General features: G+C 69.8%; 236 protein-coding genes and 2 tRNA genes (1 of these 238 cut by a window edge). 114 read left to right on the top strand and 124 right to left on the bottom strand.

Annotated features, from left to right (window positions below; genetic code table 11):
* Positions 1 to 608 carry the 3' portion of a GNAT family N-acetyltransferase gene (locus ND450_RS37510; protein WP_253322882.1) on the top strand. It extends 217 nt beyond the left edge of the window, so only the last 608 of its 825 coding nucleotides appear in the window; its start codon lies beyond the left edge, outside the window; it ends in the stop codon at positions 606 to 608.
* Here ND450_RS37510 and ND450_RS37505 read toward each other — a convergent pair.
* From ND450_RS37505 to ND450_RS37495, 3 genes are read right to left on the bottom strand one after another with little or no spacing between them, the layout of a single operon-like run.
* Positions 605 to 1,096: a hypothetical protein gene (locus ND450_RS37505; RefSeq protein WP_089914493.1), complete on the bottom strand. Its 492-nt coding sequence runs from the start codon at positions 1,094 to 1,096 to the stop codon at positions 605 to 607. The genes ND450_RS37510 and ND450_RS37505 overlap by 4 nt on opposite strands.
* On the bottom strand, positions 1,093 to 2,484 hold the full coding sequence (locus ND450_RS37500) for a wax ester/triacylglycerol synthase family O-acyltransferase (RefSeq protein WP_089914497.1): 1,392 nt from the start codon (positions 2,482 to 2,484) through the stop codon (positions 1,093 to 1,095). Before ND450_RS37500 ends, ND450_RS37505 begins: the two co-directional genes overlap by 4 nt.
* A 10-nt stretch (positions 2,485 to 2,494) precedes the next feature.
* The gene (locus ND450_RS37495; protein WP_253322881.1) at positions 2,495 to 3,160 is read right to left on the bottom strand and encodes a phosphotransferase; all 666 of its coding nucleotides are present in this window, start codon (positions 3,158 to 3,160) and stop codon (positions 2,495 to 2,497) included.
* Positions 3,161 to 3,266: 106 nt separating this feature from the next.
* Here ND450_RS37495 and ND450_RS37490 point away from each other — a divergent pair, with 106 nt between their 5' ends.
* Positions 3,267 to 4,016 carry an RNA methyltransferase gene (locus ND450_RS37490; RefSeq protein WP_253322880.1) on the top strand — a complete coding sequence of 250 codons (750 nt, stop codon included), beginning with the start codon at positions 3,267 to 3,269 and terminating at the stop codon, positions 4,014 to 4,016.
* Here ND450_RS37490 and ND450_RS37485 read toward each other — a convergent pair.
* Entirely contained in the window at positions 4,013 to 4,312 is a 300-nt protein-coding gene (locus ND450_RS37485; RefSeq protein WP_253322879.1) for a hypothetical protein, read from the bottom strand. The genes ND450_RS37490 and ND450_RS37485 overlap by 4 nt on opposite strands.
* Positions 4,313 to 4,397: 85 nt before the next feature.
* Positions 4,398 to 4,808, bottom strand: coding sequence for an HAD-IA family hydrolase (locus ND450_RS37480; protein ID WP_253322878.1), 411 nt, complete (start codon positions 4,806 to 4,808; stop codon positions 4,398 to 4,400).
* A 166-nt stretch (positions 4,809 to 4,974) separates the two neighbouring features.
* Here ND450_RS37480 and ND450_RS37475 point away from each other — a divergent pair, with 166 nt between their 5' ends.
* Positions 4,975 to 5,286 (top strand): Rv3235 family protein, encoded by a 312-nt coding sequence (locus ND450_RS37475; RefSeq protein WP_253322877.1) that lies wholly within the window; start codon positions 4,975 to 4,977, stop codon positions 5,284 to 5,286.
* A gap of 308 nt (positions 5,287 to 5,594) precedes the next feature.
* On the opposite strand, the gene secA is transcribed toward ND450_RS37475, so the two are convergent.
* Both secA and hpf read right to left on the bottom strand, forming a co-directional pair.
* Positions 5,595 to 8,546 carry a preprotein translocase subunit SecA gene (gene secA, locus ND450_RS37470; protein ID WP_253322876.1) on the bottom strand — a complete coding sequence of 984 codons (2,952 nt, stop codon included), beginning with the start codon at positions 8,544 to 8,546 and terminating at the stop codon, positions 5,595 to 5,597.
* A gap of 363 nt (positions 8,547 to 8,909) precedes the next feature.
* The gene (hpf, locus tag ND450_RS37465) at positions 8,910 to 9,575 is read right to left on the bottom strand and encodes a ribosome hibernation-promoting factor, HPF/YfiA family (RefSeq protein ID WP_253322875.1); all 666 of its coding nucleotides are present in this window, start codon (positions 9,573 to 9,575) and stop codon (positions 8,910 to 8,912) included.
* Positions 9,576 to 10,564: 989 nt separating this feature from the next.
* On the opposite strand from hpf, the gene ND450_RS37460 reads away from it, so the two are divergent.
* Positions 10,565 to 11,182, top strand: coding sequence for a ComF family protein (locus tag ND450_RS37460; RefSeq protein ID WP_253322874.1), 618 nt, complete (start codon positions 10,565 to 10,567; stop codon positions 11,180 to 11,182).
* Positions 11,183 to 11,452: 270 nt separating this feature from the next.
* On the opposite strand, the gene ND450_RS37455 is transcribed toward ND450_RS37460, so the two are convergent.
* The 5 genes from ND450_RS37455 to ND450_RS37435 form a co-directional block, all read right to left on the bottom strand.
* Complete coding sequence (locus ND450_RS37455; RefSeq protein ID WP_253322873.1) at positions 11,453 to 13,195, bottom strand: LpqB family beta-propeller domain-containing protein; 1,743 nt, start codon at positions 13,193 to 13,195, stop codon at positions 11,453 to 11,455.
* Positions 13,192 to 14,961 (bottom strand): MtrAB system histidine kinase MtrB, encoded by a 1,770-nt coding sequence (mtrB, locus tag ND450_RS37450; protein WP_253322872.1) that lies wholly within the window; start codon positions 14,959 to 14,961, stop codon positions 13,192 to 13,194. The genes ND450_RS37455 and mtrB overlap by 4 nt, the downstream gene beginning before the upstream one ends.
* A 10-nt stretch (positions 14,962 to 14,971) precedes the next feature.
* Entirely contained in the window at positions 14,972 to 15,649 is a 678-nt protein-coding gene (gene mtrA, locus ND450_RS37445; protein WP_030471262.1) for an MtrAB system response regulator MtrA, read from the bottom strand.
* Positions 15,650 to 15,835: 186 nt separating this feature from the next.
* Positions 15,836 to 16,666: an SAM-dependent methyltransferase gene (locus ND450_RS37440; protein ID WP_253322871.1), complete on the bottom strand. Its 831-nt coding sequence runs from the start codon at positions 16,664 to 16,666 to the stop codon at positions 15,836 to 15,838.
* Between the two features lie 74 nt (positions 16,667 to 16,740).
* Entirely contained in the window at positions 16,741 to 17,385 is a 645-nt protein-coding gene (locus ND450_RS37435; RefSeq protein WP_253322870.1) for a dTMP kinase, read from the bottom strand.
* Between the two features lie 144 nt (positions 17,386 to 17,529).
* Between ND450_RS37435 and ND450_RS37430 the strand changes: the two genes are divergently transcribed.
* Positions 17,530 to 18,498, top strand: coding sequence for a helix-turn-helix domain-containing protein (locus tag ND450_RS37430; protein WP_253322869.1), 969 nt, complete (start codon positions 17,530 to 17,532; stop codon positions 18,496 to 18,498).
* Between the two features lie 193 nt (positions 18,499 to 18,691).
* On the opposite strand, the gene ND450_RS37425 is transcribed toward ND450_RS37430, so the two are convergent.
* The gene (locus ND450_RS37425) at positions 18,692 to 20,734 is read right to left on the bottom strand and encodes a TerD family protein (RefSeq protein ID WP_253322868.1); all 2,043 of its coding nucleotides are present in this window, start codon (positions 20,732 to 20,734) and stop codon (positions 18,692 to 18,694) included.
* Between the two features lie 90 nt (positions 20,735 to 20,824).
* Between ND450_RS37425 and ND450_RS37420 the strand changes: the two genes are divergently transcribed.
* The 3 genes from ND450_RS37420 (at position 20,825) to ND450_RS37410 (ending at position 22,305) form a co-directional block, all read left to right on the top strand.
* The gene (locus ND450_RS37420; protein WP_253322867.1) at positions 20,825 to 21,679 is read left to right on the top strand and encodes a DUF5753 domain-containing protein; all 855 of its coding nucleotides are present in this window, start codon (positions 20,825 to 20,827) and stop codon (positions 21,677 to 21,679) included.
* Complete coding sequence (locus tag ND450_RS37415; protein WP_371927513.1) at positions 21,579 to 21,836, top strand: DUF397 domain-containing protein; 258 nt, start codon at positions 21,579 to 21,581, stop codon at positions 21,834 to 21,836. The genes ND450_RS37420 and ND450_RS37415 overlap by 101 nt, the downstream gene beginning before the upstream one ends.
* Positions 21,837 to 21,939: 103 nt before the next feature.
* The gene (locus ND450_RS37410; RefSeq protein ID WP_253322865.1) at positions 21,940 to 22,305 is read left to right on the top strand and encodes an Imm1 family immunity protein; all 366 of its coding nucleotides are present in this window, start codon (positions 21,940 to 21,942) and stop codon (positions 22,303 to 22,305) included.
* Here the strand turns inward: ND450_RS37410 and ND450_RS37405 are convergent.
* The 4 genes from ND450_RS37405 to ahcY are packed head-to-tail and all read right to left on the bottom strand — an operon-like array spanning position 22,298 to position 25,404.
* Positions 22,298 to 22,672, bottom strand: a complete 375-nt coding sequence (locus ND450_RS37405; protein ID WP_253322864.1) for an Imm1 family immunity protein — start codon at positions 22,670 to 22,672, stop codon at positions 22,298 to 22,300. The genes ND450_RS37410 and ND450_RS37405 overlap by 8 nt on opposite strands.
* A 47-nt stretch (positions 22,673 to 22,719) precedes the next feature.
* Positions 22,720 to 23,382: a DddA-like double-stranded DNA deaminase toxin gene (locus ND450_RS37400; protein WP_253322863.1), complete on the bottom strand. Its 663-nt coding sequence runs from the start codon at positions 23,380 to 23,382 to the stop codon at positions 22,720 to 22,722.
* 46 nt (positions 23,383 to 23,428) lie between these two features.
* Positions 23,429 to 23,890, bottom strand: a complete 462-nt coding sequence (locus ND450_RS37395) for a hypothetical protein (RefSeq protein WP_253322862.1) — start codon at positions 23,888 to 23,890, stop codon at positions 23,429 to 23,431.
* 50 nt (positions 23,891 to 23,940) lie between these two features.
* Positions 23,941 to 25,404, bottom strand: a complete 1,464-nt coding sequence (gene ahcY, locus ND450_RS37390) for an adenosylhomocysteinase (protein WP_253322861.1) — start codon at positions 25,402 to 25,404, stop codon at positions 23,941 to 23,943.
* Between the two features lie 98 nt (positions 25,405 to 25,502).
* Between ahcY and ND450_RS37385 the strand changes: the two genes are divergently transcribed.
* The gene (locus ND450_RS37385) at positions 25,503 to 27,875 is read left to right on the top strand and encodes a hypothetical protein (RefSeq protein WP_253322860.1); all 2,373 of its coding nucleotides are present in this window, start codon (positions 25,503 to 25,505) and stop codon (positions 27,873 to 27,875) included.
* Here ND450_RS37385 and ND450_RS37380 read toward each other — a convergent pair.
* Positions 27,872 to 29,818: an ATP-binding protein gene (locus ND450_RS37380; RefSeq protein WP_253322859.1), complete on the bottom strand. Its 1,947-nt coding sequence runs from the start codon at positions 29,816 to 29,818 to the stop codon at positions 27,872 to 27,874. The genes ND450_RS37385 and ND450_RS37380 overlap by 4 nt on opposite strands.
* Before the next feature lie 126 nt (positions 29,819 to 29,944).
* On the opposite strand from ND450_RS37380, the gene ND450_RS37375 reads away from it, so the two are divergent.
* The gene (locus ND450_RS37375; protein ID WP_253322858.1) at positions 29,945 to 30,826 is read left to right on the top strand and encodes a cyclase family protein; all 882 of its coding nucleotides are present in this window, start codon (positions 29,945 to 29,947) and stop codon (positions 30,824 to 30,826) included.
* A 22-nt stretch (positions 30,827 to 30,848) separates the two neighbouring features.
* Positions 30,849 to 31,370 carry a GNAT family N-acetyltransferase gene (locus tag ND450_RS37370; RefSeq protein WP_253322857.1) on the top strand — a complete coding sequence of 174 codons (522 nt, stop codon included), beginning with the start codon at positions 30,849 to 30,851 and terminating at the stop codon, positions 31,368 to 31,370.
* Here ND450_RS37370 and ND450_RS37365 read toward each other — a convergent pair.
* Positions 31,363 to 31,941, bottom strand: coding sequence for a TetR/AcrR family transcriptional regulator (locus ND450_RS37365; RefSeq protein ID WP_253322856.1), 579 nt, complete (start codon positions 31,939 to 31,941; stop codon positions 31,363 to 31,365). The two genes, ND450_RS37370 and ND450_RS37365, sit on opposite strands and share 8 nt — an antisense overlap.
* Positions 31,942 to 32,018: 77 nt before the next feature.
* Here ND450_RS37365 and ND450_RS37360 point away from each other — a divergent pair, with 77 nt between their 5' ends.
* Both ND450_RS37360 and ND450_RS37355 read left to right on the top strand, forming a co-directional pair.
* Positions 32,019 to 32,498, top strand: coding sequence for a DUF2975 domain-containing protein (locus ND450_RS37360; RefSeq protein WP_253322855.1), 480 nt, complete (start codon positions 32,019 to 32,021; stop codon positions 32,496 to 32,498).
* A complete protein-coding gene (locus ND450_RS37355; RefSeq protein ID WP_089914565.1) occupies positions 32,498 to 32,716 on the top strand; it encodes a helix-turn-helix transcriptional regulator in 219 nt (72 codons plus the stop codon). The genes ND450_RS37360 and ND450_RS37355 overlap by 1 nt, the downstream gene beginning before the upstream one ends.
* Here ND450_RS37355 and ND450_RS37350 read toward each other — a convergent pair.
* Entirely contained in the window at positions 32,708 to 33,943 is a 1,236-nt protein-coding gene (locus ND450_RS37350) for a glutamate mutase L (RefSeq protein ID WP_253322854.1), read from the bottom strand. The two genes, ND450_RS37355 and ND450_RS37350, sit on opposite strands and share 9 nt — an antisense overlap.
* 17 nt (positions 33,944 to 33,960) lie before the next feature.
* Here ND450_RS37350 and ND450_RS37345 point away from each other — a divergent pair, with 17 nt between their 5' ends.
* Positions 33,961 to 34,569: a hypothetical protein gene (locus ND450_RS37345; protein WP_253322853.1), complete on the top strand. Its 609-nt coding sequence runs from the start codon at positions 33,961 to 33,963 to the stop codon at positions 34,567 to 34,569.
* On the opposite strand, the gene ND450_RS37340 is transcribed toward ND450_RS37345, so the two are convergent.
* The 8 genes from ND450_RS37340 to ND450_RS37305 all read right to left on the bottom strand — a co-directional run bounded on the left by ND450_RS37340 (position 34,566) and on the right by ND450_RS37305 (position 42,050).
* On the bottom strand, positions 34,566 to 35,021 hold the full coding sequence (locus ND450_RS37340) for a MarR family winged helix-turn-helix transcriptional regulator (protein ID WP_253322852.1): 456 nt from the start codon (positions 35,019 to 35,021) through the stop codon (positions 34,566 to 34,568). The two genes, ND450_RS37345 and ND450_RS37340, sit on opposite strands and share 4 nt — an antisense overlap.
* Positions 35,022 to 35,031: 10 nt before the next feature.
* Positions 35,032 to 36,543: an amino acid permease gene (locus ND450_RS37335; RefSeq protein ID WP_253322851.1), complete on the bottom strand. Its 1,512-nt coding sequence runs from the start codon at positions 36,541 to 36,543 to the stop codon at positions 35,032 to 35,034.
* A 227-nt stretch (positions 36,544 to 36,770) separates the two neighbouring features.
* Positions 36,771 to 37,694 (bottom strand): cation diffusion facilitator family transporter, encoded by a 924-nt coding sequence (locus tag ND450_RS37330; RefSeq protein WP_253322850.1) that lies wholly within the window; start codon positions 37,692 to 37,694, stop codon positions 36,771 to 36,773.
* Between the two features lie 41 nt (positions 37,695 to 37,735).
* On the bottom strand, positions 37,736 to 38,950 hold the full coding sequence (gene manA, locus ND450_RS37325) for a mannose-6-phosphate isomerase, class I (RefSeq protein WP_253322849.1): 1,215 nt from the start codon (positions 38,948 to 38,950) through the stop codon (positions 37,736 to 37,738).
* A 19-nt stretch (positions 38,951 to 38,969) separates the two neighbouring features.
* Positions 38,970 to 40,034 carry an SIS domain-containing protein gene (locus ND450_RS37320; RefSeq protein ID WP_253322848.1) on the bottom strand — a complete coding sequence of 355 codons (1,065 nt, stop codon included), beginning with the start codon at positions 40,032 to 40,034 and terminating at the stop codon, positions 38,970 to 38,972.
* Between the two features lie 5 nt (positions 40,035 to 40,039).
* Positions 40,040 to 40,240, bottom strand: coding sequence for a Trm112 family protein (locus ND450_RS37315; protein WP_089914592.1), 201 nt, complete (start codon positions 40,238 to 40,240; stop codon positions 40,040 to 40,042).
* Between the two features lie 12 nt (positions 40,241 to 40,252).
* Entirely contained in the window at positions 40,253 to 41,605 is a 1,353-nt protein-coding gene (locus ND450_RS37310) for a phosphomannomutase/phosphoglucomutase (protein WP_253322847.1), read from the bottom strand.
* An 85-nt stretch (positions 41,606 to 41,690) separates the two neighbouring features.
* Positions 41,691 to 42,050 carry a DUF3499 domain-containing protein gene (locus ND450_RS37305; protein WP_189154299.1) on the bottom strand — a complete coding sequence of 120 codons (360 nt, stop codon included), beginning with the start codon at positions 42,048 to 42,050 and terminating at the stop codon, positions 41,691 to 41,693.
* 93 nt (positions 42,051 to 42,143) lie between these two features.
* On the opposite strand from ND450_RS37305, the gene ND450_RS37300 reads away from it, so the two are divergent.
* The gene (locus tag ND450_RS37300; RefSeq protein ID WP_089915657.1) at positions 42,144 to 42,587 is read left to right on the top strand and encodes a metallopeptidase family protein; all 444 of its coding nucleotides are present in this window, start codon (positions 42,144 to 42,146) and stop codon (positions 42,585 to 42,587) included.
* Positions 42,588 to 42,595: 8 nt separating this feature from the next.
* Here ND450_RS37300 and ND450_RS37295 read toward each other — a convergent pair whose 3' ends face one another.
* Both ND450_RS37295 and ND450_RS37290 read right to left on the bottom strand, forming a co-directional pair.
* Positions 42,596 to 45,757: a glycosyltransferase family 2 protein gene (locus tag ND450_RS37295; RefSeq protein ID WP_253322846.1), complete on the bottom strand. Its 3,162-nt coding sequence runs from the start codon at positions 45,755 to 45,757 to the stop codon at positions 42,596 to 42,598.
* Positions 45,758 to 45,796: 39 nt separating this feature from the next.
* On the bottom strand, positions 45,797 to 46,102 hold the full coding sequence (locus tag ND450_RS37290; RefSeq protein WP_051784712.1) for a WhiB family transcriptional regulator: 306 nt from the start codon (positions 46,100 to 46,102) through the stop codon (positions 45,797 to 45,799).
* A 245-nt stretch (positions 46,103 to 46,347) separates the two neighbouring features.
* Here ND450_RS37290 and ND450_RS37285 point away from each other — a divergent pair, with 245 nt between their 5' ends.
* Genes ND450_RS37285 through ND450_RS37270 form a run of 4 tightly spaced genes read left to right on the top strand, consistent with a single transcriptional unit; the run spans position 46,348 to position 49,929 of the window.
* Positions 46,348 to 47,103 carry a site-2 protease family protein gene (locus ND450_RS37285; RefSeq protein ID WP_089914601.1) on the top strand — a complete coding sequence of 252 codons (756 nt, stop codon included), beginning with the start codon at positions 46,348 to 46,350 and terminating at the stop codon, positions 47,101 to 47,103.
* A 33-nt stretch (positions 47,104 to 47,136) separates the two neighbouring features.
* Positions 47,137 to 48,090, top strand: coding sequence for a 2-phospho-L-lactate transferase (gene cofD, locus ND450_RS37280; protein WP_253322845.1), 954 nt, complete (start codon positions 47,137 to 47,139; stop codon positions 48,088 to 48,090).
* Positions 48,083 to 49,405, top strand: coding sequence for a coenzyme F420-0:L-glutamate ligase (locus tag ND450_RS37275; RefSeq protein ID WP_253322844.1), 1,323 nt, complete (start codon positions 48,083 to 48,085; stop codon positions 49,403 to 49,405). The genes cofD and ND450_RS37275 overlap by 8 nt, the downstream gene beginning before the upstream one ends.
* Complete coding sequence (locus ND450_RS37270) at positions 49,402 to 49,929, top strand: NUDIX hydrolase (RefSeq protein ID WP_089914606.1); 528 nt, start codon at positions 49,402 to 49,404, stop codon at positions 49,927 to 49,929. Before ND450_RS37275 ends, ND450_RS37270 begins: the two co-directional genes overlap by 4 nt.
* Here the strand turns inward: ND450_RS37270 and ND450_RS37265 are convergent.
* Together ND450_RS37265 and ND450_RS37260 are read right to left on the bottom strand one after the other, a co-directional pair.
* The gene (locus ND450_RS37265; protein WP_253328099.1) at positions 49,926 to 50,774 is read right to left on the bottom strand and encodes a DNA-3-methyladenine glycosylase; all 849 of its coding nucleotides are present in this window, start codon (positions 50,772 to 50,774) and stop codon (positions 49,926 to 49,928) included. The genes ND450_RS37270 and ND450_RS37265 overlap by 4 nt on opposite strands.
* A gap of 187 nt (positions 50,775 to 50,961) precedes the next feature.
* Positions 50,962 to 52,029, bottom strand: coding sequence for a sugar phosphate nucleotidyltransferase (locus ND450_RS37260; protein ID WP_253322843.1), 1,068 nt, complete (start codon positions 52,027 to 52,029; stop codon positions 50,962 to 50,964).
* A gap of 101 nt (positions 52,030 to 52,130) precedes the next feature.
* Between ND450_RS37260 and ND450_RS37255 the strand changes: the two genes are divergently transcribed.
* Complete coding sequence (locus ND450_RS37255) at positions 52,131 to 52,505, top strand: hypothetical protein (RefSeq protein WP_089914612.1); 375 nt, start codon at positions 52,131 to 52,133, stop codon at positions 52,503 to 52,505.
* 157 nt (positions 52,506 to 52,662) lie between these two features.
* Here the strand turns inward: ND450_RS37255 and ND450_RS37250 are convergent, their stop codons facing one another.
* From ND450_RS37250 to ND450_RS37240, 3 genes are all read right to left on the bottom strand, one after another.
* Positions 52,663 to 53,514 carry a glycosyltransferase family 2 protein gene (locus tag ND450_RS37250; protein WP_253322842.1) on the bottom strand — a complete coding sequence of 284 codons (852 nt, stop codon included), beginning with the start codon at positions 53,512 to 53,514 and terminating at the stop codon, positions 52,663 to 52,665.
* Positions 53,515 to 53,540: 26 nt separating this feature from the next.
* Entirely contained in the window at positions 53,541 to 54,668 is a 1,128-nt protein-coding gene (locus tag ND450_RS37245; protein WP_089914618.1) for a glycosyltransferase family 1 protein, read from the bottom strand.
* Positions 54,669 to 54,736: 68 nt separating this feature from the next.
* Positions 54,737 to 55,720 carry a glycosyltransferase family 1 protein gene (locus ND450_RS37240; RefSeq protein ID WP_253322841.1) on the bottom strand — a complete coding sequence of 328 codons (984 nt, stop codon included), beginning with the start codon at positions 55,718 to 55,720 and terminating at the stop codon, positions 54,737 to 54,739.
* Positions 55,721 to 55,740: 20 nt separating this feature from the next.
* Here ND450_RS37240 and ND450_RS37235 point away from each other — a divergent pair, with 20 nt between their 5' ends.
* From ND450_RS37235 to ND450_RS37210, 6 genes are read left to right on the top strand one after another with little or no spacing between them, the layout of a single operon-like run.
* Positions 55,741 to 56,655, top strand: a complete 915-nt coding sequence (locus ND450_RS37235) for a glycosyltransferase family 2 protein (protein WP_253322840.1) — start codon at positions 55,741 to 55,743, stop codon at positions 56,653 to 56,655.
* Complete coding sequence (locus ND450_RS37230; RefSeq protein WP_253322839.1) at positions 56,652 to 57,170, top strand: hypothetical protein; 519 nt, start codon at positions 56,652 to 56,654, stop codon at positions 57,168 to 57,170. The genes ND450_RS37235 and ND450_RS37230 overlap by 4 nt, the downstream gene beginning before the upstream one ends.
* The gene (locus ND450_RS37225) at positions 57,167 to 57,718 is read left to right on the top strand and encodes a hypothetical protein (RefSeq protein WP_253322838.1); all 552 of its coding nucleotides are present in this window, start codon (positions 57,167 to 57,169) and stop codon (positions 57,716 to 57,718) included. The genes ND450_RS37230 and ND450_RS37225 overlap by 4 nt, the downstream gene beginning before the upstream one ends.
* A gap of 3 nt (positions 57,719 to 57,721) precedes the next feature.
* Positions 57,722 to 60,208 (top strand): glycosyltransferase, encoded by a 2,487-nt coding sequence (locus ND450_RS37220; RefSeq protein WP_253322837.1) that lies wholly within the window; start codon positions 57,722 to 57,724, stop codon positions 60,206 to 60,208.
* Entirely contained in the window at positions 60,209 to 61,300 is a 1,092-nt protein-coding gene (locus tag ND450_RS37215) for a glycosyltransferase family 1 protein (protein WP_253322836.1), read from the top strand. It abuts the gene before it with no gap.
* A complete protein-coding gene (locus ND450_RS37210) occupies positions 61,293 to 61,796 on the top strand; it encodes a DUF6000 family protein (RefSeq protein WP_253322835.1) in 504 nt (167 codons plus the stop codon). The genes ND450_RS37215 and ND450_RS37210 overlap by 8 nt, the downstream gene beginning before the upstream one ends.
* Before the next feature lie 205 nt (positions 61,797 to 62,001).
* On the opposite strand, the gene rfbD is transcribed toward ND450_RS37210, so the two are convergent.
* On the bottom strand, positions 62,002 to 62,850 hold the full coding sequence (gene rfbD / locus ND450_RS37205) for a dTDP-4-dehydrorhamnose reductase (RefSeq protein WP_253322834.1): 849 nt from the start codon (positions 62,848 to 62,850) through the stop codon (positions 62,002 to 62,004).
* A gap of 3 nt (positions 62,851 to 62,853) precedes the next feature.
* Entirely contained in the window at positions 62,854 to 63,840 is a 987-nt protein-coding gene (rfbB, locus tag ND450_RS37200) for a dTDP-glucose 4,6-dehydratase (RefSeq protein WP_253322833.1), read from the bottom strand.
* A gap of 195 nt (positions 63,841 to 64,035) precedes the next feature.
* Between rfbB and ND450_RS37195 the strand changes: the two genes are divergently transcribed.
* The 3 genes from ND450_RS37195 to ND450_RS37185 all read left to right on the top strand — a co-directional run bounded on the left by ND450_RS37195 (position 64,036) and on the right by ND450_RS37185 (position 67,474).
* Positions 64,036 to 65,508, top strand: a complete 1,473-nt coding sequence (locus tag ND450_RS37195) for an LCP family protein (RefSeq protein ID WP_253322832.1) — start codon at positions 64,036 to 64,038, stop codon at positions 65,506 to 65,508.
* A 66-nt stretch (positions 65,509 to 65,574) separates the two neighbouring features.
* Positions 65,575 to 66,777: an LCP family protein gene (locus ND450_RS37190; RefSeq protein WP_253322831.1), complete on the top strand. Its 1,203-nt coding sequence runs from the start codon at positions 65,575 to 65,577 to the stop codon at positions 66,775 to 66,777.
* Positions 66,778 to 66,787: 10 nt separating this feature from the next.
* Positions 66,788 to 67,474 (top strand): TIGR03089 family protein, encoded by a 687-nt coding sequence (locus tag ND450_RS37185; protein ID WP_253322830.1) that lies wholly within the window; start codon positions 66,788 to 66,790, stop codon positions 67,472 to 67,474.
* On the opposite strand, the gene ND450_RS37180 is transcribed toward ND450_RS37185, so the two are convergent.
* Together ND450_RS37180 and ND450_RS37175 are read right to left on the bottom strand one after the other, a co-directional pair.
* Complete coding sequence (locus ND450_RS37180; RefSeq protein ID WP_089914645.1) at positions 67,455 to 67,871, bottom strand: DoxX family protein; 417 nt, start codon at positions 67,869 to 67,871, stop codon at positions 67,455 to 67,457. The two genes, ND450_RS37185 and ND450_RS37180, sit on opposite strands and share 20 nt — an antisense overlap.
* Positions 67,872 to 67,995: 124 nt before the next feature.
* Positions 67,996 to 68,748: an META domain-containing protein gene (locus ND450_RS37175; protein WP_253322829.1), complete on the bottom strand. Its 753-nt coding sequence runs from the start codon at positions 68,746 to 68,748 to the stop codon at positions 67,996 to 67,998.
* 110 nt (positions 68,749 to 68,858) lie between these two features.
* Here ND450_RS37175 and ND450_RS37170 point away from each other — a divergent pair, with 110 nt between their 5' ends.
* The 3 genes from ND450_RS37170 to ND450_RS37160 all read left to right on the top strand — a co-directional run bounded on the left by ND450_RS37170 (position 68,859) and on the right by ND450_RS37160 (position 70,088).
* Positions 68,859 to 69,185, top strand: a complete 327-nt coding sequence (locus ND450_RS37170) for a helix-turn-helix transcriptional regulator (protein WP_253322828.1) — start codon at positions 68,859 to 68,861, stop codon at positions 69,183 to 69,185.
* Positions 69,182 to 69,661 carry an SRPBCC family protein gene (locus tag ND450_RS37165; protein ID WP_253322827.1) on the top strand — a complete coding sequence of 160 codons (480 nt, stop codon included), beginning with the start codon at positions 69,182 to 69,184 and terminating at the stop codon, positions 69,659 to 69,661. The genes ND450_RS37170 and ND450_RS37165 overlap by 4 nt, the downstream gene beginning before the upstream one ends.
* Before the next feature lie 70 nt (positions 69,662 to 69,731).
* Positions 69,732 to 70,088, top strand: coding sequence for a hypothetical protein (locus ND450_RS37160; protein ID WP_253322826.1), 357 nt, complete (start codon positions 69,732 to 69,734; stop codon positions 70,086 to 70,088).
* Positions 70,089 to 70,101: 13 nt separating this feature from the next.
* Here ND450_RS37160 and ND450_RS37155 read toward each other — a convergent pair whose 3' ends face one another.
* The 5 genes from ND450_RS37155 to ND450_RS37135 form a co-directional block, all read right to left on the bottom strand.
* Positions 70,102 to 71,433 (bottom strand): hypothetical protein, encoded by a 1,332-nt coding sequence (locus tag ND450_RS37155; protein WP_253322825.1) that lies wholly within the window; start codon positions 71,431 to 71,433, stop codon positions 70,102 to 70,104.
* Positions 71,434 to 71,550: 117 nt separating this feature from the next.
* On the bottom strand, positions 71,551 to 72,714 hold the full coding sequence (locus ND450_RS37150) for an acyl-CoA dehydrogenase (RefSeq protein ID WP_253322824.1): 1,164 nt from the start codon (positions 72,712 to 72,714) through the stop codon (positions 71,551 to 71,553).
* Between the two features lie 78 nt (positions 72,715 to 72,792).
* Positions 72,793 to 73,281 carry a 5-(carboxyamino)imidazole ribonucleotide mutase gene (gene purE / locus ND450_RS37145; RefSeq protein WP_256557360.1) on the bottom strand — a complete coding sequence of 163 codons (489 nt, stop codon included), beginning with the start codon at positions 73,279 to 73,281 and terminating at the stop codon, positions 72,793 to 72,795.
* Positions 73,278 to 74,474 carry a 5-(carboxyamino)imidazole ribonucleotide synthase gene (locus ND450_RS37140; RefSeq protein ID WP_253322823.1) on the bottom strand — a complete coding sequence of 399 codons (1,197 nt, stop codon included), beginning with the start codon at positions 74,472 to 74,474 and terminating at the stop codon, positions 73,278 to 73,280. The genes purE and ND450_RS37140 overlap by 4 nt, the downstream gene beginning before the upstream one ends.
* On the bottom strand, positions 74,438 to 75,262 hold the full coding sequence (locus ND450_RS37135) for a helix-turn-helix transcriptional regulator (RefSeq protein ID WP_253322822.1): 825 nt from the start codon (positions 75,260 to 75,262) through the stop codon (positions 74,438 to 74,440). Before ND450_RS37135 ends, ND450_RS37140 begins: the two co-directional genes overlap by 37 nt.
* Positions 75,263 to 75,329: 67 nt before the next feature.
* Between ND450_RS37135 and ND450_RS37130 the strand changes: the two genes are divergently transcribed.
* Complete coding sequence (locus ND450_RS37130) at positions 75,330 to 76,088, top strand: NAD(P)-dependent oxidoreductase (protein ID WP_253322821.1); 759 nt, start codon at positions 75,330 to 75,332, stop codon at positions 76,086 to 76,088.
* On the opposite strand, the gene ND450_RS37125 is transcribed toward ND450_RS37130, so the two are convergent.
* The 4 genes from ND450_RS37125 to ND450_RS37110 all read right to left on the bottom strand — a co-directional run bounded on the left by ND450_RS37125 (position 76,046) and on the right by ND450_RS37110 (position 79,301).
* The gene (locus ND450_RS37125; protein ID WP_253322820.1) at positions 76,046 to 77,254 is read right to left on the bottom strand and encodes a hypothetical protein; all 1,209 of its coding nucleotides are present in this window, start codon (positions 77,252 to 77,254) and stop codon (positions 76,046 to 76,048) included. The genes ND450_RS37130 and ND450_RS37125 overlap by 43 nt on opposite strands.
* Positions 77,251 to 78,045: an ATP-binding cassette domain-containing protein gene (locus tag ND450_RS37120; RefSeq protein ID WP_253322819.1), complete on the bottom strand. Its 795-nt coding sequence runs from the start codon at positions 78,043 to 78,045 to the stop codon at positions 77,251 to 77,253. The genes ND450_RS37125 and ND450_RS37120 overlap by 4 nt, the downstream gene beginning before the upstream one ends.
* Positions 78,042 to 78,422, bottom strand: a complete 381-nt coding sequence (locus ND450_RS37115) for a GntR family transcriptional regulator (RefSeq protein ID WP_089914678.1) — start codon at positions 78,420 to 78,422, stop codon at positions 78,042 to 78,044. The genes ND450_RS37120 and ND450_RS37115 overlap by 4 nt, the downstream gene beginning before the upstream one ends.
* Positions 78,423 to 78,533: 111 nt before the next feature.
* Positions 78,534 to 79,301, bottom strand: a complete 768-nt coding sequence (locus ND450_RS37110) for a GGDEF domain-containing protein (RefSeq protein WP_245786072.1) — start codon at positions 79,299 to 79,301, stop codon at positions 78,534 to 78,536.
* A 142-nt stretch (positions 79,302 to 79,443) separates the two neighbouring features.
* Between ND450_RS37110 and ND450_RS37105 the strand changes: the two genes are divergently transcribed.
* The 3 genes from ND450_RS37105 (at position 79,444) to ND450_RS37095 (ending at position 82,862) form a co-directional block, all read left to right on the top strand.
* On the top strand, positions 79,444 to 81,684 hold the full coding sequence (locus ND450_RS37105; protein ID WP_253322818.1) for a sigma-70 family RNA polymerase sigma factor: 2,241 nt from the start codon (positions 79,444 to 79,446) through the stop codon (positions 81,682 to 81,684).
* Between the two features lie 112 nt (positions 81,685 to 81,796).
* Positions 81,797 to 82,396 (top strand): GtrA family protein, encoded by a 600-nt coding sequence (locus ND450_RS37100; RefSeq protein WP_371927803.1) that lies wholly within the window; start codon positions 81,797 to 81,799, stop codon positions 82,394 to 82,396.
* On the top strand, positions 82,326 to 82,862 hold the full coding sequence (locus ND450_RS37095; RefSeq protein ID WP_253322817.1) for a GtrA family protein: 537 nt from the start codon (positions 82,326 to 82,328) through the stop codon (positions 82,860 to 82,862). The genes ND450_RS37100 and ND450_RS37095 overlap by 71 nt, the downstream gene beginning before the upstream one ends.
* Positions 82,863 to 82,865: 3 nt before the next feature.
* On the opposite strand, the gene ND450_RS37090 is transcribed toward ND450_RS37095, so the two are convergent.
* Both ND450_RS37090 and ND450_RS37085 read right to left on the bottom strand, forming a co-directional pair.
* Complete coding sequence (locus tag ND450_RS37090; RefSeq protein ID WP_253322816.1) at positions 82,866 to 84,140, bottom strand: ATP-binding protein; 1,275 nt, start codon at positions 84,138 to 84,140, stop codon at positions 82,866 to 82,868.
* Positions 84,140 to 84,814 carry a response regulator transcription factor gene (locus tag ND450_RS37085; RefSeq protein ID WP_253322815.1) on the bottom strand — a complete coding sequence of 225 codons (675 nt, stop codon included), beginning with the start codon at positions 84,812 to 84,814 and terminating at the stop codon, positions 84,140 to 84,142. Before ND450_RS37085 ends, ND450_RS37090 begins: the two co-directional genes overlap by 1 nt.
* Before the next feature lie 32 nt (positions 84,815 to 84,846).
* Here ND450_RS37085 and hisN point away from each other — a divergent pair, with 32 nt between their 5' ends.
* Positions 84,847 to 85,626: a histidinol-phosphatase gene (hisN, locus tag ND450_RS37080; protein WP_253322814.1), complete on the top strand. Its 780-nt coding sequence runs from the start codon at positions 84,847 to 84,849 to the stop codon at positions 85,624 to 85,626.
* Here the strand turns inward: hisN and ND450_RS37075 are convergent.
* Genes ND450_RS37075 through ND450_RS37060 form a run of 4 tightly spaced genes read right to left on the bottom strand, consistent with a single transcriptional unit; the run spans position 85,607 to position 89,187 of the window.
* Complete coding sequence (locus ND450_RS37075) at positions 85,607 to 85,861, bottom strand: hypothetical protein (protein ID WP_253322813.1); 255 nt, start codon at positions 85,859 to 85,861, stop codon at positions 85,607 to 85,609. The two genes, hisN and ND450_RS37075, sit on opposite strands and share 20 nt — an antisense overlap.
* Complete coding sequence (locus ND450_RS37070; RefSeq protein WP_253322812.1) at positions 85,858 to 88,389, bottom strand: TNT domain-containing protein; 2,532 nt, start codon at positions 88,387 to 88,389, stop codon at positions 85,858 to 85,860. The genes ND450_RS37075 and ND450_RS37070 overlap by 4 nt, the downstream gene beginning before the upstream one ends.
* A gap of 1 nt (position 88,390) precedes the next feature.
* Entirely contained in the window at positions 88,391 to 88,705 is a 315-nt protein-coding gene (locus ND450_RS37065) for a WXG100 family type VII secretion target (protein WP_253322811.1), read from the bottom strand.
* Positions 88,702 to 89,187, bottom strand: a complete 486-nt coding sequence (locus ND450_RS37060; protein ID WP_253322810.1) for a YbaB/EbfC family nucleoid-associated protein — start codon at positions 89,185 to 89,187, stop codon at positions 88,702 to 88,704. The genes ND450_RS37065 and ND450_RS37060 overlap by 4 nt, the downstream gene beginning before the upstream one ends.
* 96 nt (positions 89,188 to 89,283) lie before the next feature.
* Here ND450_RS37060 and ND450_RS37055 point away from each other — a divergent pair, with 96 nt between their 5' ends.
* The gene (locus ND450_RS37055; RefSeq protein WP_253322809.1) at positions 89,284 to 89,721 is read left to right on the top strand and encodes a MaoC family dehydratase; all 438 of its coding nucleotides are present in this window, start codon (positions 89,284 to 89,286) and stop codon (positions 89,719 to 89,721) included.
* A gap of 125 nt (positions 89,722 to 89,846) precedes the next feature.
* On the opposite strand, the gene ND450_RS37050 is transcribed toward ND450_RS37055, so the two are convergent.
* Genes ND450_RS37050 through ND450_RS37040 form a run of 3 tightly spaced genes read right to left on the bottom strand, consistent with a single transcriptional unit; the run spans position 89,847 to position 92,104 of the window.
* Positions 89,847 to 90,776: a hydroxymethylglutaryl-CoA lyase gene (locus tag ND450_RS37050; RefSeq protein ID WP_253322808.1), complete on the bottom strand. Its 930-nt coding sequence runs from the start codon at positions 90,774 to 90,776 to the stop codon at positions 89,847 to 89,849.
* Positions 90,763 to 91,287: a PH domain-containing protein gene (locus tag ND450_RS37045; RefSeq protein ID WP_253322807.1), complete on the bottom strand. Its 525-nt coding sequence runs from the start codon at positions 91,285 to 91,287 to the stop codon at positions 90,763 to 90,765. Before ND450_RS37045 ends, ND450_RS37050 begins: the two co-directional genes overlap by 14 nt.
* A gap of 13 nt (positions 91,288 to 91,300) precedes the next feature.
* Positions 91,301 to 92,104, bottom strand: coding sequence for a biotin--[acetyl-CoA-carboxylase] ligase (locus tag ND450_RS37040; RefSeq protein ID WP_253322806.1), 804 nt, complete (start codon positions 92,102 to 92,104; stop codon positions 91,301 to 91,303).
* A gap of 117 nt (positions 92,105 to 92,221) precedes the next feature.
* Here ND450_RS37040 and ND450_RS37035 point away from each other — a divergent pair, with 117 nt between their 5' ends.
* The 4 genes from ND450_RS37035 to ND450_RS37020 all read left to right on the top strand — a co-directional run bounded on the left by ND450_RS37035 (position 92,222) and on the right by ND450_RS37020 (position 95,456).
* Positions 92,222 to 93,859 (top strand): acyl-CoA carboxylase subunit beta, encoded by a 1,638-nt coding sequence (locus tag ND450_RS37035; protein ID WP_253322805.1) that lies wholly within the window; start codon positions 92,222 to 92,224, stop codon positions 93,857 to 93,859.
* Positions 93,856 to 94,083: an acyl-CoA carboxylase subunit epsilon gene (locus ND450_RS37030; protein WP_253322804.1), complete on the top strand. Its 228-nt coding sequence runs from the start codon at positions 93,856 to 93,858 to the stop codon at positions 94,081 to 94,083. Before ND450_RS37035 ends, ND450_RS37030 begins: the two co-directional genes overlap by 4 nt.
* A 78-nt stretch (positions 94,084 to 94,161) precedes the next feature.
* Entirely contained in the window at positions 94,162 to 94,911 is a 750-nt protein-coding gene (locus tag ND450_RS37025; protein WP_253322803.1) for a DddA-like double-stranded DNA deaminase toxin, read from the top strand.
* A complete protein-coding gene (locus tag ND450_RS37020; protein WP_253322802.1) occupies positions 94,908 to 95,456 on the top strand; it encodes an Imm1 family immunity protein in 549 nt (182 codons plus the stop codon). The genes ND450_RS37025 and ND450_RS37020 overlap by 4 nt, the downstream gene beginning before the upstream one ends.
* Positions 95,457 to 95,493: 37 nt before the next feature.
* Here the strand turns inward: ND450_RS37020 and ND450_RS37015 are convergent, their stop codons facing one another.
* Positions 95,494 to 95,880: a hypothetical protein gene (locus ND450_RS37015; protein ID WP_253322801.1), complete on the bottom strand. Its 387-nt coding sequence runs from the start codon at positions 95,878 to 95,880 to the stop codon at positions 95,494 to 95,496.
* 77 nt (positions 95,881 to 95,957) lie between these two features.
* Between ND450_RS37015 and ND450_RS37010 the strand changes: the two genes are divergently transcribed.
* The 3 genes from ND450_RS37010 (at position 95,958) to ND450_RS37000 (ending at position 99,396) form a co-directional block, all read left to right on the top strand.
* The gene (locus ND450_RS37010) at positions 95,958 to 97,367 is read left to right on the top strand and encodes an MFS transporter (protein WP_253322800.1); all 1,410 of its coding nucleotides are present in this window, start codon (positions 95,958 to 95,960) and stop codon (positions 97,365 to 97,367) included.
* On the top strand, positions 97,327 to 97,926 hold the full coding sequence (locus ND450_RS37005) for a nucleoside triphosphate pyrophosphatase (RefSeq protein ID WP_253322799.1): 600 nt from the start codon (positions 97,327 to 97,329) through the stop codon (positions 97,924 to 97,926). The genes ND450_RS37010 and ND450_RS37005 overlap by 41 nt, the downstream gene beginning before the upstream one ends.
* A gap of 183 nt (positions 97,927 to 98,109) precedes the next feature.
* Complete coding sequence (locus ND450_RS37000; protein WP_089914730.1) at positions 98,110 to 99,396, top strand: dicarboxylate/amino acid:cation symporter; 1,287 nt, start codon at positions 98,110 to 98,112, stop codon at positions 99,394 to 99,396.
* A 7-nt stretch (positions 99,397 to 99,403) separates the two neighbouring features.
* Here ND450_RS37000 and ND450_RS36995 read toward each other — a convergent pair whose 3' ends face one another.
* Complete coding sequence (locus ND450_RS36995) at positions 99,404 to 100,060, bottom strand: hypothetical protein (RefSeq protein WP_253322798.1); 657 nt, start codon at positions 100,058 to 100,060, stop codon at positions 99,404 to 99,406.
* Positions 100,061 to 100,193: 133 nt separating this feature from the next.
* Here ND450_RS36995 and ND450_RS36990 point away from each other — a divergent pair, with 133 nt between their 5' ends.
* The 8 genes from ND450_RS36990 (at position 100,194) to ND450_RS36955 (ending at position 106,876) form a co-directional block, all read left to right on the top strand.
* Positions 100,194 to 101,957, top strand: a complete 1,764-nt coding sequence (locus tag ND450_RS36990; RefSeq protein WP_089914736.1) for an acetyl/propionyl/methylcrotonyl-CoA carboxylase subunit alpha — start codon at positions 100,194 to 100,196, stop codon at positions 101,955 to 101,957.
* Between the two features lie 44 nt (positions 101,958 to 102,001).
* Positions 102,002 to 102,388 carry a DUF1707 domain-containing protein gene (locus ND450_RS36985; protein ID WP_253322797.1) on the top strand — a complete coding sequence of 129 codons (387 nt, stop codon included), beginning with the start codon at positions 102,002 to 102,004 and terminating at the stop codon, positions 102,386 to 102,388.
* Positions 102,367 to 103,134 carry an HAD-IA family hydrolase gene (locus ND450_RS45905; protein WP_305885187.1) on the top strand — a complete coding sequence of 256 codons (768 nt, stop codon included), beginning with the start codon at positions 102,367 to 102,369 and terminating at the stop codon, positions 103,132 to 103,134. The genes ND450_RS36985 and ND450_RS45905 overlap by 22 nt, the downstream gene beginning before the upstream one ends.
* Positions 103,135 to 103,235: 101 nt before the next feature.
* Positions 103,236 to 103,802, top strand: coding sequence for a GNAT family N-acetyltransferase (locus ND450_RS36975; RefSeq protein ID WP_143091555.1), 567 nt, complete (start codon positions 103,236 to 103,238; stop codon positions 103,800 to 103,802).
* A gap of 6 nt (positions 103,803 to 103,808) precedes the next feature.
* Positions 103,809 to 104,393 (top strand): DUF3558 domain-containing protein, encoded by a 585-nt coding sequence (locus ND450_RS36970; RefSeq protein WP_089914749.1) that lies wholly within the window; start codon positions 103,809 to 103,811, stop codon positions 104,391 to 104,393.
* Positions 104,394 to 104,490: 97 nt separating this feature from the next.
* Positions 104,491 to 104,856, top strand: a complete 366-nt coding sequence (locus ND450_RS36965) for a transcriptional regulator (protein ID WP_089914753.1) — start codon at positions 104,491 to 104,493, stop codon at positions 104,854 to 104,856.
* Between the two features lie 2 nt (positions 104,857 to 104,858).
* Positions 104,859 to 106,064 carry a PPE domain-containing protein gene (locus ND450_RS36960; RefSeq protein WP_253322796.1) on the top strand — a complete coding sequence of 402 codons (1,206 nt, stop codon included), beginning with the start codon at positions 104,859 to 104,861 and terminating at the stop codon, positions 106,062 to 106,064.
* Positions 106,065 to 106,078: 14 nt separating this feature from the next.
* The gene (locus ND450_RS36955) at positions 106,079 to 106,876 is read left to right on the top strand and encodes an ESX secretion-associated protein EspG (protein ID WP_371927512.1); all 798 of its coding nucleotides are present in this window, start codon (positions 106,079 to 106,081) and stop codon (positions 106,874 to 106,876) included.
* Between the two features lie 54 nt (positions 106,877 to 106,930).
* Here the strand turns inward: ND450_RS36955 and ND450_RS36950 are convergent, their stop codons facing one another.
* Complete coding sequence (locus ND450_RS36950) at positions 106,931 to 107,380, bottom strand: gamma-glutamylcyclotransferase family protein (protein ID WP_030478530.1); 450 nt, start codon at positions 107,378 to 107,380, stop codon at positions 106,931 to 106,933.
* A 109-nt stretch (positions 107,381 to 107,489) separates the two neighbouring features.
* On the opposite strand from ND450_RS36950, the gene ND450_RS36945 reads away from it, so the two are divergent.
* From ND450_RS36945 to ND450_RS36935, 3 genes are all read left to right on the top strand, one after another.
* Complete coding sequence (locus ND450_RS36945) at positions 107,490 to 108,893, top strand: NAD(P)H-quinone dehydrogenase (RefSeq protein WP_089914762.1); 1,404 nt, start codon at positions 107,490 to 107,492, stop codon at positions 108,891 to 108,893.
* 242 nt (positions 108,894 to 109,135) lie between these two features.
* Positions 109,136 to 109,738 (top strand): hypothetical protein, encoded by a 603-nt coding sequence (locus ND450_RS36940; protein WP_253322794.1) that lies wholly within the window; start codon positions 109,136 to 109,138, stop codon positions 109,736 to 109,738.
* Between the two features lie 94 nt (positions 109,739 to 109,832).
* Positions 109,833 to 110,369 carry a sortase domain-bontaining protein gene (locus ND450_RS36935; protein ID WP_253322793.1) on the top strand — a complete coding sequence of 179 codons (537 nt, stop codon included), beginning with the start codon at positions 109,833 to 109,835 and terminating at the stop codon, positions 110,367 to 110,369.
* 251 nt (positions 110,370 to 110,620) lie between these two features.
* Here the strand turns inward: ND450_RS36935 and glpK are convergent, their stop codons facing one another.
* Positions 110,621 to 112,129 (bottom strand): glycerol kinase GlpK, encoded by a 1,509-nt coding sequence (glpK, locus tag ND450_RS36930; RefSeq protein WP_253322792.1) that lies wholly within the window; start codon positions 112,127 to 112,129, stop codon positions 110,621 to 110,623.
* Positions 112,130 to 112,142: 13 nt separating this feature from the next.
* Positions 112,143 to 112,886 (bottom strand): MIP/aquaporin family protein, encoded by a 744-nt coding sequence (locus ND450_RS36925; protein ID WP_253322791.1) that lies wholly within the window; start codon positions 112,884 to 112,886, stop codon positions 112,143 to 112,145.
* Between the two features lie 285 nt (positions 112,887 to 113,171).
* Between ND450_RS36925 and glpD the strand changes: the two genes are divergently transcribed.
* Positions 113,172 to 114,881 carry a glycerol-3-phosphate dehydrogenase gene (gene glpD / locus ND450_RS36920; protein WP_253328097.1) on the top strand — a complete coding sequence of 570 codons (1,710 nt, stop codon included), beginning with the start codon at positions 113,172 to 113,174 and terminating at the stop codon, positions 114,879 to 114,881.
* A gap of 62 nt (positions 114,882 to 114,943) precedes the next feature.
* The gene (locus ND450_RS36915; protein WP_253322790.1) at positions 114,944 to 116,311 is read left to right on the top strand and encodes an alkaline phosphatase; all 1,368 of its coding nucleotides are present in this window, start codon (positions 114,944 to 114,946) and stop codon (positions 116,309 to 116,311) included.
* On the opposite strand, the gene ND450_RS36910 is transcribed toward ND450_RS36915, so the two are convergent.
* From ND450_RS36910 to ND450_RS36885, 6 genes are all read right to left on the bottom strand, one after another.
* Entirely contained in the window at positions 116,308 to 117,585 is a 1,278-nt protein-coding gene (locus ND450_RS36910) for a M20 family metallopeptidase (protein ID WP_253322789.1), read from the bottom strand. The two genes, ND450_RS36915 and ND450_RS36910, sit on opposite strands and share 4 nt — an antisense overlap.
* Entirely contained in the window at positions 117,582 to 118,754 is a 1,173-nt protein-coding gene (locus ND450_RS36905) for a M20 family metallopeptidase (protein ID WP_253328096.1), read from the bottom strand. Before ND450_RS36905 ends, ND450_RS36910 begins: the two co-directional genes overlap by 4 nt.
* Positions 118,755 to 118,958: 204 nt before the next feature.
* A complete protein-coding gene (locus ND450_RS36900) occupies positions 118,959 to 119,252 on the bottom strand; it encodes a hypothetical protein (protein WP_089914784.1) in 294 nt (97 codons plus the stop codon).
* 56 nt (positions 119,253 to 119,308) lie between these two features.
* The gene (meaB, locus tag ND450_RS36895; RefSeq protein ID WP_253322788.1) at positions 119,309 to 120,301 is read right to left on the bottom strand and encodes a methylmalonyl Co-A mutase-associated GTPase MeaB; all 993 of its coding nucleotides are present in this window, start codon (positions 120,299 to 120,301) and stop codon (positions 119,309 to 119,311) included.
* The gene (gene scpA / locus ND450_RS36890) at positions 120,294 to 122,429 is read right to left on the bottom strand and encodes a methylmalonyl-CoA mutase (protein WP_253322787.1); all 2,136 of its coding nucleotides are present in this window, start codon (positions 122,427 to 122,429) and stop codon (positions 120,294 to 120,296) included. The genes meaB and scpA overlap by 8 nt, the downstream gene beginning before the upstream one ends.
* Positions 122,426 to 124,222 carry a methylmalonyl-CoA mutase family protein gene (locus tag ND450_RS36885; protein WP_253322786.1) on the bottom strand — a complete coding sequence of 599 codons (1,797 nt, stop codon included), beginning with the start codon at positions 124,220 to 124,222 and terminating at the stop codon, positions 122,426 to 122,428. Before ND450_RS36885 ends, scpA begins: the two co-directional genes overlap by 4 nt.
* 89 nt (positions 124,223 to 124,311) lie before the next feature.
* Here ND450_RS36885 and ND450_RS36880 point away from each other — a divergent pair, with 89 nt between their 5' ends.
* From ND450_RS36880 to ND450_RS36870, 3 genes are read left to right on the top strand one after another with little or no spacing between them, the layout of a single operon-like run.
* On the top strand, positions 124,312 to 125,946 hold the full coding sequence (locus ND450_RS36880; protein ID WP_253322785.1) for a serine/threonine-protein kinase: 1,635 nt from the start codon (positions 124,312 to 124,314) through the stop codon (positions 125,944 to 125,946).
* A 9-nt stretch (positions 125,947 to 125,955) separates the two neighbouring features.
* A complete protein-coding gene (locus ND450_RS36875) occupies positions 125,956 to 126,747 on the top strand; it encodes a purine-nucleoside phosphorylase (RefSeq protein ID WP_253322784.1) in 792 nt (263 codons plus the stop codon).
* Positions 126,744 to 128,345 (top strand): phospho-sugar mutase, encoded by a 1,602-nt coding sequence (locus ND450_RS36870; RefSeq protein WP_253322783.1) that lies wholly within the window; start codon positions 126,744 to 126,746, stop codon positions 128,343 to 128,345. Before ND450_RS36875 ends, ND450_RS36870 begins: the two co-directional genes overlap by 4 nt.
* Here the strand turns inward: ND450_RS36870 and ND450_RS36865 are convergent.
* Both ND450_RS36865 and ND450_RS36860 read right to left on the bottom strand, forming a co-directional pair.
* The gene (locus ND450_RS36865) at positions 128,338 to 128,673 is read right to left on the bottom strand and encodes a hypothetical protein (protein ID WP_253322782.1); all 336 of its coding nucleotides are present in this window, start codon (positions 128,671 to 128,673) and stop codon (positions 128,338 to 128,340) included. The genes ND450_RS36870 and ND450_RS36865 overlap by 8 nt on opposite strands.
* Before the next feature lie 21 nt (positions 128,674 to 128,694).
* Complete coding sequence (locus ND450_RS36860; protein WP_253322781.1) at positions 128,695 to 129,321, bottom strand: class I SAM-dependent methyltransferase; 627 nt, start codon at positions 129,319 to 129,321, stop codon at positions 128,695 to 128,697.
* A 19-nt stretch (positions 129,322 to 129,340) separates the two neighbouring features.
* Here ND450_RS36860 and ND450_RS36855 point away from each other — a divergent pair, with 19 nt between their 5' ends.
* Entirely contained in the window at positions 129,341 to 129,793 is a 453-nt protein-coding gene (locus ND450_RS36855) for a flavodoxin family protein (protein ID WP_089915693.1), read from the top strand.
* A gap of 70 nt (positions 129,794 to 129,863) precedes the next feature.
* On the opposite strand, the gene ND450_RS36850 is transcribed toward ND450_RS36855, so the two are convergent.
* Genes ND450_RS36850 through ND450_RS36835 form a run of 4 tightly spaced genes read right to left on the bottom strand, consistent with a single transcriptional unit; the run spans position 129,864 to position 131,862 of the window.
* Entirely contained in the window at positions 129,864 to 130,778 is a 915-nt protein-coding gene (locus ND450_RS36850) for an aldo/keto reductase (RefSeq protein WP_089914791.1), read from the bottom strand.
* 47 nt (positions 130,779 to 130,825) lie between these two features.
* A complete protein-coding gene (locus ND450_RS36845) occupies positions 130,826 to 131,203 on the bottom strand; it encodes a MerR family transcriptional regulator (RefSeq protein ID WP_089914792.1) in 378 nt (125 codons plus the stop codon).
* A gap of 33 nt (positions 131,204 to 131,236) precedes the next feature.
* Positions 131,237 to 131,623 carry a type II toxin-antitoxin system death-on-curing family toxin gene (locus ND450_RS36840; protein WP_089914793.1) on the bottom strand — a complete coding sequence of 129 codons (387 nt, stop codon included), beginning with the start codon at positions 131,621 to 131,623 and terminating at the stop codon, positions 131,237 to 131,239.
* A 32-nt stretch (positions 131,624 to 131,655) separates the two neighbouring features.
* Positions 131,656 to 131,862, bottom strand: a complete 207-nt coding sequence (locus ND450_RS36835) for a ribbon-helix-helix protein, CopG family (protein ID WP_089914795.1) — start codon at positions 131,860 to 131,862, stop codon at positions 131,656 to 131,658.
* Between the two features lie 55 nt (positions 131,863 to 131,917).
* Here ND450_RS36835 and ND450_RS36830 point away from each other — a divergent pair, with 55 nt between their 5' ends.
* Positions 131,918 to 132,517 (top strand): TetR/AcrR family transcriptional regulator, encoded by a 600-nt coding sequence (locus tag ND450_RS36830; protein ID WP_253322780.1) that lies wholly within the window; start codon positions 131,918 to 131,920, stop codon positions 132,515 to 132,517.
* A gap of 104 nt (positions 132,518 to 132,621) precedes the next feature.
* Here ND450_RS36830 and ND450_RS36825 read toward each other — a convergent pair whose 3' ends face one another.
* Together ND450_RS36825 and upp are read right to left on the bottom strand one after the other, a co-directional pair.
* Positions 132,622 to 133,920, bottom strand: coding sequence for a glycoside hydrolase family 18 protein (locus ND450_RS36825; protein WP_253322779.1), 1,299 nt, complete (start codon positions 133,918 to 133,920; stop codon positions 132,622 to 132,624).
* Positions 133,921 to 134,015: 95 nt separating this feature from the next.
* Entirely contained in the window at positions 134,016 to 134,639 is a 624-nt protein-coding gene (upp, locus tag ND450_RS36820; RefSeq protein WP_089914806.1) for a uracil phosphoribosyltransferase, read from the bottom strand.
* A 33-nt stretch (positions 134,640 to 134,672) separates the two neighbouring features.
* On the opposite strand from upp, the gene ND450_RS36815 reads away from it, so the two are divergent.
* The 7 genes from ND450_RS36815 (at position 134,673) to ND450_RS36785 (ending at position 140,646) form a co-directional block, all read left to right on the top strand.
* Positions 134,673 to 135,284, top strand: coding sequence for a maleylpyruvate isomerase N-terminal domain-containing protein (locus ND450_RS36815; protein ID WP_253322778.1), 612 nt, complete (start codon positions 134,673 to 134,675; stop codon positions 135,282 to 135,284).
* A gap of 34 nt (positions 135,285 to 135,318) precedes the next feature.
* On the top strand, positions 135,319 to 136,311 hold the full coding sequence (locus tag ND450_RS36810; protein ID WP_253322777.1) for a Gfo/Idh/MocA family protein: 993 nt from the start codon (positions 135,319 to 135,321) through the stop codon (positions 136,309 to 136,311).
* A 93-nt stretch (positions 136,312 to 136,404) separates the two neighbouring features.
* On the top strand, positions 136,405 to 136,602 hold the full coding sequence (locus ND450_RS36805; RefSeq protein WP_253322776.1) for a hypothetical protein: 198 nt from the start codon (positions 136,405 to 136,407) through the stop codon (positions 136,600 to 136,602).
* A gap of 19 nt (positions 136,603 to 136,621) precedes the next feature.
* A complete protein-coding gene (locus ND450_RS36800) occupies positions 136,622 to 137,266 on the top strand; it encodes a DUF1707 domain-containing protein (RefSeq protein WP_245786079.1) in 645 nt (214 codons plus the stop codon).
* Between the two features lie 135 nt (positions 137,267 to 137,401).
* Positions 137,402 to 138,358: a deoxyribose-phosphate aldolase gene (deoC, locus tag ND450_RS36795; RefSeq protein WP_253322775.1), complete on the top strand. Its 957-nt coding sequence runs from the start codon at positions 137,402 to 137,404 to the stop codon at positions 138,356 to 138,358.
* A gap of 4 nt (positions 138,359 to 138,362) precedes the next feature.
* A complete protein-coding gene (locus ND450_RS36790) occupies positions 138,363 to 139,790 on the top strand; it encodes an aldehyde dehydrogenase family protein (protein ID WP_089914820.1) in 1,428 nt (475 codons plus the stop codon).
* Positions 139,783 to 140,646: an aldehyde dehydrogenase gene (locus ND450_RS36785; RefSeq protein WP_253322774.1), complete on the top strand. Its 864-nt coding sequence runs from the start codon at positions 139,783 to 139,785 to the stop codon at positions 140,644 to 140,646. The genes ND450_RS36790 and ND450_RS36785 overlap by 8 nt, the downstream gene beginning before the upstream one ends.
* A gap of 3 nt (positions 140,647 to 140,649) precedes the next feature.
* Here the strand turns inward: ND450_RS36785 and ND450_RS36780 are convergent, their stop codons facing one another.
* The 3 genes from ND450_RS36780 to ND450_RS36770 are packed head-to-tail and all read right to left on the bottom strand — an operon-like array spanning position 140,650 to position 142,591.
* Positions 140,650 to 140,841 carry a helix-hairpin-helix domain-containing protein gene (locus ND450_RS36780; RefSeq protein ID WP_253322773.1) on the bottom strand — a complete coding sequence of 64 codons (192 nt, stop codon included), beginning with the start codon at positions 140,839 to 140,841 and terminating at the stop codon, positions 140,650 to 140,652.
* Entirely contained in the window at positions 140,838 to 141,464 is a 627-nt protein-coding gene (locus ND450_RS36775; RefSeq protein ID WP_089914828.1) for a response regulator, read from the bottom strand. The genes ND450_RS36780 and ND450_RS36775 overlap by 4 nt, the downstream gene beginning before the upstream one ends.
* Positions 141,461 to 142,591, bottom strand: a complete 1,131-nt coding sequence (locus ND450_RS36770) for a sensor histidine kinase (RefSeq protein WP_253322772.1) — start codon at positions 142,589 to 142,591, stop codon at positions 141,461 to 141,463. The genes ND450_RS36775 and ND450_RS36770 overlap by 4 nt, the downstream gene beginning before the upstream one ends.
* Positions 142,592 to 142,700: 109 nt before the next feature.
* Between ND450_RS36770 and ND450_RS36765 the strand changes: the two genes are divergently transcribed.
* The 3 genes from ND450_RS36765 (at position 142,701) to ND450_RS36755 (ending at position 146,153) form a co-directional block, all read left to right on the top strand.
* Positions 142,701 to 143,375, top strand: coding sequence for an ABC transporter ATP-binding protein (locus ND450_RS36765; protein WP_253322771.1), 675 nt, complete (start codon positions 142,701 to 142,703; stop codon positions 143,373 to 143,375).
* On the top strand, positions 143,372 to 145,555 hold the full coding sequence (locus tag ND450_RS36760; RefSeq protein WP_253322770.1) for an FtsX-like permease family protein: 2,184 nt from the start codon (positions 143,372 to 143,374) through the stop codon (positions 145,553 to 145,555). The genes ND450_RS36765 and ND450_RS36760 overlap by 4 nt, the downstream gene beginning before the upstream one ends.
* A gap of 76 nt (positions 145,556 to 145,631) precedes the next feature.
* Positions 145,632 to 146,153, top strand: a complete 522-nt coding sequence (locus ND450_RS36755; protein ID WP_253322769.1) for a VanZ family protein — start codon at positions 145,632 to 145,634, stop codon at positions 146,151 to 146,153.
* On the opposite strand, the gene ND450_RS36750 is transcribed toward ND450_RS36755, so the two are convergent.
* Positions 146,150 to 146,686, bottom strand: a complete 537-nt coding sequence (locus ND450_RS36750) for an SMI1/KNR4 family protein (RefSeq protein ID WP_089914842.1) — start codon at positions 146,684 to 146,686, stop codon at positions 146,150 to 146,152. The two genes, ND450_RS36755 and ND450_RS36750, sit on opposite strands and share 4 nt — an antisense overlap.
* A gap of 92 nt (positions 146,687 to 146,778) precedes the next feature.
* Between ND450_RS36750 and ND450_RS36745 the strand changes: the two genes are divergently transcribed.
* From ND450_RS36745 to ND450_RS36715, 7 genes are all read left to right on the top strand, one after another.
* On the top strand, positions 146,779 to 147,105 hold the full coding sequence (locus tag ND450_RS36745; RefSeq protein WP_089914844.1) for a type VII secretion target: 327 nt from the start codon (positions 146,779 to 146,781) through the stop codon (positions 147,103 to 147,105).
* Positions 147,102 to 148,286 carry a C40 family peptidase gene (locus ND450_RS36740; protein ID WP_253322768.1) on the top strand — a complete coding sequence of 395 codons (1,185 nt, stop codon included), beginning with the start codon at positions 147,102 to 147,104 and terminating at the stop codon, positions 148,284 to 148,286. Before ND450_RS36745 ends, ND450_RS36740 begins: the two co-directional genes overlap by 4 nt.
* A 40-nt stretch (positions 148,287 to 148,326) precedes the next feature.
* Positions 148,327 to 148,680, top strand: coding sequence for a YbaB/EbfC family nucleoid-associated protein (locus tag ND450_RS36735; protein WP_253322767.1), 354 nt, complete (start codon positions 148,327 to 148,329; stop codon positions 148,678 to 148,680).
* A complete protein-coding gene (locus ND450_RS36730; protein ID WP_253322766.1) occupies positions 148,677 to 149,114 on the top strand; it encodes a YbaB/EbfC family nucleoid-associated protein in 438 nt (145 codons plus the stop codon). Before ND450_RS36735 ends, ND450_RS36730 begins: the two co-directional genes overlap by 4 nt.
* A 54-nt stretch (positions 149,115 to 149,168) precedes the next feature.
* Entirely contained in the window at positions 149,169 to 150,386 is a 1,218-nt protein-coding gene (locus tag ND450_RS36725) for a primosomal protein (protein ID WP_253322765.1), read from the top strand.
* An 89-nt stretch (positions 150,387 to 150,475) separates the two neighbouring features.
* Positions 150,476 to 151,219 carry a GntR family transcriptional regulator gene (locus ND450_RS36720; RefSeq protein ID WP_253322764.1) on the top strand — a complete coding sequence of 248 codons (744 nt, stop codon included), beginning with the start codon at positions 150,476 to 150,478 and terminating at the stop codon, positions 151,217 to 151,219.
* A 3-nt stretch (positions 151,220 to 151,222) separates the two neighbouring features.
* The gene (locus ND450_RS36715; RefSeq protein ID WP_253322763.1) at positions 151,223 to 152,221 is read left to right on the top strand and encodes a dTDP-glucose 4,6-dehydratase; all 999 of its coding nucleotides are present in this window, start codon (positions 151,223 to 151,225) and stop codon (positions 152,219 to 152,221) included.
* Here ND450_RS36715 and ND450_RS36710 read toward each other — a convergent pair.
* Positions 152,187 to 153,278 (bottom strand): adenosine deaminase, encoded by a 1,092-nt coding sequence (locus tag ND450_RS36710; RefSeq protein ID WP_253322762.1) that lies wholly within the window; start codon positions 153,276 to 153,278, stop codon positions 152,187 to 152,189. The two genes, ND450_RS36715 and ND450_RS36710, sit on opposite strands and share 35 nt — an antisense overlap.
* A gap of 562 nt (positions 153,279 to 153,840) precedes the next feature.
* Between ND450_RS36710 and ND450_RS36705 the strand changes: the two genes are divergently transcribed.
* On the top strand, positions 153,841 to 155,352 hold the full coding sequence (locus tag ND450_RS36705; RefSeq protein ID WP_253322761.1) for an apolipoprotein A1/A4/E domain-containing protein: 1,512 nt from the start codon (positions 153,841 to 153,843) through the stop codon (positions 155,350 to 155,352).
* Positions 155,353 to 155,612: 260 nt separating this feature from the next.
* Entirely contained in the window at positions 155,613 to 157,073 is a 1,461-nt protein-coding gene (locus tag ND450_RS36700) for a serine/threonine-protein kinase (protein WP_253322760.1), read from the top strand.
* Here the strand turns inward: ND450_RS36700 and ND450_RS36695 are convergent.
* The 6 genes from ND450_RS36695 to ND450_RS36670 all read right to left on the bottom strand — a co-directional run bounded on the left by ND450_RS36695 (position 157,070) and on the right by ND450_RS36670 (position 163,852).
* Positions 157,070 to 158,344 (bottom strand): thymidine phosphorylase, encoded by a 1,275-nt coding sequence (locus tag ND450_RS36695; protein ID WP_253322759.1) that lies wholly within the window; start codon positions 158,342 to 158,344, stop codon positions 157,070 to 157,072. The genes ND450_RS36700 and ND450_RS36695 overlap by 4 nt on opposite strands.
* Positions 158,341 to 158,730 carry a cytidine deaminase gene (locus tag ND450_RS36690; protein ID WP_090067213.1) on the bottom strand — a complete coding sequence of 130 codons (390 nt, stop codon included), beginning with the start codon at positions 158,728 to 158,730 and terminating at the stop codon, positions 158,341 to 158,343. Before ND450_RS36690 ends, ND450_RS36695 begins: the two co-directional genes overlap by 4 nt.
* Complete coding sequence (locus tag ND450_RS36685) at positions 158,723 to 159,976, bottom strand: ABC transporter permease (RefSeq protein WP_253322758.1); 1,254 nt, start codon at positions 159,974 to 159,976, stop codon at positions 158,723 to 158,725. Before ND450_RS36685 ends, ND450_RS36690 begins: the two co-directional genes overlap by 8 nt.
* Entirely contained in the window at positions 159,973 to 161,046 is a 1,074-nt protein-coding gene (locus tag ND450_RS36680) for an ABC transporter permease (protein WP_089914875.1), read from the bottom strand. Before ND450_RS36680 ends, ND450_RS36685 begins: the two co-directional genes overlap by 4 nt.
* Positions 161,046 to 162,626: an ABC transporter ATP-binding protein gene (locus tag ND450_RS36675; RefSeq protein ID WP_253322757.1), complete on the bottom strand. Its 1,581-nt coding sequence runs from the start codon at positions 162,624 to 162,626 to the stop codon at positions 161,046 to 161,048. The genes ND450_RS36680 and ND450_RS36675 overlap by 1 nt, the downstream gene beginning before the upstream one ends.
* Positions 162,627 to 162,718: 92 nt before the next feature.
* The gene (locus tag ND450_RS36670; protein WP_253328095.1) at positions 162,719 to 163,852 is read right to left on the bottom strand and encodes a BMP family protein; all 1,134 of its coding nucleotides are present in this window, start codon (positions 163,850 to 163,852) and stop codon (positions 162,719 to 162,721) included.
* A 585-nt stretch (positions 163,853 to 164,437) separates the two neighbouring features.
* Between ND450_RS36670 and sdhC the strand changes: the two genes are divergently transcribed.
* The 4 genes from sdhC to ND450_RS36650 are packed head-to-tail and all read left to right on the top strand — an operon-like array spanning position 164,438 to position 167,830.
* Complete coding sequence (gene sdhC, locus ND450_RS36665) at positions 164,438 to 164,860, top strand: succinate dehydrogenase, cytochrome b556 subunit (protein WP_253322756.1); 423 nt, start codon at positions 164,438 to 164,440, stop codon at positions 164,858 to 164,860.
* Between the two features lie 3 nt (positions 164,861 to 164,863).
* Positions 164,864 to 165,271, top strand: a complete 408-nt coding sequence (locus ND450_RS36660) for a succinate dehydrogenase hydrophobic membrane anchor subunit (RefSeq protein ID WP_253322755.1) — start codon at positions 164,864 to 164,866, stop codon at positions 165,269 to 165,271.
* 22 nt (positions 165,272 to 165,293) lie between these two features.
* Positions 165,294 to 167,048, top strand: coding sequence for a succinate dehydrogenase flavoprotein subunit (gene sdhA, locus ND450_RS36655; protein ID WP_253322754.1), 1,755 nt, complete (start codon positions 165,294 to 165,296; stop codon positions 167,046 to 167,048).
* Positions 167,048 to 167,830, top strand: coding sequence for a succinate dehydrogenase iron-sulfur subunit (locus ND450_RS36650; protein WP_089914895.1), 783 nt, complete (start codon positions 167,048 to 167,050; stop codon positions 167,828 to 167,830). Before sdhA ends, ND450_RS36650 begins: the two co-directional genes overlap by 1 nt.
* Positions 167,831 to 168,024: 194 nt before the next feature.
* Here ND450_RS36650 and ND450_RS36645 read toward each other — a convergent pair whose 3' ends face one another.
* Positions 168,025 to 168,939, bottom strand: a complete 915-nt coding sequence (locus ND450_RS36645; protein WP_253322753.1) for a hypothetical protein — start codon at positions 168,937 to 168,939, stop codon at positions 168,025 to 168,027.
* 39 nt (positions 168,940 to 168,978) lie between these two features.
* Positions 168,979 to 169,125 carry an LPXTG cell wall anchor domain-containing protein gene (locus tag ND450_RS36640; protein ID WP_177229721.1) on the bottom strand — a complete coding sequence of 49 codons (147 nt, stop codon included), beginning with the start codon at positions 169,123 to 169,125 and terminating at the stop codon, positions 168,979 to 168,981.
* On the opposite strand from ND450_RS36640, the gene ND450_RS36635 reads away from it, so the two are divergent.
* Positions 169,118 to 169,642, top strand: coding sequence for a hypothetical protein (locus tag ND450_RS36635; protein WP_253322752.1), 525 nt, complete (start codon positions 169,118 to 169,120; stop codon positions 169,640 to 169,642). The genes ND450_RS36640 and ND450_RS36635 overlap by 8 nt on opposite strands.
* A gap of 97 nt (positions 169,643 to 169,739) precedes the next feature.
* Here ND450_RS36635 and ND450_RS36630 read toward each other — a convergent pair whose 3' ends face one another.
* The gene (locus ND450_RS36630) at positions 169,740 to 170,090 is read right to left on the bottom strand and encodes a hypothetical protein (RefSeq protein WP_089914898.1); all 351 of its coding nucleotides are present in this window, start codon (positions 170,088 to 170,090) and stop codon (positions 169,740 to 169,742) included.
* 10 nt (positions 170,091 to 170,100) lie between these two features.
* Entirely contained in the window at positions 170,101 to 170,328 is a 228-nt protein-coding gene (locus ND450_RS36625; protein ID WP_089914901.1) for an SCO4848 family membrane protein, read from the bottom strand.
* 61 nt (positions 170,329 to 170,389) lie between these two features.
* Between ND450_RS36625 and ND450_RS36620 the strand changes: the two genes are divergently transcribed.
* Complete coding sequence (locus tag ND450_RS36620; protein ID WP_253322751.1) at positions 170,390 to 171,661, top strand: D-alanyl-D-alanine carboxypeptidase family protein; 1,272 nt, start codon at positions 170,390 to 170,392, stop codon at positions 171,659 to 171,661.
* Between the two features lie 52 nt (positions 171,662 to 171,713).
* On the opposite strand, the gene coaD is transcribed toward ND450_RS36620, so the two are convergent.
* From coaD to ND450_RS36555, 13 genes are all read right to left on the bottom strand, one after another.
* Positions 171,714 to 172,124, bottom strand: coding sequence for a pantetheine-phosphate adenylyltransferase (gene coaD / locus ND450_RS36615; RefSeq protein ID WP_253322750.1), 411 nt, complete (start codon positions 172,122 to 172,124; stop codon positions 171,714 to 171,716).
* 8 nt (positions 172,125 to 172,132) lie between these two features.
* The gene (yhjD, locus tag ND450_RS36610; protein WP_253322749.1) at positions 172,133 to 173,119 is read right to left on the bottom strand and encodes an inner membrane protein YhjD; all 987 of its coding nucleotides are present in this window, start codon (positions 173,117 to 173,119) and stop codon (positions 172,133 to 172,135) included.
* 24 nt (positions 173,120 to 173,143) lie between these two features.
* Positions 173,144 to 174,193, bottom strand: coding sequence for a tryptophan--tRNA ligase (trpS, locus tag ND450_RS36605; RefSeq protein ID WP_253322748.1), 1,050 nt, complete (start codon positions 174,191 to 174,193; stop codon positions 173,144 to 173,146).
* Between the two features lie 28 nt (positions 174,194 to 174,221).
* Positions 174,222 to 174,413: a hypothetical protein gene (locus tag ND450_RS36600; RefSeq protein ID WP_143091559.1), complete on the bottom strand. Its 192-nt coding sequence runs from the start codon at positions 174,411 to 174,413 to the stop codon at positions 174,222 to 174,224.
* A 123-nt stretch (positions 174,414 to 174,536) separates the two neighbouring features.
* A complete protein-coding gene (locus ND450_RS36595; RefSeq protein WP_256557358.1) occupies positions 174,537 to 177,059 on the bottom strand; it encodes a bifunctional FO biosynthesis protein CofGH in 2,523 nt (840 codons plus the stop codon).
* A 62-nt stretch (positions 177,060 to 177,121) separates the two neighbouring features.
* Entirely contained in the window at positions 177,122 to 178,780 is a 1,659-nt protein-coding gene (locus tag ND450_RS36590) for a TIGR03767 family metallophosphoesterase (protein WP_253322746.1), read from the bottom strand.
* A gap of 117 nt (positions 178,781 to 178,897) precedes the next feature.
* Positions 178,898 to 179,041 carry a DUF86 domain-containing protein gene (locus tag ND450_RS36585; protein ID WP_371927802.1) on the bottom strand — a complete coding sequence of 48 codons (144 nt, stop codon included), beginning with the start codon at positions 179,039 to 179,041 and terminating at the stop codon, positions 178,898 to 178,900.
* 78 nt (positions 179,042 to 179,119) lie between these two features.
* Positions 179,120 to 179,428: a nucleotidyltransferase family protein gene (locus tag ND450_RS36580; RefSeq protein WP_253322744.1), complete on the bottom strand. Its 309-nt coding sequence runs from the start codon at positions 179,426 to 179,428 to the stop codon at positions 179,120 to 179,122.
* A 47-nt stretch (positions 179,429 to 179,475) separates the two neighbouring features.
* Positions 179,476 to 180,270, bottom strand: coding sequence for an exodeoxyribonuclease III (locus ND450_RS36575; protein ID WP_253322743.1), 795 nt, complete (start codon positions 180,268 to 180,270; stop codon positions 179,476 to 179,478).
* Between the two features lie 11 nt (positions 180,271 to 180,281).
* On the bottom strand, positions 180,282 to 180,500 hold the full coding sequence (locus ND450_RS36570) for a hypothetical protein (protein ID WP_089914923.1): 219 nt from the start codon (positions 180,498 to 180,500) through the stop codon (positions 180,282 to 180,284).
* 10 nt (positions 180,501 to 180,510) lie between these two features.
* Entirely contained in the window at positions 180,511 to 180,825 is a 315-nt protein-coding gene (locus ND450_RS36565; protein WP_177229723.1) for an SH3 domain-containing protein, read from the bottom strand.
* Between the two features lie 167 nt (positions 180,826 to 180,992).
* The gene (locus ND450_RS36560; RefSeq protein WP_253322742.1) at positions 180,993 to 182,216 is read right to left on the bottom strand and encodes an NADP-dependent isocitrate dehydrogenase; all 1,224 of its coding nucleotides are present in this window, start codon (positions 182,214 to 182,216) and stop codon (positions 180,993 to 180,995) included.
* A gap of 79 nt (positions 182,217 to 182,295) precedes the next feature.
* A complete protein-coding gene (locus ND450_RS36555; RefSeq protein ID WP_253322741.1) occupies positions 182,296 to 183,138 on the bottom strand; it encodes an SDR family NAD(P)-dependent oxidoreductase in 843 nt (280 codons plus the stop codon).
* 116 nt (positions 183,139 to 183,254) lie between these two features.
* Here ND450_RS36555 and ND450_RS36550 point away from each other — a divergent pair, with 116 nt between their 5' ends.
* The 3 genes from ND450_RS36550 to ND450_RS36540 all read left to right on the top strand — a co-directional run bounded on the left by ND450_RS36550 (position 183,255) and on the right by ND450_RS36540 (position 185,750).
* Positions 183,255 to 184,061, top strand: a complete 807-nt coding sequence (locus ND450_RS36550; protein WP_256557357.1) for a metal-dependent hydrolase — start codon at positions 183,255 to 183,257, stop codon at positions 184,059 to 184,061.
* 252 nt (positions 184,062 to 184,313) lie between these two features.
* Positions 184,314 to 184,796 (top strand): hypothetical protein, encoded by a 483-nt coding sequence (locus ND450_RS36545; RefSeq protein ID WP_245786089.1) that lies wholly within the window; start codon positions 184,314 to 184,316, stop codon positions 184,794 to 184,796.
* Positions 184,797 to 184,805: 9 nt separating this feature from the next.
* Entirely contained in the window at positions 184,806 to 185,750 is a 945-nt protein-coding gene (locus tag ND450_RS36540) for a ribose-phosphate pyrophosphokinase (protein WP_253322739.1), read from the top strand.
* Here ND450_RS36540 and ND450_RS36535 read toward each other — a convergent pair whose 3' ends face one another.
* Positions 185,751 to 186,377, bottom strand: coding sequence for a TetR/AcrR family transcriptional regulator (locus tag ND450_RS36535; RefSeq protein ID WP_253322738.1), 627 nt, complete (start codon positions 186,375 to 186,377; stop codon positions 185,751 to 185,753).
* Between the two features lie 110 nt (positions 186,378 to 186,487).
* Here ND450_RS36535 and ND450_RS36530 point away from each other — a divergent pair, with 110 nt between their 5' ends.
* The 3 genes from ND450_RS36530 to ND450_RS36520 are packed head-to-tail and all read left to right on the top strand — an operon-like array spanning position 186,488 to position 188,596.
* Positions 186,488 to 187,537, top strand: coding sequence for a medium chain dehydrogenase/reductase family protein (locus tag ND450_RS36530; protein ID WP_253322737.1), 1,050 nt, complete (start codon positions 186,488 to 186,490; stop codon positions 187,535 to 187,537).
* Positions 187,534 to 187,992, top strand: a complete 459-nt coding sequence (locus ND450_RS36525; RefSeq protein ID WP_253322736.1) for a TetR/AcrR family transcriptional regulator — start codon at positions 187,534 to 187,536, stop codon at positions 187,990 to 187,992. The genes ND450_RS36530 and ND450_RS36525 overlap by 4 nt, the downstream gene beginning before the upstream one ends.
* Positions 187,993 to 188,011: 19 nt before the next feature.
* A complete protein-coding gene (locus tag ND450_RS36520; protein WP_253322735.1) occupies positions 188,012 to 188,596 on the top strand; it encodes an ABC transporter permease in 585 nt (194 codons plus the stop codon).
* 5 nt (positions 188,597 to 188,601) lie between these two features.
* On the opposite strand, the gene ND450_RS36515 is transcribed toward ND450_RS36520, so the two are convergent.
* The gene (locus ND450_RS36515) at positions 188,602 to 188,937 is read right to left on the bottom strand and encodes a nitroreductase/quinone reductase family protein (protein ID WP_089914954.1); all 336 of its coding nucleotides are present in this window, start codon (positions 188,935 to 188,937) and stop codon (positions 188,602 to 188,604) included.
* Between the two features lie 81 nt (positions 188,938 to 189,018).
* Between ND450_RS36515 and ND450_RS36510 the strand changes: the two genes are divergently transcribed.
* Positions 189,019 to 189,612, top strand: coding sequence for a TetR/AcrR family transcriptional regulator (locus ND450_RS36510; RefSeq protein ID WP_089914956.1), 594 nt, complete (start codon positions 189,019 to 189,021; stop codon positions 189,610 to 189,612).
* Here ND450_RS36510 and ND450_RS36505 read toward each other — a convergent pair.
* From ND450_RS36505 to ND450_RS36495, 3 genes are all read right to left on the bottom strand, one after another.
* Positions 189,609 to 189,869, bottom strand: coding sequence for a Prokaryotic metallothionein (locus tag ND450_RS36505; protein ID WP_089914960.1), 261 nt, complete (start codon positions 189,867 to 189,869; stop codon positions 189,609 to 189,611). The two genes, ND450_RS36510 and ND450_RS36505, sit on opposite strands and share 4 nt — an antisense overlap.
* Positions 189,856 to 190,245: an MmcQ/YjbR family DNA-binding protein gene (locus ND450_RS36500; protein WP_253328094.1), complete on the bottom strand. Its 390-nt coding sequence runs from the start codon at positions 190,243 to 190,245 to the stop codon at positions 189,856 to 189,858. The genes ND450_RS36505 and ND450_RS36500 overlap by 14 nt, the downstream gene beginning before the upstream one ends.
* Before the next feature lie 86 nt (positions 190,246 to 190,331).
* A tRNA-Ser gene (locus ND450_RS36495) sits at positions 190,332 to 190,405 on the bottom strand.
* 106 nt (positions 190,406 to 190,511) lie between these two features.
* On the opposite strand from ND450_RS36495, the gene ND450_RS36490 reads away from it, so the two are divergent.
* Complete coding sequence (locus tag ND450_RS36490; protein ID WP_253322734.1) at positions 190,512 to 191,627, top strand: DnaJ domain-containing protein; 1,116 nt, start codon at positions 190,512 to 190,514, stop codon at positions 191,625 to 191,627.
* A 19-nt stretch (positions 191,628 to 191,646) separates the two neighbouring features.
* Here the strand turns inward: ND450_RS36490 and ND450_RS36485 are convergent, their stop codons facing one another.
* Both ND450_RS36485 and ND450_RS36480 read right to left on the bottom strand, forming a co-directional pair.
* Entirely contained in the window at positions 191,647 to 192,387 is a 741-nt protein-coding gene (locus ND450_RS36485) for an MAE_28990/MAE_18760 family HEPN-like nuclease (RefSeq protein ID WP_256557573.1), read from the bottom strand.
* An 11-nt stretch (positions 192,388 to 192,398) separates the two neighbouring features.
* Positions 192,399 to 193,523: a DUF262 domain-containing protein gene (locus ND450_RS36480; RefSeq protein WP_253322732.1), complete on the bottom strand. Its 1,125-nt coding sequence runs from the start codon at positions 193,521 to 193,523 to the stop codon at positions 192,399 to 192,401.
* Positions 193,524 to 193,710: 187 nt separating this feature from the next.
* On the opposite strand from ND450_RS36480, the gene ND450_RS36475 reads away from it, so the two are divergent.
* From ND450_RS36475 to ND450_RS36435, 9 genes are all read left to right on the top strand, one after another.
* On the top strand, positions 193,711 to 194,277 hold the full coding sequence (locus tag ND450_RS36475; RefSeq protein ID WP_089914974.1) for an HhH-GPD-type base excision DNA repair protein: 567 nt from the start codon (positions 193,711 to 193,713) through the stop codon (positions 194,275 to 194,277).
* Positions 194,278 to 194,337: 60 nt separating this feature from the next.
* The gene (locus ND450_RS36470; protein WP_371927510.1) at positions 194,338 to 195,285 is read left to right on the top strand and encodes a hypothetical protein; all 948 of its coding nucleotides are present in this window, start codon (positions 194,338 to 194,340) and stop codon (positions 195,283 to 195,285) included.
* A gap of 38 nt (positions 195,286 to 195,323) precedes the next feature.
* Positions 195,324 to 196,703 (top strand): serine/threonine-protein kinase, encoded by a 1,380-nt coding sequence (locus ND450_RS36465; protein ID WP_253322730.1) that lies wholly within the window; start codon positions 195,324 to 195,326, stop codon positions 196,701 to 196,703.
* A gap of 36 nt (positions 196,704 to 196,739) precedes the next feature.
* A complete protein-coding gene (locus ND450_RS36460) occupies positions 196,740 to 197,252 on the top strand; it encodes a hypothetical protein (RefSeq protein ID WP_253322729.1) in 513 nt (170 codons plus the stop codon).
* 111 nt (positions 197,253 to 197,363) lie between these two features.
* Positions 197,364 to 198,074, top strand: a complete 711-nt coding sequence (locus tag ND450_RS36455) for an ABC-2 family transporter protein (RefSeq protein ID WP_253322728.1) — start codon at positions 197,364 to 197,366, stop codon at positions 198,072 to 198,074.
* Entirely contained in the window at positions 198,067 to 198,864 is a 798-nt protein-coding gene (locus ND450_RS36450; RefSeq protein WP_253322727.1) for an ABC transporter permease, read from the top strand. Before ND450_RS36455 ends, ND450_RS36450 begins: the two co-directional genes overlap by 8 nt.
* Positions 198,861 to 199,832, top strand: a complete 972-nt coding sequence (locus ND450_RS36445; protein ID WP_253322726.1) for an ATP-binding cassette domain-containing protein — start codon at positions 198,861 to 198,863, stop codon at positions 199,830 to 199,832. The genes ND450_RS36450 and ND450_RS36445 overlap by 4 nt, the downstream gene beginning before the upstream one ends.
* A gap of 43 nt (positions 199,833 to 199,875) precedes the next feature.
* Positions 199,876 to 200,223 carry a hypothetical protein gene (locus ND450_RS36440; protein WP_089914991.1) on the top strand — a complete coding sequence of 116 codons (348 nt, stop codon included), beginning with the start codon at positions 199,876 to 199,878 and terminating at the stop codon, positions 200,221 to 200,223.
* 96 nt (positions 200,224 to 200,319) lie between these two features.
* Positions 200,320 to 200,511, top strand: a complete 192-nt coding sequence (locus ND450_RS36435) for a DUF1918 domain-containing protein (protein WP_089914994.1) — start codon at positions 200,320 to 200,322, stop codon at positions 200,509 to 200,511.
* Between the two features lie 11 nt (positions 200,512 to 200,522).
* Here ND450_RS36435 and ND450_RS36430 read toward each other — a convergent pair whose 3' ends face one another.
* Both ND450_RS36430 and ND450_RS36425 read right to left on the bottom strand, forming a co-directional pair.
* A complete protein-coding gene (locus ND450_RS36430) occupies positions 200,523 to 201,335 on the bottom strand; it encodes an inositol monophosphatase family protein (RefSeq protein WP_253322725.1) in 813 nt (270 codons plus the stop codon).
* A 24-nt stretch (positions 201,336 to 201,359) separates the two neighbouring features.
* Positions 201,360 to 202,340: a malate dehydrogenase gene (locus ND450_RS36425; RefSeq protein WP_089914997.1), complete on the bottom strand. Its 981-nt coding sequence runs from the start codon at positions 202,338 to 202,340 to the stop codon at positions 201,360 to 201,362.
* A 92-nt stretch (positions 202,341 to 202,432) separates the two neighbouring features.
* Here ND450_RS36425 and ND450_RS36420 point away from each other — a divergent pair, with 92 nt between their 5' ends.
* On the top strand, positions 202,433 to 203,032 hold the full coding sequence (locus ND450_RS36420) for a pentapeptide repeat-containing protein (protein ID WP_371927509.1): 600 nt from the start codon (positions 202,433 to 202,435) through the stop codon (positions 203,030 to 203,032).
* Here the strand turns inward: ND450_RS36420 and ND450_RS36415 are convergent.
* Entirely contained in the window at positions 203,018 to 205,711 is a 2,694-nt protein-coding gene (locus tag ND450_RS36415) for a glycohydrolase toxin TNT-related protein (protein WP_253322724.1), read from the bottom strand. The two genes, ND450_RS36420 and ND450_RS36415, sit on opposite strands and share 15 nt — an antisense overlap.
* Before the next feature lie 138 nt (positions 205,712 to 205,849).
* On the opposite strand from ND450_RS36415, the gene ND450_RS36410 reads away from it, so the two are divergent.
* Genes ND450_RS36410 through ND450_RS36400 form a run of 3 tightly spaced genes read left to right on the top strand, consistent with a single transcriptional unit; the run spans position 205,850 to position 207,922 of the window.
* The gene (locus ND450_RS36410; RefSeq protein WP_253322723.1) at positions 205,850 to 206,770 is read left to right on the top strand and encodes a DMT family transporter; all 921 of its coding nucleotides are present in this window, start codon (positions 205,850 to 205,852) and stop codon (positions 206,768 to 206,770) included.
* Positions 206,767 to 207,615, top strand: a complete 849-nt coding sequence (locus tag ND450_RS36405; RefSeq protein WP_089915006.1) for a bifunctional methylenetetrahydrofolate dehydrogenase/methenyltetrahydrofolate cyclohydrolase — start codon at positions 206,767 to 206,769, stop codon at positions 207,613 to 207,615. The genes ND450_RS36410 and ND450_RS36405 overlap by 4 nt, the downstream gene beginning before the upstream one ends.
* Positions 207,602 to 207,922 (top strand): DUF3017 domain-containing protein, encoded by a 321-nt coding sequence (locus tag ND450_RS36400; protein WP_371927508.1) that lies wholly within the window; start codon positions 207,602 to 207,604, stop codon positions 207,920 to 207,922. The genes ND450_RS36405 and ND450_RS36400 overlap by 14 nt, the downstream gene beginning before the upstream one ends.
* Here ND450_RS36400 and ND450_RS36395 read toward each other — a convergent pair.
* Positions 207,912 to 208,484, bottom strand: a complete 573-nt coding sequence (locus ND450_RS36395; protein ID WP_253322722.1) for a TetR/AcrR family transcriptional regulator — start codon at positions 208,482 to 208,484, stop codon at positions 207,912 to 207,914. The two genes, ND450_RS36400 and ND450_RS36395, sit on opposite strands and share 11 nt — an antisense overlap.
* 65 nt (positions 208,485 to 208,549) lie before the next feature.
* On the opposite strand from ND450_RS36395, the gene ND450_RS36390 reads away from it, so the two are divergent.
* The 3 genes from ND450_RS36390 (at position 208,550) to ND450_RS36380 (ending at position 211,551) form a co-directional block, all read left to right on the top strand.
* A complete protein-coding gene (locus ND450_RS36390) occupies positions 208,550 to 209,122 on the top strand; it encodes a dihydrofolate reductase family protein (protein ID WP_371927506.1) in 573 nt (190 codons plus the stop codon).
* Positions 209,123 to 209,337: 215 nt separating this feature from the next.
* Positions 209,338 to 209,409, top strand: a tRNA-Arg gene (locus ND450_RS36385).
* Between the two features lie 210 nt (positions 209,410 to 209,619).
* Entirely contained in the window at positions 209,620 to 211,551 is a 1,932-nt protein-coding gene (locus ND450_RS36380) for a PIG-L family deacetylase (protein ID WP_253322721.1), read from the top strand.
* A gap of 180 nt (positions 211,552 to 211,731) precedes the next feature.
* On the opposite strand, the gene ND450_RS36375 is transcribed toward ND450_RS36380, so the two are convergent.
* Entirely contained in the window at positions 211,732 to 211,848 is a 117-nt protein-coding gene (locus ND450_RS36375) for a DUF397 domain-containing protein (protein ID WP_253328091.1), read from the bottom strand.
* An 86-nt stretch (positions 211,849 to 211,934) separates the two neighbouring features.
* Positions 211,935 to 212,792, bottom strand: coding sequence for a helix-turn-helix transcriptional regulator (locus tag ND450_RS36370; RefSeq protein WP_253328090.1), 858 nt, complete (start codon positions 212,790 to 212,792; stop codon positions 211,935 to 211,937).
* 181 nt (positions 212,793 to 212,973) lie between these two features.
* Between ND450_RS36370 and ND450_RS36365 the strand changes: the two genes are divergently transcribed.
* Entirely contained in the window at positions 212,974 to 213,660 is a 687-nt protein-coding gene (locus ND450_RS36365) for a hypothetical protein (RefSeq protein ID WP_253322720.1), read from the top strand.
* Between the two features lie 3 nt (positions 213,661 to 213,663).
* On the opposite strand, the gene ND450_RS36360 is transcribed toward ND450_RS36365, so the two are convergent.
* Genes ND450_RS36360 through ND450_RS36350 form a run of 3 tightly spaced genes read right to left on the bottom strand, consistent with a single transcriptional unit; the run spans position 213,664 to position 219,254 of the window.
* Positions 213,664 to 216,951, bottom strand: a complete 3,288-nt coding sequence (locus tag ND450_RS36360; protein ID WP_253322719.1) for an error-prone DNA polymerase — start codon at positions 216,949 to 216,951, stop codon at positions 213,664 to 213,666.
* Between the two features lie 60 nt (positions 216,952 to 217,011).
* Complete coding sequence (locus ND450_RS36355; RefSeq protein ID WP_253322718.1) at positions 217,012 to 218,514, bottom strand: DNA polymerase Y family protein; 1,503 nt, start codon at positions 218,512 to 218,514, stop codon at positions 217,012 to 217,014.
* Entirely contained in the window at positions 218,511 to 219,254 is a 744-nt protein-coding gene (locus tag ND450_RS36350; RefSeq protein WP_253322717.1) for a hypothetical protein, read from the bottom strand. Before ND450_RS36350 ends, ND450_RS36355 begins: the two co-directional genes overlap by 4 nt.
* A 225-nt stretch (positions 219,255 to 219,479) precedes the next feature.
* Between ND450_RS36350 and ND450_RS36345 the strand changes: the two genes are divergently transcribed.
* Complete coding sequence (locus tag ND450_RS36345) at positions 219,480 to 220,199, top strand: hypothetical protein (RefSeq protein WP_253322716.1); 720 nt, start codon at positions 219,480 to 219,482, stop codon at positions 220,197 to 220,199.
* An 84-nt stretch (positions 220,200 to 220,283) separates the two neighbouring features.
* Here ND450_RS36345 and purH read toward each other — a convergent pair whose 3' ends face one another.
* The 4 genes from purH to ND450_RS36325 all read right to left on the bottom strand — a co-directional run bounded on the left by purH (position 220,284) and on the right by ND450_RS36325 (position 224,901).
* Positions 220,284 to 221,855: a bifunctional phosphoribosylaminoimidazolecarboxamide formyltransferase/IMP cyclohydrolase gene (gene purH / locus ND450_RS36340; protein ID WP_089915023.1), complete on the bottom strand. Its 1,572-nt coding sequence runs from the start codon at positions 221,853 to 221,855 to the stop codon at positions 220,284 to 220,286.
* Positions 221,852 to 222,469: a phosphoribosylglycinamide formyltransferase gene (purN, locus tag ND450_RS36335; RefSeq protein WP_256557572.1), complete on the bottom strand. Its 618-nt coding sequence runs from the start codon at positions 222,467 to 222,469 to the stop codon at positions 221,852 to 221,854. The genes purH and purN overlap by 4 nt, the downstream gene beginning before the upstream one ends.
* 53 nt (positions 222,470 to 222,522) lie before the next feature.
* Positions 222,523 to 224,061, bottom strand: a complete 1,539-nt coding sequence (locus tag ND450_RS36330) for a DUF6350 family protein (protein ID WP_253322714.1) — start codon at positions 224,059 to 224,061, stop codon at positions 222,523 to 222,525.
* A 120-nt stretch (positions 224,062 to 224,181) separates the two neighbouring features.
* On the bottom strand, positions 224,182 to 224,901 hold the full coding sequence (locus tag ND450_RS36325; RefSeq protein ID WP_253322713.1) for a DUF5336 domain-containing protein: 720 nt from the start codon (positions 224,899 to 224,901) through the stop codon (positions 224,182 to 224,184).
* Positions 224,902 to 225,011 lie beyond the last annotated feature (110 nt).

The following is a 225,011-nucleotide window of genomic DNA, read 5'->3' as shown; positions in this document are numbered from 1 at the left end:
ACGAAGAGCTGGCCGTGCGGCTGGCCGACGACATCTCCTCGCCGGAACGCGGGGTCCTGCCCGCCGGGACCGTCTACGTGGAATCCCCGCGCGGCACGCGGTTCCAGGAGTTGATGTTCGAGCGCGGCTGGCAGTCCGACGTGCCGTGGACGCCGTTGCGGCGTGATCTCGGCTCGCCGGTGGAGGACCCCGGTGTGCGGGTCGAGGTGATCGGCGCCGACCGGGCCGACGTGCACGCCGCCGTGGTGCGGGCGTCGTTCGAGAAGTCGACGTTCACCGAGGACCGCTGGCACGCGATGGCGGCCGGTTCCCCGTACGCCGACGCCCGCAGCCTGGTCGCTTTCGACGGCGACGACGCGGCGGCGGCGATCACCGTGTGGTCGGCGGGCCCCGGCAGGCCCGGGCTGGTCGAACCGATGGGCGTGCACCGCGACCACCGGGGCAAGGGGTTCGGCAGGGCGATCACCCTCGCCGGGGCGGCCGCGTTGCGCGCGCTCGGCTCGTCGTGCGCGCTCGTCTGCACGCCCAGTTCGAACGCGGGCGCCGTCGCCACCTACCGGGCAGCGGGGTTCACCGCGCTGCCCGAGGTGCACGACCAGCGCCGTTAAAGCAGCTCCAGCACGAACGGGAGTTCCTGCGCCGCGTACCAGGCCAGTTCGTGGTCCTCGGCGCTGCCCAGCGTGAACTCGGCGTCCGGGTCGCCCAGGTCCGCGGCGTCCACGACGTCGACCGCCGCGCGCACGTCCTCCTCGGCCTCGGCCGTGTCGAGGTGCACGGAGGCGACGTCCTTCAGCGTGAACGAACCGCCGACCTTCACGACCGAGAAGTCGAGGTCGGGGCGTAGCGTCACGTCGTCCATGTCGACGGCGAGCACCGCGCGCCGCGGCTCGGCCTTCTCGTCGGCGGCCAGCAGCCGCAGGGAGGCCCGTGCGGCGTCGAGCATGGCCGCGTACTCCAGCTCCTCCGTGTCGCCCGCCGCGTAGGACTCGCGCAGCGCCGGCGTCAGCGCGAAGGCCGTGCCGGTGACCGGCGCCAGTTCGCCGCTGTCCACGAACTGGCGCAGCATCGGCACCGTGGCCGGGATGTAGACCCTCATGCGCTCGCCGTCCCCATCAGTTCCTCCACCGACTCCTCGACCATGGTCGCGAGAACGTCCACATCGGACATGGCGTCGCGGTCGCCGTTCAACCCGAAGTACACACCGCCGTCGTACGACGTCACCCCGATGGCCAGCGCCTGGTTCCTGGCGAGCGGCACGACCGGGAAGATCTCGGTCATTCTCGCGCCCGCCGCGTACAGCGGCACCTGCGGGCCCGGGACGTTGGTGACGATCACGTTGAACAGCCGGCGGCTGAACGAGCTCGCGGCCCGCGCGCCCATCGCGTGCAGCGTCGGCGGCGCGAAGCCGGAGACCTTCACGAGCGCGTCGGCGGCCACGGACTGGCCGGACTCCAGGTGCGCGCGCATCGCGTGGCTCACGTGGTGCAGGCGCACCACCGGGTTCGGTTCACCGACCGGCAGGTCGACCAGGTAGGCGCTCACGTTGTTGCCCGACTCCGGGTCGGCCTCACGGACGCTCAACGGCGCCATGGCGCGGATCGTGGTGCTGCCGGTGACGTTCTCGCCGCGGCTGAGCAGCCAGTTGCGCAGGGCACCGGACAGGGCGGCGAGCACCACGTCGTTGACCGTGCCGCCGTGCTGCTTGCGGATGGCGCGCAGGTCGTCGAGCTGGGCGCGCGCGACGGCGAACCGGCGCTGCGGCGACGAGATGCGGACGTTCAGCGGCGTGCCGGGCGCGGGCGTGGCGGCCGTGCGGACCGCGCTCGCGAGGACGCTGAACGCGTTGAACACCTTCTCGACCGTGTTGACGGTGTCGAGGGCGGCGCTGCGGACGTTCTCCACGAGTTCGCCGGGGCGCTGCACGATGTCGGTGACCGCGTCGGCGACCAGCTGCAGCGAGCTGGGCTCCGGCTGCGGCATCCAGAGGTTCTCGACGTTGGTGCGCGGCGTCGGCGAGACGTCCAGCATGACCTGGCCGATCTCCAGCGACGCGATGCCGTCGACCATGGCCTGGTGGGTCTTGGTGATGACCGCCGTCTGGTTCTTCTCGAGGCCCTCGACGAGGTAGATCTCCCACAGCGGGCGGGAGTGGTCGAGCGGGCGCGACATCAGGCGCGCGATCAGGTCGTGCAGCTGCGTCTCGTTGCCCGGCTTGGGCAGGGCGCTCCTGCGGACGTGGTAGGTGACGTCGAAGTCCGGGTCGTCGACCCACACGGGCCGTGCGATGCGGCCGGGGACGTGCACGACCTTCTGGCGGTAGCGCGGCACGAGGCTCAGGCGCTGCTCGATGAGGTCGACGAGCTTGTCGTAGTCGAATCCGGCCTTGGGCCTCTTGAACACGGCGACGCCACCGACGTGCATCGGCGTCGTGGAGCCCTCCAGGTACAGGAACGAGGCGTCCAGCGCTGACAGTCGGTCCGGCATGCACCCCAGCCTAGTGGCGTTCGCGGTCCATCAGCTTCTGAAGAGCGGCGCGTTCGCGCGGATCGCGGTCGTGCCGTGCCAGGCGGATGCGCGCGGCCTCCGGGATCGCGTCCTTCGCCTTGGGGTCCACGTTGGCCATGAACGACCGGAGGAACCGCCAGCGCGTGAGCTTCTTGACGGGCGCGAGGTGGGCGACGGCGAGCGAGACCCAACTGAGCGCGACGTCGAGCCTGCGGTCGCCCTTCGTGGCGCTCGCCCAGTCCAGGACCACGGGGCCCTCCGGGCCGAGCACGACGTTGCCGGGGTGCAGGTCGAGGTGCAGCAGGTCGCCTTCTCCGCTGAGGAAGTCGGGCGCCGGGATGACGTCGAGGCGGTGGTGCAGGTCCGCGAGCTCCTCACCGAGCCCACCGGCGAGCCACGGCCTGCGGCCGATCTCCTCCGACATCCGGGGGCCGGGCACGTACTGCATGACGAGTTCGTCCGCAGTGGCCTCGTGCACCCGCGGGACGGGGATGCCGTACCCGCTCAGGTACGACATCATCTCGGCCTCGCGCCGCAGGTCACGACCGGTGCGCGTGCGTTTGACGAGCAGCCCGTCGGACCGGATGAACACGTCCGAGTCCTGACCGCTCGCGAGATGTTGACGTTGCGCGACGCTGCGCATACCTGCCGTCATGTGACGATCATCATCGATATGATCCGAAACACAAGGGCCGAACGGCTCTAGTGGAGCTCTTCACCCGTTTGAGCCCGAGGTGGGGGGCTCTGTCACCCTCTTCCTCGTGGAGATCTCGCCCAAGGACCGCTTCGTCACCGTCTACGGCCGCAAGCCAGTGCTGGAAGCACTGGACGACCCGGCGCTCTCGGTGGACAAGGTGGTGCTCGCCGACACCGCGCGCGGCCCGGCGGCGCGCGAGATCCTCGACGCCGCCCGTTCGCGCGGGGTGGCCGTGCAGCGCGCCACCGCCCAGCGCGTGAAGGTGCTGGCGGGCAACGGCAAGCAGGACCAAGGCGTGCTCGCCGACGTGGTCGCGCCGCGCATGAAGCCGTTGGCGCTGGCGTTGGAAGAGGGCGGCCTGAAGTCCGTGCTGGTGCTCGACGGCATCACGACGCCCGCGAACGTCGGCATGATCCTGCGCACCGCGACCGCCGCGGGCATCGACGGCATCGTGGTGCCCCGCCGGGGCGTCGCCTCGATCGACCCGCTCGTGGTGAAGGCCTCCGCCGGAGTGGCTTTCCGAGCGCCCGTGTTGCGCTGCGGCACCTCGGCGGAGGCCTCCGCTCTGTTGCGCGCGTCGGGATTCCCGCTTCACGCGCTGGATTCCCACGCGTCCGACACGATCTATTCCGCTTCTTTTCCCGCGCGCGCCGCTTTCGTCCTGGGAAGTGAAACGGCCGGAATCACCGAGGACGTGCGTCCGCACATCACGTCGTGGCTTTCGATTCCGATGGCGGCGGGCGTGGAATCGCTGAACGTGGCCTCGGCGGCCGCCGTCCTGTGCTTCGAACTCGTGCGCCGGGCCCAGCCCTAGAGCCAGTCGACGTGGTACCCGTTGACCCGCGGGTACCCGAGCAACGACGTGCACTCGGCGACCGACGGCTCGCCCCTGACCCGGCCGACCGTGCCGTACTGGTCCCACACGCCCAGGCCGTTCGTGCAGTGCGCGACGGCCCGGAACCGCCCGGGCCTGCCGTCGTCGCAGTAGACCTCGACGGTGCGCCCGTCCCGCAGGTAGTCCTCGTAGCAACCGCGTTCTTGCGCCTGCGCGGGTGATGCGATTGCCGTGGCTGCAATGGCGACCGCAACACAAGCGACAATTCTTCGCATTTTCTCCCCTATGCAATCCGAAGGCCGACCAAATCGACGCTAGTGCGTTTCGGAATAAGGGGCAATGACGCTGCGGGGTGAACCCTCAATCGCGGAGCGCGATCGCTAGCAGGATCTCCAACTCCTCGAGGGTGGACCGTGTCGACCGATGGTGGACGCCGACCATGCCGGCCTCGACCGCGCCGTGGATGTTGACCGACAGGTCGTCCACGAAGACGCACTCACCGGGTTCGAGGCCGAGCTTCGTGGCCGTGAGCAGGTAGATGTCGACGTCCGGCTTCGCGAGCCCGACCTCACCGGAGATGATCGTGACGTCGAACAGCCCGTCGAGCACTCGCGGCGGCTGCCACCAGCCGTCCGCGTTGGACAACAGCGCGGTCTTGAGGCCGAGTTGCTTCGCCTTGCGCAACGCGGTGAGCAGCGGGGGTTCGGCGGGGTTGTCCTCACCGGGATCGGTCAGGACACCGCCGTAGTCGAGCACCAGGGCTTTCAGCACGCCTCGGACCGTACCCACTTTCGGGTGCTCGTTGTCCTGATCCCGCGGTTGACGCGCCTAGTCCGGCATGCCCCCAGTAGTACGTCGCCTGTCCCCGTATGAGCCACCCGTCGGCGCCGTCGCCCACGTCATCCCCCGGCCGCGGCCCAGGCCCGTGTGGGTTCCGGTGCCGGAGCCGCCGTCGCCGCCGCTGGATGCCGCCCGGTTGCTCGGCGTGGTGCTGGAGGTGCTGGACGGCCGGCGTGCCGCGCGGTTGCTGCGGGAGGTGGCGGTGCCTCCGGTCGCCGCCCGGCTGGCGGGGGCGGTGCAGGCCCGGAGCACCCGGATGGTGCGGGCGCCTCGGGTGTGCCGACCGGCTCGGTTCGTGGCGGAGGTTTCGGTGACCGTGCGGAGGGAGGGGCGGGTGTTCGCGGTGGCGGCTCGGGTGGAGCACCGGGGTGGGAGGTGGTGGTTCACGTCGTTCACGGTGCTGGAGTGAGTGGCTCGGGTTGGGCTGTGACGAGCCGGGTTGATTCATCGCCGCTTCGCGACGATCGCGATTGGGGCCGGATCACCACCGCTGATCAGAGCGCGTGGAGGTAGGACGCCTCGGCTTCGCCATCGCGTGATGCGCGAGGCGTGATGCCTCGTCCTGGTCCGCGCTGTCCTCATGGCCGCCACCCCAGACGCCCGCTGTCTTCCAGGCGCGCCGCCCCAGGCACCTGCCCCCTCGACACGCCGAAAAGCCGCGTGGGCCGCACCCTGGGGAGTGCGGCCCACGCGGTGGTGGTGCGGTCTGGCGGTGGGTCAGCGGTTCTTGTTCTGGCGGTTGTTCTTCGCCGCCTGGCGGGCCGCCTCGCGGCGCTCCTTGCGGGTGCCGCCCTGCTGGCCCGCCGCGCCGCCTGCCTCGGCGTGCTCTTCGACGCCGCCGTCCTCGGCCGGGCCGCTGTAGCTCAGGTTCTGCTGGCCGGGGGCGCCGAGGCCCTTGCCGCGCAGGGCGGGCGGGATGGCGTTGCCGCTGGCCAGCTGTGCCATGGCCGGGCCCGAGGGGGCCTGGGGCTGCTGCTGCGCCTGCTGCTGGGCGGCGGCCGCGGCGCGGGCACGGGCTCGGGCTCCGCTTCCGCCGCCGTTGCCCGACACCTGCGGGAGGGGCTGCGGGGCGGCGCCCACGGCCACGGGGACCTCGGGCTGGGCGGGCTCGGGCTCCGCCGCCTCCACCTGGAGGTTGAAGAGGAAGCCGACGGTCTCCTCGCGCAGCGCGTCGAGCATCGCGTTGAACATCTCGAAGCCCTCGCGCTGGTACTCGATGAGGGGGTCGCGCTGCGCCATCGCGCGCAGGCCGATGCCCTCCTTCAAGTAGTCCATCTCGTAGAGGTGCTCGCGCCACTTGCGGTCCAGGACGGACAGCAGGACGCGGCGCTCCAGTTCGCGCATCGCGCCTTCGCCGACGCGGCCCTCGATGTCGGCCTCGCGGGCGCGGTAGGCGTTCAGCGCGTCCTCGACGAGGATCTCGCGCAGGTACTCGCGCGTGACGTCCTCGTCGGACTCGAGGATCTCCTTCGGGTCCAGCGAGACCGGGTAGAGGGTCTTGAGGGCGGTCCAGAGCTTGTCGAAGTCCCAGTCCTCGGCGTAGCCGTCGGCCGAGGCGCCGTTCACGTACTCCTCGACAACGCTCACGATCATGTGCTCGACCTGTTCCCTCAGGTCTTCGCCTTCGAGGACGCGGCGGCGCTCGGCGTAGATCACCGTGCGCTGGCGGTTCATGACCTCGTCGTACTTGAGGACGTTCTTGCGGATCTCGAAGTTCTGCTGCTCGACCTGCGTCTGCGCGCTGCGGATGGCGCGGGTGACCATCTTGTGCTCGATCGGCACGTCGTCCGGCACGTTCAGGCGCGTCATGACCATCTCGACCATGGACGCGTTGAAGCGGCGCATCAGCTCGTCCTGCAGGGACAGGTAGAAGCGCGACTCACCGGGGTCGCCCTGACGGCCGGTGCGGCCGCGGAGCTGGTTGTCGATGCGGCGCGACTCGTGGCGCTCGGTGCCGAGCACGTAGAGGCCGCCGGCCTCGCGGACCTCGTCGGCCTCGGCCTTGCCCAGGGTCGTCAGTTCCTCGACGACCTTGGCCCACTCGGCCTCGTACTCCTCCGGCGTGGTCACCGGGTCGAGGCCGCGGTCGCGCAGCTCGTGGTCGGCGATGATGTCCGGGTTGCCGCCCAGCACGATGTCGGTACCGCGGCCCGCCATGTTCGTCGCGACGGTGACGGCGCCCTTGCGGCCCGCCTTCGCGATGATCAGCGCCTCGCGGTCGTGGTGCTTCGCGTTCAGCACCTCGTGCGGGATTCCCCTGCGCACCAACAGCTTCGACAGGTACTCGGAGCGCTCGACGCTCGTCGTGCCGATCAGGACCGGCTGGCCCTTCTCGTGCTTCTCGGCGATGTCGTCCGCGACGGCGTCGAACTTCGCCTCCTCGCTCTTGTAGACGAGGTCGGGCTGGTCCTTGCGCTGCGGCGGGCGGTTCGTCGGGATCGGGACGACGCCCAGCTTGTAGGTCTGGTGGAACTCGGCCGCCTCGGTCTCGGCGGTACCGGTCATGCCGCCGAGCTTCTCGTAGAGGCGGAAGTAGTTCTGCAGCGTGATCGTGGCGAGGGTCTGGTTCTCCGCCTTGATCTCGACGTTCTCCTTGGCCTCGATGGCCTGGTGCATGCCCTCGTTGTAGCGGCGGCCCGCGAGCACGCGGCCGGTGAACTCGTCGACGATCATGACTTCACCGTTGCGGACGATGTAGTCCTTGTCGCGGTTGTAGAGCTCCTTCGCCTTGAGGGCGTTGTTCAGGTAGCCCACCAACGGCGTGTTCGCGGCCTCGTACAGGTTGTCGATGCCGAGCTGGTCCTCGATGAACTCCACACCGAGCTCGGTGACGGCGACCGTGCGCTTCTTCTCGTCGTACTGGTAGTGGTACGACTTGGACTTCTCCTCGATGACCTCGAGGCGGTCCTTCTGCGACATCTGCGTCACGTCGATGCCGCGCATGCGCGGGGCCAGGCGCGCGAACTCCGTGTACCAGCGGGCGGACTGCTCGGCCGGGCCGGAGATGATCAGCGGCGTGCGGGCCTCGTCGATGAGGATCGAGTCGACCTCGTCGACGATCGCGAAGAAGTGGCCGCGCTGCACGCACTCGTCCAGGCTCCACGCCATGTTGTCGCGCAGGTAGTCGAAGCCGAACTCGTTGTTCGTGCCGTAGGTGACGTCCGAGTTGTAGGACGCGCGGCGCTGCTCCGGCGTCATCTCGGAGAGGATCGCGCCGACCGTGAGGCCGAGGAAGCGGTGCACGCGGCCCATCCAGTCCGCGTCGCGCTTGGCCAGGTAGTCGTTCGTGGTGATGACGTGGACGCCCTTGCCCGCGAGCGCGTTGAGGTAGACCGGCATGACCGAGGTCAGCGTCTTGCCCTCACCGGTGCGCATCTCGGAGATCTGCCCGAGGTGGAGCGCCGCTCCACCCATCATCTGCACGTCGTAGGGCCGCTGGCCCAGGGTGCGCTTCGCGGCCTCGCGGGCCACGGCGAACGCCTCGGGGAGCAGTTCGTCGAGCGTCTCGCCCTCGGCGTAGCGCTTCTTGAACTCCTCGGTCTTGCCGCGCAACTCGGCGTCGGAGAGGTCCACCACCTCGTCTTCCAGGTGGTTGATGTGCTGTGCGATGTTGCGGAGGCGCTTGAGCATCTTGCCCTCGCCGGAGCGGAGCAGTCGGGACAGCACCATCTGGATAGACCTCATCACCTGTATCGCGGCGCGCCCACGTCGGACGCCTTTCCCCTGCCCATCGTAGGCAAGTCGCCAAGATGTGTGCACGGACACAGGCGGATTGACGCCCCAGACCTGGTATGCGCAGGTCAGGTGCCGATTCTGCGATCTTCCCGAACCGCCTGCCGCCGGTGCCCCCACCACGGCTACTGCTGTGGAGAACGCATGAGGACCGCGTAAAGGTTCCTGGCTCGCGGGATTCCACCTTCACGGTGAACGACTGGGCGCCGAATGGGTCCGACCGGCGGTAGACGCACGCCGCCGCCCCGCACGCGAGGGGTGCGGGGCGGCGGCGGTCGGAGGAACGTGGGTTCGCGCGGGTCAGGCCAGCCTGATCACGCCGTAGTCGAATCCCTTCCGGCGGTAGACGACACTCGGGCGCCCGCATTCGGTGTCGGCGAACAGGTAGAAGTCGTGTCCGACCAGCTCCATCTCGTAGAGGGCCTGGTCGACGGTCATCGGTTTGGCGGCGTGCTCCTTCTCGCGTACGACGCGTCCGGGCAACTTGTCTTCGAGGCCCTCTTCCCAACGCTGCGCGGGCACTTCCGCCATGCCCTCGTAGTCGGCCTCGGGGGCGTCGAGCACCGCGGTCTTCGCGCGGCGCGACGTCATGCTTTCGCCGGCGGACGGTTCACCCAGTCCGCTTGTCGCTTCGGCCACCGAGATCGGGGCGCGGGCCCCGTGGTGGACGCGCCTGCGGTCGTGTGACCGACGCAGGCGGTTCTCGAGCTTCGCGACCGCAGAATCGAGCGCGGCGTAGAAGTCACCCGCGCAGGCTTCGGAACGGACCACGGGTCCACGTCCCTTGCCGGTGATTTCGACCCGCTGGCAGTTCTTCGACTGCCTGCGGTTCGGCTCGTGGAAAAGTTCCACGTCGTAGCGGATGACCTTGCGGTCGTAGCGCTCAAGCCGGGCCAGCTTTTCGGCGACGTGCACCCTGTAGTGATCGGGCACCTCGACGTTGCGGCCCTTGACGACGATGTCCATACACGACCTCCCTCGCTTTGCTGCGAGCTATGGCTGGACTGCATTTAAAGCGCCGTGGCGATCTTGGATCGCGGATGTGTCGCAGAGGGTCGTCTCCCTCAGCTCTCACGGCGCCAGGATCATGGGCTGTTCGCCTCCTCCCCGAGGGCCGGGAACGCTGATAGCGGTGCACGTTAGCTTGGGATTCACCGTCGCGTAAGCCCCCTTGCCGGGGGAACGACGAGTTTTTTTGGTGACTACGCAGCGCGACGACTGCGTGTTGTCAGACGTTTCCCGAGCGTGCTCCGAACCAAACCGCTCAGCCCCTCGCTCACCCGAACAGCGCAGGCCCGGACCGGCACTCGACGGCAGCGTCGCTGCGTCGAACGGCTCCAGTCGCGGCCTCATACCCAGCCAACGGGCGACCCGCGCGTCATGTTCCCGAAACCGGGGAGAGATCGATTCCGAACCACTCCGTGGACGCGAGTCGCACTTCTTCCGACCGAAGAGAGGGGCCGCAACGCCCGATCACGACCCAGTCACGCCCGGCTGAACGGCGGATTTCGCCCATTCGCGGACAAGGCAGTCGATCACCATCGGGGCGGCACGTACCGACATTTCCTCTAATAACCGCTGGTCAGCTCGATACGTGAATAATCGTTAACTACTCGGGGTGTCGGGACCCCTGAGCGCGGTCACCCCAGTAGGTGTGCGCGGCGACGATCCAGACCTCGATCAACCGGCTCGCGTGCGGACGCCCCAGTTCCGAAACACCGCCTCAACAGAGGCTGGGACAAACGGGGTGAAACGAGTTACAAGATCGCGGAACGTCGTCACAGAACTCGTGCCCATCAGGGGGTTCTCGCGTGGCGGAGGCCGTGCGGAGATCGACAACGTCACCTGAACTTCACTCGTGTGGGCGGTGCCGAAAGACCCCGCTGAGCCCCTTCCGCGAGCCCGCCCGGCCACGACCGCGATTTTCTGTCGGACCCCGCCGCCATCCTGGTCCCATGACAGCCATCGACGTCCTCGTCCCCGCCCTCTGCGCCGGCTGCGGCCGCGCCGGAACCGACTGCTGCGCCAGGTGCCTGGACGAGTTCGGCCCGCCCACACGCCTCCAGGTGCCCGGCGTGGGGCCGCCTGTGTGGACGCTGGCCGCCTATCAGGGCCCGGCGAGGGACCTGGTGCTCGCCTTCAAGGAACGAGGCGCACGGGCCCTCGCAGCGTGGTTCGGCGCCATGGTCGCCGCCGCCCTGGTGGCGGTCGGCCCTCCACCTTGGACGCTCGTGCCGGCGCCGTCCCGCCGCAGCGCCGCACGGGACCGCGGCGGCGACCACATGCTCCGCATCGCGCACGAGGTGGGCACCGCGGCCGTCGCACCGGTGCTGCGGCTCGCGCCGGGAGTGGCCGACTCGGTGGGGCTGACGGCTGTCGCGCGACGGCGGAACCTGGAGGGGCGGGTGGAGGTGTGCGGGCCGGGGCCGCCAGGCACCACGGTGCTGCTGGACGACGTGGTCACGACCGGGGCCACGGCGGCGGCTTGTGTGCGGGCTCTGCGGGAGGCCGGGGTGCGGACGCACGCGGTGCTGGTGCTGACGTCGGCTCGGCCGCACCGGGCTGGGCAGTAGGGGCGCCGCGGGCGACCCGAGCTGGCGCAGAAGCAGGCTTGAGCGGCTGGGCGCCAGCGGCTGGGCGTCCGTAGCAGCGCGGCAGGTTCAGGCGACGTCCTGTACGACACCGCGCCGCAGTGCGGCTGCCCCTCCGGGCTCGAGCGGCCAGGCCGTCGCGGCGGCCCTGTCAGCCCGGCGGCCGTGTCCTCACCGAGCGCGGCCACGTGTCACCGCCCGCCCTGCGCGAGCCCAGCCCTGTGCGAGCCCAGCCGTCACCCCGGCCCGGGGTCAGCCCGGGTAGAAGACCAGCGCGTTCGAAGGCACCCGGATCGTGCTCGCCCGCCACACGTCCGTGATGTCCGAAGCCGACCACAGCCCCGAGGAGTCGATCACCTGCACCTGCCGCGCCGCGGCCGCCGCCACCGAACCCACCGGCACGGTGAGGTTCGACTGGCTGTAGCGGTCGATGCGGTAGCCGTCGGTGTAGACCTTCGTCACCGGCCACGAGGGCAGCGAGGAGGAGACCGCCAGCACGTCCTGGGACAGCCAGTCGATCGACTGCACTGCCGAGCCGAGGTTGGTCGGCTGCAGCTGCCGGGGTGAGCGCAGGGCCACGTCCTGGTTGTTGCGGACCACCGACGCGATGTAGAGCTTGCCCGAGATCACCATGGCGGCGCGGGTGCCGTCGCGGGAGAGGCGGAGTTCGCTGATCGCGCCGAAGTCCTTGAGGTCGGTGACGTTGACGGCCTTCGCGGTCCAGCTGCCGTTGTCGGACCTGGTGACGCGCGCGACCGAGTTGCCGTTGACGGCGGTCCAGAACTCCGCGCCCGGTTCCTTGGGGCCGCTGGAGAGCAGCCACGTGGGTCTCGTCAGCGTGTTCGCGGTCAGGTCCACTTCGGACAGGTCCTGCTCCAGCTCGCCCACGCGCAGCCGCATGGCGCCGCCGGAGCGCGCGACCACGGCCAGGCGTGAGCCGTCGAGCGACTGCCCCGCCGAGACCACGTTGTACGCGCCGGCGCCCGCAGGGCCCTTGATCAGGTTGCCGTCGGCCAGCGACCGGACCGTCCCGTCCGACACGAGCATTCCCTGGAGGTTCGCGTTCAGCGCCAGCAACGCCTCACCCGCGGTCGCCGACACGTCGGACGGCCGGTAGTCGCGCTGGTCCGGCAGGATCTGCTGGCCGTCGACGAGCACGCGCACCCGCGACGACGTGATGCCCTGGTACGACTTCACGATCTGGGCCACGATCTGCTTGCGCTTCTCGGGGGTCATGTCCTTGCCCACGTTGGTGAGGTTCACCTCCAACGCGCCGTCGTCGGCCTCCAGCGTGTCCGAGAACTTCTGGGTCTCCGGGCCGAGCGAGCTCACCAGCGTGTCGCGCACCGCGTCGCCCGGGCCCGCGATCATCAGCTCGGTGACGCGGGTCGGGATGCTCGTCGCCGGCGGGATCACGACGTAGCGCGGATCCGGCACCAGCACGGTGAACTCGGGGTTGTAGAAGTACAGCGTCACCCGCTTGTACGTGGCGTTGAACAGGTTCTGCGGCATGTGCACGCCCGCGGGCGGCGTGGAGATGCGCCACTGGTTGTCGCTGTTGCGCTCGACCTTCACCGGGACGTCGAGCTTGCCGAGCTGCGGGACGAACGCGTTGTCGCTGCCCAGCCTGCCGACGTAGTTGCCCTGCAGCTGGATGGTCTGCGTCTTGTCCTGCGGCACCTGCGAGGTCGGCACCGGCACGGTCGAGAAACCGGTCTCGATGATGGTGGGGTTCTTGCTGTCCCAGTTCTTGCTGGCCTCGGGCGTCAGGAACGCGCGGGCGGCCGCGTAGTCGCCGTCCGGGCTCGCCGTCGCCTCGATGAAGTCGCGCACGAGCGTGAGCGGGTCGATGTTCGGGCGCGGTTCCGGCGCGGCCGGCATGTTGGACGACTTGTTGTCCTTCGACCCGATCGGTTTCGGCTGGGTGTTCGTCGGGATCGCGGCGCACCCGGACAGGGTCACGAGGACGAGCACCAACCACGCCAGCCGCTTCACCGCACTTCCTCCGAAAACTCGTCCGCCTTCGTGCCGGCCTTGTCCGCGGGAGGCCCGTCGACGGGCTCCGCCGGCTGCCAGGTGATCTCCTCCGGCCGCAGCTCGATCTCGCCCGGCTCCTCCTCGGCGATCGGTTCCTCGACCACCACGACGGGTTCGAGTTCCAGGGCGGGCGCGAGCGGCAGCGGGCTCTCGCGCAGTTCCTCGCCGTGCCTGCGGGGCAACGTCAACCGGAACACGGCACCGTGGCCGGGCTCGCCCCACGCCTCCAGCCAGCCGCCGTGCAGCCGGGCGTCCTCCAGCGAGATGGACAGACCGAGGCCGGTGCCTCCGGTGCGGCGGTTGCGCGACGGGTCGGCCCGCCAGAAGCGGCTGAACACCAGCTCGGCCTCGCCCTTGCGCAGACCGACCCCGTGGTCTCGCACGGTGATCGCGACGGCGTCGTCGTTGCCGCGCATGGTGAGCTCGACCGGCTGGCCCTCGCCGTGGTCGATGGCGTTCGCGAGCAGGTTGCGCAGGATCCGTTCCACTCGCCGGGAATCGAGCTCGGCGACGAGCTCGGAGTCGGGCAGATCCAGCACCACGGGCGAGTTGGCGGACGTCGAGATCGCACGCACCGAGTCGTGCGCACGGCGTGCCAGGACGCGGATGTCGACCTGGTCCGCGGTCAGCTCCTCGACACCGGCGTCCAGGCGGGAGATCTCCAGCAGGTCGCCCAGCAGCGACTCGAACCTGTCGAGCTCGTCCACGAGCAGCTCGGTGGACCGGGCGAGCCCGGCGGGGAACTGTTCGCGCGAGGCGTGCAGGACGTCCGCGGCCATGCGGACCGTCGTCAACGGCGTGCGCAGCTCGTGCGAGACGTCGGAGGTGAACCGGCGCTGCAGCTGCCCGAACTCCTCCAGCTGCTTGAACTGCGCCTGGATCGACTCGGCCATCTCGTTGAACGACTCGGCCAGGCGCGCCACGTCGTCCTCGCCGACGACGTGCATGCGTTCGTGCAGCGTGCCGTCCGCGAACCGCTCCGCGACCTCGGCCGCCTGGCGGACCGGCCGCACGACCTGGCGCGTCACGAGGTTCGCGATGAGGGCGAGGAGGACCAGCAGGACGATGCCGCCGACCGCGAGCGTGGACTGCACGACCTCGGCCGTGCGCTGCTCCGCGGTCAGCGGGAAGATCAGGTACAGCTGCATCGAGCGCGCGGACGTGCTGATCGGCAGGCCCACGACGAACAACGTCGTCGGCGTGTTGTCGCGCTGCACGGTGTGGATCTGCGTGCCGGAGCCGCCGTCCTCGACCATCTCGCGCAGGCCGCGGGGGACGTCGTCGAGCTTGCCGACCGACGGCACCCGCCCGACGCCCGCGGCACCCAGCCCGTCGGCCAGCACCGGTTCGAACGCGCCGGCGCCCGCCGTCGTGGCGTCGGTGCCGTTGCCGCCGACGGCGAGCTTGTTGATCGCGCTGGTGAACCGCGTCTGCACGCTGTCCGGGCCGGGGTTCAGCCCGACCAGGTCGTTCTGGATGAGGCTGCGCGACGCCAGCGCCTGGCGCACCGCGGCCTCGTCCTTGGTGCTCAGCAGCTGGTTGGTGATCTGCATCTGCAGCACCATTCCCAGCACGAACACCACGGCCGACGAGAGCGCGAGCGTGGACACGACGACGCGCAACTGCAGCGAACGACGCCAGAGGTCACCAAACGCGGCCCATCGCCTGCGCGCCTCCTCCACGAGGAACTGCGCCTTGGCGACGACCGGCCGTACGAACTTCATACGCCACCTGTCACGGAGGGCCGGCCTTGTACCCGACACCGCGGACAGTCAACACCACCTCGGGGTGTTCCGGGTCCCGTTCGACCTTGGAACGCAGCCGCTGCACGTGGACGTTCACCAGGCGGGTGTCGGCGGCGTGGCGGTACCCCCACACCTGCTCGAGCAGCACCTCGCGGGTGAACACCTGGCGCGGCTTGCGGGCGAGCGCGACGAGGAGGTCGAACTCCAGCGGCGTGAGCTGGATCGGCCTGCCCTCGCGCAGCACCTCGTGGCCGGGGACGTCGATCGTGAGGTCGCCGATCTGCAGCACCTCGGACGGCTCGGCCTCGGTGCGCCGCAGGCGCGCCCGGATGCGGGCGACCAGTTCCTTCGGCTTGAACGGCTTGACGACGTAGTCGTCCGCGCCGGACTCGAGGCCCAGCACCACGTCGACCGTGTCGCTCTTCGCGGTGAGCATCACGATCGGCACGCCCGACTCGGACCTGATCGCCTTGCAGACGTCGATGCCGTTCATGCCGGGCAGCATCAGGTCGAGCAGCACGAGGTCGGGCTTGAGCTCGCGCAGCGCGGGCAGGGCACGGGCACCGTCGGCGACCACCGCGGTGTCGAAGCCCTCCCCGCGCAACACGATCGTCAGCATCTCCGCCAGGGCGGGGTCGTCATCGACGACGAGCACGCGTGCCTTCATACCCAACATCGTTGCACTGCCGGTCGGGCGTTCGCGCACCGCCCACGCTCCGTTGCTGCTGGTGGCGGTGTGCGCTCGTTCGGTCACCGGCCGGAACTGTCGTTCCACGTACCCCACCTCGCCCCGTTTGACCTGCTCGTCGCGGGAGTAACCGCGCGAGCGCCGCCTTTCGTTACCCGGGCGTTGTCATGTCGTGCGGACGGCGGAGGCCAGCCAGATGCGCGCGTCACCCACCTTGTGCGGGTCGGTGATCGCGGGCACCGCGCGCTCGTGCCGCGCGGCCAGGTCGACCTGGTGGGTGACCTCGGCGTCCCAGCCGTAGCCGTCGAGCCACTCGACCGGATCCTCCACGTCGGACTGCCAGCGGGCGTCCAGCGCGTCGAACCGCCGGTGCACCGCCTGCATCTGCGGCAGGTCGTGGAAGGCGCGGTTGACGTGTTCGAGGGCGAGGGTGCTGCCGCGGGCGGACAGCGCGCTCACCCAGTAGAGGACCTGTTCCCCCGCGTCCGGCGGCAGGAACATGAAGAGGCCCTCCAGCAGCCACGCCGTGGGCCTCTTCGGGTCGAACCCCGCGCGGATGAGCGCTGTCGCCCAGTCGTCGCGCAGGTCGCACGGGACGACGACCCGGTCGCAGGCGGGCACGGCGACCTGCTCCCGCAGGGCGTCCTCCTTGAACTCGAGCAGCTCGGGCAGGTCGAGCTCGAAGAGTCTTGTGCCCGGCGGCCACTGCAGCCGGAACGCTCTTGTGTCGAGACCCGCCGCCATGACGACCACCTGGGGGTGGGCGGCGGCGAGCAGCTCGTCGTCGAAGTACCGGGTGCGCAGGACGAAGTGGTCACCCGCGAGGGTGCGCACGCCGTTGAGGTCGCTCGCGGAGCCGGCGGCCGCCACGAGTCCTGCGGCGTACGGGTCGTGGAAGAGGGGGTGCGGGTGGGTTTGCTCGTTGGCACGGGCGGCAGCGATCAGGACCGCCGTACGGGCGACACCGACCGGAGGACGCTGCAGGACACGCTTCAAATTCGATTCTCCTATCACTCACAGTGACATCCGGACACTCGATCGTGTCAATCGGTACGCACGTGAGCGACCACTCAAGGAGTGAAGAGTGGTCCCAGAAGCGAAGAAAAGTTCACGTTTGACCGCCCGTCGACGACCTGCCAAGGGGCCAACCAGTTGATTTTCGCCAATCCGTCGTAGACCACGCCACACCGGGCCTGCAGCGACCCATCGGATTCGTAAATGTCGCGGGCCCGCGAGTCGTCGTCCTGCTCGCGTCTCGCGGCGCGCTCCGCCGCGACCTCGACGGGCACGCGCAGGAGGAGGTGGAGATCGGGCACGGGCAGCCCGAAGCGTTCGATCTCGAGCTCGTGGACCCACCGCACGAACTCGCCGTGCTCGTCCTGGTGCAGCCGCGCGGCGCTGTACGCGGCGCTCGACGCCACGTACCGGTCGAGCAGGACCACGTCGTGCTCCTCGAGGTCCCTGCGGATCTCGTCGGCCGCGCCGCGCCGGTCGAGCGCGTAGAGGACGGCCATGCCGTAGACCGAGTCGCTGAGGTCCCCGAGCCTGCCGTACAGACCGTCGCGGACCAGGTCGGCATGCACGCTCTGGCCGTAGCGCGGGAACGCGTGGCTCGCCACGGTCCTGCCCTGAGCGGTCAGAGTTTCGGTCAGTCCGGTGGCCAGAGTGCGCTTGCCGGCGCCGTCCAGACCTTCGATCACCACGAGCTTTCCCACGCCAGAACCCTAACGGGACCGGTTCCGGGCACTCACACGGCCGCAGTTCGTCCCCCACACGGGCGAAATCCGATCTTTCGATCACCAGAACGAGTGACTACGGTGAACAGTCACACGGCGCGTGTGTGAAGGGTAGGTGCCGCGGTGGCCGCGGATTCCGGGCACGCCGGATCGGTCGGAGAACCGAACGGGCACCCGACCGGGGGTTTGCCGACCCCGCTCGCCGAGACGCTGCGCTACGGGCCTTTCCACCGCGCACTGCGCGAGGCGATCGCCCACCGGGGCCTCTCGCTCGCCAGGCTGCGCGCACATCTCGAGCAACTGGGTGTCCAAGTGGGCCAGTCGACGCTCTCGTACTGGCAACGCGGCCTGCGCCACCCCGAGGTGCCACGCGCCATCAGCACGGTGCGCGCGCTGGAGACCGTGCTGCGCCTGCCGCCATCGTCCCTGTTGGACCTCATCGGCCCGCGCAACGCGAACACCTACGCCCCGCGCCCGGTCGCGACCTGGCCGGAGCCGGCGCCGCTGCTCGCGTCGTTCGAGTCCGTACCGGAGGCCGCGCGGGGCAACGCCGACCTCGAAGTGCTCTCCGTGCACGACACCGTCCAGATAGGCATGCACCGCGAGCAACGCTCCATCACCACACGGCTGGTCGTGCGCGCGGTGCGGCAGGGACCGGACCGGTACCTGGCGATGCACAACGGCGACGACGGCTCGCTGATCGAGAACGCGATGGTCAGAGCGGGTGAGGGCTGCCGGCAGGGGCGTCTGCGCCGGGAAAGCGCTTCCCGGAACCTCGCCGTCGAGATGCTGTTCGACCGGCGGCTCGCGGCGGGCGAGGAGCACGTCTTCAGCTTCACGATCGTCGACGACACCGGCAACGCGACGCCGGGCCACCACCGCACGTTCCGCGACACCTGCGGCTCGTACCTCGTGCAGCTGTCGTTCCACCGGCGCGCGATGCCCGCGCGCTGCATGAAGCAGTTCCTGGCCTCGGCCGACGCGACGCCGGTCGACGTCGACGAACTCGTGTGCGGGCTCGGCGGCGTCGTCAGCGCCTACTTCGGCGACGTCGGGCCGGGCATCGCGGGCATCGCCGTCGAGTGGAGTTAGGCCCGGGGTCCGGGGCGTCCCCGGCGGACACCGCCGGCGACGCGGTCCGCGCTCTTCGCGGACACACCTCGCCTGAGCTGGCGCGAGGAGAGCGAGGGGGCTAGAGACCGGCGCTCCGAAGAGCATTCCGGTTCCGGATTTAGGAGGAAGCCCTCTCATGGCCTCGCGTCGACCACGTTAGCAGCGATCCTGGTCAGTCCGACAGCAGTTTCCCGAGTTCTGACACCGTGGTGACGGTTCCGGTCTCATCCTGCGCCAGTCCAACGCGAATCGCCGGTGCGTCCTCTGTGGACTTCTTGCGGGCGAACAGGTCTCGCAGCCTCGTCACGGTGAAGTACTTGCGCCGCAACGCCGTCGCGGCGATCAGCTTGACGACGTCGCGGTTCTCCTCGACCCGGTTCCCCCACGACGAGCCGCGCAGGTAGAGGTGCAGCCAGGTGCCGGACCAGGTGTCACCCTCGCGCTCGAACATCACCGGCAGCGCGACCTTTCCCTTGCCCCGCATGGAAGAACGCGCGCGAACCGTGCTCGGCTCGAACGGCTTGCCCATCTGGTCGAGGTCACGGCTCATGAACCCGAACATCGACTCGGCGACGTCGTCGAACCCCTCGCCCGAGTACACGTTCACCTGCGGCACGACGTACTTCGCGGTCGACTTGATCCGCTGCACGTCGATGAACTCCGTCGCACCGTTCGAGGCGTCCGTGACGTCACCCGAGTGGACGACGCCGACGTCCTTCAGCTGCGTCCACGACACCTGGCCCTTGTACCGAAAGTTCTCGTCGAGGAGCACGGCGGACAGGTCGTAGTCGGTCCGCTTCGCGTGCTGCCTCCAGTGCACGAAGAACCGCAGCACGTCGCCGTCGAACGAGAGCTTCGACCCGCGCGGGAGCACGCCGAAACCCTCCTCGACCCCGGTGAGCGGCACCACGACGTCGAGCACCTCGTCGTCGACGACGAGTTCGGAGTACTCCGGCAGCCGCCTGACCAGCTCGTCCTCGACCACCGCGACGATCGGGTCGACAGCCTCCGGGGCGAGCGGCTCGCGGTCGTCGTCGGCGATCCACACCCTGCGCGCACGGGTCGCGAAGACTCGGGCCGTGTCCGGCGTCGTGCGGTTCTCCAGGTGCTCCAGCACGGAGACGAGCACGCGGCTCGACACCTCGGGCACCGCAGCCGCGACGTGCGTGGCCAGGTCCTCGGCACCGTTGCGGAGCAACCGGTCGACCTGCCGCAGCAACAGGCCCGGCGCGTTGGCGAGAATCCGGACCGCACGCCCGGTGTCACCCTCCGCGAACGCCATCTCGACCTGCCCTGCGAACGACCGCGCGACCTTCTCCCTGCGCGCCACCGCGAAGACGTCCTGCGCACGGTCGAACGAGTACTCGTGCGGGTGCAACCGCTCGCCGAGCCGCTTCCACGCCTCGCGGTGGGCGTTGACGTCCCCGAGTTTGCTCTCCGCCACCTCGTTCAGCGCACCCAGCAACGCCCTGCGCTCAGGCCGGCGGAACGACCGGAACCGCGTCGGCTCCTTCAGCGTGACGTCTCCCCCGGACGCCTCGGCCGCGAGCCGCAGCACGTCGGTGACGGTGTCGATGTCCCGCAACGGCTTCTGCGCCACCAGCCGGACCGCGTTGATGATCGCGCGGTTCTCCCTGACCGGCACGTCGAACTCGCCGTCGGCCGCCAGCACCGCCAGTTCACCCAGCAACGCCCTGTCGTTCTCCGCCAACGGGATCGGGCTCGTGGCGAACTCCTCGAACAGCCGCTGGACCTCGTCGTCGAGCGTGCCCCCGAGGTGCACGACCGTGACGCGGTCCTTGAGCGACGGGATCAGTTCGTCGTGCGCATCCAGCATTTCCTCGTAGGAGTGCTGGACCCGGCCGTACTTGGGCAGGTCGAGAAGGTTGCCGGTGGGCTCGACGCCCTGCTCCAGCGCGTCGCGCACGCACTCCCACCAGAACGTGAGCGTGCCCGGCACGTTGTGCGGGAACTCCTTGAAGTACGGGTTGTGCTGCCCGCGCGCCCCGATCAGCTCCTTGACCGCCCTGACGACCTCGGCGGCGAACCCCTCGGCGTCAGCGAGTCCGGAGACGTGTTCGAGCAGGTCACGGCTCGCCTTGAAGCCGGAACTGATCAGCGCGGCGTCCAACTGGCGCGCGAGGACGGCACCGTCACCCGGCGCGCCGTCGGAGGTGGGCACGCGCAGGGTCTTCTTGATGATGGTCGTCCGCACCCCGACAGTAAAACCCGCACGTCAACCGAGTTCGATTCCACCCGTTCGGGCACGATGTTGTTCGTTCTCCATCGCCTAACGTCGAATGGCATGAACGGCGATCCCTCCACCCCTTACAGCCGTGACCTGGGCGACGAGTTGCGCCAGGTGCGCGAGCGGTTCACGACCTTCCGCGCGAGGAAGATCGCCAAAACGCTCGGGTGGGACCCCGGCAAGGTCTCCAACATCGAGCACGGCAAGGTGCGGGCCACCGAGATCGACATCATCCAGTACCTGGGGCGCTGCGGGCGGAGCCAAGCGTTCATCACGGACTTCCTGGAGCGGTACCGGTCCGCGTTCAACCTGTACTTCGTGCAGGTGCCGACCAACCTGCGCACGATGGCCATGGCCGAGTCGGTGGCAGACAAGATCACCACCTACGACCTGACGAACATTCCGGGTCTGCTGCAGTCGGAGGAGTACGCGCGAGCGCTGTACGAGGCACGGGGTGTTCTCACGCCGGACCTGATCGAGGCCGCGATTCGGTTCCGGATGGAACGGCAGTCGATCATGCGAGGACACAACCGCCCGGCGTGCACCTTCTTCGTCCACGAGAACGCGCTGCGGCTCAAGGTGGGCAGCGACGAGGTCATGGAAGACCAGCTCATGAGGTTGCTCTTCCACACCCACGCCATCCGGGTCGTGCCTGCGGCGAGCGGTCCGGCGGGTGTGCTCCTGGCCCATTACGTGCTGTGGGAGTACGAGAAGCGCAGCGACGTGGCCTTCACGGAGTCCGACCTCGCGATGGTGTTCGTGCAGGACGACCTGGGCGTCAAGCGCTGCAAGTCGATCTTCGCGCGGCTGGATGCCCTCGCGCTGGATGAGGAACAATCGCGGTCGATGGTGGCGGACCTCGCCAGCCGATCGCGGGAGGACCTCAGTGGCCGGAGACTGTACTTGGCGTAAGAGCAGCTACAGCGGTGGCGATTCCGTCGAAAGCGACTGCGTTGAGGTGGCGTTCACCCGGGCTGTGCGCGTCCGCGACTCGAAGAACACCGCAGGCCCCGAGCTGGGATTCAGCACTGCCGCCTGGCAGAAGTTCGTCGAGGCACTTCACTGTTAGACGACGTGGAAGCGCGAGGGAACGGCCGCCGCCGTGGCAACGCTGGAGATCTGGTACGACCAGAAGCCGGACGACGACCGCGGTCCCCGGTGATCCTGCCATTGTGTTGGCGACACAGGACGAGTTGTCGGCCTTCATCGATCGGGTGAGCGCGGAGTCCGCTGCCCAGCCCTGCCCGTCGCTGATCGAGGTCTCCATCGCCGAGGACCCCTACGGCTTCCCCGCCGTCAACGCCGGTATCGGCGCCGATCGAGGGTACGTCCGGATCAGCGGCGCGGAAGATCTGCGGGTGACACAGGGCGATCCGGACACGACCGGAGAACTGGTCTACGACTTCCAAGGCCACGAAACGCTGATTCCCGCGAACTACGAAGTTCCTCCGGAGATCGTCCGATCGGTGCTGTCGGCCTACCTCGATCACGGTGGGCTGGTTCCCGTCGGCTTCCCGAACCTCGTCGAGGTCAGCTGAGCTCGGTCGCCGCCTGCCATGACAAGCCCTCGGGCCGCGATCCCTCCTTGGCCAGCAGCTCACGCAGTGCCTGCCGGACCAGGTCGAGCGGCACTTCGGAGTCAGCCGGGAACTCGTGCGCCGTACCGAAATACAGGTATCGCACACCGTTCGGGTTGACTCGCTCGCCCTTGCTGAACCACTCGCCGTCGTCACCGGCGTAGCGGACAGCACCGAGTGAAGTGCCCTGATCGACGCCGACCACCAGCTCGTGCTCCGGGTCATCGTCGGCGGTCTCGTCCACGGCGTAGACCGTCGCGGACTGGTAGTCCGGTCCTGCGTTCAGCAGCTCGGCCACAAAGCCGTCGATGTCGTCGTCGGTCCGCATGAGGGTGACATCCCTGCCGTGCCTGTACGAAGCCTCCAAGACGAAGCTCATCCTCGGGCTTCCTTTCCTCGGTAAGTCTGCTTGCCGCCTGGCCAGTGAACAGTCACGGTCTGACCCGGCTTGAGAATCCTCGGCAGCAGGCGGTCGCACGACCACCGACCGGTGTCGCAGGGCGCGTTGTTGACGGCGAGCGTAACGCTCTTCGCAGCCAGCCCGCGGAGCGCGGCGGCGAGCTTCACCTCGACGTGGGATGCCGCCCAAAGCGTGCCGCGAGCAGGGCCGATTCCCAGCTCTGTCAACACAGTGCGGGCCTGCTGCCAGTCATGTTCTCCACTGACGATGTCATGTTCAACACCGTTCTCGTCGACCCAGATCCCCGAGGTCTTGCCGCCTTCTCGAGTCGGCAGCCTGGCCAGCAGCGCGACGTGCCGCGGCGGCGGGGGAAGCAGTGGCGCGCTCGTGTCGCCGCTGTTCTCCAGGCGGTTGGCCACATCTGTCACGCTGGTGTGAATCATGGACAGCTTGCGTTGCAGCTCGTCGATTCCATCCACGACCTGCCTGAACCATCCGAGGACCTGCTCGAACTCGGCGTCGCCGCTTCCTGTCGCGACCTGCTCGATGAGACTGCGGGCCTCCTCGACAGCGTCGAGCGCGTCAGCCAGTTCGGTGAACGGCAGTCGCTCAACGCTGGCCCGCAGCGCTGCGATCACGTCCCCGAGCGTCGCCAAGCGCCCTCCCCCCACCTCGGTTGGGCGGTCAGCTGAGGCCCTCCGGCAGCGGCAGGTCCAGCGCCGTCAGGAACCGCCGCGTCTTGACCTCGACGAACACCGCTTCCTCATCGATGTCCTCGGCCTCGTCCAGCGCGAAGTCCTCGGGGTCCTCGTCCTCGGCGAGGTAGGCGAGCAACTCGGCCTGCTTGGCCGGTACGTCCCCGCCGCCGTGCACCTCGGCCCACCACGCGGCCAACCCCGCCGCCTCGCGCAACGTGTCGGTCGGGTCGGACGCGTTCGGGTTCTCGAAGTAGGTGCGCGGCGTCAGGCCCAGGTAGGCGACGCCCGTGCCCGGTCCGGCCGGGGTGTAGACGACCGAGGTGATGTCGCTGTCGTGGATGTCGATCCACAGCGACGGCTCCGCCAGGGGCGGCAGTTCGCCCTCGGACAACGTCTTCCACTGGCCGTGCTCGTAGGCATAGGTGCCGAAGAATCCCACGACGGACATGAAACAGGGGCCTCCCGCAGCGTGTGCGGGAGGCCCCTGTCAAAGCGCGCTCAGTAGCGGTAGTGCTCCGGCTTGAACGGGCCCTCGACGTCGACGTCGATGTACTCGGCCTGCTCCTTGGTGAGCTTGGTCAGCTCGCCGCCGAGCGCCTCGAGGTGGATGCGCGCGACCTTCTCGTCGAGCACCTTCGGGAGGCGGTAGACCTCGTTGTCGTACTCCTTGAACTTGGTGAACAGCTCGATCTGCGCGATCACCTGGTTGGAGAAGGAGTTCGACATCACGAACGACGGGTGGCCCGTGGCGTTGCCCAGGTTCATCAGGCGGCCCTCGGACAGCACGATGATCGTGCGGCCCGACGGGAAGATCCACTCGTCGACCTGCGGCTTGATGTTGTTCTTGCGGATGCCGGGGTAGCGCTGCAGGCCGGCCATGTCGAGCTCGTTGTCGAAGTGGCCGACGTTGCCCAGGATCGCCTGGTGCTTCATCTGGGCCATGTGCTCGACGGTGACGACGTCCTTGTTGCCGGTCGTCGTGATGACGATGTCGGCGATCGGGAGGACCGTCTCCAGCTTCGCGACCTGGTAGCCGTCCATGGCGGCCTGCAGGGCGCAGATCGGGTCGATCTCGGTGACGATGACGCGGGCGCCCTGGGCGCGCAGCGACTCCGCGGAGCCCTTGCCGACGTCGCCGTAGCCGCAGACGACGGCGACCTTGCCGCCGATCAGGACGTCGGTGCCGCGGTTGAGGCCGTCGACCAGCGAGTGGCGGATGCCGTAGCGGTTGTCGAACTTCGACTTGGTGACGGCGTCGTTGACGTTGATGGCCGGGAAGAGCAGCTCACCGGCGGCGGCCAGCTGGTACAGGCGCATGACGCCCGTCGTGGTCTCCTCGGTGACGCCGCGGATGCCCTCGGCGATGTTCGTCCACTTCTTGCCGTCCTTCTCGAGGGACGCGCGCAGCGTGTCGAGGACGATCTTCCACTCTTCCGAGTCGTTCTCGTCGGCCTGCGGGACGACACCGGCCGCCTCGTACTGGACGCCCTTGTGGACGAGCAGGGTGGCGTCGCCACCGTCGTCCAGGATCATGTTCGGGCCCTTGCCGTCCGGCCAGGTGAGCATCTGCTCGGCCGTCCACCAGTACTCCGGCAGGGTCTCGCCCTTCCACGCGAAGCAGGCGACGCCCTTGGGCTCCTCCTCCGTGCCGTGGGGGCCGACGACGACGGCCGCGGCCGCGTGGTCCTGCGTCGAGAAGATGTTGCAGGAGGCCCAGCGCACCTCCGCGCCCAGGTCGACCAGGGTCTCGATGAGAACGGCCGTCTGGATCGTCATGTGCAGCGAGCCGGAGATGCGGGCGCCCTTGAGCGGGTACACCCCGGAGTACTCGCGGCGGAACGCCATGAGGCCGGGCATCTCGTGCTCGGCCAGACGGATCTCCTTGCGACCGAACTCGTGGAGCGACAGGTCGGCCACTGCGAAGTCGATGCCGTTGCGGGTCTGCAACCGGTCCGCGGTCATTGCGAAGTCCTCCAAGGCACTTCAGAGAGGGTGTCGTCCGACCATACCGCCCTCTGATGCACCACTATGGCCCCCACGTCGGGTGAGGGAGGTCTCGGGTGTTGATTGCCGGCCCGGACACACGTGTCGTCGAGCTGCGCGTGCACGGCGTCCAAGGAACGACGCCGCAGACGCTCGTCGACGCCGTTGCGGCCGTGGACGTTGCGGGGGACGGACTCGGGCGCATCGTGCGTCCCGCGGACAGACTCCGCAGGCCCGCCCCCGGACCAGTGTTGCAGACCGAGGGCCGTCCCATCCCCCGCACGGTCGAGGGGTACCTGTGGGGCGGGATGACGTCCGGAGGTGTGGCGAAGGCCACGTGGGCGCTGCTCTTCCCGTTCAGCATCGCGAACGTCGCGCACTGGATGCTGCCGCCCGTTCCGGAGCGCAACCTGCCCGCCCACCTGCTCGGCATCGGCCTGCGGTCGCTGCTGCGGGTGTTCGCGCTGCTGTTGACGGCGCTGCTGGTCGCGCAGATCTCGGTGGTCAGCCTGGACCTGCTCGCCGCGCAGTGCCTGCGTCCCGGTACCGCCTGCTTGACCAGCATTCCGGCCGACGTGCGCACCTTCCCCTGGTTCCGGACGTTCCTGGGGCTGCTGCCGATCCTCGTGGTGGTCGGGGTGATGCGGCGCATCTCGCACGTCGAGTGGCGGATCGAGCGCCGGGAGATCGCGGAGGCCGAGGAGCAGGAGAAGCAGCCCGCCTCCGGACTGCCCGGCGCGCACGTGGCGACGGACCCGGACACGCCGGCGCTGCGGTCGTTGCACGTCGTGGCGGCGCTCGCGATGACGGCGCTGATCGCGCTCGGCGGGCCGTTGAAGCAGCTCACGGCCACCGGCGGCATGGGGGTCGCGATCGGCGTGGCGTGGACCGCGTCCCTCGTCCTGCTCGGTGTGTCCGTGCTCGGCGTGCTGCTGCTGGACGATCCCACGGGCGGTGCGCCTCATCGTGGCGGACGGTGGTTGCGCGCGGCTTTGGGCCGTAAGCCACGGCGAGTGTTGTTGGTGCTCTCGGTTCTTCTCGTGCTCACGACGCTGGGGCTGCAGGAGCAGCTGCCGTTGCGGGTGCCCGGCGCGGACGTGTCGGTGCAGGTCGTGGCGTTGCTGATGGCGTTCGTGCTGGTGCTGTTCGGGCTGATGCTGGTCCCCGCCGCGTTGCTGGCACGCGGGTCGTGGAAGGCACTGCCACGGGAGCTGCGGCCGTGGGCGGGTGGCTGGTTCGCGGCGCCGGTGCTGGCGATCGCCGGGCTGCTCGGCGGCGGGTTCGGTGCCGGGGTGGCGTTGCCGGTGCGCAAGGCGCTGGGATCGGGGCTCCAGCTGCCGGTCGGCTACAACTACATCACCCTGTTGTGGGGTGTGGCGGGTGTGCTGGCGCTGCTCAGCACGCTTGCGGTGGCATCGTTCACCGGTGCCGTGCGGTGGCGGGCGTTCCGCAAGGGCAAGGTGTGGGCGCGTGAGGCGTCGTTGCTGCACTCCGGACGGATGCGCGACCTGCGCACCGCGACGCGTGCGTGGTGGTGGGCGCGCTGGGAACGCAACCACGGCCATCGCATGATCATGATCGTCGCCGTCGTGCTGGTGCTCGGTGCCGTGCTGGCTTCTGTGCTCCGCGTGCAGAACGTGCCGCTGGCGTCGTGGACGGCGCCGTTCTCGGCCTTCGGCGTGTTCGTGCTGGGTTTGCTGGCCGTGTCACTGCTTCGGGCCGTGTACCTGGCGGCGCGGCAGCCGGAGTCCGGGCGGCGGCTGGGGATCATCGCGGACATCGCCCAGTTCTGGCCGCGGGAAGCTCACCCGATCGTGCCACCCTGCTACGCGCTGAAGGTCGTGCCGGAGCTCGTCGCGCGGGTCGAGGACCACCTGCGCGACCCCGGCACGCGGGTCGTCCTCTGTGGACACTCGCAGGGATCTTTGCTGGTCGCCGTGGCCGCCGCCCGGTTGCTGGAGGACCTGCCCGAGCACGACCGCGAACGGATCGGGCTGGTCACGGCCGGGTCGCAGCTGCAGTGGGCGTACCCGCGGGCGTTCCCGGCGGTGGTGCCGCACGCGTCGCTGGCCCGGCTCTCCGGTGGGCTCGACGGGCGCTGGCGCGCGTTGTGCCGGGGCACGGACCCGTTGGGCGGCGCGGTGATGACGTGGCGGCGGCAGGTGTTCGACGGGATGTTGCTCGGCGTCGGCTACCGCGAGGACGGCTCGGAGGGCGCGCTCGCACCGGCGTTGCGCGGGCCGACGGGCGCGTTGGTGCTGGGTGGCGACCACTGGCTGCCGGACCCGCAGCGGGGGCCGTTCCCCGGACGGCGGTGGCGGTCGGGGGTGTCGGGGCACGCGGACTACACGTCGGACCCGGAGTGGGACAGGGCCGTGGCGATCGCGGCCGGGTTGCTGCAGGTGGACGCGCCGGAGTCGCCGGCGCTGCCGTTCGCGCGCAAGTTCTAGCGGCGGCCGGTCTCCCGCTCCCACAACGACTCCGCGAGCTGCGCGACCGCCTTGTCCCGGTGCCTCCGGTAGGTGTTGAACGACAGGTGCAGCGAGGCCGCGACGCGTTCCTGGGCGCCGGCCGGGTGCAGGAACGTCCGGTCGATCAACGTGGTGAGGTCGGGCTTCAGCGCGGCGGCGGCGTCGGTGAGCAGTTCCCGCAGGGCCTCGGTGGGCTCGCTTGCGGCCCGCCGGACCATCCGGGACCCCAGCAGCGGGTTCTCCCGGAGGAGTTCCGGCGCGTGCAGGGTGCGCAGGGCGTCGCGGACGGCCTGCGTGAACTCCGGTTCGGACAGCGGCACCTCGTCGAGCACCGGCCGGCCGGTCTGGTGGGCGTGCAGCCGCTCCGCGTACTCCGCGACCCCGGACCGGCGCCAGTCGTGTGCGAACACAGGGAACCGCGCCTCGCCGACGTCGTAGGTGCAGACCGCCCGGAACCCGAGGGACTCCATGGCGGGCGCCCACAGTTCGTCGTCGCCGAACGCCCCCACGAAGCTCCACGCCGTGTCGTCGCCGATCAGGACGATCTCCAGCATCTGCCAGGCGACGAACAGCGTCAGCGACGGGGACGGGCGCTGCCCGTGGTCGCGGTCGAGGAAGAAGCGCCAGGCGCGCACCCGGTCGCCGGCACGCGGCGGCCCGTTCCTCGTGGCGTGCTCCCACATCGCGTCGGTGCCGGGGTCCACGCTCAGGTCGGCCTCTGCCAGGTCCAGGTAGGCGCCGAACCCCCGCGGTTCGCCGGACTCGGTGCGGAACACGCGGAAGTCCTCTGGCCGTCGCCTCATCCAGTGCGCCACCAGCCCGGCCTGCTCAGGCCCCTGCCAGCGCTCGGTCATGGCGACGATCGCCGCACGGTCGGCATCGCGCAGGCCGTCGGCGTACGCGCGCATCGTCGGCGGCAGCGACGCCAGCGCGGGGAACGGGGACCGGGCGCCGTTCAGCGCGACGGTCCGCACCATCAGGTCGAGCTGTTCCCGTTCCGCCGCCGTGGCCCGGACCTGGGCCTGGAACACGTCGAGCTTGCGGCGGTACAGGTCGGCGTACCGGCCGGGGTCGCGCCAGCGCAGGTCGGCGACCAGCGCGTCGCGGACCACGTCGTGCGGGTGCAGTCCGTACGGGGACTCGTCGACGAACACCTGCGCCCGCAGCCACGCGAACACGTCGTCGGCGTCGTCGCCGGTCATCGACCGCAGCAGTTCCTCGGTCGTGACGAGCAGCAGCGCGCACACCTCCAGTGCCGTGCGGTGGCGGGCGCTCGGGACCTCACCGATCAGGTGCGTCAGCAACGCCCCCAGGTCGGGCAGGTCCGCGAGGGTGTGCGGCGTGATCCCGCGGCGCACGGCGTCGACCATCATCGACAGCGTGAGGGGGTGACCGCTGCTGCCCTTCAGCAACCGGTCGTGCGCCTCCGCGGGAACGTCCTGGGCGTTCAGGTAGGCGCGTCCGTCCTGTTCGGACAGGTTGCCGAGCGCGAGAACCCGCATCACCGCCCGCCACGCCGGGTCGGCCCGCCACCGCGGTCCCGGGCCCCGGCGACCGGCGATCACCACCAGGCACGACTCCGGGAGCGACGGCAGGTACTGCTCGCGGACCCAGTCGTCGACCGGTTCGAGCAGTTCGTACGTGTCGAGGAACAGGACCGCCGGCGCGTCCTCGGCGGGGACGGGCAACGCCTCCCGCCCGAGTGTCAGGTGGCGCGCGTCGACCCGGACCGGGTCAAGACCCTTCTCGGCGGCGATGCCGGCGAACACGTCGAGCAACGCGCTCTTGCCCACCCCGCCCGGTCCGTGCACGAAGAGCACTCCGGTGCCGCCCAGGGCCTCCCGGAACACCGCGACCTCCTCGTCGCGACCCGTGAAAGACCACCGCCGCAGCTCGCGCAAGGTGTGTCCGAGTGAGGGCATGCACCCGACAGTAACCAAATCCTGCCCAGCGGATCGGGCACCGGATGGGCACCCGCACGGGCTGTCGGTGGTGCGGCGGGACGGTGACGATCTTGGTGGAACACCCCACCCCTGGAGGACGTCATCATGGACCAGAGCCCTGCCGAGTTCCCGAGCAACTGGGGGCGCTGGGGCGACGCGGACCAGCTCGGCACCGTCAACCTGATCACCGCGGAGGCCCGCGCCCGCGGTGCCGCCGAGGTGCGCACGGGACTGTCGGTCTCGCTGGCCCGCAAGACCCCGACCCTGCCGCTGATGGGCGGGCCGATGGCCGCGCTGCGGGCGAACACCACGGCCGTGCAGACGATCATGTCGTTCACCGGCGCCTCGCCGATCGCGATGGCCGAGCTGATGCTCGTGACGACGCACCACCCCGAGGTCACGCACCTGGACGCGTTGTCGCACATGGTCGTGGACGGGCAGGTCTACCCCGGGATCGCGCAGGCCGCGAGCTCCGGGCCCACGGGTGTCGTCCACGGCGCCGCGGACGTGTTCGCCGGCGGGATCGTGACCAGGGGCGTGCTGCTCGACCTGGCGCCCGGCGGCATGCTGCCCGACGGGCACGCGGTCACCGCGGACGACCTGGACGCCGCGGCGAAGCGCGTGGACGTGGTGGTCGAGTCCGGTGACGCCCTGGTCGTGCGGGCCGGTTGGGACCGGGTGCGCGACGACGGCCGGCCGCTGCCGGGGATGACCTCGGGCGCGGTCCGGTGGATGCACGACCACGGGATCTCCCTCTACGCCGGGGACATCGGCGACGCGTCGCCGCCGGTCGAGGACGACGTCCCCGGTGCGCTGCACCGGCTGGGGCTCCTGCGCCTCGGCCTCCTGCTCGTCGACGGAGCGCAGGCCGAGGAGCTCGCCGCGGTCTGCGCGGAGCAGGGCCGGCACACGTTCCTGTTCGTGGCGGCGGTCCCCCGCATCCTCGGCACCACGGGTCTGCCCGTGAATCCGCTGGCCGTCTTCTGATCCGGCTCCTACTGTCCCGGTCATGCTGACCGGTGATCTCGTCCGCCTGCGTCCCGTCGAGCCGGAGGACGCCGACTCCCTGCACCGCTGGCACAACGACGACGAGGTGATGCGGTGGCTGCAGAGCTACTTCCACACGTCGCTGGCCGGGACCCGCAAGCGCATCGGCGACCGCCAGGAGAACACCTACGAGAAGGTCACCCTCTGCATCGAGACGCTGGAGGGCAAGCTGATCGGGATCGTCGCGCTGCGCGACGCCGACCCGATCAACGCGCGCGCCGAGGTCGACATCTACATCGGCGAGAAGGACCACTGGGGCGGCGGGTACGGCACCGACGCGTTGCGCACGATGTGCCGGTACGGGTTCGACACGATGCGGCTGCACTCGATCCAACTCGGTGTGGTGGAAGCGAACGAGCGCGCGATCAAGTCCTACCAGAAGGTCGGCTTCCAGGTCGACGGGCGGTACCGGCAGTCGTTCTTCCGCGACGGCGAGTGGTACGACTCGTTGCTGATGTGCGTGCTGAAGGACGAGCTCACCTGAGCGCGGGTGCGAGGTGGCCGATCGCCTCGCGCAGGTGGTCCTCGACCGACGCCGTCGAGACCACGACCAGTCCGGACGGGCGGTGGTTCACCCACCGCTCGACGGCCAGCCGTGCCGCCGCGCTCACCGCGGCGGCCAGCACTTCGGCGGCTTCGCGGGACTTGCCGAGCCTTTCCGCGATCACGTCGGCGATCGGCGGTTCGATCGAGGCGACCGAGTCCAGGTAGGCCTGGCGCAGCGCCGGGGCCGAGGTGATCAGCGCGAGCGCCTCGGTCGGCGGTTCGCGGTACTGCTCGGTGAACGCCGCGATGATCGAGTCGACCAGCTCTTCGCCGGATGGCCTGTCCCGCAACGCTTCGGCGACCTTCAGCGCCCTGGACGCCGTGATGCCGGCGACGATCGCGTGCTCGCGGCTCGGGAAGTAGTTGTTGTAGGTGCGCGGTGAGACGTTCGCCGCCTCGGCGATCTCGTCGACCCTCACCTCGTCCACGCCCTTCTCCAGGGCGAGCCCCAGCGCGGCGGCGGCCAGTGCCGCTCGGGTCTCGGCCTTCTTGCGCTCACGCAGTCCCACGCCGCTCACTCTAGAGACCTGTTGCGACACGATCACTACCGATTGACTTTCGATAGATCACTACCGATACTCGATGCATGATTGCTGAACGTTGGGCCGTGACGGCTCTGCGGGTGTTCCTGGTGGCACTGTTCGCCGTCCTCGTCATGCTGGAGACGCTCTCCCTGCCCGGCCAGTACGCGTACATGGCGCAGCAGAACCCGGAGGAGGCCTACCTGCGGTGGCCCTCGACGATCGTGTCGGCGTTCTGGGTGGTGTGCGTGCAGGTGGTGATCGTGGCCACCTGGAAGCTGCTCACGTTGGTGCGCAAGGATCTGATCTTCACCGAGGCTTCGATCAAGTGGGTGAACGTGATGGTCTGGGCGATAGCCGCGGCGTGGGTCGTGCTCATCGGGGTGTTCCTCTGGGTCGGGTTCAACGCCGACGACCCCGGCGTGATCGTGCTGTTCTTCCTGTTCACCTCGGCCGTCAGCGTGATCGGGCTCGTGATGGTCGTGATGCGGGCGCTGCTCAAGCGCGCCACGGAACTCCGCTCCGACATGGAAGCGGTGATCTGATGGCGATCGTCGTGCGCATCGACGTCGAACTGGCCAAGCGCAAGATGAGCGTCGGCGAGTTCGCGGAGAAGGTGGGGCTGACGCCCGCGAACGTCGCGGTGCTGAAGAACGGCCGCGCGAAGGCCGTCCGGTTCAGCACGCTCGAAGCCATGTGCCGGGTGCTGGAGTGCCAGCCCGGCGACCTCCTCGAATTCGTCGAGGACGAGGAGTCAGCCTAGGTTCTTCGCCAGTCGGTCGGCGGCTTCGAGCCGCCCCGACTCGGCGAGCAACCCCACCGGTGCCAGCACGTAGTCTCGGTCGACGGTGATCTCCGCCGTCCTGAGCACCGGTCGCAGCACGGGGTCGGTGCGCAGCGCCTCGACGATCGGCCCGATGTCCGGCGTGTGCCGGAAGACCCCGCCGGACAGCACCAGCAGCCCCGCGCCGTGCGGGCCGAGCTGGCCGTCGACCTGCCGCAGGTGCCTGCGGACCGCCAGGATCGCCGCGAACGACGCCAGCTTCACGTCTACGGCCGGATCGTCCGCGAGCCAGTCGACGTTCTCGGCGCGGAACTCGGCCTCTGCCGTCAGGTCCTCGGTCGTGAGGCGTTCCGCGTGAGCCTCCTTCACCACTCCCGGCGCGGACCAGCGCATGCCCAGGTCACCCTCGACGGTGCGGCGGTCCGGCGGCAGCGCGACCGTCCTCTCCAGACCTTCGCTGTCCACGGCCGACACCGCCGAGTACACGTCCGTGGTCGCGCCGCCGACGTCCACGACGAGCACCGCGCCTTCACGGTCCTGGTGTGCGAGCCGGGACACGCCCGCCAGCACGGCGTCCGGCGTGACGGCCCTGACCAGCTGCCGGAACCGCGGCCCCTTCGACAGCCCCTTGCCGCCGATCACGTGCTGGAGGAACGCCTCGCGTATCGCCCTGCGCGCCGGTTCCGGGGCGAGCCGGCCGACGTCCGGCAGCACGTTCGGGCAGGCCACCACGGTCCGCTTCGCCAGCAGCCGCAACGCTTCCGGCTGGGCCTCGACGTTGCCCGCCAGCACGATCGGCACGGCGACGCGGGCGAGCTTCGCCGCGTTGTGCAGCAGCACCTTCTGGTCGCCGCCGTCCGTGCCGCCGACCAGCAGGACCAGGTCCGGGGTGGCCGCGCGGAGCGCCTTGACGTCGACCGGGCCCGCGCTGACGTGCACGATCTTGGCACCGGCACTCAGTGCGACCCGGTAGCCCGCCTCGGCGCTGACGACTCGTTCCTGGCCGACGACCGCGAGCCTCAGCCCACCGCCGGCGGACGAGCACGCGAGGATCTCGCCGTCGCCGACCTCGGTACGCAGGGCGTCGACGCCCTCGAGGACCTCCGGCGGCGTGGTCGGGTGCTGCCCGGTCCGGACCAGCTCGCCCTCGGGGGTGACGAGAGCGGCCTTGGTCCAGGTGGAACCGACGTCGAGACACAGGATCACCGGGTTAGCTTGCCATCATGAAGCTCACGCCCAAGGTGATCCTCGAAGGAACACGGCTGACCGGCAAGACGGACCTGGCCTTCGCGTTGAACGAACACCCTCGGCTGGTCGGTCACCGCCGGTACCGCTACCACTCCCCGTTGATCTCGGCGGAGTGGAGCGGCTTCAGCAACGAGCCGTGGGGGCGCGGGCTGATCGACTTCTCCCCCGAGGAGACCGAACTCGCGATGGAGACCTACGAGACGTGGGTGCGGATGTTCGAACTCCAGCGCTACTACTCGTGGATCGTCGACCGCTTCCACCTGTCCACGCTGGCCTGTCAGGCACGGCAGGGGCGCGAGTTCGACTTCGGCTGGCTGGAGGAACGGCTCAAGCCGCTCAACTTCGCGATCGTGCTGTGCACCCGTCCCGAGGACACGTTCGAGGAGGCGCGGGAGGAGCGGCTCAAGATCAGCGCCAACCCCAAGCAGTACGTGTCGCTGGAGCCGTTCATCGAGGAACAACAGCAACTCCGCGCGCTGGCGGCGAAGTCGGTGCTGCCCGTCTTCGAGTTCGACGTGACGCGGCACGGGCCCGACGACGTGGCCGCGTGGCTGGACGAACGAGGTCTGCTGACGCTGTCCTAGTCGTCCGCCTTCTCGTGCACCACCTTCATGAACGCCCCGAGCTGCGCGAGCTCGACCGGCGTGAAGAGGTCCACGAGGTACTCGCGCACCGTCCCGACGTGACCGGGCGCGGTGGTGCGAAGCAGGTCCTTGCCGACCTCGGTCAGCACGGCGAGGATGCCGCGCTCGTCGGACTCGTGCGGTTCGCGCCGCACGAGTCCCGCCTTCTCCAGCTTGCCGATCTGGTAGGTCAACGAGCTCTTCGACACCACGACCCTGCGCGCCAGCTCGGTCATGCGCATGCGGTTGCCCGGCTGTTCGGACAGCACGACGAGCACGTTGTACTGCGCGTGCGAGAGGCCCGCGTCGCGCTGCAACTGCTGTTCGATCTGCCTCTCGAGGAGGTGGTACGCCTGGACGAAGTGGTGCCAGGCGTTCCCCTCCTCCTCCGAGAGCCACCGCGCGTTCTCCATGGAGCGCAGGTTAGTTGGTGCTCCCGGACTTTCCTGTCCGTTCACCCTGCTTGCCCAGCACCGAGTTGCGCCGGCTGTAGACGAAGTAGACGACCACGCCGAGCGCCATCCAGACGAGGAACCGGACCCAGGTGAGCGCGGTCAGGTTCAGCATCAGCCAGGTGCAGGCGATGATCGCGAGGATCGGCACCAGCGGCACGAGCGGCACGCGGAAACCGCGCTCCAGATCAGGCCTGGTCTTGCGGAGCACCATCACGCCCGCCGAGACGAGGATGAACGCGAACAGCGTGCCGACGTTCACCATCTCTTCGAGCTTGCCCGCCGGGAAGAAGCCCGCGGCGATCGCGACCAGCACACCGATGATGATCGTGATGCGGGTCGGCGTGCCGTGGCTGCCGGTCTTCGCGAGCCCGCGCGGCAGCAGTCCGTCGCGCGACATGGCGAAGAGGACGCGGCTCTGGCCGAGCATCAGCACCATGACGACGGTGGTGAGACCGGCGAGCGCGCCGACCGAGATCACCGTCGCCGCCCAGTCGACGCCGTTCTGCGCGAACGCGCTGGCGAGCGTCGCGCGCGTGCCGTCCGGCTGCGTGGCGAGCTCCTTGTACGGCACCATGCCGGTGATCACGAGCGTCACGGCGACGTAGAGCACGGTGACGATCGCGAGCGAGCCGAGGATGCCGCGCGGCACGGCCTTCTGCGGGTTCTTGGTCTCCTCCGCCGTGGTCGCCACGACGTCGAAGCCGATGAACGCGAAGAACACGATGCTCGCGGCGGCCAGCATGCCGAGCACGCCGTAGGTGCTGCCCGAGTAGCCGGTGATCAGCGAGAACAGCGACTGCTCGATGCCGGTGTGCGCGGCGGGACCGGACTCGGCGGCCGGCGGGATGAACGGCGAGTAGTTCTCGGCCTTGATGTAGCTGATGCCGAGCACGATCACGAGCAGCACCACCGCGACCTTGATGGCCGTGATGACCGCGCTGACCCGCGAGCTGAGCTTCGTGCCGATGACCAGCAGGACGGTGATGACCGCGACCAGGAGCACGGCGCCCCAGTCGAACTTGATGCCGTCACCGACCTCGGTCTTCACGTCGAGGCCGAAGAGCCCCAGCGTCGTCTGCAGGTACGCCGACCAGCCCTTGGCGACCGCGGCCGAACCGACCGCGAACTCCAGCACCAGGTCCCACCCGATGATCCACGCGGCGAACTCGCCGAACGTCGCGTAGGAGAAGGTGTACGCGCTGCCCGCGACCGGCACCGTCGAGGCGAACTCGGCGTAGCACAACGCGGCCAGCGCGCAGGCGATCGCCGCCAGCACGAACGACAGCGAGACCGACGGCCCCGCGATGTTGCCCGCGGTGCTCGCGGTGAGCGTGAAGATGCCGGCACCGATGACGACCGCGACACCGAAGACCGTGAGGTCCCAGGCCGTCAGGTCCTTGCGGAGCTTGGTGCCCGGCTCGTCCGTGTCCGCGATCGACTGCTCGATCGACTTCGTGCGCCACAACCCGTTCCCCGGCACGGTGCATACCTCCTTGATGGATCCCCGATCGGCCCACCCTAGAGGTATCCACCAGGTGAGATGCCGATAGCCGTTCACCACGGGTTTGTCCGGTGTTCTGTCCAGCGGGCGGGGAAGCCGCCTGGGGAGGCGAGCCGGCGCGACCGGTTCAGCGAGCTGCGGAGCCTCTCGCAAAACGAAGCCGCCCCGGGCGGTGGGCCCGGGGCGGCTTCGCAGTCAGTTCAGGATCAGGAGCTGGCGACCGTGGACCGGTCCAGGTCCGGCTCCAGGTAGATCAGCCGGGCCTGCGGCACCTTGTTCCGCACCCGCTGCTCGGCGTCGTTGATCGCCTGCGCCACCTCGTCGAGCGGCAGCCGCGGCTCCAGCGCGATCTTCGCGGCCACGAGCAGCTCGTCCGGGCCGATGTACTGGGTCTTGATGTGGATGACGCGCTGCACCTTGCCGGCGGCCAGCTCGTCGCAGATCACGTCGAGGTCCTTGTCGGACGCGCCCTCACCGATCAGCAGCGACTTCATCTCGATGATGAGGATGATCGCGATGACACCGAGCAGCACGCCGATGGCGATCGTGCCGAGTGCGTCGAAGACCGGGTTGCCGGTGACCGTCGCGAGGCCGACGCCGATCAGCGCGAGGACCAGACCGATCAGCGCGCCCGCGTCCTCCAGCAGCACGACCGGCAGTTCCGGCGTGCGCGAGTTGCGGATGAACTGCCACCAGGTCGCGTCGCCCTTGATGAGCTTCGACTCCCTGATGGCCGTCATGAAGCTGTAGGTCTCGAGACCGATCGCGACGACGAGGATGCCGACCGCGACGATCGGGCTGGAGAGCGCCTCGGGGTGCTGCAGCTTGTGGATGCCCTCGTACAGCGCGAAGACCGAGCCGAGGGTGAAGAGCATCAGGGCGACCACGAACGACCAGAAGTAGCGGTCGCGGCCGAAGCCGAACGGGTGCAGCCTGGTGGCCTTGCGCTGGGCCGTCTTCTGGCCGAGCAGCAGCAGGCCCTGGTTCGACGTGTCGGCGACCGAGTGCACCGACTCGGCGAGCATCGACGACGAGCCGGTGATCAAGAATCCGATGAACTTGGCCACCGCGATACCGGCGTTCGCCACCAATGCCGCGACGATCGCCTTGGTCCCGCCCCCTGCTGACACGCCTGTCTCCTCGCAACCAGTCCGGTTTGTCCGGGCGAACCTTAGTCGTTCCCCGCCGTGGCGCGGAAAAGTTCGGCGGAATCGACACCATCCGGGCGGATGAGCACCGCCGGGTCCGACGCGGGCAGCCACACGGACTCGCCGCGTGCCAGCCGCAACTCCTCGCCACGGGCGTTCGTGAGTACCACGGCACCGGCCGTGCAAATCATGATCTGCGGGCCTTCGTGGTCGACCCGCGTCTCGCCGGTGAGGTCCAACCTGGACAGTTCGAACTCCGGCGCGGGCGTGCGGTAGACGCGGACGCCCGGCTGGACCTCCTCGCCCAGCAGCACTTCCATGTCACCACAGGTGAAGTCGAGCACGCGCAGCAGCTCGGGCACGTCGACGTGCTTGGGCGTGAGGCCGCAGCGCAGGACGTTGTCCGAGTTGGCCAGGATCTCGATGCCCGTGCCGCGCAGGTACGCGTGCAGGTTGCCGGCCGGCAGGTGGATCGCCTCACCGGGCTGCAGCACGATGCGGTTGAGCAGCAACGCCGCCAGCACGCCCGCGTCACCGGGGTAGGACTCGCCCAGCTCGAGGATCGTGCGGCACTCCAGGTCGAACTCGCCGTGCTCCTTCACGTGCAGCACGCACGCGTCGAGGACCTGCGGCAGCAGCACCGACAACGACGTCTGCGGCAGCGTGATCAGCATCGTGAACAACGCGCGCAGGCCCGACGAGTCCGGCTGCGCGACCAGCATCTCGGTGTACGGCGCCAGCGCGGGCGCGTCCAGCGAGCGCAGCAGCGCGACCGTCCGCGCCGGGTCGCGGAAGCCCGCCAGCGCGTGGAACTCGGTGAGGGCGCAGACCAGTTCCGGCTTGGCGGCCGGGTCCTTGTAGTTGCGGATCGGCGAGTCGAGCGGCACGAGGCGTTTCTCCTCGGCCGCGAAGCCCTCGGCCGCCTGGGCGGCGGACGGGTGCGCCTGCAGGCTCAGCGCCTCCTCGGCGGCGAGCACCTTGATCAGGAACGGGAGCCTGCTGCCCCACCGCTGCGCCACGCGCTGACCGAGCTGGCCGTCCGGGTTCTCGGTCAGCAGGTCGAGCAGCGAGCGTTCGACGCCGTCCGCGCCGACGACGCGGGACGGGTCGCCGGGGTGGGCGCCCATCCACAGCTCGGCCTCGGGATGGGGTGCGGGCACCTCCTTCCCGAGCAGCTCGGCGATGGCCGTGCGTGAACCCCACGCGTACGGCCTTACCGCGTTGTGCAGCAGGTCCACTTCTGAGTCAGCTCCCCAATCAGTACGGGTTGCCGCCGAGAGTTCCGGCGGCGAGCCCGAGGTACAGCGCGGCCAGTTCGAAGCGCAGCGCGAGGAGCGCGGCGCTGACCGCGTCGCCTCCCGCCACCTCGACGGCCGGCTCCAGCACGTCTGCTCCCGGCAGGGCGTCCTCGGCGGCGTGCCTCATCGCGTCGGCCGCCGGGCCCTGGCGCACGGCCAGCAGCAGCACGCGCACGAGTCCACTGCCCGGCTCGTCGTCCGGGTCCGCGAAGAGATCCGCGCCCGACGTCCCCTGCACGGCGCGGCGGTGCAGCACCGAGCGGGTCACCGCCTGCGGGTAGCCGGCGACGTCGGAGGCGACGCCGGCGAACGTCGCCAGCACGCCCGCGCCGTGCTCGCCGACCGCGGTGGCGACCTCGTCGAGGCCCCACAGCAGCGGCGTGCGGTCGGCGACGCGCAGGGCGAGCGACTTCGCCGGGTTCACGAACGACTCGTGCACCGGGTGGTCGCGCTCGGCCTCGCGGTCGAGCTCGTCCGCGATCAGTTCCACGTCGGTCTTGAGCAGCCCGAGCGAGTGCAGCACCAGCAGCCACGCGGCGAGCGCGCGCGGGAAGCTGAAGCCCGGCGGCACGTCGACGCGCGGCGGCAGCAGCACGGCCCGTCCGGCGGCGGCCGCGGCGATCGGACCGGAGTCCGGCGCCGTCAGCAGCACGCGCGCGCCCCGGCGGACCGCCCTGTCGATCGACTCGGCGAGCACCCGGTCGCCGGGGTCCTCGGTGTGCGCGAGCACCACGTCGAGGGCACCGACCCACGGCGGGACCTCGTCGACCGCGACCACCGGCACCGAGCAACCGGATCCGAGCAACGCCATGACGACGCCCGCGACCGCGACCGCGTGGCCGGGCCGCGTGATGAGCACCACCGCGCGCGGGCGGTCGGCGAAGATCCGTTCCACCCCCGCCTCGGCCGCGGCCTCGGCGGTGGAGCGGACCTGCGCCCCCGCACGGGCGGCGGCGCGCAGCCAGCCACCCGTGTCGGCGTCGGCGAGGCGGCTCGAGTCGTCGAGCAGCGTGTCGTCGAGCACCTACGTCACCCGGCCGCCGGCGGCTCGACCGCCTCGTCCAGCAGCAGCACCGGGATGCCGTCGCGCACCGGGAACGAACGACCGCACGAGGTGCACGTGAGGAAGTCCGCCTCCGGATCGGTGGGCGTCCCGACCTGCAGCGGCGCGTGCTCGGGGCACGGGCAGGCGAGGATCTCCAGCAACTGCTCTTCGAGCTTGACGGCCACGGTGTTCTCTCCTCAGGCCCGCACGATCGCGAGGACCTCGTCGCTGAGCGCGGCGACGGCCTCGGGGGTGGCGGCTTCGACGTTCAGACGCAGCAGCGGCTCGGTGTTCGAGGCCCGCAGGTTGAACCACGACCCGTCCGCCAGCTGCACGGTGAGACCGTCCAGCTCGTCGATCGTGACGCCGTCCTTGGAGCCGTACGCGTCCTTGATGGCGGCGATCCGGCCGGCCTGGTCCTGCACGGTGGAGTTGATCTCACCGGAGGCGGCGTAGCGGTTGTAGACCGACGTCAGCGCGGACAGCGGGCCGTCCTGCTCACCAAGCGCGGCCAGCACGTGCAGCGCGGCCAGCATGCCGGTGTCGGCGCGCCAGAAGTCGCGGAAGTAGTAGTGCGCGGAGTGCTCACCACCGAAGATGGCGCCGGTCTTGGCCATCTCCTCCTTGATGAACGAGTGGCCGACGCGCGTGCGCACGGGCTTGCCGCCGTGCTCGGTGACGATCTCCGGCACCGCGTGCGACGTGATCAGGTTGTGGATGATCGTGCCGCCGGGGTCCTTCGCGAGCTCGCGCACGGCCACCAGCGCGGTGATCGCGGACGGGCTGACCGGGTCGCCGTTCTCGTCCACGACGAAGCAGCGGTCCGCGTCGCCGTCGAACGCGACACCGGCGTCCGCGCCCTCGGCCTTGGTGCGGGCCTGGAGGTCGACGATGTTCTTCGGGTCGAGCGGGTTCGCCTCGTGGTTCGGGAAGCTGCCGTCGAGCTCGAAGTACATGGGGATCACCTCGATGGGCAGGCCCTCGAAGACCTGCGGCACCGTGTAGCCGCCCATGCCGTTGCCCGCGTCCACGACGATCTTGAGCGGGCGGATGCTCTTCAGGTCGACCAGTTCGTTGAGGTAGGCCGCGTAGTCGACGAGCATGTTCCGCTCCTCGAACGTGCCCTTCTCGACGTCCTCGGCGTCGGGGACCTGGTTCTCGGCGTCCTGGCGGATCTGCGCGAGACCCGTGTCCTGGCCCACCGGCGAGGCGCCCGCGCGGCACATCTTGATGCCGTTGTACTGCGCCGGGTTGTGGCTCGCGGTGAACATGGCACCGGGCAGGTCGAGCTTGCCGGACGCGAAGTAGAGCATGTCCGTGCTGGCCAGGCCGATGCTGATGACGTTCACGCCCTGCGCCTGCGCACCCTCGGCGAACGCGCGCGAGAGCTCGGGCGACGAGTCGCGCATGTCGTGCCCGATGACGATGGCGGGCCCACCGACCAGGCGCGCGAAGGCGGCGCCGAAGTCACGAACCAAACCGGCGTCCAACTGTTCGCCGACCACCCCGCGGATGTCGTACGCCTTGACGATGCCGGACAGGTCACGCACGCCGCACACTCCCAGGGAACTCGCTCTTGACGGCCACTGGTCGAGCAGCCTACCGGCGAGAAGATTAGTGGTGCGTGTGGTCGGTTCAGTCCTCGTGGGGATCGGGCAGGACCCGCAGGTGCCCACGCCTGTGAGAGCCCGCAGGCACGTCGGGCAGCTTCGGGCTGACATCAGCCCGCCCGGCCTCCCGCACGGCCTCGGCCAGCGCCGTCAGGTCGTCCACAGTCGGCTCGGGCGCCGCGAACTCACCCTGGTGCCTCACGACCTCCCAGCCACGAGGCGCCGTGAGCCGCAACGCGTGCTCCTCGCACAGGTCGTAACTGTGCGGTTCGGAGTACGTGGCGAGCGGCCCGACGACCGCGGTGGAGTCCGCATAGGCGTAGGTGAGCGTGGCGACAGCCGGGTTAGCACACCCGGTTCGCGAGCACCGTCTCACGCTCCGCACGATCCGGGACGATAGCGCGTCCACGGGAAGCTGTGTGTGAGGCACGCTGTGTTTAGTCCTCCGGGGGAGCAACTAGGCTGCTCGGTTGTGGTGATGGCACGGGGTTCACAACGGCAGAATTCGCCGCGTCGGCGCAACCGAGACCGGCACGGCCGGGGCCTGCGCGGCCCCCTGTACCCCGCCACCCTCCCCGCGGCCCGTTCCCGCGCGGAACGCTTCGACGCCCTGGTCATCGAGGCCCTGGAGCCCATCGAGGCCCGCTGGCGCACCGAACTCACGCAGCTCGACGTGGCCGTCGACGACGTGCCCGAGGTGCAGGTCGAGGGCGAGGACGGCGTCGTGGAGGACGGCAACGTCCCCCTGGCGCGCCTGCTGCCCACGGGCTCCGACAACCGTGCCCGGATCGTTCTCTACCGCCGGCCGCTGGAGGCCCGCGCGAAGGACGGCGCCGACCTGGCCGACCTGGTGCACGACGTCCTGGTCGAGCAGGTGGCGAACTACCTCGGGCTCGACCCGGACGTGGTGGACGAGGGCTGAGACGCCTCTCACACCTGCCGCCTGCGGGTGGGCACCGCGGTCAGCAGCGTGAACAGCAGCGCCGCCGCCTGCCCCAGCAACAGGAAGTCCCGCAGGGTGCTCGACATCGACACCCGGACCTCCGCCCCGCCGGACGGCAGCGGCACCCCGACCAGGTGTCCCCAGGCCCGCACCACGGGCACCTGCACGCCGTCCACGAAGACCTGCCACCCCGGCTCGTCCTCGGCGGCCAGCACCAGCACCCGCCCCTCCCCGCCGGGCGACACCTTCACCGCCACGTCGGGCAGCGTCACGTTCACGGGCGCCACCCCATCGGCTGACACCGAGTCCGGCGGCTCCCCGCCGGTCCGCGCCCGCCGCGCCAGGTCGGGCGCCAGCAGGACCCCGGTGTCCGCGGTCAGCCGCACCCGCAGCACGGGCCGTCCGTCCGAAGCCCGAGGTGCCTCCGACACCAACTCCCCCGCGGCCTCGCGGACCTTCGCGGCGGCGGAGTCCGACGGCAGCACCACGAACGAAACCCCGGACGAAGCCGCCTGAGCCAACGCCATCTTCACCGCTGGAGGGGCCCCCTCCAGCAAGGAGGAGTTCCACCTACGCAACCGGGCGGGCGACGACGCGGTGGGCACGAGGTCGTCGTCACCGAAGGCGGGCATCCGGCCGGCGACCTGCCGGGCGGGCGACCCGAGGATCAGCACCGACCGGCCGGACCGCTCCAGTTCCGCCGTCAACGACGTGTTCAGCGCCAGCCCGCCGCCGGCCTTCAACGGCCCGGACCGCAGGTCCAGCAGCCCGGCCACCCCGAGGCTGACCAGCGTCACGACACCGACGACGTACACGGCCCGCCGCACCCGGGCCAGACGGGCGATGCCCGGCGGGACCCCGCGCTGACAGCCGGCCAGCACCACGCACACGAGACCCCACGCCAGCACCACCAGCGGCGCACCGGGCCAGGCACCGACGGCGGCCACCGCGGCAAGGGCCCCGATGGCCAGCACGATCACCAACAGGCCGGGCAGCATCAGGGCGTTCGGCCGCAGCACCGCGGCGGCGAAGCCGGCGGCGACGAAGACCGAGCACACGATCAGGTTCGGCGGCGGCGACTCGAAGGCCGCACCCAGGCCGTTCAACACCATTTCGGGGTGTTGCAGCAACACAGCGGGCCACGGCAGGAGGAGCGCCATCGGCAGAAGCACGATGGCGAACAGGGCGGCGATCCGGCGGGCGCCGCCCGTCACGGCGATGAAGCCCACGAGAGCGCCGACGATCACCACGAGGTGCGTCAACGGCGAGAAGGCACCCAGCACGGCGACACCGATCGCGGTCCCGGAGGCCATGGGCAACCAGGCGTGCGTGGACGACGCGCGCAAGACCGCGTACACGCCGGCGAAGACCACGGGCGTGACGATGTGCACGACGACGACGTCGAGACGGCCTTCGGACACGGCCGTTGTCGCGACCGGCAGCAGGCCGTAGAAGGCGGCGACCACCGCGCGCACGGAACGGCGTACCCGCAGGCCTCGGGACGCGATGTACGCCGACAACGCGGCGAGGGGGATATCGCCGAGCAACAGCAGTGCGACGGCGAACGACGGGCCGCCGGGGACCAGTCCCAGCACGGCCAGGGCGGCGGGCGCGGGGGCCGCGGTGCCGCCGAGGACCGGGTGCCACGACGACAGGTACGTCGACCAGACCGACCCCGCCGAGCCGACCGGGAGCAGGCGGCCGCCTGCCAGGTCGAGGCCGAGGCGCGACCAGTTCGCGACCAGCGCGACGACGGACAGGCCGAGCACGAGCAGGACCGGCGGCGACAGCAGCAACGAGCGGAGCACCCGCGACTGGTCGACCTCGACGAACACCACACCCGGAGCGGCGCGCGGTCCCGGCGACGGCCGGGGTCGCGGTGACGGGCGCAGGGCTCCGGGCAGGGCGGCGTCCACGGAGACGACGACGGGCGGGCGGCGCAGACCGGCGACGCGGGGGCGCCCGCGCGAGGCACCGGCCGGCAGGGCGGACGGGCCGACGGGTCGCGGGTCCACTTCGGACGGTTCGAGCCACGTCGAGCCCGCATCGGTTGCAGGCAAACGACCCAGCGCGGCGTCGGCTTCGACGCGGCGGCGGATCAGGAACGTCGCGCCGGCGCGGACCGCGTTGCGCAGCCGGGTGAGTCTGCTGGTGAAGAGCCCGCGGACGACAGCGGAGCCCCGGCGGGCGCGGCGGCCTTCGAGCAGACGGCCTCTCGTGAGGAGGTAACGGGCCGCGCCGACCTCGGCGTGTGCGTCCGCGAAACGCCGGAGGAGCAGGAAGCCCAGGGCCCGCAGCAGCGACAGCACCAGCAGCCGCGGAAGTCCGATCAGGAACGAGGAACCTGAACAATTGACCAAGAAAGTGCGCATGCCGTGCGCGCGGTCGACGCCCCGAAATGACGGGCCCGGCCGCGCCATGGCCGCGTCCAAACGGCGTGCGCCTTTAGTTGCGGCGCGTGCATGTCGCATGCGTGCGACCGGTACGCACAGGACCAAATGACCTGAGCGATTAGCGCGCCAGCCGAAGTCGAGATCGTCGCGCAACAGCGGCATCGCTTCGTCGTAGCCGCCGAGGCAGTGCCATACCTCACGTTTGATCAACGATCCCGCGGACGAGACGGCGAGAACCTCGGTGCTCTGCTGAAACGATGCGGAATGTTCCGCGGAGGACAGACCCGTCTGTCGATGTCCTGAAGAATCCGTCGAGAGACCTGCCTCGACGACCAGACGAGAATCCACCCAATCGAGGCACAGCGGGCCGAGCACCGCGGCCGACGGAGACACCTCGGCGGCGGTCAGCAACGCGGCCAGGCAGTCGGGTTCCGGGGCGCTGTCGTCGTGCAGCAGCCACAGCCACCTGCCGGGATCACCCCACCGTTCGACAGCGTGCTCGACGGCGATGCGCACGGCGGTGCCGAAGCCGGTGCCCCGCGGTGCGGTCAGCACCCCGTCCAGCAGATCTCCCGCCTCTGCCAGGACTTTCGCCGTCCCGTCCGTCGATCCGGTGTCGACCGCGATCACGTGCCGTGGACGGATTCGCTGGCGCCGCAAGGCAGACAGCGCCGTGCTGAGCCACTGGTCGCCGTCGTGGCAGACCAGGACGCACAGCACCGGCGCCGTCCGGAGCCTCGGGTGAGGACTTGTCACGTCCTCAAGTTAAGGCAGAAAGATCACGCTTCTGACCGACTAGACGGCTCGCTTCTTCAACTTGCGGCGTTCTCTCTCCGAGAGACCGCCCCAGATGCCGAAGCGTTCGTCGTGCTGGAGTGCGTACTCCAGGCACTCCGAGCGCACCTCGCAGCCCAGGCAGATGCGCTTGGCCTCCCGCGTCGATCCACCCTTTTCGGGGAAGAACGCCTCGGGATCCGTCTGGGCGCAGAGCGCACGCTCCTGCCAGTCCTGCTCGTCGGCAGGGTCGAACAGGTACGACAGCTCGCCCTGCACGACCGGCTGAGTGACGTGATCTTCTTCGAGCTCTTCGAATTCCTGCATTTCGTCCGCCTCCTCGCCTTCCGCTCTCCCCGGTTGGCGGACGCCAGACGCCGTTCCCACAACGACGAATGACACCGATGTGATTACACCTGCGTCACAGCGGGCGGTCAAGCGGAGTCCACACGTCGGGGGATATTCGCGCGGATGGCCGCAAAAACCTTGACGGACCGCACGGACGGTGATTCACGTGTCGCAACCCGTCCTCGAACGGCCCACAGGGCCAGCCGACACGCCACACTGGAGGGGTGAAGCGATCAGCGGTTCGCCCCAGCCCACTGTTCCTCGGCCTGCTCGCGGCGACGGCCGCCGGAGCGGCCCTCACCCTGCTCGAAGGCGACGCCGCCATCATCACGGGCACCATCCTCTTCGTACTGGCCGGGTGGGCGGTGACGCTGTGCCTGCACGAGTTCGGGCACGCCGCCGTGGCGTACAAGGGCGGCGACTTCTCCGTGCGCGAGAAGGGTTATCTGACCCTCGACATCCGCCGTTACACCGACCCGGTGCTCAGCATCGTGCTGCCTCTCGTGCTGCTCGTCATGGGCGGGATCCCGCTTCCGGGTGGCGCCGTCTGGATCAACCACCACGCGCTGCGCTCGAAGAAGATCGAGTCGTTGGTCTCACTCGCGGGACCGCTCTCGAACCTCGTGATCGGCGTCCTGCTCACGCTCGTCGTCGCGGTCTTCTCGCCGCCCGTCGCGCTGGCCTCCGCGATTTCGTACCTTGCTTTGTTGCAGGTGCTGGCGTTCGTGCTGAACATCCTCCCGGTGCCCGGCCTCGACGGCTGGGGCGCGATCGAGCCGTTCCTGCCCTACGAGGCCCAGCGGTTCGGCGCCAAGGCCCGGCCGTGGGCGCCGCTGGTGCTGTTCGCCGTCCTGATCGCCTTCAGCCAGGTCAGCCAGCTGTTCTTCTGGGCCTCGAACGCGGTGTTCGAGCTCATCGGCGGTGAGCCCGGCTACGCGTACGCGGGCATGTCGGCGTTCATGTTCTGGCGCTACCTGTAGGGGCGGATCGGCGCTGTGGAAGCATGGGCGGGCGTGAAGGTCGTAGCACTCGTCGGCGGGGTCGGCGGCGCCAGGTTCCTGCAGGGTCTCAAGGCACTCGGGGCGGATGTCACCGCGGTGGTCAACACCGGTGACGACGTCTGGATGCACGGGCTGCGCATCACGCCCGACCTCGACACCTGCATGTACACCCTGGGCGGTGGCATCGACACCGAACGCGGCTGGGGTCGCGAGGGCGAGTCGTGGACCGTCAAGGAGGAGCTCGCGGCGTACGGCGCCGAGCCGACGTGGTTCGGCCTGGGCGACCGGGACATCGCGACGCACCTCGTCCGCACCCGCATGCTGCGCGCCGGCTACCCGCTGTCCGCGGTGACGGAGGCGCTGTGCGACCGGTGGAAGCCGGGCGTGAAGCTGCTGCCGATGTCGGACGACAGGGTCGAGACGCACGTCGTCGTGGAACTCGACGGTGAGACGAAGGCCATCCACTTCCAGGAGTGGTGGGTCAAGCACCGGGCCGGGCTGCCCGCGAAGTCGTTCGCGTACGTCGGCGCCGAGACCGCGACCGCCGGACCCGGCGTGCTGGACGCGATCGGCCAGGCCGACGCGGTGGTCCTCGCGCCGTCCAACCCGGTCGTGAGCGTCGGCACGATCCTCAACGTGCCCGGCGTGCGCGACGCGTTGCGCAAGACCGAGGCGGGCGTCGTGGGCCTGTCGCCGATCATAGGCGGGAAACCGTTGCGGGGCATGGCCGACGCTTGTTTGGACGCGATCGGTGTCGAGACCTCGGCCGAGGCGGTCGGGCGGCTCTACGGCTCCCGCAAGTGCTCCGACGACGGCATCCTCGACGCGTGGCTCGTGCACACCGGCGACCGGGCGGACGTGCCCGGTGTCGCGGTGCGCTCCGTCCCGCTGCTGATGTCCGATGTGGACGCCACGGCGCAGATGGCCCGTGACGCGCTCGAACTGGCCGGAGTCGAAGTTGACTGACCACGCCGCGGCCGCGCTCGAGCTGCTGCCGGTTGCGGGACTGCCGGAGTTCCGCCCGGGAGACGACCTGGCCGGTGCGATCGCGCAGGCCGCGCCCTGGCTGCGCGATGGTGACGTGCTGGTCGTCACGTCCAAGGTGCTGTCCAAAGTAGAGGGACGGCTGGTCCGCGTGCCGGCCGATCCCGAGGAACGGGACAGGATCCGGCGCGAGCACGTCGCCGCGGAGTCGGTGCGGGTGCTCGCGCGCAAGATGCGCACGCTGATCACCGAGAACAAGCTCGGCATCGTGCAGGCGGCGTCCGGAGTGGACGCTTCGAACGTGGCGGGCGACGAGATCGCGCTGCTCCCGGTCGACCCGGACGGCTCCGCGGCCTCGCTGCGCGCCGCGCTCAAGAAGTCGCTGGGCGTCGAGGTCGCCGTGGTGGTCACCGACACGATGGGCCGCGCGTGGCGGGTCGGCCAGACCGACGCCGCGATCGGCGCGTCCGGCCTGCGCGTGCTGCACGACTACGCCGGCGCGGTCGACCAGCACGGCAACCAGCTCGCCGTGACGCTGGTCGCGGTCGCCGACGAGATCGCGGCGGCCGCGGACCTGGTGAAGGGCAAGCTCGGCGCGGTGCCGGTCGCCGTGCTGCGCGGGTTCGACGTGGTGGACGACGGTTCGTCGGCGCGCGACCTGGTCCGGCCGACCGAGGAGGACCTGTTCAGCCTCGGCACGGAGGAAGCCCGCGCCCAGGGCCGTTCGGAAGCCGTGCTGCTGCGCAAGTCCGTGCGGTTCTACTCGGACGAGCCGGTCGACCTGGCCGTGGTGCGCCGGGCCGTCGGTGCGGCGCTCACCGCGCCCGCGCCGCACCACACGAAGCCGTTGCGGTTCGTGCTGGTGCGGGAGAAGCGCGCTGAGCTCCTTCGCGCCATGCGCGAGCAGTGGGAGAGCGACCTGCGCGCCGACGGGTTCACCCCTGAGCAGATCTCGAAGCGGGTGCGCCGCGGCGACCTGCTGGTGGAGGCACCGGAGATCGTCGTGCCGTTCCTCGTCCGCGACGGAGCGCACACCTACCCCGACCCCCGCCGCGCGGACGCCGAGAAGACGATGTTCACGGTCGCCGGCGGCGCCGCCGTGCAGGGCCTGCTGGTGGCGCTGGCCGCCGAGGGCCTCGGCTCGTGCTGGGTGTCGTCGACGATCTTCTGCGCGGACGTGGTGCGTTCCGTGCTGGGTGTTCCCGCCGACTGGGAACCGCTGGGCGCCGTGGCGGTCGGCCACCCGGTCGAGCCGCTGACGCCGCGCGAACCTCTTGAAGGGCTGATCGATCTGTGACACTGCACGCCGACGCCGTCTCGACGCTGAGCCGGTTCTCGGGCCAGGACGCGCTGAAAGAGGCCTACCTCGGCTTCCTGGCGGCCCGTGAGGACGCCTGTCAGCGTTCCTGCGAACCCGGCCACCTCACGGCCTCCGCGCTGGTCCTCGACGCCACCGGGGAGCACGCGCTGTTGACGCTGCACCCGCGCGTGGGCCGGTGGCTGCAACTCGGCGGCCACTGCGAGCCGGAGGACTCCTCGCTGGTCGCCGCAGCCCTGCGCGAGGCCACCGAGGAGTCGGGCATCCGCGGCCTGCGCATCGAGCCGACGCCGATCCACCTCGACGTGCACCCGATCACGTGCTCGCTCGGCAAGCCGACGCGGCACTTCGACGTGCGGTTCCTGGTGCGCGCGCCCGTCGGGGCGCAGCCGGTGCGGTCGGAGGAGTCCGTCGACCTGCAGTGGTGGCCGCTCGACTCGTTGCCGGACAACGTGGACGACCTGCACCCGTTGATCGACAGCGCGCTGGCCCGCCTGCGTTAGAACTTGCGGTAGTCGCGCGGCGAGAACCTCGGGGCTCGCCGCGGCCGCCGCAGCCCCGCCGCCTCCAGGTACATCACGGCGCGGTGGCGTTGCGGCTGGTACGGCTCGAGCAACGCCATCATCGCGTCGTCGTCGCCCGGTGTGCCGGTCAACGCCCACGTGACGTTCTTCGCCACGTGGTAGTCGCCGACGCTGACGGCGTCCGGGTCGCCCCAGGCCCGTTGCGCGACCTCGGCGGACGTCCACACGCCGATGCCGGGCACCTTCTCCAGCAGCTCGCGGCTGCGCATCTCGGCGGCCTTCTCCAGCCGGTGCGCGACCTGTGCCGCGTTGATCAGCGTTCGTCTTCTCGCTCCGTCGAGCCCGCACTGGTGCCACTCCCAGTCCTGCAGGCCCAGCAACCGTTGCGGCGTCGGGGGAACCTTCAGCGGCTTCGGTCCGGGAGCGCTCTCACCGAACCGGCGGCCGAGCTCGCGCCACGTCCGGAAGGCCTCCACGCCGGTGACCTTCTGCTCCAGGATCGAGGCGAACAGCAGGTCCCAGACGCGGTTCGTGGCGCCGAGCCGCAGCCCGGGCCGTTGCCTGCGCGCCTCGGCGATCACGGGGTGGTGGGCGACGAACTCGTCCACCGTGTCGTCCGCGCCGAGCAGGGCGGGCAGGCCGTCGAGCAGCCACGGCCCGCCCTCACCCCACGCTTGCGCGAGCACCTCGCCGGTCGTCCTGGTGATGTGCACCGTGCCGGGACCGCACGGCGTGTTCGCCGCGAACCAGACGCCGCCCTCCGTGCTGAAGGACGGGTCGCCCGGTCCGCGGCGCAGCCTGCCGAGCACCGCGCCCAGGTCCAGTGGGAACGGTGGAGTCCAGGCTCTGCTAGTGGCGCGGCTCGAAACGTTGCCGAGCGAATTCGTGGTCGGACGGGCGCAGCGCGGTGCCGCCCCCACGTCCTCGTACTGGTTGTACGGGGGCGTGGGGGCGGTGCCGCGCTGCGCCCCGCTGGGCGCGGATTCACCGTCCACGTTTTGAGTCACGCCACTAGGCATCCGTCGAGAAGCGCACGCTGGCCTCGGGCAGCACCACACCCGGCCAGACCCGCGCTCCCCCGATCAGCTCACACCGCGCGCCGATCACCGCGGAGTCGCCGACCACGGCGTCCCTGAGAACCGCACCGGCCTGCACGAGCGCACCGGCACCCACGATCGAACGCTCCACCACGGCACCCTCACCGACAACGGCGCCGTCGAACAGAATCGCGCCATCGAGCACAGCACCTTCAGCGACGGTGCAGTTCGCACCGACCGTGCTGCCGCCCTTGACCGTGGCACCTTCGTGCACAGCAGAGCCTTCGAGCACCAAGTAGTCGCCAGGCTGTGCAACTGCGGCAGACGGAGCAACGCCCCGCACGAGGTCCGCGGACCCCTGCACGAACGCCTCCGGCTTGCCGAGGTCGAGCCAGTACGTGGCGTCCACGTGCCCCTGCAACCTCTTGCCCGCCTCGAGCAGCCCGGGGAACGTCTCGCGCTCCACCGACACCGGCCGCCCGGCGGGAATCGCGTCGATCACCTCACGCCGGAACACGTAACAACCGGCGTTGATCTGGTCCGTCGGCGGGTTCTCCGTCTTCTCCAGGAACGCCTGCACGCGCCCCTCCTCGTCCGTCGGCACGCAGCCGAACGCACGCGGGTCCGCCACCTTCACCAGGTGCAGCGTCACGTCCGCCTCGTGCTCGCGGTGCGTGTCGACGATCCCCGTCAGGTCGACGCCCGACAGGATGTCGCCGTTGAACACCATCACATCGCGTTCACGCAGCTTGTCGGCCACGTTCCGAATCGCGCCCGCCGTGTCCAGCGGCACCTCTTCCACCACGTACTCGAGCTCCAGCCCGAGCCGCGACCCGTCCCCGAAGTACTCCTCGAACACCTCGGCCTTGTAACTGGTCCCGAGCACCACGTGCGTGATGCCGGCCTCCTTGATCCGGGACAGCAGGTGCGTCAAAAATGGCACCCCCGCCGTCGGGAGCATGGGCTTGGGGGCGGACAGGGTCAGCGGGCGAAGGCGGGTGCCCTTGCCCCCGACCAGCACCACAGCTTCGACGCCGTGCACCTTTTTCCTCCTCCGCGTTACAGCGAGCCGTTCGACGGAATACTCTGACACGAAGCAGATCGTCATACGGGATCTGGTCCCGGCAAGGAGCTAAATCCGACATGGACCCCCGCGACCGGGCCGACGCCTTGCTCGCCCGCGCCCGCGCACGTGGGCGGAACATCGTGACGCCGGACAACATGACGTCCCCGATGGACGCCTCCGACACGCAGCAGATCCCTCGCGCGCTGGTCAACGCCGTGGACCCGCGCCGCGACCCGGACTCGACGATGATCCTGTCGCCCGCCCAGATGGGTCAGCAGCGACCGCACCAGGCGCCGGGCGCTCCCATGCCGACGCAGCCGCTGCCCGCGCAGCAGGCGCCGGCGGACGACGCGGAGATCACACAGGTCGTGCAGCCGGGCCTGATCCCGACGGTGTCGCACCACCAGCAGAAGCGGAACACGCTGTCGCAGCGGCTCAGCGGCGACATGTGAGTCGCGGCACGCGAGCGTTGAGGCTGCACTGGTTGGCGCCGCAGGGCTAGCGGCAGGCTGACGCAGGGGGACCCCGTGGAGTCGGGTCACCCGCAATCGGCGTCGGTTTTGATCAGATCGGCGGGGTCTGGGGCACAGCCCCAGCCACCCGACGAACTCAGGACTTCCGGGTCACAGCCCACACCCGCAACGCCAACCCGGCCTTCAACACAGCACGGAACGGCGCCCACACCACCCCGGTGTACCGATCAGCCAGGTACCGGTAAGCACTCCGGTGGTGCTCCCGAAGCATCCGATCCGAAGACCGAGCCGTCGAGTGCCCGCCGATGTGGACCACCTCGGCCTCGGGCACGTAGACGTTCAACCACCCGGCGGCCCCGACCCGCTCCCCGAGGTCGACGTCCTCGAAGTACATGAAGTACCGCTCGTCGAACCCCGAGACCGAGTCGAAAGCCTCGCGCCGCATCAGGAAGCACGACCCGGACAACCACCCGGCCGTCCGCTCCACCGGCTCGGTCTCCTGCCGGTACGCGCGGGTCCAGGGGTTCGACTTCCACACGGGGCCGAACACCGCGTGCCCCACCCCGCGCCCGATCGAGGGCAGCAGCCGGGCCGACGGGTAGACCTCACCGCTGGGCTCGCGGATCAGCGGGCCGAACATCCCGCCCCGCGGCCACCGCTCGGCGGCCGCGATCAACGCGTCGACGCTGCCCGGGGCGAACTCGATGTCCGGGTTGGAGATCAGGATCCAGCCGACGTCGGGTCCCAGTGCCGCGACGCCGCGGTTGGCGCCGCCGCCGTAGCCGAGGTTGCCGCCGGTGGGGACGAACGTCACGTTCTCCCGCGCGGCCGCGAGCTCCTCCGGAACGCCGTCGGTGGACCCGTTGTCGGCGAGGATCACCTGCACCGGACGGGAGGTGGCCTTCTCGAGGGTGTCCACAAAGGGAGCCAGCGTCTCGCCCGGCGAGTACGTGACCGTCACGACACCAAGTCCGTCGCCGTAGTTCACGCGCGCCACCCTAGCGCCGCCCCGCTTCACCTACGGCGGCGCACCAGTGCCGCTCGCTCGTAGGCCAGGCGGTGGCGGTCGGCGCTGACCGCCCACGAGAAGTCCTTGGCGCGCTGCTGCCCCGAGGCGGCCAGGGCGGAGCGGCGGGCCGGGTCGTCCAGGAGGTCCGCGATGGCCGCGGCGATGTCGCCGGCGCCCACGCCGCAGTACGCGACGGCCTCGCCGCCCACCTCCGGCAGGGAGAGGCGGCGGGTGGTGAGGACGCACGCGCCGCAGGCCATGGCTTCCAGCACGGGCAGGCCGAAGCCCTCGCCGAGCGACGGGTACGCGACCAGTTCGGCGCCGCCCAGGAAGCCCGCGAGCTGTTCGAACGGCAGGTAGCCCGCGCGGATCACGCGGATGCGGTGCGGCACGGAGTCGAGGGCCCGTTCGACCTGGCTGTCCCAGCCCGGCTGGCCCGCCAGGACCAGGGCGGGCGGGTCGGAGCGGCCCACCATCGCCTGGGCGAAGCCGCGGATCAGCGCCGGGACGTTCTTGCGCGGTTCCAGGGCTCCCAGGAACGCGACGTAGGGCGTGTCCCCCAGCGCCAGCGTGCGGCGGACGGCCAGGACCTCGTCCGGGGACGGCGGGTGGAAGCGTTCGGTGTCCACGCCGTGCTGGGCGATGTGCAGGACGCGGCGTTCGGCGCCGGCCACGCGGACCAGTTCGTCGGCGGTGGCCTGGGACGGGACCACGCACAGGTCAGCGCGCCGCAGCGACGCCCTCGTCCAGGCGCGGAAGAAGCGGGCCTTCACTGAGGAGTGCAGCACCGGGTCGGTGAAGAACGTGGCGTCGTGCAGCGTCACGACCGAGGCGGCCTTGCCCGCCAACGGAAGCGTGTAGTGCGGGGAGTGCACCACGTCGACGCCGAGCGTCCGGATCAGGCGGGGCAGCGTCGTCTGCTCCCAGGCCAGACGGGCCGTCCTGGTGGCGACGGCGTCCGCGGCCCTGACCACGCGGGCGTTCGGGGCGATCTTGCTGAACAGCTCCTCGTCGCGCGGCTGGCAGACGACGGAGAGTCTGGATCCGTCGGCGTCGAGCGCGGCGACGAGCGAATCCACGTAACGGCCGACACCACCACGGTCTGCGGGGATCGCGGTGGCGTCGATCAGCACGCTGGGTTCGACATTGGCCACGATCAGCTAGCGTAATGTCATTTGCTTTTGCGTTTAGCGGGAATGCGCTAATCCGGCTGTACAGCGTGGGCGCCCCAGACACCCTGCGCTGTCTTTGCCCAGGTGAACTCACTCGCCCGAGTGATACCGGCCTCGACGGTGTGATGAGGATCGGCTATGACGGCCCTCAGTCCTTCCGTCAACGACGCCAGGTCGCCGCGCCGCACCACGGTTCCGGCGCCGCCCGCCACCTCGACCAGCGCCGGGTCGTCGGAGTGCACGACGGGGACGCCCGCGGCCATCGCCTCCAGCACCGGCAGGCCGAAACCCTCGGCCAGACTGGGTGCTGCCAGCACGGACGCCCCCGCCAGCACCGAGGCGAGCCGCGCGTCCGACACCCTGCCGAGCAACGTCACGTGCGGCGCGCGCAGGTCGACGCCGCCCCACCCCTGGGGACCGACCACGACCAGCGGCACCTCCAGCCGTTCCGTCGCCCGCACCAGCAGGTCGAAACCCTTGCGCGGCTCGACCGTCCCGATGGCGAGCACGTACGAAGGGGGCAGATCGGTTGCGGGCGAACCGACCAGTCGCGTGACTCCGTTCGGCACCACGTGGACCGGAATTTCCACGTGCACACAATTTGCCAATTGAGATGCCACGGCCTGTGTGGGGACCACCAGAGCGCGTGCCTCCCGGGCCGCCCTGGCGATCACCTTGCGGTGCCAGGCGACCCCGCGCGGGGTCAGCGTCTCCGGGTGCGTCCACGGCACCACGTCGTGCACGGTGACGACCGCGCCGGGCAACGGCGCGAGCGGCGTCGGGGCGTGCACGTGCCGGCCGAGCCTCGGTGGGAGACCGCGCTCCCACAACGCCACCAGCGCCCGGCGCGGCAGCCTGATCACGCGGTCGGCGTTCGCCGTCGCCGCCGTCACGACGGACCAGCCGTCCGGCGCGTTCTCCCTCAACGCGCGCAACAGCTCCGCCGTGTAGCGGCCGGTGCCGCCGGGGATCGGGGCGTTGAGTTGCTCGGTCAGCACTACCAGCTCGGGCACGTCGCGTACCGTCTCACGCCGTGTCGGCAGTCAGCACCGTGGTGGTCGTGACGTGGCGGGGCCGTGACCACATCACGGCGTGCCTGGACGCCCTCAGGGCCCAGAAGAGTCCACACAGGACGATCATCGTCGACAACGCGTCCGACGACGGCACGGCCGAGCTGATCAGCGCACACCCCGGTGGGCACGAGGTCGTGCGGCTCCCCCGCAACCGCGGCTACGCGGGCGGGCTCGCCGCCGTCCTCGACCGGGTCGACACCCCGTACGTCGCGTGGCTCAACGACGACGCGGCACCGCACCCGTCGTGGCTCGCTGAACTTGAGAGCGCTCTCGAAGCCGACCCGGCCGCGGCCGCCGCCACCTCGTCGATGCTGCTCACGGACGGCTCGACGCAGTCCGTCGGCGTGGCGCTGACGGCGGACGGCCACGGCAGGGACGTCGTGCTCGCCGGGCGCGAGGTGTTCGGGTTCTGCGGCGGGGCGGCGCTCCTGCGGACGGCGGAGCTCAAGGCCGCGGGAGGCGTGCCGGCGAGCTTCTTCTGCTACTACGAGGACACCGACACGGCCTGGCGACTGCGGCTGGCCGGGCACCGGGTGATCTCGGTCGGACCGGCGCGGGTCCGGCACAAGCACGGCGCCACCACCCGGCCGGGTTCGGTGCTCTTCCACCGCTGGAACGAGCGCAACCGGTTGCTGATGCTGCTGAGGTGCGCCCCTGCCGGCGTGGCGCTCACCCAGCTCGCCCGGTTCCTGGTGATCACGGCGCTGCTGCCGCTGCGCAAGGACGTCCCGGACGCCGCGAACTTCCGGGTCGGGCTGCGGGCGCGGGTGCTGGGCGAGGTGCTGCTCAGGCTGCCGGTGACGCTGGTGCAGCGGCTGCGGATCAGGACCAGGACCTCGCGCAGGCAGGTGTGGCAGGACTGGGCGGGCAGATGAGAACGGCGTGGCTGTTGACGTTCGGCGGCGTCGCGGCGCTCGTGCTCGGCATCGGCGCGTCGATCACGCTCACCTACGGACTGGTGTTCGTCGCCCTGCTCGGCGGCCTCGCCTACGCCCTGGGCGTCAGCGGCCTGTCCCAGCGCAAGTGGATCGCGCTGCCCGCGTTCGTGCTCGGCCTCGTCACCCCGTTCCTGCTGCTGCACGGCGTCCACAGCGTGCTGATGCACCGCACCGGGCAGGTCGAGCAGTGCACGGTCACCTCCAAGGACGAGCACCCGTTCGCCAAGTACCCCCGCGTCGACTACGTGCTGGCCTGCCCCAGCGGCGAGGCCGAGCTCGACCGGGACTGGAACGACCGGCTGAAGACCGATCAGGCGCAGGTCGTGGTGGGTGCGCCCCTGCTGCCGCTGTGGGCGGACGACAGCCGGTGGAACCTCCTGGTGGTCACAGGCGTCTCCGGAGCGATGATCCTCCTCGTTCCGGTCGCGCGGTTGCTCGGGAAGCAACCGTGAGGCGGCCAGCACCACTCATCGTGATCGGGCTCGCCGCCGTCGCCACCGCGGTCGTGCTGGGAGCCGTCGTGCCCGAGCAGTTCGAGCTCGCGGTGCTGTTGCCGTGCTGCCTGCTGTCGCTCGCGTTCGCGTGGGGCGTCGGCAAGCTCGGGCCGGCGTGGCTCGTGCTGCCCGCCTTCATGGTCGTGATCCCCGGCACGGCGGTGCTCGTCGGCGACGGTCACCGCGCGCTGATGGACGTGCTCGCCACGCCCCAGACCTGCGCGGTCACGAGCGTCGAGGACGTGCCGGGGCCGGACAACCCGGTGTTCGCGCACCGCGTGACCTGCCCGGACGGCGCCGAGCTGCGCATCGTCGTGCGGGGTGAGCAGGACAAGAAGGTGCAGCCGGGACCGGCCACCGTCCTGCGGCACCCGGTGATGCGGCCGCTGTTCGCCGAGCGCAACGACTGGTCCGGCGAGTGGGTGTTCGGGGTGCCTCTTGCCGTCGTCTTGCTGTTGATCTGTGCAACCACACTGCGGGCGCGCAGAGTGATGAGGCAGGCTTAGCGCGTGGATCGAGCCTCACTGCCCGTCGTGTCCGTCGTCGTCGTGAACTACAAGGGCGCGGACGACACCATCACCTGCGTGCGCGGGCTGGCCGAGGTGGACCACCCGGCCGAGCTGCTCGAAGTGATCGTCGTCGACAACGAGGCGCACGACACCGCACGGCTGAAGGCGGCGCTGCCCGGCGTCAAGATCGTCACCTCCGAGCGGAACCTCGGCTTCGCGGGCGGCTGCAACCTCGGCGTCGAGCACGCCACGGGCGGGATCCTCGCGTTCCTCAACAACGACGCCCGCGCGGACCGGAACTGGATCAAGGCCGCGATCAGGGTCTTCCACACCGAACCGGCGGTCGCCTCGGTCGCGAGCAAGGTCCTCGACTGGGACGGCGAGAAGATCGACTTCGTCGACGGCGGGCTGACGTGGTTCGGCATGGGCTACAAGCGGCACGCGGGCCAGGACGACGACGGCAGCCACGACGGCCCGAAGGACGTGCTGTTCGGCACCGGGTCGGCGATGTTCGTCCGGACCGAGGTCTACAAGCAGCTCGGCGGGTTCGACGAGCGGTTCTTCATGTTCTACGAGGACGTCGACCTCGGCTGGCGGCTCAACCTGCGGGGCTGGCGGGTCCGCTACGAACCGGCGTCGCTCACGTTCCACCGCCACCACGCGTCGATGAAGTCGATCGACCACAGCCGCGAGCTGTACCTGCTCGAGCGCAACGCGCTCATGTCGCTGTACAAGAACTTCTCCGACGAGACGCTCGCGAAGGTGCTGCCGGCCGCGCTCGCGCTGTGCGTGCGCCGGGCGACGGCCCGCGGTGAGATCGATCCCACGCAGCTGGAGATCACCCGCCGCCCGACCGATCCCGCCTCCGACCGCGAGCCCGTCGGGGTGTCGCGCGAGGCGCTCGCCGGGTTCCTCGCGATCGACCAGTTCGTCGAGGCGATGCCGTCGCTCGCCGAGTCGCGCAAGAAGGAACAGGCCGCGCGCCGGATGTCGGACGTCGACCTGGTCCCGTTGATGCGCAAGGCGTTGGAGCCCGCATATCCCTTGCCGCGCTACCTCGCCGCGCACGACATCCTCGTGGACGTGCTGGGCCTCGACGACGTGTTCGGCAAGCCGCGCAAGATCCTCGTGATCACCGGTGACGCGATCTCCGACCGGATGGCGGGTCCCGCGATCCGCGCCTGGCACATGGCGGACGTGCTGTCCGGCGAGCACCAGGTCCGGCTCGTCACGACGAACCCGCTGTGCGCGCCGCCCGACGCCCCGTTCGCCGTCGAACGCGCCCGGCAGAAGGAACTGCCGGCGCACGTCGAGTGGGCGGACGTGGTCGTGCTGCAGGGCCACGCGCTCGAGATGGCGGGCGACGTGAAGAAGCAGTCGTCGACCAAGATCGTCGTCTGCGACATGTACGACCCGATGCACCTGGAACTGCTGGAGCAGGGCAAGGACAACGCGGACGACAAGCGCGCCCTCGACATCGAGGCCGTCACCAAGGTGCTCAACACCCAGCTCGAACGAGGCGACTTCTTCCTGTGCGCCTCGGAACGGCAGCGGCACTTCTGGCTCGGCCACCTGGCCGCGCTCGGCCGGCTCACGCCCGCGTTGTACGACAACGACCCCACGACGCAGTCGCTGCTCGGGATCGTCCCCTTCGGACTGTCGGGCAAGCCGCCGCAGCGCACCGGTCCGGCGATCAAGGACGTGGTGCCGGGCGTCACGGACGCCGACAAGGTCGTGATCTGGGCCGGTGGCGTCTACAGCTGGTTCGACCCGCTGTCGCTGATCGAGGCGGTGGACCACCTGCGCAGGCGGCAGCCGTCCGCGAAGCTGTACTTCCTCGGCATGAAGCACCCGAACCCCGAGGTCCCGGACATGGACATCGCCGGCCGGACGCGGGCGTTGTCCGCGAAGCTGGGGCTGACCGGTGAGAACGTGTTCTTCAACGACGGGTGGGTGCCGTACAACGAGCGGCAGAACTGGCTGCTCGACGCGGACTGCGGTGTCACCACGCACTACGAGCACGTGGAGACCACGTTCGCGTTCCGCACGCGGGTGCTCGACTACCTGTGGGCGGGGCTGCCGATCGTCACCACGTCCGGCGACTCGTTCGCGGACCTGGTGGAGCGGGAGAGGTTGGGCGTCGTCGTGCCCCCGGAGGACCCGGTGGCGCTGGCCGACGCGTTGGAGAAGGTGCTCTACGACGAGGAGTTCGCGGCCGCGTGCCGCGAGCGCATCGCCGTCGTGCGCGAGCGGTTCACCTGGGAGACGGCTCTCGCGCCCCTGGCCGAGTTCTGCCGCAACCCCAGGCCCGCCGCGGACCGTCTGCCCGGCTCGGCCCCCCTGGTGCGCACACCGGGGCTGAGCACGGCGGACAAGGTGAAGCGGGACCTGCTGCTGGTGCGCGAGTACCTGGACGCGGGTGGCCCGACCGAGTTGGCCAAGCGGGCGACGGGGCGTCTGCGCAAGATCGCGCGTGGCGGTAGGTAGATGGCGAGATCCCCGAAACCCCTCAAGGTGCTGCTCGACGGCACCCCCCTGCTCGGACACCGCACCGGCATCGGCCGCTACACGGCGGCCCTGGCCGAGGAGCTCGCGTCGATGTCCGACGACGTGGACGTGCGGGCGGTGGCGTTCACGTTGCGCGGCTGGCGCGCGTTGCGGACGGTGCTGCCGCACGACGTGACGGCACGCGGCCTGCCCGTGGCGGCACGGGCGTTGCGTCAGATGTGGCTGCGCGCCCCGTTCCCCCCGGTCGAGATGCTGGCCGGGTTCACCGACGTCATGCACGGCACCAACTTCGTGCTGCCGCCGACCGTGCGGGCGGGCAAGGTCGTCACGATCCACGACCTCGCGTTCCTGGACGCGCCCGGCGACCTGCCGCCGTCGGACCGCAGGCTGCCCGAGCTCGTGCGCCTGTCGGCCCAGCGCGCGGACGTGATCTGCACGCCGACCGCGGCCGTCGCCTCCGTGGTGGCGGACCGGTTCTCCGTACCGCTGGACAAGATCGTCGTGACGCCGCTGGGCGTCGACCCCGCGTGGTTCGCGTCCCGCCCCCCGTCTCCGACGTTGCGCGGGCGCCTCGGGCTGCCGTCGGAGTACCTGCTGTTCGTCGGGGCGGACGGCCCGCGCAAGGGACTGGAGTACCTGACCAAGGCGCACGCGTCCGACCCGTCGCTGCCACCGCTGGTGATCGTCGGACCTGGGCGGTCCGGTGTGGACGGCCGGGTGCTGCGGACCGGCTACCTGTCGGACGTGCACCTGCGTTCGGTGGTGGCCGGGGCGTCCGCGCTGGTGCTGCCGTCGCGGGACGAGGGTTTCGGGCTGCCGGTGCTGGAAGCGCTGGCCTGCAGCGTGCCCGTCGTGTGCTCGGACGTGCCCGCGTTGCGCGAGGTCGCCGGTGGGCACGCGCTGCACGTGCCGGTCGGGGACGTCGAGGCGCTGGCGGCGGGGATGGCCGAAGCCGTTGCGGCGCCGTCGACTCCGGAGGCGCAGTCGGAACGGCGGGCGCACGCGGCCGGGTTCACCTGGCGGCGGTGCGCGGAGAAGACGGTCGAGGCGTATCGGCGCAGCCGTGGCTGAGCGCTCCGCGGCTGAGCTCTACGTGGTCGAGGTCTACGGGCGGGTGCTGCACGCGAACTTCCTGTACGACGCCGACCTCGACGGGTTCGTGGCCCGGATCACCGAGCAGGCGGCGGACATGACGGACGCCGAGATCGAGTCGCTGCTGACCTACAGCAACTGGCGCGACAGGATCGTCGGCACCTACCTCGCCGGGTTCGGCAGGCGCACCGCGCTCCGGGACACGATCGGAGCACTGCTCCTCGCGAGCGACCACATCTACGCCGGGCAGGGCTACTGCTTCGCGCTGGCCGCGTTCGGCGAGGAGGCCGACGCGGACTGGCTCGCCGCCTTCCTCGACCGGTGGCTGCGCACTTCGGAGCGGTACGAACAGCCGTGGGCGTTGGGCGCGTTGATGTTCATCGACCCCGTGCGCGGGGTGGCCTACGGCCCGGCGGACTCGGAGCACGAGACGATCTGCAGGCTGGTCTCGCTGGTGGGCGCCAGGAAGTCCTGACGCCCCAACGTGATCACCGAGAGTGCGGCCTCGGCGAGTGCTTGTCGAGCTGGCTCAGCGACACCTGCCGCGAGCCCGTGACAACCGCAACGCACTTGAGGAAGCGCTGCCGATCGGAATCCGTTGTCGCGGGTCGCCGCGGTTCGCGCCCGGAATCGAACATGCCGACCAGGCTCCCGCAATCGGAACTGCGGTGCCAGACCGGTCACTCCAATGGCGCAGCACCGGCACTCGGAGCCACCACTCCCGCGCGCACCGCCTCCGAAAGGGCGCTTCGCCAGTGCGGCAACGGGCGCAGTCCCGCCGCTGCCCACGCGGCGCCCGACAGCACCGAGTAGGCGGGTCGCGGGGCCGGGCGCGGGAACTCGTCCGTGCCGCACGGCAGCACGCGGGCGGGATCGGCGCCGATCTCGGAGAAAACGGCCTGGGCGAACCGGAACCACGTCGTCTCGCCGCCGCCGGTCGCGTGCAGCAGTCGCTGGGACGGCAGGACCGAGGCCAGTTCGAGCAGGCCCGCGGCGAGGTCGCGCGTCCACGTCGGCGAGCCGGTCTGATCGTCCACAACGGACACAGTCGGCCGCGAGGACTCCAGTGCCGCCATCGTCTTCACGAAGTTCGAGCCGCCCGCGCCGTACACCCACGAGGTGCGCACGACGTAACCGCCCGCCTCCAGCACGCGGCGTTCGCCTTCGAGCTTGGTGCGGCCGTAGGCGGACTTCGGGCCGACCGCGTCCGAAGTCTCGTACGGTCGCGTGCCCTCGCCGGAGAACACGTAGTCCGTGGAGACGTGGATCATCGGAATGCCCAGGGAGGCACAGGCTTCCGCGAGCAGGCCGGGGCCGACGGCGTTGACCGCGAACGCGCGGTCCTCGTCGGTCTCGGCCGCGTCGACGGCGGTGTACGCGGCGCAGTTGATCACCGCGGTGGCACCGGCCAGGTCGGCGGCCGTCACCTTCGTCACGTCCAGCTCGGCCGACGACAGCGCGCGGACGTCGGAGGACAGGGCTGCGAGGTCGTGGCCGAGCTGGCCACGACCGCCGGGAACGAGGATCACGGGTCAGCCCTTCTCCAGCGCCGCGCGCTCCTTGAGCGGCTCCCACCAGGCGCGGTTCTCGCGGTACCACTCGACGGTGTCGGCGAGGCCGACGGCGAAGTCGACCTGCGGCGCGTAGCCGAGCTCGGAAGCGATCTTGGAGATGTCCACCGAGTAGCGGCGGTCGTGGCCCTTGCGGTCCTGCACCGGCTCCACGGCCGACCAGTCACGGCCTGTGGCGGCCAGCAGCTTCTCGGTGAGCTCGCGGTTGGTGAGCTCGGTGCCGCCACCGATGTTGTAGATCTCCCCCGGCCGGCCGCCCTCGGCGACGAGCTGGATGCCGCGGCAGTGGTCGGCGACGTGCAGCCAGTCGCGGACGTTCAGTCCGTCGCCGTAGAGCGGCACCTTCCCGCCGTCGATCAGATTCGTGACGAAGAGCGGGATCACCTTTTCGGGGAACTGATACGGCCCGTAATTGTTCGAGCACCGTGTGATGCTCACCGGAAGGCCGTGCGTGCGGTGGAACGCGCGCGCCAGGAGGTCGGAAGAGGCCTTCGAGGCGGAATAGGGCGAGTTCGGTTCGAGGACGTGCGTCTCGGTCCAGGAACCGGTCTCGATCGAGCCGTAGACCTCGTCCGTGGAGACGTGCACGAACCGCTTCACGCCGGCGTTCAGGGCGCCCTGCAGCAGCGTTTGGGTGCCGAGGACGTTCGTCAGCACGAAGTCCGCGGAACCGGTGATGGACCTGTCGACGTGCGACTCGGCCGCGAAGTGCACCACGACGTCGATGCCGCGCATCTGCTCGGCGACCACGGCGGCGTCGCAGATGTCGCCCCGGACGAACTCGAACTTGCCCGCGACCGGTGCGAGGTTCGTCTCACTGCCCGCGTACGTGAGCTTGTCGAGCACCACCACTTCGGCACCGGCGAACGCCGGGTACGACCCGCTCACCAACTCCCGCACGTAGTGCGAGCCGATGAACCCGGCCCCACCCGTCACCAGTACGCGCATACCCATTCCTCCCGTGGTGTACCCCGCTCGCAGTCTGTCACGTAACCAATCGCTGCAACCCACAGCAACGTCACGTCGTCTGACTTATAAAGAACTAAACTCTTGGTCGTGGGGGAGGAAACGGTCGTGGGAGGCAGAAGCCTGCCGGTCGGAGTGGTCGGAAACCGGCCATCCGCGGCCCTTCGCGCTTTCCTGGTGACGGGGAAGATCTTCGTGGCCCTCGTCTCGACCGCTGTGCTCCTCATCACGTCGTACGGCTGGAACCAGCTGCGCACGGCGAACGAGGGCATCGTCAAGACCGAGGTCATCCCGCAGGAGCTCACCGAGCAGGGGCCCAAGCCGCTCGACGGCGCGGTCGACATCCTGCTGGTGGGCATGGACAGCCGCACCGACGCGCAGGGCAACCCGCTGTCGAAGGAAGTGCTGGCCATGCTCAACGGCGGCATCGCCGACGGCGAGCAGAACACCGACACGATGATCCTCGTGCACATCCCGGTCGACGGCACGCGCGCGGTCGCGATCTCGTTCCCCCGCGACTCCTACGTCGAGATGGCGGACGGTTTCGGCAAGCACAAGCTCAACTCGGCGTTCGCCCGCCAGCGCAACACCGTCGACCAGGAACTGCGGGCACAGGGCGTGACCGACGAGGCGCGCATCCGCACCGAGTCGATGGCCGCCGGCCGCAAGACGCTGATCAAGACGATCGAGGGCCTGTCCGGCAACCAGGTGCGCATCGACCGCTACGCCGAGGTCAACCTGGCGAGCTTCTACGAGGTCACCAAGGCCATCGGCGGCGTCGAGGTGTGCCTGAACGAGGCCACCTCCGACCGCGACTCCGGCGCGAACTTCCAGGCGGGCCAGCAGACCATCGAGGGCGCGGCCGCGCTGTCGTTCGTGCGCCAGCGCAAGAACCTGCCGAACGGCGACCTGGACAGGGTCGTGCGCCAGCAGGCGTTCATCGGTGCCCTCGCGAAGAAGGTGCTGTCGAGCGGCACGCTGACCGACCCGTCCAAGCTCAGCGGGCTGGTCGGGGCCGTGCAGAAGTCGGTGATCCTCAGCTCGGGCTGGGACATCACGACGTTCGCCGAGCAGATGCAGGGCCTCGTCGGCGGCAACTTCGAGTTCAAGACGATCCCGGTGGGCGACCCCACGGACACCTACAGCGACGGCAACGTGCTGCCGGTGAACCCCGCGCAGGTGCGCAAGTTCCTCACCGACCTGGCGGCGGACAAGAGCTCGGCGAGCAACTCCCCGACGGTCACCACCACCCTCCCGGCGCCGCCGAACTCCTCGATCACCGTGCAGGTCTTCAACGCCGCGGGCGTGCAGGGCCTCGCCGGTGACGTGATGACCGCGTTGACCGCCAAGGGCTTCCTGCGCGGCAACGTCGCGTCGGCGCAGCAGAACAGCGACACCACGGTGGTCCGGTACGGACCCGGTGAGGAGGGCTCCGCCCGCAAGGTGGCGGCGGAGCTCGGCCAGAACGTGGCGGTCGAGGAGGACGCGTCCGTCCGAAAGGGACAGATCCAGGTCTTCGTCGGCGCGGACTACTCCACGCCCGACGACGGCGAGGAGGTCGACCCCCAGGGCGTTCCCGGCACGTCGCCCGCCCCGAGCACGAGCAGCACCCCGAAGATCACAGCGGGTGGACTCGTCTGCGTGAACTGAATCCCCGGCGTAACGCGGTCGCGATAGTTACGCTGAGAGACCAGATCCAGTACACGGAGGGCGACGTTGAGCACTGCCGCACGCGCGAGGAAAGCCGCACGGGTCACAGGCCGTGTGGTGATCGCGCTGGTCGCCGTGACGACGCTGGCCTTCTCCGGCTACTTCTGGACCGCTCTGCGCCTGGTCAAGCAGAACACCAACACCACGCAGATCCTCCAGGTGCTGGACGACATCCCGAACTCGCCGCCCGTCGAGGACGGCGCGATCGACATCCTCCTGGTGGGCAGCGACAGCCGCACGGACGCTCAGGGCAGGCCGCTTCCCGCGGACGTGCTGCGCAAGTTGCGCACCGAGGGCACCGACACGGTGAACACGGACACGATCATCGTGATGCGCGTGCCCCGCAACGGCGGCAAGGCCAGCGCCATCTCGATCCCGCGTGACACGTACCTCCCGATCGCCGGCTTCCGCGAGGACAAGATCAACGCCGCGTACGGCGCGGTGAAATACCTGACCGCTGAGCGGCTGCAGGCCGAGGGCGTGAGCGACCAGCAGGAGCGCGAGCGCAGGTCCGACGAGGCGGGGCGCAAGGCGCTGGTGCAGGCGGTGCAGGACCTGACGGGCATGCGCGTCGACCACTACGCGGAGATCAACCTCTACGGGTTCTACCTGCTCACCGAGGTGATCGGTGGCGTGCAGGTGTGCCTGAAGACCGGCACGTCGGACCCGAACTCCGGCGCGAACTTCCGCGCGGGTCCGCAGACGATCTCGGGCGGGGACGCGCTGTCGTTCGTGCGGCAGCGGAACATGCCCGGTGGTGACCTGGGCCGCATCACGCGGCAGCAGGTGTTCATGTCGCAGGCGATGAAGCAACTGCTGTCCGCGGGTACGTTCACCGACCCGGCGAAGATGAGCGGGCTGCTCGACGCGGTGTCGAAGTCCGTTGTGGTGGACCAGAACCTCGACATCGCGACGCTGGCGGCGCAGGCGCAGGGCCTCGCGTCGGGCAACGTGGAGTTCGCCACGATCCCGGTGACGAGCATCGACGCCCGCAACGAGCGCGGGCAGAGCGTCGTGACGGTCGACCGCGAGGCCGTGAAGGCGTGGGTGGCCCAGCTGATCGGCGAGACCGCGCCCCCCGCGCCGTCGACGACCGCGCCCTCCAGCAGCACCCCGGTCGAGCCGTCGCGGTTCGGTCCTGAAAAGCTGCTGTCGCTGGACGGCGCGCACGCCGTGGCAGCGCGGCAAGATGTGCCCTGCGTCGACTAGGAGTCACCGCGTGAGCGTCACCGAGGTCCTCTTCACGCCGTTGCTCAAGGCCGACCCGGGTCGTCCGCTGATCACGCACTACGACGACGCGGCGGGCACGCGGATCGAGCTGTCGCGCGCGACTGTGAAGAACTGGGCCGCGAAGACGGCGAACTGGCTGCGCGACGAGCACGACGTCGAGCCGGGTGACCCGGTGGCGGTGCTGCTGCCCGCGCACTGGCAGACCGTGGGCCTGCTGCTCGGCGCCTGGTGGTGCGGTGCCCGCGTCGTCGGGGCCGACTACTCCGGCGCGAAGGTCGCCGTCGTCCCGCCCGGCGGCACGGCGGAGGCGGACGTCGTGGCCGTGGCCTCGCTGCACCCCATGGGCCTGGGCTCCGGCGCCCCGGTCGACTACGCCGACGACGTGCGCGTGCACGGCGACGACTTCATGCCGTGGGAACCGGTTCCCGGCTCCACGCCCGCCCTGGGCGAGTCCACTGTGGATGAAGTGGTGGCTTCCGCCCGTTCGCTGGGCGAAGGGCTCGGCACCGAACCGCGCGTGCTGTCCACTCTGGAGTGGGACTCGCCTTCCGGTGTGCTGCAAGGCTTTCTGGCCGTGCTCGCGGCCGGCGGCTCACTCGTGCAGGTGAGCAATCCCGACGCGGGCCTGCTGGCCGCGCGCCGGGACAGCGAGAAGGTCACGCGGCAACTGGGTTGAGCACCTTGTTGTTCTTGAACAGCACGCGGTCCAGCGCGTAGGCACCACCGTTGAAGCCGAGCGCGAGGGCGGCCGCGCCGAGCACGACCACCAGTTCGGCACCACCCTCGCCGATCAGGCCGTTCGGCAGGTGGACGAGCAGCCACGCGCCGAGCATGTTGGCGGCGAGCAGGACACCGGCGACCGGCAGCGCGAGGCCGGCGATCAGCGCGAGGCCCCCGGCGAGCTCGACGGTCGCGGCGAACCACGCGGACAGCGTCGGCAGCGGCACGCCCATCTTGTCGAACGACCCGGCGGTGCCCGCCATGCCGAACTCGGTGAACTTCTGCCAGCCGTGCGCGACGAACACGACGCCGACGGCGATCCGTCCGATGAGTGCGGCGATGTCCTTGACCATGTTTCTTGCTCCCCGATCCTGTCGATCTGCGGTCGTTCAACCTCGAACCAAAACTAGTGCAGATTTGAACGACCTCATGATTTCGACAGGAATCCAACAGGGAGTCCTTAGGTTCGCAGGTCCGCTACTTCTTGAGCGTGACGCCTGACCCGTCCTGACCGGTCAGGGTCAGCGTGTTGCGATCGATCTCGTAGGTCGGCCCGCCGCTGGAAAATGCCTGCATGAGGGCGGTCTCGACCTCGTTGGTGTCACCGCACGCCATGTCGGTGACGGGCCCGAGCTCGGCCTTGATGACCTGGCCGGACAGCGCGTACGGCCGGTCCCCGCCCTTGAAGTTGCAGCCGGTGTCGATGCTCAGGTTGCCGCTGCGGAAGGAGACCGTGGCCTTCACCCCCGCGGGAACGGACGAGGCGGCGTCCTTCGTGACCAGGCCGTCGACCGTCCAGGTGCCCTCCAGCGAGGCGGGCTGCTCGGGCGCGAGCACGATCTCCTCACCCGGCCCGGTGACCACGAGGTTCGCACCGTCGAGCTTCCAGGACGGTTTCGCCTCGATCAGCTTCGTGAGCCACGTGTCCTGCTCGTGCAGCTCGGGCTTGGGACAGCCCATGGCCGTGACGCCGAGCTCCGCCACGGAGAGCTTGCCGCCGTCGAGGCTCACCGGCCCCTGCATCTGGTTGCAGCCGGCGTGGGCGAGGAGCCTGCCGTCGTCGGTGAACCTGAGCTCCACGTTCGTGCCCTCGACCAAGGCGCGCGGCTTGCCGTTCTCGGTGACGGACTCGGACACGTACACCTTGCCCTTGAGATCGGCGCCCGTGGACGGACTGCCGCAGCCCGTCGCGACCAGCAGCAGGGCGACGAAGGCGATTCGGGTGCTCATGCGGCTAGGACGGAACGCCGTGCGCCTGCGGTTGCCTCAGGGGTTGACATCCGAGCCCTCGATCGCTGTACTTAACCACGAGGTTAGATAACCAAGTGGTTAGGTAAGAGATGGACCAGCTGAGCGCCACCTTCGCCGCACTGGCGGACCCGACCCGCCGGGCGATCCTCGCGCGGCTCACCGAGGGCCCGGCAACGGTGAAGGAGCTCTCCGAGCCGTTCGACATGAGCGGCCCGGCGATCTCCAAACACCTGCGCGTGCTGGAGAAGGCAGGCCTGATCACCCGAGGCAGGGAGGCCCAGTGGCGCCCCTGCCAACTCGACGCGACACCCCTCAAGGAGGTCGCTGTGTGGGCCGAGAACTACCGCCGCTTCTGGGATGCGAGCTACGCACGCCTGGACGAGCTCTTGACCGAGATGAAGGAGAACGAGCGATGAGCACCGTCAAGTTCGGAACCACCGTCACCCTCCCGTCCGACACCGAGATCGCGATGACGCGCACGTTCGACGCGCCGGCTTCGTTGGTGTGGAAGGCTTTCACCGACCCGGTACTGCTGCGCCGCTGGCTGCTCGGCCCCGACGGCTGGGAGATGCCGATCTGCGAGATCGACCTGCGCGTGGGCGGCAAGTGGCGCTACGGCTGGGCCCAGCCGGACGGGTCGGGCGCGTTCGAGATGCACGGCGAGTACACCGAGGTGACGCCGTTCTCCCGGATCGTGAACACGGAGATCTTCGAGGACAACCCGCCGGCCGTGACCACGGTGTCGTTCGTGGAGGAGGACGGGCGGACGGTCATGACCTCGACGATGACGTTGGTGTCGCAGGAGGCGCGTGACGCGGTGCTGGCGACCGGGATGGCGGACGGTGCCGGTCGGTCGTACGAGCGGCTGGGCGAGGTCCTCGCCGAGCTGTGATTCTGCGTAGTCACCTTTGGTGGCAACGGTTCCCCCTTGCGTGGCGTCCGGCGTGACTACGTTCGGGAGCATGGGACGTTTCTTCGTGGCTTTGGCTGTCGTGCTCGGCTTCGCCGTGTTGTCCGCTCCCGTCGCCCAGGCTGCGCCGGGTACGCGCTGGGAGGTGGTGCCCTGTGCGGCCGGCACCAAGGCCCTGTGGCTGCCGCGGGTTTCGGAGGCCGGCACCGACCTGTCTTGCACGACCGAGGAAGCCCGGTCTGTTGCGGTGAAGGCGGCGCGGGACAGCGGGAGTCCTACGCGGCTGTTGAACGTCGCGATCGCCTACTCGCAGCAGTTCGCCGACAAGTCGATCACCCCGGAGTCGACCTGTGTGCTGGGAGCTCGGGGTGCGGTGGGCGAAGCGATCGGTACGTGCGTGGCGGCTTGATCGCTTGTTCCGGCTACGGTCCGATCTGCAGCCGGAGCAAGCGTTCACGCACGGCCGATCCGGCTCGCACACTCTCCTCGGCCAACAGGCTGAGCGCCGCCCCCAGCGGCACCGACATGCGCACTCGGTGTTCGGGCGGCAACATGGCCGCAGGCGATGCGGGATCCCACTGCGACATGGGTCGTGCGAACCGCAGGGAGTCTGTTCTCGCGGTGAAGACGGACTCGGCTCGCTGAATGCGCTTCTGCTTCACGGCGTGGGAGTCGATGTTCAGGAAGGTGACGCTCAGCAGCTCACCTCGCCCAGCGGCGTCCAGCCACCGGCCGAATCCGAGGAAGTAGGACTGCGCCATCTCCTCCGGCTTGATGCCGGTCTCCTCGGTCAGTTCCCGAGTCGCGGAGTCGATGGCGAACTGCGCCAGCGAAACGCGTTGCTCGTTCTTGAAGTCCTGAGGCTCGGCGCCTCCAGAACCGCTGGGGGCCATCAGTTTGGGGCTGTTGCGGTTCGCCGCCGACTGCAGGGTTCCGACCAGTCTGCCGTCGTTGGTGATCGCGATCGTCGACGTTCCGATCTGGTTGAACAGCCAGCTGTCCCGGAAGTCGCGGATCCGGCTGTCCCTGCGGATGAACAGCGCCCGGCCGAACTCCGGCAGGACCCTGCCCTCGACAGCGACATCCCACGCTGACAACTCGTCGGACTGCACGAAGCAGAAGTGGTCGCCTGCGACCACTTCGATGTCATGCCCCGTCCACGTCGGGTCGGTGAAGTTGGTGTTCCATCCGACGCCCGGTCCGTTGAACCGGTGCGAATCCCTTGCCAGCACGGACTTCAGGAACTTCCTGGCATGGGGCTGCAACTGCGGGGGAACGACGTACGCCCTGCTGGCCAGCCGCACGTGCTGCTGTGGCGACCGCATCCGTTCGCTGACATGCCGATCGTGAACGAAGGTCCCCGCTGGAGTGGCGAGCACGCGAACGCTCTCATCCCCCGCCAGGCGCTCCACCACGTCGTCGAACCCGTCGTTCGTCCTCGGCAGGAACTCCGTTCGCTTCGCCTCCCGCATGTTCTTCCGGACCTCCAGCGTGATGAGCAGGACAGACAGCACGGCCTCGACGACCAGCACGCCGACTGGGATCACGACGAAGGTGGAGACGACACCCACCACGACCACGATCAGACCGAGCAACGTCCAACGATATTCGCTGACGAAGCGGAACGTCCGGTAGAGCAGGGTGTTGACGGTTCGCATCGCGGTGGTCACGCGACCGTCATCGCACAACGTCGTTTGGGTGTTACCCAAGTCACAGATGGATGTCGGCCAGTCAATTCGCCGGTGGCAGCCCACATCACGGCTGAGCGATGGCCGCCGACTCGCTCGACGAATGTCGAACGGCCTGGAGGCGGCCTGATCATGGAGATCAGGAGCCTCCAGGCCGTGACCCGAAGTGGTGATCCAGCTGATTCAGCCGTTCAGGACGGCGCGCGACATCACGACGCGCTGCACCTGGTTCGTGCCCTCGTAGATCTGCGTGATCTTCGCGTCCCGCATCATCCGCTCAACGGGGAAGTCCCGCGTGTACCCGGCCCCACCGAACAGCTGCACCGCGTCGGTAGTGACCTCCATCGCCACGTCAGACGCAAAACACTTGGCAGCAGCGGTGATGAACCCGATGTTCGGCTCCCCGCGCTCGGCCTTAGCAGCAGCGACATAAACCATGTGCCGAGCAGCCTCGATCTTCATGGCCATGTCGGCGAGCATGAACTGCACACCCTGGAAGTCCGAAATGGACTTCCCGAACTGCTTGCGGTCCTTGACGTACGCGACCGCGGCCTCGAGAGCACCCTGCGCGATACCGACGGCCTGGGCACCGATCGTCGGACGCGTGTGGTCCAAAGTCCGCAACGCCGTCTTCAAACCAGTACCCGGCTCGCCGATGATCCGATCAGCGGGAATCGTGCAGTTCTCGAAGTAGATCTCGCGGGTCGGCGAGCCCTTGATGCCGAGCTTGCGCTCCTTCGGGCCCACGGAGAAGCCCGGGTCGTCCTTGTGCACGACGAACGCCGAGATGCCCTGGGACTTCTTGGGCGCCTGCGGGTCCGTCACGGCCATGACGGTGTACCAGGTGGACTCGCCGGCGTTCGTGATCCAGCACTTGGTGCCGTTCAGGACCCAGTGGTCTCCATCCAGCAGGGCCCGCGTGCGCATCGAGGCCGTGTCGGAGCCGGCCTCGCGCTCGGACAGCGCGTAGGAGGCCATGGCCTCGCCCGAGGCGATGGACGGCATGACGAGCTGCTTCAGCTCGTCGGAGGCCGACAGGAGGATCGGCATCGTGCCGAGCTTGTTCACGGCCGGGATCAAGGACGAGGACGCGCAGACGCGGGCCACCTCCTCGATGACGATGCAGGTGGCGACGGAGTCCGCGCCCTGGCCGTCGTAGGACTCGGGCACGTGGACTGCCGCGAAGCCCGCCTTGACCAGGGCGTTGTGTGCCTCTACCGGGAAGCGCTCGTTCTCGTCGACCTCGGCCGCGTACGGCTTGATCTCCTTCTCGGCGAGCGAGCGGACGGCCTCTCGCAGCGCCTCGTGCTCCTCGGCGAGCTGATAGGTGCCGAAGCTCGGGTTCACCTTGTTACCTCCCAGTAGCGAGTCCTCGGCACGATGTTAGCGCCCGTTCACGTCGCGCGCTCCTGTGCTGTTGAGCACTCAGAGGGACTTCTGCAGCGCCGCGTCCTTGTCTAGTACGAGCTGCTCGAGTTCTGCCTGGAAGCGGGCGATGCGGTCCTGCAGGGCCGGGTCGGACGCGGCCAGGATGCGGACCGCCATCAGGCCGGCGTTGCGGGCACCGCCGATGGCCATGGTCGCGACCGGGATTCCCGCGGGCATCTGCACGATCGAGAGCAGCGAGTCCATGCCGTCGAGGTACTTCAGCGGCACGGGGACGCCGATCACCGGGAGCACCGTGGCGGAGGCGACCATGCCGGGCAGGTGGGCGGCGCCGCCGGCTCCGGCGATGATCGCGCGCAGGCCCCGGGAGGCGGCGGTGTTCGCGTAGTCGATCATGCGCTGCACGGTGCGGTGGGCGGAGACGACGCTCACCTCGAACGGAACGTCGAACTCGGCGAGGGCTTCGGTGGCCGCCTTCATCACCGGCCAGTCCGAGTCACTGCCCATGATCACGCCAACCTGGGTCACTCCGCGCTCCGCTCTTCGCCGTGGATGTCGTAACCGTCTGACCAGACGCCCGTGGAGAGCCAGTCCGCGGCGAGCCGTGCGCGCGAGCGGACCTCGGTCATGTCGTTGCCGAGGAACGTCACGTGGCCGATCTTGCGGCCCGGCCGTTCCTCCTTGCCGTACAGGTGCACGTGCGCGTCCGGGAACCGGGCGAACAGGTGGTGCACGCGCTCGTCGGGGCCCATCGCGGGCGTGTCGGTCGCACCGAGGACGTTGCCCATCACGACGGCGGGCGCCATCAGGTCCGTGCGGCCCAACGGGTAGTCGAGGACGGCACGCAGGTGCTGTTCGAACTGCGACGTGCGCGCGCCCTCGATCGACCAGTGACCGGAGTTGTGGGGGCGCATCGCCAGCTCGTTGACGACCACGCCGTCCGCGGTCTCGAAGAGCTCGACGGCCAGCACGCCCACGACGCCCAGCGCGTCGGCGACCTTCAGCGCCAGCTCCTGGGCCTCGGCGCCGTCCAGGCCCGGTGCGGGGGCGAGCACCTCGACGCAGATGCCGTCGGACTGCACGGTCTCGACGACCGGCCACGCCGCGCCCTGCCCGAACGGCGAGCGCGCCACGACGGCGGCCAGCTCGCGGCGCATCGGCACGCACTGCTCGACCATCAGCGGCGTGCCCGACTCCAGCAGCTCCGGGACGACCCGCTCGGCGCTCTGCGGGGTGTTCAGCATCCACACACCGCGGCCGTCGTAACCGCCGCGGATCGCCTTCAGCACGCACGGCCAGCCGTGCTCGGCGCCGAACTTCAGCACGTCGCGGACGTCGTGGACCTCGGTGAACGGCGGCACCGGCAGCCCCAGCTCGGCCAGCCGCACGCGCATCTTCAGCTTGTCCTGCGCGAACTGCAGCGCGTCCGGGCCGGGGTGCACCTTCACGCCTTCGGTGACCAGCGCGCGCAGGTGCTCCTGGGGCACGTGCTCGTGGTCGAACGTGACCACCTCGCAGCCCTTCGCGAACGAGCGCAGCGCGTCGATGTCGGTGTGGGTGCCGAGCACCACGTCCCGCGCGACGAGCGCGGCCGGGTCGTTCTCGGAGACTGCGAGCACGCGCAGCGACTGTCCCAGCGGGATCGCGGCCTGGTGCGTCATGCGGGCGAGCTGCCCGCCGCCGATCATTCCGACGACGGGGAGACGGGTACGAGAGTCCACGGTTCAGGCATCCTACCTGCGGCTTCGGGCACCGTCGCGAGCAGAGCCAGCCTCTGCGCGGTGACGCTGCCCTCGGGTGCGACGTGGATCACCAGCCGCTGGTCGTGCTCGGGTGCGCCGAGCACCTCGCAGTCGAACTCCAGCAGCCCGAGAACCGGGTGCCGCAGCCGTTTGCGGGCCGAACGGCGCACCGCCACCTCGTGCTCGGCCCACAGCCGCGCGAACAACGGGCTCGCCATCAGCTCCTCGACCAACGGCCCCGCGGCGGACCTGCGGGCCAGGGTCGCGCGCAGGTCGGCGACGTGCGAACGGGCGGCCTCCTCGCGGTCCTCCTCCGGCACCCAGCTCCCGTCACCGAGGAAGTACCGCCTGAGCAGGTTGCGGCCGACGAGGTCACCGAACACCAGCTCGGCGCGCGGGGTCGCGGCGAGCACGTCGCCGAGGTCGGAGATCACCACGGCGAGGTCGTCGCGCAACCGGTCGAGCAGCAACCGGACGCCCGGCCGGACCGCGGTGGAGGCGGGCTCCTCCGGCACGGCCTCGCCTGCCAGCCGGAACAGGTGCGCGCGCTCGTCGTCGTCGAGTTCCAACGCGTGCGCGATGCCGTTCAGGACCGACACGGACGGATGCGGCCCACGGGCCTGTTCGAGGCGCGAGTAGTAGTCGACGGACATGCCCGCGGCGGCCGCGATCTCCTCACGACGACGTCCTGGCGTCCGGCGCCGGCCATCGCCCAGCGGTGCCATCCGTTCACGACGGCTGCGCAAGAAGTCCGCCATCTCTCGCATGCCACCACGGTAACCACGTATCAACTGTCCCTGGCTGTCCCAGAGGCGCGGACAGACGCTGGAAAGCATGAAGATCGCGATGACGGGGTCGACCGGACGGGTCGGCAGCAGGCTTCTCCCGAGGCTGCGGGAGCAGGGTCACGACGTGCGCGTGCTGGCCGGGCGGCTCGAAGACGCCCGGGCCGTCGAGGAACTGGTCGACGGCGTGGACGCCGTGGTCCACGTGGCGGCCGCGCTGCGCACCAGCACCGACTTCGAAGGGGTGAACGTCCACCGAACGCGGGCGCTCGCCGAGGCCGCCGCGAAGGTGCCGCTGTTCGTCCACATGAGCACCAACCTCGTGTACCCCAAAGGATTGGGCAGGCCCGCCGTCGAGACCGATCCCACCGGGCCAGACTCGGCAGACGGGGACTACCCGCGCACCAAGGCCCTGGGAGAGCAGGCCGTCCTCGGCACGAGGCCGGCCGCGGTCCTGCGGCTCGGGTTCGTCTACGGCGAGGGCGATCCGCACCTGGAGGAGTCGCTGCGCTGGGCCTCGGCCTGGCCCGGCCACCGGCGGTTGCACCTGGTGCACCACGTGGACGTGGCCCAGGGGGTGCTGGAGGTGCTGGAAGCCGGGGCGGACGGGATCTTCAACATCGCCGACGACAGCCCGGCCACGGCGGTGGAACTGCTCCTGCTGAACGGCCTACCCCCGGGTGAGGCCGTTCAGCGGGAGTTCGACCCGTGGCACGGGATCGTGTCCACGGAGCGGGTGCAGCGCGAGCTCGGGTTCCGGCCGCGCTATCCGTCCGCCTTGTCGGCGGCGGTGTCCGGGGCCTTGTGAGCGGTGTCGGGCGCTTCCGGCTCGGGTTCGGGTTCCGGCTCGGGCTGAGGGTCAAGCTCGGGTTCGGGTTCGGGTTCGGGCTCGGCGACGAGCGCGGGGTCGGGTTCGAGGACGCGCTCGGGGTCGAGCCCGGGCTCAGGCTCGGCGTCAGGCTCGGTCTCGGGTCCCAGTTCCGCCTCGTGCTCGGCGACGAGCACGGCCACGGCCCCGGCGGCAGGCTCGGCAGCGGAGCCGGTCACCGCCCCTGCCGCCACGCCGGACACCGGAGCCCCCGGAACACCGATGCGCCGATGCGACCGCGAAGGCCTCCACGCGCCACCGTTGCGCAGCAGCCGGAACGCCACCCACAGCACCACGGCCGCGAGCAGCAGGCACAGGACGAACTCGATGATCCGGAACGCCGTGAGCCGCTCGATCGGCTGGTAGTCGACGTAGGTGCCGATGGCGGCGTTCGCGCGGCGCATGCAGCTGCTCTCGTTGATCGCGCTCACGCAGTCGGCCCGCGAGGGCACCGGTTCGAGGTCCTGACCGACGAAGCCGCCGGGGAGTTCGAGGCTGCGTTCCGGCACGACCGGGGTGTTCTCCCAGCGGGCGATCACGCGCTCCGGCGGGAAGTAGTAGTCGCGCACCGACATGGCCAGGAGGACGCGCACGAGCGTGAAGAACACCAACGTCCCCGCGATCGCCGTGACGACGTGCCGGGTCAGCAGGCCGACCAGCACGCCCACGGCGAGGCCCAGGACCGCGTAGCCGGCCTGCACGAGCGGGTCGGCCTCGAAGCTCGACCACGAGCTCGACGAGCCCACGTACCCGTCACCCGCGCCGACCACGGCACCCAGCAGGGCGGCCAGGACGCCGAGGACGAGCACCTTGCCGCGCAGCCACTCCACAGGCGTGACGTCCTGGCCCCAGGCCACGAAGCAGGTGCGGTCCTCGAGCTCCCTGGCGAGCAGCGGGGCACCCCAGAACATGCCGATCAGCGCGCCGAACCCGAGCTGCACGATGAGCCCGTAGAACCCGGTGATCGGCATCGAGTTCCTGACGAACCCCTGTTCCACCTCCGCGGTGACGAGGGCGAACGCCGCGGCCAGTGCGATGGCGGCGACGCCGAGAACGGACCAGCGGTGCTGGCGCCAGGTCAGCCAGATGGCCGTCTCCAGGTTCACGCCGCACGCTCCAGGTGGGCCACGACCAGCTCTTCGAGCGTCACGTACCGGGCGGTCCACGGTTCGTCGACGCGGACGCCGCCGGAACGCACGAGGTACGACGACTGCGACCGGCCGTGCTTCGCCAGCACCACGGGTCCCTCCACGGGTGATCTCGAGGCGTGCGGGCCTGTGTAGAGGACGTGCTGCTCCAGCAGCTCGTCCGTGTCGCCGTCGACGAGCAGCCGCCCGTTCGACAGCAGCAGCAACCGGTCCGCGACTCCGCCGATCTCCGCCACGACGTGCGTGGAGAACACCAGCGTCATGCCGTTGTCGTTCACCTCGGTCAGCAGCTCGCGCATGACTTTCTGCCGTGCCAACGGGTCCAGCTCGGCGAGAGGCTCGTCGAGCAGCAGCACGTCGGGCCGCGATCCCAGCGCCAGCGCCAGCGTCACGTGCGTGCGCTGGCCTCCGGACAGGTCCTCGACCTGGAGCCTGCGCGGGACCTTGAACCGGGTGAGCCACTCGTCGGCGCGGCGCTCGTCCCAGACCTCGTTCATGCGGCGGCCGAACTGCAGCACGTCCGCGACCTTGAACGACCTGTACATCGGCTTGTGCTGCGGCACGTACGCCACGCGGCCCGCGATCGACGCGTGCCCCCACGACGGCGGCAGGTGCCCGGCCAGCACGTTGAGCAGCGTCGACTTGCCGGAGCCGTTGGCCCCGACCATCGCCGTGACGCTGCCGGGCGGCAGTTCGAAGGACACGTTCCGCACCGCCCACTTCGACACATCGGCCGCAACGACGCTCATTGCGCTCCCCCACTCAGCACTTCGCGCACCAGCGCGTAGATGTCCTCGTCCTCCAACCCGGCGGAGCGTGCCTCCGCGACCCACTTGGCGAGTCCCTCGCGCAACGGGTCCAGGTCCTCGGGGGCGGCGGACCCCAAGGAGGCCTTGACGAAGGTGCCGGAGCCCTGGCGGGCTTCGACGAGGCCGGCGAGCTCCAGCTCGCGGTAGGCCTTCAGCACGGTGTTCGCGTTCACGCCGCTCGTGGCGACGACGTCGCGCACCGTCGGCAGCCGATCGCCCGGCTGCAACCAGCCGAGCCTCAGGGCCTCCCTGACCTGCTGTCCTATCTGCAGGTACGGGGGATAGCCGCTGCCGCGGTCAACGTGGAACTCGACCACGCACGCTCCCCAGATTGTTCTAGTTAACTAGGACAATAGAACACTTCCGGGAGTGTTGTGAAGCGACCCCGGTGGGGACACGGGGAGACCGCCGGGCGCGGGACAGGGGGTTCAGCGCCCGAGCGAGGTGAGGAGCGCACGCGCCTCCGCGTGCGTGTCCGGCAGCTGCTCGACCCAGACCTTGGCGGGGCCGACCGGCCGGACGTGGGGGTCGTCGGCGAGCCGGTCGGCCGCCAGAACTCTCAGGTTCGAGACTCTTCGCGCCAGCAGCTCGTCCCGGCGCACCAGCACCGCGGCCACGCACGGTCCGAGCGACGCCAGCGTCTCGCCGCCGTCGAACACGGCGCGCAAAGCGTCGGAGGCCAGCGTCATCGCCACGACGCGGGACCAGCCCGAGGCGCGGTGCACGTCGATCCGCAGCATCACCAGCGCGTAGTCGAGGGACGCGACCGGGGTCTCCCGGTACACCTCACCCAGTCGTGTGCGCAGGTAGGCGGCGGTCGCCAGGCCCGTCAGCGGGTCCTCGGCCGCGCACTCGCCCGCCTGCTTCGTCACGACGTCCGCCCAGCCCAGGGCCGTCATGCGCAGCATCCGGGACGGGAGCGCGTCGACGTCCGGAGAGACGACGTGCGACGACTCGGTCAGCACGGCGTGCAGCGCGGCGAGGTCCAGCAGCGTCTCGCTCAGGCCCGCCCCGGCCTCGGCGCGGGCGCGGCCCAGCCGGACCAGCGCGTCGCCGGGGTCGGCGTCCTCGAGCATCGCCGCGCACACCTCGTCGACCTCGGCGAGGGGCCAGTCTGCGGGGAACGCCCAGCCTGCGGCCATGGTGGCGGTCCGCCACCTCGACTTCAGGAGGCGTTCCGCTTGTGCGACACCCACCCGGTCTCCCTCCAGTTCGCCCGATTCCAGGTGGGAGACGCACCCGTCGCCGATTCGTGACGCAACCCGCGCGGGGGATTGAGATGACTGCCCAACGCGCCGTAAGTCACACTGAGTGCCGCGGAGGAGGGAAACGAAGATCGTGGCTATCGTTCCTGCAGACGTCCAGGGACCCAGCGACGCGGAACTCATCGAGTCCGTACGTGGTGGGACCATCGACGCCTACGGCAAGTTGTACGAACGCCACGTCTCGGCGGCCTACAACCTCGCGCGCCAGCTGGCCCGCTCCCAGGCCGAGGCCGACGACCTCGTGTCCGAGGCGTTCGCCAAGGTGCTCGACACGCTGCGTGCGGGCCGCGGCCCCGACTCGGCGTTCCGCGCCTACCTGCTGACGGCGCTGCGCCACACCGCGTACGACAAGACCCGCCGCGACAAGAAGGTCGACCTCACCGAGGACATGACCGACGTCGCGCCGCCCGTCGCGTTCAGCGACACGGCCGTGGCCGGGCTGGAGAAGTCCATGGCCGCCCGCGCGTTCGCCGCGCTGCCCGAGCGCTGGCAGATGGTGCTCTGGCACACCGAGATCGAGGGCCAGTCGCCCGCCGAGGTCGCCCCGCTGCTCGGGCTGACGGCCAACGGCGTGTCCGCGCTCGCCTACCGCGCCCGCGAGGGCCTCAAGCAGCAGTACCTGCAGATGCACCTGGCCGACACGGAGGCGGAGCGCTGCAAGGCGACCGTCGACCGGCTCGGCGCCTGGACCCGCGCGGGCCTGTCGAAGCGCGAGGCGACCCAGGTCGAGACGCACCTCGACGAGTGCGGCCGGTGCCGGGCGCTGGCCGCCGAGCTCGCGGACGTCAACGGCTCGCTGCGGATCTTCGTCGCGCCCCTGGTGCTGGGCATCGGTGCCGCGACGTACCTGGTGACGGCCGGCACGACCACGGCCGTCGTCGGTGCCGGAGCCGCCGCGGGTGGCGCGGGCGCCGTCGGTGCCGCGATCCCCCGCCAGCTCGTCACGGTCGGTGGTTCCGCCGCCGCGGTGGCCGCGGCCGTCGTGGTCGCGCTGGCCGCGGCCGGTGGTGAGCAGCAGGCGCCGGTGGTCGAGGCCGTCCAGGCGCCGCCCGCTCAGACGCAGGTCCAGCCGCCGCGTCCGGTGCCACCCGCGCCCGTTCCGCCCGCGCCGACCCCGGAACCGCCGGCGGCCACGACGGAACCGCCGCCCTCACCGGTGCCCGCGCCTCCGCCCGCCCCCGAACCGCCCGCGCCCGAGCCCCCCGCCCCGGAACCGCCCGCCCCCACGCCTCCGTCGCTCACGCCGACCACCCCGAGCGGGTACACGCTGACGCCCGGCGAGGAGCCCAAGGACTTCCCGATCACGATCCTGAACAGCGGCGGCACGGCCGCACCGCCCGCGAGCATGGTGCTGAACCTGCCGCCCGGCGTGGTGTCGACCGGCGGACCCGCCTCGTTCACGGGCGCACGCCTGCTGCAACCGGACGGCGGTTCGACCGAGCAGACCGTGAACTGCCCCGCCGGCACCGGCACGATCACGTGCGTGACGCCGCAGGGCATCGCGCCCGGTGGTCAGGCGACGTTCCACTTCCTGCTGCGCGCGACCGACACCGCGGTACCCGGCACGATCACCGGCGTCATCAGCGCGGGAGCGGCCATCTCGGTCAACGTCAGCGTCGCGGTCAACGTGCCGCCCGTGTACGACGACCTCGAACTGCTCGTGCAGACGTGGCAGGACGAGATCTTCTGGGACCCGCGCGCCGACGTCGAGGTGCGCAACACCGGCCCGCGCGCCGGCACGCTGAAGCTCGACATCTCGACGTCGGAGAACCTCGTCCTCTACACGCCGTACCGCGAGTGCTCCCCGGCCGGCAGGACGCTGCACTGCGTCACCGACCTGGAGAAGGCGGGCCGGTACCGGATGTCGGTCTGGGCGTTCGGGCACCGCGGCGGCACCATCACCGTCACGGCCTCGCTGGGCAACGCGACGAAGTCCGTGACCGTGCCGGTCAAGGGCTGGCCGGTGCCGCCGGTCGAGGAACCGCCGAACCCGCCGACGACCACGACGGTGCCGCCGACCACGACCACGCAGCCCACCAAACCGACCGAGCCGACGAAACCGACCACGCCGACCGCGACGGTGCCGACCGAACCGACGAAACCGACGCCGCCCACGGAGCCGACGGTGACCGTGCCGTCGAACACGGTGCCGACCGTCCCGTCCGTGCCGACGCCGCCGGTCCCGTCCGAGACGCTGCCGCCGTCGACCACACCGCCCACGCGCTCGGAGCCGTGCGAACCTCCGCACGGCCTGATCCCGGGGCTGATCGGCGGCATCATCGGCTGGCAGCCCTGCGAACCGCCGCGGAGTTGATCAGAAGTTGATCTTTGACCGTCACTGAACGTGCAGGTCATGTGCCTTTGTGTGGCGGAACGTAACACCCGGAGACGGGCACCGTCATCTAGATCCGTAAGCTGACGCGGTGCTGCCAGTCGTTCGCCGCGCCATGAGCCGGCTGCCGGAACCACTCCAGTTCTTGCTGCACAAGCACCGCGAGTTGATCCGGTTCGCCCTGGTGGGCGGCACGACGTTCCTCATCGACAACGGTGTCTGGTACGCGCTGAAGCTCACCGTGCTGACCGACAAGGTCGTCACGGCGAAGGTCATCGGCGTGCTGGTGGCGATCATCGCCTCGTACGTGCTGTCCCGCGAGTGGTCGTTCCACACCCGCGGCGGCCGCGAGCGCCACCACGAGGCCGCGCTGTTCTTCCTCGTCAGCGGCCTGGGCGTGGCGATCAACATCCTGCCGCTGTGGCTGTCGCGGCACCTGTTCGGCCTGCAGGCCCCGTTCGTGTCGGTGCTCACCGAGGAGGTCGCGGACTTCGTCTCGGGCTCGATCATCGGCATGCTGCTCGCCACCGGCTTCAAGTTCTGGGCGATGCGCCGCTGGGTCTTCCCGGACGCCGACGCGCGGCCGGACCGCCGCGTTCACCCGATCTCCGTAGACTCGCCTCGTGTCCCTAGGCGAAACAGTGATCTCGCGGTTTCCGGAGCCGATCCGGTCGATCGCGCTGAAGCATCGTGAACTAGTCAAGTTCGCCCTGGTCGGGGGCACCTGCTTCGTGATCGACACGGTCCTGTTCTTCGGGATCAAGACCGTGGTCCTGCCGAACAACCCGGTGACGGCGAAGATCATCGCGACCCTCGTCGCCACGATCGTGTCGTACATCCTCAACCGGGAGTGGTCGTTCCGCACCCGCGGCGGCCGCGAGCGCCACCACGAGGCACTGCTGTTCTTCCTGGTCAACGGTATCGGCATCGTGCTGAACTCGGCCCCGCTCTACATCGCGCGGTACGCGTTCCACCTGCAGGAGCCGCACGTGTCGCGGCTCACCGAGGAGATCTCGGACTTCCTGAGCGCGCAGATCGTCGGCACGCTCGTCGCGATGGCCTTCCGCTGGTACGGCTACAAGAACTGGGTCTTCCCCGAGGAGAACGTCCGCGGCGCCAAGCGGTCGATCGAGGACGAGAAGGAACTCGGCCACTCGTAGGCCTCAACGCGGGGTGCTCGGCGCCTTCCAGGGAATGCCGACCACGTCCTGCGCCTTCGGCACCGGCAGGAACACGGCGAACGTCGCCGGCCGGGCCGTGGAGAGCTCCAGCCTGCCGCCGTCCGCGTCGACCAGGGCCCGCGCGAGCGCCAGCCCCACGCCGGTCGAACCGCCGCCGGAGACGCCGCGCTCGAAGATGTGCGCCGCGAGCTCGTCCGGCACACCCGCGCCACCGTCGCTGACCTCGACGACGACCGTGCCGTCCTCCCCGCGGGCGGAGACGACGACGGAGCCCTCGCCGTGCCGCAGCGCGTTGTCCAGCAGCACCCCGATGGCCTCACGCAGACGCGCGGGCGTGGCGCGGGCGAGCAGGCCGTCCGGGACGCGGACGCGCAACGCCCTGCCCTGGCTCTTGACCTGTTCGCGCCACTCGTCGGCGATCGCGGTCAGCGCGGGCCGCAACTCGAGCGGTTCGGCGCCGACGGCCCTGGCCGCGCGGGCGGCGGCCAGCAGTTCGTCGAGGACTGCGGCGAGGCGTTCTGCCTGGTCCAGGGCGGCACGGGCCTCGGCGGCCGTGTCGGGTTCCGGGTGCTCGGCGAGGGCTTCGAGGCGCAGCTGCAGGGCCGTGAGGCGGCTGCGGAGCTGGTGGGAGACGTCACCGACCAGTTCGCGTTCGCGCTGCACGAGCCGGGCCAGCGCCGTGGCGGAGGTGTCGAGGGCCTCGGAGACCGCGTCCAGCTCGGCGATGTTGTAGCGCTGCTCGTCGGCGCGGAAGTCGCCGGCGCCCAGCCGGGACGCGCGGGCGGCCACGTGGCCCAGCGGTTTGGCAAGCGTTTGCGCCGTCACCAGGGCGACGATCGTCCCGGTGCCGACGGAGACCGCGAGCAGGAGGAGCACCAGGCCCGCGACCTGGTACTGCTGGGTGTGCATGGGGCCGGAGGGGATCTCCAGCCGGACGCTGCCCTCCTGGGCGATCGGCAGTTCGACGGTCAGCGGGTCGTCGCCCGGCGAGGGGCCGGTGACCCTGGTGGCGCCTCCCGACACGACCGTCAGGCGGCCGTCGGTGGGGATGGCGACGCGCACCTCCTCGAGGTCGAGGGACTGCTGCTTGGCGATCTGGTCGTCGATCCTCGTGGCGATGCGCTGGGCGCTCTCGTTCAGGTCGCCGCGGGCCGTGTCCTCGACGAGCGTGAGCGCCGAGTACCCGAGCGGCAAGCCGAGCACGAACCCCGTGACGGCGACGGCGAGCAGGATCGCCCGCAGGATCCGGCGGCGCACTAGTCGGCGTTGAAGCGGAAACCGCGGCCGCGCACGGTCGCGATGCGCTTCTCGGCGGAGTTCGGGGTGCCGTCGCTGAGCTTGCGGCGCAGCCACGACATGTGCATGTCGAGCGTTTTGCTGCCCTTCAGGTCCGGGTCGTTCCAGACCTCGGACAGGATCTCGTCGCGGCTCACGACCTGCCCCGCGCGCTGGATCAGCACCTTGAGCAGCTCGAACTCCTTGTTCGCGAGCTGGATCTCGCCGCCGTCGACCGTGACGCGCCGGGCGGCCAGGTCGACGCGCACGCCGTTGACCTCGAGCGTTCCCGGTGCGCGGCGGCGCAGCAGGGCCCGGATGCGGGCCATGAGCTCGGCCAGCCGGAACGGTTTCGCGACGTAGTCGTCCGCGCCCGCGTCGAGCCCGACGACGAAGTCGACCTCGTCGGCACGCGCGGTGAGCATCAGCACGGGCACACCCCTGCCGCTCTGCCGCAGCCGCCGGCACACCTCCAGCCCGTCCATGCCCGGCAGACCGAGGTCCAGCACCAGGAGGTCGATGCCCCCGGCGAGGGCGGCCTCGTACGCACTCGGCCCGTCTCCGACGACCTGCACCGAATAGCCCTCCCGCGTCAGCGCGCGGGAGAGGGGTTCAGCGATGGCCGGATCGTCCTCGGCCAGCAACACCACGCTCACGGGCCCCAGCGTATTCGTGGAACGATCGCCGCGTGTCACGCCACGATGCTGATCTCGAACTCGCCCTCCGCCTCGCCGACGCCGCCGACGCGATCACCGCGACCCGCTTCCGCGCCCACGACCTCGCCGTGGAGCGCAAGCCGGACCGCACGCCCGTCACCGATGCCGACGTCGCGGTGGAGGACGCGATCCGTTCGGTGCTGTCCTCCGAACGCCCCGACGACGTGATCATGGGCGAGGAGCGCGGCGGCACGCTGGACGCCTCCCGCGTCTGGGTGCTCGACCCGATCGACGGCACGAAGAACTTCCTGCGCGGTGTGCCGATCTGGGCGACGCTGATCGCACTGGTCGTGGACGGCGTTCCGGTCGTGGGCGTCGTGTCGTCACCCGCGCTCGGCCGGCGTTGGTGGGCCGCTGCCGGTGGTGGCGCGTTCGCGTCCGACGCCTCCGGAGAGCGCGCCATCTCCGTGTCCGGCGTGCGTTCTCTCGAAGATGCTTACGTGTCCACGACGGACATCAAGTCGTGGGTCGAGTACCACTCTCGCGAGGCCTATCTGCGTCTTGTGGACGCGACCTGGGAGAGCCGCGCGTTCGGCGACTTCTACCAGCACTGCCTGGTGGCCGAGGGCGCGATCGACCTGGCACCCGAGTGCGTGGCGAACCCGTGGGACATCGCCCCGTTCCAGGTGCTGGTGACCGAGGCAGGTGGCCGTTTCACCTCGCTCGACGGCGAGGAGCGCTACGACGGCGGCAGTGTGCTGACGTCGAACGGCCACCTGCACGAGGAAGCCCTCAAGCTGTTGGCACGGTGAGGGTTCCGCGCGCGACCTGGGCCCAGGCGAGGCGTCCGAAGAGGTAGTGGCAGGCCACGCTCTCGTCGTCGAACCGCGCCCAGTCGTAGCGGTTGCCCTGCTCCTGCCAGAACACCTCGTAGCCGGTCTCGTCGGCGAGGAGGCACCAGCGGCCCTCCGTCTCCTCGCCGAGGCTGACGACGTCGTCCGGCACGCCGATCCTGGTCAGCCACTCGGGCAGCTGTTCGACGTTCATGCCGTGATCTCCGTGAGGTAGCCGAGCGCGACGAGGTCCGCGACGGGGTAGGTGGTGCGGTAGCGGCTCGCCCCGCCGGGCTGGCCGAACCAGGGCGCGCTGATCGTGCGGTGGACGGGCAGGTCCTTCTCGACCCGGTACCGCCGGTAGCCCTCGGCCGCGGCCTGGGGCGGCAGCGAGCGCTGGGCGAACGGCGTGCCCGCCACGTTCAGGACACGGCCTTCCGGGGTGCCGAACCGGTCGAGCTCGGCGCCCGCCTCCAGCACCTCGGGCAGGCTGTCCTCGTAGCCGCCCTCGCGTTCGAGCGGCCAGCGCGGGGTGCCGTCCTCGTGCAGGAACAGGCCCTCCCAGTCGCGTTCGTGCATGCCCGCGAGCGGGTCGTGGCCCTCCAGCAGCTCCTGCACGACCGGGTGGTCCTCGCCGAGCCCCTCGGAGTGCGTCGACGGCTTCGGGGCGGACAGGTCGAGCGCCTGCGGGTGGTCGCCGGGGGCGAACCTCGGGACCGGCTGCTCCTCCGTCCGCGGAGGCGGCGGGAGCTGACGGGCCGGTTTCGGGGCGAGGCGCGGAGCCCGTCCCGCGCTGAGGAAGACCGCCATGAACCAGCTGCCGGCCGCCGCCGCGGTGTAGGTGTGGCCGAGGATCTCGCCGGCGAGACCCGAGGCCAGGGCCTGGGGCTCGCGGTTCTCCAGGCGGTCGCTCAGGGCGTGCGAGGCCGGTGCCGAGACGCCGAGGTCGACGCCGGGAGCGGCCGGGCTCGCGATGGTGTCGCCCACCTTGCGCTCGCCGGTGTCCTGCACCGTCGCGACGTCGCCGTCCTGCGGCACGTCGCCGTCCTTCGCCAGGTCCTTCGCGAGGTCCTTGGCCAGGGCGTCCTTCGCCGCCACCTGCGGCCCCTGCGCCTGGGAGGCGGCCTGCGTGCCGCCGTGGGTCTGGCCCTGCGCCTGCCCCGGCTGGGTCGTGGTGGCCTGACCGCCGAACTGGGTGGGCTGGTTGCCCGCGAACTGGGCCGGCACGCCGCCGGGGGCACCGGTCTTGCCTGCCGCCTGGGGACCGGACTTGGCGTCACCCGACTTGAGCTCGCCGGCCTTCGCCTCACCGGCCTTGGCCTCGGCGGCCTTCGCGGCCTGCTGGGCCTGCTGCGCCTGGGCGGGTTGTCCCTGCTGCGCCGCTGCGGCCGGCTGGCCCGCGACCGCGCCGACCTGGGAGGCGGCCGCCGGAACACCACTGACCGCACCACCCACGGCACCACCGACTGCACCCACGGCACCACCGATCGGACCGGCGGCCGGAGCACCACCCACCGCGGGGCCCGCGGGGGCGGCCGCGGCGGCAGCGGGTGCCGCGGCCTGGGGCGCGGCAGGAGCCGGACCGTGCGCCTCAGCGCCGCGGACCAGCGTCGGGTCGAGCACGGCGGCGGAAGCCTGGGTCGTGCCCTCGGCGATCGGGCCGAGGCTGCCGTGGACGCTCGGGATCGCGTCGGCCACCGGCTGCGCGACGGGCGCGGTGACGTGGCCGACCGCGTTGCCCACGTCGGCGACGAGTCCGGGGACGACACCGCCCTTGCCCTCGCCGCGGCCCTGCCCCTGTCCCGGGCCGTCGCCCGGTCCCTGGCCAGGTCCGTCGAGGACCGGGCCGAGGGCCTCGTGGGCACCGGGCACCGCGTGGACGACCGGCTGCACCGCGGCCGCGACCGGCGCGGTGACGGGTGCGGCGGCGTCGAGAACGGGAGCGGCGGCCTCCGTCACCGCACCGACGACGGGTGCGAGAGGTGCCGTGACAGCACCGACGACGGGCGCGACCGGAGCGGTCACGGCGCCGACGACGGGTGCGACGGCCTCGGTCACCGGGGCGACCACGGCGGCGACGGGCTCGACGACAGGCGCGACCACGCTCGCCACCGGCGCGACGACAGCGCCCGCGACCGGCGTCACGACGTCACCGACGAGGCCGAGCAGGCCACCGCTGGTGCCACCGGGCCCGTGGGCGCCGGGGGCGGTGTTGACGGGCTGCGAGCCGTGGGTCATGTCGATGCCGCTGTCGAGCCGGATGGCGGACGTCAGCGTGTTCTGGAGGTTCGCGACGTTGGCCGCGGCCCCCTTGGTCAGCGTGTCGAGACCGAGCAGCGCGGCGGGGTTGCCGGCGTTGGCCGAGACCGTCGCGGCGTCGTTGTTCTTGGCGAGCACCACGAGCTCGCGGACGATCTCGACCTTCGCGGCACCGACCTGCTTGGCGGCGTGGTCGAGCCGGTCCGCGGCGGCGTGGCACCCGCGGGCGGCGCGCTGGAAGTCGCCGTCGGGGCCCACGACCTTGGCCCAACGCCCGCGAGCGGCGTCACCCGTCGCCCCGGTGACCCCGCCCAGTGCACGTCCGGCGGCACCGTCGGACGACGTCCCGAGACCCTTGATCTTGTCGCCCGCCTCGCGCCAGGCGACGGCGCTGGAACGCATGGCGTCCTCGTCGGCCTTGGGCCACGTGACGCCGGCCTTGGCCGCGACGTCGGCGAGTTCGGCGGGAAGCTCGATGCCCATGTCAGCCGTCCAACCTTCTCATCGCGGAAGCGTTGCTCTGCTCGACGTGGCGATAGGTCGCCGCCGTGGAGGCGAGCTTGTCGCCGACGTCGCCCAGCGTCGTCGCGAGCCCGGCCAAAGCCCCGCTCGCGTCACCGGCGGGCTTCTCGTGCGAGGAGGCGAAGCTCCGCCCGACCGCGTCGTCCCCCCAGCAGGCCCCGAACCCGGCGAGCGCCCGCTCCAGCGCCCCGGCGATCTCGGTGGCCTGCCCGGCGAATCCCTTGAGCTCACGCGCCCCGGCTTCCAACCGCTCGAGGTCGGCCGAGTACCCGGTCATCGGACCCTCCTGTTGATGAGCTCGGAGTCGAGCCAGCTCTCCCGCTGCTCGTTGTCCTCGTCGTCGTCCACACGCCGGCGGACGGGCTGGTACCCGAGATCCAGGGTCTCGGTGTCGTCGGCCGCGTACTCGTCGGGCCGCAGGTCCGCGGTACCGGCCACCACCGCCGCAGGATCAGTCGAAGCGGGCAGCACAGCACTCAGCGCCTGATAGGTCTCCTCGGCCGCACCGGCGGCAGCCGCCGCAACGGTGCGCACGATCAGCTCGGCCAGCTGCTCGGGCCGATGCCGCCGATAGGCCAGCTCGGAGAGCTCGAGGTGAGTCAACCTCCCACCCGACGCGACGGTCGCGGTGACCATCCCGTCGGGGCTGGAGGCCTGCCCGGACACAGCGGCCAGCTCGCGCTGCACCGACACCAACTGCTCGCGGCTGCGCCGGTAGTCGGCGAGCAGCTCCTCGACCTGCGCACGGTGGTCGTCCACCGAGTCCCCCTCACACGCATAGCCCTGGGCTCAGGCTCTGAGACGCCGTTGCCCATAGATCGGTTCCCAGCGGATTCAGTTACTAGGATCAACGAGATGATCGCCTTCGAGGATCTGCCCGCAGGCCGCATCATCCCGCTCGGCGAGCTCACCGTCGACCGGGAGGACATGCTGGACTTCGCGAGGAAGTTCGACCCGCAACCGTTCCACCTCGACGACGAGGCGGGCAAGAACTCGATTTTCGGCGGTTTGTCCGCCTCCGGCTGGTACACGGCCTCCCTCTGGATGCGCCGCTGGGTCGACGAGGTCCTCTCCGACTCCACCTCCCAGGGCTCACCGGGAGGCCGCGAACTCTCGTGGCTGGCCCCGGTGTACCCCGGCGACACGCTGACGTTCGCGGCGGAGGTGCTGAGCGCGCGGCTGTCGAAGAAGCGGCCGGAGCTGGGGCTGGTGGAGTTCGAGGGGACGGCTCGGCGGGGCGACGAGCTGGTGTACCGGTTCGTGGCGACGGGGATGTTCACGGTGCGGGGCTGACGACGGCGGGCCGCCCCTGGCACAAGGCACCGGCGGTGGAGTGCCACCGCCGGCGCAAGCGTCGTGAACGACAGGTCGTCGCGAGCAAGGTGACCGAGAGGTAGCGCCCGCAGGAAGCCGCGTACCTACTTGGTCAACGCCCGAACCACCCGGGAAGGACTGGGCCGCCCCAGCTGCTCGGCCATCCAAGCCGAAGTCTCGACCAGCCGATCCAGATCGACCCCGGTCTCGATCCCCAGCCCGTCCAGCATCCACACCAGGTCCTCGGTGGCGAGGTTCCCGGTGGCCGACTCGGCGTAAGGACACCCACCCAGCCCACCGGCAGAAGAGTCCACAGTGGTCACCCCACACCTCAAGGCGGCCAACGTGTTCGACAACGCCTGCCCATAGGTGTCGTGGAAGTGCACAGCAAGCCGGGAAACATCCCCGAACCCGCCCAACAAGGCCTCGACCTGTCCAGGCGTGGCCACCCCGATGGTGTCCCCCAGCGAAAGCTGCGAACACCCCATCTCCAGCAACCGCTCCCCGACCCGGACAACTTGGGCCGGAGCGACAGCCCCCTCCCAGGGGTCGCCGAAGCACATGGACACGTACCCGCGCACGTCCAGACCGGCCGCCAACGCCCGAGCGACAGTCGGCTCGAACATCTCGAACTGCGAGTCCAGGGTCCGGTTCAGGTTGCGAGAGGCGAAGGTCTCCGTGGCCGAAGCGAAGATCGCGATGTGCGTGACCCCGGCCTCCAGCGCACGGTCCAGTCCACGCTCGTTCGGCACCAGCACCGGATAAACGACCCCAGGTGCCCGCGAAAGACCGGCCAGCAACTCGGCGGCGTCGGCCAGCTGCGGCACCCACTTGGGGTGCACGAAGGACGTGGCCTCCAGAACGGACAGTCCGGCGGAAGCCAGTCGTGCCAGGAACTCGAGCTTCACCGACACCGGCACCACGACGGACTCGTTCTGCAGTCCGTCGCGGGCACCGACCTCCCAGATCGTCACCCGCGAGGGCAACGAGCCGCCGGGAACCACGTCGGGCAGACCGACCTCACGCGCGCCCATCGACCACTCCCGGGTAGAAGTCGTCGTCGGGGTTGTCGTTCACCTCTCGGTACAACATCGTGTGCACCTTCTCCACGGACGGGATGTCGTCGAACTCGAGCGGCTCGTCCGAGGCCGACTCGATGATCAGGGTGCCGCAGCCGAGCAAGCGGTCGAGGAAACTGTGCTCGAAGCGGACGCTGTTCACACGAGCCAAAGGGATGTCGAGGCCTGTGCGCTTGAACACGCCCTCGCGGTACATCACGCGGTCCGACGTGATGATGAAGTGCGTGGTGCGCCAGCGCAGCAACGGCGCGATGGTCAGCCACAGGACCAACACCGCGCCGATGACGGCCAGCACGACGTACGCGATGCCGGCCCACGACTGGTCCGCGACGAGTCCTGCCAGGTAGGTGCCGAGCGCGACGACCACCAGCAGCCAGAACACCGGGAAGATCAGCATCTTCCAGTGGGGGTGCTTGTGGATCACGACGTGCTCGCCGGAGCTCAGCAGGTCGTCGGGGTAGGCCATGGGCCAACCCTAACTACGCCGGGCGCAAATGCACCACGTCACCAGCGGACACGCCGTGGTCCTTGCCGTCGTCCCCGCGCACGGCCAGGGTGCCGTCCTGCTCGATGCGCTGCGCGACCCCGACGAGCTCCACGCCGCCCGCCAGTTCGACGCGGACGCGCCTGCCGACGGTCGACGAGTGTTCGGTGTACTCCTCCAGGACGCCCGACTCGACCGCGTCGCCGCCGTTCTTGCGCCACACGCCTTCCAGCTGTGCCAGTTCGACGAGCAGCCGGAACGCGAGTTCGCCCCGGTCCAGTTCGGCGGCGCCCAGGTCCTCGAGCGACGTCGGTGCGAGGCCACCGGGGGCGGGCTCGACGTCCGCGGGCAGCTTCGCGACGTTCAGGCCGATGCCGACGACGACCGAGCCGTCGGCGGTGATCTCGGACAGGATCCCGGCGCCCTTGCCCGCGGACGAGCCCAGCAGCAGGTCGTTCGGCCACTTCAGCGACGCCTCGACACCAACCGATTGGGCGACGCGCACCAGCGCCAGGCCGGCGATCAGGTTCAGCCACGGCAACCGGTCCGCGGACACCCCGGCGGGCCGGAACAGCACGCTCACGTACAGGCCACCCTCGGGCGACGACCAGGAGCGGCCACGACGGCCCTGCCCGGCGGTCTGCTCCAGGGCGATCAGCACGGTGCGGTCGACGGCGCTGGTGGCGGCGAGGTCGGCGTTCGTGGACGCAGTGGTCGCCACGACGTCGAGAGCGGCGTACGGGCCGTTGGGTGCGACAAGCCGCGAGCGCAGCTCGGCGGCGTCGAGTGCGGTGGTCATCGCGCCAGGTTATGGGAACGGAAGAGAGTACGTGCGATCAACGGCGACCAACAGGTCGCCGTGACCTGGACAACTGCACGGAGCAGTTCAGCAATGGTCTCGTTAGGCTGCGAGCCCATGAGCAGTGCGACCGAGCCGATCGGGAACGTCCCCGCGGACCTCCCGGACGTCCACACCACCGCGGGCAAGCTCGTTGACCTCTACCGGCGCAACGACGAGGCGGTTCACGCCGGCTCGGCGCGCGCGGTCGAAAAGCAGCACGCGAAGGGCAAGAAGACAGCCCGCGAGCGCATCGACCTCCTGCTCGACCCCGGTTCGTTCGTCGAGCTGGACGAGCTGGCGCGGCACCGCTCCACGAACTTCGGCCAGGAGAAGAACCGCCCCTACGGCGACGGCGTGGTGACCGGGTACGGCACCGTCGACGGCCGTCCGGTGTGCGTGTTCTCCCAGGACGTCACGGTCTTCGGCGGCTCGCTCGGCGAGGTCTACGGCGAGAAGATCGTCAAGGTCATGGACCTCGCGATCAAGACCGGCCGCCCGATCATCGGCATCAACGAGGGCGGCGGCGCGCGCATCCAGGAGGGCGTCGTCTCGCTCGGCCTGTACGGCGAGATCTTCTCCCGCAACGTCAAGGCGTCCGGCGTGATCCCGCAGATCTCGCTGATCATGGGCTCGAACGCGGGCGGGCACGTCTACTCCCCCGCGCTGACCGACTTCGTGGTGATGGTCGACCAGACCTCGCACATGTTCATCACCGGCCCGGACGTCATCAAGACCGTGACCGGCGAGGACGTCACGTTCGAGGAGCTCGGCGGCGGTCGCACGCACAACACCAAGTCGGGCAACGCGCACTACCTCGGCAGCGACGAGGAGGACGCGATCGCGTACGTCAAGGAGCTCCTGAGCTACCTGCCGTCGAACAACCTGAGCGACTCGCCCGCGTTCGAGAGCACGCTGGCCGAGGGCTCGCTGGCCGACGCGATCACCGACGAGGACCGCGAGCTCGACACGCTCATCCCCGACTCCGCGAACCAGCCGTACGACATGCACGAGGTCATCAACCGCGTGCTCGACGACGGCGACTTCCTCGAGGTCCAGCCGCTGTTCGCGCCGAACATCCTCGTCGGCTTCGGCCGCGTGGACGGCCACAGCGTCGGCGTCGTCGCGAACCAGCCCACGCAGTTCGCCGGCTGCCTCGACATCGACGCCTCCGAGAAGGCCGCGCGGTTCGTGCGCACCTGCGACGCGTTCAACATCCCGGTGCTGACGTTCGTGGACGTGCCCGGCTTCCTGCCCGGAACCGACCAGGAGTGGAACGGCATCATCCGGCGCGGCGCCAAGCTGATCTACGCCTACGCCGAGGCCACCGTGCCGCTGGTCACCGTCATCACGCGCAAGGCGTACGGCGGCGCGTACGACGTCATGGGCTCCAAGCACCTGGGCGCCGACATCAACCTCGCGTGGCCCACGGCGCAGATCGCGGTCATGGGCGCGTCGGGCGCGGCGAACATCGTGCACCGCAAGACGCTGGCCGCCGCCGCTTCCCACGGCGAGGACGTGGACGCGTTGCGCGCGCAGCTGCAGCAGGAGTACGAGGACACGCTGTGCAACCCGTACGTGGCCGCCGAGCGCGGGTACGTCGACTCGGTGATCCCGCCGTCGTACACCCGTGGTTACGTGGCGCGGGCGCTGTCGATGCTGCGGGACAAGCGCGAGACGCTGCCGCCCAAGAAGCACGGGAACATCCCGCTGTGACCGCGCCCGAGGAGAAGCCCCAGCCGCTGCTGAAGGTCGTCAAGGGCACGCCCGACGACCACCAGCTCGCCGCGCTGACCGCGGTCATCGCCGGGCTGGCCTCGGCCGCCCCGGCGGAGGAGACGCCTGAGCGGCGTTCGGAGTGGGCCAACCACGCCCGGCGCGTGCGCAGGCCGGTCCAGCACGGACCGGGCGCGTGGCGCGCGTCCGGTTTCCCCGGCTAGCAGCAACGGGGATCGCGGATCTCCGACCGCCCAGGCTGCGGGCGCCCCCTGCCGGGCGTCTGGAGAGGACGGGTGCGGGTGACATCGTTCGAGGAGATCGCCGCCGGGCTGAACCGGGTGGTGAGCAAGGCAGATGAGGCGACTGCGGCCTTGACGCGGGCGATGGAGCTCGTGGACGAGGCCGTGGAGCTGCTGACCGGGGTCGCGCGGGGCTCGGGACACCTCGAGGAAGAGTTCGACCATGCTGTTGTCGCGTGGTCGGCGGCCGCCAAGGGGATGGCGGAGGTGTCCCAGGTCGTCGCCGCCGGGCGTCAAGCCGTCGAAACACACCGCAGGACCCTCCACGATGACGCCGTCCCGCCGCCACGAGCACCTCACAGCCTGTCGACGCCTCCACCAACTACCCCGACCTCAACCGCGTCAGCACCGGCGCCCGTGGAGTTGACGTGGGCCGACCGGCAGAGAGCGCAGCTCCCGACATACGTCACCAGCGGGTTCTACCGGGACCAAGACGGCAACTCCGACGTGGTTCAAAGCGGTCAGGATGCGCTGGGCGAGCATCAGGCGATCGCAGAACACCTGCGGGCGGAGGGTTTTCCACCAACCGGGCCGGGCAGGGTCACGACCGGCGAACACGTGGAGGGCAAGGTGGCATGGCGGCTTCGCGACAGCGGCGACGTGCACGTTGACCTGGTGATCAACTATCCGATGTGCGCCGGCCCTTACTCCTGCAAGAACCTCGTACCCTTCATCTTGAAACCGGGACAGTCCATGACAGTGCATGATCCACGAAGGACTCGCACGTTCCACGGTAGGAGCACAAGGTGAAGCACTCTCTCAATTTCTGGTACTTCACCGACACGAATGACGCGGACGACCCCGTCACCGTGGAGTCGGACTCTGATCTTGAACGCGTCCTCGGCGAGGTGCACGCGCACGAGCAGTTCCACCCGACGGTGGTCTGTGTGAAGGACCGTCCCACTCTCGAGGGTCCCCTGAACCTGCCCGACCACCAACTCAAGTTCGACATCGACGTCCCCCACCGCATCGCGGCGATACACACGATGGGACCACCCAGCTTCCTGCCGGCTGACGTCCGGGACCGGCAGTCGTCCGAGCAGCACAGCTCCGCCGAGGGAATGCCCGAAGACGTGATGCGGGCCTGGGTGACGAAGGGGTCGTACGCACGGGCCACCGCGGTTCGCCTCGCAGATGATCACGAGATCGACCTGTTCGTGGACTTCGACACACGTACGCGGTTCCCCGCCGATGCCGCTATCTCGTGGGGAAAGCTGCGCGAGGCGCTGAAGGAACTGGCTGAAACGGGCCTGCGCCCCACGTGTGTGGATTGGCAGGAGTCGGACATCTACTGATTCGGTGACACCGGGTCAGACCGGCCGCTTTTCCCGGCTAGCACGCCACCCGGCGGCTCGTGACGTCCAGGCCGACGGCGACCTCGCGACAGCGGGTCTCGCCGTCGACCTGCAGCTTCAGCGTCCAGAACGCGCTGCCGTACGCGCTCGTCCTGCGCAGCACCTCGACGCCCGCGTGGTTGAGCGGCATGCCGGAGCGCACCGCGGGCACGACCGAGGAGAGCAACGCGTTCTCCGCGCGATCGGCGGTGTCGGCGAACGGCCAGATGGGCACTCCATAGCCGATCGGGTCACTCGCGAGCACGCTTCCAACGCCCCACGATCCAATGAGGCCGCCGAGCACGACGAGCAGGGCCGCGATCCGTCTGCGCTTGCCGTCGCGATCGGAACCGCGTTCGGTGAGGACAAGCACCCAGCGCTTCACTCTCCCGAGAGTGCCGATTGAAGAGGTGATCGCGCATCAGTAGTACTACTCGGACGGACCGCGAGAACTGGCGGACCGTGTACGCGCTGTGCGTCGGCTTCTTCATGACGCTGCTGGACACGACCATCGTCAACGTCGCGCTGCCGTCGATGATCACCGATCTGGGTGCCACCCTGAACGACGTCATCTGGGTGGTGAGCGCCTACCTGCTGGCGTTCGCCGTGCCGTTGCTGCTGACCGGGCGGCTGGGCGACCGGTTCGGGCCGAAGCGGCTCTACGGCATCGGGCTCGTGCTCTTCCTCGGGGCGTCGCTGGCCTGCGGTCTCTCGACCAGCGCGGAGGCGTTGATCGCCGCCCGCGTCTTCCAGGGCCTGGGTGCCGCGGCCATGACGCCGCAGACGATGGCGTTCATCACGCACCTGTTCCCGCCGGCCAAGCGCGGCGCGGCCCTGGGCATGTGGGGGTCGGTGGCCGGGCTCGCGACGGTCTCCGGGCCGTTGCTCGGCGGGGTGCTCGTGACGCACCTGGGCTGGGAGTGGATCTTCTTCGTGAACCTCCCGATCGGCGTGCTCGCGCTCGTGCTGCTGTTCCTGTGGGTGCCCGACCTGCAGCCGAACCGCGCGCCGAGGTTCGACGTGCTGGGCGTCGTGCTGTGCTGCCTCGGGCTCGGGCTGCTGGTGTTCGGCATCCAGAACGGCGAGCACTACCGGTGGGGACGCGTGGCGGGGCCGATCACGGTCGCCGAGATCATCGCGGCCGGGGTGCTGTTCCTCGCGCTGTTCGTGCTCTGGCAGGCGTCGGCGCGCAACCCCGAGCCGCTGATGCCGCTGCGGATCTTCCGCAACCGCAACTTCTCGCTCGGCAACCTCGCGAACATCGCCATCGGCATCACCGTGACCGGTGTGTTCGTGCCGCTCGCGCTGTTCCTGCAGACCGTGCCGAAGCTGTCTCCGCTGATGACGGGCCTGGTCACGGCCCCGGCGTCGCTGATGTCCGGGGTGGTGGCGATCTTCGCGGGGCGGCTGTCGAACCGGGCGAACGCCAAGTTCCTGCCGATCACCGGCTTCGCGCTGATGGCGGCCGGGATCCTCGCGATGACGTTCCTGCTGGGCGACGGGCCGCAGTGGGTGCTGCTGCCGTCGATGATCGCCCTCGGCATCGGCATGGGGCTCGTGTTCTCGCCGCTGACGAACATCTCCACGCGCACGCTCGACCGGTCGCTGCTGGGCGCCGGGTCCGGCATCTACAACACCTCCCGGCAGTTCGGGAACGTGCTGGGCAGCGCCGCGACGGCGGCCGTGCTGCAGATCGTGCTGGCCGCGACCGGCGACTTCACCACGGCCGTGCGGGCGGCGTTCTTCCTGCTCCTGGCGGTGACGGTGCTGGGCATCGCCGCCGCGCTCGCCTTTCGGCAGGTCGCCGCGCCGAGCGTGACAGACTCGGCGCGTGCGTCTGATCCTGGCCTCCCAGTCTCCCGCCCGTCTTAGCGTCCTGCGGTCCGCGGGCGTCGAGCCCGTCGTCCGGGTCTCCGGCGTCGACGAGGACGCGCTGGTCGCGTCGTTGCAGAACCCGACGCCCGAGGAGACCGTGGTCGCGCTTTCGGCGGCCAAGGCGGAGGCGATCGAGCACGACGACGAGTGCGTGGTCGTCGGCTGCGACTCGATGCTGCTCTTCGAGGGCGAGCTGGTGGGCAAGCCCGGCACGCCCGAGGTCGCGCGCGAGCGGTGGCGGCGGGTGGCCGGCAAGAGCGGCGTGCTGATCACCGGCCACACCGTGCTGCGCGTGTCCGGCGGGGAGGTGGTCGACCGGGCGAGCGCGGCCGAGTCGACGACCGTGCGGTTCGGCACACCGTCGGACGAGGAGCTGGAGGCCTACATCGCGACGGGCGAGCCGCTGCACGTCGCCGGCGGCTTCACGATCGACGGCCTCGGCGGCTGGTTCATCGACGGCATCGAGGGCGACCACACGTCGGTCATCGGCATCAGCCTGCCCCTCACCCGCCGCCTCCTGGGCCAGCTGGGTGTTTCCGCGTCCACACTCTGGTAGACGCTGGTCACAGTTCACCTGATCGGGGAAGACTGCCTCCAACGCCGGCGTTGGGGGCTAGCGGTGAACGAGTACTTGACGCGTCGCAGGCACATCGACCTGGCACGCAGGACGAGCACGGGTTGTCGGAGCTAACGCCTCCGCCACCCCTACTCAGCACATCCCTGCCCAGGAGATGCTCCGATGTCGTTCGTCCAGACATATCGCAAGCCCAAGGTCTTCGGATTCACCGTTCTAGGCGCGCTCGTCCTCGGCGCGCTCGCCGGCTGGCTCGGCAAGGGCACGTGGCTCGCGCCCGTCCTCGCCAAGATCGGCTCCACGTTCACCGCCCTGCTGCAGCTCACCGTCATCCCGCTCGTGTTCACCGCGATCGTGGTCGGCATCGCGTCGCTGCGGAACCTCGGCGGCGGCCGCACCGCCGCGCGCCTGGGCGGCAAGACGTTCCTGTGGTTCGCCATCACGTCGTTCATCGCGGTGCTGATCGGCATCGCGGTCGCGTCGATCCTCAAGCCCGGCAACGGGTTGCAGATCGAACCCGCCGCCGGTGCCGTCGACAAGCTCGCCAAGCGCGCGTCCGGCTCGTGGCAGGCGCTGCTCGACAACCTGGTGCCCACCAACATCTTCAGCGCGTTCACCGAGGGCGACGTGCTGCAGGTCGTGTTCATCGCGGTGCTGGTCGGTTTCGCCGCCTACGCGCTCGGTGACAAGGCCGCGCCGTTCACGAACCTCGTCCGCTCGTTCTTCGAGATCATCCAGAAGGTCGTCGGCTGGATCATCCTGCTGGCCCCGATCGGCATCTTCGGCCTCATCGGCAACGCGGTCGCCTCCTACGGCAACTCGTTCGTGAAGCCGCTGTTCTCGCTGATCCTGGCCGTGTACCTCGGCTCGGCGCTGGTGCTGTTCGTCGTCTACCCGGTCCTGCTGAAGTTCGTCGGCAAGACCTCGCCGGTCGAGTTCTTCCGCAAGGCGGGCACCGCGCTGCAGTTCGCGTTCGTGTCGCGCTCCTCGGGTGCCACGCTCCCGTTGTCCCGCAAGGCCGCCACCGACCTCGGTGTGCCGAACGAGTATGCGAACTTCGCCGTGCCGCTCGGCACCACGACCAAGATGGACGGCTGCGCCGCGGTCTACCCGGCCGTCGCGACGATCTTCATCGCGAACCTGTTCGGCATCCAGCTCTCGGTGTGGCAGTACGTCGCGATCGTGCTCGTCGCCGTGTTCGGCGCGCTGGCCACGGCCGGCACGACCGGCTGGTACACGATGCTCACGCTGACCCTGAGCGTCGTCGGCCTGCCGCCGCAGGTGATCGCGACGGGTGTGGCCGTGGTCTACGCGATCGACCCGATCCTCGACATGATGCGCACCGCGACCAACGTGGCCGGCCAGATCACCGTGCCGGTCGTCGTCGCCCGCACCGAGGGCCTGATCGAGGAGCCCGCCGCTCCCGCCGAGAAGGACCTGGTCAACGCCTGATCAACAGCTAGGAATCCGCGCACGCGCGCAACTGCGACAACTTCGGCACCGGTGTGGGCCAGCCAGCGAGCTGCTCCCGCGCCGGTGCCGGCGTCGTGCAGCCGATGTTCGCACCGAGCGCCGAGAACACCTGCACGAACGCGTCTTTGCACTGGCCGTCGCAGGCGCGCTGGGCCGAGACGACGTCCGCCGTGCCGTCCTCGTTGACGTCGTGCAGCCCGAGGTACCCGGCACTGGACAGATAGGCGGCCTGCGCGCGCGACCACGTGCCGTCCTTGCGCACGAGCACCTCGCCGAGCACCTTGCCGCCGTGCTCCCCGCGCACCAGGCACACGCTGACCGGTGCCTCCGCGCACAGCAGCGACTTGTCGGTCACCGTCGCGCCGGACTCGGCGATGGTCATCTCGAAGATGAACGGCCCCGACTCACCGCTCACCCTGATCCGCCCACCACCCGTTCCGGTGAGCAGCTCGACGAGGTCCCTGCCGACCGACTTGCCGATCACGACCTGGCACACGGTGGTGCCGCAGCGCAGGTTGGCGTCGGATCCGTACTGACCTGAATCGGTGCCGTCCGGCCGCTGGAAATAGGCGAACACCAGCCCCGCGAGGACGACCACGGCGGCGGCGACGGCGACCACCTGCACTGACCTGGTTCCACCCACAGCGCAGATTGTGCTCGACTGGCCCACGATGGATGTGAAGTGAGGCGTCTCTCCCTCTCGGAGTTCGTCGATTTCCGTAGACTGCGGCACCAGCCAGAGCCGTAAATACCGGTCCAGCAGGAGGTACGACGCCGTGTCGCTGCGCAAGGTGCTCATCGCGAACCGCGGTGAGATCGCCGTCCGGGTCATCCGAGCCTGCCGTGACGCCGGACTGGCGAGCGTCGCCGTCTACGCCGATCCCGACCGCGACGCGCCGTTCGTGCGGCTCGCCGACGAGGCGTTCGCGCTGGGCGGCAGCACCCCCGGCGAGAGCTACCTGTCGTTCGAGAAGGTGCTGGCGGCCGCCGCGCAGTCCGGTGCCGACTCCGTGCACCCCGGCTACGGCTTCCTGTCCGAGAACGCCGAGTTCGCGCAGGCCGTGATCGACGCCGGGCTGACGTGGATCGGCCCGACGCCGCAGGCGATCCGCGACCTCGGCGACAAGGTCACGGCGCGGCACATCGCGATGCGCGCGGGCGCGCCGCTGGTGCCCGGCACCAAGGACCCGGTCAACGGGCCGGACGAGATCATCGCGTTCGCCTCCGAGCACGGGCTGCCCGTCGCGATCAAGGCGGCGTTCGGCGGTGGCGGCCGTGGCCTCAAGGTCGCGCGGACCCTGGAAGAGATCCCCGAACTGTTCGACTCGGCGGTGCGCGAGGCCGTCGCCGCGTTCGGCCGCGGCGAGTGCTTCGTCGAGCGGTACCTGGACAAGCCGCGCCACGTCGAGGCGCAGGTCCTCGCCGACACCCACGGCAACGTGATCGTCGTCGGCACCCGCGACTGCTCGCTGCAGCGCCGCCACCAGAAGCTCGTCGAGGAGGCGCCCGCGCCGTTCCTGACCGACGAGCAGCGCGCCACGATCCACAGCTCCGCCAAGGCGATCTGCCTCGAAGCGGGCTACCACGGCGCCGGCACCGTCGAGTACCTCGTGGGCCTCGACGGGTCGATCTCGTTCCTGGAGGTCAACACGCGCCTGCAGGTCGAACACCCGGTGTCGGAGGAGACGACGGGCCTCGACCTGGTGCGCGAGCAGTTCCGCATCGCCGCGGGCGAGAAGCTGCGTCACCTCGAAGACCCCACGCCCCGTGCGCACTCCATCGAGTTCCGGATCAACGGCGAGGACGCCGGCCGCGGCTTCCTGCCCGCACCCGGCACGGTCACCACGTTCATCGCGCCGTCCGGTCCGGGTGTCCGCGTGGACGCCGGTGTGGAGAGCGGCACGGTGATCGGCGGGCAGTTCGACTCGTTGCTGGCCAAGCTGATCGTCACCGGCGAGACCCGCGAGGAGGCGCTGGCCCGGTCGCGGCGCGCCCTGGACGAGATGGTCGTCGAGGGCATGGCGACCGTCCTGCCGTTCCACCGCGTGATCGTGCGGGACGCGGCCTTCACCGCCGAGAAGCCCGAGGGCTTCACCGTCCACACGCGGTGGATCGAGACGGAGTTCGACAACCAGATCGAGCCGTTCACCGGTGCTGCGGCCGCCGAGGACGAGTCCCCGCGCCAGACCGTGGTGGTCGAGGTCGGCGGCCGTCGCCTGGAGGTGTCGTTGCCGGGTGACCTCGCCGTCGGTGCGGCCCGTCCTGCCGCCGCGGCGAAGAAGCCCAAGGCGAAGCGCGCCGGAGGCAGCTCCGCGGCCGTGTCGGGTGACGCGGTGGCGGCCCCGATGCAGGGCACGATCGTGAAGGTGGCCGTCGAGGACGGACAGGCCGTCGAGGCGGGCGACCTGATCGTCGTGCTGGAGGCCATGAAGATGGAGAACCCGGTGACGGCGCACAAGGCCGGCACGGTGACGGGCCTCGCGGCCGCGCCCGGCGACCCGATCACCCAGGGCACCGTGATCTGCGAGCTGAAGGACTGAGCTGAACGACGGGCCGGCCGGGTCGCTCACCTACGATTGGGTTCGTGAGCGACCCGAGCAGGGACATCCGCATCGGTGACACCGAGCGGCAGCAGGCGTTGCAGGTCCTCGGCGAGCACATGAGCGCGGGCCGCATCGACATCACGGAGTACGGCGAGCGGTCCGCGAAGATCACCACCGCGAAGACCCGCGGCGAGCTGATGTCGTTGTTCTACGACCTGCCCGACCCGCGGCCGCAGTTCGTGGCACCCGTGCCGATGTTCAACGAGCCCGTGCGGACGCCCGCGCGCCGCTGGGAGGGCGCGGTCGTCCCCGTCGTGGGCATCGCGACGGTGATCCTCTTCTTCGCGCTGGTGAGGAACCCGCTGATCTTCCTGCTGGTGCCCGCCGTGGCGATCCTGTGGGCCCAGTGGAACGGACGCCGGCGCTGAAACCGTTGCTGCTGCTGGACCTCGACGGCGTGCTGAGGTCGTTCCCGCCGATCGCGCCCGAGGTCGCCGCCCGCGCCTTCGAGCCGTCGCTGCTGCGCCGAGCCGTCACCGGCCAGATCACCGACGAGCAGTGGCGCAGGGAGGCGGACTTCCCCGTCTCGACCGGCGAGGTGATCGCCGAGGCGCTGGCGTTGGTGCGCGTGGCGCGCCGGCAGTGCTTCGTGGCGTTGCTGACCAACGCGACCACAAGGCTCGAGGAAGACCTCGTGGCGCTCGGCCTCGACGCCGAGGTCGACGCGGTCTTCAACTCGGCGCGGCTCGGCCTCGCGAAGCCGGACCCCGCCGTCTACCGGCGCGTGCTCGACGAACTCGGGTACTCGACCGGCGTGTTCTGCGACGACACCGCCGAGAACGCGGCGGCCGCGTCCGAGGCGGGCCTGGACGGCGTGCACGTGCCGGACGTCGCGGCGCTGCGGACGGCGCTGGCCGTGCGGGACCTGATCCCGCCGACCGTGCTGCTGATCCTGCCGGACCGCGACGAGGCCGAGGAGCTGGCCGCCGAACTGCTGGAGACCGGCTGGGGCCCGTGCCACGTGCACCGGGACATGCTGGCGGGCGAGGACGACGCCGAGGACGTGGACTGGGTGGTCGAGCTGACCACGGCGCCGGACGGGTCGCCGGCGTCCGCGCACCGGGCCGAGCTCGACGAGCTGGCGGAGGAGCACGACGGGTTCACGGGCGACTAGGCCGCCGGCCGCGCGACACCACGAGCCCAGCTGGCGCGCACCCGAGCCCAGCGCCCCAGCCGACCAGCACCACCACCCCACCGCCGACTAGCCTCCCGCCCGTGGAGCCAGTCGAGATCAACGCCGGCGAGTACTACCTGCGCGCCTTCCGCAGCGACGACCGCATCGACGACGTCCCCGCGCTCGCCGAGACCTTCGCCGATCCTGAGACCAAGCGGTACATGAGCCGCCTCACCGCGGAGGGCGCGCCGTCCGCGGAGCTGCTGGTCGTGCTGATGACCGACGGCTGGGAGAAGGACTACCGCTGGTCGTGGGCGGTGTGCGACGCCGTCACGGCCGAGGTGCTGGCCGGCATCGTCATCCACAACGTCGACCACCACCTCCGGTCCGCCGAGGTGATGTGCTGGAGCCAGCCCCAGCACCGCGGCAAGGGGGTGCTGCCGGCGGCGCTGAACTCGGTGCTCGGGTGGGTCTTCGGCGCGATGGAGATGCACCGGATCACCTACCGCCACGCGGTGTCGAACACGGCCTCGCAGCGGGTCGCGGAGAAGTGCGGATTCACTCTTGAGGGTCGTCTTCGCGAGGAGGCGATCGTCGATGATCAGCGCGAAGACCAGTTGCTGTGGTCACGACTGGCTTCGGACCCGCCGCCGGAGCGGCTACGGTGACCGGCCATGCGGACCACGGCGCTCCTGATCGTCGCGGCGGTGCTGGCCGGGTGCACGGCTGCTCCTGAGCAGAGCGCGCTGACCACCCCACCACCTCCGCCACCGCCGTCCCCGACGACGACCACCCCGTTCGACTTCCCCCAGCGGCCCCGCGCGGTGCCGCTCGACGCGGTCGACCCGTGCGCGGTGCTGACCGAGGAGCAGCGCGTGTCGCTGAGCCTCGACAACCCGCCGAGCCCGTACGTCGAGCCGAGCTTCGGCAGTGCGAAGGCGTGCACGATCCGGAGCACCACGAGCGGAAATGTGGCGAGGATCGCACTCGTGCTCGTGTCGGGCGCCGACGTGTGGCTCTCGGAGAACGCTCAGGTCGACTACACCGTCGGCACGATCGAGGGTTTCACGGCGATTACTGTCCGCACACCCGACGTGCACGACGTCTGCAATGTGGAAATAGACGTCGCCGATGGGCAGTTCCTCGACGTCATGTTCCGCGACGGCGGCAATTCCACTGCGGTGCAACAAGATCATCTTTGTCTCGGTGCCCAGCGGGTGGCAGAGGCCGCGATGGCCAGTTTGCTCCAAAGTCGCTGACCCACACGGGCGGATGTCACTGATCGCACTCCCGAGCGTCACCTTGAGTGGCTAGAGTGACGAAGCGCATGTAAGCACGACCGCCGGAGGTTTCACGATGCCGCCAGGGGGACGCAGCGGGGCAGACTCCTCGCCACCCACCTCGCACCAGCTGAACGTGGAGCCGGAGGCGATCCCAGCGCTGCGCAACACGTTCTCCGCCGCCTTGGTCAAGCTGGACAAGCAGATCGAGATGGCGGTCACCGAGTTCCGCGTGCGCCCGTGGGCGGGCGACCCGGTCAGCGCCGAGGCCGCGGAGAAGTTCAACGACCGCTCGATCGCGGACGGTGACTCCGCGCTGCAGGCCCTGCTGAACTACCAGCGGCAGCTCAAGACGGCGATGGACAACCTGAACCAGATCGAGCGCCAGTACAACGTGGTCGAGGGCGACAACACCGGCATGATGAACAAGAGCGGGTGCTGAGGATGGTCGATCACCGCTGGCAGGGCTACAGCCACAAAGAGCTGTACGAACGCATCCACTCCGGTCCCGGCCCCTCGGCGTCGTTCGCTTCGATGGAGCGATGGCAGGGCGTGTCGGCCGCGCTGACCGAGATCAACGACGACCTGCACAAGGGCATCACGCTCTCGGGCGCGAAGTGGCAGGGCAAGGCCGCCGAGATGGCGCAGTCCGGCCTGAACCCCGTCGCCGCCTGGGCGGACAGCGCGCGCACCGGTTCCGACGTCATGCGCTACTCGGCCGAACTGCAGGCCGGCTACATCTCGAAGGCCCGCGCGGACATGCCCGCGCCGGTCGCCGTGACCGCGGAGCAGCCGGGCGCGCTGGTCACCGGCCTCACGCACCTCTTCGGCGGGCAGACCGACCACGAGAAGCAGGAGGCGGCCCAGGACGCGGCCGAGCGCCGCGCCCGTGAGGTCATGTCCACCTACGCGTCGTCCACGTCGGCGAACACCTCGACGCTGGGCCAGTTCAGCCAGCCCCCGCAGCTGCAGATCAACGGCACGGGCCCGGTGCACGGCGGCGGCGCGCAGATCGGCGCGGCCCCCGTCTGGGGCGTCGGCCCGCGCGGCACCACCGGCGGCGTCGTACCCGCCCGCGGCACCACGGGCACGCGCGGCACCGCCGTCACGCCCGCGAAGGGCGGCACCGCCGCGCCGGGGTCCACCACGAGCACCTCGAACGCCGGCACCGGCACGGCACCGGGCACCAGGGGTTCGCACTCCCCGGCCGCGGCCGGCACGGCGGGTCCCGGCGGCACCGGCACGGGCACCGCGGGCGTCGGCCTGCCGGGCCAGCGCACGTCGAGCCGTTCGGGGTCGTCGAGCGAGTCCACCGGCCCGAAGCAGATGGAGGACGGCGCGACCGCGGCCTCCAGCGCCGCTGCCGCGGGCACGGTCATGAACCAGGGCCACGCGGCAGGCGTCCTGGGCGGCTCGGGCACCGCCATGGGCCCGACGGGCACGGTCGGCGCGAACAACAACGACCAGGTCCACCGCAGGGCCGTCCCGCTGCCGCAGGCGTTCGACCCGTTCGGCGGCATGGGCCCGCGCAAGGGCGAGGAAGAGGAGGACTTGGAGCACAAGGCCGCCGACTACCTCCGCGAGCGCGACGACATCTACGGCGTGGGCAGCTACTCGCTGCCCGTCATCGGGGAGAGCACGACCGACTGATGACCCTGTTCGGCTTGGACACCGGAACGAGCGACACGCGCGACCCGGTGGTCATCTCCACGCTGGAGTTCGACGTCCTCTGGGACCACCTGGGCCTGGAGACGATGCCCCTCGTCCTGAAGGTCCCGTCACCGGGCAAGACGACGGAAGAACGCCGCACCATCGAGGACCGCGTCTGGCTCCAGCTCGGAGCCCGCGGCCTCGGTGGCCCGCGTTCCCTCGACCCGATGCTCGAGGACCTCCTGCACGTGCTCGACCGCCCGCAGCAGGAGATCGACGCCCGCATGTGGCTCGACGAACGCAGCCTGCGCGTCCTGGCGGCGGGCAAGGGCCAGGCGGGCGTCCTGGCCGTCCTCGACGGCACCCAGCTCGTCCTGCGCCCGGCGGAGGCCGACGGCCTCCCCCGCGAGGCCCTCACGGCCCTGCCGACCGCCCCGGCGGGCGAGGGCCACTCGATCACCCTGCCCTCGGCGGACCTGGACGCAGCGGCCTCCTCCGCGAGCACGCCGGAGGAACTGGAGGCGGGCCTGCAGAGCAGGCTGAGGGCGGACGACGCCCACACCCTGGCCGAGATGGTCCGCGACGCCACGAACCGCGGCCAGTTCGGCGCCGCCGCCCGCGACAAGTGGGGCAAGCGGGTCCGCCCGGACCGCGTGGTCGCGTTCTACGACACCCCGAAGGGCCGCTACCTGCAGATGCGGCGTGCGTCGGAGGGGCAGGAGCCCTGGTCGACGATCACGCCGATCGACTACCGGCGAATGCACCACCACCTGGTGGAGCTGCTGGCGGAAGCGGCGGGCACGAACCGCTAGCTGACCCGCGGATGCCCGACGGGTCAGCCGGGAACTCCCGGGAGCGGTCCGGCGTCAGGGCCCGATGCCCTGGCAGGGCCGGGTCCGCAGGTCGTTCACGTAGTCGTCGGGCGCCCCGGCGGCCTCGGCCGCGTCCGCGACGACCCCGATGTACCGGGCGGACGGCAGCCCGCCCTCGTACGCGTCCAGCACGTACAGCCAGGCCACCACGGACCCCTCCAGGGTCTGCACGCGCAGCCTGATCTTCTTGTAGAGCCCGAGCGCGCCCTCCCAGCGGTCCAGCCGCGACTCATCGCGGGGTGACACGTCGTAGAGCACGCAGAACGTCTGGTGGTCTGGCTCCTCGACGATCGTCGCGAGGGCCCCCTCCCACCCGAGGTCCTCGCCACCGAACGTCATGCGCCAACCGACGAGCCAGCCGGTCCCCGCGAGCGGGGAGTACGGGGCTCGCTCCATCATCTGGTTCGGATCCATGTTCGACCCGTACGCGGCATAGAGCGGCACGTCCGACAGCGTAGCGGCGCGGCGATCAGCTTTCGGTACTGACGACACGGTCGATTCGGTCAACGCGTACGGTTGAGCCGGCCTGGAAGCACGCAGAAGGGAACCGATCGTGACCCGCATCGTCATCATGGGCGGCGGACCCGCAGGTTACGAGGCAGCCCTGGTCGCGGCCCAGCACGGCGCCGACGTGACCGTGGTGGAGAACGACGGGGCCGGTGGCGCGTGCGTGTTGTACGACTGCGTGCCGTCGAAGACCTTCATCGCCTCCGCAGGGGCTCGCAGTGCCTTCCGCAACGCCGGTGAGCTGGGCATTCAGACCCACAACGAGCAGGCGGCGGTCGATCTGCCGGTCGTACACGGACGGGTGAAGGGCCTCGCCCTGGCCCAGTCCGCGGACGTGCGGGCGCGGCTGCAGCGCGAGGGCGTGCGGCTGATCAACGGGCTCGCGAAGTTCGTCGACGACTCGCGCGGGCTCGCCCAGCACCAGGTCGTGGCGACGGGCGCGGACGGGTCCGAGGAGGTCCTCAACGCGGATGTGGTGCTCATCGCAACCGGCGCGACCCCGCGCGTGTTGCAGGGCGCCGAGCCCGACGGCAAGCGGATCCTCACCTGGCGGCAGATCTACGACCTCCCCGAACTGCCCGAACACCTCGCGGTGATCGGTTCCGGCGTCACCGGTGTCGAGTTCGCCAGCGCCTACACCGAGATGGGCGTGAAGGTGACGATGGTCTCCAGCCGGGACCGGGTGCTGCCCCACGAGGACGCCGACGCGGCCGCGGTGCTCGAGGACGTGTTCGCCGAGCGCGGCACGGCCGTCGTCAAGCACGCCCGCGCCGACAAGGTCGAGAACACCGGCGACGGCGTCCTGATCCACCTGGAAGACGGTCGCACGATCGAGGCGTCGCACGCCCTGATGACGGTCGGTTCGGTGCCGAACACGAACGACATCGGCCTCGAGAAGATCGGCATCGAGCTCGGGCGCGGCGGCTACATCCCCGTCGACCGGGTCAGCCGCACCAATGTCAGCGGCGTCTACGCGGCCGGCGACTGCACCGGTGTGCTGCTGCTCGCGTCGGTCGCCGCCATGCAGGGCCGCATCGCGATGTGGCACGCGCTGGGCGAGGGCGTCAGCCCGATCAAGCTCAAGACCGTCGCCGCGAACGTCTTCACCAATCCGGAGATCGCGAGCGTCGGCATCAGCCAGCAGGCGATCGACTCGGGCGAGGTCCCGGCCCGCACGATCATGCTGCCGCTCGCCACGAACCCCCGCGCCAAGATGGAGGGACTGCGCCGCGGCTTCGTGAAGCTGTTCTGCCGTCCGGCCACGGGCGTGGTCATCGGCGGTGTCGTGGTGGCGCCGAACGCGAGCGAGCTCATCCTGCCGATCGCGCTGGCCGTGCAGAACCAGCTCACCGTCGAGCACCTCGCGACGACGTTCTCGGTCTACCCGTCGCTGTCGGGCTCGATCACCGAGTCGGGCCGCCAGCTCATGCGCCACGACGACCTGGACTGACCCGAGGTCGCACCACTCCCCCGGATCCCTGCAGGCGGTCTGCAGACGACTTGCAGCCGACCTGCAGGCACAACGGATTGACTTCGTTCTGCAAGAGGACCAAGAAGGTCCGGGGATGAAGCGCGTTTCGCTGCTGCCGTCGCATCGACGGCAGCAGTACTTCTCGGTTCGTGTGCACCCGGACTGCGGCTGGTCACCTGCGGGGGCAGGTGACCATCACGAATCATTTGGGGGACAGCACAATGAGGATCATCACCAGAGTCGCCGTCGGACTCGCGGCCGTCGCCACCACGCTCACCGTGGCGCCGTTCGCACACGCCGAGTCGGGCGGCTTCCAGCTCGACAGGACCGAGTACGGTCCCGGCGACTACGTCACCATCTCCTACGACGTCACCGCCCGGTGTGAGGGCAAGGCGAAGTCGAACGGCTTCATCAACTGGTACTCGTCGGAGTTCGAGGTCGGGGGGCCGAACACCTTCGTCGCGCAGGCCAACGCCAGCTTCGTGCCCGGCACCTACACCGCGGAGCTGACCTGCAAGGGGGAGACGGTCACCAGGGACTTCACGGTCGTGGCCCCGCGCGACAAGTTCACGCTCGACAAGGCGGAGGTCGAGGCGGGCGGCGACATCAGCGTGATGAAGACCAAGCAGTCGGACTGCGGCGAGGTCGCGACCTCGCCCGGCTTCACCGCGCCGATCAAGCTCGAGTACGAGTCCGTGAACCTGCGCATCGGCAACGGCCAGGTCGTCGACCAGCCCGGCACCTACCAGGCCGAGATGACGTGCGGCGGCAAGCAGGTGCAGGTGCCGTTCGTGGTCACCGCGAAGGCTCCCGCGCAGCCCTAGGCGGGCGCCACCGCGTGACCAAGAAGTTGATCACATTTCGGTTCTGTCCCGTTCGGACGCGCAACTAAGCCACCGGATGTGCGTCAATGGGTCCGTGGGGACTCGTGTCTTGATCGCGGTGCTGTGCGTGGCGCTGGCCACGGCCTGTTCGCAGGGGCCCGCACCGACATCACCGGCGGCGACGAGCGAGAGCGCTCCGCCGCCGGTGGTGTCACCGCTGGGCAACTCCGATCCGATGGAGCTGCGGATCGAACGGATCGGCGTGCGGTCCTCGCTGGTCGCCCTGGGCCTCGACCCGCAGGGCGTCGTGCAGATGCCGCCCGCCAACGAGGGCATGCAGGCCGGTTGGTACCAAACGCAACCGAAGCAGTGGATCCTCGTCGGCAGGATCGAGAGCAACAAGGCGCGGGGCATCTTCTTCCGCTTGAACGACCTGCTGCAGGGCGACCTGATCGAAGTGTCCAAGAAGGACGGTTCGGTCGCCCGTTTCGCGGTGACGCGCACGGAGAGGATCATCCGCGACGACTTCTTCGCGGAGGCGGTCGCCCGCGACCAGTCCGAGGAGGGCCTGCGCCTGATCACGTGCGGCACCCGCGACAACGTGATCGTGCACGCGACCCCATCGCAGTGATGTGAGGGCGAGCGAGGCCGCCACCTGAGTTCGCGGCGATTCGCAGGAACGCAGCCGTCATCTTCCGTCTATGCGGCCACGCGAGATCTGGGTTCTCGCGGGTTACCAATACGGAGTGGTTCGCGAGTTCGCGCTGGTCGTCCGTTCGCCTCTTCGTCTCGATTCGACGAAGTCCAATCGTGGCGAAGCGGCGGACGGACGACCAGCTCCCCGGCGAACTCGCCGCTGCGGCGCAGCCGCAGCAATCGAACTCAGTCTTCAACCCAGTCGAACGTCTTGGTCACCGCCTTCTTCCAGTTCGCGTACTCCGACGCCCGCCGGGACTCGTCCATCTGCGGCTCCCACTGCTTGTCCTGCGCCCAGTTCTCCCGGATGTCGTCCTCGGTCTTCCAGAACCCAACCGCAAGCCCGGCCGCATAGGCCGCACCAAGCGCAGTGGTCTCCGCAACCACCGGCCGAATGACCGGAACTCCGAGAATGTCCGCCTGGAACTGCATCAGCAGCTCGTTCACGACCATGCCGCCGTCGACCTTCAACGCCGTCAGGTCGACACCGGAGTCCGCGTTCATCGCGTCGAGCACCTCACGCGTCTGGAACGCCGTGGCCTCCAGAACAGCCCGCGCCAGGTGGCCCTTGTTCACGAACCGCGTGAGCCCCACGATCGCCCCGCGGGCGTCGGAACGCCAGTAGGGCGCGAACAGGCCGGAGAACGCGGGCACGAAGTACGCGCCGCCGTTGTCCTCCACCGATTTCGCGTGTTCCTCGATCTCGGCCGCGCTGCCGATCATGCCGAGGTTGTCGCGCAGCCACTGCACCAGCGAACCGGTGACCGCGATCGAACCCTCCAGGGCGTAGACCTGGGGTGCCTCGCCGATCTTGTAGCAGACGGTGGTGAGCAACCCGTTCTCGCTCATCACCTTCTCGGTGCCGGTGTTGAGCAGCATGAAGTTGCCGGTGCCGTAGGTGTTCTTGGCCTCACCGGGCGAGAGGCAGGCCTGGCCGAACGTCGCGGCCTGCTGGTCGCCGAGGATGCCGGCGATCGGCACGCCCGCGAGCGCGCCGCGTTCGCGCACCTGGCCGTAGACCTCGGACGAGGAACGGATCTCCGGCAGCATCGACGTCGGGATGCCCATGTCGGAAGCGATCGAGGCGTCCCACTGCAACGTGTCGAGGTCCATCAGCATGGTGCGCGAGGCGTTCGTCGGGTCGGTGACGTGCACACCGCCGTTCGTCCCGCCCGTCATGTTCCACAGCACCCACGTGTCCATGTTGCCGAACAGCAGTTCGCCCGCCTCGGCCTTCTCCCGCGCGCCCTCGACGTTGTCGAGGATCCAGCGGACCTTGGGCCCGGAGAAGTAGGTGGCGAGCGGCAGCCCGACCTTGGCCCGGTAGCGCTCCTGCCCGCCTCCCAGCGCGCCCAGCTCGGCGACGATCTTGTCGGTGCGGGTGTCCTGCCACACGATGGCGTTGTAGACGGGCTCGCCGGTGTTGCGGTCCCACACCACCGCGGTCTCGCGCTGGTTGGTGATGCCGACCGCGGCGATGTCCGAAGTGGACAGATCGGCCTTCGCCAGCGCGCCGGCGGCGACCTGGCGGGTGTTCTGCCAGACCTCCTTCGGGTCGTGCTCGACCCAGCCGGCCTTCGGGAAGATCTGCTCGTGCTCCTTCTGGTCGACCGACACCACCCGCCCGGAGTGGTCGAAGATCATGCACCGGGTCGACGTGGTGCCCTGGTCGATCGCGGCCACGTACTGCGTCATGCGAGGAGTCCTTTCAGACCGGGAGAACCAGGAAGAGCAGCGCGGCGAGCGCGCCGCCCACGAGCGGGCCGACGACGGGGACCCAGGAGTAGCCCCAGTTCGCGTCGCCCTTGTTGTGGATCGGCATCATGAACGCGTAGGCGATGCGCGGCCCGAGGTCGCGCGCCGGGTTGATGGCGTAGCCCGTCGGGCCACCGAGCGAGGTGCCGATCACCAGCACGACGAACGCGACGCCGGCGTAGCCGAGCGCCGAGTTGCCGAACTGCGGCACGCCGTCCACCGACTCCTTGGCTCCCGGCGACAACAGGATCCACGCGACGAGCACGAACGTGCCGATGATCTCGGTGACGAGGTTCCACGGCGCGTTCGGCACGGTCGGCCCGGTGGAGAAGATGCCGAGCGTGTTCTGCGGCTCGTCGTGCGTGTCGAACTGCATCTTGTAGGTGGCCCAGCAGAGCATCGCTCCGAGGATCGCACCGACCATCTGCCCGAGGACGTAGAACGGGACATCACCCCACGGGGTCTTGTCCGCGATGGCGAGCCCGAAGGTCACCGCGGGGTTGAGGTGCGCCCCGCTGGGGTTGGCGATGCTCGCACCGGCGAAGACCGCGAAGGCCCAGCCGATGTTGACGAACAGGAAGCCCGTGCTGTTGCCGAGCGTGTTCTTGAGCACCTGGTTCGCGACGACACCGGTGCCGAGGAGGATGAGGACCGCTGTCCCCAGCATCTCCCAGACGAAGATCGAGCCTGCACTCATCGGCGACCTCCACTCGCTTGCGGCCGGACAGGACGCGCAAGCCCGAGGTCAGGGCTGCGCTGCCCGCCTTCAACGTGATCGGACGCTATTACCGACCTGATCAGTTGTCCACGGAGAGCACCAGCGTTCGGGCCGTTTTCGGGCCATTGGGTTCTGGCCGCCGCGCCCATCGGCGAAGGGGCGTTGCTGCAGGTAACGTGATCCGCGAGTCGTCACAGGGAGGCGTCTACCGTGGCCACGCGCAAGAACGCAGCTGCAACACCGCACACCCATGCCGAACCCCCGATCACCGGCCGGCTCGGTCCCGCCGAACGCGAGGACTCGTGGCAACGCCTGGGGGCGGAGACGTTCGACGTCGTCGTCATCGGTGGTGGTGTGGTCGGCGTCGGAGCGGCGCTCGACGCTGCCACCCGGGGCCTGCGGGTCGCGCTCGTCGAGGCTAGGGACCTGGCCTCCGGCACGTCGAGCCGGTCCTCCAAGCTCTTCCACGGCGGCCTGCGCTACCTGGAACAGCTCGAGTTCGGCCTGGTCCGCGAGGCACTGCGCGAGCGCGAGCTGATGCTGACGCGCATCGCGCCGCACCTGGTGAAGCCGGTGGCGTTCCTCTACCCGCTGGCCAACCGGCTCTGGGAGCGCCCGTACACGGCGGCCGGTCTGTTCCTGTACGACACGATGGGCGGCGCCCGGTCCGTGCCGGGCCAGAAGCACCTCACCCGTGCGGGCGCGCTGCGGCTCGTCCCGGCGTTGAAACGGGACGCGCTGATCGGCGGCATCCGCTACTACGACGCGCAGGCCGACGACGCCCGGCACACGATGATGGTCGGCCGCACCGCCGCCCACTACGGCGCCGTGGTGCGCACGTCGACCCAGGTGGTCGGGTTCCTGCGCGAGGCGGACCGGGTGTCCGGCGTGCGGGTCCGGGACGTCGAGGACGGGCGCGAGGTCGACGTGCGGGCGCACGCCGTGATCAACGCGACCGGTGTGTGGACCGACGAGCTGCAGCGGCTGTCCGGCTCGCGCGGCCGGTTCCGGGTGCGGGCGTCGAAGGGCGTGCACATCGTCGTCCCGCGCGACCGGATCGTCGCCGAGGCCGGGATGATCCTGCGCACCGAGAAGTCCGTGCTGTTCGTCATCCCGTGGCGCAACCACTGGATCGTCGGCACCACCGACACGGACTGGAACCTCGACCTGGCGCACCCCGCGGCCACCCAGCACGACATCGACTACATCCTCGAACACGTCAACTCCGTGCTCGCGACACCGCTGACGCACGACGACATCGAGGGCGTCTACGCGGGCCTGAGGCCGCTGCTCGCGGGCGAGTCCGACTCGACGTCGAAGCTCTCCCGCGAACACGCCGTCGCACGGGTCGCGCCGGGTCTCGTGGCGATCGCGGGCGGCAAGTACACGACGTACCGGGTGATGGGCGCGGACGCCGTGAACGCGGCGCACGTCGACCTGCCGGGCCGCATCCAGCCGTCGATCACGGACAAGGTGCCGCTCGTCGGCGCCGACGGCTACCACGCCCTGGTCAACCAGGCCGACCAGCTGGCGGCCAAGCACGGCCTGCACCCGTACCGCGTCCGGCACCTGCTCGACCGCTACGGCTCACTGGTGCACGAGGTGCTGGCGCTGGCGGCGGACAACCCGGAGCTGCTGAAGCCGATCCCGGCCTCCCCCGACTACCTGCAGGTCGAGGCGGTGTACGCGGTCTCGCACGAGGGCGCGATGCACCTGGAGGACGTGCTCACCCGGCGCACCCGCATCTCCATCGAGTACGCCCACCGCGGCGTCGACTCGGCGGAGGCGGTGGCCCGGCTGATGGCGCCGGTGCTCGGCTGGGACGAGGACGCGATCAAGCGCGAGGTCGAGGTCTACAACGCGCGCGTCGAGTCCGAGCGCGCGTCCCAGACCAAGGCGGACGACCAGGCGGCGGACGCGGTCCGCGCCGCCGCCCCGGAAGCACGCCCGCAGTTGACGGAACCGGTGAGCTGACCTCCGGCATGCTGTAGGGCATGACTGGGGTAGGTAGAAGAACTTTTCTCTTGGGTGCAGCCGTGGCCGGTGCCGCTTCGACCGGTACCGCCCACGCTGCCTCACCCGTGTTCGAGCACGGGGTGGCGTCCGGTGATCCGCTGCCGGACGGTGTGCTGCTGTGGACGCGCGTGGTGACGTCCGCGGCGATCCGCTGGGAGGTCGCCCGGGACGAGGACTTCCGCCGGGTCGTGAAGCACGGTGTCACGCGCGCCTCCGCGGTACGGGACCACACCGTGAAGGTCGAGGTGCACGGCCTGCGCCCGAACACCCGCTACTGGTACCGGTTCCGCGCCGGCAACGTCGTGTCGCCCGTCGGCAGGACCAAGACCGCGGGCTGCGGGTCCGAGCTGAACTTCGGCGTCGCGTCGTGCGCGAACTGGCCCGCCGGGCACTTCGCCGGTTACGGGTACCTGGCCCGCCAGGACCTCGACGCGGTGATCCACCTCGGCGACTACATCTACGAGAACCTCGTCGGCACCGTGCGGCCGCACGAACCGGCGCACGAGTGCGTCACCCTCGACGACTACCGGCAGCGGCACGCGCAGTACAAGACCGACCGGCACGTGCAGGCCCTGCACGCCGCCCACGCGATGATCGCGACCTGGGACGACCACGAGAGCGCCGACAACTCGTCCAGCATCGGCTCCCCGGAGCACGACCCGGCCACCGAGGGCCCGTGGGGCGCGCGGCTGGCCGCCGCCACGCAGGCCTACTTCGAGTGGATGCCCGTGCGCGAGGGCAGGCTCGACCGCACGTTCCGCTTCGGTGAGCTGGCGACGCTGACCATGCTCGACCTGCGCTCGTACCGCACGGACACGACGATCCTCGGCGCCGCCCAACGCGACCGGCTGATCACCACGCTCACCACCGACGGCGCGCGCTGGCAGCTCGTCGGCAACTCGGTGATGATCAGCCCGTTGAAGGTGCCGCCGCTGCCGGGCCTGCCGCAGTCGAACCCCGACCAGTGGGACGGCTTCCCCGTCGACCGCGACCTGGTGCTGAGGTCGTTGGGAGACCGGAAGAACACCGTGTTCCTGACCGGCGACATCCACAGCTCGTGGGCCAACGAGGTGCCGCTCGGCGGTCAGCCGGTGGCCACGGAGTACGTCGTGACGTCACTGACGTCGGACAACTTCGACGAGCTGCTGAAGGTTCCGCCGCGCACCGCGTCGTTGCAGGTGGAGGCCCAGTTCCAGGCGCTCAACCCGCACGTGCGGTTCGTCGAGCTGGACTCGCACGGCGTCTCGACGCTGCGCGTGACGGCCGACGAGGTGCGGTTCGACTGGCACTACGTGGCCGACAAACGGGACCCGGACAGTGCTGTGGCGCGTGCGCATTCGTTCCGCACGCGCCACGACACTGCTCTGACCGAGAGGGTTCCGCTCTAGGCCAGAGCGGCCAACGCCGTGTGCACCATGACGCGGACACCGACGAGGAGCGCGCGCTCGTCGAGGTCGAACGTCGGCTGGTGCAGATCGCGCTGCTTCTCGACACCGTTCCACACGCCGAGGCGTGCGAACGAACCGGGCACGTGCTCCAGGTACCAGCCGAAGTCCTCACCGCCGGAGGACTGCTCGGTGCCCGCGAGCGCGTCGTCGCCCAGTGCGGCCTCGATGCCGGCCCGCAGGATCTGGGTGGACTCGCGCTCGTTCACCACCGGCGGCACGCCGCGGCGGTGGTGGAGGTCGAAACCGACGCCGGTCGGGGCCAGCAGGCCCGTGACCAGGTCCTTGACCAGCGGCTCCAGCTCGGCCCAGATGTCGCGGTCGCCGGTGCGCAGCGTGCCGCGGACCAGGCCGTCCTGCGGGACGGCGTTCGGCGCCTCGCCCGCGTGCACCGCGCCCCACACCAGGACGGTGCCGGAGCGGGGGTCGACGCGGCGCGACAGCATCGTCGGCAGGCCGGTGATGACCGTGCCGAGGGCGTGCACCAGGTCCGCGGTGAGGTGCGGGCGCGAGGTGTGGCCGCCCGGCGAGGACAGGCGCAGCTCCAGCAGGTCGGAGGCCGACGTGATGGCGCCGATGCGGGTGCCGATGCGGCCGACCTGCAGGCGCGGGTCGCAGTGCAGGCCGAAGATCCGCTCCACGCCGTCGAGGCCGCCCGCGGCGAGCACGTCGAGCGCACCGCCCGGCATGACCTCCTCCGCCGGCTGGAAGACCAGGCGGATGCGGCCGGGCAGCTCCGTGGCCGAGGCCAGGGCCAGCGCGGTGCCGAGCAGGACCGTCGTGTGGGCGTCGTGGCCGCACGCGTGCGACACACCGTCCACAGTGGATTCGAACGGCAGGCCGGTGTTCTCGTGCAGTGGCAGGGCGTCCATGTCCGCGCGGAGGGCCACGCAGCGGGGGCCGTTGCCGATGTCGCAGATCAGGCCCGTGCCGCCGGGGAGGATGCGCGGCTTGAGGCCGACCTCGCGCAGCAGCTTCGCGACGAGTTCGGTCGTGTTGTACTCGCGGCGGGAGAGCTCGGGGTGGGCGTGGATGTGCCGACGCCAGGCGACGACGTCGGCGGCGTGCGCCTTCAGCCAGTCGTCGAGCCAGGCGGGGCCACGGCCCTCTCCGAGATCATCCACACCAGACATGCTCACCCCGGTGGGGTCGACAAGCATCTCAGGGGACGTCTTCACAGTTGAGGAGCCCGAGGGCCGGGAGTCCAGAACCGTCATGCCGCACCTCCGCGGGCAAGCAGCCGTGCTCGCTGCCGGGAATCGGTGGCTGTCGCGATCGTCGTCCAAGCCATGGCAAGTGCTCCGTCCAGGAGCGCACGGTCGGCCGACGCCGAGGCACAGGCGGTCGCGAACTCTTGTTGGTGGTTCACCGCGTCTCCGCAGTCGATGGCGATGGTCGGGTGGATGGCGGGCAACACTCTGGTGACGTTGCCCATGTCGGTGCTCCCGATCTTCTCCCGCTGTTCCTGTTCACGCGAGAGCGGTCGTCTGCCCAGCTCGGTGGCCGCACGCCGGTAGGCGTCCGCGAGCCACGGGTCGGGGGTCAACTCGGCGTAGATCGGTGAGACCTGCACCACCTCATGGGTGCAGCCGGTCGCGAGCGCGCCGGCCGAGAAGCAGTCCCGAATACGGTTCTCCAGGCGCTGCAACGATTCCAGGTTTTCCGCCCTCACGTCGAACATCGCTGACGCGCGGGCGGGTATTACGTTCGGCACGGTACCGCCGTTGGTGACGATGCCGCTCACCATCTGGCCCGGCTCGAAGTGCTGCCGGAGCAGGCTGATCGACATCTGCGCGATCGTGACCGCGTCCGCGGCGTTGACACCCAGGTGGGGCGCGGCCGCCGCGTGGGACGGTTTGCCCTGGTAGTGCACCTCGAGATCGGTGATGGCGAGCGATTTGGCGGCGCACGACTCGTACGGCGCCGGGTGCACCATCATCGAGAGCGAAACGTCGTCGAACACGCCCCGTTCCAGCATGAGCACCTTGCCGCCGCCGACCTCCTCCGCCGGAGTTCCGATCACCTTGATGGTGATACCCAGTCGGTCGGCGACATCACGCAGAGCGAGCCCCGTTCCGACCGAGGCGGCGGCGATGACGTTGTGCCCGCACGCGTGCCCGACCTCGGGCAGGGCGTCGTACTCGGCGCAAAGGCCCAGCACGAGCTCGCCGTCGCCGAACGTCGCGACGAACGCGGTGTCGAGGTCCGCCACCGCGTGTTCGACCTCAAAACCCTCCTTGACCAGCAAAGAGGTGATCTTCTCGACGCTGCGGTGCTCCTCGAAGGCCAGCTCGGGCTCGGCGTGGATCGAGTGCGACAGGTCCAGCAGCGCGTCCGAGTACCGCTCGACGGTCGAGCGTGTGCTGATCTTCAAGTCGGTACCCATTTGCCACCATCCTGCATCACCACCTGGGAGACGCCCTGCGCTGATGATGATCAACCGGACGGCCGGTCGCAGCGCTGCGCCGAGCGGCGAGCGAGTTTCGGTCTGACCGATCAACGATGACGCAAATGGTCGAGAGACACGCTTAACTTTGGCTATTCCGTCCCATCAGGTGGAACGGCTCGTCTCGCCGCTGTTACCGCCGGGCTAACCCTTCTTCGCCGCCCGCTCCTTGCGCCACTTCGCGTACCGCTTCTTGTTGCGGTAGTAGACCAGCGCGAACAGGACGACGGCGATGCCGCCGATCCACAGCTTGCGCTTGGTCTCCTCGCGAGCCTCGGGCGACGGCTCCTGCGGCGCGTTCACGTCGGGAGCCGGGTTCACGGTCGTCTGCTGCGCGGCCGCCACGGGCGCGTCCGCCGCCTCTTGCGCGGACGCCACACCGGCGATCCCGAGAACGCTCATCAGCGAGAACACGCAGGCCAGCAGCAACCTCGACATGACCTGAACTCTACCCCGAATACCACGATCGAAGGTCACCCAAACTAGTTAAGCGCCTACCGAGAGTCCGATTGGAACGCCTGCAATATCTGCTCCGCCGCAAGGGTGGCGGTGAGCTCTCCCAGCCGGACTTTCTCTTCGAGAGAGGGAGCGAGGGAACGCACGGCCGTGCTCTCGCGCACCTGCCGCCACAGTTCGTCGTGGACCATCATCCAGGTCCAGTCGATCTGCTGACGGCGGCGGCGTTCGTCCAGTTCTCCGGCGTTCTCGAGGGTGTCGCGGTGTTCCAGCACTCGGGACCAGAGGTCGTCGAGACCGGTGCCGGTGAGGCCCGAGCACGTGAGCACGGGCGGGTGCCAGATCGCGTCCGGCGGCCGCAGGAGCTTGAGGGCGCCGGCCAGTTCGCGGGCGGCCTTGCGGGCGTCCATCTCGTGTTCGCCGTCGGCCTTGTTGACCGCGATGACGTCCGCGAGCTCGAGGATGCCCTTCTTGATCCCCTGCAGCTGGTCGCCGGTGCGCGCCAGCGTCAGGAAGAGCGAGCAGTCCGTCATGTTCGCGACGGCCACCTCGGACTGCCCGACACCGACGGTCTCGACCAGCACCACGTCGTAGCCCGCTGCCTCGACCAGCACGATCGTCTCGCGGGTCGCCTTCGCGACACCGCCGAGCGTGCCGGACGTCGGCGAGGGCCGGATGAACGCGTTGCGGTCCACCGACAGCCGCTGCATCCGCGTCTTGTCGCCGAGGATGCTGCCGCCGGTGCGAGTCGAGGACGGGTCGACGGCGAGCACCGCCACCCGGTGCCCCCGCTCGGTCAGCATGGTGCCGAGGGCGTCGATGAACGTCGACTTGCCCACGCCGGGCACGCCGGTGATGCCGACCCTGGTCGCGCCACCAGACTTCGGCAACAGCTCGACCAGCAGCTCCTGGGCCTTGGCCCGGTGGTCGGCGCGCGTCGACTCGACGAGCGTGATGGCCCTGGCCAGCACACCGCGGTCGCCGCCGAGCACGCCCTTCGCGTACTCGGCGACGTCGATCGTCCTAGCCATGGTGTCCGAGCTGCTTCGCGAGCTTCACCAGCAGGTCCTTCGCCGCGTCCGCGATCACCGTGCCGGGCGGGAAGATCGCCGACGCCCCGGCCGCGTACAGCTCGTCGAAGTCCTGCGGCGGGATGACGCCACCGACGACGATCATGATGTCCTCGCGCCCGAGCCCGGCGAGCTCCTCGCGCAGCGCCGGCACCAGCGTGAGGTGGCCCGCGGCGAGCGAGGACACGCCGACGATGTGCACGTCGGCCTCGACGGCCTGGCGCGCGACCTCCTCGGGCGTCTGGAACAGCGGGCCGACGTCGACGTCGAAGCCGAGGTCCGCGAACGCCGTGGCGATCACCTTCTGGCCGCGGTCGTGGCCGTCCTGGCCCATCTTGGCGACCAGGATGCGCGGCCTGCGGCCCTCTTCCTCCGCGAACGCCTCGACGACCTCGCGGCAAGCGTCCACGTTGGACACCGAGCCGACCTCCTGCCGGTACACGCCGGAAATCGTGCGGATCTGCGCGCTGTGCCGCCCCCAGACCTTGCCGAGCGACTCGGAGATCTCACCGACGGTGGCCTTGGCACGGGCGGCGTTGATCGCCAGTTCGAGCAGGTTGCCGCCGACGTCCGCCGCGTTCGTCAGGGCGTTCAGCGCACTGTCCACTGCGGACTGGTCGCGTTCCTCCCTGAGCCTGCGCAGCTTTTCGAGCTGCTGGGCGCGCACGCCGGCGTTGTCGACCTTGAGGACCTCGATCTGCTCGTCGGTGTCCACCAGGTACTTGTTGACGCCGATGACGGGCTGGCGTCCGGAGTCGATGCGCGCCTGCGTGCGGGCGGCGGCCTCCTCGATGCGCAGCTTCGGGATGCCCTCGTCGATCGCGCGGGCCATGCCGCCCGCCTTCTCGACCTCGGTGATGTGCTCCCACGCCTTGGCTGCGAGCTCGTTCGTGAGCCGCTCGACGTACGCGCTGCCGCCCCACGGGTCGATCACGCGCGTCGTGCCGGACTCCTGCTGGAGCAGCAGCTGCGTGTTGCGGGCGATGCGCGCGGAGAAGTCGGTCGGGAGCGCGAGCGCCTCGTCGAGTGCGTTGGTGTGCAACGACTGCGTGTGGCCCTGCGTCGCCGCCATGGCCTCCACGCACGTGCGCGCGACGTTGTTGAACACGTCCTGCGCGGTGAGGGACCAGCCGGAGGTCTGGCAGTGGGTGCGCAGGCTCAGCGACTTCTGCGACTTGGGCTCGAAGTCGTTGACGAGCTTCGCCCAGAGCAGCCGGGCGGCGCGCATCTTGGCGATCTCCATGAAGAAGTTCATGCCGATCGCCCAGAAGAAGCTGAGCCGTGGCGCGAACCTGTCCACGTCCAGCCCGGCGGCCCTGCCCGCGCGGATGTACTCGACGCCGTCCGCGAGCGTGTACGCCAGCTCCAGGTCGGCCGTCGCCCCCGCCTCCTGCATGTGGTAGCCGGAGATCGAGATGGAGTTGTACTTCGGCATGTTCTGGCTGGTGTAGCTGAAGATGTCGGAGATGATCCGCATCGACTGCTTCGGCGGGTAGATGTAGGTGTTGCGGACCATGAACTCCTTGAGGATGTCGTTCTGGATCGTCCCCATGAGCTGCTCCGGCTTCACCCCCTGCTCCTCCGCCGCCACCACGAAGAGCGCGAGCACCGGCAGCACGGCGCCGTTCATCGTCATCGACACGGACATCTTGTCGAGCGGGATGCCGTCGAACAGCGTGCGCATGTCGTAGATCGAGTCGATCGCCACGCCGGCCATGCCGACGTCACCGGCGACCCTGGGGTGGTCGGAGTCGTAACCGCGGTGCGTCGCCAGGTCGAACGCGACGGACAGGCCCTTCTGACCGGCCGCGAGGTTGCGGCGGTAGAAGGCGTTCGACTCCTCGGCCGTGGAGAAGCCCGCGTACTGGCGCACGGTCCACGGCTGGTTGACGTACATCGTCGGGTACGGGCCCCGCAGGAACGGCGCGACGCCGGGGTAGGTGCGCAGGAAGTCGAGACCCTCGACGTCCTCCGGGCCGTAGACGGGCTTCACCGCGATGCCCTCGGGCGTCTCCCACGGCGGCAGGTCCGTCTCGTACTTCGCCTGCGGGAGCGGGCCGAGTTCGATGTCCGCGAAGTTGGGGATCATCGCTCCACTCCCAGGAAGGTGTAGGTGCTGGTGAGGATCTCGAGCGCCGGGCAACCGAGGAACACGAAGCCGTCGACCTCCGCCTCGGTCTTCTTGCCGGCGAGGAGCACCCGCTCGGCGCCTGCCGCGCGCAGGGCTTCGACGGTGGCTGTCGCCTGGTCCGCGTAGCTCGTGTCGCTGCCGCACAGGACGGCGACCTTCGCTCCGGACTCCCGGAACTTCTCGGCCACCTGGTCCGGTGTGCTGGTCGGCCCGGCGGCCGGGGTGGCGAAGCCGCCGGCGTTGAAGAGGTTCGCGGCGAAGGTGGCCCTGGCGGTGTGGGCCGCGACCGGGCCGAGGGTGGCCAGGAAGACCTGGGGGCGTTCGGGCTGGGCGTCGGCGAGGTCGCGCAGCTCCTCGAAGGCCTGTGCGTACCGCACCCGCGGCAGCCCGAAACTGTCAGACCTGCCTGAGAAACTTGGAGTGGGGGCCGCGCTCCCCCTGGGGGCCGGTGAGTCCGAATCGATTCCGGGCGCCGGGTCGCGCACGACCGCGGGCTCGGCAGCCGGTGCCGGGTCGCGCACGACCGGCTTCTCGGCCAGGTTCGGGAACTCGCTGACCCCGGTGATCGGGTCGCGCCGGTTCGCGAGCCGCGCCGACCGCGCCTCCCACGTGGCGGCGATCCGCGAGGCGACCAGCTCCCCCGCCTGTCCGATGCCACCGGCGCGTTCGATCTCCTGGAACCACGCCCAGGCCGCGACCGCCAGCTCGTCGGTCAGCTTCTCCACGTACCAGGACCCGGCCGCGGGGTCGATCACCTCACCGAGGTGCGACTCCTCCAACAGCAGGTTCTGCGTGTTGCGCGCGATCCGGCGGGCGAACTCGTCCGGCAGCCCGATCGCCGCGTCGAACGGCTGCACCGTCACCGAGTCGGCCCCGCCCAGGCCGGCGGCCAGGGTCGCGACCGTCGTGCGCAGCATGTTCACCCACGGGTCGCGGCGGGTCATCATCGCCGACGACGTGACCGCGTGCTGCAGTTGCACACCGTCGGCACCGGACACCTCGGCCACGCGGGCCCACAACCGGCGTGCGGCGCGCAGTTTGGCGATCGTCGTGAACTGGTCGGCGGTGGCCGCGTAGCGGAACTCCAGCTGCGCGAACGCCTCGGGCACGCTGAACCCGGCGGCTTCGAGAGCGCGCAGGTACGACACGGCCAACGCCAGGGAAGCACCCAGCTCCTCGGCGTCGGATCCTCCCGCGTCGTGGAACGGCAGCGCGTCCACCACGACCGTCCGCAGCCCCGGGAACGCCGAACGCGCCTCCCGGATCACCTCCAGCGCTTCGCCGAACGGCGTCAGCGCGAGGTTGCCGCGCACGTCGGAGGCCAGCACCGGCGCCTGGTCGTAGATCCGCAGCATCGCCCGTGCGGCATCCACGGAACCGTCGAGCACGATCGGCGCGAGGTCGAGGTAGACGCCCTCCAGCAGCCCTTCGAGCGAGGCCGCGGGCACGGCGAGCCACAACGAGGTGACGCCGCCCTCCAGGTCGTTCATCAGGGCGACCGGGTCCGCGACGGCGTGGCGCTGCCGGACGTCCCAGCCCTGTTTGACCGGGGCGAGCGCGTACGGCTCCAGGGCGTCGTCGAGGGTGTAGAGCGGCTGGAGCTCGATGCCGTCGTACGTCTTCGTGACCAGCGAGTCGAAGCTCGCGCCGGTCTTAGCGAGGACGGCGTCGACCAGCTCACGCCACTGTTCCCTCGACGCCGAGGGGAACTCGTTCGGGCGGAATTCGGCGGGCAAGGCCAACTCCATCATCGTCGCAGTGTCGCGGATCGGTACTCGCACGGCTATGTGAGGTTCACCGCCGTTCACTCACCATTCGGTAAGTCAGGAAGAATCGCCCTGTGGACGAGGTTGACCCCCAGCGCCTGATCGCGGATCGATACCGGCTGTTGCACGTGCTCGGCCAGGGCTCGATGGGCACCGTGTGGGCCGCCCACGACGAGGTGCTGGGCCGGCAGGTAGCGGTGAAGGGCATCCTGCACACGCCCGGCATGCCCGACGCCGAGGCCGCCCAGCTGCGCGAGCGGACCATGCGCGAGGCCCGGTCGATCGCCGCGCTGTCCCACCCGAACCTCGTCACGCTCTACGACGTCGTCCAGCAGGACGGCGACCCGTACGTGGTGATGGAGCTGGTGCCGTCGCGCAGCCTCGGCGAGGTGCTGCAGGAGCAGGGCTGCCTCACCGAGAAGCAGGGCGCGGCGGTGCTGGACGCGGTGGCGGCCGCGCTGGGGTCGGCGCACCGGGCGGGCATCACGCACCGCGACGTGAAGCCCGGCAACGTGCTCATCGCCGACGACGGGCGGGTCAAGCTCACCGACTTCGGCATCGCGCGCAACGTCGCCGAGGCCACCATGACCGCGCGCGGCATCACGCTCGGCACGCCCGCGTACATCGCGCCCGAGGTGGCGCAGGGCGGTGACGTGTCGGAGGCGGCGGACCGGTGGTCGCTCGGCGCGACGCTGTGGGCCGCGATGGCAGGCGAGCCCCCGTACGTCGGCAAGAACGTCATGCAGACGATCAACGCGGTGATCCACGGCGACGTGCCGGTGCCGGCGGGCGCGGGGCGGCTCGCGCCGGTGATCAGCGGGTTGATGCGCAAGGAGCCGGCCGAACGGCTGGAGCTGGTCGACGTGCGCAAGCAGGTCTACCCGCTGCTGCCGGAGCCGGGCACGGACGCGTTCGAGGTCCGCGAGTCCGTGGCGCCGCCGGTCGTCGTGCGGCCGAAGCCGAAGATCCAGCCGGACGCGCCGCTGGCCGACGACCCCGGCCCGTTGCCGTTCCTCGTCACGAGGCCGACGCCCCCGCCGCGGCGGAGCAGGCTCGTCTCGGCGCTCGTCGTGGTCGCGGCCGTCGCGTTGTTCCTGGCGGGTTCCGGTGGCGGGTTCGCGCTGACCAGGCTGGTCGCGGGCGCGTCACTGCTGCCGCCCGCCGAGCAGTCGTCGCCCACGCTGCCCACCCTGCCGACCTCGGCGACGCTGCAGCCGCGCACCGCCGCGGCCGTCACGGCGAACGGCGACCAGGGCGGCAAGTTCACGCTGAACGTCGAGCAGAGCTGGGCCTCCTACACCGAGCAGAGGGCCGGCGACCTGCGTTTTCCACCCTCGGCGGTGGTGCACTTCGTGTCCGGCAGCGGCGCGTACGAGGTGACCGTGCAGCGGTTCCCCGAGTACTACCCGAAGCGCGACGTCAAGGCGTACGTGCTCGGCGTGCAGGGGCGCTGGCCGGGCAGGTTCTTCGGCGGCGAGAAGGTGCAGACGGACAGCCTGCCCGGCGACCGGTACGAGGACAGCATCCAGTTCTTCTACAAGACGGTCGAGGGCGACGAGCCCAACGCGCTGCGGAGGTCGCACTTCTCGCGCGTGCTGCCGCTCGGCAACGACCTGTGGGTGGTCGAGGTGGTCGTCCCCACGGAGCAGGAGGACGAGGCGCGCGTACGACTCTTCGACGCGATCGCCTCGACGTTCGCCCCGGTTTAACATCTGGCGGTGACTCCAGAAGAGCTGGCCGGCAAGGCCGCGGAAGAGATCCAGAGCCGCACCGGCAACGACAAGCACGACATCGCCATCGTGCTCGGCTCCGGCTGGCGACCCGCCGCCGACGTGATCGGAGAACCGGTCACCGAGATCCCGGTGGGCGAGCTGACGGGCTTCGAGGCGCCGACCGCGCTCGGCCACGGCGGCACCATCCGTTCCGTCGAGGTCGGTGGCAAGAAGGTCCTCGTCGTCCTGGGCCGCACCCACGGCTACGAGGGCAAGGGCGTGCAGAAGGTCGTGCACGGCGTGCGTGCCGTCGCGGCCGCGGGCGTGAAGACGGTCGTGCTGACCAACGCCGCCGGCGGCCTGCGCCAGGGCATGTCCGTCGGGCAGCCGGTGCTGATCTCCGACCACCTGAACCTGACCTCGCTGTCGCCGCTGGTCGGCGCGCGGTTCGTCGACCTCACGGACCTGTACTCGCCGCGCCTGCGCAAGCTCGCGCAGGAGATCGACTCCTCGCTGGAGGAGGGCGTGTACGCGGGGCTGCCCGGCCCGCACTTCGAGACGCCCGCCGAGATCCGGATGCTGCGCACGATGGGCGCCGACCTGGTCGGCATGTCGACCGTGCACGAGGCGATCGCCGCCCGCGCCGAGGGCGTCGAGGTGTTCGGGTTGTCGCTGGTCACGAACCTCGCGGCGGGCATCACCGGCGAGCCGCTGAACCACCAGGAGGTGCTCGAGGCCGGTGCTGCCGCCGCCGAGCGCATGGGCACGCTGCTGCGCGAGCTGGTGGACCGCGCATGAGCCTGACGCCGGCACTGCGTGACGCGACGTTCCGGTGGATCGCTGACGACCCGTCGGACGTGACTCGAACCGAGCTGCAGGGCGTGTTGGCACGGGCCATGGGTGGCGACGCGGCAGCGTTGGAGGACCTCCAAGACCGCATGGCCGGGCCGTTGACGTTCGGCACCGCCGGGCTGCGCGGGCCGGTGCGGGCGGGCACGAACGGCATGAACGTCGCGACGGTGATCCGCGCGACCGCCGGGCTGGCGTCGTGGCTCCCCGGAACGGGCGTGGTGTTCGTCGGGCGCGACGCGCGGCACGGCTCGGAGGAGTTCGCGACGGCCGCCGCCGAGGTGATGGCGGCCGCGGGCTTCGACGTCCGGGTGCTGCCGGGGCCGTTGCCGACGCCGGTGCTGGCGTACCTGGTGCGCGCACACGGTGCGGTGGCGGGGATTCAGATCACCGCGTCGCACAACCCGCCCGCGGACAACGGCTACAAGCTCTACCTGAGCGGCGGTTCGCAGATCGTGCCGCCGTCGGACGGCGAGATCGAGAAGGCGATCGAGGCGGTTCCGGCGGCGGTGTCCGTGCCCAGGAACTCCACGTACACCACGGTTTCCGACGCCGAGGTCGACGCGTACCTGGATCAGGTCGCCTCACTGCCGCGCGGCAACTCGCGATCGCTCAAGATCGCGCTGACGCCGATGCACGGCGTGGGTGGCGCGTTCGCCGTGGAAGCGTTGCGGCGCGCGGGTTTCACCGACGTGCACGTGGTGCGGTCGCAGGCGGTGCCGGACCCGGACTTCCCGACCGTGGTGTTCCCGAACCCGGAGGAGCCCGGCGCGTCCGACGAGCTGCTCTCCCTCGCGGCGTCGGTGGACGCGGACCTGGCCATCGCGCTGGACCCGGACGCGGACAGGTGCGCTCTCGGGGTGAAGGACGGCTCGTCGTGGCGGATGCTGCGTGGGGACGAGACGGGCGTGCTGCTCGGTTCGCTCGTGCTGTCGACCACGGAGTCCACGGACCCGTTGGTGGCGACGACGATCGTGTCGTCGTCGCTGCTGAAGTCGATCGCGGCCGCGCACGGCGCCCGGTACGCGGAGACGCTGACGGGCTTCAAGTGGCTGGCACGCGCGGGCGAGGGCCTGGTGTTCGCCTACGAGGAGGCGCTCGGCAACTGCGTCGACCCGGAGCACGTCGCCGACAAGGACGGCATCTCGGCCGCGGTCGTCGCCGCGGACCTGGCGGCCGGTCTGAAGGCCTCGGGCCGCACGCTGCTGGACGCGCTGGACCAGCTCGCGGCGGACCACGGACTGCACCTGACCGACCAGATCTCGTTGCGCTACACCGACTTGAGCCTGATCGGCGCGACGATGTCCCGGCTGCGCGCGAACCCTCCGGCGGAGTTCTCCTCGGAGGACCTCCTGCCCGGCGCGGACGTGCTGCGCTGGACGGCCGACGGCGTGCGCGTGATCGTGCGGCCGTCCGGCACCGAGCCGAAGCTCAAGGCGTACCTGGAGGTCGTCGAGCCGGTCACGGACGGACTGGAGTCCGCCCGTGCGTCAGGTGGGGCCCGGCTGGCTGAACTGCGGGAACGGGTGACGGCGCTCGTCAGCTAGCGAGCGCGATCGCGAGACACAACGCGGCGACGACAAAACCCCCGCCGGCCACGAAGTAGGCCCTTCTGGTCGGCGGGGACACCGCGTTGCGGCGCCCCTCGGTGACCGCCGCGACGGCGATCCGACCGAAGATGTACGCGATCGTGCAGAGCCCCACACCGAGTCCGAGCATCATCGTGTTGACGTCCCACGGGCTGTGGTCGAACCCCGGCCACAAGGACGCGAAGAGAGGCCCGAACCCGATCATCCCGATGCCGACGGCAAGGCCGAAACCCCAGGTGATGCGACGCTGACGAGGACTGGTGTGCATTAGGGCGGTGGTCTTCATGGTCCCTCCTGTGTACACCCCTTAGGACGCGCTTCCGGCATCAGGGTTCCGTTTGCTCAGCACCAAGAACGCCTGCGGCCCGCCTTCGTCCACACCCTTCTGACGTTGCAACCGGGCCACTTCGTTGAACCCGGCTTTGGTCGCGTTGGCCGCCGTCTCCTCCATGTCGTGCCAATGGACCGTGAGGTCCACGTCGTGGCCGTACGCGTAGGTGAGCGGCTTCTGCTGGTTACCCAGTTTGAACGCGTGCAACAGGTGGCCGCCGGGCCTGAGGACCCGGTGGAACTCGTGCCACGGGACGTCGGCCGCCGGCATGTGGACCGTGGAGTACCAGACGACCGCGCCGCCGAGGGTGTTCGCTTCGAGGTCGAGTCTGGTCATGTCGCCCTGGGTGAACGTGAGGTGCGGGTGGAGCCTCCGCGCCTGGTCGAGCATGCCGTCGGAGAGGTCGATGCCGGAGGCGTCGAGGCCCAGTTCGTGCAGGTGCCGGGTGATGCGGCCGGTGCCGCAGCCGATGTCCGCGACCGGTCCGGTCGTGAGTTCGGCGAACGCGCGCATGATCGCGGCGTCGAGGGGGCGGCCGTCGTGCGCGTCGGGGAGGAGGCGGGCGTAGTCGGCGGCGACGATGTCGTAGGAGGCGCGGGTCACGGGCGTTATGTTGCTCGACGTGCCCAGGCTGTTGATCGTCCACCACACCCCGTCGCCCGCCCTCCAGGCGATGTTCGAGGCCGTGCTCGCCGGTGCCACCACCCCGGAGATCGAGGGCGTCGAGGTGGTGCGGAAGGCCGCGTTGTCCACAACCGCTGTGGACACCCTGGAGGCCGACGGCTACCTGCTGGGCACCCCCGCGAACCTCGGCTACATGAGCGGCGCGCTGAAGCACTTCTTCGACACCGTCTACTACCCGTGTCTCGACTCCACGCGGGGCAGACCGTTCGGGCTTTACGTGCACGGCAACAACGACACGACTGGCGCGGTGCGCAGCGTGGAGACCGCCACGACCGGGTTGGCTTGGGAGAAGGCCGCGCAGCACGTCGTGGTCACGGGCGAGCCGACGAAGGCCGACCTCCAGGCGTGCTGGGAGCTCGGCGCTTCCGTGGCGGCCCAGTTGTCCACATGAACCCGGGGTTGTCCACAGCCTGTTGTCCCCACCCTGTGGACAACCCTGGGGATGCGTTCGAACGTGTGTTCTAGCGGCCGATCGAGCTCATGTCGGGGTACCTGTCGCCCGCCACGGCGGAGGCCGGCACGGCCGCCTCGATCGCGGCCAGGTCGTCGGCCGAGAGCTCCAGCGACGCCGCCGCGACGTTCTCCTCCAGGTACTTGATGCGCTTGGTGCCGGGGATCGGCACTACGTCCTGACCGCGGTGCTGCACCCAGGCGAGGGCGAGCTGGCCCGCCGTCACGCCCCGGTCCGCCGCCAGCGCCTTCAGCTCGGCGACCATGCGGAGGTTCGCGTCGAGGTTCGCACCGGAGAACCGCGGGTTCGTGGTGCGGAAGTCGTTCTCGCTGAAGTCGGCGGACGACGCGAAACGGCCGGTCAGGACGCCTCGGCCGAGCGGCGAGTACGGCACGACGCCGATGCCCAGCTCGCGGGCGGTCGGGACGATCTCGGCCTCGATGTCACGCGACCACAGCGACCACTCGCTCTGCAGCGCGGTGATCGGGTGCACGGCGTGGGCGCGGCGCAGCGTGTCGGCGCCGGCCTCGGACAGGCCGAGGTGGCGCACCTTGCCCTCGGTGACCAGCTCGGACATCGCGCCGACGGTCTCCTCGATCGGGGTGTCGGCCGGCACGCGGTGCAGGTAGTACAGGTCGATCGTGTCCACGCCGAGGCGCTTGAGCGACCCCTCGACCGCCGAGCGCACGTAGGCGCGGTCGCCGCGGATCGCGCGGCCGCCGTCCGGCGAGCGGTCGATGCCGAACTTCGTGGCCAGCACGTAGTCAGAGCGGCCGGCGAGCGCGCGGCCCACCAGCTCCTCGTTCACGTGCGGGCCGTACATGTCCGCCGTGTCGATCAGCGTGACGCCGAGGTCCAGGGCGCGGTGGATCACCGCGATCGACTCCTGCTCGTCGCCGGCGCCGTAGAACTCCGACATCCCCATGCAGCCGAGCCCCTGCGGCCCGACCTCCAACGATCCCAGTGAACGGCTCACGCCGTCGCCTCCAAGTCCCGCTCGACCACCGCGTAGTGGTCGATCTTGTAGTCGAGCACCTCGAGGGACGTCTGCAGCTCCGCGATGCGGGCGCGGACGTCGTTGCGGTGTTCGACGAGGATCTGCTTGCGGCGGCCTGCCGTCAGGTCGCCGCGGTGCCTGAGCTGCGCGAACTCGCGCATCATGCGGATCGGCATGCCGGTCGTGCGCAGGCGCGTCACGAAGGCCAGCCAGCCGAGGTCCTCCTCCGAGTAGCTGCGACGCCCGCCCGAGTCCCGTGCGGGCGGGTCGACGAGCCCGATTCGTTCGTAGTAGCGCAAGGTGTCGATGGACAACCCACTGCGCTGCGCGGCTTGGGCTATCGAGTAACTCACGACTCGACGCTAAGACCTGGAGTGCGCTCTAGGTCAAGCGGAATCCTTCGAGATGCCCCACGCCTCGAGGTGGCCCGCCATCTCCGGGACGTCGATCTTGTCGCGGCCCAGGGCGCGCACGAGGTCGAGCGCGTCGTCCTCGTCGGCGTCGATCCAGTAGCCGTTGATGTCGCACATGGTGACGGCGGCGACCCAGGCCAGCCGCCAGTTGCCCTCGACCAGAGGGCGGGTTCGGACGATCGAGTCGAGCAGGGCGGAGGACTTCAGCCACAGCGTGTCGTACGCCTCCACGCCGAGCACGGTGGCGCGGGGGCGGTAGGCCGCCGTGTCCAGCAGGCCGATGTCCCTGACGAGGAGATCGCCGCCGGTCACGGCCGTGGCCAGCACTAACAGGTCCCCGGCGTCGAGGTAGGAGATCACGGCACCCAGTTGATCACAGAGGTCTGACAGATTCAGGAAGAACCGAGCCTATCCAAAAGACCTCGGTACTTGGGCAGGACTCGCCCGAGCACCTCGCCGAGCTTCTCCTCCTGCTGCATGCGCCGGTAGCGATCCGCGATCGCCAGCCGCACGACCTCCTGTTTGGAGCGCCCCTCGGACTGCGCCAGTTCAGCGAGCCGCAGGTTCTCCTCCTCGGTCAACCGCAAGGTCATCGCCATGGAGAGACGGTATCAACGTGATACCACTGAGGCCAGAGGCCGATAGGATTGCCCGATGCCCAGGCCCAAGACCCACGACGACGCGCTGCGGCGGCGTCTGCTCGAGCGGGCGGGCGAACTGCTCAGCACCGAGGGCCCCGCCGCGGTGAGCCTGCGCAAGATCGCCACCGACGTCAACACCTCGACCACGGCGGTCTATTCCCTCTTCGGCGGAAAACCCGCGCTGCTCGAAGCGCTCTACGACGAGGCGTTCACGCAGTTCGGCACCAGCCTCGCCGCGGTGCCCGTCACCGACGACCCCGCGGAGGATCTGCTGCAGATCGGGCTCGCGTACCGGCGCAGCGCGCTGGAGGACCCGCAGTTCTACTCGGTGCTCTACTCGAAGGTCGTCGAGCCGACGAAGGAGATGAGCCGCGCGGCGGGCAGGACGTTCGCACCGGTGATCAACGCCGTGCGGCGCGCGGTCGAGCAGGGCGTGTACCTCGCGGAGGACCCGGAGCAGATCGCGATGTCGATGTGGGGCATCGCGCACGGCCTGGTGAGCCTGGAGCTCAACGGGAACCTGCCGCCCGGCATCGACGCGGCCGCCACCTACGAGCTCGCGTTGCGCGCGCACGGCAGGGGCTGGCGGGCGGAGACCGGGAAAACGCTGTGACACCAACGCTGTGACACCACGGAATCCGGGGAGGCGGCCGCCGCGAAACCTCCCCGGACCCGCTGAACTGTCCGGTTAGGACAGTCCGTCTTGGTGGTGCGGCACTACTTCAGCGCACCGTCGAGCGCCTTGATCAGCTCGCCCTGCGGCGTGTCGCCGTCGAGCGACCAGATCATCGCGCCACCGAGCCTGCGCGAGTTGATGTAGCGCGCCTTGCGCTTCATCTCCGTCGCGTCGTCGTAGGTCCACCACGTCTTGCCGTCGTAGATCCACGCGAAGCCCGCGCGCTCGTCGCGGTAGACCTTGTAGGAGTTGCCCGGTTCGGAGAGCTTCGCCTTGATGCGGTGGAAGTCCTCGTAACCGGCCTCGTACTTGGCGGGCGCCGGCACACCGGTGCCGAACAGGCCGTTGCGCTTGCCGGGGGCCACGCCGTCCCAGCCACGGCCGTAGAACGGCACGCCGAGCACGGCCTTCGAGCGCGGGGCACCACGCGACAGCCACGCGTCGACCGTCACCTCGGAGCTGAACTCGAACTGCGCCGGGTCGCCCTTCGGCACCCGCAGCGCGGACTGCTGGTTCGCCTCCGGGTCCCACGCGCCGTGGTAGTCGTAACCCTGCAACGTGCCGAAGGTGAGGTAGGAGAACACCTTCCTGACCTCGAAGCCCCGGTCGATCTGGGCCGGGTCGGCCGGCAGGAACGCCGTCAGGTCGCGGTTCCAGCCCATCTGCTTGCGGTACTCGGCGAGCAGCAGGGTGAAGTTCTGCTTGTCCTCGGGACGGATCACGTTCGGAGGAGTCGGGTTGCCCGGGCTCGACGGCCACTCCCAGTCGAGGTCGATGCCGTCGAACACGCCCTTCGCCGCACCCGCGGGCAGACCGGGCAGGTCACCCTTGATCCACATGTCGGTGCAGGACTTGACGTGCGCGGCACGCGACTCGGCGGTCAGCGCGGCGTTGGAGAAGTAGCGCGAGCCCGTCCAGCCACCCAGCGAGATGTTGATCCTCAGCTTGGGGTACTTCGCCTTGAGCTGCTTGAGCTGGTTCAGGTTGCCCAGCAGCACCTGGCCCGCCTCGTCGGCCTTGCCGCTCACCGACTGCTCCGCGGTGTGGGGCATCTGCCAGTCGGCCCACGGGTCGGCGCTCACGCACTTGCCCGCCTCGTCGAGGAAGCCGAAGGCGTAGTTCAGGTGCGTGAGCCGCGCGGCGGCCCCGCTGTCCACGAGGTTCTTGACGCGGAAGTTCCGGTCGTACACGCCCCACTGGATGAAGTACCCGACGGTGCGGGTCTTCGAATAGCCGTGGTGCCCATTGGTCTCGACATCGGCGTTCGCGGGCGCGGAGGCCAGCGACGCTGACAGGGCGCCGACCGCGAGTGCGGCGACACCCCATCTCCGTCTGGACATGTGACTCCTCAATCGGATCGCGGCAGCGGCGGTGTGGTCCAGAGCACGATAGGCCTGAGGTCTAGACCACTGCTACGTCCGATCGGAGGTATGTCCTAAACCGCCCCGTACAGACGGTCACCGGCGTCGCCCAGTCCGGGCACGATGAAGCCGGAGTCGTTGAGCCTCTCGTCCACCGACGCCGTGACGAGACGGCACGGGAGCTTCGAGTCCTCCAGCGCGTTGATCCCCTCCGGCGCCGCGAGCACGCACACGGCTGTCACGTCGGTCGCGCCGCGCTGGGTCAGCAGGCGGATCGTGTACGCCATCGAGCCGCCGGTCGCGAGCATCGGGTCGAGCACGAACACGGGGCGCCCGGCGAGGTCCTCCGGCAGCGACTCCATGTACGGCGTCGGCTGCAGCGTCTCCTCGTCGCGCGCCAGCCCGACGAAGCCCATCTGGGCGTCCGGGATCAGCTTGTGCGCCTGGTCCGCCATGCCCAGGCCGGCGCGGAGCACCGGCACCAGCAGCGGCGGGTTTGCCAGCTTGTAGCCGGTAGTACGAGCAACCGGGGTGTGCGTGCGGTCTTCCTTCAGCGGTGCCTCGCGCATCGCTTCGTAGACCAGCATCACGGTCAGTTCCTGCAGCGCGGCGCGGAATGCGGCATTGTCCGTGCGCGCGTCACGCATCGTTGTGAGTCTCGCCTTGGCGAGTGGATGATCGACGACCAGGACGTCCATGCCCGACACCGTAACCGCAGCGAGGAGCCAGGGGTGTTCGAAGAGATCTACCGCGAGGCGCGGCAGCGCGTCGTCGGCCTGACCATGGGCCTGAGCGCCGAGGAGCTCGCGCGGACCGTCCCCGCCTGTCCTGAGTGGACCGTGCACCAGGTCGTCGCGCACCTCTCGGGCGAGGCGTCCGATCTGGTCAGCGGCCGCATGGAGGGGGCGCCGTCGGACGAGTGGACGGCGCGGCACGTCGCCGAGCGCGAGGGCGTCCCCGTGCAAGATCTGCTGGAGCAGTGGAACGACTTCGGCGAACGCATCGGCGAGATGCCGCGCATCCCGTACCAGCTGGCGCTGGACGCGATCACGCACGAGGCGGACCTGCGCGCGGCACTGGGCCGCGACCGCCTTCCGGACACCGTGTGGCAGCCGACCCTGGTGTGGATGACGCCGCGCCGGTTGACCGACGTGACGGTGAAGACGGAGCTCGGCGAGCTCGGCGACGGCCCGATCACGCTGGACGTCGACGGCTACGAGCTGTGGCGCGCGTTCTTCGGCCGGCGCTCCCGCCGGCAGATGGAGTCGTGGAACTGGTCGGACCCGGCACCGATCGACAAGATCCCGTTCTTCCCGGCGCGCGAGACCGACCTGATGGTGTAAACGGCGTTAACTGAAGAGGTGTAGGGTCGGCCGCGTGACAGACCACGTGCGCATCGGAGTGCTCGGCGCGGCCATGATCGCGCCGATGGCCGTCATCCGGCCCGCCCGTTCCTCGACGGTCGCCGAGGTCGTGGCGGTCGCCGCGCGCTCGGCGGACAAGGCCCGGGCCTTCGCCGACAAGCACGGCATCGCGCGCGTGCACAGTTCGTACGAGGACCTCCTGGCCGACCCGTCGGTCGACGCCGTCTACAACCCGCTGCCGAACGGCCTGCACGGCAAGTGGACGCTGGCCGCGCTCGAAGCGGGCAAGCACGTGCTGTGCGAGAAGCCGTTCACCGCGAACGCCTCGGAGGCCGCGCAGGTCGCCGAGGCGGCCAACGCGTCCGGTCTCGTGGTGATGGAGGCGTTCCACTACCGCTACCACCCGCTGGCCCAGCGAGTGGCGGAGATCGTCGAGTCCGGCGTCCTCGGGCCGTTGCGGCACGTCGAGGCCACCGTCGCGTTCCCGCTGCCGGTGTTCTCCAACATCCGCTACGACTACTCGCTCGCGGGCGGAGCGATGATGGACGCCGGCTGCTACGCCGTGCACATGGCACGACTGCTGGGCGGCGAGGAACCCGAGGTGCGGTCCGCGAAGGCGTTGCTGCGCGGGCCTTCCATCGACCGCGCGATGCGCGCCTCGCTGCGCTTCCCCTCCGGCCACACGGGTTCCGTGCACACGTCGCTGTGGTCGTCGACGGTGTTCAAGCTGTCGATGAAGGCCGTCGGCGAGAACGGCACCCTGAAGGTCTTCAACCCGCTCGGCCCGCACGCCGTGCACCGCTTGTCGTTGCGGCTCAAGGACAAGAAGTCGTCCGAGACGTTCGGCAAGCGCCCGACCTACGCCTACCAGCTCGACGCGTTCACCGACGCCGTGCTGCACGGCAAGCCGTTCCCGACGACCGCGGACGACGCGGTGCGGAACATGACGGTGATCGACGCGATCTACCGCGCGGCCGGGCTGCCGCTGCGGCAGCCCACCACCTGATCAGGGGGCCGGACAACCCGTTCCGGGAGTAAAGAATCGACAAAGCGACTCCGAGAAGTCTCATGACCCATTTGAGACGCGGAGGTGCGAACGGTGACGATCGAGCAGAAGCCCGTCCAGCAGATGTGCGAGTCCCCGCTGGTCATCCTGGGTGTCTCGGCCTCACTCGCGGTGGCGATCGGCGTGCTGCCGCTGACGTGGACCTACAGCCCGGCCCTCGCGGCGGCACTGGCCGCGCTCCTGGTGATCGCCTTCGCGATCACCGTCAAGTACGCACCGAACCGCAAGTGAGCGTTCTAGACTCGTTCGGGTGAGCGACGAGCTGGTACCCGCCGACCAGAGCCATATGCGCGCCTCCGACGCCGACAGGGAACGGATCGCGCAGGTGCTGCACCAGGCGACCGCCGAAGGCCGCCTCGACATCCACGAGCTGGACGAGCGACTCGTGGCCGTCTACGCCGCGAAGACCTACGGCGAACTCGTCCCCATCACCGCGGACCTGGTGCTGAGCGGCCTGCCGCAGACCCCCGCCGTGCCGCAGTACCAGCCGGCGGTGAGCGACCGCATCGGCGGCGAACCCGGCAGCGCGGTGTCGGTGGCCTTCTGGTCCGGCGTGAACCGCAAGGGCGGCTGGGTCGTGCCGCGCATGCACAACGCCGTCGCGATCATGGGCGGCATCGAGATCGACCTGACCCACGCGAACTTCGCCGAGGCCGAGGTGACCATCAGCTGCTTCGCGTTCTGGGGCGGCGTGGAGATCCGGGTGCCCGACGACATCAACGTCAAGGTGGACGGGTTCGGGTTCATGGGGGCGTTCGAGGAGAAGGTGCCGGTGCGGCGCCACATCCCCGGCGCGCCGACGGTGCGGGTCACGGGCCTCGCGATCATGGGCGGCGTCGAGGTGAAGGGGCCGAAGAAGCCCAAGAAGAACGTGCTGCGCGAACTGCTCGAGTGATGCTCGGCCGGTGAACGGTTCCGGCGGGTGCGCCCAGCGGTTCCGCGAGCTGCTGTGAACGCCCACTAAGCGCCCCTGAGCAGCGCGAACATCGTCACTTAGGACGGGCGTCCCATTCCGCCTAGACTCCCTGGCATGGCTGCTCCAACGACACTGCCGTCGGCCCTGGCTGACGCCGTGCGCGACGAATCGTCGCTGCGGCGTTTCCTGCACGGGCTCCCCGGCGTCGACCAGGTCGGCGTCGAGCAACGAGCCGCGGGCCTCGGCACGCGGAGCATCAAGAAGGCCTCCAAGCTGCACGCCATCGACCTGGCGATCAGCATGGTGGACCTCACCACGCTCGAAGGCGCGGACACGCACGGCAAGGTGCGCTCCCTCGCCGCCAAGGCGAAGCGCCCGGACCCCGAACGGCCCGACGTGCCGCAGGTCGCGGCGGTCTGCGTCTACCCGGACATGGTGAAGACGGCGGCCGACGACCTGGTGGGCACGGGCATCAACGTCGCCAGCGTCGCGACGGCGTTCCCGAGCGGGCGCAGCACGATGGACATCAAGCTCGCCGACACGCGGTTCGCCGTCGAGCAGGGCGCGTCCGAGGTCGACATGGTGATCGACCGGGGTGCGTTCCTGAGCGGCCGGTACGGGCAGGTGTTCGAGGAGATCGTGAAGATCAAGGAGGCGTGCGGGAACGCGCACCTCAAGGTCATCCTCGAGACCGGTGAGCTCGTGACGTACGACAACGTGCGCCGCGCGTCGTGGCTCGCGCTGCTGGCCGGCGGTGACTTCATCAAGACGTCGACCGGCAAGGTGCAGCCCGCGGCGACGCTGCCGGTCACGCACGTGATGCTGCAGGCGGTGCGGGACTGGAAGCAGCAGACGGGTGAGCTGCGCGGGGTGAAGCCCGCCGGTGGCATCCGCACGACCAAGGACGCGATCAAGTACCTGGTGGCCGTGCACGAGGTGGCCGGTCCGGAGTGGCTCGACCCGCACCTGTTCCGGTTCGGCGCGTCGACGTTGCTCAACGACCTGCTCATGCAGCGTCGGACCCAGTTGGACGGCCACTACAGCGGCCCGGACTACGTGACGGTGGACTGAAGACATGTGGGAATACGCCCCCGCGCCCGAGTCGCGGGACATCGCGAACCTCAAGCCCGCCTACAAGATGTTCGTCGACGGCAAGTTCGTCGAGGGCACGGGCGAGCCGCTCAAGACGATCAACCCCGCCACCGAAGAGGTGCTCGCGGAGGTCTCGACGGCGTCGGAGTCCGATGTGGACACCGCGGTCAAGGCCGCGCGCAAGGCCTACGACCGCGTGTGGTCGAAGATGCCCGGATCCGAGCGGGCCAAGTACATCTACCGGATCGCGCGGCAGATCCAGGAGCGCGGCCGTGAGCTCGCGGTGCTGGAGTCGCTCGACAACGGCAAGCCGATCAAGGAGTCGCGCGACACCGACATCCCGACGGCGGCCTCGCACTTCTTCTACCACGCGGGCTGGGCGGACAAGCTCGGTTACGCGGGGTACGGGCCCGACCCGAAGCCTCTCGGTGTTGCGGGACAGGTGATCCCGTGGAACTTCCCGCTGCTGATGGCCGCGTGGAAGATCGCGCCGGCGCTCGCGTGCGGCAACACCGTCGTGCTCAAGCCCGCCGAGACGACTCCGCTGACGGCGCTGGTGCTCGCGGACATCATCCAGCAGTGCGACCTGCCGCCGGGCGTCGTCAACATCATCCCCGGCGCCGGGGACGTCGGTGCCGCGCTGGTCGGGCACGCGGACGTGAACAAGGTCGCCTTCACCGGCTCGACCGACGTCGGCAAGGTCATCCAGGGGCAGCTCGCGGGCACGAACAAGAAGCTCACGCTGGAACTGGGCGGCAAGGCCGCGAACATCGTGTTCGACGACGCCCCGCTCGACCAGGCCGTCGAGGGCATCGTCAACGGCATCTTCTTCAACCAGGGCCACGTCTGCTGCGCCGGCTCGCGCCTGCTCGTGCAGGAGTCGATCGCCGACGAGCTGATCGAGAAGCTGCACGCGCGCGTCAGCACGCTGCGCGTCGGCGACCCGCTGGACAAGAACACCGACGTCGGCGCGATCAACTCGCGCGAGCAGCTCACCAAGATCCAGGAGCTGACCGCGTCCGGAGAGGCCGAGGGCGCCACCCGCTGGACGTCGTCGTGCCCGTTGCCGGACAAGGGTTTCTTCTTCGCCCCGACCGTGTTCTCCGGGGTGTCGCAGGCCATGCGCATCGCCCGCGAGGAGATCTTCGGACCGGTGCTCTCCGTGCTCACGTTCCGCACGCCGGAGGAGGCGGTGGCCAAGGCGAACAACACGCCGTACGGCCTGTCCGCCGGCATCTGGACCGAGAAGGGCTCGCGCATCCTCTGGATGGCACAACGGATGCGCGCCGGTGTGGTGTGGTCCAACACGTTCAACCGCTTCGACCCGACCGCGCCGTTCGGCGGGTACCAGGAGTCGGGCTTCGGCCGTGAGGGCGGCCGCACCGGTCTGGAGGCCTACCTCGATGTCTGATCGACTCACGGTCGCGAAGACCTACAAGCTCTACATCGGCGGCAAGTTCCCGCGCTCCGAGTCGGGCCGCAGCTACCCGGTGACGGACTCGAAGGGCACGTTCCTCGCGAACGCCGCCCAGGGCTCGCGCAAGGACGCACGCGACGCGGTTTCGGCTGCGCGCAAGGCTTTCGGCGGCTGGTCGGGCACCACGGCCTACAACCGCGGCCAGGTCCTGTACCGGGTGGCGGAGGTCCTCGAAGGCCGCCGCGAGCAGTTCATCACCGAGGTGGCCACGTCCGAGGGCGTGGCGCTCAAGAAGGCGCAGTCCCTCGTGGACACCGCGATCGACCGCTGGGTCTGGTACGCGGGCTGGACCGACAAGATCGCGGCCGTCCTGGGTTCCTCGAACCCGGTGGCGGGCCCGTACTTCTCGTTCTCCACCCCGGAACCGACGGGCGTCGTGGCCGTGCTGGCGCCGCAGCAGTCGTCGCTGCTGGGCCTGATCTCGGTGATCGCCCCGGTGATCGCGTCCGGCAACACCTGCGTCGTCATCACCTCGCAGGACCGGCCGCTGCCCGCGATCACGCTGTCCGAGGTGCTCGCGACGAGCGACGTCCCCGGTGGCGTCGTCAACATCATCACCGGCCGCACCGCGGAGATCGCGCCGTGGCTCGCCTCGCACGGTGACGTGAACGCACTGGACCTGACGGGTGCGCCGGAGTCGATCCGCGCGGACCTGGAGCGGTCAGCGGCAGGCACCGTCAAGCGCGTGCTGCGCACCAAGGTGAACGAGGACTTCACGGCCACGCCGGACATGTCCCGCCTGCGCGCGTTCCTGGAGACGAAGACGGTCTGGCACCCGATGGGTGTCTGAGGACTAGTCGGCGGCGTAGGCCTTGCCCTGCGCCGCCAGTTCCTCCCCCAGGATCCGGACGGCCTTCGGGCCGACGCCGTGGATCTTCAGCAGTTCCTTCGCCGACACCGCGGTCAGCGAGTCGAACGTCGTGTAGCCGTGCGCCGCGAGCTCACGGGCCGCGACCTTGCCGATCGTGCGCGGGAACTCGCTCACGAGTTCACCAGCCCCGCGCGCCACGCCCACGAGGCGATCCCGACGCGGTTCTTCACGTTCAGCTTCGTCTGCACCGACGCCAGGTGCGTCTTCACCGTCGACAGCGACAGGAACAGCGACGACGCGATCTCCTGGTTGGACAGCCCGCGCGCGACCTCCCGGACCACGTCCTGCTCCCGCGCAGTCAGCAACGACAGGTCGGGGCGTTCGGCCGGCCGCGCGAAGTGCTCCAGCATCCGCACGGTGACCTGCGGCGAGATCAGCGCGTTCCCGGCCGCCGCGGCACGGACGGCCTCGACCAGCAGCGCCGGACCGGCGTCCTTGGTCAGGAACCCGGACGCGCCGTTCTCCAGCGCCGTGTGCACGTACTCGTCCAGGTCGAACGTCGTCACCACGACGACCTTCGTGGTCGGCGAGAGCTTCTTGGTGACCTCGAGTCCGTCGAGACCCGGCATGCGGATGTCGAGCAGCGCCACGTCGGGCTTGTGCTCGCGGGCGGCGGTGACAGCCGAGACGCCGTCGGGCACGTCGGCCACCACGGTGATGTCCGGCTGCTTCTCCAGGATCATCCGGAAGCCGACGCGGACCATCTCCTGGTCGTCGGCGATGAGGACCGAGATCACTTCTTCCCTTCCAGGGGTAGCTCGGCGAGCACCTGCCAGCCGGTCTCACGGGGACCGGCGGAGAACAGGCCTCCCAGCAGGTCGACCCTCTCACGCATGCCGACGAGACCGTAGCCGCCCTGGTTCAGCTCGTGCACCTGACCGTCGTCGGCCACGACCACGCGCAACGCCCCGGCGGACGTGCGGGAGATGTCCACGTCGATCATGGTGGGCCGCACCGCGTGTTTGTGCACGTTGGTGAGCGACTCCTGGACCAGGCGCAGGACCGAGCGGCCGAGCTCGGGGGCCACCTCGTCGGGCAGGTCGATGCGCAGGCGGGTCTCGAAGCCCAGCTCGCGGGTGCGTTCGACGGCCGCGATGACGTCGGCGGCGAGGTCGGTGGTGGCCGCCTCGGTCTCGCCCTGGCGCAGGGTGCCGACCAGGCGCCGCATCGCGCCCAGGGCCTCGGTGCCCGAACGGACCATGCCCGGCAGGAGGCGGTGGGCGGCCTGCGGGTCGTCCTCGGAGACCTCCAGGGCGGCCTGGGCCTGCACGAGCATGCCCGTCACGTGGTGGGCGACGACGTCGTGCAGCTCGCGGGCCAGTGCGATGCGCTCCTCCTTCTGCGCGTCGGTGACGGCCGCGGCGATCAGGCGGCCGCTCTCGGCGTCGCGGGCGCGGAAGTACAGGCCCGTTCCGACGGCGGCGAAGCCCAGGACGAGCGAGCCGATCATCTCGTTGTAGTTGCTGCCGAAGAGCCAGTTGCCGCGGGTGATGGCGGCGAAGAAGCTCACGGCCACCAGCGCGCCGACCGACCAGGTGGCGGAGCGGCGGGGTTCCTCCCGCACGACCACGGCCGTGATGACCAGGCACGCGCCGGTCTCGGCGATGGTCAGCGGGCTCAGGATCGTCGGCACCGACACGTGGAAGAAGCCCATGACGAGCGACACCAGGAAGATCGCCACGACCGCGACCGGGATGGTGAAGGCCCGCGACTTGAACGACGTGACGGCCACGATGCAGATCGGCACCGTCAGCAGCCACACCAGCGCGCCGCCGGTCCCGAGGTCGCCCATGATGATGAGCTCGCCGAGCATCAGCAAGGCGAGGACGGCGGCGATCGGCCATTGGCCCCGATGACTGTCCACGGGAGACAACGGTAGGACCACGTCACCTCCGCGGCCTCGGTCATCCGGCTGATCCGGTGTGTCGTCAAGGCTGAGGTTTCTCCGGCCCCGACGCGGCACCTTGAGGAACATGAATTCGGTTCTGGCCGCTCGTGGCCTGGTCAAGACCTACGGCGACGTGCACGCGCTCGCCGGGGTGGACATCGACATCTCCGCCGGGGACGTGCTGGCGGTCGTCGGTCCGTCCGGCTCCGGCAAGACGACGCTGCTGCACGTGCTGTCCGGCATCCTGCGCGCCGACGGCGGCGACGTGTTCCTCGACGGGCGTGCGATCGGCGAGCTGAACGAGAACGGGCGCAGCGCGCTGCGGCGCACGGCGTTCGGGTTCGTCTTCCAGTCGGGCATGCTCGTGGCCGAGCTGACCGCCGAGGAGAACGCGGCGCTGCCGATGCTGCTCGCCGGCGGGTCGCGGGAGGAGTCGCTCGGCGCGGGACGGCTGTGGCTCGCGCGTCTCGGTCTGCAGGGCCTCGAGAAGCGGCTGCCGAGCGAGCTGTCCGGCGGTCAGGCGCAACGGGTCGCGATCGCGCGGGCCCTCGCCCACCGGCCGCGGGTGATCTTCGCGGACGAGCCGACGGGCGCCCTCGACACGCGCACCGGCCAGGAGATGATGACCGCGCTGCTGCAGGCCGCCGAGGAGACCGGCGCCGCCGTCGTCATCGTCACGCACGACAAGGCGATCGCGGACCGGGCGCTGCGCGTCGTCGAGATCCAGGACGGGAAGATCGCGGCGGGGGTGTCCGCGTGAGGATCGCTCTCGCGGTGCTGCGCAGGGATCGCCGCAGCCAGGTCGCGACGGTGCTGGTCGCGCTCGGCGTGATGATCGCGGTGTCGCTGGTCCTGTGGCTGCTCGCCGCGCCGAACGGCCTGCAGGCGCGCGCCGACCGCACGGCGTGGCGCGACGTGCACACCAACGCCGGCGGCAAGGGGACGATCTCCGTCGCGATGACCAGGGACTCCTACCGGGGGCTGGTCATCGAGCGGTGGGACGTCGCGCGCAACGAACCGGGCGACGTGCCGGTGGCCAGGGGCATCGCGCGCTTCCCGGAGGCCGGTGAGGTGCTGCTGTCCCCCGCCCTCGCGGACCTGGTGCGCGCGGCGCCCGCGGAGAACCTCGGCAACCGGTTCCCCGGCACGGTGATCGCCGAACTCGGGCCGGAGGCGTTGAAGTACGAGGGTGAACTGGTCGCGATCGTCGGCAACGACGCGGTGTCCAACGGCGACGAGACCACCGGGCTGGCGAACACCTACGCCACCTACACCGACGACTACAAGGGCCTGCTCTACCTGCTGACCCGCGTCGGGCTCGTGGTGCTCGTGGTGCCGTGCCTAGTGCTGGTCGCGTCGGCCGCGCGGCTGACGGCGGCGAAGCGGGAACGGCGGCTCGCCGCGCTGAGGCTCGCCGGCGCGTCCCCGCGCCAGGTCGTCGTGATGACGGCGATCGAGACCGCGGTCGGCGCCGTCGTCGGCAGTGCGCTGGGGGTGCTGCTGGCGCAGCCGTTCAGCCACGTGACGGCGAAGATCCCGTGGGAGGGCGGCACCTGGTACCCCGGCGACTTCGTGCCCGATCCGGCGGTCACGACCGCGGTGGCCGTGCTCGCGCCGGTGCTCGTGGTCGCGGCGGCGATCATGGGACTGCGCCGCGTGGTCAAGCAACCCCTTGCGGCGGAACAGAAGCGCAAGGTGCGGTCGTGGCGGTTGCTGATGATCGCGGGCGCGATCGGCGTGTTCTTCCTCGGCATCACGTACGCGCAGCAGGGAGGCGGCGGCGACAGGTTCACCGTCGTGCTCACGGGTCTCGGCGCCGTGGCGCTCGCGCTGGTGCTCGCCGGTCCCGTCGTCACCGCGTGGGTCGGCCGGTTCTTCGTGGGCCGCTGGCGCAGGCCGTCGACGTTGCTCGCGGGGCGCAGGCTCTCCGGCGACCCGGTGGCGGCGTTCCGCGGCTCGGCCGGCGTGGTGATCGCGGTCTTCACCGGCTCGATGGCGCTGACCATGTTGCCGGGCCTCGAGTCCACGGTGCCGGGCCGCGACACGACGTGGCGGTCCGACGCGATCGTCGCGGAGCAGGTCGGGGTGGACGTCACCCCGCTGCGGCTGGTGACGTCGGCGCCGATCGTGACGATGCTCGACGGCGGCCTCGGCAACGGCGACCCCGACCACTACGGCTACAGCGTCATCGTCGGCAAGTGCGCCGAGGTGGCGCGGGTGATGGACCTGAAGTGCGCGGACGGCCCGGCCGTGTACGCGCCGACCAAGCTGGCGTGGAACCACTTCCGCGCCAGTTCGCGCGACGGCGAGATCAGGGCGCAGCTGCCCGCGCAGTACGAGACCCGTCCGTTCACGCCGACCGGCCGGGTCGAGGCGGTGATCGACCCCGAACTGCTGCCGTCCGTGCAGGGCGCGGTGTCGCTGGTCGGCGTGCCGACCACACCGGAGAACCGCGAGGCCGTGCACACCGCGATGATCCGCGCGCTGCCGGGCGCGCCGCTGTCGGACGAGGCGCGCGGCCTGCGCGGCGACACGCTGACGGAGGACCTGCGGCGGGCCACGGTCATCGGCCTGTCCATCGCCGCGGTGCTCGGCGGCATCGGCGCGGCGGTCGCGGCGGCGGGGTCGGTGATCGACCGCAGGCGCACGTTCGGCGCTTTGATCGCGGCCGGCACCCCGATTCGCGTCCTGGCCCACGCATTGCGCCGGGAAGTGGTCCTCCCCGTGTTCGCCGTCACAATTGCGGCATGCATCGCGGGAATTGTCGTGGGACTCGGACTGCTCACCCTGGCACGCGGATTGATGGGCGGCGAGGATTTGCCGCTCACGCCCTGGGTGGCCGCTCCCGTGGGCGTCGGAGTGCTGGTCGCGCTGGTAGCGGCCCTGGCGTGCGGGCCGGTACTACGCGGCATCAGCCCCCGGGATTACGCGGCGGAGTAGCACTCGGCCGGAAGTACGAGGCCGGAATGGCCCTCAGCGCGATGTGCGCGGAGGGCCATTTTTCTACTTTGGATTCATGACGAATGCACAGCTCGCGAGCATCCAATGGGGCGTTTTCCTCTCCGTCGTCTTCCTGCTCCCGCAGCTGTTGTTCCGCCAGCTGACCTTCCGCGGCGCGGCGATCACCGTCTACGCGAGCATGCTGTTCTCGGCGACGTTCCTGCCGATGCAGACCGTCGCGCCGCAGCAGTCCGTGCAGCTGGTCCCGTTCCAGTGGATCGCCGACACCTTCCGCGACGGGCAGATCGCGTTCGACCAGATGACGCTGAACGTGCTGCTGTTCGTGCCGCTCGGCGCGATGCTCATGTTCTGGGGCAAGCGCACCGCCGGCCAGGCCGCGCTGATCGGCTACGGCGTCTCGCTGCTGATCGAGGGCTCGCAGCTGCTGTGGGCGAACCGGATCTTCGACGTCGACGACCTGATCACCAACACCACCGGCACCGCGCTCGGCTGGCTGGGCGCGCTGGCCCTCGTGAAGGTCTACGCCCGCGCCAAGGCGACGTCGGTGCCGCAGCGCGAACTGGTCAGCGCCAGCTAGCTGGTGCGCCAGCCCAACTCGCCCGCGGTGTTGACCTCCGGGAAGCAGTGCCCGACCGTGCTGCGCGTCTCCAGGGCCGTCGCCACCTGGTCGAACATCTCCACGACGGACGTCCACTCCGGCTTGACCATCTCGTTGCGCTCCTGGTCCCACTCGACCACGCAGCCGCGCAGCACGCCGGGCCGCAGGTCGACCGCCAGCACGTCCCCGGTCCCGTCGAACGCGATCGGCAGCCAGCCCGGATGGAAACCCGAGGTCGGCGCACCCGCCTCGGAGCCGTCCACGGGCTTGCTCGCGTGGGTGTCCCTGAGCACGAACGCCCTGTCGGCGTCGAGCGGCGTGTAGAAGGGCGGCAGGATCTCGGCGTACAGGCCCTCCTCGGTGCCGCCGTAGACGCTCCACCACAGCTGGAGATCGATCGGAACCCGAAGATCCGGCAGCGCGTCATACCTCGGACGCAAGACGGCACGGGTGGCCGGAGCGTGCTCCGCCAGCCATGCCAGGATCCGGTTCCAGTGCTCGATCACACCCACCGTTCCATGATCTTGGCGGAACGACGGGCGAGGTACCGCTCATCGGGGCAGGATCAAGGCGAACAGGTCACTACCGGGGGAAGAGCTTTCAGATGGCGGAACAGGGCCTCAAGGTCGACTTCGACGCCTTGACCGGATACGCCTCCGCGGTGGGCGGGCTGGCGGGCGAGGTCGGCGCGGTGGGCACCGGCACGTTGAACGGCACCACGTCGCTGCCGGGCGACTGCTTCGGCAAGATCGGCGCCGAGGTCGGTCTCAACGCGGCCTTCCAGGCTGCCGCGCAGGCCCAGCTCGACGCGCTGAAGGCGGCGTCGACGGGCCTCGCCGGTCTCGGCACGGCGGTCGCGAAGGCCCGCGACTCCTACATCGCCCAGGAAGAGGCGCACAAGGCGTCGATCACCAAGGCGGCGCAGGTATGAGCGTCGAGGGACTGCTGAGCCAGTTCATCGCGCCCATGAAGGAGGACCTGGCCAAGCTCGACGGCGACACCGGCGGCGCGACGCGCGCGGGGGACGCCTTCGGCCGCGCCCAGACGGCGATCTCCGAGCTGGGCTCGAAGCACTCCTCGGCGTCGACGGCCGTGCTGAACTCGTGGTCCGGCGACAAGGCCAACGCCTTCACCTCGCGCGTCGCCACCTTCTCCTCGGCCGCGACCCTGCTGTCCTCCAACGCCTCCGCCATCAAGACCGCGGCCTCGACCGGCGTGACCTCGGTGACCGGTGGCCGCACGGCGATCCAGGGCCTCATCGACGAGTTCACGTCCAAGGCGACCCCGAAGCTCGCCGCCGCGCTCGCCGCGTCCCTGCTGGCGGGTCCCGGCGTGGTGCTCGCGGCACTGGCCGACCTCGCCGGCATGGCGTCGGGCTACCAGAGCAAGACCTCCGCCGAGCTGCAGAAGGTGCGCGACCAGCTCACGCAGCTCGTCGGACAGCTCAACGCCCTGCAGAAGCCCGACGCGGGCGCGCTGGGCAAGCTCGGCGAGCCTCTCGGCGGTGACGAGGGCACCACCTCGGCGTCGAGCGCCACCGACACCCCTGCCCAGCAGCAGGAGTCCGGTCCCGGCTCGAACTCCGGCAGTGGTTCCGGCTCCGGTGGTGGAGGCGGCGGTGGCGGGGGCGGGAGTGGTTCCGGTGGTGGGGGCGGCGGAGGTGGCGGTGGCGGATCAGGCCCGCGCCTGCCCGTCGCGATCCCGCCCCAGCCCGGCGAGGGCGTCGGCGTGAACCTGCCCGACGGCAGCAGCGCCGAGGCACCGAACGAGACCGCGGCCAAGGCCGTGCGCAACGCGTTGTCCGCGCTGGGCACCCCGTACGTCTGGGGTGGCGCGAACCCGCCCCAGGGCACGGACTGCTCGGGCCTCACGCAGTGGGCGTACGGCGGTGCGGGCTTCGACATCCCGCGACCGGCCTCGTCGCAGGCGATGGGCGCGTCGGTCCCTCCGGACCAGGTGCTGCCCGGCGACCTGGTGGTGTGGGACGGGCACGTGGCGATGGTGATCGGCAACGGCCAGATGGTCGAGGCGGGCGACCCGGTGCAGGTGCAGCCGATCCGCACGACGAACAGCGGCATGTCGTTCTACGGCTTCTACCGCCCCACGGGCTGAGTGGAAGTGCGGCAGACTGTCGGCACCAGGGGGTGATCAGGTGGACGACGACGTCGAGCGCGCCGCGCGGAAGGTGCGCGATGTCGAGCAGGCGGTGACGGAGCACGTCACGCGCAGTGGTCCCGTCACGGGCAGGGCGTCCTCGCCGGACGGCGCCGTCACGGTGGTCGCCACGCCCGGCGGCCCGCCGCAGCAGATCTCGGTGAGCCCGGCGGCGTTGCGGATGGGCCCGCAGGCGCTCGCCGCCGAGATCATGCGCATCGCCGGCAAGGCGCAGCGCACCGCGAACACCCGTCTGCACCGGACGCTGGAACGCGTGGTCGACCCGCGCGAGCTGACGGCCATGGGCATCGAACGCGGGCCCGACGAGGACGAGTTCGGGTGGCGGCCGTGAACGAGGACCGCATGCAGGCCACCGAGCGCCTCCAGCGCGAGCTCGCGGCCCTCACCGCCACGGTCGAGCACCCGAACGGGACGTGCATGGTCACGGCCTCGCCGAAGGGCGAGATCAAGGCCCTGCACCTGCACCCGTCGCTGCTCCAGCAGGGTGCGCAGGCCGTCGGCCAGGTCGTGACGGAGACCGTGCGGCTGGCGACGAACGCGGCCGTGCAGGCCAGCTTCAACAAGATGGCGCTGGCCCTCGGTGACGGAATGGCGATCGACGTCGAATCGATCGCGGGCGACTCACCCTTCCGGTCGACCTGGAACCCGGTCGTACCGCCCAAAGCCCCTGCTGAGCAGGCACCGCCGGAGCGCAGGCCGAGGACTCCGCGGGCCGAGGACTCCGACGACGACGCTTTCTTCGACAACCCCTCGTGGCTTCGGTGATCAGCACCGTTACCCTCGACCACGGCATCAGGCAGGCGTGACCGGGAGGTCAGGATGGCGCAGGACATCGTCCCCATCGAGCTGGGGCTGACGCAGGGTGACGTCGTCACGCTGTGGGCACCCCGCTGGCGCGAGAAGGGCGAGGAGTGGGAGGCGTTCCTCGGTGACGAGGAAGACCTGTTCGTCTTCCCCGACGCCGCTCACCTCGCCGCCTTCGTGCGCACCGCCGAGGAGCACGACCTGACCGACCACCCCGCGTGGCCGGTCGTGCCGTCACTCGGCGTGGCGGACCTCTCGCCGGACGACAACCACCAGTTCGACCTCGTCGGCGTGCCCGAGCTCGTCGCGGAGGACCCGGACACGTGGACGATCGGTGAGCTCGCCGACGTCGTCGCGATCGTGCGCGCCCTCGCGGACGTCTGCGACCTGGAGAAGGTCCACGAGGTGCTGGACAGCGCCGAGGGCTTCTCGCTGCTGCCGCAGGGCACGCTGCCGTTCAGCGGCCGCGACGGCGCGAAGCTGTGGGGCGAGCTGTCCGAGGTCGTCTCCGAGAAGTGGGACGAGGTCCTCGACGCGATCGACGGCGTCGTGAACACGCCGGAGGTGCCGGAGAAGGAGCTCTCCGTCGCGCAGGAGGAGCTCGCCAAGCTGGAGGCCGAGACCGCCGCGGCCGCCGCCGTCGACTCCCCCGACGAGGAGTCCGACGACGAGAAGGACGAGCCCACCGGCTTCTGGGCCGAGGTCGGCGTCGACCCCATCAAGATCATCACGTCGGCCGGCGAGTTCTACACGCTGCGCTGCTACCTCGGTGACGACCCGGTGTTCCTGGGCCGCCGCGGCAAGATCGAGGCCTTCACCTCGCCGCGTGCGCTGAGCCGCTTCGTCGCCGAGAACGACGAGCACGACCTGGCCGAGGTCGAGACCTGGAACGACATCAAGGTCAAGGCCACCGCGGGCGAGCTCGACGTCGACGTGGACGACGACAACGTCTACGTGCTGACCGGCATCGCCGAGGACATGGAGGAGGGCCCCGACTCGCTCGACCCGCAGCAGCTCGACCTCGCCGTCGAGCTGTTCGAGGACGCGGCGGAGTGGGCCGAGGACGAGTCCGTGAAGGACGCGCTCGCCTCGTCCGAGTCGCTGGGCTGGCTCGTGTCGTTCGTCGTGGCGCCGGACCCGACGCGGCTCGCGCCGTCCGCCCCGTACGACGCCGAGGTGGCCGCGTTCCGCGAGCTGCAGGCGAAGTTCGAGGACCGGCTCAACGTCAACTGACGTTCTGCTCTGCGAGAAGGGCCGCTCACCACGTGGTGAGCGGCCCTTTTTCGTCGAGCAGGCTTGCCTAATCTGTATGATACAGGTTTATGACAGGTTCTCGGTCGCAACGCCTCGCCGCCGACCTGCGGGAACGCATCACGCTCGGCGACTACGGCCCCGCCGGGTCGATCGAGAGCGAGGCCGAGCTCGGCCGCCGCTACGAGGTCAGCCGCGTGACCGTGCGCCGGGCTCTGGAGCAACTGCGCGACGAAGGCCTGCTGGCGTCGAAGAAAGGCGCCGGCTGGTACGTCGTGTCGTTCGCCCAGCCTCTCGCGCTCGGCACGTTCCAGCACGCGCAGTCGGCCGTCGCCGAGGCCGGCGTGTCCCTGGTGCGGACCGTTCTCGAGTACGGCTACCGCGAGGCGCCTTCGACCGTCGCCGCGACGTTGGGGGCGGGCGAGATGTTGCGCGTGCGTTCGTTGCGCCGCACCGGGGACACGCCGCTGGACGTCGTCACCGAGTGGGTGCCGCTGGCGCTGGCCGCGCCGGTGAGCCGTGCCGACGCCGAGTCGCCCGGCACGTGGGAGACGTTGCGGCGCAACGGGAGCCAGATCGCGGTCGTGCGGCAGAGCATCGCGGCCGTCGCCGCGGGGGACGTCGGCACGGTGCTCGGCGTCGCCGCCACCACGCCGGTGCTGCTGGTGCGCCGCATCGCGTTCGACGGCGCCGAGCAGCCGATCGCCCTGTCCGAGCACCACTACCTCGGCCACCGGTTCCAGCTGGAGGTCGAGTTCCGCGGCTGGCCCGGCGCGGAACCCCCTGGAGTAGCAGCGATTCCCACGGAGGACTGACCGATGCGTGTGCTCGTCACCGGTGCGGCCGGGTTCATCGGCTCGCACTTCACCCGCTACTGGCTGCGCGAGCACCCGGCGGACGAGGTGATCGCCCTCGACGCGCTGACCTACCGCGGCTCGGTGACGAACCTGCCGTCCGACGTGCCGTTCGTGCACGCGGACATCGCCGACGCCGACGTGGAGGGCGTCGACGTGGTGGTGAACTTCGCCGCCGAGTCGCACAACTCGCTGGCCGTGCTGGATCCCGCCCGTTTCTTCCGCACGAACGTGCTGAGCACACAGGCGTTGCTGGAATCGTGCCGTCGCGCGGGCGTCCGGCGGTTCCACCACGTCTCGACGTGCGAGGTGTACGGCGACCTCGCACTGGACGCCGTGGAGGCGTTCCACGAGGAGTCGCCGTACCGGCCGCGCACGCCGTACAACGCGTCGAAGGCCGGCGCGGACCACGCCGTGCGCTCGTACTTCGAGACGTTCGACCTGCCGGTGACGATCACCAACTGCGCCAACAACTACGGCCCGAACCAGTTCCCCGAGAACGTGCTGCCGCTCTTCACGACCCGCGCCCTGAACGGCGAGCAGCTGCCCGTGTACGCCTCCAGCGACAACCGCCGCGAGTGGATCCACGTCCTCGACCACTGCCGCGCGATCGACGCGGTGCTGCAGAACGGTGTCGTCGGCCGGACCTACCACGTGGGCACGGGCGTGGAGGCGAGCGTCGACCAGATCGCCGACCTGGTCCTGGACGAGCTGGGACTGCCTCCGACCCGCAAGTCGGTCGTGGCGGACCGCCCCGGCCACGACCGCCGCTACCTGCTCGACTCCACGCGCATCGGCCGCGAACTGGGCTGGCGCCCGGAGATCGGCTTCGAGGCCGGTGTCCGGGACACCATCCGCTGGTACGCGGCCAACCGCGCGTGGTGGGAGCCCCTGCTGGAGCTCAGCCCGATCGACGAGAGCGCGTGGGCTACCGGCCGGTCAGCGCCGCGTACCCCGGCTTGACCAGCTCGTTGATGATCGCGAGCCGCTCGTCGAACCCGAGGAACGCCGACTTCATGGCGTTGATCGTGAACCACTGCAGATCGGCCCACCCGTACCCGAACGTCTCGGCCAGAGCCGCGAACTCGCTCGACAGCGAGCAGTCGCTCATCAGCCGGTTGTCCGTGTTGACCGTGACGCGGAACCGCAGCTTGGCGAGCAGCCCGATCGGGTGCTCGGCGAGCGTGGGCGCGGCGCCGGTCTGCAGGTTCGAGGTCGGGCACATCTCGAGCGGGATCCGACGATCGCGCACGTAGGCGGCCAACCGTCCCAACTGGACGGTCCCGTCCCCCGACACCTTGATGTCGTCGACGATCCGCACCCCGTGCCCGAGCCGTTCGGCACCGCAGTGCTGGATCGCCTCCCAGATGGAGGGCAACCCGAACGCCTCACCGGCGTGGATCGTGAAGTGCGCGTTCTGCTGGCGCAGGTACTCGAACGTGTCGATGCCCTTGGTGGGAGGGAACCCGGCCTCGGGCCCGGCGATGTCGAACCCGACGACACCGAGGTCCCGGTACCGGACCGCCAGTTCGGCGATCCGCAACCAGCCCTCGTTCTGCCGCATCGCGCACAACAGCGTCCCGATGCGAATCTTCCGCCCGGTGGCGGCGACCCGCTGCTCGCCGACCCGGAACCCCTCCTGCACGGCCTCGACGACCTGCTCGAGGGACAGCCCCTTGTCCGTGTTGAGCTCGGGGGCGTACCGGATCTCGGCGTAAACGACACCGTCCGCGGCCAGGTCCTCCACGGCCTCGGCGGCAACGCGGACAAGCGACTGCTCGTCCTGCATCACACCGCACGTGTGCGCGAAGCCTTCGAGGTAGCGCACCAGAGAGCCGGAGTTGGCGTTGTCGCGGAACCAGCCGCCGAGGACGCCCGCATCGGTGGTGGGCAGGCCCTGGTAGCCGGTGGCATCGGCGAGTTCGATCACCGTCTGCGGGCGGAGGCCACCGTCGAGGTGGTCGTGCAGCAACACCTTCGGCGCGCTGCGGATGGTCTCCAAGGTAAGCGGCGTGGACATTGCTACACGTTACTCCAGCCGCCGCACCGGACCGGAGCGACGACGCGGGCCCGCCGAGCGGTGCCGACCGGACGGCTGCACGCACCAGCCGCCCGCGCGTCCAGCCTGACATGGCGACGCGCAGCGAGCCGTCCGAACCTCGCTGCGACGGGGGCGGTGCGCACCTGCGAGCCGACGCCGCCACGAGCCCCCGCGACCAGGCCCCCACCGGGTGGAACCCGCCGACACGCCGCCCCGGCACCAGCAAAAACGATCTTCCCCCGGATATGATCATTTGTCCGGTCAACGTCGTTGCAGATCCGTGATCAGCAACTTTCTGCAACCATCGCGAGGCTTGAGTCACCCCAAGGTAGGAACATCACCAGCCGCTACCGCCCGCGCCCGACCAGTGACTCGGCGTTCAGAGTAGTCAGGTAGCCTGATCGGGTCAGTCGCCCGTCCGCGCCCGGCCTTTTGTAGTCGGGGGTGGTACAGAGACGTCCCGTGACGCGGATAGGCTCCCGTGGTCTCCCCCTCCCCTGGACGAAGGCACTCAGCCGTGACAGAGAACAACAACTCCACGATGTCCTTCGATCGGATGCGCAACATGCTCACGCGCGCCGCGGAGATCCGTGAGAGCGAGCAGCAGCAGATCTTCGACGCGCTGGACGAGATCCACGCCCGGATGTCGCCTCTGGAGTCGCTGGGTTCGGTTCGCAAGCGCCTGTCGGAGCTGCCGGACCGCACCGAGGTCAGCGTTCTCGCTGAGCGCCTGGACGAGGCCCTCGCCAAGCTGGAGGCCCAGGACAACGCCGTCGCCGGCATCGGCCGCGCGGTCGACGCCCTGGTGGACAAGCTCGCCAAGCCGTTCGCGCAGCTGGACGGGCGCCTCGACGGCGTCGCCGGCCGCTTCGAGGGTGTCGCGGGCCGCATGGACGGCCTGGAGGACAAGCTCTCCAGCATCCACAAGCGCATCGACGACCTCGACGGTCACCTGGACAAGCAGGACGGCAAGGTCGACGCGATCCCGGCCGCGGTGACGAACCCGCTGCGCGAGCGCGTCGAGGCACTCGAGGCCGCGCTGCGCGGGCGTCTCGACGAGGTCGACGAGGGCGTGCACGAGCACCTCGACGGCACCCGCGAGGCCCTGCAGAAGATCCTCGCCGAGTCGTTCTCCAGCGTGCACGGCCGCGCCGACGAGCAGCGCGACGCCCTCGCCGCCGCCCGCAGCGAGCTGGCCGCCGCGATCGCCGAGAGCCGCGGGGAGCTGGCCGGAGCGATCAACGACAGCCGCGAGAAGCTGGTCTCCACGGTCACCGACCGCCACAACCAGCTGGCCACGTCGCTCACCGAGACCCGCACCGAGCTGTCCGGCGCCGTGGCGGAGACCCGCGGCGAACTGGCCGGCGTCGTGGCGGAGGCCCGCGACTCGCTCGCCGGCTCGCTCAACGAGACCCGCGAGTCGCTCGCCGGTTCTCTCGCCGAGACCCGCGACTCGCTCGCCGGTTCCCTCAACGAGACCCGCGACTCGCTCGCCGGCTCGCTGGCCGAGACCCGCACCGAGCTGGCGTCGGCCGTCGCCGACACCCGCGAGGTCGTCAACGGCAAGCTGGACGAGGCCCGCACCGCCCTGTACGCGGCGATCGAGCAGTCCCGCGACCAGGTCGACGCCGCCGACCGCCTCGAGTCCCTGGCCCGCCGCCTGGAGCTCGTCACCTCGCAGCTCGACAACATGACGAACCGCCTGGACAAGGTCGAGGACGGCTTCGCCGCCCGGATCGCCGAGCTCGGCGGCTCGGTCGACGCGAGCCTGTCCAAGGTCGCGGAGACCGTCGGCGCCCGCCCGGACACCGACTCGCTGCAGTCCCTGGTCCGCAAGTCGAACCAGGAGTCGGAACTGCGCATCGGCGGCCAGCTGGACGAGGCCATGGCCACCTTCGCCGAGCTCATCCTCGGCGGCGGCTCGCCCACGCCTCCCCCGCCGCCCACCGCCCTGCCGCGCCCGCAGCGCCGCACCCGCAAGAACGGCGGCCCGAAGCCCGCGAACGGCGGCAAGGACGTGGACGACGACGACCTGGCGGCCGAGGGCGCCTGATCGCCCACACAGCCTGACCTGCACCGAACGGCCCCGGAGCTGCCCAGCTCCGGGGCCGTTCCGCGTTCCGCGCCCCGGTTCGCCGGGTGGTGGAGGACGGGCGGATCGGCCACGCTGGCCACGGCCGGCGGGCCACGCGGCGTTGAACCCGGCAGGTCCGGCAGACGTGACCATGAGGAGAGCGCTCACACGATCGTGGTTATGCTCGCGCCGGCGGGGGTGACCAAACGGGCAGCGGGGGCCGTCCAGAAGGGAAGTCCGTGCAACAGCGAGTTGTCGCGAACCGCTACACCCTGCTCGTCGAGCTGGGCCGCGGTGCGATGGGCGTCGTGTGGCGCGCCCAGGACCAGGTGCTCGGCCGGGCCGTCGCCCTCAAGGAGCTGCACCCGCCGCAGGGAATCGCCGCCGAGGAGCGCAACGTCCTCGAGGAGCGCATGCTCCGCGAGGCGCGGACCGCGGGCCGCCTGAACCACCCGGCCGTCGTCACGGTCTACGACATCGTCCGCGAGAACGACCGCACCTACCTCGCGATGGAACTGGTCGACGCGCTCGACCTCGCGACCATCGTGCAGCGGCACGGGCCGCGTGACTCGACCTGGATGGCGGGCGTCGCGCTGCAGGTGCTGGGCGCGCTGGAGACCGCGCACCAGGCCGGCATCGTGCACCGGGACGTGAAGCCCAGCAACATCATGGTGCGGCCGGACGGGGCCGTGAAGCTGACGGACTTCGGCATCGCGCAGGCGATGGACGACCCGCGACTCACGCACAACGGCGGCATCGTCGGCTCGCCCGCGTACATGTCGCCGGACCGGCTGCACGGCTGGGAGGCCTCGCCCGCGTCCGACCTGTGGGCGCTCGGCGTCACGATGGCGCACGCGGTCGAGGGCGTCAGCCCGTTCGAGCGCACGTCCACCGCGTCGACGTTGCACGCGGTCATGAACGAGCCCCCGGTGCTGCGGCGGGCCTCGCCGGGTCTCGCGGAGGTGATCCGCGGTTTCCTGACCGTGGATCCGCAGCGCCGTCTGACCGCGCCCCAGGCCCGGCAGATGCTGACCGCGATCGTCCAGGGTGCCACGCAGGTGTCGTTGCCGCAGCAGAAGAGCAAGGGCAACGGCACCGCTGTCAAGATCGCCGCCGTGGTCGTGGGCATCGCCGTGCTCGCGGGTGCCGCGTTCGGCGGGTACCAGCTCCTCAAGCCGGAGGAGACCTCGAACGCGGGTCAGAACACCAGCCAGCCGAACCAGCCTGCCGAGAACTCCAGCGAGTGGACCGAGGCCTCACAGCTGCCGGTCGGCGCTCCGCTGCCGTCCCGGCGCATCGCCACGTTCGGCCGCGGCGGTGACGTGCCCGAGTGGAACCTCTCCGGCACCCAGTGCGCCAAGGACTTCCTCACGCAGGGTTCGCCGGTGCGGTCGGAGGTGCCGTGCAGCGGTCCGCACGGCATCCAGCTCTTCTCGGCCGCGACGCCGCTCTGGGACAAGCCCAAGGACACGGCCTACCCCGGCCTGGACTGGCTGACCGACTTCACCAAGAACTACTGCACCGAGCAGTTCAAGGTGATCGAGCCGAAGATCAAGGAGCCGCTCGGCTTCACCGGGCTCGTCCCGACGCAGAAGGAGTGGGAGGCGTACAACGACGCCTCCGCGCCGGGCCGCCAGGAGGTCCTGTGCGTGCTGTGGAAGCAGGACAGGTCACCCCTGGCGGGCTCGCTCGTCGGCTAACCGCGGATGGTGTCGATCACCAGCGGTGAACGCTCCGGTGCGGCGTCGGTGACCTCGTAGGCGCCTTCCAGCGCCTGCAGGGCTCCGGCGACCGCGTCCGGGGTGTCGGTGTGCAGCTCCAGCAACGGTTGCCCGGCCTCGACGGTGTCACCGGGCTTGGCCAGGCAGAGGACGCCGGCACCGAACTGCACCGGGTCCTCCTTGCGGGCACGACCGGCACCGAGCCGCCACGCCGCGACACCCACGCCGTAAGCATCCAAAGTGGACAGCACGCCGGACGCGGGCGCCTCCACCACGTGCTTGTGCGAGGCAACGGGCAGCGCGGCATCGGGATCGCCGCCCTGGGCCCGGATCATCCGCGCCCACACCTCGAAGGCCTCGCCGGACGCCAGCACGGCGGCCGGGTCGACCGAGATCCCGGCCAGCGACAGCATCTCGCGCGCCAGGGCCACGGTCAGCTCGACCACGTCGGCAGGTCCGCCGCCGCGCAGCACGTCCACGGACTCGGCCACCTCGACCGCGTTGCCGACCGCCCGCCCGAGGGGCACGGACATGTCCGTCAGCAGCGCCGAGATCCGCACGCCGTGCTCGACACCGATGGCCACCAGGGCCTCGGCCAGAGCACGGGCGGAAGCCAGGTCCTTCATGAACGCGCCGGAGCCGACCTTCACGTCCAGCACCAGCGACTCGGCGCCCTCGGCGATCTTCTTCGACATGATCGAAGAAGCGATCAGCGGGATCGCCTCGACGGTCCCGGTGACGTCCCGCAACGCGTAGAGCTTGCGGTCCGCCGGAGCGAGTCCCTCGGTGGCGGCGCACACGACGGCACCGACGGACGACAGCTGGTCGAGGATCTCCGAAGTGGACAGTGCGGCCCGCCACCCCGGGATCGACTCCAGCTTGTCCAGGGTCCCGCCGGTGTGCCCGAGACCGCGGCCCGAAAGCTGCGGCACCGCGGCACCACAGGCGGCCACGAGGGGCGCCAGCGGCAGCGTGATCTTGTCGCCGACACCGCCCGTCGAGTGCTTGTCCACGGTCGGGCGGTCCACGTGCAGCGACAACCGCTCGCCGGACGAGATCATCGCCTGCGTCCAGCGCGCGGTCTCGCCGGCGGTCATGCCGTTGAAGAAGATCGCCATCGCCAGCGCGGACATCTGCTCGTCCGCGACGGCGCCGCGCGTGTACGCGTCGATGACCCAGTCGATCTCCGGGTCGGACAACGCGCGGCCGTCGCGCTTGGCCCGGATGACATCCACCGCCGAGAAGCTCATGGCAGGTCCTCCGGCCCGAACGCGTCCGGCAGCACCGACGACATCGGCAGGATGCCGGACGGCGTGTCGACCAGGCAGTCGCGACCGCCCAGCTCGTACAGCACCTGACGGCACCGGCCGCAAGGCATCAGCAGCTCACCGGCACCGGACCGGCACGCCACCGCGACGAACCGGCCGCCGCCCGTGAGCTGCAGCTGACCGGCCATCGCGCACTCGGCGCACAGACCCACGCCGTACGAGGCGTTCTCGACGTTGCACCCGGTGACGATCCGGCCGTCGTCGCACAGCGCGGCGGAGCCGACCTGCAGCCCCGAGTACGGGCAATGGGCGAACGACGCCGCTTCCACCGCCCGTGCCCGCAGCAGGTCCCAGTCGACCTCAGCCACGGCGGTAGACCAGACCGTCGGCCGCCGGCATTCGCAGTCGTTGCGAGGCGACGGCGAGCACGGCCAGCGTCACCATGTGCGGCGCGTAGGACACGAACTCGCTGGGGATCTCGTCGAGGCTGATGTACAGCAGGTACATGAGCACGGCGATGACGATCGCGGCGGCGGCGGAGAACCACTTCCGGCGGATGAGCTGCCACACCACGATCACGGCGAGCAGCAGCACCACGCCGTAGACCAGCGCCAGCACCGTCTCGCCGCCCGAGCGCAGCTGCAGGCCGTCGGCGTACCCGAACAGCGCCGCACCACCGAGCAGGCCACCGGGCCGCCAGTTGCCGAAGATCATCGCGGCGAGGCCGATGTACCCGCGGCCGCCGGTCTGGCCCTCCAGGTAGGACAGCTGACCCGGGTTGAGCACCAGCGCGGCGCCGCCCAGGCCGGCGAGACCACCGGAGACGATCACGGCGACGTACTTGTGGAAGTACACCTTCACGCCCAGCGAGTCCGCGGCGTGCGGGTTCTCGCCGACCGAGCGCAGGCGCAGGCCGAAGCGGGTGCGCCAGAGCAGGTAGTACGACAGCGGCAGCAGCAGGATCGCGATCATCGTCAGCGGCGAGACACCGGTGACGAGGCCGCGCAGGATGCCCGCGACGTCCGAGATGAACAGGCGCTGCCCGGACTCGAGCTCACCGAGCCAGTCGCCGAGGCCCGCCACCGAGAACGTGTCGAACGACTGCACCGGCGGCGACTGGCGCGGGTTGTTCGACAGCGGCAGGAAGATGAGCGTCGACAGGTACTTCGTCAGACCGGCGCCGAGCAGGTTGATCGCCACACCGGAGACGATGTGGTTGACGCCGAACGTGACCGTCGCGATCGCGTGCAGCAGACCGCCGAGCGACCCGAACACCACGGCCGCGACGAGAGCGGCCCACGGGCCCCACTGGTAACCGGCCCACGCCGCGCCCCAGGTGCCCATGATCATCATGCCCTCGAGGCCGATGTTGACCACGCCGGCGCGTTCCGCCCACAGGCCGCCGAGACCGGCGAGCAGGATCGGCAGCGCGAGCCGGACGGCCGTCTGGGTCGTGCCCGACGACGTGAGCTGCGGGAACCCGGTCTGGTACGAGGTGATCGACAGCAACGCGATCGCGCCCGCCACGCCGAGCATGGCGACGGCCCAGCCGGGCACCCTGCGCTTGCGAGGCGCCGCGGGGACGTGCGGCTTCTCCTCCAACGTCGAGATCACGCGGCACCTCCGACAGTTCCGAGCTCACGGCCGACGCGACGCTGTTCCGAGGCGAGCTCGAAGCGGCGCACCACCTCGTAGGCGACGACGACCGACAGGACGATCGAGCCCTGCATGATGGTGACGATCTCCCTGGGCACGCCGACGTTGTCGAGCGCGAGACCCGACTTGTCGAGGAACGCCCAGAGCAGCGCGCCGAACGCGATGCCACCGGGGTGGTTGCGGCCGAGCAGCGCGATCGCGATGCCCGAGAAGCCGATGCCGGCGGTGAAGTTCAGGCTGAACGTGTGGTCGCGGCCGAGCAGTTCCGGCAGCGAGATCAGGCCCGCGATGGCGCCCGAGAGCAGCATCGAGACCAGGATCATCTTCTTGGCGTTGACGCCACCGGCCGACGCGGCGGTCGAGGACTCGCCGGACGCGCGCAGCTCGAAGCCGAACCGGGTCTTGTTCATCATGATCCAGTAGCCGACGCCGAGCGCGACGGCCACGAAGATGAAGCCGAACATCGTGCCGCCGCCACCGAAGCTGATGCCGGGCATCCAGCCGCTCTCCGGGATCTCGGCGGTGCGGATGTTGTTGCCCCGCAGCTCACCGAAGACGTCCCGGCGGATCAGGTAGGCGGACAGGCCGATGGCCAGGCCGTTCATCATGATCGTCGAGATGACCTCGTTGACGCCGCGGGTCACCTTGAGGATCGCGGGGATCGCGGCCCAGGCGGCACCGGCGATCGCGGCCACGATGATGATCACCAGCGTGTGGATGCCGGTGGGCAGGGCGATCGAGCCGCCGACGACCGCGGCGATCACGGCCGCGACGCGGTACTGGCCCTCGACACCGATGTTGAACAGGTTCATCTGGAACCCGATGGCCACCGCGAGCGCCGCGATGTAGTAGATGCCCGTCGAGTTGATGATGTCGACCAGGGTCGTGCCCTTGCCGACCTGCGTCACCATCGCACCGAACGCGCTGAACGGGTTCGCGCCGGAGATGACCAGCGCCACGCCGCACAACAGCAGTGAGAAGACGATCGCCAACGCGGGCGGCAGGAGTTTGCCGCGCAGGTGTCCCATCAGTTCTCGCCTTCCTCAACCACCGCGGTCTCGTGCACCGCGGCACTCGTCGCACCCGCACCCGTCATCGCGCTGCCGAGGTCCTCGGGCGTGACGGTGTTCGGGTCGGCGTCGGCCACCAGGCGGCCGCGCAGCATGACCTTGATCGTGTCCGACAGCCCGATCAGCTCGTCCAGGTCGGCGGAGATCAGCAGCACGGCGAGACCGGCGGCACGGGCGCGCTTGATCTCGTCCCAGATCAACGCCTGTGCGCCGACGTCCACACCGCGGGTCGGGTGCGAGGCGATCAGCAGCACCGGGTCACCGGACAGTTCGCGGCCGACGACGAGCTTCTGCTGGTTGCCGCCCGAGAGAGCGGCCGCGGGCACGTCGATGCCGGGCGTGCGGACGTCGAAGTCGGCGACGATCCGCTCGGTGTCGGACTTGGCGCCGTCGGTGTCGAGCCAGATGCCCTTGGCCGTCGGCTTGCGGGTCTGGTAGCCGAGGATCCGGTTGTACCAGAGGGGTTGCGTGAGCAGCAGGCCGTGGCGGTGGCGGTCCTCCGGCACGTAGCCGATGCCCGCCTCGCGCCGGGCGAGCGTCCCGAGCTTGGTGATGTCCTGGTCCTGCAGCGTGATCGTGCCGCTGCCGGCCTTGCGCATGCCCATGATCGTCTCGACGAGCTCGGTCTGGCCGTTGCCCTCGACACCGGCGATGCCGACGACCTCGCCGGAGCGCACGACCATGTCGACGTCGTCGAGGATCGGCCGCGATCCGTCGGGCGTCATGAGCTTGAGGCCCTTGACGTCCAGCACGACCGTGTCCGTGACGGTGGACTCGCGGGTCTCCGGGCTGGGCAGCTCGCTGCCGACCATCATCTCCGCGAGCTGCCGGGAGCTGACGGTCTTCGGGTCGGCGCTGCCCACCGTCGTGCCGCGGCGGATCACCGTGACGGAGTCCGCGATCGCGCGGACCTCGTCGAGCTTGTGCGAGATGAACAGGAACGTGTAGCCCTGCTCCTGCATGCCGCGCACGGTGTCGAAGAGCTCGTTGACCTCCTGCGGCACGAGCACGGCGGTGGGCTCGTCCAGGATGATCACCTTGGCACCGCGGTAGAGCACCTTGAGGATCTCGACGCGCTGGCGGTCCGCGACGCCGAGCTGCTCCACCAGGACGCCGGGGTCGACGTTCAGCCCGGTCCGGCCGGAGAGCTCGATGATGCGCGCGCGGGCCTTCTTGCCGATGCCGTGCAGGGCCTCGGCACCCAGGACCACGTTCTCCTGGACGGTGAGGTTGTCGGCGAGCATGAAGTGCTGGTGCACCATGCCGATGCCGGCCTTGATGGCGTCGGACGGCGTGCGGAAGCGCACCTGCTCGCCGTTCACCTCGATGGTGCCCTCGTCCGGCGGCTGCATGCCGTAGAGGATCTTCATCAGGGTGGACTTGCCCGCGCCGTTCTCACCGCACAGGGCGTGCACCTCACCACGGCGGACGGTCAGGTGGACGTCGCTGTTGGCGACCACACCGGGGAATCGCTTGGTGATGCCTGTGAGCACCACCGCGGGGTGTTCGTCCGTCCCAACGGACGTGGAACTGCTCATCGTCGAGTGCTCCTCCTGCCACGCACCGGGCCCTGTGAGGGCGAAATCCTCACAGGGCCCGGCATGTGCGAACGACTAAGCGAACTGACGGACTACGGCTTGTCCGCGACCTTGATCTTGCCCTCGATGATCTGGGCCTTGTAGCCCTCGAGGATGCCCTGCAGCTTCGCGTCGATCTTGCCACCCGACGTGGCGTAACCGACACCGTCCACCTTCAGGTCGAAGACCTTCGGCAGCGACGCGAGGTCGTTCTTCGCGACGGCCTTGATGAAGTCGTAGACCGCGACGTCCACGCGCTTGAGCATGGACGACACGATGACGTCCTTGGTGTCGGCGACGGTCGCCTGGTTGTACTGGTCGGAGTCGACGCCGATGGCGAGCACGCCACCCTGCTTCGCGGCCGAGAAGATGCCCTTACCGGACGCACCCGCGGCCTGGTAGATGACGTCGGCACCCTTGTCGATCTGGCCCTTCGCGGCTTCCTGGCCCTTCGGGGCGTCCTGGAAACCGGTGAAGTCGCCGGCGGGGGTGATGTACTTCTTCTCGATCTGGATCTTCGGCGCGGCGGTCTTGGCGCCCTGCGCGTAGCCGGCCTCGAACTTCTGGATCAGCGGGATCTCGACACCGCCGACGAAGCCCACGTGGCACTTCTTGCTCTGGTACGCGGCGATGACGCCGGCCAGGAAGGAGCCCTCCTGCTCGGCGAACAGCAGCGGCGTGACGTTGGCCGCGCCCTCGACGGAGCCGTCGACCAGGCCGAACTTGACGTTCGGGAACTCGCCCGCGACGAGCTTCATCGACTCGGCGTAGGCGAAGCCGACACCGATGATCGGGCTGAAGCCCTCGGACGCCAGCTGGCGCAGACGGGTCTGCTTGGCCGACTCGTCCTCGTTCGGAGCCGCGGAGAGCTCGCGGGTGTTCTCCTTCTTCACCCCGAAGTCGGTGAGCGCCTTGTCCAGACCGGCGGCGGCGGAGTCGTTGAACGACGCGTCGCCACGACCACCGATGTCGTAGGCCAGACCGACCTTCAGCGTGCTCGCGTCCACCTTCTCGCCGTTGGCGGCGCTGGTGTTCGACGTGGCGGGCGCGCTGGGGGCCTCGGCGAACTCGCAGGCGGCACCGGTACCGGTACCCGAGTTGTTGCTACCGCCACCCGAGTCCTTCGCGCAGGCGGCCATAGTCATCACGCTGGTCAACGCGATCGCGGCGACCGCGACACCACGCATACGACGACGCACGGCGCGTCTCCTCCCTGAGTTTCCTCCTCAACGGCATTGTTGAGGCCTAGAGGCGGCACCGTACCTCTTAGTAACCAACCCCGTTGCCGCCAGCACCTACAAAGACCCCTATCGGTTACGCATTCGACGCATTGGCGGCACGACTGGTGATCACTCGTGTTCAGCGCGTGGCGAATCGTCCTCTTCGGCCGCTTCCCCACGCCGATCTTCGCCCGGTCGGCCCAGCGACGCACGCCAGAGCCAACGCTGCGGCACGACGCCGACCCGCGGATGTCAGCCCGCGTTGAACCATTCCCGGCCCGCCGGACGTGTAGCGGGTGGCAAGTGCCCTTGCCGGTGGCGGCGGCCCGGATCCTTGGCGGAGGTCCTGGCCGCCGCCTTCGTGTGGCGCAGGCCGCATTTCGGGATCGATCAAGACCGCTTGGCCGATCGACAGCGTGTCTCATCGATCACAGAGCGGGTGCGCCTGCTGTGAGTGTTCCAACGTGCGGGACTACGCTTTTCCGGTCATGGTCGGACGAGAACGGACTTGTTCGCCGACCACACCACCACTGACGTTGGAGGCCGCGGCGCATGACCAGCGCAGGCGCACCCGAGCGTTCGGGCACCACCCGAGGGGGTGGGACGCTCTACCGCGGTGATCTGGGCATGTGGTCCTGGGTCGCCCACCGGATCACCGGTGTCCTCACGTTCTTCTTCCTCTTCACCCACGTGCTCGACACCGCCCTCGTGCGGGTGTCCCCGAACGCGTACGACGCGGTGATCGAGACCTACAAGAACCCGGTCGTCAACCTCTTCGAGGTCGGCCTCGTCGGCGCGGTGCTCTACCACGCGCTGAACGGCATCCGGGTCATGCTGGTCGACTTCTGGGAGAAGGGCGCCAAGTACCAGCGGGTCATGCTGTGGACCGTGCTGGCGGTCTGGGTCGTCGTCATGATCCCCGGCTTCTACTTCATGATGGAGCGCACGCTCTCCGACCTGTTCGGAGGTCACTGAGCCATGTCCCTCGCACTCGACAAGCCCCGCTCGCCGAAGCGCCCCGCGGCCCGTCGCAGCAACGGCGAGCTCTACAGCTGGCTGTTCATGCGCCTCTCCGGGCTGCTGCTCGTGGTCCTGGTCCTGGGCCACCTGTTCATCATGAACATCCTGGACGGCGGCGTCCACAAGATCAACTTCGGTTTCGTCGCCGGTCGCTGGGCGTCCCCGTTCTGGCAGTTCTGGGACCTCGCGATGCTCTGGCTCGCGCAGATCCACGGCGGCAACGGCGTGCGGACGGTCATCAACGACTACGCCCGCAAGGACTCCACCCGGTTCTGGTTGAAGATGCTGCTCTACGTGTCGATGGTCCTGATCATCTCGCTCGGCACGTTCGTGATCTTCACCTTCGACCCGAACATCTCGAACTGACCCGCGCGGGGAGCCCACCACAATGCAGTTCCACAAGTACGACGTAGTCATCATCGGCGCTGGTGGTGCCGGAATGCGCGCGGCGATCGAGTCCGGCCAGCGCGCCCGCACCGCGGTGCTCACCAAGCTCTACCCCACGCGTTCGCACACCGGCGCGGCCCAGGGCGGCATGTGCGCCGCCCTCGCCAACGTCGAGGAGGACAACTGGGAGTGGCACACCTTCGACACGATCAAGGGCGGCGACTACCTGGTCGACCAGGACGCCGCCGAGATCATGGCGAAGGAGGCCATCGACGCGGTCCTCGACCTCGAGAAGATGGGCCTTCCGTTCAACCGCACGCCCGAGGGCAAGATCGACCAGCGCCGGTTCGGCGGCCACACGCGCAACCACGGTGAAGCCGCCGTGCGCCGCGCCTGCTACGCCGCGGACCGCACCGGTCACATGATCCTGCAGACGCTCTACCAGAACTGCGTCAAGCACGGCATCGAGTTCTTCAACGAGTTCTACGTGCTCGACATCTGCCTGACCGAGACGGAGAACGGCCCGGTCTGCACCGGCGCCGTCGCCTACGAGCTCGCGACCGGCGAGATCCACGTCTTCCAGGCCAAGTCCGTCGTGTTCGCGACCGGTGGTTTCGGCAAGGTCTTCAAGACCACGTCGAACGCCCACACGCTGACCGGCGACGGCATGGGCATCGTCTTCCGCAAGGGCCTGCCCCTGGAGGACATGGAGTTCTACCAGTTCCACCCGACCGGTCTCGCCGGTCTCGGCATCCTGCTGACCGAGGGTGCCCGCGGCGAGGGCGCGATCCTGCGCAACGCCTCGGGCGAGCGGTTCATGGAGCGCTACGCCCCGACCATCAAGGACCTGGCGCCGCGCGACATCGTGGCCCGTTCGATGGCTCTCGAGGTGCTGGAAGGCCGTGGCGCCGGCCCGAACAAGGACTACGTGCTCCTGGACTGCACGCACCTCGGTGCCGAGGTGCTGGAGACGAAGCTCCCGGACATCACCGAGTTCGCCCGCACCTACCTCGCGGTCGACCCGGTCGTCGAGCCCGTCCCGGTCTACCCGACCGCGCACTACGCGATGGGCGGCATCCCGACCAACATCCACGGCGAAGTGCTGCGGGACAACGACAACGTCGTGCCCGGCCTTTACGCCGCGGGTGAGTGCGCCTGCGTGTCCGTCCACGGCGCGAACCGCCTGGGCACGAACTCGCTGCTGGACATCAACGTCTTCGGCCGCCGCGCGGGCATCGCCGCCGCCGAGTACGCCCTGTCCCGCGAGTCCCACGTCGACCTGCCGGAGAACCCGGCCGCGGCCGTCGAGGCCCAGGTCGCCCTGGCGCTGTCGGAGCACGGCCAGGAGCGCGTCGCGGACATCCGCACCGAGTTGCAGGCCACCATGGACGCCAACGCGTCCGTGTACCGCACTGAGGACACGCTGAAGCAGGCCCTGCACGACGTGCAGGCCCTGAAGGAGCGTTACGCGCACATCTCCGTGCAGGACAAGGGCAAGCGCTTCAACACGGACCTCCTGGAGGCCGTCGAGCTCGGCTTCCTGCTGGAGCTCGCCGAGGTGCTCGTCCACGGTGCCCTCGCCCGCAAGGAGTCCCGCGGCGGCCACGCCCGCGAGGACTACCCGAACCGCGACGACACGAACTTCATGCGCCACAGCATGTTCTACAAGCAGGGCGACGGCCTCTCGGCCGACATCCGGCTCGACTACAAGCCCGTGACCTTTACCCGGTACAAGCCGATGGAGCGCAAGTACTGATGACCGCCACCGCTGAAACCACTGCTGGCTCGCGCGGCTCCCAGCCGCCGGTTCCGGACGGCGCTGTCACGGTCACCGTCAAGATCCGCCGGTTCAACCCGGAGATCGACGACGAGCCGCGCTGGGACTCGTTCGACATCCCGGCGCTGCCGTCGGACCGCGTGCTCAACCTGCTGCACCACATCAAGTGGTACGTGGACGGCACGCTCACCTTCAGGCGTTCGTGTGCGCACGGCATCTGCGGTTCGGACGCGATGCGCATCAACGGCGTGAACCGCCTCGCCTGCAAGGTGCTCCTCAAGGACCTGCTGCTCAAGGGCGACAAGCAGACCACGATCACCATCGAGCCCATCAAGGGCCTGCCGGTGAACAAGGACCTGCTCGTCGACATGGAGCCGTTCTTCGAGGCTTTCCGCGCGGTGAAGCCTTATCTGGTGACCTACGGCAACGAGCCGACCCGTGAGCGGATCCAGTCCGTTGCCGACCGGGAGCGGTTCGACGACACGACCAAGTGCATCCTGTGCGCCTGCTGCACCACCTCTTGTCCCGTGTACTGGACCGAGGGGTCGTACTTCGGGCCGGCCGCGATCGTGAACGCGCACCGGTTCATCTTCGACTCCCGGGACGAGGGGGCTGAGGAGCGGTTGGACATCCTGAACGACATCGATGGCGTGTGGCGGTGCCGGACCACGTTCAACTGCACCGACGCGTGTCCTCGCGGGATCCAGGTGACCAAGGCGATTCAGGAAGTGAAGCGGGCGCTGCTGTTCAAGCGCGTGTGAGTTCGGTTGCGAAGCGCCGTGCCCCTGCGGGGCACGGCGCTTCTGCGTTTGCCGGGGTGGTCGCGTTCGGTTGGTCGGTTCGCCTTGCGAGGGCGACTGCGGTCGGCACCGCACCTCCCCCTCACAGCGCTCCCTCGCCGCGCTTCCCCTCAGCTCCTCCCATCGGCGGCTCCACCTGTCAGCGCCCCCACCTCTCAGCGCATCTCCACCACCTGCACCGCGGGCCGAGGCCTCGCCGCTGCCGCCAGATGCGCCGCCCTCAACTCCCGAGCCACAGCCTCCGGCGAGTCCCGCAGGCGGGTCGGCAGGGTCTGCACCACGAGGATCCCGGCGGCGGCGTAGCGCGAGTTGCGGGCGAGGGTGCGTTCGTAGTCGCGTGGGCCGTGGTGGAAGGCGCGTGAGTCGATCTCCCAGGCCAGGCCCACGTCGTCGTACCAGGCGTCTGGTCTCGCGATCACGAGGCCGGACGCGTCCGCGATCGTCGCGTTCCAGTGCGGGGTCGTCAGGCGGATCTTGCGGGAGAGGCGGCGGGCGTCCCGTTCTGCCACCGACTCCGCGCGGCCGAGGTCGCGGAGGACCTCGCGGGCCAGCTTGGTGCCGTAGCGGTTGGTGCGGGCCTCCACGCGCAACTCGTCGGGCGTGCAGAGGCGCCGTTGGACGGCGGCGGCCACCAGGGCCGTGGCCTCGTCCACAGAGCGCAGGAAGCGGCACGCGTCGACCACGGCTCGTGCCGCGGACACCACCGGGAAGCCGCCCACGTCGGATGATGGTGGCATCGGTGAGGCGCGTTCGAGGACCAGGGAGCCGCTGCCGCGCGCGGTGCCGGGTACCAGGAGGTGGATCTCCGGCGAGTGGGCCGGGAGGCCGTGGCGGCGGCAGGCCCAGGAACCCGTGACCACCGCACCCGGGCCTGCTCTCAGGAGGGCCGCGGTGAGGTGTTGGTCCGGAGTGGGCGGGCCGTTGTGCAGCAGCACGACGCCTGGGTACATGCGCTGCCACGGCCCGCCCGAGGCGCACCTCCGCCACGGATCGGCCACCCCGAAGGACTTCAGGGTGGTGGTGCTGATGACTCCGAGATCGCTGCGTTCGCGCAGGTGTTCGATTCGCACGTCACCAGTGTGACGAGGACCACCGACAGTGTGCGGCGGTCAGCGCCGCGGCTGGCGCCTGGCGCGGTCGAAGACCATCAGGATCGAGCCGCCGACGAGCATCAGCACGCCGAGCAGCAGCGTCCACACGGGCGAGGTGCCGGTGTTGGCCAGGCGGTTGTCCTGGTGGACCGGAGGTGTGACCACGGTGGTGGTCTGCGGCGGCGTCGTGAGCCACGGCTTCGTCGTGGTCGTCACCGGCGGTGTGGTGGTGCCGGACGTCGTGGTCGTCACCGGCGGTGTCGTGGTCGACGACGGCGGGGTGGTGGTCGTCGAGCCGGTCGTCGTCGTGGTGGTGGATGACGGCGGCGTGGTCGTCGTCGAATCGGTCGTCGTGGTGGTGGACGACGTAGTGGTGGTCGTGGTCGTCGACTCCGTGGTGGTGGTCACCGGTGGTGTCGTCGTGGTCGTGTACTCCGTTGTGGTGGTGACCGGCGGTGTCGTGGTCGTCGTGCACGGGGTGGTGGTCGTGGTCGGCGGGGTGGTCGTGGACGACGTCGGAGGCTCTTCACCTCTCGGCGACGGCGCACGCCATCCCGGATGTTCCTTCGGGCACCACGCAGCGGCGCACACCTGGCCATCCCCGGAGGCCGAGGCCTCCGGGGCGGCACCGTGCAGTGAGACGAGCGTCAACACTGCCCCGGCGGCGAGCACACCGATATAGGCGATACGTGACATACCTCGGATGGTGGCGCGCGGGTACAACACACCGGGTCAAAAGCACGCCCACGTCACCCGGCAGTGCGGGTGACATCGCCCGATCAGGTCCAGAAGACCGCGACCCCGATGTTCAGCACGACCAGTGACGCGGCCGTCGGCAGCAGCCACGACGGCGCCTTCGGCTTGTTCACGTTGATCGCCACGACGACGGCGATGGCCACGACGACCAGCAGCTTCACGCCGATCTTGACGTGGTCGTACTTCACGGAGTCGACCAGCGGGTCGATGCCCACCAGCGCGACACCGGTCAGCAGCTGCAGAGCCGCACCGTGCAGCCATCCCTTGTTGACGGGCGCGTCCTTGCCGGCCTTGGCCTGCAACATGATCATCGCGACGAGCATGCCCATGCCCAGCAGGTGCAGGAACACCAGCAGCAGGCGTACGAACTCCACAGCTTTTTCCTTATCGACGTCGGGTGGCCAGGTATCCCCGCACGCCCAGCACGCCGATGACCGTGCCGAACACGAGCGAGGCGATCACGAGCACCAGGTGCACGGTGAAGAACGCGGTAGGTCCGTCGCTGAACGAACGGGGGTCCTTCCAGATGTTCTTCAGGAACGTGGGCCAGATCACCCACGACCACACACCGAAAGCCACCAGGAAGAGTGACATCGGGCGCGAGAGCTTCACGCCGCCCAGTATCGGACGTGCTGGGTGCAAGCGGCTGAACGGGGGTGGATAGCCTGAACGTGTGCCCTTCCCAAAACGGCTCATCGTCGCCCTGGTCCTAGCAACGGCCACCGCCGCGTTCGCCGCACCGACGAGCACCGCACAGCAGGCCGCCGGCTCGGCGCAGTGCGCTAACCGCGAGACCCCGCCGCCACCGGTGGACACGTCCGAGCAGCCCGCGCCCGGCCAGAAGGCCCCGACGCCGCTCGAGGTGCCCGAGAGCCCGATCGGCGGTGACCGGCTCGGCGAGTGCGGCCTGATCCTGCCGCCGAACTCGGCACAGCCGCCCAGCGGCACCACCGCCGCCTCGTGGCTGCTCGCGGACATGGACAGCGGCGCCGTCATCGCCGCGTACGACCCGCACGGCCGTCAGCGCCCTGCCAGCATCATGAAGGTGCTGCTGGCGATGGTCGTCGCCAAGGAACTGCGGGGCGACCTGGTCGTCACCGCCAGCGCCGAGGACATCGCGCAGGAGTGCACCTGCGTCGGTCTGCGCGACGGTGGCCAGTACACCGTCCGCCAGCTGCTGCACGGCCTGTTGCTCGCCTCGGGCAACGACGTGGCGCACACGCTGGCCCGTCAGCTCGGCGGCGTGCCGAACGCCCTGCGCAAGATGAACGCCATGGCCAAGGAGCTCGGCGCCCTCGACACCCGCGCCGTCACCCCGTCCGGCCTCGACGGCCCCGGCACCAGCACCTCGGCCTACGACGTCGCCCTGATCTTCCGCGGCGCGATGAAGTACGACGAGTTCGCGCAGGCCATCAAGCTGCCGCAGTCGCAGTTCCCCGGCAAGAACGGCGGAACGATCATGCTGCAGAACGACAACCGCCTGCTCGCGAACTACCAGGGCGCGCTCGGCGGCAAGACCGGCTTCACCGACGACTCCCAGCACACCTACGTGGGCGCGGCGGAGCGCAACGGCCGTCGCCTCGTCGTGGTGTTGTTGCGCGGCCAGCAGACGCCCACGCGCATCGACGCCCAGGCGGCCAAGCTGCTCGACTACGGCTTCGCGATGGGCCCCGGCGGCGTCGGCAAGCTCGTCGACGGCGCGCCGCAGCCGAAGCCGAACGTCGTCCCGACGCAGAGCAGCAACGAGAGCCAGGACACCGCCGCGACCACCGACCCGGAGACCGGCCGCCCGACGCCGACCGCGTTCGGCACCGTCGGCCTCCCGATCACGGCGGTCGCGGGCCTCGGCCTGCTGGCCGGTCTGGTGCTCTTCATCCGCAACAAGCGGGCCAAGGCGGCACGGGCACGCCGCCAGGCCCAGCAGCAGGCGGCACAGGGCGTCTGAGGCACGAAAGACGACGGCCCCGGCGCACCCGCGCCGGGGCCGTTCTCGTGCACTACCGCTGTGAGGCCGCGACGACGAGCGTCGAGGAGATGTGCCCGTACCCGGAGTCGGCCGGGAGGAAGAGCGTCTCGATGCCGCTCAGGTCGCGGTTCGCCGCGGCCATCGGCAGCTCGTGCGCCAGGTCGCCACCGCCGCGCACGCCCCGCACGACCACGCCGGCGCCCACCTCGCGGCAGTAGTCGACCAGCAGCCGTCCGGCGCTCGAGTCCACCCGCACGTTCGCCAGGTCGGCGGTGAGCTCTGCCAGCAGGGCGAGGCGGTCGGGCAGGGGAAGCCGCCCGGTCTTCGCCGGGTTGGTCAGGACGCACACGACCACCTCGTCGAACATGCCCGCGGCTCGCCGCACGACGTTGAGGTGGCCCTGCGTCGCGGGGTCGAAGGAGCCGGGGAACACGGCGCGCACGGCCGGGCCTACTTGCGGCGCCAGCGGAAACCGAGCAGCGCTCCGGCCACCGCCCCTGCTCCCAGCATCAGCGACGGCGAGGGCCCCTCGCGCACGGAGACGACGGGCTGGATCACCGCGGGCGGCGGCGCCTGCACGACCTCCGGCTCGACGTTCTCCTTCGCCGTGGCCGTCCAGGCCGTGATGAACAGGATGAACTGCGCCACCAGGTTCGCGAACACCAGCACACCGATCACGGACCCGAACGCGGCCGAGGTCGGCGACTTGGTCGTGAACGACAGGAAGATCGTCGCCGTCTGCTTCAAGATCTCGAACCCGACCGCGCCGGCGAACGCGCCCTTGACCGCGCTGCGCCAGCCGACGGGCTTGCGCGGCAGCCGCGACAGCACCCACAGGAACACGAGCCAGTTCGCGAGCAGCGACAGCACGATCGTGCCGATCCGCAGCAGCACCCGCGCCCAGCCGGCCTCCTCCAGGCCCACCCACCGCAGGACGAGCTCGGCGAAGCCGGTGCCGACGGCCGTGATGCCGAACGACAGCACGATCGCCAGGCCGAGACCGAGCAGCGACAGCAGGTCGCGCCACAGCGTGCCGAGGAACGGCAGCTCCCCCTTCGCCTGACCCCACTGCGCGGTCAGGGCGTCACGGAGGTTGCTCATCCAGCCGAGACCGGAGTACGCGGCGCCGAGCAGACCGATGATGCCGACGGTGCCCTTGGACTGCAGGGCGGTGTCCACGGCCTCGTTGATCTGGGTGCGCAGGCCCTCGTCCGGCACGGCCTCCGCGATGCTGGACCGCAGGCTGGCCAGCAGGTCGGGCTGCGACTGCAGCACGAAACCGGCGACCGCGAACCCGATCATCAGGATCGGCACGAGCGAGAGCACGCTGAAGTACGTCACCGCAGCGGCGTGTTGTGTTCCGTACCGTTGGTCGAACCGTTCATACGCACGCATGATGTGGTCGAGCCATGCGTACTTCCGCCGCCACTTGTCCACGCATAAGACGCTAATGCACCTGCCTTACTCAGGCAGAACAAAGCCGATCTTCTCGTACGTCCGGCGCAACGTCCCGGACGCCACCTCACGGGCGCGTTCGGCGCCACGGGCGAGGATCTTGTCCAGCGACGCCACGTCGTCGAGGTACGTCTTCACGCGCTCCTGCACCGGCGTGACCCACTCGGTGAAGACCTCGCCGAGGTCCTTCTTCAGGTCGCCGTAGCCCTTGCCGTCGTAGTCCCGCACCAGCGACTCGACCGTGCGGTCCGTGAGCGCCGAGTAGATCGACAGCAGGTTCGAGACACCCGGCTTGTTCTCGACGTCGAAGACGATCTCGCGGCCCGTGTCGGTGACCGCGGACCGGATCTTCTTGGCCGAGCGCTTCGGGTCCTCCAGCAGCTCGACGACACCGCCGGGCACCGACTTGCTCATCTTCGACGTCGGGTCCTGCAGGTCGAAGATCTTGGCCGTGTCCTTGACGATGTACGCCTCGGGCAGCCGGAACGTCTTGCCGTAACGCGAGTTGAAGCGCGTCGCGAGGTCGCGGGTCAGCTCCAGGTGCTGGCGCTGGTCCTCGCCGACCGGCACGTAGTGCGCCTGGTACAGCAGGATGTCCGCGGCCTGCAGGATCGGGTACGTGAACAGGCCCACGCCGACGGACTGCTCCTGGCGCGCCGACTTGTCCTTGAACTGCGTCATCCGCGACGCCTCGCCGAAGCCGGTCATGCACTGCATGACCCAACCGAGCTGGGCGTGCTCCGGGACGTGGGACTGCACGAACAGCGTCGCGCGGTCCGGGTCGATGCCCAGCGCGAGCAGCTGGGCGGCCGAGACGCGGGTGTTCTGGCGCAGGGTCTTCGGGTCCTGCTCCACGGTGATCGCGTGCAGGTCGACGACGCAGTAGAACGCGTCGTGGGCCTCCTGCAGGGCCACCCACTGCCGCACCGCACCCAGGTAGTTGCCGAGGTGGAACGACCCGGCCGTCGGCTGGATGCCGGACAGGACGCGGTGGCGCTTCGCGGGCGCGGTCGTGCTTGCGGTGGTGCTTTCTGCGGGCGCGTTCTCCGTGGACACGGACGAAATCTTCTCAGACCGGGGTGGATCAGTTCTGCGTGGTGTCCTGCTGGACGAGGTCGATGCGCTGGTTCGCGGCGACGACCGGGGCCGGCTTGCGGCGCTTCACCAGGCCGTACACCAGACCGCCGACGCCCGCGGTGACCGCGATCAGGCCGACGGGTCCAGCGGCCGTGCCGGTCATGCTGCTCTCGACCGCGGCGCTCACTACAAGACTCATGCCGTGCACTTGCCGAGCCTCCCCATGGCACAGATCCACCCCGGAACGGGTGAACCTCGCTGACTGAATGGCCGCCAAGCTACCGATCACCGGTAGCGTCTACGCGCCGATTCAGACTATCGGTCACTGATGATCGGTTCGCACTCGCCCATATGTCGTAGTCCGCTGACGGGCGTTACGCCCTGCTAGTGAAGCCAGGGTCTCGAGCTCACTCACCGTGCGCGCCGACCCGTGCTCCGAGCCTGCCATGCGGCTGATGGTCTCCTCCATCAACGTGCCGCCGATGTCGTTCGCACCTCCGTTGAGGATCTCCGCGGTGCCCTCGTCGCCGAGCTTGACCCAGGAGCACTGGATGTTGTCGACGCGTCCGTGCAGCGCCAACCGTGCGAACGCGTGCACGGCCCGGTTGTCGCGGCGGGACGGGCCGGGGCGGGCGACGCCGGCCAGGTAGATCGGGGCGTTGCGGTGCACGAACGGCAGCGCGACGAACTCGGTGAGCCCGCCGGTGCGGTCCTGGAGCTTCGCGAGGACGCGGAAGTGCGTGAGCCAGTGGCCGGGGTGGTCGACGTGGCCGTACATCATCGTGCTGGACGAGCGGATGCCCAGCTCGTGGGCCGTTCCGACGACGTCGAGCCAGGTCGCGGTCGGCAGCTTGCCCTTGGTGAGCACCCACCGCACGTCGTCGTCGAGGATCTCGGCCGCCGTGCCGGGGATCGTGTCGAGGCCGGCTTCCTTCAGATCCGTGAGCCACTCACGGACGCTCACGCCCGCCTTGGCCGCCGCGGAGACGATCTCCATCGGGCTGAACGCGTGCACGTGCATCCCGGGGATGCGCTTCTTGATCGCGCGCACGACGTCGGCGTAGTACGTCACCGGCAGCTTGGGATCGATGCCGCCCTGCATGCAGACCTCGGTGGCGCCGTCGTCCCACGCCTCCTGCGCGCGGTCGGCGACCTCCTCCGCACTCAGCCTGAAGGCGTCCGCGTCGCGCTCGCGCTGGGCGAAGGCGCAGAAGCGGCAGCCGACGTAGCAGACGTTGGAGAAGTTGATGTTCCGGTTGACGACGTACGTGACGTCGTCGCCGACCACCTCTCGCCGCAGGTCGTCGGCGAGCTTGACCATCTCCTCCAGTGCGTCGCCGTCCGCGGTGAGGAGTGCCATGGCGGCGTCGGTGTCGTCGAGGATCGCGCCGGGGTCGTTCGCGGCGATCTTCAGTCCACGTTGGACGTCTTCGGAAAGTCGTTGCGGCGCAACGGGGATCTTCAGCTCGTCCCAGTCGCCGTAGACCTCGTCGAAGTCGCCGCGGCGGTCGCTCGTGCGGCCCTCGGTGTCGATCGCGGTGTTGAGGTCGGCGCGGCCGTAGGTGTCGAGGCCGCCGTCGGGCTCCTGCCACTCGCGGCCGACGACCTCCGCGTCCGGGTTCGCGAGGCCGTTCTCCAGCGCCAGCGCGGAAACGTGCGTCGTGAGCCTCGTGTCGATCCACTGCCCCGCGGCCGCGCGGACGTAGCGCGGGTAGACGTTCAGCCTCTCCTGCAAGGAGAAACCGGCCTGGCGGGTGATGTCGGCGAGCTGGTCGACCTGGGGCCAGGGCTTCTCGGGGTTCACGTGGTCGGGCGTGATCGGCGAGACGCCGCCCCAGTCGTCGACGCCCGCGCGGAGCATGAGGTCGAACTCGCCGCCGACGAGGTTCGGCGGCGCCTGCACGCTCACGGTCGACGGCATCACCAGGCGCGCCACGGCGATCGTGGCCGCGAGCTCGGTCAGGTCGGCGTCGGGCATGCCGCGCATCGCCGTGTCCGGCTTGGCGCGGAAGTTCTGGATGATGACTTCCTGGATGTGCCCGTACTGCTTCGCGATCTGACGCATCGCGAGCAACGACTCGGCGCGTTCGGTGATCGTCTCGCCGATGCCGATGAGGATCCCGGTGGTGAACGGGACGTTCACGCGACCGGCGTCGGTCAGCACCCGCAGGCGGACGGCGGGATCCTTGTCGGGACTGCCGTAGTGCGGACCGCCCTTCTCGCTCCAGAGACGTTCCGCGGTGGTCTCGAGCATCATGCCCATGCTGGACGCCACGGGCCGCAGCCGCGTCAGCTCCTCCCAGCTCAGCACGCCGGGGTTGAGGTGCGGCAGCAGCCCGGTCTCCTCCAGCACCGCGATGGCGCTCGCCCGCACGTAGTCCAAAGTGGACTCGTACCCGCGCGCGTCCAGCCACTCCTTCGCGGCGGGCCAGCGGTCCTCCGGCCGGTCGCCCAGCGTGAACAGCGCTTCCTTGCAGCCCTGCGCGGCCCCGGCGCGCGCGATCGCCAGCACCTCGTCGCGTTCGAGGAACGCCGCGGGCACCTTGTGCGGCACGGTCGCGAACGTGCAGTAGTGGCACCGGTCCCGGCACAGTCTCGTCAGCGGGATGAACACCGACCGGCTGTACGTGACGATCCCAGCGCGCCCCTCGGCGAGAAGGTGCGCATCCCGCACCTTGCCCGCCGCGGTGAGCAACGCGTCGAGGTCGTCCTCGCGCGCGTGCAGCAACACGGCGGCCTCTGTCGCGTCGAGCACGGCACCGTCGGAGGCCCGGCGCAGAGCACGCCTCATGGCCGCCGCGCTCGGACGGGGCTGCGGTGGGGTTAGCGAGATGTCCACTGCCACGTCAACGACCTTAGGCCGCCGAAATTCCTGATCAGGTGGGACGGGCTGTGGGACATCCCACTTCACCGCACCGCGACCAGCAGTTCCGTGTTCCGGTCGAGCGGCGTGCCCAGCGGGTCCGTGCGCGAGTGGATGTCGTTGTAGGTGAACTCGCGGCACAGGCTGGCGAGCCCCTGATCGCTGCGGTCGTCGTAGTCGACCTGATAGGGCGCGTCAGCCTCCAGCAAGGTCGTGAACAGCGACAACGTGCCGTCCCCGTTGTCCGCGACCTCGATCACGCGGGCGTGCTGCGGGTAGTCGACGTGGGCCGCGGTGTTGATCTCCCAGAAGCTCCGCGACGGCGTGGCGTGCCGGTGCGGCGTGATCACGTTGCGGTGCGTGTGGCCGTTGACCCACGCCAGCACGTTCGGGAACCGGTGCAGGAGGTTGAGGAGCGCGTCGCCGTTCATGCGCGGGTCCAGGGGCCTGCGCTTGTCCGGCAGCACGTTGCCCATCGTCGTGGAGGTGTGGTGGCTGAAGAGCACGAACAACTCGTCGGTGACGTTCTGCCGTTGCGGCAACCCGAGCCAGTCGTAGTAGAGCGAACTGTTGCGCTTGAGGGTCCGCTCGATCCAGTTGAGCTGATGAAGCCCTATCGAGCCCGTGGAGAACCCTGCGAGGTTCGTGGTGTCCATGCTGATGCCCGTGACACCAGGCGCCATCCGGAACGTGTAGAAGACGTCCACACCATCCGCGTTGGCATCCGTGTACCCGTGACCACCCGACGGCAAATGCTTTCGCACGTACTCACCAGTCGTGAACAGCCGTCGGCGGTCATCAGGCGTCACGGTCCGGACAACACCACTCGTCCCGAGAATCGCCATCGCTTCCGGTATCGCCTTGGGGTCGTGGAACGCCTGGGCGACCTTGGCGTTCTGCACGGGGTCACCGAACCCGACGATCTTCTTGCGCCCGGTGTACCAGCCGTCGAGCAGCCCGTCCGGCAACGCCCCGACCACGCTGTCGTCGTGGTTGCCGATCGTGGCGTACCAGGGGATGTCGAGGCCGGGGCTGCTGAACTCGCGGACCGCCGCGTCGAGCAGCCCCGGCAACCGCGGGAAGCCCTTGGCCTTGTAGTCGTCCGCGCCGCTCAGGTCGGGCTGCCAGAACGTGCTGATGCCCGCGTTCTGCACACCTTCGTACCTGCTGTCACCGGTGTTCGGCGTGATGCGGCCGCCGTTGAGGACGGTGAGGAACCAGTCGAGCTCGACGTTCTCGTGGTTGTCGGTGTTGTCGCCGGTCGTCACGAGGCAGTCGAAGGGCCGACCGGTGAGCGGCCCGTTCTTGACGGCGTTGACCCTTCTCACGAGGCTCGTCGACCCCTGCGTCGTGAGCGCCTCCTGCGGCCGGTGCGCGCTGGAGCCCAGGACGGGGTGCAGGTACTCGAAGCGCAGCGGACTCTGCGCGTCGCAGATGTGCATGTCGCTGAACTGCACGAAGCTGGTCAGCGCCTTCCTGCGGGCCTCCCGGTTCGGCTTGGCCTGGATGAGGTCACTGCGGACGACCGTCGGCCAGCCCGGCCCGGCCTGGAGCCTGCGGTAGCCGCCGGTGCCGGTCGGCGTGGCCGTGGCCTCCAGCGTGGTGCCCGCCGTTGACGCAAACGCTTGGCGGTCGAGGAGGGGCACGCCTGCCGCGCCCACGCCCATCGCCAGGAGGAAGGACCGCCGGTTGAACCCTGTCATGCCGCCCCCGATTCATCGATGGTGAATCGTGTTCATGTTCAGGGAGCGGGTGGGTGGAATCGAGGGGGCAGGTGGGTGACAAGAGCGATAAAGGCTGGTCGGGCTGGGCCAGTCGGATCAGTCTGTGTCGCTGCCCAGGCCCGCGAGCAGTTGGTGCAACTGCTCCTCGAGTTGCGGGCGTTTCTCGGTGAGCACCTGCCACACGAGCGTGTCGTTCACGCTGGCGTAGCCGTGGATCAGGATGTTGCGGAAGGCCACGATGCGGGGCAGGTCCGGTATGGAGGCAGCGAGGTCAGGAGAGGCCTTCGACAGGTTGTTCAGGGCCTCGCCGTGCGGTGATCACGCCGCATACAGGTTTTCCTTGGTGTCCATGACCTGCCGGCGGAAGTAGGGATTGCGGATGCTGCCGTCGACGACCAGGTCGACAGGCTTGCCGAGGATCCGCTCCAGCCCTTCCTTCAGCGCGAAGTAAGTGCCGAAGTGGTCGAAGTCGTCCTGAGCCTCGAAGTCGACGAGGAGGTCCACATCGCTGGTCGTCACGTCGAACGAATCACCGGTCGCGGATCCGAACACGTCGAGTCGCCGGACCTTCAGCGTCCGGCACAGGTCCTCGATCTCGCCTAGTTTGGCCGCGACTACCTCGTGCACCCTCGTCACCTCCTCGGACACGATTGTGCCCGATCCGGGGCGTCAGGTCAGTCCGAGTACACGACGGTGACCGGCGCGTGGTCCGACCAACGCTCCGCATAAGTCGCCGCCCGCTCCACCACAGCCGACGAGGCCCGCCCAGCCAACCCCTCGGTAGCGACCTGGTAGTCGATCCGCCACCCGGAATCGTTGTCGAACGCCTTCCCCCGGTAAGACCACCACGAGTAGGGCCCAGCCACATCGGGGTGCAAGGACCGGACCACGTCGTGGTACCCGGACGAGAACACCGAAGTCATCCACTCCCGCTCATAGGGCAGGAACCCGGACTCCTTCTGATTCGTCTTCCAGTTCTTCAGATCCGCCTGCTGGTGCGCGATGTTCCAGTCCCCGCACACGAGCACCTCACGCCCGGAAACCGCCGCCTTCTCCCGCAACGACACCAGGTACGGCAGGAACGCGGCCATGAACCGGTCCTTCTCGTCCTGCTTCGCAGTGCCCACGTCCCCGGACGGCAGGTACAACGAGGCAACCACCACACCGGGCAGCTCGATCTCCACGTACCGGCCGCTCGCCTCGAACTCCGCAACACCGAAGCCCACACGCACAGAGGTGGGCTCAACGCGCGAGAGCACACCAACACCAGCGCGGCCCTTCAAAGAAGAAGGCGCGTACACGCCGTGCCAGCCGGCAGGCGAGTGGACATCAGCAGCCAGCTCGGAAGGTTCGGCGCGGACTTCCTGCAGGCACACCACATCAGCGGAGGAAGCAGCGAGCCACGAGAGGTAGCCCTTCTTCGCCGCCGCGCGCAGACCGTTGACGTTGACCGTGGAGACCGTGAGCACGACGAGGGAGCCTACTTGGAGGCCAGGCCCCAGGGTTTCGGGTACTCGGCGTCGCAGCGCGCGCAGTGGGCGGTGAGGTCCAGGTACGCGACGAGGGTGGCCATCTCGTCGCGGGGCAGGGCGAGCTGGCGTTGGCCGTCGATCTCCGTGTAGAGGCCCTGCCACTCGGGGTCGCAGGAGCACTGCGTGACGCTCTTGCCTCTGCCCCACCGGAACATGTTGCGCAGCATGCGCCCGAGTTTACTTGCAGGTGGAATCGCTGGTCAGCGCTACGAAGGACTGGCTGACCCAGCGGCGGTCGCTGAGCATGCGGTAGCCGTTCTCCACCCTCGCCTGGGCGTCGGTGACGGCGTCGCGCGGCATGGTCGAGACGATCGGCTGCATGTCGCCGGGGCCCGAGCGGACGTTGAGGATGTCCGCGGTCACGGTGACCTTGCAGATCTCGGCGGACTTGTCGCCGCTGTCCATCGGCTTGCCGCCGTTCACCGCGTACATGACGCCGGCGACGCCCAGCACCCCAATCACGATCAGACCCCTGACCGGAACACCCAGCATGACGCCCTCCCGAACCGCGAACTGCTTCAAGCAGCAGATATAGCGGCAAAAACGGCAAGGAGGACGGCCTGCGGCGGCAACCACCCGCAAGAGGAACCGACCGGGTGACGCGCAACGAGAAAAGCCACCCCGGAGTGACCGGGGTGGCTTTTCTCAGAGGGCGCGGATCAGAACGACGCCATCTTCTTCTTGAGGTTCTCGTCGAGCGCGGCGAGGAAGTCCTCGGTGGTCAGCCACTCCTGGTCCTTGCTGATCAGCAGGGCCAGGTCCTTGGTCATCTGACCGGCCTCGACCGTCTCGATGACGACGGACTCGAGCGCCTCGGCGAAGCGGATCACCTCGGGGGTGTTGTCCAGCTTGCCGCGGTGCATGAGGCCGCGGGTCCACGCGAAGATCGACGCGATCGGGTTCGTGGAGGTCGGCTTGCCGGCCTGGTGCTGGCGGAAGTGACGCGTCACGGTGCCGTGCGCGGCCTCGGCCTCGACCGTCTTGCCGTCCGGCGTCATCAGGACCGACGTCATGAGGCCGAGCGAGCCGAAGCCCTGCGCGACCGTGTCGGACTGGACGTCACCGTCGTAGTTCTTGCACGCCCAGACGTAGCCGCCCTCCCACTTCATCGCGGCGGCGACCATGTCGTCGATCAGGCGGTGCTCGTAGGTGAGGCCCTTGGCGTCGAACTCCGCCTTGAACTCCTCGTCGAACACGCGCTGGAAGATGTCCTTGAAGGCGCCGTCGTAGGCCTTCAGGATCGTGTTCTTCGTCGACATGTAGACGGGGTAGCCCCGCTGCAGGCCGTAGGAGAACGAGGCGCGGGCGAAGTCCTCGATGGACTTGTTGTAGTTGTACATGCCCATCGCCACACCGCCCTCCGCCGGGAACTCGGTGACGACGTGCTCGATCGGGTCCGAGCCGTCCTCCGGCTGGAACGTGATCGTGAGCTTGCCGGCGCCGGGCACCTTGAAGTTGGTGGCCTTGTACTGGTCGCCGTGCGCGTGACGGCCGATGATGATCGGCTTCGTCCAGCCGGGGACCAGGCGCGGGACGTTCGAGATGATGATCGGCTCGCGGAAGACGACACCGCCGAGGATGTTGCGGATCGTGCCGTTCGGCGAGACCCACATCTTCTTGAGGCCGAACTCCTCGACGCGCGCCTCGTCCGGCGTGATCGTGGCGCACTTGACGCCGACGCCGTGCTTCTTGATGGCGTTGGCGGCGTCGATCGTGACCTGGTCGTCCGTGGCGTCCCGGTGCTCGATGCCCAGGTCGTAGTACTCCAGAGTGACGTCCAGGTACGGGTGGATCAGCTTGTCCTTGATGAACTGCCAGATGATCCGGGTCATCTCGTCGCCGTCGAGCTCGACGACGGTGCCCTGAACCTTGATCTTGCCCATAACTCCGGGCGCTCCTCTCGCGACGATGCAAGCAAGACAAGCGTACTGGTAAACCGTCCGTCCGCGCCTGCGACCCTGGTTACACCGATTCAGGATCGCGGTCGGTCGACCGGCTCACGTGCTCCCACTTGTCGATTTCCGCAGTCCGTGCCTGGTCTGCCAGGCGCACCATATCCACCGCGTCGCTGCCCAGCAGCAGACACAGCGGCGGCTCGTCCATGGCTACCACGTCGAGCATGACCTTCGCCGCCTTGGCCGGGTCACCGGGCATGTTGCCGTCCGCGCCGCGGACCATGCCGAGAAGTACCCCGACAGACGGAACGTAGTCCGGTCCGTGCTCGGTCACCACCAGGGAGCTGCCGGTCCAGTCCGTCTGCATGCCGCCGAGCTCGATCAGCGTCGAGCGGACCCCGAACGGCGCGCACTCGGCGGCGAGCGTCTCGTTGAACCCGCGCAGCGCGAACTTCGACATCACGTAAGGGCCGAGGCCGCCGCCCAGCGCGGTGTGGCCCGCGGTCGAGCCTGCGTGCAGGAAGTGCCCCGACCGCTGCGCGCGGAGCACCGGCAGCGCGGCGCGGGTGACGTTGACGGCGCCCCACAGGTTGACCTCCAGCTGGTCGCGGAAGTCCTCCTCGGAGCACTCCTCGATCGACGTGACCCGGCCGGCGCCCGCGTTGTTCAGCACGACGTCGAGCCGCCCGAACTCGCGCACCGCGGTCGCCACGGCCTCACGCGCCTGAGCGGAATCTCTGACGTCGAGTGCAACAGATCTGACCCGGTCGCCGTGTTGAGAGACGAGGTCGTCGAGAGCGCGCGGGTCCCGTGCGGTCGCGACGAGCCGGTGCCCGGCGGCGAGAACGGCCTCCGCGGTCTTGCGGCCGACGCCGCGGGAACTGCCGGTGATGAGCCACACCTGCGCCATGTCCGTGCTCCATCCGTCGGAAATCAGTTGTCCGCGGATATGGAGTTGCTGCCGTGGCGCTTGATACCGAACGACTACTGTTTCCCACGGACGGGTGATCACCAGAAGGGGCGTAAGTGTCAACTGGGCCAACACATGCGATGAGTGGACTGCTCGCCTGGAGCGCCGTCACCGCGATCGCGTCGAGTCACCCGATCGGCCAGCTCACGCCGCAAAGCTGGGCCGTGGGGGCGGTTCTGGCCACCGGAGCAGCACTTCTGCCCGACCTCGACCACCCCGGATCGACCATCTCGCGCACGTTCGGAGCACTGAGCAGCGGCCTGTCCGCGGGCATCAACGCGTTGAGCAGCTTCGTCTACCGCACAACGCGTCTGAAGCGGGATTCCAAGCGGGATGGCGGACATCGCGGTCTCACGCACACGCTCGTCTTCGCGTTGTTCGCCGCCGTGTTCACCACCGCGGTCGTGCAGAACAGCCAGAAGTGGGCGCTGCCCGTGCTGATGTTCGTGTTCGCGGGCCTCGCGGTGCGCGGCATCATGAACGACTGGTGCCCCAAGCAGGACGCGCTGCTGATCACGGTGGTGTCCGCGGGCATCACGTGGGCGATGATCGCGTGGACCTCGCAGACGAGCGCGTCCGCCGCGGCGTGCGGGATCGCGGTCGGCGTCGGGTGCTTCGCGCACTACGTCGGCGACGCGATCACCGAGCAGGGCTGCCCGATCCTGTGGCCCATCCCCATCTTCGGCAAGACCTGGTACCCGGTGGCGCCGCCGAAGATCATGCGGATGAAGACCGGTGGCGTCGTGGAGATGGCGATCGTGGGGCCGATCGTGACGGTCCTGTCGATCTGGCTCGGGCTCGCGGCGTTGCAGGGAACGGGCGCGCTGCCGTTCCTGGACTGGGTCGACCTGCTCCCGGTGTAAAACGTTTCACTTCCAGCCATTCAGCGGCTACCTGAGTCTCACCCGATCGGTCTAGCCTCCACGAACCGGACCGGCGTGTGGAGGATCGAACGTGCCCGAGGCAGACATCGTTGTCGGCGTTCCCCCACGTCAGCCGTTCGAAACGTTGTCGACGCCACATGTGAAGGTCGAGCGGTCCTCTGAGCCGCGCTGGCAGCATGCGGGGTTCGAACCGCAGGCGGACACATCGGGATCCGCGCGAGTGGAGGTCAGGTGACCAGCACCTACGTCGGCATCGACGCCGGCTACGAGAACCGCTGGGAAGCGGAGAAGATCGCGTTGGAGCTGCACGACACGGTGCTGACCACGGCCCGAACGGTCGCGGTGCACGAGGTCGACGGCCACTACGCGATGTCCTTCCTCGTACCCGTGGCCCCGTCCGACGCGGTGGTGACGTCCCTGGTCGCGCAGGGCTTCGGCGTCGCTGTACGCGGTGCGTCCTCGGGACGCCTGGTAGGCCCGGAGGCGCTCCGAGTGGGCGCCTCCACTGCTGCCGAGGCTCATCAGTACCGCCGCGAGGGGCGCGCTCTGCGATTCCAAGGCCAACGGTCGTTGCGCGGTCGTCATGGCGTGTCCGACATCCTCGCGTTCACGGCCATCGAGGCCGTTCTACCGCGTGACACGCACACGGTCGACACGCGCGGGAACCTCACGCCGTTCTTCCGCGACGGCAAGTTGGTGCTGGTCATCGACTAGTTTCGGCGTGTGCGTGATATCGCTGTCTTCAGTGGTTCTGCCCATCCCTCACTCGCCGCCGAGATCTGCGGCCACCTCGGCGTCGACCTCTCCCCCAGCCGCCTGACCCGGTTCGCCAACGACTGCCTCGAGGTGCAGCTGCAGGCGAACTGCCGCGAGCGGGACGTGTTCCTGATCCAGCCGCTCGTCCCGCCGGTGCAGGAGCACCTCGTCGAGCTGCTGTTGATGCTCGACGCCGCCCGCGGCGCCTCGGCGGCCAGGACCACGGTCGTCCTGCCGCACTACGCCTACGCGCGTTCGGACAAGAAGGACGCTCCCCGCATCTCGATCGGCGGCCGCCTGGTCGCCGACCTGATGGTGGCCGCGGGCGCGTCGCGGGTGCTGGCGATGACACTGCACTCACCACAGGTGCACGGGTTCTTCTCGGTGCCCGTCGACCACCTGCACGCCCTGCGCGAACTGGCGGCGCACTTCTCGAAGTACGACCTGTCGAACACCGTCGTGGTGTCGCCGGACCTCGGCAACGCCAAGGAGGCCGCGCACTTCGCCCGGATCCTGGGCGTGCCCGTCGCGGCCGGCGCCAAGCAGCGGTTCGCCGACGACAAGGTGCAGATCTCGACCGTCATCGGCGACGTGGCCGGGCGGGACGTGATCGTGCTGGACGACGAGATCGCCAAGGGCTCGACGGTGATCGAGCTGCTGGACAAGCTGCGCGAGCGCGGTGCCGGGCCGATCCGGGTGGCGTGCACGCACGGGCTGTTCTCGTCCGGGGCGCTCGACCGGCTGCAGGCGTTCGACGACGTGCTGGAGATCGTCGCCACGAACACCGTGCCGATCCCGGCCGACAAGCACGTGCCGAAGCTGCGGGTGCTGTCGATCGCGCCGGCGATGGCCGAGGCGATGCGGCGGATCAACGTCGGCGAGTCGGTGTCGACGCTGTTCGAGGCCCCCTAGTCACTTCAGGTGCGCGAGTGCCGTGATCAGGCGGTCTCCGACGTCGTCCGGTCCCGGCATCTTGCGCACCACGGCCCGCTGGTGGGCGAGGCCGTGCAGCCCGAGCCACAACGCCACCGAGTCGCCGAAGAGGTCGTCGCTGCCGTGCGCGATCCCCTCTTCCACACACGCGCCGAGGACCTCGACGAGGAGCGTGAACGCCGCCACGCCCAGTGATTCGAGGTCGGCGTCGGTGATCGACGTGTCCTCCGTCGACGGCGTCCAGAGGCCGCCGAACATGATCCGGTAGCGCTGCGGGTGCTGCCGGGCGAAGTCCAGGTAGGCGTTGCACACCGCGAAGAGCCGCGCGCGTGCGTCCGGAGCCGCGTTCTTGTCGGCCTCGCGCAGGACGGACGTGAGCGAGTCCATCTCCCGCTGCACGACGGCCAGCATGATCGACGGCTGGTCGGAGAAGTGCGGGTAGATCGACGGGGCCGCGATCCCCACCTTGCGCGCGACCGAGCGCAGCGTGACCGCGCGTTCGTCGCCGCCCTCGTCGAGCAGCGCGACGGCCGCCTCGATGATCTCTTCCCGCAGTTTCCCGCCCTCACCACGGCGGTTGCGCCTGCGCGGTTCCGTGTTCGTCACGGTCGTAACCATACACCTGAAAGTTTATGGCTGTTAGGTCTTGCGCTCGTGAACTTACGGTCGTTAGCTTATGTCCGTAAGCACAACCGGGACCGACACGAGGAGCCACGATGAACGCCACGACCGCCACCACCCGCGCCACCGAGATCGTCCTGCCGGGTGTGGTCGAGCCCGACGGCCTGCACGTCCGGGTCCGCGACCTGCCGGCGCCGGGCGAGGGCCAGGTGGTCCTGCGGATGGAGGCCACCGGCGTCTGCTTCGCCGAGCAGCAGATGCGCCTGGGCAAGTACTACGACCAGCCGCCGTTCCCGTTCGTGCCCGGCTACGACCTCGTCGGCACGGTCGTCGCCGCTGGTCAGGGCGTCGACCGCGACCTGCGCGGCCACCGGTTCGCCGTGGTCACGAAGGTCGGCGCGTGGGCGAGCCACCTGATCGTCGAGGCCGGCGACCTGGTGCCCGTGCCGGACGGCGTGGACTCGGCCGCCGCCGAGACCGTCGCGGTCAACGGCGTCACGGCCTGGCAGATGCTGCACCGCACGGCGAAGGTCGAGCGGGGCGACACGATCGTCGTGCTGGGCGCGAACGGCGGCGTCGGCTCCACGCTGGTGCAGCTGGCGAAGCACGCCGGCATCAAGGTGATCGGCACGGCGTCGGCCCGCAACCTCGACGCGATCCGCGAGCTCGGCGCCGTTCCGGTCGACTACCGCGACCCGAACATGTACGCCCGCATCCGGGAGCTGGCGCCCGAGGGTGTCGACGCGGTGTTCGACCACGTCGGCGGCCCCTCTCTGAAGGAGTCCTGGAAGCTGGTGCGCCGCGGTGGCGCGCTGGTCAACTACGGCTCTGCCGCGACGAAGGACGAGCCGGGCAGCGGGATGCTGCCGGTGCTCAAGCTCTACGGGCAGCTGGTGGTGTGGAACCTGCTGCCCAACGGCAAGCGCGCGGGCTTCTACAACTTCTGGGCGGGCAAGCGCTTCCGCCTCGCCGCGTTCCGCGCCCGTCTGCGCGACGACCTCGTGCAGGTGCTGAACCTGGTCGAGGCCGGTGCGGTCACGCCGCAGATCGCCGCGCGCATCCCGCTGCCGGACGCCGCCGCCGCGCTGGCGCTGGCCGAGTCCCGCACCGTCGTGGGCAAGGTCATCATCGTCCCGGGGCAGTGACCAGGCCGGGCTGCCGTCAGCTGATCGTGACGGCGGCGACCGCCCTGGTCGACTCCGACCGCGCCGTCACGCTGCGGGCCGTGTCCCGCGAGGCCGGTCTCCCCACCTCGTCGATCTACCCGCTGTTCCCCGACGCCGAAGCCATCCTGCTGGCCACGTGCCACGAGGCCTTCCGCGATCTCGAAGCCGCCGTCCTCGGCGCCGCCGGCCCGTACGAGGCAGGCCTCGCCTACCTCGAGTTCGCCGTCGAGCACCCCCGCCGCTACCACGTGATGTTCGGTGCGGCCGACCTCGCCGAACCCGCGTCGCGGTTGTTCACGCAGGTCCTCGCTGATCCCGATCGGGCGCTGGTGTTCTGGCTGGGCCTGCACGGCCTCGCCGACCAGCGCTCCTCGATCCGCCGCTCACCGCAGTTCCACGTCGTCGCACCGCGACTGATCACTTCACTCGTCTGACTTCCGGGAGGTCTCCGCCATGAACGCCACCGCCCTGCCCGCCACCACGACCACCGCCGCCGCGTCCACCGAGGTCGACAACCGCGCCGCCTACCTGGGATTCGCGTTCGCCTACGTCTTCGGCCACGGCGCCTCGGCCCTGTCCCGGTCCGGCGCGGTGGCGCTGCCGGCGTGGCTGCCGGTCGCGTTGCTCGCCACCGGCCTCCTCGCCGGCACGGCCTTCGCCATGAGCGCGTCGCTGCGAGCGCAGAAAACCGCGTCCGAGGCACGGCGACGAGCCGAGAAGCTCGTCGGCACCGCCTGGATCACCGGTTTCGCCGCGCTGGCGCTGGCCGTCACCGGTCTGAGCACGGTGTTCGACCAGCCCGAACTCCAGACCGTGCTCTGGCCCGCCGGTTCGGCCATCGTCGTCGGCCTGATCTACATCGCCGAGGGCGCCGTGCGCGGCATCGCACTGCACTACAACCTGGGCACCTGGCTCGCGCTGGTCGCCGCCGCGGCGCTGTTCGTCCCCGGAGCCGGCGTGTTCGGCGTGCTGGCCGTGCTGGGCGGCAGCGCCTACCTCGTGGCCGCGTTCCTGGAGAGCCGCCGCCTTGCCGCGTAAGGCTTCTACAGCTGCACTCGCACCGTGACACGACCCTTGTCGTCACGGTGCGATGTCGCGTGTCCGGTCCGTTCGGTGCCATCGAGTTCGAGCGTGAGCGGACCGCCCTCACCGCTGAAGTTGCGCCACCAGGTCTTGTCGTCCGGCATCATCACCTGGATGGTCACGGTGTCACCCTTGCGTTGGTAGCCAACGGGTGTGGAGAACGTGCGACCCGACTTCCGGCCCGTGTAGGACACGACGGTGATGCCCTTGCGCACCAGCTTCCCGACGAGCGGCGCGTCGCGCAGTCCCACGACCACCCTGTTGACGCGGCCCACGATCGAGCTCTTGAAGTTCATGGCCTCGACCGTAGCCTGCTAAGCGGAGACCCCCATCCGCTTGGCTGGAAGTGAGAAGAAGTGGTTGCCGAACCGTCTCAGATGCGAGCCGACGCACGCGAGAACCGCGCACGGGTATTGACCGTCGCACGGGAGTTGTTCGCCGAACGCGGGCTCGACGTGCCGATGGCCGCGATCGCCCGCAGGGCAGGCGTCGGCGTCGCGACGCTGTACCGGCGCTTCCCCACCAAGGAATCGCTGGTCGTGGAGGCCTTCACCGAACAGTTCGCGCACTGCCAGGCCGTCATCGACGACGCGATGCAGGACCCGGACGCGTGGCGCGGGTTCTGCACGGTGATCGAACAGGTCTGCCTGCTCCAGGTGCGCGACCGCGGCTTCACGGCGGCGTTCGTCGCCTCGTTCCCGGAACTGCACTCCGAGGTGCGCGACCGGACCTGGACGAGCTTCAGCGCGTTGGTGCAGCGGGCGAAGGACAGCGGTCAACTGCGCGCGGACTTCTCACCGCACGACCTGATGTTGGTGCTCCTGGCCAACAACGGACTTTCGGGCGCGCCGGTGGAGGCCGCGGTGGCCGCGTCACGGCGCCTCGTCGCGTACCTGCTGGAGTCGTTCCGGACCGGCACGGACGCCCTGCCGCCGCCCGTGCCGCTCAGCCTGGACCTGGTGCTGAACTAGCCCGGGTGGGCGCCGACGGTGTCGCGGATCTGCGCACCCAGGTCCGACGAGCCAGACCGGGCGCAGTGGGCGCAGCAGAAGAACTTGCCCTCCACCTCCACACCGTGCCCGATCACGCGGCAGTCGCAGTGCTCGCAGCGCGGCGCGAGCCGTTGGATCGCGCACTCGAAGCTGTCGAACGTGTGCACGCCGCCGCCGACGGTGCGCACCTCGAAGGCCATCCAGTAGTCGTTGCCACAGACGTCACAGGTCGCCATGCGCGGAAGACTGCGGCAGGTCCGCCGGGTCGGCAACTCGAGCGTCGAGTGCCGCGACCAGCTTCTTCGGCGCTGTCACCCGATAGGCGTCCTCGACGTGATCGGCGACGACGTCCCAGTCGACCTCGACGTCGAGGTACACACCGAGCCAGCCGCGGTGGCCCACGTACGGCGGGCGGAAGTACCGCTCAGGAGCCTGGGCGATCAGGGCCTCCTGGACACCGGGACCCGCCGCGCACCAGAACGCGCCGCGGTCGTCGTGGTGGTGGTCGGCGAGCGTCACGAACGTCTTCTTCCCGCGGACGAACCAGGTGGGTTCGCCGTGGCTGAGGCGTTCGGTCACGCCGGGAAGCGCGAGACAGATGCCGCGCAGCATGTCGAGTGCGTCCACCAGGACATACTGCACCCCGCACGTCCGTCCACAAAGGACGTGCCAGAGGAATGCGGAAGCCCCGTTCTGAGCGGGACCGGCCGGATTCGAACCGGCGTTCTCCCTCCGTTCCGGAGGGCGCGTCGACCACTGCGCTACAGGCCCCATCGCCACCGCACGTCCCACACTAGTCGGCGAAGTCCGGGCCGTATGCCCTGCGAAAGTGTTGGACCCAATAAGGTTCACGGACCAACCTCGAACTGGACGGTGTCGTGCCAGGGATCGACTACTACGAGTTGCTCGGTGTGAACCGGGGCGCCAGTGCCTCGGAGATCAAGTCGGCCTACCGCTCTCTAGCCAAGGTCATGCACCCCGACGCGGGTGGGACGTCTGGCGGTTTCCGCCTGCTCCAGGAGGCCTACGAGACGCTGAAGGACCCGGTCCGCCGCGCCGACTACGACCGGCCCGCCGTCCAGGCCCCGACGGTCGTCCGCCCCCAGACACGCCCACGACCTCGACGAACAGGTCACACGGGCAGGCTGCGCGACTTCGGCGACGACCCGAACTACATGGCACCGCGCCCCCGCGTCGACCTCGGCTCGATGGAGTGGTGGAACCGCATCGACCTGGGCGCGCGCGTCCGCTACGTGCCCGCCACAGGCCTCGGCCACGCCCCCGCGGCGGCCGCGATCGGTGGGTGGTTCGTCCTGCTCATCCCGTTGACGATGACGCTGTCACCACTTCTGCTGGCCGTCTGGCTCCCCCTGGTGGCAGGCGCCGGTTACGGGGCGTTCCGACTGGTGCGCCGCTACATGACCGTCGCACGAGCAGAAAGAGCGTTCGCCGGCGAGTACGACGGCAACACGATTTTCGGCCGTCCGGGTGAAAACAGACGCGAACGGCTGACCGCCGGATTGCTCACGGAGTACATGACCCAACTACCGGGAGTGCGCATCTTCCACGGCCTCGCGTGGCCGGGCTCGGTCTTCACCGACGTCGACCACGCCCTGCTGTGCGGCCGCCGCCTGGTCCTCATCGAGTCGAAGTCGTGGCTCCCCGGCCACTACTACTGCGACGAGGACGGCGAACTCTGGCGCAACGGCCACCCGTTCCGCGGCGGCGGCTCCCAACTGCTCGACAGCGTCGACTACTACGCCGAACTCCTCCCGTGGCTCGACATCCGGGGCGCCCTGATCATCTACCCGAGCCGTGCCGGCGAGGTCACCTGCGACGACGACCTGGACTTCGACGTGCCGCCGATGACGCCGGAGCAGTTCGTGAGCGAGATCGGCGACTGGCTGGCCGACGACCCGGCCACCGTTGACCGGGAGGCGTTGCGCGTGCTGGTGCGGCAGGTGGTGTCGGAGGTGCGGGTGGCGGGGGCCTGACCATCGCTGAGCAGGCCCCTCATCGCAGTGAGCAGCAGTAGCCGATGCGCTCGATGATCAGCTCATCCAATGAGCGAGCAAGACACAGCAAGAAGGTGAGGTATCCGCGCACCTCTGGAATCGTCGGCTTTTCGGTTAGGTCACCGTGAGCGATCTTGTTTCTTTTCTCGACAATCTCTTGGAGTTTCGCACTCAACTTCACACCACTCGCCTCATGAAGGTTGTCCTCCAACCTGCGTCGGACTACACCTTCAATGCGCACAATGGGGTCGTCGACACCAATTAGCACGAGCACGCTTTCTAGAGACTCCGCCTTGGCGTTTGTGAATTGGCGCACCAGCGCGCGAGAAGACATCAGCCTTGGGTTAACGGATCGGTCATCGTCCCACAAGTCAGAGAAGACGTTGAAGAGCTTGCGCGTTTTGTTGATCCTCTCTCCGGCATCCTCGAGATGGAATATCTCTTGAATTCTATCTCTCGTGAATAACTCGAGAAGCGAGTCAGGAAGACGGCGCGAAGGCGGCTTAGCCTTGGTGATTTCGTCAAGAAATTCCGCCAACGCTGATTTTACATAGCCCTCGAAATGTGCCACCAGCATCACCATGCCGGCACGACACAGAGCGTTCTTCAACTCCCGGCTCTTCCGCCTCTCACCAGGTGAAGGAAGAAACGTTTCCGGCGCTTCATCCGCTCGCAGTAGAAGTTCTACCTCCTCGACGCTTTCGACGAAGCTCCGAAGAGACTCAGTTCCAACCACCATGTGCGAGCGACTCACTTGACTTTGATCTGCGGCAGATCGCACTTGATCCCGATCTTCTCAAGTCCTTCAGCGAAGGTGTGTGTCCTCAGCCTCATTCGAGAGCGGTCGGCCGTAGCGCGTCCGATCGCAGTTCCGAAGTCTTCGTCTCGAAGCAACGATTCCCGGAGCTCGCGTACCTCGCTCCCCTTCTTCATCACTTCGACCCGATCCGCGAACGCAAACGGCAGCATGATCGCATCGAACAGCGCCTTGTTGAACGCCCCCAGCGACTTCCCGCCCTTAGAGTGCAGACGGAAAGCCTCCTTGCCGAATACATGCGCGACCGTCCTGCATGTGTCCTCAAAAACCCTTGCAGTGTCTGCATCCGGCACCTCCTTGCGATGAACTCGCATGTAGGTGTTCAGAAGCTGCCTCAGCGGTGGACGATATGCGGAGAAGTCCTCGTACAGCGCAAAGAAGCGAAGAGCAAGCTCCTCATAATCCATGCGATGGTTGCGAAGTCCCCCCAATATCCCAACAAAGAATTCCTTCCCGGAAAGCTCCTTCAGATACTTGTTCAGATCTCCTCGGTAGATGCAGTTGCGGAGTTCTTGATGAACGAGACGGGCGGATCCTGTGTTCAGTCGTTCGAAGACGTCGAACTTGATGTCAGGGTGGGAGTCCTCGGTGATAACGATACATCTGACAGTACGATTCTGGAGGCGCCGCTGATCCTTCACGGACATCTCCTGGTAGGACAGTCCTTCCAGTTCGTGCAGCACCGAGACTCCACGCAGGGGGAAACTCCCCTCCAGGAAGTCTCGGATGGTCGTGATTCTTTGGAGTCCGTCGATGACCTCGTAGGTACCGTCTTCGTTCTCCGCGAAGTAGCAAACCGGCACAGGGATGTTCAGGAGAAAACTCTCGATGAGCCGACTGGCTTTAGCCCTGTCCCACACGTACTTGCGCTGATACTCAATATTGAGCAGGAGTCGATCGCGCTCGATGTCATCGACCAGCGTGGCGAGCGACAGGTCATAAGGCTGAGTGACCAGGCGCCGTTCCTCCTGGGTAATGACAAGAGGTTCCGACTGCTCTTCCGTGACATCCTCGACTTCATCGTCTGGATCCACGTCGAACATGTCCGCTTGCGACATGTCCCTGCCCCCCTTTTTTGAACTGGATGAGGCAGAAAATTTAGCGGAGCGACTGGCAGAACTTCCACCGATTCACCCGGATGGCCTCTATTGAAGCGAACCGCGTCCAACTCAGTTGTTCGCTCCGTGAACGCGAGTGTCCCAGTCGGACCAGCTGAAACAGGATCGCTATGAGAAGCTTGACGCCATGACCCGCACGGTGTGCCTCGCGCAGAACCCCGACGCGGACGCACTCCTCGCGTCGGACATGTTCGCCCTGTTGACCGGAATGCTGCTGGACCAGCAGATTCCGATGGAGAAGGCCTTCTCCGGCCCCAAGGTCCTCGCCGACCGCATGGGCGGCCTGGACGTGCGCCGCATCGCCGAGGCCGACCCCGAGGACTTCGCGGCGGTCATGGCCACGCCGCCCGCCGTGCACCGGTTCCCCGGTTCGATGGCCAAGCGGGTGCAGGCGCTGTCGCAGTTCGTCGTCGACACCTACGACGGGGACGTCACGCGCATCTGGGCCGACGGGGACGGGGCCGCGGTGTTCAAGCGGCTCAAGGCCTTGCCTGGGTTCGGGGACCAGAAGGCGAAGATCTTCCTCGCACTTTTGGGCAAACAGTTCGGCGTCACGCCCGACGGGTGGCGCGAGGCCGCCGGGCACTACGGGGACGAAGGAAGCCGACGTAGCGTCGCCGACGTGCGCGACCAGCAGTCGCTGCTCGAGGTCCGGGACTTCAAGAAGGCCGCGAAGGCCGCCGCCAAGAAGTAGCCCTGCTGTTCATCGTCTGGTGCACTGGACGTCCGCCGTCAGTTCGCACGAGGTGTGATCTTGCCTCGTGGGAGAAAGGCGGTTCCGTTGCGCATCAAGGTGATCAGCGTGTTCGCGGTCCTGGCGTTCGGTCTGGGGACCATGTCGGCGGACGCGGCCACGGCGTGGCCCGGTGGGTCGGCCACGCAGACGGCTGACGGGTCGGGCGTGTTCGGCAAGAACCTCAGCGGGTTGTCGTTCGAGGGTGCGGGTGTCGTGTGGGCCGTGAAGAACGGGCCGTCGACGCTCTACCGGCTCGTGCCGAGCGGGAGTACGTGGAAGGTCGACCAGAAGCGGTCGCTGAAGTTCCGGAACGGCGCGGGTGACCCGGACGCCGAAGGTGTCGTGAGCACGCCGGACGGGCTGTTCGTGGTCAGCGAGCGGGACAACGACAACGGTGACGTCAGTTCGCCGATGGTGTTGAAGGTCGGCAACGGCACCGAGAAGGAGTGGAAGCTGCCGGGGATGCCGTCGGTCGAGCCCAACGACGGGCCTGAGGCGATCTCGTGGATTCCCGACTCGTTCCTGACCTCGCGGGGCTTCAAGGACGACACCGGCAAGCTCTACGACCCCGCCGCCTATCCGGGTCACGGGACCGGGTTGTTCGCGGTCGGGCTGGAGGCGACCGGCGGGATCTTCCTCTACGCGCTGCAGGACGGCGGGGCGAAGCTCGTCTCGAAGTTCGCGAGCGGGCAGGCGCAGGTCATGGACCTGGAGTGGGAGAACAACAGGCTGTGGGCCACGTGCGACAACAACTGCAGTGGCAGGTCGACCACACTCGCGGTCAGTGACGGCCGGTTCAAGGTGACGGCGACGTACGACCGGCCGTCGAAGCTGCCGAACGTGAACCTCGAAGGCTTTGCGCTTTCGCCAGCCTGCGTCAACGGCAAGAAGGTCGCTCTCTGGTCGGACGACGACAACACCGACAAGCACGCCATCAGGAGCGGTTCGCTGAACTGCACGGTCTAACGGCCGGGTTGTCGGGGTGCGGAACTATGCTCCCGCGCGTGACCGCACCCCACATCCCCGGCCTGACCGAGCTGAGACCACTGGGTGCGGGCGGGTTCGCCACCGTCTACACCGCCCACCAGGCACAACTCGGCCGGGACGTCGCCGTCAAGATCGACAACCGGGTGCTCGTGGACGAACGGGACCGCAGGCGGTTCCTGCGCGAGGCGCGGGCGGCGGCCAAGCTGTCGGGGCACCCGCACGTCGTCGGGGTGCACGACGCGAACATCACCCAGCAGGGCACGCCCTACATCGTCATGGAGCTGTGCACGGGTGGGTCGCTCGCCGACCAGCTCGACGCGCGCGGCCCGTTGCACCCGGAGCAGGTGCGCGACCTCGGCATCAAGCTCGCCGACGCCCTCGCCGCGGCGCACCAGGAAGGCGTGCTGCACCGGGACATCAAGCCCGGCAACATCCTCGTCGACCGCTACGGCACCCCTAAGCTCGCCGACTTCGGGCTCGCGGCGCTGCTCGACGCGCAGGGCGGCAGCACGGTCACGCGGGACGCCCTGAGCCCCAGCTACGCGCCGCCCGAGGCGTTCGCGATGGCGGAACCGACGCCGCAGGCCGACGTCTACTCGCTCGCCGCCACGCTCTACACGCTGCTCGCGGGCAAGCCGCCGCGCCCGGTGCCGTGGCCGATCACGTCGTTCGACCAGCTCGGCGAGATCCTGCGCCGGCCCGTGCCCGCGGTGCCGGGGGTGCCGCCCGCGATGCACGAGGCGCTGGCGCGGGCGCTGCACCCGGACGCGAACCTGCGCACGCCCAGTGCCGCGCAACTGCGGGACGAGCTGATCGACCCGATGCGGTCGCCGACCGTGCCGGTGCCTCCCCCGCCGAAGAGCAAGAGGTGGCCGCTGGTCGCAGCCGCGGCGGGGCTGGTCGCCGTGGTGGTGGCGGGTGTGCTGATCTTGAATCCGTTCGGTGGCAAGGAGCAGTCGAACGCGCAGGGGCCCGGTCCGGCGACGACGCAACCAGGTGGAGCCAAGGACATCCCACCGCCGTTCCTCAAGAAGTGCGACGGAGGGTTCTGCGTCGACGCGTCGACCTGCTTCCGCGGCATCAACAACTTCGGCGGCAAGGCGGCCACAGCGCGGAAGGTCGGCAGCTGCGCGGACGAGCACTTCTGGGAGGCGTTCGGAGGAGGCTGGCTCTCCGGGGAGATCCCGGCGGTCGGATCGGACGAACTCCTGGCTTCAGCGGAGGTGAAGAACATCTGCACGCCCGAGCTGATGAAAGCGAACACCCGTCAGACCGTCGACACCACCGGGTGGGACATCACCGCCGTCGGGTACGCGGACGGCACCCGCAACTACTTCCTGTGCTTCGGAGCGGAACCCGGTGCCGGTGAAGTCGTGACCAGCGCGTTCGGCAGCTGACTAGGATTCCCCGGACGAACATCCTCTGGGGGGATCATGAAGAAGCTCCGTGCACTTCTCGCGTGCCTCGCCGTCGCAGGTTCGCTGGTCGTCAACGCCCCGGCCGCGCAGGCCGCGGGGAGCTGCTACCAGTCGGGCGGGCAAGCGGGCTACGGCACGACCTACACCTGCAACATCTGGCGCACCAACCACCTGTGGGCGATGTTCGGCAGCGGCAAGATCACGCCCGTGGGCAACATCGCGGGCGTGCTCAACGCGGGCAACAGCTGGTTCGTCTGCCAGCGCACGTTCGGGATCACACTGACGTACGGCACCAGCGGCGGCGACATCGTGAACAACTGGTTCGGCTACACCCTGGGGGACAACGGCTACTGGGGCTGGGTCAGCGCGACGCACTTCTCCGCAGGCGGGAACATGGAGCCGGTCCCGGGACTCGGCTACTGCCCGGCCGGGTTCGGTGACACCGCGACCTACCCCGGTGAGCGACCGAGGCCGGTGGGGTGGGAGGTCCCCGGTCCGGACCGCGAGAAGAAGGTCGCCATCAACTGAGAAATCCACTTGCGACGGTCACTAACGTAGACCGACGTGCGTGTTCACGCCGATTTGATCATTGCTGGATTCCGAAGGTACTCGACCTACCGACAAGCGATGCTGGCCGGGATGACCACGAACGTGGTCTTCGGCCTGCTGCGGGTCGCGATCCTCGTCGCCGCGCTCAAGGCGGCGAACGGGGAGATCGCGGACTACGACATCGCTGCCGCCAACACGTACGTCTGGATCGGGCAGGGGCTGCTCGGGTTCGTCCTGTTGTGGGGAACCAACGAGCTCGCCGAGCGCGTGCGATCCGGTGACGTGGTAGTAGACCTCTACAGGCCGTGGAACCTCCAAGGCGCCCTTCTCGCGGAGGACGTCGGGCGGGGTGGCTACGCCCTCCTGACACGGCTGGTGCCGCCGATGGTGTTCGGCATGCTGCTGTTCCCGTTCCAGTTCCCCGCCACAGCGAAGCAGTGGCCGCTGTTCGGCATCAGCGCGCTGCTCGCGCTGGTGATCAGCTTCGGCTTCCGGTTCCTCATCGACATCAGCTCGTTCTGGCTGCTCGACAACCGGGGGCTGTACGGGTTCTGGAACGTCTCGTCGGGCCTGCTGTGCGGCCTGACGGTGCCCATCGCGTTCTTCCCGGGGTGGGCGCGGGACGTGCTCTGGATGACGCCGTTCCCGGCCGTCCTGCAGGCGCCGATCGACGTGTTCCTCGGGCACGGCGATCCGTGGGAACTCCTGCTGTTGCAGGCTTTCTGGGCCGTGGTGATGCTGGGGATCGGCCACTTCACCTTGCAGCGCGCCATGCGGAAGGTGGTGTTGCAGGGTGGCTGAGTTCGTCTACCCCAAGCTCATCGGCGCGCGCCTCAAGAGCCAGCTGTCGTACCGGGCGTCGTTCGCGATCGACTTCGTCACGCAGGTCATCGCACAGGGCTACGAGATGGTCGTCATCCTCGTCCTGTTCACCCAGATCGACGCGCTGGGCGGCTTCACCAAGAACGAAGTGCTGCTCATGTACGCGTTCGCGGGGGCGGCGTTCGGGGTCGCGGACCTGTTCGCCGGGCAGCTCGACAACCTGCCGACCTACATCCGCACGGGCAGCTTCGACGTGCTGCTGATGCGGCCGCTCCGGACGTTGCCGCAGATCATGTGCTCCGACATCCGCCTGCGCAGGATCGGGCGGATCACCGGTGCGCTCGCGGTCATGTTCTACGCGCTGGCGCACGTGCCGGTCGACTGGTCGCCGGCGAAGGTCCTGCTGACGGTCCTGACGCCGGTCGCGGGCGCGGTCATCTACAGCGCGGTCTGGGTGGTGGCCTGCTCGATCTGCTTCTGGATCGTCGAGGGGCGCGAGTTCGCCAACGCGGTCACCTACGGCAGCAACGCCTTCACGTCGTACCCGATCAACGTCTACTCGCGGCCGTTGCGGTGGCTGATGGCGTTCGTCGTGCCGGGGGCGTTCGTCGCGTACTACCCGAGCCTCGCGCTGCTCGGCAAGCAGGACCCGCTCGGCCTTCCCGGCTGGGTGGGCTGGACATCACCGCTCGTCGCGGCGCTGGCGGCGGGGGTCGCCGCGCTGGTGTGGCGGTTCGCGGTCAGGCACTACCGGGGAACGGGATCATGATCGAGGTCAGGGAGCTCCGCAGGGAGTTCAAGGTCGCCACGTCGAAAGGCCTGCGGCGCAACTACAAGACCGTCACGGCGGTCGACGGCGTCACGTTCGACGTCGCCGCGGGCGAGGCCGTCGGCTACGTCGGGCCGAACGGGGCGGGCAAGTCCACGACGATCAAGATGCTGACCGGGATCCTGGTCCCGACGAGCGGCCACCTCACGGTCGACGGCGTGGACCCGTCGAAGCAGCGGCGCGACCTCGCGAGGCGCATCGGCGTCGTGTTCGGCCAGCGCAGCCAGCTCTGGTGGGACCTGCCGCTGAGGGACAGCTTCGACCTGCTCAGGTCCATCTACCGGGTGTCGGCGCAGGACCACCGGACGCGCCTCGACGAGTGCGTGGAGCTGCTCGGCCTGCAGGAGACCCTCCAGACCCCGGTGCGGCAGCTCTCGCTGGGGCAGCGGATGCGCGGCGAGATCACCGCGGCCCTGCTGCACGCCCCGGAGCTCCTGGTGCTGGACGAGCCGACGATCGGCCTGGACCTGGAGTCCAAGGAACGCCTCAGGGAGTTCCTCGCGGACCTCAACACCCGCCGCGGCACGACGCTGCTGCTCACCACGCACGACCTGGACGACATCGAACGCCTCTGCCCGCGGCTCATGGTGATCGACCACGGCCGGGTGCTCGCCGACGGCCCGCTGGACGAGCTGCGCGCCGAGGTCACGCCGGAGCGCGAGCTCGTCATCGACCTCAGGGAACCCGGACCTGCGCCGGACGTCCCAGGAGTAACGGCGGTGCGCAGTGAGGCGGGCGGATTGCGACACCACCTCACGTTCAGGAGAGCGGAGACGACGGCGGCGCAGTTGATCACGCAGGTGGTGCGGCAGGTGGAGGTCCACGACCTCGCCGTCGTGGAGCCCGAGATCGACGACGTCATCCGCAAGCTCTACCAACGCCAACTCGATCAAGACGCGCATCGGTAGAGTCGTAACCAACAGAACCGGACAGTTCGGGCAAGGAGAGCGAATGCGCGTAGTCGGAACGCTGGCAGCAGCCGCCATCGCGTTGGGCAGCCTGACGGCCTGCGACACGCTCCAGGGGGTCAGCGACACCGCGGACAAGGTGAAGCTGTGCGCCGACGCGGTTCAGCTGGTGGGCTTCTCGCCGGACATGAGCGACCCGCAGAAGGCGCTGGAGGACACCCAGGCCAAGGCGAAGGAGCTCGAGACGCTGGCGAACTCCGCGCCGGACGAGCAGGTGAAGAAGGCTCTCGAAGAAGCGGCCAACGGCATGCAGAACGTCAGCTCCGCGGCGGACTGGGTGCAGCAGAAGGCCGACCTCGTCGCGAAGGTGTCGGCCGCCTGCGGCGGATGAGCACTTGAGCCCTGTTGCACTCCTCCGGTGGCGGCTTAGGCTTTAGCGCGTTCATCGCGCAGGCCTCACGCCGCACACCGGAGGTGTTGCAGCACCATGCAAGCAACAGTGGGTGACAGGCTTCACGTCCACAGCCGTTCCATCGGACTCGAGGAGCGCCTCGGCGAGATCCTCGAAGTGCGCGGGACCGACGGACATCCGCCGTACCTCGTCCGCTTCAACGACGGGCACGAAGGTCTGGTGTTCCCCGGACCCGACTGCGTCGTCGAGCCGCGGGGCTCCGTCTAACCCGGTACCGGCTACCCCAGCACGGTCGCGATCAGCTCCTCGGCCAGCTGAGGAGTCGCTGCCGCCACGCCCGACCACCGGTGGGTCAGGTCGGGCTCGAACGTGAACGGCCGCCCGTGCAGGTCGACCAGCACCCCGCCCGCCGCGGGGACGGTGACCAGAGCCGTCGCGAGGTCCATGATGCGGTGCGTGTCGCTGCCGGGATCGATGAACGCGTCGACCGTGCCCTCCGCGACCAGCATGGTCTCCAGGCAGGTCGTGCACAGCACACGGATGCGGTCCGCGCTGTTCGCGATGCGCAGCCACGCGTCCTGAGTGCCTGTCTTCGGACGCATCAGGCACACGGACGCGCCCTTCAACGTCGTGCGGCCGGTGGTGCGGAACGCCGTCGGCACTCCTGCGCGCGCATGCCACGCACGGCCCGTGTCGAACCACGTCGTGAGGGCTTCTTTCGCCGTGCCGTCTTCCACGAGCGCACCGGCGAAGCACGAGAGAGGCACCCCGAACGCGGCGTTCGCGGACCCGTCGACCGGGTCGACGACGAGGGTGATCGAGGAGCCGTTGTCGACGAACCCGGCCTCTTCGGAGAGCAGGTTCACGCGGTTGCGGTGGATGGACTCCAGTATCGCGTCCTCGACGATGCGGTCGACGCGCATCGTCGGTGTTCCGTCGGCGCCGTCCGCGACTTCCTCGCGGAGTTCGAGGCGCGTGTGCAGGGTGCGGGCACGCCCGTACGCCGCCGACGCCGCGCGGGCGGCGTCGGCGAGCGCGGGGTGCACGTCGTCGGAGAGCTGTGGCTGGGGAACGTCCCAAGGAATCAGCACGTTCCCCACACTGCCACGAAGAACTCAGATCAGGCCGAGACCCTTGACCGCGTCGCGCTCCTCGACGAGCTCGGCGACCGAGGCGTCGATGCGGGCGCGCGAGAACTCGTCGATCTCCAGGCCCTGGATGATCTCGTACGAACCGCCCGAGGTGCGGACGGGGAACGACGAGATGATGCCCTCGGGCACGCCGTACGAGCCGTCCGACGGGATGGCCATCGAGGTCCACTCGGTGCCGTTGACCCAGTCGTAGATGTGGTCGATGGCGGCGTTCGCGGCCGAAGCGGCGGAAGACGCGCCACGGGCCTCGATGATCGCCGCACCGCGCTTGGCGACGGTCGGGATGAAGTCGTTCTCGAGCCACGCCTGGTCGTTCACGGCCTCGGCGGCGGTCTTGTCGCCGACCTTGGCGTGGAACAGGTCCGGGTACTGGGTGGCCGAGTGGTTGCCCCAGATCGTCATGTTCTGGATGTCGGTGACCGCGACGCCCAGCTTCTTGGCGAGCTGCGACAGGGCGCGGTTGTGGTCCAGGCGCGTCATCGCGGTGAAGCGCTCGCGCGGGACGTCCGGCGCGTGCTGCTGGGCGATGAGGGCGTTGGTGTTGGCCGGGTTGCCGACCACGAGCACCTTCACGTCGTCCGCGGCGCCGGCGTTGATCGCCTCGCCCTGCGGCTTGAAGATGCCGCCGTTGGCCTCGAGCAGGTCGCCGCGCTCCATGCCCTTGGTGCGGGGGCGGGCGCCGACGAGCAGGGCCACGTTCACGCCGTCGAACGCGGTCTTCGCGTCGTCGGTGATCGTGATGCCCTTGAGCAGCGGGAAGGCGCAGTCGTCGAGCTCCATCGCGGTGCCCTCGGCGGCCTTCAGCGCCGGGGTGATCTCCAGCAGCCGCAGGTTGACCGGGGTGTCCGGACCGAGCAGGTGGCCGGAAGCGATGCGGAACAGCAGTGCGTAGCCGATCTGGCCGGCGGCACCGGTGACAGTGACGTTCACGGGCGTGCGGGTCATGAGCCTTCCCGAATGACGGTCCTCGTTGACGTCGGGCAGGTCGCCCGGCGTCCCGCACGTTACCAACACGGGGGTTCTGCGAGAGTGTGAGAGTGGACAACCTGGTCGAAGAGGTCGGCGAGGACTACGCCGACGCCAACCTGCCTGATCAGCAGTGGGAGAAGCGGTCCTTCACCGACTGCGACTTCACCGAGGCCGATCTCCGCTCACTGGTGACGAGCGGGTGCACGTTCACCCGGTGCGACTTCACCCGGACGGACCTCGGCGAGTCGGTGCACACGGCGACGGCGTTCCGGCAGTGCACCTTCGACCGCACGGTGCTCACCCGGTCGGCGTTCAACTCGTGCAGCCTCATGGGGTCGAACTTCGTCGACTGCGTGCTGCGGCCCATCACCTTCACCGAGGTGGACTTCACGCTGGCGTCGTTCGTGAAGGCACCGCTGTACGACCTGAAGCTCGGTGGTCAGCGGTTCCGAGAGACGAACCTGAGCGAGGCCGACCTGCGCAACACCGACCTGAGCCAGGCCGACCTGATGGGCGCCCGGCTGCTCGACGCGAAGCTCGACGGCGCGGACCTGCGCGGGGCGAAGATCGACGCGAACGGGCTCCGGCAGGCGAAGCTCGCCGGAGCCCTGATCGACGTCGACACGGCGATCGCTTTCGCCGCGGCCTACGGCCTAGTTGTCAGCTGATCCCGTGATCTCCACCAGGACGCCGTCCGCGACCATCTCCTCGACGGCCTTCGGCAGCAGGTAGGCGGTGCCGCCGCCCGGCTGCTCGAACCACGGCACGGCCACGCCGGTCAGCACCTCGAGCGGGCGGCGCAACCGGTACACGCGGTACGGGCGGTTGATCCACGACGGCACGAGGCTGCGTTCCGGGAACGGCGTGCCCGCCACGTAGACGAGGTTGCCGGTCTGGTCGCCGTAGCGGTCGACCTCGGTGCCCGCCGGCAGCTCGAACATCTGCTTGTGGCGGAACAACGTGAGCGGCGGCTCGCCCGCGAGCGGCGAGATCGGGAACTTCCGCTTCGCCGGTTCCTCCTGCGCCACGGCGGCGGCGACCGGCGACGGTGCCTGCTGCGGTGCGGGAGGCGGCACGGACTGCACCTGCGTCGGGGCCGCGGCCTGCGGCATCGGCGCGACCTGCGGCATCGGCGCGGGCGGGGTCTGCGGCGGCAGCGGCGGGCGCTGCGGTGGCACGGGACGGCGCGGCGGTTCCTCGCGGAAGCCGTTGGTCATCGGCCGTTGCGGAGCGCCCCTCGGCGGGATCGTGCGGAAGTTGCCCAGCACCAGCCTGCCGATCAGGTACGCCGACGCGTCCTCGACCTTGTCGAACCGCACCGGGTTCTTGGGGCCGTGGTCGAACCAGGCGACCTCCCAGCTGTCGCCCTCGAGGCGCAGCGTCCAGGTGCGGTCGGCCGGTTCGCCGCCGATCCGGAACACGCCGTGCGGCACGTTCAGGTCGTCGAGCGCGCGGCGGGTGCCCGCCAGTTCGCGGTCCTCCTCCTGCGTGACCTGCCGCGGCGGCTTCACCGGCTCCGGTTCGGGCTCGGGTTCCGGCTCCGGTTCGGGCTCGTTGAACAGCGCCGCGTCGAACTGGGTGGTCTCCTCCGAACGCGTCGGAGCGGGCGCGACGGCCGCCACGGGCACGGCGGCGACCACGGGCGGTGCCTCGGGCTCCGGCTCGAAGTGCGAGTCGAGCCGGGAGTCGAAACGCGTCTCGAACTCCTCGTCGAACTTCGCCGCCTCGAACGACGTCGTCGACTCGATCTCCTCTTCGGCGAGGTCGGGCTCGTCCTCGCCGACCGGGACGACCGGGTGTTCCTCGGTGACCTCGGCCGGGCTCTCGAGCGGCTCGTCGAGGACCGGGCTCCACGCCATCGTGTCCTGCATGGCGTCGCGCGGGCGTTCCTCGGTCTCGGCCTCGATGTGGTCGGTGACCTCTGCTTCGCGGTGGTGCGTGAGGAGTTCTGGCTCCGCCTCGATGTGGTCGGTGAGCTCGGCCTCCCGGTGATGCGTGAGGAGCTCGGGCTCGTCGGGCCCCGCGGTGGGGATCTCGGGTTCCTCGGGAACGTCCACGTCGTGACGTTCGTCCTCGGGTTCCGTTTCGTTCGGCTTCTCGGCGACGGGTTCCGGGGCGGTCTCGGGGACGACCTCGGCGGCCGGCTCCTCCTCCAGGTCGGCCGGGTGCGGCGCGAAGAGGTCCATGCCCGCGCCGTAGGTGTCGCGCAACGTCCTGTCGTCGACCGTGTCCGGCACGCCGTCGGAGTCGAAGACCACCCGGTAGGGCGGCCCGTCACCGGCCAGCGGCGGCGTGGCCACCGCGATCGTCTCGCCGAGGTCCGGCTCCGGCTCGGGGCGCGGCTGCTCGGCGGCGCGCGGCGGCTCGGGGTAGAGGGGCTCGAAGTCGTACTCCTCCTCCGGCTCCTCCTGCTCGGCCTCGAACTTCGGCGCCGCGACGTACTGCGTCTCCTCGGCGGCGGCGAGTTCGGGCTGCGGCTTGCGCTCCGGTTCGCGCTTCGGTTCGGGCTCGACCGGCACGGGCACCACGGTGCCGGGAGGCGCGGCGGGCGCTCCCAGGTTCGCGGCGGCGGCGAGCCTCGACTCCTCCGAGACCTCCGGCAGGGCGAACCCGGCGCCACGCGCGCGTTCGACCAGCTCGGGCTCGGGCGGCACGCCGTACTTGCGCAGGTAGTACGCGACCCCGGCGGGCCAGATCCACACGCCGTCGGTCTGGAACCCGGACGGCACGACCGGCGGCGCGTCCGGGTGCAGCACGTCGTTGTCGAAGCCGCGCCCGGCCACGGCGACCGGGGCGTTCGACAGGTACGTGAGCAGCGGCGCGACCTCGGGCTCGGGCACCGGCGGCCGGTTGACCGACGGACGGCCACCCGGTCCGGCGCCGTCGAACACGCGGACGGTGCGGAAGGCCGGCGTCGGCGGGTTCAGCCTGCGGCGCAGCCAGTCGGGGACGTTCTCCTCGGCACGCGGGAAGAACCGCATCTCGTCGATGTACGCCTGTTGCGGAGGAGGCGTCTGCCAGCTCGGCTCGGCGCGGTCGAAGTCGAGGTTGTAGCTCGACGGGTGGTCGAGCTGGTAGCGGGCGTTGGTCCAGCTGCCACGGCCTTCGCGGTGCATGCCGGCACGCAGCCGCGCGAACAGCGAGGCCACCTCCTGCGGCGCCTGCCAGGCGCGCTTGCTCCCGTCCTGCAGCCGGAGCTCGGCCTCCAGTTCGAAGTACCGGCCGGTGGCTCGGTACTGGGCGATCACGCTTCGCCAGTCCTCTGGTGCGGCCCGCATCAGAGTCAGGCCGATCTGCTTGACGAGAGCGTCCTGCTCGGTCGGGTTCAACGGCTTCGGCTCGGACACGCCAACATCTTCCCCCGCAACTCGCCGGATCGCACACGTCCCCCGCCACTGCGCCGAACGGTGGAGGCCCGACCATAACGTGGTCGACGTGCAAGGTTAAAGCTGATCAAGAACACTCTCGACCCCTCTGGAGGCGCTGTGACGCGGTCCGCGCAGGTGACCGGCGGTCTGCTGGCGGCGGCGGGCGGTGTGGCGATCGCGGTGCAGGCGCGCGTCAACGGTTCGCTCGCCCAGTCGCTCGGCAACGGGCTGGTGGCGGCGTTGATCTCGTTCGCCGGCGGGTGGTTCGTGCTGCTCGCGGTGGTCCTGACGCGACAGTCCGGCCGCGACGGCCTCCTGCGGCTGCGGGACGCGCTGCGCGGGCGCCGCATCCGGTGGTGGGAGTGCGTCGGCGGGATCAGCGGCGCGGTGCTCGTGGGCTCGCAGGGACTCGCGGTCGCGACGATCGGTGTGGCGGTGTTCACGGTCGCGGTCGTGATCGGGCAGGTCGTGAGCAGCATGGTCGTGGACAACCTCGGGGTCGGGCCCGGCGAGCCGAAGCCGATCACGAGGACCCGCGTCGCCGGGGCGGCCGTCGGTGTCGTCGCCGTCACGATCGCGGTGTCGGACCAGTTCACGTCCCCCGGCGGGTTGTGGCTCGCGGTGCTGCCGCTGGTCGCGGGCCTGCTGATGGGCTGGCAGCAGGCGGTGAACGGGCTGGTGCGCGAGGCCGCCGACAACTCGATGGCGACGATCCTGGTGAACTTCAGCGTGGGCACGGCGGCGTTGCTGCTGGTCAACGCCGTGACGTGGAGCGGGGTCCCCGGCGCGTTCCCCTCTGGCTGGTGGCTCTACCTCGGCGGCCTGCTGGGCATCGTCGGCGTGGGTGGCGCGATCGTGTCGGTGCGGTTCATCGGCGTGCTGATGGTGGGGCTGTGCGGGGTGTGCGGCCAGCTCATCGGGGCCGTGCTGCTCGACGCGGTGAGCGGGCACCTGGCGTTGCCGACGCTCGTCGGCGTGGTGCTGACGCTGGTGTCGGTGGGCGTCGCCGCACTGCCCAGTGGGAGGATGAGGGCGTGACTGCGACGCTGCTCAACGGCAACGAAACCCGGAACGCGCTGTTCGAGGACCTCAAGGCGCGGGTCGCCGCGCTGCCCGGCTCGGTCGGTCTGGCCACCGTGCTGGTGGGCGACGACCCCGGCTCGCACTCGTACGTCAAGGGCAAGCACCGCGCGTGCGAGAAGGTCGGCATCAAGTCGATCCGGCGCGACCTGCCCGAGTCGACGACGCAGGAGGAGCTGGAAGCCGTCATCGACGAGCTGAACGCGAACCCCGAGGTCACCGCGTACATCGTCCAGCTGCCGCTGCCGAAGCACCTGAACGCGAACGCGATCCTGGAGCGCATCGACCCGGCCAAGGACGGCGACGGCCTGCACCCCGTCAACCTCGGCAAGCTCGTGCTCGGCGAGGAGGCGGCGCTGCCCGCGACCCCGCGCGGCATCGTGGAGCTGCTGCGCCGCTACGACGTGCCGCTCGCCGGCGCGAACGTCACCGTGGTCGGCCGCGGCGTCACCGTGGGCCGCCCGATCGGCCTGCTGCTGACCCGCCGTTCCGAGAACGCCACCGTGACGCTGTGCCACACCGGCACGAAGGACCTGGCCGCCGAGGTGCGCCGCGCGGACATCGTGATCGCGGGCGCGGGCAGCCCGGGCCTGATCACCGCGGACATGGTCAAGCCCGGCGCGGCCGTGGTCGACGTCGGCATCACCCGCACCGAGGCGGGCCTCGTCGGCGACGTGGCACCCGAGGTCCGCGAGGTCGCCGGCTGGCTCGCCCCGATCCCCGGCGGCGCCGGCCCGATGACCGTCGCGATGCTGCTCACCAACACCGTTGAAGCCGCCGAGCGCGCCCATGCAGCGGTCTGACGCGCAGGCGCTCATGGGCGAGACCCGCTGGCGTTCCGGTCCCGGCAAGCACCTGCCGTTCGCGCTGGTGCTCGGGGTCGGCGCGCTCGGGCTCGTGCGGATCTTCCAGTACCACTGGCGGCAGGGCGCCGTGCTGCTCGGCGTGTCGTTGCTGGTCGCGGCCGTGCTGCGGATCCTCGTGACCGACGAGCAGGCGGGTCTGATCAAGATCCGCGGCCGCGGCATGGACGCGTTCCTCTACTCGACGCTGGGCGTCGTGGTGATCGCCGTCGCGCTGACGATCACCGGCGGCCCGCTCAGCCGATAGCCCGGTCGACCATCACCTCGACGAACTCGTCGAGGTCCACGGCTGACGCCGCCGCGTCCGGCAGCGTCAGCCGTTCGTAGATGAACCCCGTCATCGCGAAGTACATGATCATCACGGTCATCCGGTCGCCGGGCAGCTCCGACTCCTCGTTGAACGCGACGTTGAACTCGATGCCCTCGGCGATCGTCTTCGTGAGCGAGGCCCGCAGGTCCGGCCTCCTCGTGGCCTCCAGCCGCAGCTCCATCATCGCGAGGTAGCAGGCCTTGTCGGCGTCCGCCCGCTTGATGATGTCGTGCATGAACTTCACGCTCAGAGCCTGGTCGCGAGGCGCGCTGAGCGACTCCGCGACCGACTCGTCCGACGGCATGAGCCTGATGTGCACACGCATCATCACCGCGGACATCAGCTCGTCGCGGTTCGCGAAGTAGTTCGACGCCGTGCCCGCCGGCACCTCCGCCTTCGCGTCGATCGCGCGGTAGGTCAGTCCCCGCGCGCCCTCCTCGGCCAGGACGTCGATCGCCGCGTCCAGCAGGGCCGTGCGCCGTGCCTCGTTCCGGACCACGTTTCCTCCTTGACAACCACTACAGCCATAGTACTACGGTTGTCGTGGTTGACACGACTGAGGGGATGATCGTTTTGCGAAAGCTCGTCTACTACGTGGCCGTCACGCTCGACGGGTACATCGCGGCCGAGGACGGGACCTTCGACGGGTTCGTCTTCGAGGGCGACCACATGGCCGGCATCAACGCGCACTACCCGGAGACGGTGCCCAGCCAGGCCCGTGACCTGGTCGGACTGACCGACGCGCCGAACCGGCACTTCGACACGGTGCTGATGGGCCGCCACACCTACCAGGTGCCGGGCGGACTGGCCTCGCCGTACGCGCACCTGCGCCAGTTCGTCGTCTCGACACAGGTGAGCGACACCCCCGACGACGTCGAGGTGATCCGCGAGGACGTCGTCGGGCGCGTGCGGTCGCTCAAGCAGGAGGACGGTCTCGACATCTGGCTGTGCGGCGGCGGCAAGCTGGCCGCCGAACTGCTGCCCGAGATCGACGCGCTGCTGCTGAAGATCCACCCGGTGGTGTTCGGGCGCGGAATCCCGTTGTTCGACGGAAAAGCCGACATCAGGAAGTTCCGGCGCACGGACGCACGACTGTTCGAGAGCGGAGTTTCGTTCATGACCTACGAACGCGCCTGAAATAAATGATTGACGGCGGGCCCGGCCCGCCGCAATACTCGTTGCACACACCGAGCCGAAAGGGGACCGCGATGACCAGCACGCCGCAGCGCCGACCGTCGTCGCGACCGTTCGCGCAGGTGAGCTCCTTGTAGTGGCGTGATGTCAGGCCACTGCGGGAGCCGCCCGTCGGGAAACCGACCAGGGCGGCTCTCTTTTTGTTGCGCATTTTTCTTGCCCTTGTAGCTCAATGGAGAGAGTGCGGCGCTACGAACGCCGAGATTCAGGTTCGACTCCTGGCAGGGGTACTCGCGGATGCGAGGGAGACGGCAACCCGCCTCATTTGGGATGAGGAAACACCGCGTTCGACTCGCGGGCATCCGACAACGTGAAGTCGACAGGGCGGATGGGCCAACGAGGCCCGTCCGTCACCCACAAGTCTGATCCGACCGTGCAACCTCCCTCGGACCGGCGCGTCCTCTGCTTCGCTGGGACGAAACGAATCTGGGGGGATTCTCATGACCTGCGTCAGCCGTCGCACAGTCCTGCTCGCGGGCGCCACCGCGGCAGCCGCGACCGCCCTTCCGAACACCGGTGCCGCGCACGCCGCGGCGTCGAGCGCGGCGAACCTGCCGGGTGACGGCAGCTTCGTCACCATCATCGCCCACACGGACGACGACCTGCTGTTCATCAACCCGGACATCCAGCCGTCCGTCCTCTCCGGACTGCCGGTGCGGACGATCGTGCTGACCGCGGACCAGAACGAGGGAGCAGGAGGCCTCTCGCGCGAGGAACTGTCCGCGAGCGTCCAGGAGGGACAGCGCTCCGCCTACGCGAAGCTCGCCGGCCAACCGAACAACTGGACCCGCGGCACCAAAGAGGTCGCGACCATGATCCTGGAGATCGACACCCTCGTCGGAGCACCGAACGTCCAGTTGCTCTACCTCAACATCCCCGACGGCGGCGACACGCTTCCCGAGCACAACGAGTCGCTCAAGAAGCTCTGGGAGGACCCGAACCACGTCGCGCCGGTGATCATCCCGACGGGTGGGCCGGTCCAGGTCCAGCAGTGGTACAACCAGGCCGACGTGAACAACGTGCTCCTCGCACTGCTCGAGGAGTACCAGCCGACGATGATCCGCATCCAGGACCCGTCGCCGAACGACGGGTTCGCGGGCCAGTTCAACGAGCACAACGACCACATCCACGCGGCCAGGTTCGCGACGAGGGCCGTGAAGGCCTACGAAGGCACGGACGCCCGCGGCTTCGCACTGCTCACGCGGTACCGCTGCTACAACATCGGCGCGTCACCGGTCAACGTGCCCGCCGCACTGGCCGGGCCGAAGTCCGAGGCCTACCAGGCGTACGCCGCCCACGACCCGGTCACCGGTCCCACGTTCGACGGCCACGTGTTCCGCAACTACCACCGGTGGCCCGTCGTCGCGCCGTGGGCGGTCGTCGACGGCGGAGGCAGGCTGCACGCGTTCGTCGCCGCCGGCGACTCGATCATGTGGTGGCACCAGGCCACCGGCGCGGCCTGGACCGGCCCGGTGTTGTTGCGCGCCGGCACGTTCGCGCCGGGAGTCGGTGTGGCCGTCAACGGGTCGGGGCTCGTGCAGATCGCCGTCCTGGACCTCGACACCGGCTCGATCCTCGTGTCCGGCCAGACCTCGCTGACCGGTGGGTTCGACACCTGGACCGACGTCGGCAACCCGGACGGCGCCACCCCCGCGCTGGGCACGCCGAGCCTCGTGCGCAACGGCGACGACGGCATCGAACTGCTCGCGATCAACCAGGCCGATGGCATCAGCAACGCCTGGCAGAACCCCGACGGCTCGTACAGCGGCTGGGTGGGGCTGACGGGCAACACGGGCATGATCGTGGGACCGCCCGTCGGGTACACCTCGCCCACCCGCCGCACGCACCTGTTCGCCGACGCCAACGGCCAGGTCGAGCACTGGCACCAGAACCAGGGCGCGGCGTTCACGCACGAGCCCATCGGATCGGTGGAGTGCACGCACGCGCCGGGTGTCGCGACCCAGGGCGACCGGGTCCGCGTGCTCGTCCGCGAACACGGCGACGGCGCCATCGGCACGGTCGCCGAGGGCTCGAGCAACGGCACGTTCAGCCCGCTGGCCCACATCGGCGGGCACGGCGGCCTTGGACCGGTCGCGGCGGTCACGTCCGGCCACGGGTCGCAAGCGCTCGTGATGGCGTTCGCGCGCAACGACAACTACGGCATCAGCGTGACGCACCAGAACGCCGCAGGCACGTTCGGGACTTGGCAGGACCTCGGCGGGTACGCGGAGATCGGGCCTGCCGCAGTGCGCGACAGCATGGACCTCATCAGGGTCCTCGTCGTCGGGCCGGACGCGAAGCTCTACGAGCGCAAGCAGAGTGCGACCGGCATCTCGAGCCCGTTCGGGCCGTGGCAGGTCTGCGGCAGCTAGCTGTGATGTTCAGGGAGGTTGGTCGACCGTGTGACGGGTGGCCGACGTCGGAGGGCCTTCACCTGTCTTCGCGACGGGCCGTCACCGGTTCGATCTGGAACAACGTCCCTGGACATCACAGCTAGCCCCACGATGCCGGTAGCCGGGCACGGCGCCCGGCTACCGGCATCGGTGTGCAGGTCAGCGAAGCTGTTGCAAGAAGGAGCTCCACGCATCAGAGGAGATCCCCAGTACAGGCTGATCGGATCGCCGATCCTTGCTGTCACGCACCAGGACGCCACGAGCGTCGAGGTTCACCTCGACACAGCTGCCCGAATCGTTGGAGTAGCTGCTCACGAACCACCCGCGGGGACAACGGGGCAACGCAGAGACTTCCTGGTCGATCAATCCAACTCCTCGATGCGCTGGTGAATCAGTTCCAATGACTTCTGTGTGCTCAATGCACGGTCCTGCGCGTCCATGAACGTGAGCTTGATGTCCCTCACCTGGCTGCTGTCGTCAGTGATGGCGCGCGTCGTCACGGACTCCTGATACATCACCGTCGGCAGTCTGGCCACCGGGAAGTCGATGAGCTGAACGGTCGACGACCCGAACAGCCCACATGCCTCGGCGGTGAACGGGATGATCCGAACCTCCAGTCCGTCCCGGTTGCCTTCGATGCTGCGCGCCAGGTGCTCCAGTTGACGACGGAGCACAGCGGGCCCGCCGATCTCCTGCCGAAGGGCCGCCTCGCTGATGACGGTGACCAGTCGCAGCGGCGATTCTCCGACAAGCCGCTCCTGCCGCCGCTGCCGGACTTCGATTCGCTGGTCGACCTCGACGGTTCGGGTGGTGAGGGCAGGGGTCATGATGGCTCGGGCGTAGTCGGCCGTTTGGAGCAGGCCAGGGATCAGCAGGCTCTCGTACCAGCGGATCGTCTCGGCGCCGGCCTCCAGGCCGATCAACCGCTGGAGGCCGCTGTCGAGCAGGCTCCCGTACCGCGTCCACCAGCCGCGCTCTTTGGCCGCCTCGCGCAGGCTGAGCATCTCCTGCCTGTCCTGCGCATCGCAGTCGAGCAGGTCGAACAGTTTGATCAGGCTCTCCTCGGAGAGGACCCTGCGCTCGTTCTCGACGGCGGACCAGTAGTTGCGCGTGAAGCCGAGCGCCTGGGTGATGGTCCTGACGTCCACGCCCTCCCGTTCACGCTGCTCCTTCAGCCGGAGCGCGAGCTCCCACCCCGCGACCACTGGTGACGTCGGCATCGGCACGGCCTCCCCCGTTCGTCGGCATCTGGCCTGGCTGGACCGCACGGGTATGTTACGCCGTTAAGCTAACCGGGCGGATATCCGGTTACCGTAACCTCGTGCTATGGCGTCACCCGTGACCGTCGCCCTATCGTGAGACGTGACTCGGCGTCAAGCCGAACTCGCGAAGGGGGAAACGATGAACGGGCTCTTACCCGAGCCGCGCGGCCCGAACGCCCCGGGCTCGGCAGGTGACGAGGTCCTGATGCTGGACACGGCCCACTGCACGATCATCGCCGTGGACATCGCCGGATTCGGGCAGCGCGACCCGAGCAACGCCAACCAGGTGCGGATGCGGCACGGCATGTACAAGGCGATCCACACCGCCTTCGACGCCGCCGGCATCCCCTGGTCGTCCTGCCGTGACGAGGACCGGGGCGACGGCATGCTCATCCTCGCCGCCGCCGACGTGCGGAAGAGGCCGTTCGCGGACCTCCTCCCGAACGTGCTCGCCGGGGAACTGGCCGCGCACAACCGGCTCCACCGGCCGCGGGAGCGGATAAGGCTCAGGCTCGCGCTGCACGCGGGCGAGGTCAACTTCGACCTGCACGGCGTGACCGGGTCCTCGATCAACCACACCTGCCGGCTCCTCGACTCCGACGCCGTCAAGGACGCGCTGGGGAAGTCCCCCGCGGTCCTGGCGATCATCAGCTCCGCGTGGTTCTTCGAGGACGTCATCCGGCGCAACGAGCTGAGCCGCCCCCAGGCCTACCGCCGGGTGGACGTGGTGAACAAGGAGACCCGGACCGAAGCCTGGATCCGCCTGGTCCGGCCCTCCGCCGCGCGCCGCCCGCAGGCGTCACCCCGCAGTGAGCAGAGCGCGTGAACGTCAGCGGAAGTCCCTCGACTTCGACGGGATGCGCAGGTCGAGGTGCTGCAGGCGGTCCGCCAGCACGCTGACCACGCCCTCCGCCGACTCCACCACGCCCCGCACGAGCATCGCGCCGCTGCTCCGCGCCACCCGCCGGTACCGCGCCCACAGTCCCGGCGAGCACACGACGTTCACCATCCCCGTCTCGTCCTCGATGTTCAGGAACGTGACGCCGCCCGCCGTCGCCGGTCGCTGCCGGTGCGTGACCGCGCCGCCGATCAGGACTCGCGTGCCCGGTTCCACGTCTCCCAGCGCCGTCACCGGGAGTGCGCCCATCGAGTCCAATGTGGACCGGACGAACTGGGTCGGGAAGCTGTCCGGGGACAGGCCCGTGGCCCAGACGTCCGCGACCGCCAGCTCCACGTCGTCCATGCCGGGCAGTGCGGGCGCGTCGACGCCCACCACGGTGCCGGGCAGGCGGTCGGACCTGATGGCGGCCACGGCGCCCGCCGCCCAGAGCGCCTCGCGGCGTTCGAGGCCGAAGCAGGCGAACGCGCCCGCAGTGGCCAGGGCCTCCACCTGGGTGGCGGTGAGCTGGACGCGGGTGCCGAAGTCCTCCATGTCGCGGAACGGTTGTGCGGCAACGACCTTCTCGGCGTCCGCCTCTCCCACGCCGCGGATCGCGGCCAGGCCGATGCGGACGGCCTGCGCTCCCTCGAACGGTTCCAGGCCCGCCCAGGGGAGCGAGCGGTTCACGCACGGGCCGTGGACCGTCACGCCGTGGCGGCGGGCGTCGATCACCAGTGACTGCGGTGAGTAGAAGCCCATCGGCTGGGCCCTGAGCAGGGCCGCGCAGAAGGCCGCCGGGTGGTAGAGCTTGAACCACGCGCTCACGAACACCAGGTGCGCGAACGACAGGGCGTGCGACTCCGGGAAGCCGAAGTTGGCGAACGCCAGCAGTTTCGCGTAGACGCGGCCGGCGAGTTCCTCACCGATGCCGTTCTGGGCGCAGCCCTCGTAGAAGCGGTCGCGCAGGCGTTCCATGCGGGCGGTCGAACGCTTGGCGCCCATCGCGCGGCGCAGTTCGTCGGCCTCGGCCGCGGTGAAGTCCGCCACGTCCACCGCGATCTGCATGAGCTGTTCCTGGAACAGGGGCACGCCGTAGGTCTTCTTCAGCGCGTTCTCCAGCAACGGGTGGTCGTAGTCCCACTTCTCGGTCCCGTTGCGGCGCCGGATGTACGGGTGCACCGAGCCGCCCTGGATCGGGCCCGGCCTGATCAGCGCGACCTCGACGACCAGGTCGTAGAACTCGCGCGGCTTCAACCTGGGCAGCGTCGCCATCTGCGCGCGGCTCTCCACCTGGAAGACGCCCACGGAGTCGGCTTTCTGCAGCATCTCGTAGACGCGCTGGTCGTTGAGGTCGAGGTGCCCGATGTCGACCTCGACGCCCTCGTGGTCGCGGACCAGGTCGATGGCGTAGTGCAGCGCGGAGAGCATGCCGAGGCCGAGCAGGTCGAACTTCACCAGGCCGATGGACGCGCAGTCGTCCTTGTCCCACTGCAGGACCGTGCGCTTGTCCATGCGCGCCTTCTCCACCGGGCACACCTCGCTGACGGCGCGGTCGCAGATCACCATGCCGCCGGAGTGGATGCCGAGGTGGCGCGGGAAGTTCTCCAGCTGTGCGGACAGTTCCAGCACGTCACGCGGGATGTCGCAGTCGTCGGTGGTGACGCCGAGCGGGCCCCACCTGTCGATCTGCTTGCTCCACGCGTCCTGCTGCCCTGGCGAGTGGCCGAGCGCGCGGGCCATGTCGCGCACCGCGGAACGGGCGCGGTAGGTGATGACGTTCGCGACCTGCGCCGCGTGCCTGCGCCCGTACTTGGAGTAGACGTGCTGGATCACCTCCTCGCGCCGGTCGGACTCGATGTCGACGTCGATGTCGGGAGGGCCGTCGCGGGCGGGCGCGAGGAACCGTTCGAAGAGCAGGTCGAAGCTGACCGCGTCGACGTTGGTGATGCCGAGCGCGAAGCACACCGCGGAGTTCGCCGCGCTGCCCCTGCCCTGGCAGAGGATGTCGTTGTCCTTGCAGAACTTCACGATGTCGTGCACGACGAGGAAGTAGCCGGGGAAGCCGAGTTGCTCGATGATCCTCAGCTCGTGCTCGATCTGCCGGTACGCCTTCTCGTGGTGGTCGCCGTACCGGCGGCGCGCACCCTCGTAGGTGAGCTCGCGCAGCCAGCTGATCTCGGTGTGGCCGCGGGGCACGTCGAACGGCGGCAGCTTCGGCGCGACCAGCCTCAGGTCGAACGCCAGTTGCATGCCGAGCAGCGCGGCGTTGTGCACGGCGCCGGGAAAGCGGCGGAACCGGTGGAACATCTCCTCGCCGCTGCGCAGGAACGCGGCGGGTGACGGCGGCAACCAGCCGGCCATGTCGTCGAGACTGCTCCGCGCGCGCACGGCAGCCATCGCGGCGGCGAGCCTGCCGCGACTCGGGGTCGCGTAGTGCGCCGCATTCGTTGCCACGACGGGGAGTTGCAGCTTCTGCGCCATCGCGTTGAGGATGTCGTTGCGCCTGCTGTCCTCCGGCAGGCCGTGGTCGGTCAGCTCGACGTAGACGCGTCCCTTGCCGAACATGTCGGTGAGTTTGACGATCTCCTCGAACGCCGCCTCCGGGCCTTCTCGCGCGAGTGCCCGGCGGACGGTTCCCTTGCGGCAGCCCGTGAGCACGACGACGTCGCCCTTGGTGTCGGCCACGACCTGGTCGACGTCGTAGACGGGCTTGCCCTTCTCGGCGCCGTCGTCGAGGTGGCCGGTGGTGAGCGTGCGGCACAACGCGTGGTACCCGTCCTGCTTGCGCGCCAGGAGGAGCAGGTGGTCGCCCTCGGGGTCCGGTTCGCCGTTGGCGGGCCTGCTCAGACCGATGCTCAGCTCGGCGCCGAAGATCGTGTGCATGCCGAGTTCCTTGGCGGCCTCGGCGAACCGCACCACGCCGTACATGCCGTCGTGGTCGGTGATCGCGATGGCGTCGAGCTTGAGCCGTTGCGCCTCCTCGACCAGCTCCTCCGGGTGGCTCGCGCCGTCGAGCCAGCTGAAGTTGGAGTGGCAGTGCAGTTCCGCGTACGGCACGCGCTTGCGGGTGACCGCCATCTCGTCCGCGCGCAGCCGGAAACCCGGCGGGGCGGTGTACCGGTCGCGGCGCCACGACCACGCCGGGCTGTCGCCGCCGTCGGGTTTCTGCTTGCCCGGCTTGCCGGAGAGAGCCCGCTCCAGCTCGCCCCAGCGGACGGGCGGGTTATTCCAGCCCATCGATTTCCCTGCGAGGCAACGGAATCAACGTCTCCAGCAGATCCCAGTAGTCGTCCTGCATCAGTCGTACACCCCTTCCAGAAACCACCTCTGGTCCCTGCGGATCAGCAGGAACGCCTGGTCGTCCGCCTGCACCTGGACGCGTGCGGCCCGGTGCCTGTCCGGCGCCCACCACCGCTCGTCGACCGGCCACGGACCGGCCCACGCGGTGACCTCGCGCGTTCTTCCCCGGACGGTCAGCTTCTTCGGCTGAGCGGTGAGTTCGAGGCGTCCGGTCACGCCGATCTCGCCGCCGTTGCCGTCCTCCAGCTCCGCGGGGTCGTCGGCGAGCGTCGCGGGCGCCCTGGTGAGCCGGCCCGGCCACGGGTGGTCCGGGTTCCTCGTGGGGGTGCGTTCGTCGCCCCACGGCACGAGCCTGACCTGCTCCCGCGGGCCCCTGCCGCCGTCGATCACCGGGGTGAGCACGCCGTCCGGGCCGAGCAGGCCCTGGACGTGCAGCAACGCCCGCACCGCGCGTTCGTCGTCGTGACCCCACAGGCCGAGTTGGAGCGCGGTGCCGTCGACGACCTCGACCGGTTCGAGGGTGAGCGTGCGGATGCCGGAGGTGAGGCGTTCGCGGGTGAGCCAGCCGTCGAGCTGCCAGCGCACGCGGTCCGCGATCCCCCTCGGGGTCAACGGTTCCGCGGCCCGCCACACGCGCTGCAGCTCCTCGTCGTTCTCGGTGCGGGCGTGGATGCCGAGCCGCGTGCAGGCGAGGCTGCGCGCCGCGAGGTTCTCGTGCAGCCGTTCCGAGAGGAGTTTCGCGGCGAACGCGGCCGCGTCGACGCGCTCGACCGGTTCGTCGAACGTCTCGGTGACCGCGAGTTCCGGCGCGGGCCTGCGCTTGTCGAGCGGGCGTTCCGGCACCCCGCGCGCGAGCCGGTGCTGCCTCGTCGCCGGGCCGCCGAACCTCGTGGCCACCGCGTTCTCCGGCACGTCCGCGAACGCGCCGAGCGTCTTCAGGCCGAGCCTTCTGAGCAGGTCGACCAGTTCCGGTGCGTCGAGCTCGTGCACGCCCAACGGCCTGAGGAACTCCGGCGTGCGGCCCGGCGGCACGATCACGTTGCGGTGCGCGGCTTTCGTGGCCGCGAACAGGCTGTCCGCGGCACCGACCTGGGCTTCCGTGCCGGTGTGGGTCGCGATGTGGTCGACGATCCGTTCGGCCGCCTGCTCGGCCGACCCGAAGTAGCCCACCGGCCCCCGCGCGGGCACCGCCACCAGTCCGGGGTGCACGACCTCGATGCCGGGCGCGAGTTCCTCGACGGCCTCCGCGACGGGCTCGAAGAAACGGGCGTCGCGCTGCGGGTCGTGCTCGAACGTGACGAGCTCGGGGCACATCGCCTCGGCCGCGCGCCTGCGCATGGCCCTGCGGATGCCCTCCTTGCGCGCCACGGCCGACGTGGACACGATCTCGTTGCCGTCGACCACCGCCACCGGCACGTGCAGGGCGGTGCCGGTGGCGGTGCAGGCGGCGACGACGGGCCAGTCGGGGCACCAGACGGCGAGCAGACGCGGGTCCTTCACGCGGGCTGCTCTCGTGTTGTAGCCCGCCGGGCGGCCAGTTCGTCGGCCCGGTCCGGACCGGCATCAGCCGGCTCGTCGGAGCGGTCCGGTCCCCCGGCCACCAGCGGGAGCTCGATTTCCTCCTCGCCGAAGGTCAGCAGCACGTTCTTCGCGCGCCCCGCCGACCCGCGACCGCCGCTGCGCACGGCGATCTGCTGACGCCGCAACGTTTCCGCGCCGTCGTCCAGGGCGTTCCAGCTCACGGACTCCGCGGTCAGCTCCACGTCGGGCGAGGGCCAGGGCCCGAAGGCGATGAGCACTGCTTTGCGTTGGCGCGCACGGGCTGTCAGCCGGCGGGCCAGTGAGGGAGGGAGTGGGCAGGCGACGGCGACCAGGTCGATGCCGTCCAGCAGGGCCGCGATGACCGGGCCCGGATCGGAGCCGGGGCGCGGGACCAGTGCGAGGCGCTGCACCGCGACGCCCAGTTCGGCCGCAGCCAGCACCCCGAGCTGCGGCAGACCGACCACGGCGGCCCAGCAGCCGTCCGCGGTCGCACCCGCCAGCAGGGCGAGCAGCAACGATGTCGATCCGCCCACCGACACCGTGCTGCCACGCCGCAAGCCGCCCCACGGCAGCAGACCCGCCAGTTCCCCGCGAACCGGCAGGACCCGCCCCGTGGCGTGGTCGGTGGTGGTGCTGGTCAGCTCGCTGGCCGGGTTCACCCCGAGCTCGGACAGCGACGCCGTTGCCGACCTGGACACTCCACCCACCTCCCATCACGGACCGTGCGCACCCCTGTGCACGGCCGCCGAGGGAAGTTCGGCGACTTGCTTATTCGAACTCCTGTTCGAACGAACGAGATGATGTTAGCGCGTGAACGCACCCCTGTGTCAATGCCAGAGCGTCACCCTTTTGGTGGACACGGCCACACCGGTCCGGAGGGTCCTCTACGGTGCCCTGAGAGCTACCTGGAACTGGGGAAACCGTTGAACCAACCACCTCCGCACGGCTGGCACCGGCAGCCGGGGCCGCCTCCGCCTCCGCAGGGCTGGCAGCACCCACCGCCCGGCTGGCAGCAGTACCCGCCGCAGCCACCCGGGAAGAGCAAGGCACCGCTGGTGCTCGGCATCCTCTTCGGCGTGCTGCTGCTGGGCGGCGTGATCACCGCACTGGTGATCTACCTCAACGTGAACGAGGACGGCGGCAGCGAGAAGCGCGCCGACAAGCTGCCCGCGTTGTGCGGCAACGTGTCCGAGGCCGCGCTGGCCAAGGCGCACACGACGAACCCCAACGGGCTCATGTCCCGTGAGACGAAGCTGTCGAAGGGCACGCGCACGACCTGCTCCTGGAACCAGACCAAGGGCGTCGACGGCACGGGCCACCGCACCACCGACGTCTCCGTCGCCAACGAGCGGGAGGAGGCGGAGTCCGCCTTCAGCCGGTTGGTCTCGATGAACGCGGCCAACAACCAGGGCACGCCGCTGCAGAAGCCGATCGAGGGCTTGGGCGACGAGGCCGTGGTGGTCCTGGTGGAGACGAAGTCGGCGTTCACCGAACTGTCGGTCATCGTGCGCAAGGGCGAGATGGTCGTCGAGGTCGACCACTCCGGGTGGGACGCGGGGCTGTTCGCCAACACGAAACCGGACCCGGCGGAGCTGGAGGCGGCCGCGAAGGGGATCGCCGAGGAGATGGTGGGGAAGCTCTGAGCGGTGGGGCCCTCTTCCGGCGGAGGCGGCCCCACCCACGCGAAAGGGCCGCCCCCGACGGGAACGGCCCTTCCCAGCGAAACCTCAGTGGGCGAAGTGCCGCGTGCCCGTCAGGTACAGCGTGATGCCCGCTTCCTCGGCCTTGGCGATGACCTCGGGGTCGCGCACCGACCCGCCGGGCTGCACGACCGCGCGCACGCCGGCCTCCAGCAGCACCTCGAGGCCGTCCGGGAACGGGAAGAACGCGTCGGACGCGCCCACCGCGCCCTTGGCCCGCTCACCCGCGCGCTTCACCGCGAGGTGCGACGAGTCGACGCGGTTGACCTGGCCCATGCCGACGCCGACCGTCGCACCGTCGTTCGCCAGCAGGATCGCGTTCGACTTCACCGCGCGGATGGCGCGCCACGCGAACTCGAGGTCCGCCAGCGTCTTCTCGTCCGCGGGCTTGCCGGCCGCCAGGGTCCAGTTCGCGGGCGAGTCGCCGGACGCGTCGATGGCGTCGCGCTGCTGCAGCAGCAGGCCGCCGGAGACGGGGCGCATCTCGGCGCCGCCGCGGGACGGGGCCTGCGCCACGAGGAGGCGCACGTTCTTCTTGCGCTGCAACACCTCGACCGCACCGTCCTCGAAGGACGGTGCGATGACGACCTCGGTGAAGATCTCCGAGACGAACTCGGCCATCTCGACGGTGACCTCGCGGTTCGACGCGATGACGCCACCGAACGCGCTGAGCGGGTCGCACTCGTGCGCCTTGCGGTGCGCGTCCGCGATGCTCAGCTCGGACACCGCGATGCCGCACGGGTTGGCGTGCTTGATGATCGCGACGCACGGCAGCTCGTGGTCCCACGCGGCACGCCAGGCGGCGTCGCCGTCGAGGTAGTTGTTGTACGACATCTCCTTGCCGTGCAACTGCTTCGCGGACGCGAGGCCGGTGCGGCCGTCGCCCTGCGTGTAGATCGCGGCGCTCTGGTGCGGGTTCTCGCCGTAGCGCAGGACGTTCGACCGGTTCCAGGTCGCGCCGACCCAGCCGGGGAAGCCGCTGCCCTCGTCGTCCGGCGCCAGCACGTTGCCCATCCACGAGGCCACGGCGACGTCGTAGGAGGCGGTGTGGCGGAACGCGTCCGCGGCCAGGCGCTGGCGGTCGGCCATCGTGAAGCCGCCCTCGCGGACGTTCTCCAGCACCCACTCGTAACGGGCCGGGTCGACGACGACGGCGACGTTGGCGTGGTTTTTCGCCGACGCGCGGACCATCGCGGGGCCGCCGATGTCGATCTGCTCGACGCAGTCGTCCGGCGAGGCGCCCGAGGCGACGGTCTGCGTGAACGGGTACAGGTTCACGACCAGCAGGTCGAACGGCGCGATGTCCATCTCGCGCAGCTGCTCGACGTGCGAGTCCTTGCGCAGGTCCGCGAGCAGACCGGCGTGCACGCGCGGGTGCAGCGTCTTCACGCGGCCGTCGAGGCACTCGGGGAACCCGGTGACCTGCTCGACCGGCGTCACGGGGACGCCCGCGTCGGCCAGCACCTTGGCGGTGCCGCCGGTGGACACGACCTCGACTCCGGCCGCGTGCAGGCCGGTGGCCAGTTCCAGCAGGCCGGCCTTGTCGGAGACCCCGATCAGGGCCCGGCGTACCGGTCGCCTCTCGGCAGGAGTGGTCACGGGATGCTCACCTTTCGTCCGTTCACGGTGCAGCCCTCGCGGGCGAGCCTGCCGACTGTCTCGACGAGCAGCCGACGTTCGACGACCTTGATGCGTTCGTGCAGGGTCTCCTCGGTGTCGCCGGGTTCGACGACCACGGCCTCCTGCGCGAGGATCGGCCCCGTGTCGACGCCCGCGTCGACCAGGTGCACCGTCGATCCGGTGACGTGCACGCCGTAGGCCAACGCGTCCCGCACGGCGTGCGCGCCCGGGAACGACGGCAGCAGCGCCGGGTGGGTGTTGATCATCCGGCCGCCGAAGCGGGCGAGGAACCGCTCCCCGATGATCTTCATGAAACCGGCGGACACGACCAGGTCCGGCTCGTAGGACGCGACCGCCTCGGTCAGCGCCGCGTCCCAGGCCGTGCGGTCGGCGTGGTCGCGCAGCTTGACGGCGAAGTGGGGCACCCCGGCACGTTCGGCGCGTTTGAGGCCCTCGATGTTCTCGCGGTCGGCGCCGACGGCCACCACCTCGATCGGGAGGTCGGCGTCCAGCAGGGCCTGCATGAGGGTTCCGGAACCGGAGACGAGTACGACGACGCGCGCCGGTGTCGGAAGCCGAAGTTCGGTGCTCAGCGTCTACTCCTGGCGTTGCGGGTGTTGCAGCAGCTCAGGGGCAGTTTAGGCCGTCACCGTTCCGGCTTGGCGTCCAGGTCCTCCTCGGGCTCCATGCCCAGCATCTCGTCGAACTCCGCGTCGAGGTCTTCCTCCTCGTCGGCGGGTTCCTCGTCCTCGTCGACCGGCTCCTCGTCCACGACGTCCTCGACGTCCTCGACGTCTTCCGGCTCTTCCTCGTCGTACTCGTCCTCGTCGTAGTAGTCGTCGTCCTCGAGGTCCTCGTCGACCTCGAACTCGTCGGCGTCCACGACCTCGAGTTGCTCGAGCTGCTCGAACTGGTCGGTGAGCTCGTCGTCCTCGAACACCACGTCCGGATCGGCGGCTTCGGCGTCCTCGTCGTAGTCGGGCTCCACGAACTCGCTGCTGCCCGCGGCGACGGCGGCCTTCGCGCGGTTGCCCGCGAGCCAGGCCACCAGCGCGCCCGGCACCAGCACCCACACCGCCACGACCAGCGCGAGCAGGCCCGCGGGCACCGTCACCGGGTCGAACGCGCCTCCGGCGAGACGTCCGCCGGCCGTCGCGGCGAGCACCAGGCTGCCCACGCCCGCCGTGATCGCGGCCACCAGCACCGCGCGCAGCCTGGACGTCGGCCGGTCGGACACCTTGCGGCAGGTCCAGCCGACGACCAGGCCGAGCAGCAGCCCGCCCACCAGCACGGCCGGGCTCCACACGAACTCGCTCTCCGGCATGGCGGCCAGCAGCGGCACCGGGGGCACGTCACCGCCGGCGAACTTCAGCGGCGAGACCTCGACCGCGCCCATCGAGAACCCGGCGCCCACGACGTACGAGAAGCCCGCGATGATCGCGTTCGGCAGGTAGGCGAGGCACAGCAGGAACACGCCGAGGCCGACGCCGAACGACGGACCGGCGCCCGCGAAGAGCCCGCTGGTCGTCGGCCAGGACGCGGCGAGACCGGCCGCCACCGCCAGCGAACCGACGCTGACCAGTGCGAACAACGCCATGAAACCGGCGCGCAAGCCGTGCAGCGCCACCGGGTCGAGCTTGTCGAACACCACCTCGTACAGGCCGCAGCGGCGGGCGACGCCGAGCGTGGCGGCCAGTCCGGACACCGCGGCGCAGCCAAAGAACGCCACGGCCGGTGTGGCGCGCACGACGCCATCGCCCATCACCAGAGCGATCGCGCCGCCGACGACGGCGTGCGATCCGGCGATGCTCAGCACGACCCCGCGCGCCTGCAGCGGTTCGTAGAGGCCCAGGCGGTCGGCGGTGCCCGCGGCGGTGCGGCCGATCAGCAGCATCAGCAACGCCGTGGGCAGCAGCGGCAGCACGCCGAGCTGTCCCGACTCGAAGCGCAACGGCACGTGGTGTGCCGCCAGCCAGGCGGGAGCGGCGGCGCTGAGCACGCCCGACGTGGAGAACTCGGCGTACGTGGCCGTCGCGGAGATCAACGCGAGGACGGCGGCGACCGCGGCGTACCCGACGACCACCGATCCGACCGCGGCGGCGACCAGCACGCGAAGGCGTTCGGACCGCGAGAACTCCGGTGGGCGCACGGTGTTGACCTCGCGGGTCACATCGCGTTGCAGCACGGGCACTTCTCCACTGTGTCAGGCCGCCTGGTCCGAACGGGTCAGGCACGCCGGGTCATGCGACAGGGGTGGCACCGGAAGAAACCGGCACCACCCCTGAGGTCGAACGGTGTGCGGACCTTACTGCTGCGGTCCGCCGAAGCCGCCGGGCGGCGTGCCCGGCGAGCCGAACTGGCCCGGCTGCGGCATGAAGCTGGTCTGCTGCGGCGGCTGACCCGGCTGCGCGGGCTGCTGCGGCTGCTGACCGAACTGCTGCTGCTGGCCGAAGGACTGCTGCTGGGGCGCCTGCTGCTGCGGGGCCTGCTGCTGGTGCTGCGGGTGCTGGCCCTGCTGCGGGAACGCGCCCGACTGCGGGTTCCAGCCGCCCGGCTGGCCCTGCGGCTGGCCGGCGTACGGGTTCGCGGGCTTCGGCTCGAACTTCACGATGCCCTCGGCGAGCAGGAACGCGAGCACGACCGCGGCCGTCTCGAGCAGCGCGACGATGAGCAGCACGATGTCGAGGCCCTGCACGGACGGCGACTTGATGATGACCTGCAACTGCAGCAGGGTCTGCACGGCGGCCAGGATCGCGGCGACCGGCACGAAGCCCTTCGGCGTGCTCGGGAGCACCGACAGACCGGCGAGCAGACCCGCGGCGAGCAGGTACGTCACGTTGCCGCTGCTGACGTCGTCCGCGAACGCGACGAAGTAGGCGACCAGGCCGAGAGCCGCCGCGACCAGCGGGAGGATCTGGGCCAGGTTGATGTTGTTGGCACCGGAGGCCCCAGGGGCCGGCGGCGCTGCCTGGTGCTGTGCCGGACCCGGCGGCTGCTGTTGGGGTGCGCCGTAAGGCACGGACATGTCGAGGTCTCCTCCTCAAACCAGGGTGCGTCGTTTGACGCTAGCAGTGCTCTGCCGTCCGCTAAGACGATGGACCGATCATGCCGGTTCCGCCATACGAGCGAAGGCCG

The organism is Lentzea sp. HUAS12 (assembly GCF_024125735.1).
In the GTDB taxonomy this organism is placed as follows: Bacteria; Actinomycetota; Actinomycetes; order Mycobacteriales; family Pseudonocardiaceae; genus Lentzea; species Lentzea albida.
Note: the sequence above shows the minus strand (reverse complement) of the source record. Positions and strands in the feature narration are given on the sequence as shown.

Excerpts from the sequence above, each read along its gene's own strand:
- ND450_RS37505 (WP_089914493.1), bottom strand. The coding sequence starts at position 1,096 with ATGAGGGTCTACATCCCGGCCACGGTGCCGATGCTGCGCCAGTTCGTG.
- ND450_RS37500 (WP_089914497.1), bottom strand. The coding sequence starts at position 2,484 with ATGCCGGACCGACTGTCAGCGCTGGACGCCTCGTTCCTGTACCTGGAG.
- ND450_RS37495 (WP_253322881.1), bottom strand. The coding sequence starts at position 3,160 with ATGACGGCAGGTATGCGCAGCGTCGCGCAACGTCAACATCTCGCGAGC.
- ND450_RS37485 (WP_253322879.1), bottom strand. The coding sequence starts at position 4,312 with ATGCGAAGAATTGTCGCTTGTGTTGCGGTCGCCATTGCAGCCACGGCA.
- secA (WP_253322876.1), bottom strand. The coding sequence starts at position 8,546 with ATGGTGCTGTCCCGACTGCTCCGCTCCGGCGAGGGCAAGATGCTCAAG.
- hpf (WP_253322875.1), bottom strand. The coding sequence starts at position 9,575 with ATGGACATCGTCGTCAAGGGCCGCAACGTCGAGGTGCCCGATCACTAC.
- ND450_RS37460 (WP_253322874.1), top strand. The coding sequence starts at position 10,565 with ATGACAGCCATCGACGTCCTCGTCCCCGCCCTCTGCGCCGGCTGCGGC.
- mtrB (WP_253322872.1), bottom strand. The coding sequence starts at position 14,961 with ATGAAGTTCGTACGGCCGGTCGTCGCCAAGGCGCAGTTCCTCGTGGAG.
- mtrA (WP_030471262.1), bottom strand. The coding sequence starts at position 15,649 with ATGAAGGCACGCGTGCTCGTCGTCGATGACGACCCCGCCCTGGCGGAG.
- ND450_RS37420 (WP_253322867.1), top strand. The coding sequence starts at position 20,825 with ATGAACGGCGATCCCTCCACCCCTTACAGCCGTGACCTGGGCGACGAG.
- ND450_RS37415 (WP_371927513.1), top strand. The coding sequence starts at position 21,579 with ATGCCCTCGCGCTGGATGAGGAACAATCGCGGTCGATGGTGGCGGACC.
- ND450_RS37405 (WP_253322864.1), bottom strand. The coding sequence starts at position 22,672 with ATGCGGACCGACGACGACATCGACGGCTTTGTGGCCGAGCTGCTGAAC.
- ND450_RS37395 (WP_253322862.1), bottom strand. The coding sequence starts at position 23,890 with ATGTCCGTCGTGGGATTCTTCGGCACCTATGCCTACGAGCACGGCCAG.
- ahcY (WP_253322861.1), bottom strand. The coding sequence starts at position 25,404 with ATGACCGCGGACCGGTTGCAGACCCGCAACGGCATCGACTTCGCAGTG.
- ND450_RS37380 (WP_253322859.1), bottom strand. The coding sequence starts at position 29,818 with ATGCCCTCACTCGGACACACCTTGCGCGAGCTGCGGCGGTGGTCTTTC.
- ND450_RS37375 (WP_253322858.1), top strand. The coding sequence starts at position 29,945 with ATGGACCAGAGCCCTGCCGAGTTCCCGAGCAACTGGGGGCGCTGGGGC.
- ND450_RS37370 (WP_253322857.1), top strand. The coding sequence starts at position 30,849 with ATGCTGACCGGTGATCTCGTCCGCCTGCGTCCCGTCGAGCCGGAGGAC.
- ND450_RS37360 (WP_253322855.1), top strand. The coding sequence starts at position 32,019 with ATGATTGCTGAACGTTGGGCCGTGACGGCTCTGCGGGTGTTCCTGGTG.
- ND450_RS37355 (WP_089914565.1), top strand. The coding sequence starts at position 32,498 with ATGGCGATCGTCGTGCGCATCGACGTCGAACTGGCCAAGCGCAAGATG.
- ND450_RS37345 (WP_253322853.1), top strand. The coding sequence starts at position 33,961 with ATGAAGCTCACGCCCAAGGTGATCCTCGAAGGAACACGGCTGACCGGC.
- ND450_RS37340 (WP_253322852.1), bottom strand. The coding sequence starts at position 35,021 with ATGGAGAACGCGCGGTGGCTCTCGGAGGAGGAGGGGAACGCCTGGCAC.
- ND450_RS37300 (WP_089915657.1), top strand. The coding sequence starts at position 42,144 with ATGGCACGGGGTTCACAACGGCAGAATTCGCCGCGTCGGCGCAACCGA.
- ND450_RS37290 (WP_051784712.1), bottom strand. The coding sequence starts at position 46,102 with ATGCAGGAATTCGAAGAGCTCGAAGAAGATCACGTCACTCAGCCGGTC.
- ND450_RS37255 (WP_089914612.1), top strand. The coding sequence starts at position 52,131 with ATGGACCCCCGCGACCGGGCCGACGCCTTGCTCGCCCGCGCCCGCGCA.
- ND450_RS37230 (WP_253322839.1), top strand. The coding sequence starts at position 56,652 with ATGAGAACGGCGTGGCTGTTGACGTTCGGCGGCGTCGCGGCGCTCGTG.
- ND450_RS37215 (WP_253322836.1), top strand. The coding sequence starts at position 60,209 with ATGGCGAGATCCCCGAAACCCCTCAAGGTGCTGCTCGACGGCACCCCC.
- rfbB (WP_253322833.1), bottom strand. The coding sequence starts at position 63,840 with ATGCGCGTACTGGTGACGGGTGGGGCCGGGTTCATCGGCTCGCACTAC.
- ND450_RS37180 (WP_089914645.1), bottom strand. The coding sequence starts at position 67,871 with ATGGTCAAGGACATCGCCGCACTCATCGGACGGATCGCCGTCGGCGTC.
- ND450_RS37175 (WP_253322829.1), bottom strand. The coding sequence starts at position 68,748 with ATGAGCACCCGAATCGCCTTCGTCGCCCTGCTGCTGGTCGCGACGGGC.
- ND450_RS37170 (WP_253322828.1), top strand. The coding sequence starts at position 68,859 with ATGGACCAGCTGAGCGCCACCTTCGCCGCACTGGCGGACCCGACCCGC.
- ND450_RS37165 (WP_253322827.1), top strand. The coding sequence starts at position 69,182 with ATGAGCACCGTCAAGTTCGGAACCACCGTCACCCTCCCGTCCGACACC.
- ND450_RS37160 (WP_253322826.1), top strand. The coding sequence starts at position 69,732 with ATGGGACGTTTCTTCGTGGCTTTGGCTGTCGTGCTCGGCTTCGCCGTG.
- ND450_RS37135 (WP_253322822.1), bottom strand. The coding sequence starts at position 75,262 with ATGCGAGAGATGGCGGACTTCTTGCGCAGCCGTCGTGAACGGATGGCA.
- ND450_RS37130 (WP_253322821.1), top strand. The coding sequence starts at position 75,330 with ATGAAGATCGCGATGACGGGGTCGACCGGACGGGTCGGCAGCAGGCTT.
- ND450_RS37120 (WP_253322819.1), bottom strand. The coding sequence starts at position 78,045 with ATGAGCGTCGTTGCGGCCGATGTGTCGAAGTGGGCGGTGCGGAACGTG.
- ND450_RS37075 (WP_253322813.1), bottom strand. The coding sequence starts at position 85,861 with ATGAACGTCGAACAGCTGCCCGAGTGGCTGACCAGGATCGGCGTGCCG.
- ND450_RS37070 (WP_253322812.1), bottom strand. The coding sequence starts at position 88,389 with ATGGGCATCGAGCTTCCCGCCGAACTCGCCGACGTCGCGGCCAAGGCC.
- ND450_RS37065 (WP_253322811.1), bottom strand. The coding sequence starts at position 88,705 with ATGACCGGGTACTCGGCCGACCTCGAGCGGTTGGAAGCCGGGGCGCGT.
- ND450_RS37055 (WP_253322809.1), top strand. The coding sequence starts at position 89,284 with ATGATCGCCTTCGAGGATCTGCCCGCAGGCCGCATCATCCCGCTCGGC.
- ND450_RS37050 (WP_253322808.1), bottom strand. The coding sequence starts at position 90,776 with ATGGGCGCGCGTGAGGTCGGTCTGCCCGACGTGGTTCCCGGCGGCTCG.
- ND450_RS37045 (WP_253322807.1), bottom strand. The coding sequence starts at position 91,287 with ATGGCCTACCCCGACGACCTGCTGAGCTCCGGCGAGCACGTCGTGATC.
- ND450_RS37040 (WP_253322806.1), bottom strand. The coding sequence starts at position 92,104 with ATGACCACCGCACTCGACGCCGCCGAGCTGCGCTCGCGGCTTGTCGCA.
- ND450_RS37035 (WP_253322805.1), top strand. The coding sequence starts at position 92,222 with ATGAGCAGTGCGACCGAGCCGATCGGGAACGTCCCCGCGGACCTCCCG.
- ND450_RS37000 (WP_089914730.1), top strand. The coding sequence starts at position 98,110 with ATGTCGTTCGTCCAGACATATCGCAAGCCCAAGGTCTTCGGATTCACC.
- ND450_RS36970 (WP_089914749.1), top strand. The coding sequence starts at position 103,809 with ATGCGGACCACGGCGCTCCTGATCGTCGCGGCGGTGCTGGCCGGGTGC.
- ND450_RS36965 (WP_089914753.1), top strand. The coding sequence starts at position 104,491 with ATGCCGCCAGGGGGACGCAGCGGGGCAGACTCCTCGCCACCCACCTCG.
- ND450_RS36960 (WP_253322796.1), top strand. The coding sequence starts at position 104,859 with ATGGTCGATCACCGCTGGCAGGGCTACAGCCACAAAGAGCTGTACGAA.
- ND450_RS36940 (WP_253322794.1), top strand. The coding sequence starts at position 109,136 with ATGAGGATCATCACCAGAGTCGCCGTCGGACTCGCGGCCGTCGCCACC.
- glpK (WP_253322792.1), bottom strand. The coding sequence starts at position 112,129 with ATGACGCAGTACGTGGCCGCGATCGACCAGGGCACCACGTCGACCCGG.
- ND450_RS36925 (WP_253322791.1), bottom strand. The coding sequence starts at position 112,886 with ATGAGTGCAGGCTCGATCTTCGTCTGGGAGATGCTGGGGACAGCGGTC.
- ND450_RS36910 (WP_253322789.1), bottom strand. The coding sequence starts at position 117,585 with ATGACGGTTCTGGACTCCCGGCCCTCGGGCTCCTCAACTGTGAAGACG.
- ND450_RS36905 (WP_253328096.1), bottom strand. The coding sequence starts at position 118,754 with ATGGGTACCGACTTGAAGATCAGCACACGCTCGACCGTCGAGCGGTAC.
- ND450_RS36900 (WP_089914784.1), bottom strand. The coding sequence starts at position 119,252 with ATGTCGAGGTTGCTGCTGGCCTGCGTGTTCTCGCTGATGAGCGTTCTC.
- meaB (WP_253322788.1), bottom strand. The coding sequence starts at position 120,301 with ATGGCTAGGACGATCGACGTCGCCGAGTACGCGAAGGGCGTGCTCGGC.
- scpA (WP_253322787.1), bottom strand. The coding sequence starts at position 122,429 with ATGATCCCCAACTTCGCGGACATCGAACTCGGCCCGCTCCCGCAGGCG.
- ND450_RS36885 (WP_253322786.1), bottom strand. The coding sequence starts at position 124,222 with ATGATGGAGTTGGCCTTGCCCGCCGAATTCCGCCCGAACGAGTTCCCC.
- ND450_RS36870 (WP_253322783.1), top strand. The coding sequence starts at position 126,744 with ATGAGCCTGACGCCGGCACTGCGTGACGCGACGTTCCGGTGGATCGCT.
- ND450_RS36865 (WP_253322782.1), bottom strand. The coding sequence starts at position 128,673 with ATGAAGACCACCGCCCTAATGCACACCAGTCCTCGTCAGCGTCGCATC.
- ND450_RS36850 (WP_089914791.1), bottom strand. The coding sequence starts at position 130,778 with ATGGGGATGTCGGAGTTCTACGGCGCCGGCGACGAGCAGGAGTCGATC.
- ND450_RS36835 (WP_089914795.1), bottom strand. The coding sequence starts at position 131,862 with ATGGCGATGACCTTGCGGTTGACCGAGGAGGAGAACCTGCGGCTCGCT.
- ND450_RS36830 (WP_253322780.1), top strand. The coding sequence starts at position 131,918 with ATGCCCAGGCCCAAGACCCACGACGACGCGCTGCGGCGGCGTCTGCTC.
- ND450_RS36825 (WP_253322779.1), bottom strand. The coding sequence starts at position 133,920 with ATGTCCAGACGGAGATGGGGTGTCGCCGCACTCGCGGTCGGCGCCCTG.
- upp (WP_089914806.1), bottom strand. The coding sequence starts at position 134,639 with ATGGACGTCCTGGTCGTCGATCATCCACTCGCCAAGGCGAGACTCACA.
- deoC (WP_253322775.1), top strand. The coding sequence starts at position 137,402 with ATGGCTGCTCCAACGACACTGCCGTCGGCCCTGGCTGACGCCGTGCGC.
- ND450_RS36790 (WP_089914820.1), top strand. The coding sequence starts at position 138,363 with ATGTGGGAATACGCCCCCGCGCCCGAGTCGCGGGACATCGCGAACCTC.
- ND450_RS36785 (WP_253322774.1), top strand. The coding sequence starts at position 139,783 with ATGTCTGATCGACTCACGGTCGCGAAGACCTACAAGCTCTACATCGGC.
- ND450_RS36765 (WP_253322771.1), top strand. The coding sequence starts at position 142,701 with ATGAATTCGGTTCTGGCCGCTCGTGGCCTGGTCAAGACCTACGGCGAC.
- ND450_RS36755 (WP_253322769.1), top strand. The coding sequence starts at position 145,632 with ATGACGAATGCACAGCTCGCGAGCATCCAATGGGGCGTTTTCCTCTCC.
- ND450_RS36745 (WP_089914844.1), top strand. The coding sequence starts at position 146,779 with ATGGCGGAACAGGGCCTCAAGGTCGACTTCGACGCCTTGACCGGATAC.
- ND450_RS36740 (WP_253322768.1), top strand. The coding sequence starts at position 147,102 with ATGAGCGTCGAGGGACTGCTGAGCCAGTTCATCGCGCCCATGAAGGAG.
- ND450_RS36725 (WP_253322765.1), top strand. The coding sequence starts at position 149,169 with ATGGCGCAGGACATCGTCCCCATCGAGCTGGGGCTGACGCAGGGTGAC.
- ND450_RS36720 (WP_253322764.1), top strand. The coding sequence starts at position 150,476 with ATGACAGGTTCTCGGTCGCAACGCCTCGCCGCCGACCTGCGGGAACGC.
- ND450_RS36715 (WP_253322763.1), top strand. The coding sequence starts at position 151,223 with ATGCGTGTGCTCGTCACCGGTGCGGCCGGGTTCATCGGCTCGCACTTC.
- ND450_RS36710 (WP_253322762.1), bottom strand. The coding sequence starts at position 153,278 with ATGTCCACGCCGCTTACCTTGGAGACCATCCGCAGCGCGCCGAAGGTG.
- ND450_RS36705 (WP_253322761.1), top strand. The coding sequence starts at position 153,841 with ATGTCCTTCGATCGGATGCGCAACATGCTCACGCGCGCCGCGGAGATC.
- ND450_RS36695 (WP_253322759.1), bottom strand. The coding sequence starts at position 158,344 with ATGAGCTTCTCGGCGGTGGATGTCATCCGGGCCAAGCGCGACGGCCGC.
- ND450_RS36680 (WP_089914875.1), bottom strand. The coding sequence starts at position 161,046 with ATGGGACACCTGCGCGGCAAACTCCTGCCGCCCGCGTTGGCGATCGTC.
- ND450_RS36675 (WP_253322757.1), bottom strand. The coding sequence starts at position 162,626 with ATGAGCAGTTCCACGTCCGTTGGGACGGACGAACACCCCGCGGTGGTG.
- ND450_RS36670 (WP_253328095.1), bottom strand. The coding sequence starts at position 163,852 with ATGCGTGGTGTCGCGGTCGCCGCGATCGCGTTGACCAGCGTGATGACT.
- sdhC (WP_253322756.1), top strand. The coding sequence starts at position 164,438 with ATGACCAGCGCAGGCGCACCCGAGCGTTCGGGCACCACCCGAGGGGGT.
- ND450_RS36660 (WP_253322755.1), top strand. The coding sequence starts at position 164,864 with ATGTCCCTCGCACTCGACAAGCCCCGCTCGCCGAAGCGCCCCGCGGCC.
- sdhA (WP_253322754.1), top strand. The coding sequence starts at position 165,294 with ATGCAGTTCCACAAGTACGACGTAGTCATCATCGGCGCTGGTGGTGCC.
- ND450_RS36650 (WP_089914895.1), top strand. The coding sequence starts at position 167,048 with ATGACCGCCACCGCTGAAACCACTGCTGGCTCGCGCGGCTCCCAGCCG.
- ND450_RS36600 (WP_143091559.1), bottom strand. The coding sequence starts at position 174,413 with ATGAGTCTTGTAGTGAGCGCCGCGGTCGAGAGCAGCATGACCGGCACG.
- ND450_RS36590 (WP_253322746.1), bottom strand. The coding sequence starts at position 178,780 with ATGACAGGGTTCAACCGGCGGTCCTTCCTCCTGGCGATGGGCGTGGGC.
- ND450_RS36570 (WP_089914923.1), bottom strand. The coding sequence starts at position 180,500 with ATGCTGCGCAACATGTTCCGGTGGGGCAGAGGCAAGAGCGTCACGCAG.
- ND450_RS36565 (WP_177229723.1), bottom strand. The coding sequence starts at position 180,825 with ATGCTGGGTGTTCCGGTCAGGGGTCTGATCGTGATTGGGGTGCTGGGC.
- ND450_RS36560 (WP_253322742.1), bottom strand. The coding sequence starts at position 182,216 with ATGGGCAAGATCAAGGTTCAGGGCACCGTCGTCGAGCTCGACGGCGAC.
- ND450_RS36555 (WP_253322741.1), bottom strand. The coding sequence starts at position 183,138 with ATGGCGCAGGTGTGGCTCATCACCGGCAGTTCCCGCGGCGTCGGCCGC.
- ND450_RS36530 (WP_253322737.1), top strand. The coding sequence starts at position 186,488 with ATGAACGCCACGACCGCCACCACCCGCGCCACCGAGATCGTCCTGCCG.
- ND450_RS36520 (WP_253322735.1), top strand. The coding sequence starts at position 188,012 with ATGAACGCCACCGCCCTGCCCGCCACCACGACCACCGCCGCCGCGTCC.
- ND450_RS36515 (WP_089914954.1), bottom strand. The coding sequence starts at position 188,937 with ATGAACTTCAAGAGCTCGATCGTGGGCCGCGTCAACAGGGTGGTCGTG.
- ND450_RS36510 (WP_089914956.1), top strand. The coding sequence starts at position 189,019 with ATGCGAGCCGACGCACGCGAGAACCGCGCACGGGTATTGACCGTCGCA.
- ND450_RS36505 (WP_089914960.1), bottom strand. The coding sequence starts at position 189,869 with ATGGCGACCTGTGACGTCTGTGGCAACGACTACTGGATGGCCTTCGAG.
- ND450_RS36500 (WP_253328094.1), bottom strand. The coding sequence starts at position 190,245 with ATGCTGCGCGGCATCTGTCTCGCGCTTCCCGGCGTGACCGAACGCCTC.
- ND450_RS36485 (WP_256557573.1), bottom strand. The coding sequence starts at position 192,387 with ATGGTGGTTGGAACTGAGTCTCTTCGGAGCTTCGTCGAAAGCGTCGAG.
- ND450_RS36480 (WP_253322732.1), bottom strand. The coding sequence starts at position 193,523 with ATGTCGCAAGCGGACATGTTCGACGTGGATCCAGACGATGAAGTCGAG.
- ND450_RS36475 (WP_089914974.1), top strand. The coding sequence starts at position 193,711 with ATGACCCGCACGGTGTGCCTCGCGCAGAACCCCGACGCGGACGCACTC.
- ND450_RS36460 (WP_253322729.1), top strand. The coding sequence starts at position 196,740 with ATGAAGAAGCTCCGTGCACTTCTCGCGTGCCTCGCCGTCGCAGGTTCG.
- ND450_RS36455 (WP_253322728.1), top strand. The coding sequence starts at position 197,364 with ATGACCACGAACGTGGTCTTCGGCCTGCTGCGGGTCGCGATCCTCGTC.
- ND450_RS36445 (WP_253322726.1), top strand. The coding sequence starts at position 198,861 with ATGATCGAGGTCAGGGAGCTCCGCAGGGAGTTCAAGGTCGCCACGTCG.
- ND450_RS36440 (WP_089914991.1), top strand. The coding sequence starts at position 199,876 with ATGCGCGTAGTCGGAACGCTGGCAGCAGCCGCCATCGCGTTGGGCAGC.
- ND450_RS36435 (WP_089914994.1), top strand. The coding sequence starts at position 200,320 with ATGCAAGCAACAGTGGGTGACAGGCTTCACGTCCACAGCCGTTCCATC.
- ND450_RS36425 (WP_089914997.1), bottom strand. The coding sequence starts at position 202,340 with ATGACCCGCACGCCCGTGAACGTCACTGTCACCGGTGCCGCCGGCCAG.
- ND450_RS36400 (WP_371927508.1), top strand. The coding sequence starts at position 207,602 with ATGCAGCGGTCTGACGCGCAGGCGCTCATGGGCGAGACCCGCTGGCGT.
- ND450_RS36390 (WP_371927506.1), top strand. The coding sequence starts at position 208,550 with ATGATCGTTTTGCGAAAGCTCGTCTACTACGTGGCCGTCACGCTCGAC.
- ND450_RS36380 (WP_253322721.1), top strand. The coding sequence starts at position 209,620 with ATGACCTGCGTCAGCCGTCGCACAGTCCTGCTCGCGGGCGCCACCGCG.
- ND450_RS36370 (WP_253328090.1), bottom strand. The coding sequence starts at position 212,792 with ATGCCGACGTCACCAGTGGTCGCGGGGTGGGAGCTCGCGCTCCGGCTG.
- ND450_RS36365 (WP_253322720.1), top strand. The coding sequence starts at position 212,974 with ATGAACGGGCTCTTACCCGAGCCGCGCGGCCCGAACGCCCCGGGCTCG.
- ND450_RS36360 (WP_253322719.1), bottom strand. The coding sequence starts at position 216,951 with ATGGGCTGGAATAACCCGCCCGTCCGCTGGGGCGAGCTGGAGCGGGCT.
- ND450_RS36325 (WP_253322713.1), bottom strand. The coding sequence starts at position 224,901 with ATGTCCGTGCCTTACGGCGCACCCCAACAGCAGCCGCCGGGTCCGGCA.